The sequence below is a fragment of the Stenotrophomonas maltophilia genome (assembly GCF_002799245.1).
Classification (GTDB): domain Bacteria; phylum Pseudomonadota; class Gammaproteobacteria; order Xanthomonadales; family Xanthomonadaceae; genus Stenotrophomonas; species Stenotrophomonas maltophilia_S.
The window spans coordinates 335,049-521,473 of sequence record NZ_NEQV01000005.1 but is presented as its reverse complement, the minus strand read 5'-3'; the positions used below and the strand labels follow the sequence as shown (position 1 = coordinate 521,473).

Annotated in this window: 148 protein-coding genes, 1 tRNA gene and 1 pseudogene (1 of these 150 only partly in view); 73 read left to right on the top strand and 77 right to left on the bottom strand. The window is 67.1% G+C overall.

What is annotated here, in order from left to right; genetic code table 11:
* From B9Y64_RS22585 to B9Y64_RS22305, 29 genes and pseudogenes are all read left to right on the top strand, one after another.
* Positions 1-105: pseudogene (locus tag B9Y64_RS22585) on the top strand (IS110 family transposase); the annotation flags it as partial.
* Between the two features lie 201 nt (positions 106-306).
* Positions 307-2,442, top strand: coding sequence for a putative bifunctional diguanylate cyclase/phosphodiesterase (locus tag B9Y64_RS17205; protein WP_100441748.1), 2,136 nt, complete (start codon positions 307-309; stop codon positions 2,440-2,442).
* Positions 2,443-3,072: 630 nt separating this feature from the next.
* The gene (gene flhB, locus B9Y64_RS17200) at positions 3,073-4,203 is read left to right on the top strand and encodes a flagellar biosynthesis protein FlhB (protein WP_100441747.1); all 1,131 of its coding nucleotides are present in this window, start codon (positions 3,073-3,075) and stop codon (positions 4,201-4,203) included.
* 44 nt (positions 4,204-4,247) lie between these two features.
* Positions 4,248-6,308, top strand: a complete 2,061-nt coding sequence (gene flhA / locus B9Y64_RS17195; RefSeq protein WP_202909077.1) for a flagellar biosynthesis protein FlhA — start codon at positions 4,248-4,250, stop codon at positions 6,306-6,308.
* Positions 6,309-6,453: 145 nt separating this feature from the next.
* A complete protein-coding gene (gene flhF, locus B9Y64_RS17190; RefSeq protein ID WP_100441745.1) occupies positions 6,454-8,070 on the top strand; it encodes a flagellar biosynthesis protein FlhF in 1,617 nt (538 codons plus the stop codon).
* Complete coding sequence (locus tag B9Y64_RS17185; RefSeq protein ID WP_005409532.1) at positions 8,057-8,944, top strand: MinD/ParA family ATP-binding protein; 888 nt, start codon at positions 8,057-8,059, stop codon at positions 8,942-8,944. The genes flhF and B9Y64_RS17185 overlap by 14 nt, the downstream gene beginning before the upstream one ends.
* Entirely contained in the window at positions 8,941-9,684 is a 744-nt protein-coding gene (locus B9Y64_RS17180; protein WP_100441744.1) for an RNA polymerase sigma factor FliA, read from the top strand. The genes B9Y64_RS17185 and B9Y64_RS17180 overlap by 4 nt, the downstream gene beginning before the upstream one ends.
* A 57-nt stretch (positions 9,685-9,741) precedes the next feature.
* Entirely contained in the window at positions 9,742-10,134 is a 393-nt protein-coding gene (cheY, locus tag B9Y64_RS17175; protein ID WP_006365466.1) for a chemotaxis response regulator CheY, read from the top strand.
* On the top strand, positions 10,134-10,739 hold the full coding sequence (locus B9Y64_RS17170) for a protein phosphatase CheZ (RefSeq protein ID WP_049465790.1): 606 nt from the start codon (positions 10,134-10,136) through the stop codon (positions 10,737-10,739). Before cheY ends, B9Y64_RS17170 begins: the two co-directional genes overlap by 1 nt.
* A gap of 2 nt (positions 10,740-10,741) precedes the next feature.
* A complete protein-coding gene (locus tag B9Y64_RS17165; RefSeq protein WP_100441743.1) occupies positions 10,742-12,592 on the top strand; it encodes a chemotaxis protein CheA in 1,851 nt (616 codons plus the stop codon).
* A gap of 90 nt (positions 12,593-12,682) precedes the next feature.
* Positions 12,683-13,423: a flagellar motor protein gene (locus tag B9Y64_RS17160; protein ID WP_100441742.1), complete on the top strand. Its 741-nt coding sequence runs from the start codon at positions 12,683-12,685 to the stop codon at positions 13,421-13,423.
* 1 nt (position 13,424) lies between these two features.
* Entirely contained in the window at positions 13,425-14,441 is a 1,017-nt protein-coding gene (motD, locus tag B9Y64_RS17155; RefSeq protein WP_100441741.1) for a flagellar motor protein MotD, read from the top strand.
* 4 nt (positions 14,442-14,445) lie between these two features.
* Positions 14,446-15,228, top strand: a complete 783-nt coding sequence (locus tag B9Y64_RS17150) for a ParA family protein (RefSeq protein WP_100441740.1) — start codon at positions 14,446-14,448, stop codon at positions 15,226-15,228.
* The gene (locus B9Y64_RS17145) at positions 15,225-16,526 is read left to right on the top strand and encodes a chemotaxis protein CheW (protein WP_100441739.1); all 1,302 of its coding nucleotides are present in this window, start codon (positions 15,225-15,227) and stop codon (positions 16,524-16,526) included. Before B9Y64_RS17150 ends, B9Y64_RS17145 begins: the two co-directional genes overlap by 4 nt.
* 315 nt (positions 16,527-16,841) lie before the next feature.
* A complete protein-coding gene (locus B9Y64_RS17140) occupies positions 16,842-17,150 on the top strand; it encodes an STAS domain-containing protein (RefSeq protein WP_061478730.1) in 309 nt (102 codons plus the stop codon).
* Positions 17,147-17,512, top strand: coding sequence for a response regulator (locus B9Y64_RS17135; protein WP_005409521.1), 366 nt, complete (start codon positions 17,147-17,149; stop codon positions 17,510-17,512). Before B9Y64_RS17140 ends, B9Y64_RS17135 begins: the two co-directional genes overlap by 4 nt.
* A 45-nt stretch (positions 17,513-17,557) precedes the next feature.
* On the top strand, positions 17,558-19,555 hold the full coding sequence (locus tag B9Y64_RS17130) for a chemotaxis protein CheA (RefSeq protein ID WP_100441738.1): 1,998 nt from the start codon (positions 17,558-17,560) through the stop codon (positions 19,553-19,555).
* A gap of 396 nt (positions 19,556-19,951) precedes the next feature.
* On the top strand, positions 19,952-22,201 hold the full coding sequence (locus B9Y64_RS17125) for a methyl-accepting chemotaxis protein (protein ID WP_100441737.1): 2,250 nt from the start codon (positions 19,952-19,954) through the stop codon (positions 22,199-22,201).
* A 248-nt stretch (positions 22,202-22,449) separates the two neighbouring features.
* A complete protein-coding gene (locus B9Y64_RS17120; protein WP_100441736.1) occupies positions 22,450-23,223 on the top strand; it encodes a flagellar brake protein in 774 nt (257 codons plus the stop codon).
* Positions 23,224-23,414: 191 nt separating this feature from the next.
* Positions 23,415-23,906, top strand: a complete 492-nt coding sequence (locus B9Y64_RS17115; protein WP_100441735.1) for a chemotaxis protein CheW — start codon at positions 23,415-23,417, stop codon at positions 23,904-23,906.
* A 136-nt stretch (positions 23,907-24,042) separates the two neighbouring features.
* Positions 24,043-24,426 (top strand): hypothetical protein, encoded by a 384-nt coding sequence (locus B9Y64_RS17110; RefSeq protein WP_075674549.1) that lies wholly within the window; start codon positions 24,043-24,045, stop codon positions 24,424-24,426.
* A 101-nt stretch (positions 24,427-24,527) separates the two neighbouring features.
* The gene (locus B9Y64_RS17105; RefSeq protein WP_100441734.1) at positions 24,528-26,906 is read left to right on the top strand and encodes a methyl-accepting chemotaxis protein; all 2,379 of its coding nucleotides are present in this window, start codon (positions 24,528-24,530) and stop codon (positions 26,904-26,906) included.
* A 603-nt stretch (positions 26,907-27,509) separates the two neighbouring features.
* Complete coding sequence (locus B9Y64_RS17100; RefSeq protein WP_100441733.1) at positions 27,510-29,792, top strand: methyl-accepting chemotaxis protein; 2,283 nt, start codon at positions 27,510-27,512, stop codon at positions 29,790-29,792.
* A 37-nt stretch (positions 29,793-29,829) separates the two neighbouring features.
* On the top strand, positions 29,830-30,699 hold the full coding sequence (locus tag B9Y64_RS17095) for a CheR family methyltransferase (protein ID WP_014037084.1): 870 nt from the start codon (positions 29,830-29,832) through the stop codon (positions 30,697-30,699).
* Positions 30,696-31,292 carry a chemoreceptor glutamine deamidase CheD gene (gene cheD / locus B9Y64_RS17090; protein WP_014037083.1) on the top strand — a complete coding sequence of 199 codons (597 nt, stop codon included), beginning with the start codon at positions 30,696-30,698 and terminating at the stop codon, positions 31,290-31,292. Before B9Y64_RS17095 ends, cheD begins: the two co-directional genes overlap by 4 nt.
* Positions 31,289-32,362, top strand: coding sequence for a protein-glutamate methylesterase/protein-glutamine glutaminase (locus B9Y64_RS17085; RefSeq protein WP_100441732.1), 1,074 nt, complete (start codon positions 31,289-31,291; stop codon positions 32,360-32,362). Before cheD ends, B9Y64_RS17085 begins: the two co-directional genes overlap by 4 nt.
* A gap of 249 nt (positions 32,363-32,611) precedes the next feature.
* Entirely contained in the window at positions 32,612-33,415 is an 804-nt protein-coding gene (locus B9Y64_RS17080; protein ID WP_100441731.1) for an alpha/beta fold hydrolase, read from the top strand.
* Between the two features lie 160 nt (positions 33,416-33,575).
* A complete protein-coding gene (locus B9Y64_RS17075) occupies positions 33,576-34,214 on the top strand; it encodes a hypothetical protein (protein WP_100441730.1) in 639 nt (212 codons plus the stop codon).
* Between the two features lie 107 nt (positions 34,215-34,321).
* Positions 34,322-34,945: a hypothetical protein gene (locus B9Y64_RS22305; protein WP_238379928.1), complete on the top strand. Its 624-nt coding sequence runs from the start codon at positions 34,322-34,324 to the stop codon at positions 34,943-34,945.
* 82 nt (positions 34,946-35,027) lie between these two features.
* On the opposite strand, the gene B9Y64_RS22015 is transcribed toward B9Y64_RS22305, so the two are convergent.
* Positions 35,028-35,192 carry a hypothetical protein gene (locus B9Y64_RS22015; RefSeq protein ID WP_157804535.1) on the bottom strand — a complete coding sequence of 55 codons (165 nt, stop codon included), beginning with the start codon at positions 35,190-35,192 and terminating at the stop codon, positions 35,028-35,030.
* Between the two features lie 340 nt (positions 35,193-35,532).
* On the opposite strand from B9Y64_RS22015, the gene B9Y64_RS17065 reads away from it, so the two are divergent.
* Positions 35,533-36,156, top strand: coding sequence for a hypothetical protein (locus B9Y64_RS17065; protein WP_100441729.1), 624 nt, complete (start codon positions 35,533-35,535; stop codon positions 36,154-36,156).
* Between the two features lie 111 nt (positions 36,157-36,267).
* Positions 36,268-37,641, top strand: coding sequence for an XVIPCD domain-containing protein (locus B9Y64_RS17060; protein ID WP_238379927.1), 1,374 nt, complete (start codon positions 36,268-36,270; stop codon positions 37,639-37,641).
* A gap of 242 nt (positions 37,642-37,883) precedes the next feature.
* Here the strand turns inward: B9Y64_RS17060 and acnB are convergent, their stop codons facing one another.
* Genes acnB through B9Y64_RS17045 form a run of 3 tightly spaced genes read right to left on the bottom strand, consistent with a single transcriptional unit; the run spans position 37,884 to position 41,147 of the window.
* The gene (acnB, locus tag B9Y64_RS17055; protein WP_100441727.1) at positions 37,884-40,475 is read right to left on the bottom strand and encodes a bifunctional aconitate hydratase 2/2-methylisocitrate dehydratase; all 2,592 of its coding nucleotides are present in this window, start codon (positions 40,473-40,475) and stop codon (positions 37,884-37,886) included.
* A 42-nt stretch (positions 40,476-40,517) separates the two neighbouring features.
* Positions 40,518-40,916 carry a type II toxin-antitoxin system VapC family toxin gene (locus B9Y64_RS17050; protein ID WP_008267153.1) on the bottom strand — a complete coding sequence of 133 codons (399 nt, stop codon included), beginning with the start codon at positions 40,914-40,916 and terminating at the stop codon, positions 40,518-40,520.
* 6 nt (positions 40,917-40,922) lie between these two features.
* Positions 40,923-41,147 (bottom strand): AbrB/MazE/SpoVT family DNA-binding domain-containing protein, encoded by a 225-nt coding sequence (locus B9Y64_RS17045; protein WP_005409505.1) that lies wholly within the window; start codon positions 41,145-41,147, stop codon positions 40,923-40,925.
* A 301-nt stretch (positions 41,148-41,448) separates the two neighbouring features.
* On the opposite strand from B9Y64_RS17045, the gene acnA reads away from it, so the two are divergent.
* Positions 41,449-44,202 carry an aconitate hydratase AcnA gene (acnA, locus tag B9Y64_RS17040; protein WP_100441726.1) on the top strand — a complete coding sequence of 918 codons (2,754 nt, stop codon included), beginning with the start codon at positions 41,449-41,451 and terminating at the stop codon, positions 44,200-44,202.
* A 506-nt stretch (positions 44,203-44,708) separates the two neighbouring features.
* On the opposite strand, the gene B9Y64_RS17035 is transcribed toward acnA, so the two are convergent.
* A complete protein-coding gene (locus B9Y64_RS17035; RefSeq protein ID WP_097048057.1) occupies positions 44,709-46,259 on the bottom strand; it encodes a BCCT family transporter in 1,551 nt (516 codons plus the stop codon).
* 170 nt (positions 46,260-46,429) lie between these two features.
* Between B9Y64_RS17035 and betI the strand changes: the two genes are divergently transcribed.
* The 5 genes from betI (at position 46,430) to B9Y64_RS17010 (ending at position 53,262) form a co-directional block, all read left to right on the top strand.
* Positions 46,430-47,020 carry a transcriptional regulator BetI gene (gene betI, locus B9Y64_RS17030; protein ID WP_100441725.1) on the top strand — a complete coding sequence of 197 codons (591 nt, stop codon included), beginning with the start codon at positions 46,430-46,432 and terminating at the stop codon, positions 47,018-47,020.
* Between the two features lie 39 nt (positions 47,021-47,059).
* On the top strand, positions 47,060-48,532 hold the full coding sequence (gene betB, locus B9Y64_RS17025; RefSeq protein WP_100441724.1) for a betaine-aldehyde dehydrogenase: 1,473 nt from the start codon (positions 47,060-47,062) through the stop codon (positions 48,530-48,532).
* A 101-nt stretch (positions 48,533-48,633) separates the two neighbouring features.
* The gene (betA, locus tag B9Y64_RS17020) at positions 48,634-50,316 is read left to right on the top strand and encodes a choline dehydrogenase (protein WP_100441723.1); all 1,683 of its coding nucleotides are present in this window, start codon (positions 48,634-48,636) and stop codon (positions 50,314-50,316) included.
* 235 nt (positions 50,317-50,551) lie between these two features.
* On the top strand, positions 50,552-52,228 hold the full coding sequence (locus B9Y64_RS17015) for a long-chain fatty acid--CoA ligase (RefSeq protein ID WP_100441722.1): 1,677 nt from the start codon (positions 50,552-50,554) through the stop codon (positions 52,226-52,228).
* Positions 52,229-52,389: 161 nt separating this feature from the next.
* Positions 52,390-53,262 (top strand): crotonase/enoyl-CoA hydratase family protein, encoded by an 873-nt coding sequence (locus tag B9Y64_RS17010; RefSeq protein ID WP_100441721.1) that lies wholly within the window; start codon positions 52,390-52,392, stop codon positions 53,260-53,262.
* Between the two features lie 91 nt (positions 53,263-53,353).
* Here B9Y64_RS17010 and B9Y64_RS17005 read toward each other — a convergent pair whose 3' ends face one another.
* The 9 genes from B9Y64_RS17005 to B9Y64_RS16965 all read right to left on the bottom strand — a co-directional run bounded on the left by B9Y64_RS17005 (position 53,354) and on the right by B9Y64_RS16965 (position 66,644).
* Positions 53,354-54,454: a hypothetical protein gene (locus tag B9Y64_RS17005; protein ID WP_100441720.1), complete on the bottom strand. Its 1,101-nt coding sequence runs from the start codon at positions 54,452-54,454 to the stop codon at positions 53,354-53,356.
* 89 nt (positions 54,455-54,543) lie between these two features.
* Positions 54,544-56,718, bottom strand: a complete 2,175-nt coding sequence (locus tag B9Y64_RS17000) for a response regulator (protein WP_100441719.1) — start codon at positions 56,716-56,718, stop codon at positions 54,544-54,546.
* Complete coding sequence (locus tag B9Y64_RS16995) at positions 56,715-57,860, bottom strand: response regulator (RefSeq protein ID WP_014037069.1); 1,146 nt, start codon at positions 57,858-57,860, stop codon at positions 56,715-56,717. The genes B9Y64_RS17000 and B9Y64_RS16995 overlap by 4 nt, the downstream gene beginning before the upstream one ends.
* Before the next feature lie 205 nt (positions 57,861-58,065).
* Positions 58,066-59,577, bottom strand: a complete 1,512-nt coding sequence (gene lysS / locus B9Y64_RS16990; RefSeq protein WP_100441718.1) for a lysine--tRNA ligase — start codon at positions 59,575-59,577, stop codon at positions 58,066-58,068.
* Positions 59,578-59,987: 410 nt separating this feature from the next.
* On the bottom strand, positions 59,988-61,631 hold the full coding sequence (locus B9Y64_RS16985; RefSeq protein ID WP_100441717.1) for an acetolactate synthase large subunit: 1,644 nt from the start codon (positions 61,629-61,631) through the stop codon (positions 59,988-59,990).
* Between the two features lie 63 nt (positions 61,632-61,694).
* Positions 61,695-63,080: an NAD-dependent succinate-semialdehyde dehydrogenase gene (locus B9Y64_RS16980; RefSeq protein ID WP_100441716.1), complete on the bottom strand. Its 1,386-nt coding sequence runs from the start codon at positions 63,078-63,080 to the stop codon at positions 61,695-61,697.
* A 518-nt stretch (positions 63,081-63,598) separates the two neighbouring features.
* A complete protein-coding gene (locus B9Y64_RS16975) occupies positions 63,599-64,381 on the bottom strand; it encodes a helix-turn-helix transcriptional regulator (protein WP_019661470.1) in 783 nt (260 codons plus the stop codon).
* 152 nt (positions 64,382-64,533) lie between these two features.
* Positions 64,534-65,659, bottom strand: a protein-coding gene (prfB, locus tag B9Y64_RS16970) for a peptide chain release factor 2 (protein ID WP_100441715.1) whose coding sequence is annotated in 2 segments (ribosomal slippage) — positions 64,534-65,583 and positions 65,585-65,659 — 1,125 coding nt in all. Because the reading frame shifts where the segments join, the coding sequence is not laid out codon by codon here.
* Positions 65,660-65,780: 121 nt separating this feature from the next.
* Positions 65,781-66,644, bottom strand: coding sequence for a LytTR family DNA-binding domain-containing protein (locus tag B9Y64_RS16965; protein ID WP_100441714.1), 864 nt, complete (start codon positions 66,642-66,644; stop codon positions 65,781-65,783).
* Positions 66,645-66,821: 177 nt separating this feature from the next.
* Between B9Y64_RS16965 and B9Y64_RS16960 the strand changes: the two genes are divergently transcribed.
* On the top strand, positions 66,822-68,090 hold the full coding sequence (locus tag B9Y64_RS16960) for an acyltransferase family protein (RefSeq protein WP_238379926.1): 1,269 nt from the start codon (positions 66,822-66,824) through the stop codon (positions 68,088-68,090).
* 108 nt (positions 68,091-68,198) lie between these two features.
* Here the strand turns inward: B9Y64_RS16960 and B9Y64_RS16955 are convergent, their stop codons facing one another.
* Complete coding sequence (locus tag B9Y64_RS16955) at positions 68,199-71,111, bottom strand: VIT domain-containing protein (protein WP_100441713.1); 2,913 nt, start codon at positions 71,109-71,111, stop codon at positions 68,199-68,201.
* A 130-nt stretch (positions 71,112-71,241) separates the two neighbouring features.
* Between B9Y64_RS16955 and B9Y64_RS16950 the strand changes: the two genes are divergently transcribed.
* The gene (locus tag B9Y64_RS16950) at positions 71,242-72,291 is read left to right on the top strand and encodes a DUF1176 domain-containing protein (protein ID WP_100441712.1); all 1,050 of its coding nucleotides are present in this window, start codon (positions 71,242-71,244) and stop codon (positions 72,289-72,291) included.
* 84 nt (positions 72,292-72,375) lie between these two features.
* Here the strand turns inward: B9Y64_RS16950 and recJ are convergent, their stop codons facing one another.
* Entirely contained in the window at positions 72,376-74,133 is a 1,758-nt protein-coding gene (gene recJ, locus B9Y64_RS16945) for a single-stranded-DNA-specific exonuclease RecJ (RefSeq protein WP_100441711.1), read from the bottom strand.
* A 122-nt stretch (positions 74,134-74,255) separates the two neighbouring features.
* Between recJ and B9Y64_RS16940 the strand changes: the two genes are divergently transcribed.
* Both B9Y64_RS16940 and B9Y64_RS16935 read left to right on the top strand, forming a co-directional pair.
* Positions 74,256-75,299 carry a DUF1176 domain-containing protein gene (locus tag B9Y64_RS16940; protein WP_100441710.1) on the top strand — a complete coding sequence of 348 codons (1,044 nt, stop codon included), beginning with the start codon at positions 74,256-74,258 and terminating at the stop codon, positions 75,297-75,299.
* A 30-nt stretch (positions 75,300-75,329) separates the two neighbouring features.
* Positions 75,330-76,358 (top strand): DUF1176 domain-containing protein, encoded by a 1,029-nt coding sequence (locus B9Y64_RS16935; RefSeq protein ID WP_157804534.1) that lies wholly within the window; start codon positions 75,330-75,332, stop codon positions 76,356-76,358.
* A 79-nt stretch (positions 76,359-76,437) separates the two neighbouring features.
* On the opposite strand, the gene B9Y64_RS16930 is transcribed toward B9Y64_RS16935, so the two are convergent.
* The 5 genes from B9Y64_RS16930 to dapB all read right to left on the bottom strand — a co-directional run bounded on the left by B9Y64_RS16930 (position 76,438) and on the right by dapB (position 83,410).
* Positions 76,438-77,355: a phosphoglycerate mutase gene (locus B9Y64_RS16930; protein WP_100441708.1), complete on the bottom strand. Its 918-nt coding sequence runs from the start codon at positions 77,353-77,355 to the stop codon at positions 76,438-76,440.
* Between the two features lie 4 nt (positions 77,356-77,359).
* Positions 77,360-77,824 (bottom strand): transcription elongation factor GreA, encoded by a 465-nt coding sequence (greA, locus tag B9Y64_RS16925; protein ID WP_188489793.1) that lies wholly within the window; start codon positions 77,822-77,824, stop codon positions 77,360-77,362.
* An 8-nt stretch (positions 77,825-77,832) separates the two neighbouring features.
* Entirely contained in the window at positions 77,833-81,075 is a 3,243-nt protein-coding gene (gene carB / locus B9Y64_RS16920; protein WP_100441706.1) for a carbamoyl-phosphate synthase large subunit, read from the bottom strand.
* Between the two features lie 148 nt (positions 81,076-81,223).
* Positions 81,224-82,351 (bottom strand): glutamine-hydrolyzing carbamoyl-phosphate synthase small subunit, encoded by a 1,128-nt coding sequence (gene carA, locus B9Y64_RS16915; RefSeq protein ID WP_032128798.1) that lies wholly within the window; start codon positions 82,349-82,351, stop codon positions 81,224-81,226.
* A 327-nt stretch (positions 82,352-82,678) separates the two neighbouring features.
* Positions 82,679-83,410, bottom strand: coding sequence for a 4-hydroxy-tetrahydrodipicolinate reductase (gene dapB / locus B9Y64_RS16910; protein WP_100441705.1), 732 nt, complete (start codon positions 83,408-83,410; stop codon positions 82,679-82,681).
* Between the two features lie 90 nt (positions 83,411-83,500).
* Between dapB and B9Y64_RS16905 the strand changes: the two genes are divergently transcribed.
* The 3 genes from B9Y64_RS16905 to B9Y64_RS16895 are packed head-to-tail and all read left to right on the top strand — an operon-like array spanning position 83,501 to position 85,299.
* Positions 83,501-84,262, top strand: coding sequence for a 3-oxoacyl-ACP reductase (locus tag B9Y64_RS16905; RefSeq protein ID WP_413482953.1), 762 nt, complete (start codon positions 83,501-83,503; stop codon positions 84,260-84,262).
* 4 nt (positions 84,263-84,266) lie between these two features.
* Complete coding sequence (locus tag B9Y64_RS16900) at positions 84,267-84,662, top strand: MerR family transcriptional regulator (RefSeq protein ID WP_100441703.1); 396 nt, start codon at positions 84,267-84,269, stop codon at positions 84,660-84,662.
* A 55-nt stretch (positions 84,663-84,717) separates the two neighbouring features.
* Entirely contained in the window at positions 84,718-85,299 is a 582-nt protein-coding gene (locus B9Y64_RS16895; protein WP_100441702.1) for an NAD(P)H-dependent oxidoreductase, read from the top strand.
* 85 nt (positions 85,300-85,384) lie between these two features.
* Here the strand turns inward: B9Y64_RS16895 and B9Y64_RS16890 are convergent, their stop codons facing one another.
* The 3 genes from B9Y64_RS16890 to B9Y64_RS16880 are packed head-to-tail and all read right to left on the bottom strand — an operon-like array spanning position 85,385 to position 87,743.
* On the bottom strand, positions 85,385-85,630 hold the full coding sequence (locus B9Y64_RS16890; RefSeq protein WP_100441701.1) for a DUF6587 family protein: 246 nt from the start codon (positions 85,628-85,630) through the stop codon (positions 85,385-85,387).
* Positions 85,630-87,492 carry a ferrous iron transport protein B gene (gene feoB, locus B9Y64_RS16885; protein ID WP_100441700.1) on the bottom strand — a complete coding sequence of 621 codons (1,863 nt, stop codon included), beginning with the start codon at positions 87,490-87,492 and terminating at the stop codon, positions 85,630-85,632. The genes B9Y64_RS16890 and feoB overlap by 1 nt, the downstream gene beginning before the upstream one ends.
* Positions 87,489-87,743, bottom strand: a complete 255-nt coding sequence (locus tag B9Y64_RS16880; protein ID WP_005409473.1) for a FeoA family protein — start codon at positions 87,741-87,743, stop codon at positions 87,489-87,491. The genes feoB and B9Y64_RS16880 overlap by 4 nt, the downstream gene beginning before the upstream one ends.
* A gap of 119 nt (positions 87,744-87,862) precedes the next feature.
* Between B9Y64_RS16880 and B9Y64_RS16875 the strand changes: the two genes are divergently transcribed.
* From B9Y64_RS16875 to B9Y64_RS16850, 6 genes are all read left to right on the top strand, one after another.
* Positions 87,863-88,651, top strand: coding sequence for an enoyl-CoA hydratase/isomerase family protein (locus tag B9Y64_RS16875; RefSeq protein WP_100441699.1), 789 nt, complete (start codon positions 87,863-87,865; stop codon positions 88,649-88,651).
* 2 nt (positions 88,652-88,653) lie between these two features.
* Positions 88,654-89,055 carry a VOC family protein gene (locus B9Y64_RS16870; RefSeq protein ID WP_100441698.1) on the top strand — a complete coding sequence of 134 codons (402 nt, stop codon included), beginning with the start codon at positions 88,654-88,656 and terminating at the stop codon, positions 89,053-89,055.
* Positions 89,052-89,948, top strand: coding sequence for a hydroxymethylglutaryl-CoA lyase (locus B9Y64_RS16865; protein WP_100441697.1), 897 nt, complete (start codon positions 89,052-89,054; stop codon positions 89,946-89,948). Before B9Y64_RS16870 ends, B9Y64_RS16865 begins: the two co-directional genes overlap by 4 nt.
* 100 nt (positions 89,949-90,048) lie before the next feature.
* Positions 90,049-90,819 carry an SDR family oxidoreductase gene (locus B9Y64_RS16860; protein WP_100441696.1) on the top strand — a complete coding sequence of 257 codons (771 nt, stop codon included), beginning with the start codon at positions 90,049-90,051 and terminating at the stop codon, positions 90,817-90,819.
* Positions 90,820-90,868: 49 nt separating this feature from the next.
* The gene (yeiP, locus tag B9Y64_RS16855) at positions 90,869-91,435 is read left to right on the top strand and encodes an elongation factor P-like protein YeiP (RefSeq protein ID WP_005409468.1); all 567 of its coding nucleotides are present in this window, start codon (positions 90,869-90,871) and stop codon (positions 91,433-91,435) included.
* On the top strand, positions 91,425-91,970 hold the full coding sequence (locus B9Y64_RS16850; RefSeq protein ID WP_100441762.1) for a hypothetical protein: 546 nt from the start codon (positions 91,425-91,427) through the stop codon (positions 91,968-91,970). Before yeiP ends, B9Y64_RS16850 begins: the two co-directional genes overlap by 11 nt.
* 95 nt (positions 91,971-92,065) lie before the next feature.
* Here B9Y64_RS16850 and B9Y64_RS16845 read toward each other — a convergent pair whose 3' ends face one another.
* From B9Y64_RS16845 to B9Y64_RS16830, 4 genes are all read right to left on the bottom strand, one after another.
* Positions 92,066-92,758: a COG3650 family protein gene (locus tag B9Y64_RS16845; protein ID WP_100441695.1), complete on the bottom strand. Its 693-nt coding sequence runs from the start codon at positions 92,756-92,758 to the stop codon at positions 92,066-92,068.
* Between the two features lie 83 nt (positions 92,759-92,841).
* A complete protein-coding gene (locus tag B9Y64_RS16840) occupies positions 92,842-93,234 on the bottom strand; it encodes a nuclear transport factor 2 family protein (RefSeq protein WP_100441694.1) in 393 nt (130 codons plus the stop codon).
* Complete coding sequence (locus B9Y64_RS16835) at positions 93,215-96,364, bottom strand: multidrug efflux RND transporter permease subunit (protein WP_100441693.1); 3,150 nt, start codon at positions 96,362-96,364, stop codon at positions 93,215-93,217. The genes B9Y64_RS16840 and B9Y64_RS16835 overlap by 20 nt, the downstream gene beginning before the upstream one ends.
* A gap of 35 nt (positions 96,365-96,399) precedes the next feature.
* Complete coding sequence (locus B9Y64_RS16830) at positions 96,400-97,548, bottom strand: efflux RND transporter periplasmic adaptor subunit (protein WP_100441692.1); 1,149 nt, start codon at positions 97,546-97,548, stop codon at positions 96,400-96,402.
* A gap of 129 nt (positions 97,549-97,677) precedes the next feature.
* On the opposite strand from B9Y64_RS16830, the gene B9Y64_RS16825 reads away from it, so the two are divergent.
* On the top strand, positions 97,678-98,394 hold the full coding sequence (locus B9Y64_RS16825; RefSeq protein ID WP_202909075.1) for a response regulator: 717 nt from the start codon (positions 97,678-97,680) through the stop codon (positions 98,392-98,394).
* Positions 98,394-99,470 (top strand): ATP-binding protein, encoded by a 1,077-nt coding sequence (locus B9Y64_RS16820; RefSeq protein WP_100441690.1) that lies wholly within the window; start codon positions 98,394-98,396, stop codon positions 99,468-99,470. The genes B9Y64_RS16825 and B9Y64_RS16820 overlap by 1 nt, the downstream gene beginning before the upstream one ends.
* Here B9Y64_RS16820 and B9Y64_RS16815 read toward each other — a convergent pair.
* From B9Y64_RS16815 to B9Y64_RS16805, 3 genes are all read right to left on the bottom strand, one after another.
* Positions 99,448-101,208, bottom strand: a complete 1,761-nt coding sequence (locus tag B9Y64_RS16815; protein WP_238379925.1) for a DUF4105 domain-containing protein — start codon at positions 101,206-101,208, stop codon at positions 99,448-99,450. The genes B9Y64_RS16820 and B9Y64_RS16815 overlap by 23 nt on opposite strands.
* 145 nt (positions 101,209-101,353) lie before the next feature.
* Positions 101,354-101,653: a DUF2388 domain-containing protein gene (locus B9Y64_RS16810; protein WP_100441688.1), complete on the bottom strand. Its 300-nt coding sequence runs from the start codon at positions 101,651-101,653 to the stop codon at positions 101,354-101,356.
* Between the two features lie 62 nt (positions 101,654-101,715).
* Positions 101,716-103,104, bottom strand: a complete 1,389-nt coding sequence (locus B9Y64_RS16805) for an FAD-binding oxidoreductase (RefSeq protein ID WP_100441687.1) — start codon at positions 103,102-103,104, stop codon at positions 101,716-101,718.
* A 169-nt stretch (positions 103,105-103,273) separates the two neighbouring features.
* On the opposite strand from B9Y64_RS16805, the gene serA reads away from it, so the two are divergent.
* The gene (serA, locus tag B9Y64_RS16800; RefSeq protein ID WP_100441686.1) at positions 103,274-104,515 is read left to right on the top strand and encodes a phosphoglycerate dehydrogenase; all 1,242 of its coding nucleotides are present in this window, start codon (positions 103,274-103,276) and stop codon (positions 104,513-104,515) included.
* Between the two features lie 530 nt (positions 104,516-105,045).
* On the opposite strand, the gene B9Y64_RS16795 is transcribed toward serA, so the two are convergent.
* A complete protein-coding gene (locus B9Y64_RS16795) occupies positions 105,046-105,660 on the bottom strand; it encodes an NUDIX hydrolase (RefSeq protein WP_100441685.1) in 615 nt (204 codons plus the stop codon).
* A gap of 132 nt (positions 105,661-105,792) precedes the next feature.
* Between B9Y64_RS16795 and B9Y64_RS16790 the strand changes: the two genes are divergently transcribed.
* From B9Y64_RS16790 to mtnC, 5 genes are all read left to right on the top strand, one after another.
* On the top strand, positions 105,793-107,268 hold the full coding sequence (locus B9Y64_RS16790; RefSeq protein ID WP_100441684.1) for an amino acid permease: 1,476 nt from the start codon (positions 105,793-105,795) through the stop codon (positions 107,266-107,268).
* 82 nt (positions 107,269-107,350) lie between these two features.
* Positions 107,351-108,778: an amino acid permease gene (locus B9Y64_RS16785; RefSeq protein ID WP_100441683.1), complete on the top strand. Its 1,428-nt coding sequence runs from the start codon at positions 107,351-107,353 to the stop codon at positions 108,776-108,778.
* A gap of 444 nt (positions 108,779-109,222) precedes the next feature.
* A complete protein-coding gene (locus B9Y64_RS16780) occupies positions 109,223-109,864 on the top strand; it encodes a methylthioribulose 1-phosphate dehydratase (RefSeq protein ID WP_100441682.1) in 642 nt (213 codons plus the stop codon).
* A gap of 91 nt (positions 109,865-109,955) precedes the next feature.
* Positions 109,956-110,513: a 1,2-dihydroxy-3-keto-5-methylthiopentene dioxygenase gene (locus tag B9Y64_RS16775; protein ID WP_100441681.1), complete on the top strand. Its 558-nt coding sequence runs from the start codon at positions 109,956-109,958 to the stop codon at positions 110,511-110,513.
* Between the two features lie 3 nt (positions 110,514-110,516).
* On the top strand, positions 110,517-111,212 hold the full coding sequence (gene mtnC / locus B9Y64_RS16770) for an acireductone synthase (protein WP_100441680.1): 696 nt from the start codon (positions 110,517-110,519) through the stop codon (positions 111,210-111,212).
* A gap of 87 nt (positions 111,213-111,299) precedes the next feature.
* On the opposite strand, the gene B9Y64_RS16765 is transcribed toward mtnC, so the two are convergent.
* The 6 genes from B9Y64_RS16765 to B9Y64_RS16740 form a co-directional block, all read right to left on the bottom strand.
* On the bottom strand, positions 111,300-113,918 hold the full coding sequence (locus B9Y64_RS16765) for a beta-mannosidase (protein ID WP_100441679.1): 2,619 nt from the start codon (positions 113,916-113,918) through the stop codon (positions 111,300-111,302).
* A gap of 90 nt (positions 113,919-114,008) precedes the next feature.
* Complete coding sequence (locus B9Y64_RS16760; RefSeq protein ID WP_100441678.1) at positions 114,009-115,235, bottom strand: AGE family epimerase/isomerase; 1,227 nt, start codon at positions 115,233-115,235, stop codon at positions 114,009-114,011.
* The gene (locus B9Y64_RS16755) at positions 115,232-116,227 is read right to left on the bottom strand and encodes a carbohydrate kinase family protein (protein ID WP_100441677.1); all 996 of its coding nucleotides are present in this window, start codon (positions 116,225-116,227) and stop codon (positions 115,232-115,234) included. The genes B9Y64_RS16760 and B9Y64_RS16755 overlap by 4 nt, the downstream gene beginning before the upstream one ends.
* A 7-nt stretch (positions 116,228-116,234) precedes the next feature.
* Entirely contained in the window at positions 116,235-117,548 is a 1,314-nt protein-coding gene (gene fucP, locus B9Y64_RS16750) for an L-fucose:H+ symporter permease (protein ID WP_100441676.1), read from the bottom strand.
* 60 nt (positions 117,549-117,608) lie between these two features.
* Complete coding sequence (locus B9Y64_RS16745) at positions 117,609-118,661, bottom strand: LacI family DNA-binding transcriptional regulator (protein WP_100441675.1); 1,053 nt, start codon at positions 118,659-118,661, stop codon at positions 117,609-117,611.
* Positions 118,662-118,757: 96 nt separating this feature from the next.
* Entirely contained in the window at positions 118,758-121,223 is a 2,466-nt protein-coding gene (locus B9Y64_RS16740; RefSeq protein ID WP_100441674.1) for a GH92 family glycosyl hydrolase, read from the bottom strand.
* A 1,117-nt stretch (positions 121,224-122,340) separates the two neighbouring features.
* Between B9Y64_RS16740 and B9Y64_RS16735 the strand changes: the two genes are divergently transcribed.
* Positions 122,341-125,418, top strand: coding sequence for a TonB-dependent receptor (locus tag B9Y64_RS16735; protein WP_100441673.1), 3,078 nt, complete (start codon positions 122,341-122,343; stop codon positions 125,416-125,418).
* Positions 125,419-125,618: 200 nt separating this feature from the next.
* The gene (locus B9Y64_RS16730; RefSeq protein ID WP_100441672.1) at positions 125,619-125,813 is read left to right on the top strand and encodes a heavy-metal-associated domain-containing protein; all 195 of its coding nucleotides are present in this window, start codon (positions 125,619-125,621) and stop codon (positions 125,811-125,813) included.
* Between the two features lie 78 nt (positions 125,814-125,891).
* On the opposite strand, the gene cueR is transcribed toward B9Y64_RS16730, so the two are convergent.
* The 19 genes from cueR to hisS all read right to left on the bottom strand — a co-directional run bounded on the left by cueR (position 125,892) and on the right by hisS (position 146,581).
* Positions 125,892-126,347, bottom strand: a complete 456-nt coding sequence (gene cueR, locus B9Y64_RS16725) for a Cu(I)-responsive transcriptional regulator (RefSeq protein WP_100441671.1) — start codon at positions 126,345-126,347, stop codon at positions 125,892-125,894.
* An 11-nt stretch (positions 126,348-126,358) separates the two neighbouring features.
* Positions 126,359-128,860, bottom strand: a complete 2,502-nt coding sequence (locus B9Y64_RS16720; RefSeq protein WP_100441670.1) for a heavy metal translocating P-type ATPase — start codon at positions 128,858-128,860, stop codon at positions 126,359-126,361.
* 150 nt (positions 128,861-129,010) lie between these two features.
* Positions 129,011-131,968: a TonB-dependent receptor plug domain-containing protein gene (locus B9Y64_RS16715; RefSeq protein ID WP_100441669.1), complete on the bottom strand. Its 2,958-nt coding sequence runs from the start codon at positions 131,966-131,968 to the stop codon at positions 129,011-129,013.
* Between the two features lie 406 nt (positions 131,969-132,374).
* Positions 132,375-133,112 carry a copper homeostasis protein CutC gene (locus B9Y64_RS16710; RefSeq protein ID WP_100441668.1) on the bottom strand — a complete coding sequence of 246 codons (738 nt, stop codon included), beginning with the start codon at positions 133,110-133,112 and terminating at the stop codon, positions 132,375-132,377.
* Entirely contained in the window at positions 133,109-134,107 is a 999-nt protein-coding gene (locus B9Y64_RS16705; protein ID WP_100441667.1) for a N(4)-(beta-N-acetylglucosaminyl)-L-asparaginase, read from the bottom strand. Before B9Y64_RS16705 ends, B9Y64_RS16710 begins: the two co-directional genes overlap by 4 nt.
* 51 nt (positions 134,108-134,158) lie before the next feature.
* A complete protein-coding gene (locus B9Y64_RS16700) occupies positions 134,159-135,181 on the bottom strand; it encodes a glucokinase (RefSeq protein ID WP_100441666.1) in 1,023 nt (340 codons plus the stop codon).
* A gap of 84 nt (positions 135,182-135,265) precedes the next feature.
* The gene (locus B9Y64_RS16695) at positions 135,266-135,550 is read right to left on the bottom strand and encodes a hypothetical protein (RefSeq protein WP_100441665.1); all 285 of its coding nucleotides are present in this window, start codon (positions 135,548-135,550) and stop codon (positions 135,266-135,268) included.
* Positions 135,551-135,585: 35 nt separating this feature from the next.
* A complete protein-coding gene (locus B9Y64_RS16690; RefSeq protein ID WP_100441664.1) occupies positions 135,586-137,175 on the bottom strand; it encodes a calcineurin-like phosphoesterase C-terminal domain-containing protein in 1,590 nt (529 codons plus the stop codon).
* Between the two features lie 98 nt (positions 137,176-137,273).
* On the bottom strand, positions 137,274-137,894 hold the full coding sequence (gene hisIE, locus B9Y64_RS16685; protein WP_100441663.1) for a bifunctional phosphoribosyl-AMP cyclohydrolase/phosphoribosyl-ATP diphosphatase HisIE: 621 nt from the start codon (positions 137,892-137,894) through the stop codon (positions 137,274-137,276).
* Entirely contained in the window at positions 137,884-138,660 is a 777-nt protein-coding gene (gene hisF, locus B9Y64_RS16680) for an imidazole glycerol phosphate synthase subunit HisF (RefSeq protein ID WP_100441662.1), read from the bottom strand. Before hisF ends, hisIE begins: the two co-directional genes overlap by 11 nt.
* Positions 138,654-139,388 (bottom strand): 1-(5-phosphoribosyl)-5-[(5-phosphoribosylamino)methylideneamino]imidazole-4-carboxamide isomerase, encoded by a 735-nt coding sequence (gene hisA / locus B9Y64_RS16675; protein WP_100441661.1) that lies wholly within the window; start codon positions 139,386-139,388, stop codon positions 138,654-138,656. Before hisA ends, hisF begins: the two co-directional genes overlap by 7 nt.
* Entirely contained in the window at positions 139,385-139,987 is a 603-nt protein-coding gene (hisH, locus tag B9Y64_RS16670; RefSeq protein ID WP_049471324.1) for an imidazole glycerol phosphate synthase subunit HisH, read from the bottom strand. Before hisH ends, hisA begins: the two co-directional genes overlap by 4 nt.
* Positions 139,984-141,057, bottom strand: coding sequence for a bifunctional histidinol-phosphatase/imidazoleglycerol-phosphate dehydratase HisB (hisB, locus tag B9Y64_RS16665; RefSeq protein ID WP_100441660.1), 1,074 nt, complete (start codon positions 141,055-141,057; stop codon positions 139,984-139,986). Before hisB ends, hisH begins: the two co-directional genes overlap by 4 nt.
* Complete coding sequence (gene hisC, locus B9Y64_RS16660) at positions 141,054-142,148, bottom strand: histidinol-phosphate transaminase (protein ID WP_100441659.1); 1,095 nt, start codon at positions 142,146-142,148, stop codon at positions 141,054-141,056. The genes hisB and hisC overlap by 4 nt, the downstream gene beginning before the upstream one ends.
* Positions 142,145-143,440, bottom strand: coding sequence for a histidinol dehydrogenase (gene hisD / locus B9Y64_RS16655; protein WP_100441658.1), 1,296 nt, complete (start codon positions 143,438-143,440; stop codon positions 142,145-142,147). Before hisD ends, hisC begins: the two co-directional genes overlap by 4 nt.
* Positions 143,437-144,348, bottom strand: a complete 912-nt coding sequence (gene hisG / locus B9Y64_RS16650) for an ATP phosphoribosyltransferase (protein WP_100441657.1) — start codon at positions 144,346-144,348, stop codon at positions 143,437-143,439. Before hisG ends, hisD begins: the two co-directional genes overlap by 4 nt.
* 34 nt (positions 144,349-144,382) lie before the next feature.
* Positions 144,383-144,691, bottom strand: coding sequence for a YerC/YecD family TrpR-related protein (locus B9Y64_RS16645; RefSeq protein WP_005416326.1), 309 nt, complete (start codon positions 144,689-144,691; stop codon positions 144,383-144,385).
* Positions 144,692-144,890: 199 nt separating this feature from the next.
* The gene (locus tag B9Y64_RS16640; protein ID WP_100441656.1) at positions 144,891-145,184 is read right to left on the bottom strand and encodes a hypothetical protein; all 294 of its coding nucleotides are present in this window, start codon (positions 145,182-145,184) and stop codon (positions 144,891-144,893) included.
* On the bottom strand, positions 145,184-146,581 hold the full coding sequence (gene hisS / locus B9Y64_RS16635; protein WP_100441655.1) for a histidine--tRNA ligase: 1,398 nt from the start codon (positions 146,579-146,581) through the stop codon (positions 145,184-145,186). Before hisS ends, B9Y64_RS16640 begins: the two co-directional genes overlap by 1 nt.
* Positions 146,582-146,708: 127 nt before the next feature.
* Between hisS and B9Y64_RS16630 the strand changes: the two genes are divergently transcribed.
* Positions 146,709-147,461 carry a Crp/Fnr family transcriptional regulator gene (locus B9Y64_RS16630; RefSeq protein ID WP_100441654.1) on the top strand — a complete coding sequence of 251 codons (753 nt, stop codon included), beginning with the start codon at positions 146,709-146,711 and terminating at the stop codon, positions 147,459-147,461.
* A gap of 158 nt (positions 147,462-147,619) precedes the next feature.
* Here B9Y64_RS16630 and thrC read toward each other — a convergent pair whose 3' ends face one another.
* The 6 genes from thrC to B9Y64_RS16605 all read right to left on the bottom strand — a co-directional run bounded on the left by thrC (position 147,620) and on the right by B9Y64_RS16605 (position 154,715).
* Positions 147,620-148,906 carry a threonine synthase gene (gene thrC / locus B9Y64_RS16625; RefSeq protein WP_100441653.1) on the bottom strand — a complete coding sequence of 429 codons (1,287 nt, stop codon included), beginning with the start codon at positions 148,904-148,906 and terminating at the stop codon, positions 147,620-147,622.
* Between the two features lie 29 nt (positions 148,907-148,935).
* Entirely contained in the window at positions 148,936-149,850 is a 915-nt protein-coding gene (locus tag B9Y64_RS16620) for a homoserine kinase (protein WP_100441652.1), read from the bottom strand.
* On the bottom strand, positions 149,847-152,351 hold the full coding sequence (thrA, locus tag B9Y64_RS16615; RefSeq protein WP_100441651.1) for a bifunctional aspartate kinase/homoserine dehydrogenase I: 2,505 nt from the start codon (positions 152,349-152,351) through the stop codon (positions 149,847-149,849). The genes B9Y64_RS16620 and thrA overlap by 4 nt, the downstream gene beginning before the upstream one ends.
* 84 nt (positions 152,352-152,435) lie before the next feature.
* Entirely contained in the window at positions 152,436-152,570 is a 135-nt protein-coding gene (locus B9Y64_RS22430) for a hypothetical protein (RefSeq protein ID WP_265350058.1), read from the bottom strand.
* Positions 152,571-152,708: 138 nt separating this feature from the next.
* A complete protein-coding gene (locus B9Y64_RS16610; RefSeq protein ID WP_100441650.1) occupies positions 152,709-153,659 on the bottom strand; it encodes a DMT family transporter in 951 nt (316 codons plus the stop codon).
* A gap of 360 nt (positions 153,660-154,019) precedes the next feature.
* On the bottom strand, positions 154,020-154,715 hold the full coding sequence (locus tag B9Y64_RS16605; protein WP_100441649.1) for a helix-turn-helix transcriptional regulator: 696 nt from the start codon (positions 154,713-154,715) through the stop codon (positions 154,020-154,022).
* Between the two features lie 103 nt (positions 154,716-154,818).
* Between B9Y64_RS16605 and B9Y64_RS16600 the strand changes: the two genes are divergently transcribed.
* Entirely contained in the window at positions 154,819-155,628 is an 810-nt protein-coding gene (locus tag B9Y64_RS16600; protein ID WP_100441648.1) for a DUF6491 family protein, read from the top strand.
* On the opposite strand, the gene B9Y64_RS16595 is transcribed toward B9Y64_RS16600, so the two are convergent.
* The 3 genes from B9Y64_RS16595 to B9Y64_RS16585 form a co-directional block, all read right to left on the bottom strand.
* Positions 155,625-156,677, bottom strand: coding sequence for a linear amide C-N hydrolase (locus B9Y64_RS16595; RefSeq protein ID WP_100441647.1), 1,053 nt, complete (start codon positions 156,675-156,677; stop codon positions 155,625-155,627). The genes B9Y64_RS16600 and B9Y64_RS16595 overlap by 4 nt on opposite strands.
* Before the next feature lie 67 nt (positions 156,678-156,744).
* A complete protein-coding gene (locus B9Y64_RS16590) occupies positions 156,745-157,158 on the bottom strand; it encodes a DUF6691 family protein (protein WP_100441646.1) in 414 nt (137 codons plus the stop codon).
* Positions 157,155-157,592 carry a YeeE/YedE family protein gene (locus tag B9Y64_RS16585; protein ID WP_100441645.1) on the bottom strand — a complete coding sequence of 146 codons (438 nt, stop codon included), beginning with the start codon at positions 157,590-157,592 and terminating at the stop codon, positions 157,155-157,157. Before B9Y64_RS16585 ends, B9Y64_RS16590 begins: the two co-directional genes overlap by 4 nt.
* An 86-nt stretch (positions 157,593-157,678) precedes the next feature.
* On the opposite strand from B9Y64_RS16585, the gene B9Y64_RS16580 reads away from it, so the two are divergent.
* Positions 157,679-158,002 (top strand): ArsR/SmtB family transcription factor, encoded by a 324-nt coding sequence (locus tag B9Y64_RS16580; RefSeq protein ID WP_100441644.1) that lies wholly within the window; start codon positions 157,679-157,681, stop codon positions 158,000-158,002.
* A 3-nt stretch (positions 158,003-158,005) separates the two neighbouring features.
* Here B9Y64_RS16580 and B9Y64_RS16575 read toward each other — a convergent pair whose 3' ends face one another.
* The 5 genes from B9Y64_RS16575 to B9Y64_RS16555 form a co-directional block, all read right to left on the bottom strand.
* The gene (locus B9Y64_RS16575; RefSeq protein WP_100441643.1) at positions 158,006-158,434 is read right to left on the bottom strand and encodes a BLUF domain-containing protein; all 429 of its coding nucleotides are present in this window, start codon (positions 158,432-158,434) and stop codon (positions 158,006-158,008) included.
* Between the two features lie 83 nt (positions 158,435-158,517).
* On the bottom strand, positions 158,518-159,651 hold the full coding sequence (locus B9Y64_RS16570) for a hybrid sensor histidine kinase/response regulator (RefSeq protein WP_100441642.1): 1,134 nt from the start codon (positions 159,649-159,651) through the stop codon (positions 158,518-158,520).
* Positions 159,648-160,223, bottom strand: coding sequence for a chemotaxis protein CheB (locus B9Y64_RS16565; protein ID WP_100441641.1), 576 nt, complete (start codon positions 160,221-160,223; stop codon positions 159,648-159,650). Before B9Y64_RS16565 ends, B9Y64_RS16570 begins: the two co-directional genes overlap by 4 nt.
* On the bottom strand, positions 160,223-161,047 hold the full coding sequence (locus B9Y64_RS16560; protein ID WP_100441640.1) for a CheR family methyltransferase: 825 nt from the start codon (positions 161,045-161,047) through the stop codon (positions 160,223-160,225). The genes B9Y64_RS16565 and B9Y64_RS16560 overlap by 1 nt, the downstream gene beginning before the upstream one ends.
* Positions 161,044-164,148 (bottom strand): response regulator, encoded by a 3,105-nt coding sequence (locus tag B9Y64_RS16555; protein WP_100441639.1) that lies wholly within the window; start codon positions 164,146-164,148, stop codon positions 161,044-161,046. Before B9Y64_RS16555 ends, B9Y64_RS16560 begins: the two co-directional genes overlap by 4 nt.
* Positions 164,149-164,299: 151 nt before the next feature.
* On the opposite strand from B9Y64_RS16555, the gene B9Y64_RS16550 reads away from it, so the two are divergent.
* Positions 164,300-165,460, top strand: coding sequence for a two-component system sensor histidine kinase NtrB (locus B9Y64_RS16550; RefSeq protein ID WP_406752716.1), 1,161 nt, complete (start codon positions 164,300-164,302; stop codon positions 165,458-165,460).
* Positions 165,450-165,809 (top strand): response regulator, encoded by a 360-nt coding sequence (locus B9Y64_RS16545; RefSeq protein WP_100441637.1) that lies wholly within the window; start codon positions 165,450-165,452, stop codon positions 165,807-165,809. Before B9Y64_RS16550 ends, B9Y64_RS16545 begins: the two co-directional genes overlap by 11 nt.
* 65 nt (positions 165,810-165,874) lie before the next feature.
* On the opposite strand, the gene B9Y64_RS16540 is transcribed toward B9Y64_RS16545, so the two are convergent.
* From B9Y64_RS16540 to B9Y64_RS16530, 3 genes are all read right to left on the bottom strand, one after another.
* Positions 165,875-169,564, bottom strand: a complete 3,690-nt coding sequence (locus B9Y64_RS16540) for a TonB-dependent receptor (RefSeq protein WP_100441636.1) — start codon at positions 169,562-169,564, stop codon at positions 165,875-165,877.
* On the bottom strand, positions 169,561-175,626 hold the full coding sequence (locus tag B9Y64_RS16535; RefSeq protein WP_238379924.1) for a CshA/CshB family fibrillar adhesin-related protein: 6,066 nt from the start codon (positions 175,624-175,626) through the stop codon (positions 169,561-169,563). The genes B9Y64_RS16540 and B9Y64_RS16535 overlap by 4 nt, the downstream gene beginning before the upstream one ends.
* A gap of 480 nt (positions 175,627-176,106) precedes the next feature.
* Positions 176,107-176,673: a TetR/AcrR family transcriptional regulator gene (locus B9Y64_RS16530; RefSeq protein ID WP_100441634.1), complete on the bottom strand. Its 567-nt coding sequence runs from the start codon at positions 176,671-176,673 to the stop codon at positions 176,107-176,109.
* Between the two features lie 170 nt (positions 176,674-176,843).
* Between B9Y64_RS16530 and B9Y64_RS16525 the strand changes: the two genes are divergently transcribed.
* The gene (locus tag B9Y64_RS16525) at positions 176,844-177,674 is read left to right on the top strand and encodes a universal stress protein (RefSeq protein ID WP_100441633.1); all 831 of its coding nucleotides are present in this window, start codon (positions 176,844-176,846) and stop codon (positions 177,672-177,674) included.
* Here B9Y64_RS16525 and B9Y64_RS16520 read toward each other — a convergent pair.
* Both B9Y64_RS16520 and B9Y64_RS16510 read right to left on the bottom strand, forming a co-directional pair.
* Entirely contained in the window at positions 177,622-178,515 is an 894-nt protein-coding gene (locus B9Y64_RS16520) for a helix-turn-helix domain-containing protein (protein WP_100441632.1), read from the bottom strand. The genes B9Y64_RS16525 and B9Y64_RS16520 overlap by 53 nt on opposite strands.
* 228 nt (positions 178,516-178,743) lie before the next feature.
* Positions 178,744-179,208, bottom strand: coding sequence for a GNAT family N-acetyltransferase (locus B9Y64_RS16510; protein ID WP_100441631.1), 465 nt, complete (start codon positions 179,206-179,208; stop codon positions 178,744-178,746).
* Between the two features lie 164 nt (positions 179,209-179,372).
* Between B9Y64_RS16510 and B9Y64_RS16505 the strand changes: the two genes are divergently transcribed.
* A complete protein-coding gene (locus tag B9Y64_RS16505) occupies positions 179,373-180,263 on the top strand; it encodes a dihydrodipicolinate synthase family protein (protein ID WP_100441630.1) in 891 nt (296 codons plus the stop codon).
* Between the two features lie 33 nt (positions 180,264-180,296).
* Here B9Y64_RS16505 and B9Y64_RS16500 read toward each other — a convergent pair.
* A tRNA-Arg gene (locus tag B9Y64_RS16500) sits at positions 180,297-180,373 on the bottom strand.
* A gap of 183 nt (positions 180,374-180,556) precedes the next feature.
* On the opposite strand from B9Y64_RS16500, the gene amaB reads away from it, so the two are divergent.
* The 6 genes from amaB to murB form a co-directional block, all read left to right on the top strand.
* Entirely contained in the window at positions 180,557-182,089 is a 1,533-nt protein-coding gene (gene amaB / locus B9Y64_RS16495) for an L-piperidine-6-carboxylate dehydrogenase (protein WP_014036960.1), read from the top strand.
* A gap of 17 nt (positions 182,090-182,106) precedes the next feature.
* Positions 182,107-182,928 (top strand): SDR family NAD(P)-dependent oxidoreductase, encoded by an 822-nt coding sequence (locus tag B9Y64_RS16490; protein WP_202909074.1) that lies wholly within the window; start codon positions 182,107-182,109, stop codon positions 182,926-182,928.
* Positions 182,929-183,329: 401 nt separating this feature from the next.
* Positions 183,330-183,614, top strand: coding sequence for a DUF4190 domain-containing protein (locus B9Y64_RS16485; RefSeq protein WP_100441628.1), 285 nt, complete (start codon positions 183,330-183,332; stop codon positions 183,612-183,614).
* 4 nt (positions 183,615-183,618) lie between these two features.
* Complete coding sequence (locus B9Y64_RS16480; protein ID WP_100441627.1) at positions 183,619-184,389, top strand: class I SAM-dependent methyltransferase; 771 nt, start codon at positions 183,619-183,621, stop codon at positions 184,387-184,389.
* Positions 184,390-184,397: 8 nt separating this feature from the next.
* Positions 184,398-185,453, top strand: a complete 1,056-nt coding sequence (locus B9Y64_RS16475; RefSeq protein WP_100441626.1) for a quinone-dependent dihydroorotate dehydrogenase — start codon at positions 184,398-184,400, stop codon at positions 185,451-185,453.
* An 8-nt stretch (positions 185,454-185,461) separates the two neighbouring features.
* Positions 185,462-186,425 carry the 5' portion of a UDP-N-acetylmuramate dehydrogenase gene (gene murB / locus B9Y64_RS16470; protein ID WP_100441761.1) on the top strand. Its footprint extends 98 nt past the window's final position, so only the first 964 of its 1,062 coding nucleotides appear in the window; its start codon is at positions 185,462-185,464; its stop codon lies off the right edge, out of view.

Genomic DNA, 186,425 nt, shown 5'->3' with positions numbered 1-186,425 from the left:
CTGGCCAGAAAGCTGGCCAGGATTGCCTGGGGCGTCTTCAAGAGCGGCCGGGAGTTCGATCCGACCATGCTGAAAGTGGGTCAAGCCTGCTTCCAGCAGGCTTGATCTCGAACATAGGATCTCGGCTCTACAAAGGGGCACGGGCTTTCACGCTTTGCTGATTGCCGTCCCCCCCGGTCTGCGCGTTAGAGTGAATGCGTGGCGCCCAGGGGGACGCCGCACCTGGCCGGCGCCTTTCCGCGCTGGCCTGCCTCATGCATGCCCCACCGTGGTTTCCGTCGACAGGCAGGTCCGGGAGACTGACGAATGCTGGTAGGCACGTACAACCCGTGGCTGGTGGCGATTTCGCTGCTGGTCGCCGTGATGGCTTCGTACACCGCGCTGGCGATGGCCGGGCGCACGGTTACCGCCCCGGGCCGGGGCGCGGCCTGGTGGTGGCGCCTGGGGGGCGGCTTTGCCATGGGCCTGGGCATCTGGTCGATGCACTTCATCGGCATGCTGGCCTTCGACCTGCCCATCCCGTTGGGCTACGACCTTCCGATCACCCTGCTCTCGCTCGCACTTGCCATCGCCTCGTCGGTGTTCGCGCTGTGGCTGGTCTCGCTGCGTACCCTGCCCCATCCGCGGCTGGCCGGCGGTGCCCTGCTGATGGGCACCGGCATTGCCGGCATGCATTACGTCGGCATGGCAGCAATGCGCATGCAGCCGGGCATCGACTATGACCCGGGTTGGCTGCTGTTCTCGCTGATGGTGGCGGTGGCCGCCTCCTGGACCGCGTTGTACGTGGCGTTCCGCCTGCGCGCACAGCGCACCCGCATCGGTGATCGCCTGGCGGCGGCGGGCCTGCTTGGCCTGGCCATCGTCGGCATGCATTACACCGGCATGGCCGCCGCGCGTTTCCCGGAGGGCAGCATCTGTGGCGCCGCCGTCGGCGATGGCCTGCAGAGCGAATGGCTGGCGATGCTGGTGGTGGTGCTGACCGTGGCGATCCTGGCGGTGGTGCTGGTGGTCTCGTGGCTGGACCAGCGGGTGGAGGCGCAGCTGCTGCGGCTGCGCAACTCGATGCTGAGCACCTCGTTGACCGATGCCCAGCAGGAACTGACCCAGGCCGCGCTGCACGACCCGCTCACCCGCCTGCCCAACCGCCTGCTGCTGCAGCGGCGCATCGTGCAGGCGCTGGCCGAGGCCGAACAAGGGGGCAACCGCTTCGCGGTGATGTTCATGGACCTGGACGGCTTCAAGCAGGTCAATGATGCCTATGGCCATCAGGCCGGCGACGCGCTGCTGGTGGCTGTGGCCGAGCGCACCCGCCAGCTGCTGCGCCCGCACGACCTGCTGGCACGCCTGGGCGGTGACGAGTTCGTGCTGGTGGTGCGCATCGAGCGCGACGAGGACCTGCCGACCCTGGCCCGTCGCATCCTGCAGGCGGTGGGCAGCGGCCCGTTGCTGGCGGACAACGAACTGCAGGTGACGGCCAGCATCGGCGTGGCGATCTGCCCGGACCACGCTGCCAGCGAGCGCCAGCTGATGGCCTTCGCCGATGCGGCGATGTACCAGGCCAAGGAATCCGGACGCAACGCCTTCGTGCTGTTTTCCGACTGGATGAACGACAGTGCCGAGCAGCAGTTCCGGCTGCTGGCCGACCTGCGCCGCGCCATCGGCAGCGAGCAGCTGTTCCTGCACTACCAGCCGAAGATCCGCGTGGCCACGCAGAAGGTGGCCGGTGCCGAGGCACTGATCCGTTGGCGCCATCCGGAACAGGGCCTGATTCCCCCCGACCGCTTCATCCGCCTGGCCGAGCGCAGCGGTGCGATCAACGAAATCGGCCGCTGGGCGCTGGACCAGGCCTGCCAGCAGCTGCGGCGCTGGCACGACGCCGGGCATGACGGCTGGTCGATGTCGGTGAACCTGTCGCCGGTGCAGTTCAGCTCGCCGCACCTGCTGCACGATGTGCGCGAGGTGATCGAGCGCTATGGCATCCCCCCGCGCCACCTGGTGCTGGAAATCACCGAAAGCACCGTCATGCGCGATACCGACACCAGCCTGCGCCTGCTGCAGGCCCTGTCCGCACTGGGCGTGGGCATCTCCATCGATGATTTCGGAACCGGCTATTCCAGCCTGCTGTACCTGAAGCGGCTGCCGGCCACCGAGATCAAGATCGACCATGCCTTCGTGCGCGACCTGGAACACAGTGCCGAGGACGTGGTGATCGTCTCGGCGATCGTGGCGCTGGGCCATGCGCTGGACATGGACATCGTGGCCGAGGGCGTGGAGACCGCTGCGCAGCGCGCCTACCTGGAGCGCCTGGGCTGCGACTTCCTGCAGGGGTACCTGCTCGGCCGCCCGGTCGACGCTGCCCGCTTCATGCAGCTGCATGACCTGCCCCGGCCGCGGATGGAACTGGCGCAGAGCCCGCCACCCAGCGACAGCGCTCCCTTGTAGAGCCGAGCCCACGCTCGGCTGCTCCTCGCACCTGAGCCAAAGGCAGCCGAGCATCGGCTCGGCTCTACAACGCCGTACCCCGGCACATCCACGCCCTGCCCGGCATCAGCGCTCCTGTAGAGCCGAGCCCACGCTCGGCTGCTCCTCGCACCTGAGCCAAAGGCAGCCGAGCATCGGCTCGGCTCTACAACGCCGTCCCCGGCACATCCACGCCCTGCCCGGCATCAGCGCTCCTGTAGAGCCGAGCCCACGCTCGGCTGCTCCTCGCGCCCGAGCCAAAGGCAGCCGAGCATCGGCTCGGCTCTACAACGCCGTACCCCGCTACATCCACGCCCTGCCCGGCATCAGCGCTCCTGTAGAGCCGAGCCCACGCTCGGCTGCTCCTCGCGCCTGAGCCAAAGGCAGCCGAGCATCGGCTCGGCTCTACAACGCCGTACCCCGCTACATCCACGCCCTGCCCGGCATCAGCGCTCCTGTAGAGCCGAGCCCACGCTCGGCTGCGCTTCGCGCCCGAGCCAAAGGCAGCCGAGCATGGGCTCGGCTCTACAAATGCCAGCTCCTCAGTAGGCAACAATCCATCACGGAACGGTTCTTGCACGCACCCCGGCATTCCCTGCCGCAGTGCCCGTGATGTCCGAGAACGAATCCGCCGGCGAAAAGACCGAACAACCTACCGAAAAACGCCTGCGCGACGCCCGTGAACAGGGCAACCTGCCGCGCTCGCGCGAACTCGGCACCGCCGCCGTGTTCGGCGCCAGCGTGCTGGCGGTGATGGCCATGAGCGGTTCGATCGGCCGTGGCGCCAGCGCCTGGATGAAGCACGCGCTCAGCCCCGAACAGAGCCTGCGGCAGAACCCGAAGGAACTGTTCGGCCACTTCGGCGACCTGCTGCTGCAGTTCATGCTGGTGATCGCACCGCTGGTGCTGGTCTGCCTGCTGGCCAGCTTCGTCGCACCGCTGGTGATGGGTGGCCTGCGCTGGTCGCAGAAGGCGTTGCTGCCCGACATCAACCGCATGAACCCGATGAGCGGGCTCAAGCGCCTGTATGGCCCCGAGGCCATCGCCGAGTTCACCAAGTCGCTGCTGCGCGTGGCCTTCGTCGGCGTGGCCGCCGGGCTGGTGGTGTGGACCGGCTTCGACACCCTGCGCGGGCTGATCCACCACCCGCTGGAAACCGCCATCACCGACGGCCTGGGCTTCACCCTGCGCCTGCTGCTGGCCACCGCCGGCGCGATGCTGGTGCTGGCCGCCATCGATGCCCCCTACCAGCGCTGGAACTGGATGCGCAAGCTGAAGATGACCCGTGAAGAGCTGCGCCGGGAAATGAAGGAAAGCGAGGGCAGCCCGGAGGTGAAGGGCCGCATCCGCCAGCTGCAGCAGCAGATGGCCAACCGCCGGATGATGGAAGCGGTGCCCACCGCCGACGTGGTGGTGGTCAACCCCACCCACTACGCAGTGGCCCTGAAGTACGAGGGCGGCGCCATGAATGCCCCCACCGTGGTCGCCCTGGGCGTGGACGAGACCGCCCTGCGCATCCGTGAGGTGGCCGACGGCAACAAGGTGGCGATCGTCTCCGCCCCGCCTTTGGCACGCGCCTTGTATCGGGAAGGCCAACTCGGAAAGGAAATCCCCGTGAGACTGTATTCGGCCGTCGCCCAGGTCCTGTCCTACGTCTACCAGCTGCGCGCCTGGCGCACTGGCCCGATGCCGGACGCCCCGCACATCCAGGTGGATGAATTCGGCAAGGGAGGCCGCCCGTGAGCGCCCAGCCCTCCACCGGGTTCAACACCCGCCGCGCCCTGGAAATGATCCGCCAGGGCCTTGGCGCGCCGCTGATCGTGCTGGCCCTGCTGGCCATGGTGGTGGTGCCGCTGGCCGCGCCGGTGCTGGATGCGCTGTTCACCTTCAACATCGCCATCTCGCTGATGGTGCTGCTGGCGGTGGTCTACGTGAAGCGCCCGCTGGACTTCACCATCTTCCCGATCGTGCTGCTGATCACCACCATGCTGCGGCTGGCACTGAACGTGGCCTCCACCCGCGTCATCCTGCTCAACGGCCAGAACGGCCACGACGCCGCGGGCAAGGTCATCGCCGCCTTCGGCGAATTCGTGATCGGCGGCAACTACGCGGTCGGCATCGTGGTGTTCGCGATCCTGACCATCATCAACTTCGTGGTGATCACCAAGGGCGCCGGCCGCGTCTCGGAAGTGACCGCGCGCTTCATCCTGGACGCGATGCCCGGCAAGCAGATGGCGATCGACGCCGATCTCAACGCCGGTTTGCTGACGCGTGAAGAAGCCAAGCTGCGCCGCGAGGAAGTCCGCGAGGAAGCCGACTTCTACGGTGCGATGGACGGTGCCAGCAAGTTCATCCGCGGCGACGCCATCGCCGGCATCCTGATCCTGTTCATCAACATGCTTGGCGGCCTGGCCGTGGGCGTGCTGCAGCATGGCATGCCGTTCGGCGACGCCGCTGCCACCTACACCCTGCTGTCGATCGGTGACGGCCTGGTGGCGCAGCTGCCGGCCCTGCTGGTCTCCAGCGCGGTGGCGATGCTGGTTACCCGTGCCTCGCGCTCGCAGGACATGGCCCAGGCCATGACCGGCCAGGTGTTCGGCCAGTATCGCGCACTGGCGATCACCGCCGGCATCATCGGCGTGGTCGGCCTGGTGCCGGGCATGCCCAACGTCGCTTTCCTGACGCTGTCCGCCATCCTCGGCTTCATCGCCTGGAAGGTGTACCGCAAGGGCAAGGCACCGGCCGCCGATGCCGCGGGCGGTGGCAATGAGGCCGCCGCGCTCAATGCACTGGGCCGCCCGGCCGCAGCGGCGCCGACCGCCGAACTGAGCTGGGACGAACTGCGCCCGGTCGATCCGCTGGGCCTGGAGGTCGGCTATCGGCTGATTCCGCTGGTGGACAGCAACCAGGGCGGCGAACTGATGGCGCGCATCAAGGGCGTGCGCCGCAAGCTGACCCAGGATGTCGGTTTCCTGATCCCGTCGGTTCACATCCGCGACAACCTGGAACTGCCCGCCAACGGCTACCGCGTGCTGGTGCATGGCGTGCCGGTGGCCACCGCCGAGATCCACCCCGACCGTGAGCTGGCGCTGGACCCCGGCAGCGCCCTTGGCGCGCTGGAAGGCATCGCCGGCAAGGACCCCGCGTTCGGCCTGGATGCCACCTGGATCCAGCCGCACCAGCGTGCCCAGGCCGAAACGCTGGGCTACACGGTGGTCGACCCGGCCACCGTGGTCGCCACCCACCTGTCGCACCTGATCCGCGAGCACGCGCCGGAACTGCTGGGCCACGAAGAAGTGCAGCACCTGCTGGCCAACCTGGCCAAGAGCGCGCCCAAGCTCGTCGAAGATCTGACGCCGAAGGCGCTGCCGCTGTCGGCGGTGGTGCGCGTGCTGCAGAACCTGCTGGTCGAGCGCATTCCGATCCGCCAGCTGCGCAAGATCGCCGAATCGCTGGTCGAGCATGCTCCCAGCAGCCAGGACCCGGCCATGCTGACCGCTGCCGTGCGCACCGCGCTGGGCCGCTTCATCGTGCAGGAGATCGCCGGAATGTCGGCGGAGCTGCCGGTGTTCACCCTCAACCCGCAATTGGAACGTGTCTTGCAGGAGTCCACGCAGGGCAACGGCGCCGCGCTGGAACCCGGACTCGCTGAGCGACTGCACCAGAGCCTGGCCGAATGTGTCAGCAAGCAGGAAGCCCGCAACGAGCCGGCGGTCGTGCTGGTACCGGGCCCGGTGCGCGCCGCGCTGGCCCGCCTGGTCCGCCACAGCGTTCCGTCGCTGTCGGTCCTGGCCTACAGCGAGGTGCCGGAGGACAAGCGCCTGAAGCTGGTCGGAACGATCAGCTGACGGCGCCCACCGATGCGCCAGAAAACAGACACCACCCACGAACCAACGCAACAGACAGATACCAAGGGGAACCCGCACCGTGCAGACCACCGACCACCCGAGTTCTCCGACCGCCACCCCGCCGTCTTCGTCCCGTGACCACAGCATGAAAATCAAACGATTCGTCGCCGCCGACATGCGCTCGGCCATGAACCTGGTGCGCAAGGAACATGGTCCTGACGCCGTGATCCTGTCCAACCGCCGGATCGAGGAAGGCATCGAGATCGTCGCCGCCGCCAACTACGACGAGAGCGCCGTGCAGCGTGCACTGGAAGCCTCGCGCCGTGACGTCGCACCGCCGCCGGCACCCAAGCCGCGCACCGCCGCCGACGCGGTGATCGCCGCGGTCACCCGCCGCCGCAGCACCACCCCGGCGCCGGAACCGGTCGCCGCCACCACCTCGGCGGTGGCCGCCCTCGCCCGCGCTGCGGTCGGTGCCACCGGCCGCACCCTGGACAGCGCCGACGAGATCGTGCCGACCCGTGGCAGCACCGGCTTCGCCGCCACCCTCGCGCGTGCTGCCGTCAACGAACCGGCACTGCCGGAACAGGTCTTCGCCCCGTTCGCCGAAGCCATCGTCGCACCGGCCGCCACCGTGCCGGCCCAGCGCGCCCGCTTCCAGATCGATCCGCCGCACCAGGCGCATCACGAAAGTGCGCCGGCGGCGGTGCAGCCGCCGCCGCTGCCGACCGTAGCCGCAGCCGACGCGCAGCCGGCCAACGCCGCCAGCGAACCGGCGTTGGCCGATGCCATCGTCGATACCGCGCCGGAGCCCACGCTCGCCCCGGCGCCGGTGCTGACCGTGGTTGCCCAGGACGATGCCGAGATCCGCCAGCTGCGCCAGGAAGTGGCCGGCATGCGCCAGGTGATCGAGCGCGAGATGAACCGCTTCACCGACGAGCGCCTGCGTGGCTGCCCGGTGCGCGCCACCGCGCTGGACCTGATGGACGAATACGGCTTCGACGCCGGCCTGGCCCGCGACGTGGCCATGCAGATCCCGCTGGAGACCGAAGCCCACCGCGGTCGCGGCCTGATGCTGGGGCTGATCTCGCGCAAGCTGCCGATCGCCCCGGTCGACCCGCTGGAAGAAGGCGGCGTGATCGCCCTGGTCGGCCCGACCGGCGCCGGCAAGACCACCACCATCGCCAAGCTGGCCTCGCGCTTCGCCGAGAAGCATGCACCGCGTGACGTGGCCCTGGTCACCACCGACACCACCCGCATCGGTGCCCGCGAACAGCTGTACGGCTACGGCCGCCAGCTCGGCATCGCCGTGCACGAGGCCAACAGCGGCACCGATCTGGACCAGCTGCTGGAGCGCCTGAAGGACTACAAGCTGGTGCTGATCGACACCGCCGGGCTGGGCCCGCGCGACCGTGCACTGGCCGCCCAGCTGCAGTGGCTGCGTGCCGCCCGCCAGGTCCGCACCCTGCTGGTGCTGCCGGCCAACACCAGCTTCGGCGACATGGACGAAGTGGTCCGGCGCTTCGGCGCCGCCAACCTGCAGGGCCTGGTGCTGAGCAAGCTGGACGAGACCGGCCGCTTCGGCAACGCCCTGTCGGTGGCCGTGGACCACGCCCTGCCGATCACCTGGGTGACCGATGGCCAGGACGTTCCGGACGACCTGCACCGCGCCAGTGCAGCCAATCTTGTACTTCGCCTTGAAGATTTGCGCCGAGCGGCCGATATGCCCTGCAACCCGGAGTTGAACCATGCCGTCGCGTGAGTACGCCAAGCTGACCAAGACCTTCCCGCTGTCGGCCACCCGCAGCGAGCCGCTCGGCCCTGTGCGCACCATTGCGGTGACCGGCGGCAAGGGCGGCGTGGGCAAGACCAACGTGTCGGCCAACCTGGCCGTGGCGCTGGCCGGCATGGGCAAGCGCACGCTGCTGCTGGACGCCGACCTCGGCCTGGCCAACATCGACGTGATCCTGGGGCTGAACCCCACCTTCACCCTGGCCGACCTGGTCGCCGGGCGCTGCTCGCTGGACGACGTCATCGTCGAGGGCCCGAACGGCGTGCTGGTGGTCCCGGCCGCATCCGGCCGCCGGCACATGGCCGAGCTGGCCCCGGCCGAGCACGTCGGCCTGGTCAACGTGTTCTCCGAGCTGGAGCGCGAACTGGACATCATGGTGGTCGACACCGCCGCCGGCATCACCGATGGCGTGCTGACCTTCTGCCAGGCCGCACAGGACACCGTGGTGGTGGTCTGCGACGAACCGGCCTCGATCACCGACGCCTACGCGCTGATCAAGGTGCTGTCGCGCGAACGCGGCGTGGACCGCATCCAGGTGGTGGCCAACATGGTGCGCGACCCCAACGAAGGCCGCGTGCTGTACGAGAAGCTGACCCGCGTCTGCGAAAAATTCCTCGCCGATGTCTCGCTGAACTACCTGGGCTGCGTGCCGCAGGATGACTGGCTGCGCCTGTCGGTGCAGCGCCAGCAGCCGGTGGTGAAGGCCTATCCGTCCAGCCCGGCGGCACTGGCGATCACCGAGATCGCACGGCGCACCGCACGCTGGCAGGCGCCCACCGAACCGCGTGGTGGCGTCGAGTTCTTCCTTGAACGCATCCTCAAGCAGCGCGGGGTGGCCGCATGAAAGGCGCAGCCCAGTACCGGGAGGTCCAGCGCACGGCGGCCAACGAGGTCATCGCCCAGCATTCGGACCTGGTGCGGCGCATCGCCCACCACCTGGCCGCACGCCTGCCGGCCAGCGTCGAGGTCGATGACCTGATCCAGGCCGGCATGATGGGCCTGATCGAGGCCTCGCGCAGCTACGACGCCGATCAGGGGGCCTCGTTCGAGACCTACGCCTCGATCCGCATCCGCGGCTCGATGATCGACGAAATCCGCCGTGGCGACTGGGTGCCGCGCTCGGTGCACCGCCGTGCCCGCGATGCCGCTGCCACCATCCGCCGCCTGGAACAGAGCAGCGGCCGTGCCGCCAGCGCCACCGAAGTGGCCGCCGCGATGGAGATGCCGCTGCCCGAGTACCTGCGCCTGATGGAAGACGCGGCCCGCGGCCAGGTGCTGAGCCTGGAATCGCGCATCGAAGACCAGGGCGAGCTGGACACGGTCGCCCAGGGTGGCCCGACCCCGCAGCAGGTGCTGGAGCGCGGCGAATTCGGCCGCGAGCTGGGCAAGGCCATCGGCCACCTGCCCGAGCGCGAACAGCTGGTGCTCTCGCTCTACTACGAGCAGGAGCTGAACCTGAAGGAGATCGGCGCAGTGCTCGGCGTGAGCGAGTCGCGGGTCTGCCAGATCCATGGCCAGGCCGTGCTGCGCCTGCGCGGCCGCCTGAAGATATTCGAGGCCGTCGACGCCGGCCTGGAAGAATGAACATCCCCGAGGCGGCTGCCCCCGGCCGCCCGGAATGAACAACAAAGGAACTCTGCTTTGAACAAGAACATGCGCATCCTGATCGTCGACGACTTCTCGACCATGCGTCGAATCGTCAAGAATCTGCTGGGCGATCTGGGCTTCACCAACACCGCCGAAGCCGAGGACGGGCATGCCGCACTGTCGCTGCTGCAGAGCCAGCCGTTCGACTTCGTGGTCACCGACTGGAACATGCCGGTGATGACCGGCATCGAGCTGCTCAAGGCGATCCGCGCCGACGCCAAGCTGAAGACGCTGCCGGTGTTGATGGTCACCGCCGAGGCCAAGCGCGAGCAGATCATCGAAGCCGCCCAGAGCGGCGTCAATGGTTACATCATCAAGCCGTTCACCGCGCAGACCCTGGAAGAGAAGCTGGGCAAGATCTTCGAACGCCTGGCGGCCAGCGCCTGATGGATACCACGGTCGACAGGAACGCCCTCGCCCTGCGCCTGCAGGAAGCCCTGGACGCATTGGAGTCCGGTGACGAAGCCGCGTGGCGGCAACGCATCGACGGACTGGTCGCGCTGCGCACGCAGCCGATGATGAGCGGCCTCTCGCGGCTGGCCCGCGAGTTGGGACAGGCGCTGGGTGAACTGCCGACCGTGCCCAGCGAGGCCGGCGAACTGGACGATGCCTGCGCGCGCCTGGACCACGTGGTGGCGATGACCGAACAGGCCACCCACCGCACCCTGGACCTGGCCGAGGAATGCCGCAGCCTGACCGAACAGCTGCGCGCCGAAGGCCTGCAGCCGGGCCAGGACGCGCAGCTCGAGCGCATCCGCCACAACCTCACCGAGATCGCCCTGACGCAGAGCTACCAGGACCTGACCGGGCAGATCATCCGTCGCGTGGTCGGCATCGTCCGCCGCGTGCACGAAGGCTTCGGCGCGCTCGGCCTGCCGCCGGAACAGCATCGCACCGACCCGGAACTGGCCGGGCCGGCACTGAAGGGACTGGACCGCCACGCGGTCTCGCAGAACGACGCCGACGACCTGTTGTCGGATCTGGGGCTGTAAGCATGAGCGCGGTATCCGACGACATCACTGCCGATTTCATCATCGAGGCACAGGAAATCCTGGATCGCCTCGGCGAACAGCTGGTGTCGCTGGAGCAGGCACCGCAGGACACCGAGCAGCTCAATGCAGTGTTCCGTGGCTATCACACGCTCAAGGGCGGCGCCGGCTTCCTCGGTGTCACCGCCATGGTCGAGCTGTGCCACGCCGCCGAAGAAGCGCTGGGCATCGCGCGTGCCGGCCAGGCCGTGCTGCAGGCCCACCACTTCGACGCGGCCCAGCAATCGCTGGACTACCTGCAGTCGATGCTGGACGCGGTGTCTTCCGGCACCGAGCCGGGCTATGCGCCGCCGGACCTGATCGCGCAGTTCGACATGCACGGGGCGGGCACCGCTGCACCGGTCGCGGCAGCCGCGCCCGCGTCCGCAGGCAGCGACCTGATCACCGATGACGAGTTCGAGGCCCTGCTCGACCAGCTGCATGGCGGCAATGCGCCGACTGCGGTCGCGCCGGCGAAGAAGGCTGACGACGGGCTGATCAGCGAAGACGAATTCGAAGCCCTGCTCGACCAGTTGCACGGTGGTGCTGCGCCGGGTGCCACGCCGGCCGCTGCGGTGGCACCGGCACCGATCGCTGCCCCGCGCCCGGCTGCCCCACCGGCAGCGGCAGCGGCGGCTAAGCCGGCCGCCAAGCCGCTGGCCGAGGCCGAACACACCGTGCGCGTGGACACCAAGCGCCTGGATGCGATCGTCAACCTGATCGGCGAACTGGTGCTGTCGCGCAACCGGCTCAAGACCCTGCGTGCGCGCCTGCGCGACGAAGAACTGGATCGCGCCGTGTCCACCCTGGACATCGCCACCGCACGCCTGCAGTCGGCGGTGATGCGTACCCGCATGCAGCCGGTGGGCAAGGTGTTCTCGCGCTTCCCCAAGGTTGCCCGCGACGTCGCCCGCTCGCTGAAGAAGGAAGTGGACCTGGAGCTGATCGGCGCCGAGACCGAGCTCGACCGCAACCTGGTCGAGGCACTGGCCGACCCGCTGGTGCACCTGGTCCGCAACGCCATCGACCACGGCGTGGAAATGCCCGACCTGCGCGAGGCACAGGGCAAGCCGCGGATGGGCCATGTCCGCCTGTCGGCGCAGCAGGAAGGCGACTACGTCAGCATCGAGGTGCAGGACGATGGCGCCGGCATCGACCCGGAAAAGCTGCGCGCGAAGGCGCGCGAGAAGGGCCTGATCGATCCGGAAGCCGCCGCCCGCCTCAGCAGCGAGGAGTGCCTGCACCTGGTGTTCCTGCCCGGCTTCTCGACCAAGCAGCAGGTCACGGATATTTCCGGCCGCGGCGTTGGCATGGACGTGGTGCAGTCGCGTATCCGCGAACTCAGTGGCCAGATCCAGATCCAGTCGGAGCTGGGCCGCGGCAGCCGCTTCCTGATCCGCGTGCCGCTCACCCTGGCGATCCTGCCGACCCTGCTGGTGCAGGCTGGCGAGGATGTCTACGCGCTGCCGTTGGCGCGCGTGATGGAAGTGCTGCACGCACCGCGCACCTCGCTGGGCTGGTTCGATGGCCGCGCCGTGCTCGACCGCCGTTCGCACACCCTGCCCCTGGTCGATCTGCGCCAGTGGCTGGATGTGACGCCGGCCGCGTCGACCCTGCTGACGATCGTGGTGCTGCAGGCCGGTGAAGCGCGCTTCGGCCTGGTCGTGGACCAGGTGCGCGGGCGCGAGGAAGTGGTCATCAAGCCGCTGCCAAAAGCCCTGCGCGGCCTGCGCGGTTACGCCGGTGCAACCTTGATCGGCGATGGTCGCATGGCCCTGATCCTGGATGTGGACGGCCTGCGCAGCCCGCACGACTGACCCGCTTCCTGAACCCGAAAAACTGTGAAGTCGCACCAGTAGACCGTACCGGTGTCTCAAGTCCCATTCATACAAGCCGATACCGGATCCATGGATAGACTCAGCCTCATTGGACTCTTTCTCGCCCTGGCCTCGCTGGTCGGTGGCAGCATCCTCAAGGGCGCCGGCCTGGCGTCGTTGTGGTCGCCTGCGGCGTTCGTGATCGTCATCGTCGGCACCGTGGCCGCGATCCTGCTGCACACCTCGCCGGCGGTGTTCAAGCATGCCTTCAGGATCGTGCGCTGGGTCGTGCGCCCGCCGCACAGCGATCGCCGCGAGTTGATCCAGCAGATCGTCGAGTGGAGCAACATCGCCCGCCGCCAGGGCCTGCTGGGCCTGGAATCGCAGGTGGAAGCGCAGCAGGACCCGTTCCTGCGCAAGGGCCTGCAGCTGCTGGTGGACGGTGTCGAGCCCGAATCGATGCGGCACATGCTGGAAATCGAACTGGGCAGCCAGGAACACCAGGACCAGGCCGGTGCCAAGGTCTTCGAAGCGATGGGCATCTACGCACCGACGCTCGGCATCATCGGCGCCGTGCTCGGCCTGATCGCGGTGATGAAGAACCTGGCCGACCCGAGCAAGCTCGGCCACGGCATCGCCGCCGCGTTCACCGCCACCATCTACGGCATCGCCTCGGCCAACCTGCTGTTCCTGCCGATCGCCGCCAAGCTCAAGAGCGTGATCTCGCACAACACGCGTGACCGCGAAATGGTCATCGAAGGCCTGATCTCGATCGCACAGGGCGAGAACCCGCGCAACATCGAAACCAACCTCTCCGGCTTCCTGCACTGACATGGCCCGCCGCAAGCACCACGAAGAGCACGCCAACCACGAAGCATGGGCGATCCCCTATGCCGACCTGATGACGCTGCTGCTCGCCTTCTTCGTGGTCATGTACGCGATCTCCTCGGTCAACGAGGGCAAGTACCGGATCATGGCCGACGCGCTCACCGATGCCTTCGGTGGCGCACCGCGCACGATCAATCCGGTGCAGGTCGGCAACAAGCAGGTGCAGGGCGGCGGCTGGGACAGCCCCTCGGTGATCAAGTCCGGGACCAAGGTCGGCCCCTCCGCACCGGCGCCCTCGCACGACCCGACCCTGCTGCCGTCGATGGCCTCGCAGATGCGCATGCCGGTATCGGTGCACAACCAGGAGCAGATCGCGCGCGCCGAGCGCCAGCTCAACAGCATCGCCGACCGCCTCACCGCCGCACTCGCGCCGCTGATCGACCGCGGCATGATCAGCGTGCGCCGCACCGAACTGTGGATCGAGGTCGAGATCAACAGCGACATCCTGTTCCCCACCGGCTCGGCCGCGCTGGACGTGCATGCACGGCAGACCCTGGCCAGCCTGGCCGAGGTGCTGCGCGACGTGCCCAACAGCGTGCGCGTGGAAGGCCACACCGACAACGTGCCGATCGCCACCGCCACCTTCCCGTCGAACTGGGAACTGTCGGCCGGGCGCGCAGCCAGCGTGGTGCATCTGTTCGCCGACCAGGGCGTGCAGCCGTCGCGGCTGGCGATGGTCGGCTATGGCCAGTTCCGCCCACGCGAAGAGAACGACAGCGCGCAGGGCCGCAACCGCAACCGACGGGTGATGGTCATCATCCTGGCCGACACTTCGCACTCGGTGGACCCGCTCGGCCAGCGCCTGAACGCCGCCACTGCCACCCCTGAAAGCACTGCTACCGAACAGGCCGCCGCAACTCCGGCCACCGTCCCCACCTCCCCCATCGCACCGGTGAAGTTGCCGCCGGTGCCGGCTGGCAGCCGCGTCGGCGCCGCCGTTCCCCCGGCAATGAAGGAGTAATCCGATGCGCATCTGGGCAGTCGCCAACCAGAAGGGCGGAGTCGGCAAGACCACCACCACCCTCGCCCTCGGCCGCGGCCTGGCCGCGCTCGGCCATCGCGTGCTGCTGATCGACCTCGATCCGCATGCCTCGCTCAGCCGCGCCTTCGGCGTGCCGGTGGATCCGCCGCCGGCCGGCGTGCTGGAACTGTTCGGCGCACCACCGGCGGACCTGTCCGGCCTGTGCCACGCCAGCAGCATCCATGGCCTGGACTACGTCTGCGCACAGTCGGCACTGGCCACGCTGGAGCGCCGCAGCGCCAACCAGCCCGGCCTCGGCCTGGCCCTGCAGAACGCACTGGCGCGCCATCAGGGCCAGCACGACTACATCCTGCTGGACTGTGCACCGACCCTCGGCCTGCTGATGATCAACGCACTGGCCGCAGCCGATCGCCTGGTCATCCCGACCCAGGCCGAGCCGCTGGCCCTGCACGGCCTGGATGGCATGGTCCGCACCGGCGAGATGGTCGAGCGTTCGCGCCGCCGCCCGCTGCCGATCTCGATCCTGCCGACCCTGTTCGATCGTCGTACCCGTGCAGGCAATGAATCGCTGCGCACCATGCAGGACCGTCATGGCACCCGTGTGTGGGAAGACGCGATTCCGATCGACACCCGCATCAGCAATGCCGCCGGCCTGACCCTGCCGAGCGTCGGTGAGGACTACCCGGGCCGCGGCCTGGCCGCCTACCGCCGCGCATTGAACTGGATCCTCGGCGAGGATGCCCGCGCCCTGGAGCAGGCCGCATGAACAGCACCGGCATCCTCGATGATTACTTGGACGAACTGCTGGGCGAGGCGATCGCCACGGCTCCGCCTGCGGTGCCGCCGCCCGCCAGTGCCGCGCCATGCCCGGCGATCGAAGCGGCCACCGAACGCGAGCCGACCTGGGATGACCTGCCGGCCGAAGTGATCTACGAAACGGAATCCGTTGCCGCCACACCGGGCGAGGACAACGCCGCGCTGGAGGCCGCTTTCGAAACCGCTGCCACAGCCGGTAGTGCCGCGCCAGGCCCGGCCAGCGCAGCGGTCACCGAACGCGAGCCGACCTGGGACGATCTGCCGGCCGAAGTGATCTACGAAACGGAATCGGCCGCCGCCACACCGGGCGAGGACAACGCCGCGCTGGAGGCCGCTTTCGAAACCGCTGCCACAGCCGGTAGTGCCGCGCCAGGCCCGGCCAGCGCAGCGGCCACCGAACGCGAGCCGACCTGGGATGACCTGCCGGATGAGATCCTTCACGAAACCGCGCCGGCACCCGCTGCGGCCGTTGCAAAAACCGGCCCGGAACCCACCTGGGACGATCTTCCGGACGAAGTGATCTACGAGACCGATCCGGCGGACAGCCATCGCCTCGCCCACACCGACAGCCCCGGCCTGCAGGCCGCCTTCGAGGCGGCCGCCGGCGGCGAAGACGTCCCCACGCCGCCGCCCGCCGTGGTTGCGGCACCCGTGGCGCCGCCGGCGGCAAGGGCTGCGCCAGCGCCGGCCGCAGCCGCCGCCACACCGCCGCCGCGCGTCGCCGTCGATGCACCCGCGGGCAACCGCCCCGGCACCTGGCAGGAACTGCAGGCGCAGGCTCACCAACCGGCACGCAGCCCGCACCCGCAGAACCGTCGCGCCGGCGAACGCACCTCGCGCTGGCTGCGCCTGCGCTGCGGCACCCAGGCCTATGCACTGGAACTGCTGAAGGTCCAGGAAGTGGTGCTGCCGGTGCCGCTGCTGCCGCTGCGTGGCACCGCCGCAGCCATGCTCGGCATCATGAACCTGCGTGGCCAGGTGGTCCCGGTGATGGATCTGGGCCTGCACCTGGGCGCGGCCGCCGCCGAGGACGACGCACAGACCCGCATCGTGGTGCTGGAAGAAGACGGCGAGACCATCGGCCTGCGCGTATCTGCGGTGGAAGATGTCGCCAACCTCACCGATTCTCAGATCGAGCCGCCCGACACCGCGCGCATCTGCCAGATCTCCAACGACCTGTTCCGCGGCGTGGCCCGGGTCAGCCAGCGCCCGATGATCCTGCTCGACGCCACCCGGCTGTTGAGCTGACCCGAAAAGAAAAAGGGGACGGAGGGGATTAAGTCGCAAACGTCCCTGTGATCTGCTGCCCGCCAGCCGAGTCGGCGCTTTGCACTGACGCGTTGCCTGTCAGGGGCGCAAGGAATTGATCGGTTGGATCAACACCTGACGTCCCCGCTGCGCGGTCGCCATTGCCAATGGCAGCCAGGGACGGGCGCGGGCGTTTGCGACTTAATCCCCTCCGTCCCCTTTTTTGATGGCGACTGCGCGGCACCGCGTCGATTTCCCTAAAGAACCCCACCGGGGTGCCGTTATGGATCACGGAACCGTTTGTCCGGAGCAACGATGAGCACTGTCGAACTGGGTGGGGATCTCGGCATCGAGAGCACTACCGAGCTCAAGAACCGCCTCGCCCCCCTGGTGGAGCAGGCAGGCGAGCTGACCCTGGATGCCAGCCAGGTCGCCCGCATCCACACGGCCGCCGTGCAGGTGCTGTGTGCCTTCGTGCAGGCTCGCCGCGAGGCAGGCCTGGGCACCGGCTTCCACGGTTGCACCGCAACCTTCAGTGACGCCGCGCGCCTGCTGGGCGTCACCCAGGCCCTGGGCCTGGACGTAACCCATGACAACCTGAAATCTGTGGAGAACGCTGCATGAGCGCACGTATCTTGGTGGTGGACGATTCGGCGTCAATGCGCCAGATGGTGTCCTTCGCCCTCACCTCGGCCGGTTTTGCCGTCGAAGAAGCTGAAGACGGCGCGGTCGCGCTCGGTCGTGCCAAGGGCCAGCGCTTCAATGCGGTGGTCACCGACGTCAACATGCCGAACATGGACGGCATCGCGCTGATCCGCGAACTGCGCCAGCTGCCGGACTACAAGTTCACCCCACTGCTGATGCTGACCACCGAATCAGCCGCCGACAAGAAGTCCGAAGGCAAGGCCGCCGGCGCCACCGGCTGGCTGGTCAAGCCGTTCAATCCCGAACAGCTGGTCGCCACCGTGCAGAAAGTGCTGGGCTGATCGCCCGGCACCGCTCCCCCTCTTCGCTTCCGGACCACCACTGCCATGAGCATGGACCTGCAACGCTTCCACGCCACCTTCTTCGAGGAGAGCCGCGAAGGCCTCGACGCGATGGAGGCTGGCCTGCTGGCCCTGGAATCGGGGCAGCAGGACGCGGAGATCATCAATTCGGTGTTCCGCGCCGCCCATTCGATCAAGGGCGGCGCCGGCACCTTCGGCTTCGATGCCATCGCCGGCCTGACCCATGTGCTGGAGACGCTGCTCGATGAGCTGCGCGCCGGGAAGCGGGCACTGGAAGGGCACGCCGTCGACGCCATGCTGTCCTCGGTGGACGTGCTGCGCGCCCTGCTGCGCGAAGCCGAACACGGCCAGGCCGCCGATCCGGCCGCGGTCGCCGCGGTAAAGGCGCGCCTGGAAGCGGTTCTTTCCGGCCAGGCCGCAGCCAGCGCCCCGGCTGCCACCGCAGCCAAGGTGGACGATACGCCGGAAGCCTGGCAGATCGGTTTCACCCCGGCACCGTCGCTGTTCATGAGCGGCAACGACCCGCTGCGCATCATCCGCGAACTGGAACATCTCGGTTCGCTGCAGGTCGCCGCGCGTATGGAACGCCTGCCCGGCTTCGCCCAGCTCGATCCCCTCGAAGCCCACCTGGCGTGGGATCTGGGCCTGGTCGGCAAGGTACCGCGCAGCAAGATCGAAGACACCTTCGCCTGGGTGCTGGACGACTGCGAGCTGGACATCCGTCCTGCCGCGCCGCCGAGCCTGGCCACCCAGGCCCCGGCCGCTGCTGCTCCCGCTGCGGCGGCAGTGGCCCCATCGGCGCCTGCCGCACCCGCTGCACCTGCCGCCAGCGGTGGTGCCAGCCAGGAGGCGGAAACCTCGATCCGCGTCAGCGTCGACAAGGTCGATGCGCTGATCAACCTGGTCGGCGAGCTGGTCATCACCCAGGCCATGCTCAAGCAGGTCTCGCACGCGCTGGACCCGGTCCATGCCGAGAGCCTGTTCGCCGGCCTGGACCAGCTTGAACGCAACACCCGCGACCTGCAGGAAGCGGTGATCGGCGTGCGCATGCTGCCGGTGGACGCGGTGTTCCGCCGCTTCCCGCGCCTGGTCCGCGACCTGTCCAGCCGCCTCGGCAAGCAGGTGCGCCTGCGTACCGTTGGCGAAGGCACCGAACTGGACAAGGGCCTGATCGAGAAGATCGCCGATCCGCTGGTGCACCTGGTGCGCAATTCGATCGACCACGGCCTGGAAATGCCCGACATCCGTCGCGGTGCAGGCAAGGACGAGACCGGTACGATCACGCTGGCGGCCTCGCATCAGGGCGGCCATATCGTCATCGAAGTCAGCGACGACGGTCGCGGCCTGGACCGCGCCAAGATCCTGGCCAAGGCTCACGAACGCGGCCTGGCCGTGCCGGACAACCCGACCGATTCGCAGGTGTGGGACCTGATCTTCCAGCCGGGCTTCTCCACGGCCGATGCGGTCACCGACCTCTCCGGGCGTGGCGTCGGCATGGACGTGGTCCGCCGCAACATCCAGGCACTGGGGGGCGAGGTGCAGATCGAAAGCAGCCTCGGCGCCGGCACCCGCACGCTGATCCGCCTGCCGCTGACCCTGGCCATCCTCGATGGCATGACCGTGGCGGTGGCCGGTGAAACCCTGATCCTGCCGCTGGCCTATGTGCTTGAGGCGCTGCAGCCGCAAGCCGAAGACATCCGCAGCATGGCCGGCGAAGGCCGCGTACTGCGCGTACGTGGCGAGTACCTGCCAATCCTGTCGCTGAGCGAGTACTACGGCTACGGCAACCGTGCACCGGGCAGCGAATCGCTGGTGGTGGTGGTTGAAGGCGATGGCCAGAAGATCGCGCTGGAAGTGGACGAACTGGTTGGGCAGCAGCAGGTGGTCGTGAAGAACATCGAGAACAACTACCGTCGCATCGGCGGAGTGTCCGGCGCCACCATCCTTGGTGACGGCCGCGTCGCCCTGATCGTCGACATCGGCGGGCTGGTGCGTTCGCTGCGGATGCCGCAGGCCGCCTGATCCACGCTGCAAGCCTGCACTGAACCGCCGCCCCCAGGGGTGGCGGTTTTTGTTTGCGCGCGTTCCGGCGATGGGGCCGCGATGGGGTCAGATCCCTTTCCTGCGGACAGGGATCTGACCCCCGCCTGGCGGCGCCGCCCATTCCGTGAACTTCGTCGCCACCATGGTTTCGCGCGCAACCACCCCACTCAAGCGAAAGCCCTGCCACTGCAGCACTTTCGCGCTTCCACCCCTACGCAACCGAATGTGATCTGCGTCCATAAAGTCCGCGCAGCTTGCGCCGTTATTCCGCAATGACGGCCGTCACCGAACCCCCACCGGGCACCACCGTTCGCGATGCAACCACCCCCAGCCGGCGCACCGCCGCCGGCACTCTGCCCACCTGGAGCACCCCGCATGAAGTGGTTCCAAGATCTGCCCATCGCCCGCAAGCTGGCCGTGGGGTTCACGCTCACCACGCTGATGACCCTGGTCCTCGGCGCCTTCGCCCTGCTACGCCTGAGCGAGGCCAACAAGCAGCTCGGCGAGATGGCCGGCAACGATATTCCCTCGGTCCAGCACCTGGGCGAAGCGCGCTCGCAGCTGGGCGAATTCCGCACCTACGAACTGGCCTTGCTGAGCATGCTCGACCAGCCCGACAAGGTGGCCGACTACAACAAGCGCATGGACGACACCGCCAGGACCGTGCACGAGGAGCTGGCCGCTTACTCGGCGCTGCCGGCACTGGCCAAGGAACGTGAACTGTATCGTGCAGCCAGCGCGCAGCTGGATCGCTACTTCGCTGCCAACAAGGCCATGCGCGAAGCCGTGGCCGCCGGCGATGGCACCCTCGCACAGCAGATTTCCGATGAGCAGTCGCGTCCGGCGCGCCGGGACCTGTTCGCCGCGATGAAGACCCTGGGCACCCACATCGCCGGCCTGATGGACGGCAAGATCGCCGATGCCAATGCCACCCACCGCACCAGCATGATCGCCATCGTCGGCTGCATCGTGTTGCTGTCGCTGGTGGCCGCCGCGCTGGCCACGGTCATCTCGCGCGCCGTTACCGGTCCGCTCGGCAAGGCCGTTCATGCCATCCAGGCCGTCGCCCGGGGCGACCTGAGCGTCAGCACCCAGGCCACCAGCAAGGACGAAGCCGGCAAGATGCTGGCCGCCACCGCCGACATGACCGCGATGCTGCGTCGCTTCTCCGAGCAGACCCAGCTGATGGCAGAAATGCATGCTGGACCTGACATCAGCCACCGTATCCCGGAAGACTTCCCGGGCGTCTATGGCCAGCTGGCCGGCGGCATCAACACGGTGATCTTCGAGCACCTGGATGCCATCCGCGATGCCATCGACGTGCTCAACCAGTACGCCATCGGCAATCTCAGCCCGGATGCACGCCGCCTGCCCGGCAGCCGCGCGATCCTGCACGAATCCATGGATGCGGCCAAGGCCAGCCTGCTGGCGATCAATTCGCAGATCCAGCAACTGGCCGCAGCGGCCGCCGCCGGTGACTTCAGCCAGCGTGGCGACGCACAGCGTTTCCAGCACGACTTCAAGCTGATGATTGAGCATCTCAACACCATGATGCAGGTCGCCGACGGCAACCTCGGCCAGCTCTCGCAGCTGCTGCAGTCGATCGCCGCCGGCGACCTGACCGCGCGCATGGAAGGCCAGTTCAACGGCGTGTTCGCGCGCATGCGCGACGATGCCAACACCACGGTCTCGCAGCTGACCCAGATCGTCGGCCAGATCCAGGCCAGCGCCTCCAGCATCACCCTGGCTGCCGGCGAGATCGCCTCCGGCAACAGCGACCTGTCGCGCCGCACCGAGCAGCAGGCCGCCAACCTGGAGGAAACCGCCGCCTCGATGGAGGAACTGACCTCCACCGTGCGCCAGAACGCCGAGCACGCCCGCCAGGCCAACCAGCTCGCCATCGGCGCCCATGGCGTCGCCTCGCAGGGCGGCGACGTGGTCGGCCAGGTGGTCACCACCATGTCGGCCATCGAAGCCTCCTCGAAGAAGATCGCCGAGATCATCAGCGTCATCGACGGCATCGCATTCCAGACCAACATCCTGGCGCTGAACGCTGCAGTGGAAGCCGCCCGTGCCGGTGAGCAGGGCCGCGGCTTCGCCGTGGTCGCCAGCGAAGTGCGCACCCTCGCCCAGCGCTCGGCCGCTGCCGCCAAGGAGATCAAGGGCCTGATTGACGATTCGGTCGGCAAGGTCGCCGAAGGCTCCAGCCTGGTCCACCAGGCCGGCAGCACCATGGGCGAGATCGTCGCCTCGGTGCAGCGCGTGACCGACATCATGGCCGAGATCTCCGCCGCCTCGCAGGAACAGTCGGCCGGCATCGAGCAGGTCAACCAGACCGTGGTGCAGATGGACGAGACCACCCAGCAGAATGCGGCGCTGGTGGAGGAAGCCACCGCCGCCGCACGTGCGATGGAAGACCAGGCCGTGCAGCTGGGTGAAGCCGTGGCCCGCTTCCGGCTGGCATCGCAGAGCGTCGCCGCTGCACCGGCACGGCTGGCGAATGCGCCGCAGCCACGCCAGGTCGCGGCTGCCCTGCCCGCCACCAAGGCAGCACCGGCACGACCGTTGCGCGCATCGGCCGCCCAGCCGGCGCTGGCTGCCGAGGGTGATTGGCAGGAGTTCTGAGGACACTGGGGTCGGATCCCTCTTCCCTGGGAGAGGGCTCTGACCCCACCCAGAAAGCATCCACGCATGGCGTGGATCTACCGATGCCGAGAGCCACGGAGCCGGATCCCTTTCCCACGGGAAAGGGCCCCGACCCTTCATGCATGGAAAGTGATGCAAATCTCACTTCATAATCCGGTGCAGAGGCCGATATCCCCATCGAGCCTCGCACCAACGCGTGCTGGCGCCCGCCCCTGACCGTAAAATCCATGTCCGACGGCAACGACACTGCAGTGCATGATGTCCACGCGGCCGACGCCGCTGACGAGCGTTTCCTGGTCCGCAACCCGCGTCAGCTGCGCCAGCTGCTGCGCTCGCTGATCGACCAGCGATCACTGATCAACGCGCATATCGACGGCCGCGACCGTTCGTTCCCGACTGCGTTGCTTGATCTCGACGAAGACGAGGACTACCTGCTGCTCGATGGCAGCCCGCAGGAGGCCTCCAACCGCGCCGCCGAGCAGTCCGATCACCTGCTGTGCTTCGCCCAGCTCGAACGGGTGCTGGTGCGCTTCCGCCTGCACGAACTGCAGCGCGTAGACAACGACGGCCACGTAGCCTTCCGCGCCCCGCTGCCGGACGAACTGGTGCACCTGCAGCGCCGCGAGCTGTACCGGCTGGAGACCCCGGTCACCGATTCGCCCCAGCTGCTGCTGCCACCCGGCGAAGCGCGCGCCGAAGCCCTGTCGATGCGGGTGGTGGACATCAGTGGCGGTGGCCTGGCCGTGGTGGTCCCCAATGACTGCGCGGTGTTCGGCCTGCAGAAGCGCTATCCGGCACAGCTGTCGCTGCCGGACGGCCCCGACCTCGACATCGAGCTGGTGGTCTGCAACCTGCTGCCGCAGCGCCAGCCCAATGGCATCGAGGTCAAGCGCGTGGGCATGCGTTTCGAAAGCCTGCCGCGCGGCGCCGACAGCGCCATCCAGCGCTACATCTTCCGCATCGACCGCCAGCGCAAGGCACGCCGCAACGGCGAGCTCTGAGGCCAGGGCAGCAGGTGGTGCCGGCGGCTGGCCGGCAACCCTGGAACGCATGCCGGGGTCAGATCCCTTTTCCCTGAAAAGGGAAAAGGGATCTGACCCCATCCACGGCACTGCCTGGCACCTAAAGTCCCCCCCAGCGGGGCCGATATCGAGCCTGACACCGGGACTTCCGGCAGAACCAGGACCCCTCGATGAACGACAAGACCAGCTCCGCCGCCAGCGCCGGTGGCGAATTCCTCAGCTTCACCCTCGGTGACGAACACTACGGCGTGGACATCCTCAAGGTGCAGGAAATCCGTGGCTACGACGCGGTGACCCGCGTGCCGGATGCCCCCGACTACATCAAGGGCGTGATCAACCTGCGCGGCACCATCGTCCCGGTCATCGACCTGCGCCTCAAGCTGCGCCTGGACAATGCCCGCTACGACGCCTTCACCGTGATGATCGTGCTGAACGTGGAAGACCGCGTGGTCGGCATCGTCGTCGACAGCGTCTCCGACGTGATCCCGCTGTCGGCCGAGCAGATCCGCCCGACCCCGGAATTCGGTGCCGCCGTCGATACCCGCTTCATCTCCGGCATCGGTACCCACGACGATCGCATGCTGATCCTGCTGGACATCGAGACCCTCCTCGACAGCGCCGACATGGGCCAGCCCAGCCTCGCCGAAGACGTCGCTGCCTGAGCAAACGGAACTGCTTCACGTTCCAGTCACAAAACCCTTCAGTTCCCCGCGGCGATGCCGATAGGGGGACAGAAGCCGGCCGCGCAGGAGCGCGCAGGACCGGCCCGACCGTTACCATCCCCGGAGATACCCCTCGATGAAGTCCCTGCTTGCGTTCGTTTCGGCCGCCGTCCTGGCCACCACCGCCGCCTCTGCTTTCGCCCAGTCGGCCGACATGATCCCGCCGGAAATGGCACCGCGTTCGGTCGGCAAGGACGGCATGGTCTGTGGCAAGGTCGAAAAGGCCCGCTACGCAGAAGGTTCCGAAGGCCAGCCGACCTTCCTGTACATGGGCGGTGCCTTCCCGCGCCACACCTTCTCGGCCCGCATCGCCGGTGAGAACCGCGGCAAGTTCTCCTTCCCGCTGGAAACCCTGGAAGGCAAGACCGTCTGCGTGATCGGCAAGATCCAGCGCGACGCGTCGCGTGCGGAAATCGAAGTCAGCTCGCCGTCGGCACTGAAGCTGGCCAACATCAAGTAATCCGCTGTTCGTCGAGCCACGCCGGACCTGGTGCCGGCGTGGTTCCTGCTGCAACCGGGCCCGATGCCCGGGCGCGTCTGCCTTAGGAGCCTGCAACGCCCATGCCGTGGATCAACAACCTGAAACTGATGCCGAAGCTGATGCTGACCTTCGGCGTCATCCTGCTGGTGATGCTGCTGCAGGGCATCGTCGCCTATCGTGGCCTGCATTCGCTGAACAACGTCACCACCGAGCTGGCGGGTTCGCGCATGGAAAGCATCCGCATGGCGGGCGAGATGCGCGGCATGCTGGGCGAATACCGCAATGCCGCCTACCAGCAGCTGATCCGCGCCAGCGACGACGTCAAGTCCGATGCACGCAAGCAGGCCGTGGAGCTGCGCGAGAGCATGGACAAGTCGATCAAGGGCTATCCGGCACTGGTCGACAACCCGCAGCAGAAGAAGCTGTTCGACACCTTCGCCAAGGAATGGAAGGACGCCCTGGCCTCCTATGACAGCGTCACCGAGATGCTGGAACTGGACCTGCCGGACGACGCCATCGATACCTTCGTCGGCGAAACCCGCACCAAGCACCGCAAGGCCGCCTCGGCGCTGGAAGCGCTGATCGCCGAAGACAACCGCCTCGCCCGCGCCTCGCGCGAAGAGGCCGCATCCACCTACTCCGCCTCGGCCGTGCTGACCGTGATCGCCCTGCTGGGCGGCGCCGCGCTCGGCCTGGTGCTGGTGTGGCTGTTTGCCCGCGCCCTGGTCGGCAGCGTGCGTGGCGCCGTCTCGGTTGCCAACGACGTGGCCGGTGGCAAGCTCGATGGCCACATCGACGTCAGCCGCCAGGACGAAGTGGGCGAACTGATGCAGTCCATGCAGCGCATGCAGCGCGACCTGCGCGAGCGCATCGAGACCGACCAGGCCATCGCCCGCGAGAACCTGCGCATCCGCACCGCGCTGGATTACAGCTCGACCGGCGTGTACCTGACCGACACCAGCAACACCATTGTCTACAGCAACCGCGCCCTGCAGCAGACCCTGAGCCAGTACCAGGACGAAGTGCGCCGCGACCTGCCGGACTTCGATGCGCAGGCCTCGCTGATCGGCAAGCCGGTCACCGTGCTTGAACACCGCGGCGAGATGGACCAGACCCTGCTGAACAACCTGAAGGCGCACGGCGTCGCCCGTCGCCCGATGCAGTACGGTGATGCCCAGTTCGCCCAGGTGGTCTCGACCATCCGCAATGAAGGCGGCGACACCGTCGGCTACGTGGTGGAATGGCGCGACCGCACCCAGGAAGCGCAGGTTGAAGCCGAAGTGGCCCGCGTGATCGCCCAGGCTGCCGCTGGCGATCTGTCCGGCCGCATCGATGCCTCCGACAAGGAAGGCTTCTTCCTGCAGCTGGCCCAGCAGATCAACGGCCTGCTGGACGCCAACGCCGGCAGCATCGAACAGATCTCCAGCCTGCTCGCCGCACTGTCGCAGGGCGACCTGACCGTGCGCATGCATGGCGACTACCAGGGTGTGTTCGCCCGCATGCGCGACGATGCCAACGCGACCGCCGCGCAGCTGAGCGAGATCGTCACCCGCATCAAGCAGTCCAGCCGTGCCATCAGCTCGGCTGCCGGCGAGATCGCCTCCGGCAACAGCGACCTGTCGCGCCGTACCGAGCAGCAGGCCGCCAACCTGGAGGAAACCGCCGCCTCGATGGAGGAACTGACCTCCACCGTGCGCCAGAACGCCGAGCACGCCCGCCAGGCCAACCAGCTCGCCATCGGCGCGCATGGCGTCGCCTCGCAGGGCGGCGACGTGGTCGGCCAGGTGGTCACCACCATGTCGGCCATCGAAGCCTCCTCGAAGAAGATCGCCGAGATCATCAGCGTCATCGACGGCATCGCGTTCCAGACCAACATCCTGGCACTGAATGCCGCAGTGGAAGCCGCCCGTGCCGGTGAGCAGGGCCGCGGCTTCGCCGTGGTCGCCAGCGAAGTGCGCACCCTCGCCCAGCGCTCGGCCGCTGCCGCCAAGGAGATCAAGGGCCTGATCGACGACTCGGTCGGCAAGGTCAACGATGGCTCGGCGCTGGTGCACAAGGCTGGCGCGACCATGGGCGAGATCGTCGCCTCGGTGCAGCGCGTGACCGACATCATGGCCGAGATCTCCGCCGCCTCGCAGGAACAGTCGGCCGGCATCGAGCAGGTCAACCAGACCGTGGTGCAGATGGACGAGACCACCCAGCAGAATGCGGCGCTGGTGGAGGAAGCCACCGCCGCCGCGCGTGCAATGGAAGAACAGGCCGGCCACCTCAGCGAAGCGGTGTCGATCTTCGTGGTCGACGAAGCCGATACCGTGGTGGCCCCGCCGCGTGTCACTGCCCCGGCTCCGCGTGCCGCCGCACCGGCAGCACCGGCCCCGGCTGCCCCGCCGGCCCGCCGTATGGCGGGTGGTCGCCCGATGGCGACCGAACTGGCCGATGGAGACTGGCAGGAATTCTGATTCCGGCCTGATCGGACGTACGAGAACGCCCCGGCCCTGCGCCGGGGCGTTTTCGTTTCGGGGTATCCGGATATCCAGCCAACGGCGAAGCCCCTCGGGGTGGCCGTGGAGAGCGCGCGCCCCGGATTGAAGAAGGAAGCGCGAGAAGCAAAAGCCCGGTCGCTTCCGGGGTCAGATCCGTTTTCCGCAGGAAAACGGATCTGACCCCTCTTTCCACCTGGAAACCCAACGCCCTTGCCGTCCGACACCGAAATGCCGGGAGGGCTGGGCCGGGGTGGGCAGGCAGGACCGTTGGCGCCATGGATGGCGCCATCGAGCCCCCATGGACGGGTTTACGGCGTGTCCTGCCTGCCCACCCCGGCCCAGCCACCTACTGACAATCCAGCGCCGACCAACCGCTGTTGCTGTTGCTGTTGCTCTTGCTGTTGCTACAAAACCAGCCTGCCGCAGGCAGCCCCGCAGCCGCCGCTGCAAGGAAACCTGAATACGTTCGGACACCGCGCCTCAATCCCCCGCTCCCGCGGCCGATAACGGGGTTGTCACGGCGTATCCCGCCGCTGGCCGGCTCGGCGCCGCCCGCCCGCTTCGACCTGGTCCTGCTCGATGAATCTCCTGCATCGCTGGCAACACTACTTCAGCAATCTTTCCGTCCGGCGCAAGCTCAACCTGCTGACGCTGCTCATCGCGCTCGGGGTGATCGCGCTCTCGGTGATCGCCGCCCGCATGCAGTACCTGGATCTCACCGAGACCCGCAAGACCGCGCTGAAGACCCAGGTCGAACTGAGCTACGGCATCCTGCAGCACTACCACCGCCTGGCCGGTACCGGCGAGCTCAGCGAAGAGGCGGCCAAGAGCGCCGCGCTGCAGGCCCTGGAAGTGATGCGTGCCGAGAACGATACCTACTACTTCAACGTCTACGACACCGGCTACCGGCTGCTGATGCACCCGTTCCGCAAGGACCTGGTCGGCAAGGACATGAAGGACTTCCGCACCGACGACGGTGTACGCATCTACTACAACCAGGTCGAAGCCGCCCGCGCTGGTGGCGGCTTCGTCAATTACCGCTGGGCCAAGCCGGGCAGCAAGGGCGATGTCGAGAAAGTCGCCTACGCCGGCCTGTTCGCGCCCTGGAACTGGGTGGTCAGCAGCGGCGTCTACATGGACGACGTGCAGAAGCAGGCGCTGGTGTTCACCGCGATCATGGCGGTCTCCGGTGGCGTGCTGGTGCTGATCGTACTGGCCCTGAGCTGGCTCATCGGCAACCGCATCGCAGTGCCGCTGAAGCAGGCCACGGCCGTGGCCGAAGGTATCGCCGCCGGCAAGCTCGACAGCCACATCGGCGCGCAGCCGCACGACGAAACCGGCCGCCTGCTGCACGCCATGGCCGGCATGCAGCAGCAGCTGCATGCGGTCATCACCGGCCAGCGCGAAATGGCCCGCCGCCACGATGGTGGCGAACTCAGCTACCGCATCGACGCCAGCGCCTTCCCCGGCGAGTACGGGCTGATGGTGCAGGAAACCAACACCCTGGTCGGCAGCCACGTACAGACCCTGCACGATGTGCTGGACGTGGTGCAGCAGTACGCGGTCGGTGATCTCAGCCGCGACATCGCGCGCTATCCGGGCGAGAAGGCCGCGATGACCACCACCGTAGACACGGTCAAGGCCAACCTCGGCCGCATCAACGCCGAGATCAAGCAGTTGGCCAGCGCCGCCGCAGCCGGCGACTTCAGCCGCCGTGGCGACGCGCAGCGCTTCGATCACGATTTCCGCCTGATGCTGGAAAACCTCAACGCGATGATGGCGGTCAGCGATGACAACCTCGGCAAGCTTTCGCAGCTGCTGTCGGCCATCGCCGAAGGCGACCTGACCGCGCGCATGCACGGCGACTACCAGGGCGTGTTCGCGCGCATGCGCGACGATGCCAATAGCACGGTCTCGCAGCTGACCCAGATCGTCGGCCAGATCCAGGCCAGTGCTTCCAGCATCACCCTCGCCGCTGGCGAGATCGCCTCCGGCAACAGCGACCTGTCGCGCCGTACCGAGCAGCAGGCCGCCAACCTGGAGGAAACCGCCGCCTCGATGGAGGAACTGACCTCCACCGTGCGCCAGAACGCCGAGCACGCCCGCCAGGCCAACCAGCTCGCCATCGGCGCCCATGGCGTTGCCTCGCAGGGCGGCGACGTGGTCGGCCAGGTGGTCACCACCATGTCGGCCATCGAAGCCTCCTCGAAGAAGATCGCCGAGATCATCAGCGTCATCGACGGCATCGCATTCCAGACCAACATCCTGGCGCTGAACGCTGCAGTGGAAGCCGCCCGTGCCGGTGAGCAGGGCCGCGGCTTCGCCGTGGTCGCCAGCGAAGTGCGCACCCTCGCCCAGCGCTCGGCCGCTGCCGCCAAGGAGATCAAGGGCCTGATTGACGATTCGGTCGGCAAGGTCAACGATGGCTCGGCGCTGGTGCACAAGGCTGGCGCAACCATGGGCGAGATCGTCGCCTCGGTGCAGCGCGTGACCGACATCATGGCCGAGATCTCCGCCGCTTCTCAGGAACAGTCGGCCGGCATCGAGCAGGTCAACCAGACCGTGGTGCAGATGGACGAGACCACCCAGCAGAATGCGGCGCTGGTGGAGGAAGCCACCGCCGCCGCACGTGCGATGGAGGACCAGGCCGGCCAGCTGGCCGACGCCGTGGCGATCTTCCGCCTCGACAATCAGGTCGCGGCCGCGATGCAGGCCGTGGCCGCGCATGTCGAGCCGGCCCGCGTCGCCGCTGTGGCACGTCCGCAACCGGGCCAAACGCAGGTACCGGCACCGGCATCGACGCGCCGTAGCAGCAACACCAGCACGTTCGCCGCCAGCGACAGCGACTGGCAGGAATTCTGAGACCCACCTGCGGCGGCTTCGGCCGCCGCCCCCGCCGATGGACACGTCCCCCGTGCAAAGCCCTACTCCCATCGTTACCGGCCCGCGCGAGTTCGAGTTCGCCGACCGTGATTTCCGCCGCGTCTGCGACCTGATCTACCAGCGCGTGGGCATCGCGCTCGCGCCGGCAAAGCGCGACATGGTCTATGGCCGCCTGTCGCGCCGCCTGCGCACGCTGGGCATGCGCAGCTTCCAGCAGTACCTGGACCACCTGGAGCAGGAAGACGGTGACGAGTGGCAGGCGTTCACCAACGCACTCACTACCAACCTGACCTCGTTCTTCCGCGAGCCGCACCACTTCGACAAGCTGCGCGAGGAGCTGCAGCAGCGCTCCAGCCGCACGCCGTTGCTGCTGTGGTCGTGCGCGGCATCCACTGGCGAAGAGCCCTATTCGATGGCGATCACCGCCTGCGAGGCCTTCGGCACCCTGAAGCCACCGGTGCGCATCATCGCCACCGACGTTGATACCCAGGTGCTGGCCACCGCCGGCCGTGGTGTCTACAACATCGATCGCGTCACCAGCCTCGATCCGGACCTGCGCCGCCGCTACTTCCAGCGTGGCAGCGGTCCCAACGAAGGCCAGTGCCGCGTGCTGCCCGCGCTGCGCGAGCTGATCGAGTTCCGCCCATTGAACCTGCTTGCCCCGCGCTACGACGTCGGCGGCCCGTTCGATGCGCTGTTCTGCCGCAACGTGATGATCTACTTCGACAAGCCGACCCAGCGCGCCATCCTCGGCCGGCTGGTGCAGCACCTGGCCGACGACGGCCTGCTCTACACCGGCCACTCGGAAAACTACCTGCACGCCGCCGACCTGATCCAGCCCTGCGGCCGCACCCTGTACCGCCGCGCGGCAAAGGCCGGCGCATGAACGCCTCGCTGCGTACCGACGATGTGATGCGCTACCAGGATGCGCGCTTCCAGACCATCGCGGCCAAGCTGCTGCCGACCCAGTACCTGGTGGTCGATGACACCACCGCGCTGACCACCACGCTGGGCTCCTGCGTGGCCGCCTGCCTGCGCGACCCGGTGCTGAAGATCGGTGGCATGAACCACTTCCTGCTGCCTGAAGGCAATGCCGGCGACGGTGCGCCCGCACGCTACGGCAGCTATGCGATGGAACTGCTGATCAACGACATGCTCAAGCGTGGTGCCCACCGCAAGCGCATCGAAGCCAAGGTGTTCGGTGGCGCCAACGTGCTCAAGGGCTTCACCAGCAATCCGGTCGGCACCCGCAACGCCGAGTTCGTGCGCCAGTACCTGCAGGCCGAGCACATCCCGATCATCGCCGAGGACCTGTGCGGCATCCATCCGCGCAAGATCTGGTTCTTCGCCGATACCGGCCGCGTGGTCGTGCAGCGCCTGCCACATGCGCATGAAGCCGAAGTAGCCGCGACCGAATCGGCGGTGCGTGCACGCCTGTCCAAGGCCCCGGTCACCGGCGGCGTGGAGCTGTTCGAATGACCCTGACCGGCAACGCCCCCTGCCGGGTCCTGATCGTCGACGACTCCGCCGTCGTGCGCCAGATGCTCACCGAGATCCTGTCCAGCGACCCGGCCATCGACGTGGTCGGCACCGCCGCCGATCCGTTGCTGGCACGCGAGAAGATCAAGCGCCTGGCCCCGGACGTGATCACGCTGGACGTGGAAATGCCGCGCATGGACGGGCTGGCGTTCCTGGAAAACCTGATGCGCCTGCACCCGTTGCCGGTGGTGATGATCTCCTCGCTGACCGAGCGCGGCGCCGACACCACCCTGCAGGCGCTGGCATTGGGCGCAGTGGACTTCGTCTCCAAGCCGAAGCTGGACGTGGCGCGTGGCCTGCAGGGCTACGCCGACGAGATCATCGCCAAGGTCAAGATGGCGGCGCGCTCGCGGGTGCGTCCGCTGGTGCGCGCTGCAATGCCGAAGCTCACACTGGACGCAACCCCCTCGATGCGCCCGGCCGCACCGCAGTTCCGCACCACCGACCGGTTGATCGCAATTGGTTCTTCAGCCGGCGGCACCGAAGCGCTGCGCGTGGTGCTGGAAGGCCTGCCGGCCGACGCTCCCGCCGTGGTGATGACCCAGCACCTGCCGGCCAGCTTCAGCAGCGCCTTCGCCGAGCGCCTGGACCGCCACTCGGCGATGGCCGTACGCGAGGCCAGCGACGGTGAAGCGGTGCTGCCCGGCCATGCCTACCTGCCACCCGGCGGCAAGCATCTGCGGATCATCCGCGACGGTGCGCGCTGGCGTTGCCGTGTCGACGATGGCCCGGCAGTGAACCGGCACAAGCCGGCGGTGGACGTGCTGTTCCGCTCGGTGGCACAGAGCGCCGGCGGCAATGCCATCGGCGCCATCCTCACCGGGATGGGCGATGACGGTGCACGTGGCCTGCTGGAAATGCGCCAGGCCGGCGCACCGACCCTGGTCCAGGACGAGGCGACGAGCGTGGTCTGGGGCATGCCCGGTGCCGCGTTCAAGCTGGGCGCGGCCGAGGAACAGGTGCCGCTGGAACGGATTGCCGAACGGCTGTTGGCGTTGGCACGCGGTTGACCCTCGCAGTGTCCGGGTAGCGGTGACGGGGCTGCGTCGCCGCTACCGGCGCCCTGCCGCACTCACTGTCGCAATCGGCGTGGACCGGGTGGGTAACGGCTTCACTACACACGACACGAGCAAACCATTTACGCGCACATTTGGCGTAACTGCCACTTGACCTAACACATCATCCCCGTTGCGATCCCCAGCCATAGACGCGTCCACCGCGCCATCGCAGCTTGAGGCTCCCTTCCCTGGAGCGCTGCCATGTCCCTGCTTCCCTTCCGTGATATCGGAACCGGCTTTCCCGTTGTCCTCGGTGGCAGCTATCTCTGGGACGCCACGATGTGGGCACCGCAGATCGATGCGCTGGGCAAACGCCACCGGCTGATCATTCCCGAGCTGCCCGGCCACGGCAATGATGCCCTGCTGCCGGAAGGCTGCACCACGCCGGCGGATCTGGCACGCGAAACCGGCGCGCTGCTGGATGCCCTGGGCATCGATCAGTACGCACTTGTCGGGCTTTCCGTCGGCGGCATGTGGGCTGCGGAACTGGCCCTGCAACGCCCCGCACAGGTCCGTTCGCTGGTGCTGATGGACACCTTCCTCGGTGCCGAGCCCGATGACTCGCGCGCGCGCTACTTCGCGATGCTCGACCTGATCGAGCACCTCGGCTGCGTCCCTCCCGCCATGGCCGAGCAGATCGTGCCGCTGTTCTTCCGCCCCTCCATCGCCGCTGATGATCCGCTTCGCCTCCAGTTCCAGCAGCGCCTGCTGTCATGGCCACGCGAACGCCTGCTGGCCTCGGTGGTGCCGCTGGGCCGCCTGATCTTCGGCCGCCCGGATCGGCTGGCTGCATTGAAGGACCTGGATGCGGAAACAACGCTGATCATGAGCGGAGAACACGACCTGCCACGCCCGATGACAGAAGCACGGCAGATGGCCGACCTGATCGGATGCCGTCTGCAGGCGGTACCTGATGCCGGACATATCTCGACACTGGAAAACCCTGCCTTCACCAGTGCGCAACTGGATGCATGGCTGCAGCAGTCACTGCTCACAGCCCGCTAGCAGGCGCCTGAAGCCCGGGGGCATCCTCCCGCCTGCAATTGAGACGCCCGCACGTCTGAGACCTTGGAGCGCGGCGGGAACGGGTCCTATAGTCAGATGCCACAGAGCAATGGAACACCGACGCCCCCCGTGCCACCTCAATCAGCGACATGGACCGCTCATGCTGAAATCCCTCCCGCCCGTTGCTCATGTTGCGTTGATCGCTTTGATCACACTGGCCGTTGCAGGCTGCAACAAGGAACGCTCATACCCGGTCTACCGCGAAAATCCCGCGCCCAGGGATGCGCTTCCAATTGTGATCAGGGTCCACGATGCTCCGATGGAGACTCCTACTCCAAAGGTCTTCGTCACGTACGAGATAAACCCACTCTGCCTCCCCCCGATCAACAATTACGAGGGGGTGCAGTACGAACCCAACCAGCACAAGGTTGAGCTTCAAGCACACCGCCTCAGTGCAACTGAGTTCAGCAGTGTGATGTTCAGAGACGGAATGGAAGTCGCCGACTACTACGGGCGCGGTCAGTGCACATGGACACCGGTTCTCATGGAAGCTTCGTTCGCCTTCGTCATTGATGATCGCCCAATCCGCGCGTCCGTCGCAGCACTGTTCACTGAGATTGAGGGCGGGAGAACCTTCACTGCTTACGTAAAGCGCGCATTGCCCCCCATGACCACAGGACAATCGCCAGAGCGGACACCAACCGAGCCTTCGAGTTGGTACGAGAAGATGCCACAAGAAAAACGCAAGGAATACTTCCCAATCGACATCTCCACACTGGCTGAGGAAGTAGTTCCATGAGATCCAGAGAAAGCGCACCGGCATTCTCACGCACAGAGAACCCTGCGCCGTAGCAGCCCTGTACCGGCGCACCCCCGTGCCACCTCAATCAGCGACATGGCCCGCTCATGCTGAAATCCCTCCCGCCCGTTGCTCACGTTGCGTTGATCGCTTTGATCACACTGGCCGTTGCAGGCTGCAACAAGGAACGCTCATACCCGGTCTACCGCGAAAATCCCGCGCCCAGGGATGCGCTGCCGATTGCGATCAGGGTCCACGATGCTCCGGTGGACACTCCTACTCCAAAGGTCTTCGTCACATACGAGATAAACCCACTCTGCCTCCCCCCGATCAACAATTACGAGGGGGTGCAGTACGCTCCGCAGCAGCAGTCAGTTGAGTTCCCCGTAAAGCGCATCAGCGACAACGAGTTCACCAGCACAGTGTTTAAAGATGGGATGGAAGTTGCTGACTACTATGGCCGCGGACCATGCACTTGGACACCAAGCCTTGTCAAAACGTCTTTAACCTTTGTGCTGGAAGAACGCAGGATCAACGCTGCAGCCTCCGCTCAATTTCAAAAGATCGAAGATGATGGAGGCTCTACTACATACGTAGAGAGGGCATTAAAACCTCTGATCCCCGGACAGACACCTGAACGAGCATGGACGCTGTCCAAGACGATGTTCGATAAGCGCCCACTCGCAGATCACCCAAAGTACTTCCGGATAGAGATCTCTTCAATGGACTGAAGGTCACAGGATATGAATCCTGGAATAAGCGCAACACTCGCAGACGCAGCTTATGCTCAGCCCCCTCCGAAACAGGCATTCGTCACAATTGACGTGACGAGATATAAAGTAATTGGATCTTGATAATTCCGTATCCGGATATCAAGGCATCGTCCACCTCAACACAAAGACCAACGAAGTCATCGTCGCGCATCACGGAACGGAGTTCGAGCGTCAGCCCCTTTTGCATGGCTGCATCAATCCGCATGATGCAGGGAACCAGCCCACCATCGCGGCAGGCGTCGGCATCCTCCCGCCTGCAATTGAGACGCCCGCACGTCTGAGACCTTGGAGCACGACGGGAACGGGTCGTATAGTCAGATGCCACAGAGCAATGGAACGCCGATGAACGTGACCGCGCAAGGCTCCACACCACGGGTACACAAGGATGGAAACCCTGGGAGCGACGAGCATCCAATGCGCAGCCTGTCGCATCTGCCACGGAATGCCCTTCATGGCGCCGTCGTCCGCGCGGGCACCCCCGGTCCCGCTAGCAGCCCCGTACGGGCGCACCCCCGTGCCACCTCAATCAGCGACATGGACCGCTCATGCTGAAATCCCTCCCGCCCGTTGCGCATGTCGCGTTGATCGCTTTGATCACACTGGCCGTTGCAGGCTGCAACAAAGAACGCTCATACCCGGCCTACCGCGAAAATCCCGCACCCAAAGATGCGCTGCCAATTGTGATTCGGGTCCACGATGCACCCGTGGACGTCCCAGTTCCCACGATCACCGTCTTGTACGAGATTGACTCGCTTTGCCTCCCTCCGATCAACAACTACGAGGGCGTGCATTACGAACCTAAATGGCATTCTGTTCAATTGCAGGTAGAGCGCATCAGCCCAACCGAGTTCACCACCACGGCGTTCAAAGATGGGATGGCGGTCGCTGACTATTACGGGCGCGGCCCATGCAATTGGATACCCAACACTCTGGAAGCTTCATTTCCATTGACTATTGATGGCCGTTCAATCCACGCGACAGTCGGTGCTTCTTTCCAAGAAATTAAAGAAGAGGGAGGCTCGACCACTTACATAAAAAAGGCGTTAAAGCCTTTAATTTCCGGACAGATTCCTGAGCAAGCTGGCACCCAGTCCCAGACTATGTTCGATAAACTCCCACCAGCAGATCGCCCAAAGTACTTCCGGATAGAAATCTCTTCAATGGACTGAAGGCCACAGGCTATGAATCCTAGAACCAGCGCAACACTCGCAGACGCAGCTTATGCTGAGCCTCCTCCGAAACAGAAATTGGTCACAATTGACGGGACGAGATATAGAGTATTGGATCTTGAGGATTCCATATCCGGATATCAAGGCATCGTCTACCTCAACACAAAGACCAACGAAGTCATCGTTGCGCATCGCGGAACGGAGTTCGACCGCCAGCCTTTGATTGACGGCGGCATCGACGCTGCAATGGTCACCGCCAGAGTCAATGCACAACTCGGCGATGCCCTTGCCCTGACCAAGCGGGCCGTCAAGCTGGCTGAAGAGAATGGGTACGGCCCAGTACACATCACCGGTCACTCCCTGGGCGGCGCGCTCGCACAGATCACTGCGCATCACTACAACCTCCCCGGTGATGCATTCAATCCCTACGGCGCTGCCGGGCTGGCGTATCGTCTTCCTGAAGGCCAGCCGGCCAATGCGGCACCCTTCACCAACCATGTGATGGCAGGCGACCTGGTCAGTGCGGGCGGCCCTCACTACGGCAGGATCGAGATGTATGCGCTCCCCAGGGAACTGGAGGTCCTGCGCAACGCCGAGCAGGGCCAGCGCATCGCCTCACTCGTAACGCCCGGAATGAAAAGTGGCCACGTCATGTCCGCCGCGGTGGCGGTCCAGCTGGGTGACTCCCATCGAATGGTTCATTTCCTTGATCGCATGACCGACAAGGGTCCGGTGCAGTCTGTACTGGACGACCTCAATGCCCGGGTCACGGATCCTGAAGACCTGCGCCGGATCGCCGACTACCGCGGTGATGTGCATCAGCTGCGCGCAGCGGCGACCGTGCTTGTCGGCGGCGGCCCTGGACTGCTGCGTGACGGGGTCAGTTACCTTCGCGGCACCATGGAAGCGGGTGCATACGCCCGCAACGAGGCTGAAGCGCAGCAGCGGGCCCAGCATGCGCTCAAGCCCGGCGGGCAGCTGGTCCAGGATGCAACCGACAAGGGCTCGCCCTCTCTGCGCAATCCAGGCTTCTCTCCCAGCAGCCCGTTGCGGGAGAGCATCGAATCAACCCTGGACAAGGCAGGCCTGGATCCCAGGAAGGAAGGCCACCCGGACCATGCGCTCTACCGGCAGATTCGCGACGGTGTATCCGCCGTGGATGCCAGGCACGGGCGCAGCTTCGACGAAACCAGTGAACGGATGACGGCCAGCCTGCTTGCAACGGCCAAGGGCAGCGGCCTGGAGCGCGTCGATCATGTTGTCCTGGGCAATCCACCCAGCGATGGCTCGGGGGCCCGCATGTTCCTTGTGCAGGGAGCGCTCGACAATCCGGCACACCTGCGGGCATCGATTGCGGTCAGCGAGGCCGTCAACACACCCGTAGAGCAGTCGCTCGCCAAGGCCGAACAACTGTCGCAGGCACAGCAGGTCGCCCAGCAGGACCACGCCCAGGAGCAGACGCGAACCGCGATGCGCATGGGCTAGGCCACCGCGATCGCCCGGCCCTGCTCGTGGCGCCATGGGCCATCATCACTGCGGCCAGCACCTCCACACTGCCGGTCCGGCACCGCCAGCAGGTGCCACTCCCCGGCCATCGATCCCGCGACATTCGTGGACTGCCCCGGACGAAGTGGCAGGTCCAGCCCGGCACATACAGAAAAACCCCCGGCTTTCACCGGGGGTTTTCTGTTCCAACGGGCTGCCGGCCAGCGGCCGGCACTACCGCATCAGGCAGCGACCGTCTTGGCCACGTCCTGGTATTCCTCGATCTGGTCGAAGTTCATGTAGCGGTAGATCTCCGCGCCATTGGCATTGATCACGCCGATGTCCGCCATGTACTCCTCCTTGGTCGGGATGCGGCCCAGGCGCGAGCAGATCGCCGCCAGTTCCGCCGAACCCAGGTACACGTTGGTGTTGCGGCCCAGGCGGTTCGGGAAGTTGCGGGTCGAGGTCGACATCGCGGTGGAGCCTTCGCGGATCTGCGCCTGGTTGCCCATGCACAGCGAGCAGCCCGGCATTTCCATGCGCGCGCCGGTGGCGCCGAAGGTGCCGTACACGCCTTCCTTGGTCAGCTCGGAGGCATCCATCTTGGTCGGCGGGGCCACCCACAGGCGGGTCGGCAGGTCACGCTTGCCTTCCAGCAGCTTGGCAGCGGCGCGGAAGTGACCGATGTTGGTCATGCACGAACCGATGAACACTTCGTCGATCTTGGCGCCGGCCACTTCGGACAGGGTCTTCACGTCGTCCGGATCGTTCGGGCAGGCCACGATCGGCTCGTGGATGTCGGCCAGGTCGATCTCGATGACGGCGGCGTACTCGGCGTCGGCATCCGGCTCCAGCAGCTCCGGGTTGGCCAGCCACGCTTCCATCTTCTCGATACGGCGCTGCAGCGAACGCGGATCCTGGTAGCCTTCGGCAATCATCCACTTCAGCAGCGTGATGTTGCTGTTGAGGTACTCGATGATCGGCTCCTTGTTCAGGCGCACCGAGCAACCGGCCGCCGAACGCTCGGCCGAGGCGTCGGACAGTTCGAACGCCTGCTCGACCTTCAGCTCCGGCAGGCCTTCGATTTCCAGGATGCGGCCGGAGAAGATGTTCTTCTTGCCAGCCTTGGCCACGGTCAGCAGGCCCGACTTGATCGCGTACAGCGGAATCGCGTTGACCAGGTCACGCAGGGTCACGCCCGGCTGCATCTTGCCCTTGAAGCGCACCAGCACCGACTCCGGCATGTCCAGCGGCATCACGCCGGTGGCAGCAGCGAAGGCGACCAGGCCCGAACCGGCCGGGAACGAAATGCCCACCGGGAAGCGGGTGTGCGAGTCACCACCGGTACCCACGGTGTCCGGCAGCAGCATGCGGTTGAGCCAGCTGTGGATCACGCCGTCGCCCGGGCGCAGCGAAACGCCGCCACGGGTGGAGATGAACTCCGGCAGGGTGTGGTGGGTCTTCACGTCCACCGGCTTCGGGTAAGCGGCGGTGTGGCAGAACGACTGCATCACCAGGTCGGCCGAGAAGCCCAGGCAGGCCAGGTCCTTCAGCTCGTCACGGGTCATCGGGCCGGTGGTGTCCTGCGAGCCGACCGAGGTCATCTTCGGTTCGCAGTAGGTACCCGGGCGCATGCCCTGCCCTTCGGCCAGGCCACAGGCGCGGCCGACCATCTTCTGGGCCAGCGAGAAGCCCTTGCCCGTGTCGACCGGCTGCACCGGCAGGCGGAACAGGTCGGTCGGGGCCAGGCCCAGCGCTTCGCGCGCCTTGCCGGTCAGGCCACGGCCGATGATCAGCGGAATGCGGCCACCGGCACGCACTTCGTCGAACAGCACTTCGGACTTGACCTGGAACTCGGCGATCACTTCACCGTTCTTCAGCGCCTTGCCTTCGTACGGACGCAGCTCGACCACATCGCCGTGCTCCATCTTCGACACGTCCAGCTCGATCGGCAGTGCGCCGGCATCTTCCATGGTGTTGTAGAAGATCGGGGCGATCTTCGAACCCAGGCAGACGCCGCCGGCACGCTTGTTCGGGATGAACGGAATGTCATCGCCGGTCCACCACAGCACGCTGTTGGTAGCCGACTTGCGCGAGGAACCGGTGCCGACCACGTCGCCGACGTAGGCAACCAGGTGACCCTTGTCCTTGAGCGAGAGGATCTGCTGGATCGGGCCGCGCTTGCCGTCTTCTTCCGGGGTGAACGGCGCATCGTCGCGCTTGTTCTTCAGCATCGCCAGGGCGTGCATCGGAATGTCCGGGCGGGTGGTCGCGTCCGGCGCCGGCGACAGGTCGTCGGTGTTGGTCTCGCCCGGCACCTTGAACACGGTGACGGTCAGGCTCTGCGGCACTTCCGGGTTGCTGGTGAACCACTCGGCATCGGCCCAGCTCTGCAGCACAGCCTGGGCGTTGGCATTGCCGGCCTTGGCCTTCTCCTGCACATCATGGAACGCATCGAACACCAGCAGGGTCTTCTTCAGGCCATTGGCGGCGATGGTGCCCACGCTGGCGTCGTCCAGCAGCTGCACCAGCGGAGCGACGTTGTAGCCGCCGAGCATGGTGCCCAGCAGTTCGGTGGCGCGCTCACGGCTGATCAGCGGGTTCTGCTCGCTGCCCAGGGCGATCGCCGCCAGGTACGAGGCCTTGACCTTGGCCGCGTCATCGACGCCGGCCGGCACGCGGTGGGTCAGCAGGTCGAGCAGGAACTCGGCCTCGCCCTGCGGCGGGTTCTTCAGCAGTTCGATGACATCGGCCGTCTGCTGCGCGCTCAGCGGCAGCGGCGGGATGCCAAGCGCAGCGCGCTCGGCGACGTGGTGGCGGTAGGCTTCCAACATGACAACTCCCGGGTAATGCGATTTAAGGGTGTTTGGGTGGGCTCAGGCTTGCGGCACGATCAGCTTCAGGCCCTTGAAGTAGTCGCGGTAAAACGTATCGTTCCAGGTGATCAGGCCATCGCACTGCAGCAGTGCGTGGGCGCCGACCATGAATTCGTCCAGGCTGCGGCGGCTGCCGCTGCGCTGGCGGTGGCGGCGATGCATCTCGCCGGCACGTAGTGCCGACTTGGCTTCCATCGGGTTGAAATGCACGCCCATTTCTTCCAGCGCTTCCAGCACCTCGGCGCCGCCGCGCAGCGATGCGCAGACCTCGGCCAGGGTCGCGCCGCAGACCACCACGCGGCCACCGACCAGGCTCTGGCGGAGGATGGCCTCGACGGCATCGGCCTGCGGACCATTGCTGAGCAGCTCGACCAGCACCGGCGAATCAACGGCGATCATCACGGCTTATTCCTCGTCACGCACCGCGCGTACCGCTGCGTCGGAGGATTCGAAGCCGTCCAGCGCGAACTTGCCGCGCGCCCGTGAAATGGCATCGTCAACACTCTTGCGCAGGATGATGCGGCTGCCGTCCAGCTCGACCTTCAGCAGCGTGCCCTTGGTCAGGCCGAGGGCATCACGCACCGCCTTGGGCAGGGTGATCTGTCCGCGTTCTGCAACAGTGGCTTCCATCGGTAGGCCCTCCAGAGTATGCACAAATTATACATACTTCCCCGGGCATACTTCCACCCTGAACAGGACCGGCGCGCTTCCGGCCCTTGCCCCGCAAAGGATCGGCCACACACGTGACATACGCCATACACCCTCCCCTGTAGTCTGGAACCGATGCCGCAGGCCGGACCCGGCCCGGGTGAATCCATTCAGTTTCGGGTTCATACTGGAGCAACCGGGGCCGCAAGGCCCGCGGCGACCGCAAGCAGGTCCGCCCATGCGCGGGCCACTGCAAGCCATCCGCAAGAAGGAGTTACCCCGCATGAGCGATTCGTTCTCCACCCGCAGCCAGCTGAACGTCGGCGGCAAGACCTACGACTACTTCAGCCTGCCCACGCTGGGCCAGCGCTTCGATATCTCCCACCTGCCCTACTCGATGAAGATCCTGCTGGAGAACCTGCTCCGGCACGAGGACGGCGGCATCACCGTCGGCAAGGACCACATCGAAGCCGTGGCCCGCTGGAACCCGGCCGCCGAGCCGGACACCGAGATCGCCTTCATGCCGGCGCGCGTGGTCCTGCAGGATTTCACCGGCGTGCCCTGCGTGGTCGACCTGGCCGCGATGCGCGATGCGGTGGTCAAGCTCGGCGGTTCGCCTGAGCAGATCAACCCGCAGATCCCCTCCGAACTGGTCATCGACCACTCGGTGCAGGTCGATGTGTTCGGCAAGCCCGACGCGCTGGACCTCAATGGCAAGATCGAGTTCCAGCGCAACCAGGAACGCTACGGCTTCCTGCGCTGGGGCCAGAAGGCCTTCGACAACTTCAAGGTGGTGCCGCCGAACACCGGCATCGTCCACCAGGTGAACCTGGAGAACCTGGCCCGCGTGGTGATGACCACGGACAAGGACGGCAAGGCCATTGCCTACCCCGATACCGTGTTCGGTACCGACAGCCATACCACCATGATCAACGGCATCGGCGTGCTCGGCTGGGGCGTGGGCGGCATCGAAGCCGAGGCCGCCATGCTCGGCCAACCGTCGTCGATGCTGATCCCGCAGGTGGTCGGCTTCAAGCTGACCGGCAAGCTGCCCGAGGGCGCCACCGCCACCGACCTGGTGCTCACCGTCACCCAGATGCTGCGCAAGCTGGGCGTCGTCGGCAAGTTCGTCGAGTTCTACGGTGACGGCCTGCAGCACCTGCCGCTGGCCGACCGCGCCACCATCGGCAACATGGCCCCGGAATACGGCGCCACCTGCGGCATCTTCCCGATCGACGCCGAATCGCTGAACTACCTGCGCCTGTCCGGCCGCAGCGAGGAACAGATCAACCTGGTCGAGGCCTATGCCAAGGCGCAGGGCCTGTGGCACGAACCGGGCAGCCCGCACGCCCAGTACAGCACCACGCTGGAACTGGACATGGGTACGGTGAAGCCGTCGCTGGCCGGCCCGAAGCGCCCGCAGGACCGCGTGCTGCTGGAAGACGTGCAGAAGAACTACCGTGAAGCGCTGGTTGGCATGACCGCCAACCGTGACAAGCGCAGCGACGACGTCTCCTCGTTCGTCAACGAGGGCGGCGGCGCGGCGGTCGGCAACGAGCAGCTGGCCAAGGGCTACGCCGATATCGAGATCGAGAACCGCAAGGTGCGGCTGAAGGACGGCGCCGTGGTCATCGCCGCCATCACCTCGTGCACCAACACCTCCAACCCGGCGGTGATGATCGGCGCCGGCCTGCTGGCCCGCAACGCGGCCGCCAAAGGCCTGAACCGCCAGCCGTGGGTGAAGACCTCGCTCGGGCCGGGTTCGCGCGTGGTCACCGATTACCTGGAAAAGGCAGGCGTGCTGAAGGAGCTGGAGAAGATCGGCTTCTACGTGGTCGGTTACGGCTGCACCACCTGCATCGGCAACTCCGGCCCGCTGCCGACCGAAGTCAGCGCCGGCATCGCCACCGGCGACCTGGTGGTCACCTCGGTGCTGTCGGGCAACCGCAACTTCGAGGGCCGCGTGCACCCCGAAGTGAAGATGAACTACCTGGCCAGCCCACCACTGGTGGTGGCCTACGCCATCGCCGGCACCACCGACATCGACCTGACCACCCAGCCGCTGGGTACCGGCAGCGATGGCCAGCCGGTGTTCCTGCGCGACATCTGGCCGAGCAACAAGGAAATCGGCGACGTCATCGCCGCCACCATCGGCCCGGAGATGTTCAAGCAGAACTACGCCGACGTGTTCAAGGGTGACACCCGCTGGAACACCATCGCCTCGCCGGACGGCAACCTGTACGAGTGGAGCGATGCCTCCACCTACATCAAGAACCCGCCGTATTTCGATGGCATGACCATGCAGACCGGCAGCATCGACGACGTGCACGGCGCGCGCGTGATGGGCCTGTTCGGCGACTCGATCACCACCGACCACATCTCCCCGGCCGGCAACATCAAGAAGGACTCGCCGGCAGGCCGCTTCCTGCAGGAACGCGGCGTGCAGCCGGCCGACTTCAACAGCTACGGCAGCCGCCGCGGCAACGATGACGTGATGGTCCGCGGCACCTTCGCCAACATCCGCATCAAGAACCTGATGTTCGGTGGCGAGGAAGGCGGCAACACCCTGTACTACCCGGCCGGCGGTGGCCAGCCGGAAAAGCTGGCGATCTACGATGCCGCCATGAAGTACAAGGCCGACAAGGTGCCGCTGGTGGTGCTGGCCGGCAAGGAATACGGTACCGGCTCGTCGCGTGACTGGGCCGCCAAGGGCACCCTGCTGCTGGGGGTGAAGGCAGTCATCGCCGAAAGCTTCGAGCGCATCCACCGCTCCAACCTGGTCGGCATGGGCGTGCTGCCGCTGCAGTTCCGCAACGGCGAGAACGCGCAGAGCCTGGGCCTGGACGGCTCGGAAACGATCGACATCACCGGCCTGCAGGACGGTGCCAGCAAGCGCGCCACGGTCACCGCGACCAGGGCCGATGGCACGAAGAAGACCTTTGAGGTCTCGGTGATGCTGCTGACCCCGAAGGAAGTCGAGTACTTCCGCCACGGTGGCCTGCTGCAGTACGTGCTGCGCCAGCTGGCCAGCAAGTAATGCATCACCTGTAGAGCCGAGCCTGCGCTCGGCTCTACGGGCTGCGATGTTTCCTGTAGAGCCGAGCCTGCGCTCGGCTCATGCCGGCCATCCAGCGAACAGCAGCCGAGCATGGGCTCGGCTCTACGGGCTGCGATGTTTCCTGTAGAGCCGAGCCTACGCTCGGCTCATGCCGGCCATCCCGCGAACAGCAGCCGAGCATGGGCTCGGCTCTACAGATTGCATTGTTTCCTGTAGAGCCGAGCCTACGCTCGGCTCATGCCGGCCATCCCGCGAACAGCAGCCGAGCATGGGCTCGGCTCTACGGGCTGCGATGTTTCCTGTAGGGCCGAGCCTACGCTCGGCTCGTGCCGGCCATCCCGCGAACAGCAGCCGAGCATGGGCTCGGCTCTACAAGAAGAAGGGCCGGATCCTCGCGGATCCGGCCCTTTCTGCTTCATCGCAGCCAGGCATGGCCTGGCTCTACTGCATCAACGGCGGCATCGGGATGGCCACCGGATGCCCGCTCACCGCCGCGGCGCGTCCGGGTCGGTGCGCAGCGCTTTCAACAGGCCCCACATGTAGAACGCCAGGGTGAACGAGAACGGCAGGCCACACAGCACCACCGCCGTCTGCATCGCGCTGAAGTTGCCGGCCAGCAGCAGGCCGACGCTGGCCACGGTGATGCCCGCTGCCCAGAACACGCGCAGCCAGATCGGCGCGTCATGGCCATCTTCCACGCCATCGTCCACGCGACGGGTGCACAGGTTGGCGATCATCAGCGTGCCCGAATCGACCGGGGTCAGGAACAGCACGAAGCCGATCACCACGGCGGCACCGGCCACGTACGGCGCGGCGGGCAGGTATTCGAGCAGCTTGAACAGCGTCATCGCCGCATCATGCTGGGCCACGTCACCCAGGATCGCCTGGCCGTGGTTGAGCACCAGGTCGATGGCGGTGTTGCCGAAGATCGACAGCCAGGCCAGGGTGAAGCCGAGCGGGATCAGCAACACGCCCATGATCACTTCGCGGATGGTGCGGCCACGCGAGATGCGCGCCACGAAAAGACCGACGAACGGCGCCCAGGCGATCCACCACGCCCAGTAGAACAGCGTCCACGACCCCATCCACTCACGGCCCTTCGGGTCGTTGAGGTACATGTCGAAGCTCTTGCGCACGAACGCGCCGAGGTAATCGCCGGTGTTCTGGATCAGGCCATCGAACAGGTGCAGGGTCGGGCCGGTGACCAGCACGAACAGCAGCAGGCCGCACAGCAGGCGCACGTTGAGGTTGGACAACCAGGCAATGCCCTTCTCCACACCGGCCACCACACCGATGGTGGCCACCACCATCATCACCAGCACGATCGCCACCAGCACCTGCGGCGTATCCGGGATGTGGAACAGGTAGACCAGGCCGGACTGCACCACCAGCGCGCCGATGCCGAGGTTGGTCACCATCGAGATCAGCGTGGCCAGGATGCCGAAGCCGTCCACCATGTCGCCGATGCGGCCGTGGATGCGCTCACCGAAGATCGGGTACAGCGCCGAGCGCAGCGCCAGCGGCAGGTCGCGGCGGTAGGCGAAGTAGCCCAGCGCCACGCCGACCAGCGCGTACAGCGCCCAGCCGTGCAGGCCCCAGTGCAGGAAGGTCAGCACCATCGCTTCGCGGCCGGCGGCCACGGTGCCGCCGGGCTGCCCGGGCGGATGCAGGAAATGGTCCAGCGGCTCGTAGGCGCCGTAGTACAGCAGCGCGATGCCGATGCCGGCCGAGAACAGCATCGAGACCCAGGCGACGTAGCCGAAGGCCGGTGACTCCTCGTTGTGGCCCAGGCGGATACGGCCGTACGGCGAGAACGCCAGCCACAGCACGAAACCCAGGCACAGCACGATCAGCAGCATGTACCACCAGCCGAACGCGGCCGACACTTCGGCCTGCGCCCATTGCAGCCAGTGCTCGCTGCCTTCGGGATAGAGAACGGTGAGCAGCCCGAGGATGCCGATCGACACCGAGGAGCTGAAGAAGACAAAACGGTTCAAGCGCAGGGGCGAACGCTTGGGATGAGCCAGGGAAGACATGGGGTCGTCTCATCAAGTCCGAGGGAGCACATGGGCGGGGCCGGACCGGTAAACCGGGCCCATGGCGTGGGGCGCGAGCGCATCCTATGGTTTATTGATTGAACGTTCAATCAATAAAAAGCATAATGGCGGGCAGCCCGATCCTTCGGGTCGCAATCCGTGGAGAGACAATGCCGAAGAAAGGCGTGGAACCGGTACGGCGCGAACAGCTGATCCGGGCCACTTTCCAGACCATCGACGAGATCGGCATGGCCGATGCGACCGTCGCCACCATCGCGAAGAAGGCAGGGCTGTCCAGCGGCATCGTCGCCCACTACTTCGGCGACAAGGACGGCCTGCTCAATGCTGCAATGCGGCAGATCCTGCGCGAGCTGAAGGAGGCGGTTGCCCGCTACCGTGCCGAGGTCGGCGACGACCCGCGCGACCAGTTGCGCGCCATCGTCGATGGCAACTTCGACGACAGCCAGATCAACGGCACCGCGATGCGCGTCTGGCTCACCTTCTGGGCGGCGAGCATGCACCAGCCTGAACTGGCCCGCCTGCAGCGCGCCAACGACCAGCGCCTGTTCTCCAACCTGTGCCACCAGTTCAACCGCCTGCTGCCCCACCCGCAGGCCCGCCTGGCCGCGCGCGGCCTGGCCGCGATGATCGACGGCCTGTGGCTGCGCGGCAGCCTGGTCGGCGGCCAGTTCAATGCCGAGAAGTCCCGGCGCATCGCTTACGGCTACATCGACTTCCAGTTGCAGGCTGTCGCGCTATAAGCGCTTCAGCACCCCGCCCCCTTCCAAGGAGTACGCCCCATGACCGCCCTGCCCGTCCAACAGCTCTACATCCACGGCCAGCGGGTCGATGCCACCAGCGGCAAGACCTTCAAGACCGTCAACCCGGCCACCGGTGAAGTCCTCGCCGAAGTCCAGGTCGCCAGCCAGGCCGACGTCGAACGCGCCGTGCAGAGCGCGGCCGAAGGCCAGAAGGTGTGGGCTGCGATGACCGCCATGGAGCGTTCGCGCATCCTGCGCCGTGCCGTCGAGATCCTGCGCGAGCGCAACGACGAACTGGCACACCTGGAAACCCTGGACACCGGCAAGGCGCTGGCCGAGACCACCACCGTGGACATCGTCACCGGTGCCGACGTGGTCGAGTACTACGCCGGCCTGGCCACCGCCATCGAGGGCATCCAGCTGCCGCTGCGCGAGTCGAGCTTCTTCTACACCCGCCGCGAGCCGCTGGGCGTGGTTGCCGGCATCGGCGCCTGGAACTACCCGATCCAGATCGCCATGTGGAAGTCGGCCCCGGCCCTGGCTGCCGGCAACGCGATGGTGTTCAAGCCCTCCGAAGTGACCCCGCTGACCGCGATCAGGCTGGCCGAGATCTACACCGAAGCCGGCGTGCCGGCCGGCGTGTTCAACGTCGTGCAGGGCCCGGGCCGCGAGATCGGCCAGTGGCTGACCGAGCACCCGGTGATCGAGAAGATCTCCTTCACCGGCGGCGTCGCCACCGGCAAGAAGGTGATGGCCAGTGCCGCGTCCTCGTCGCTGAAGGAAGTGACCATGGAGCTGGGCGGGAAGTCGCCGCTGGTGATCTGCGATGACGCCGACCTGGACCGCGCCGCCGACATCGCGGTGATGGCCAACTTCTTCAGTTCCGGCCAGGTCTGCACCAACGGCACCCGCGTGTTCGTGCCGCGCAGCATGCTGGCCGCATTCGAGGCCGCTGTCGTCGAGCGCGTCAAGCGCATCCGCATCGGCGACCCGATGGCCGCCGAGACCAACTTCGGCCCGCTGACCAGCTTCCCGCACATGGAAAACGTGCTGCGCTACATCGAAAGTGGCAAGGCCGAAGGTGCCCGCCTGCTGACCGGCGGTGGCCGTGCCACCGAGGGCGCACTGGCCAATGGCGCCTATGTGCTGCCGACCGTGTTCTCCGACTGCCGCGATGACATGACGATTGTCCGGGAAGAGATCTTCGGGCCGGTGATGAGCATCCTCGCCTACGACGACGAAGAAGAAGTGATCCGCCGCGCCAACGACACCACCTTCGGCCTCGCCGCCGGCGTGGTCAGCAAGGACGTCAGCCGCGCCCACCGCATCATCCACCGCCTGGAAGCCGGCATCTGCTGGATCAACACCTGGGGTGAATCGCCGGCCGAAATGCCGGTGGGTGGCTACAAGGAATCCGGCGTCGGCCGCGAGAACGGCATCTCCACCCTCGGCCACTACACCCGCATCAAGTCGGTGCAGGTCGAGCTGGGCGACTACGCCAGCGTGTTCTGACCGGCGCGCCGCGAGCACGCCCCAACGTCCGGCCACCGCGCCGATCCGACATTCCGCCGGGACGCCTGCATGCAGCGCGCCCCGGCCTGCAGGAGACACCCATGAGCACCCACAACGAGTACGACTACATCATCATCGGCGCCGGTTCGGCCGGCAACGTGCTGGCCACCCGCCTCACCGAAGATGCCGATGTCAGCGTGCTGCTGCTGGAAGCCGGTGGCCCGGACTACCGGCTCGACTTCCGTACCCAGATGCCGGCGGCGCTGGCCTTCCCGCTGCAGGGAAAGCGCTACAACTGGGCTTACAAGACCGATCCCGAGCCCTTCATGAACAACCGCCGCATGGACTGCGGTCGCGGCAAGGGCCTGGGCGGTTCGTCGCTGATCAACGGCATGTGCTACATCCGCGGCAACGCGATGGACTACGACAACTGGGCCAGCATGCCGGGCCTGGAAGACTGGACCTACCTGGACTGCCTGCCGTACTTCCGCAAGGCGGAAACCCGCGATATCGGCGCCAATGACTACCACGGTGGCGAAGGCCCGCTGCGCGTGACCACGCCCAAGGCCGGCAACAACGAGCTGTTCGCGGCGATGGTCGAAGCCGGCGTGCAGGCCGGCTACCCGCGCACCGACGACCTCAACGGCTACCAGCAGGAAGGCTTCGGCCCGATGGACCGCACGGTCACCCCGAAGGGCCGTCGCTCCAGCACCGCGCGCGGCTACCTGGACCTGGCCAAGCCACGCCCGAACCTGACCATCGTCACCCACGCGCTGACCGACCGCATCCTGTTCTCGGGCAAGCGTGCGGTGGGCGTGCAGTGGCTGCACAACGAGCAGCCGCAGCGTGCCACCGCCCGCCGCGAAGTGCTGCTGTGCGGCGGCGCCATCGCCTCGCCGCAGATCCTGCAGCGCTCCGGCGTCGGCCCGGCCGATCTGCTGCGCAGCCTGGACATCGACCTGGTGCACCACCTGCCGGGCGTCGGCGCCAACCTGCAGGACCACCTGGAGATGTACCTGCAGTACGAGTGCAAGAAGCCGGTGTCGCTGGCTCCGGCACTGAAGCTGTACAACCAGCCGGCCATCGGTGCGGAGTGGCTGTTCCTGGGCACCGGCATCGGCGCCAGCAACCAGTTCGAGGCCGGCGGCTTCATCCGCAGCGATGCCGAATTCGACTGGCCGAACCTGCAGTACCACTTCCTGCCGGTGGCGATCAATTACAACGGCTCCAACCCGATCAAGGCGCACAGCTTCCAGATGCACGTCGGTTCGATGCGCTCGCCCAGCCGCGGCCGCATCCATGTGCGCTCGAAGGACCCGCGCGAACATCCCAGCATCCTGTTCAACTACATGTCGCACGACCAGGACTGGCGCGAATTCCGTGCGGCGATCCGCATCACCCGCGAGATCTTCGCGCAGCCGGCATTGGCACCGTACAGCGGTCGCGAGATCTCCCCGGGCAGCGCGCTGCAGACCGATGCGCAGATCGATGCATTCGTGCGCGAGCATGCTGAGACCGCCTACCACCCGTCGTGCTCGAACAAGATGGGCCATGCCGATGACCCGATGGCGGTGGTTGACGGCCAGGGCCGCGTGCACGGCCTGGAAGGCCTGCGCATCGTCGATGCCTCGATCATGCCGCAGGTGGTGACCGGCAACCTCAACGCGCCGACCATCATGATGGCCGAGAAGCTGGCCGACGTGATCCGCGGCCGCACCCCGCTGGCCCGCAGCACCGCGCCGTACTACAAGGCCAACGGCGCTCCGGTACGCAAGCAGGGCTGACGCAGGCAGTCCCTCGGCCGACGCATCGCCCCACACCGGTAGGTGCCCACCTCGGTGGGCACTCCTCCACGGCCAGCCCTCGCAATCCCGTGCCGACCCAGGTCGGCACTTGCCGTTGCAGCCTCCGCGAACCCCTCTTCGCGTTTTCCCTACGGCGGGGTATGCTGCAATGACCGGCCATTGTCGATACGCTCAGGGCCGGAACCTAAAACATCACGATTCCTGGAGGGGGAATATGAGTCTGGATCGTCCCTGGCTGCAGAGCTATCCGAAAGGCGTTCCCGCCGAGATCGACGTCAACGAGTTCCATTCGGTAGCTTCGGTCTTCGACGCTTCCGTCGCGAAATTCCGCGACCGTCCCGCCTACTCCAGCTTCGGCAAGGTCCTCACCTATGGCGAGACCGACGCGCTGGTCGAACAGTTCGCGGCCTACCTGCTGGGTGAGCTCAAGCTCAAGAAGGGTGACCGCGTCGCCCTGATGATGCCCAACTGCCTGCAGTACCCGGTGGCCACCTTCGGCGTGCTGCGCGCCGGCCTGACCGTGGTCAACGTCAACCCGCTGTACACCGCCCGCGAGCTCAAGCACCAGCTGGTCGATGCCGGCGTGACCGCACTGGTGGTGGTCGACAACTTCGGCGACACCGTCGAGCAGGTCATCGCCGATACGCCGGTCAAGCACGTGATCACCACCGGCCTGGGCGACCTCCTCGGCGGCAAGGGCGTGATCGTCAACTTCGTGCTGAAGTACATCAAGAAGATGGTGCCCAACTACCATCTCAAGGGCGCGGTGCGCTTCCGCCAGGCGCTCAAGCTCGGCAGCCGCCACAGCCTGCCCAAGGTCGAGATCGACCACGATGACATTGCGTTCCTGCAGTACACCGGCGGCACCACCGGTGTGGCCAAGGGAGCGATGCTGACCAACCGCAACCTGATCGCCAACATGCAGCAGGCCTCGGCCTGGATCGGTGCGTCGGGCATCGAGATGGGCAAGGAGTGGATCATCACCGCCCTGCCGCTTTACCACATCTTCGCACTGACGGCGAACGGCCTGGTCTTCATGAAGTTCGGTGGCTGCAACCACCTGATCACCAACCCGCGCGACATGAAGGGCTTCGTCAAGGAGCTCAAGTCGGTGCGCTTCACCGCCATCACCGGTGTCAACACGCTGTTCAACGGCCTGCTCAACACCCCCGGCTTCGACACGGTCGACTTCTCCTCGCTGAAGGTCACCCTGGGTGGCGGCATGGCCGTGCAGCGCGCCGTGGCCGAGCGCTGGAAGAAGGTCACCGGCGTGACCCTGGTCGAGGCCTATGGCCTGACCGAGACCTCGCCGGCGGCCTGCATCAACCCGCTCACCCTGACCGAGTACAACGGTTCGATCGGCCTGCCGATTCCGTCCACCGATGCCTGCATCAAGGATGACAACAGCAACATCCTGCCGCTGGGCGAGGTTGGCGAACTCTGCATCAAGGGCCCGCAGGTGATGAAGGGCTACTGGCAGCGCCCGGAGGAAACCGCCAAGGCCATCGACGCCGACGGCTGGCTGCACACCGGCGACATGGCGAAGATGGATGAACAGGGCTTCTTCTACATCGTCGACCGCAAGAAGGACATGATCCTGGTGTCCGGCTTCAACGTGTACCCGAATGAAGTCGAGGACGTGATCGCGATGATGCCGGGCGTGCTGGAAGTGGCCGCGGTCGGCGTGCCGGACGAGAAGTCCGGCGAAGTGGTGAAAGTGGTCATCGTGAAGAAGGACCCGAACCTGACCGCGGAAATGGTCAAGGAGCATGCCCGGGCCAACCTGACCGGCTACAAGCACCCCAAGATCGTTGAATTCCGGAAGGAACTGCCGAAGACCAATGTCGGCAAGATCCTCCGCCGCGAACTCCGCGACACCCCCGCGCAGTAGGGGTTTCCGGCAAATTGAACGACACAGGGCCCGGGGCGGAAACGTCCCGGGCCCTTTCGCATGCGGGGCCCCGGATGCGGTGTAGCATCGCCGCGTGTGTGGACCGTCCGGCCCGCCGGCCACCCACCTGACACTGCGGGCCGCATGCCGAGGACCCTTCCATGAGTACCATCGAAAAGCTGCCCTCAAGCGGCTCGCCTTTTGCCACCATCCGTACCGAAAACAGTGCCGAAGGCGCCGCGCACTGGCTGTTCATGCATGCCGATGCCGCTACCGGCATCCGTCCCTGCTGCCGCAAGGACATGCTCGACGAGATGTGGAGCTACATGGCGGCCATCACCCGCAACCCCGCCGAGCGTCACAGCGGAACCCTGAGGCACTTCGTGCTGGCCTCCGATGCTGTCGCTTATAACCTGGGCGGCGACCTGGACCTGTTCACCCGCCTGATCCGCGAGGGCAACCGCGACCTGCTGCTGAACTACGCCCAGCGCTGCGTGGAGGGGGTGCACCACCTGCATACCGGGTTCGGCGGCGATGTCCGTTCGATCGCCCTGATCCAGGGCGACGCCCTCGGTGGCGGCCTGGAAATGGCGCTGGCCTGCCACACCATCGTCGCCGAAGAAGGCAGCGGCCTGGGCCTGCCGGAGGTGCTGTTCGGGCTGTTCCCGGGCATGGGCGCCTATTCCTTCCTGTGCCGCCGGGTGTCTCCGCATCTGGCCGAGAAGATCATCCTCGACGGCCGGGTCTACAGCGCCGAGGAGATGCATGCGATGGGCGTGGTCGACGTGCTGGTGAAGAAGGGCGAAGGCCGCGCGGCGGTCGAAGAACTGATCCGCCAGCAGCAGCGCACCCCGCAGTCCTACCTGGCGATGAACGCCGCACGCGGCATTGCCCAGCCGGTCAGCTACGACGAACTGCTGGAGATCACCAAGGTATGGGTCGATTCCGCCCTGGCCCTCGGCGACCGCTCGCTGCGCACCATGGATCGCCTGATCAAGGCCCAGACCCGTCGCGCCAGTCTCGACGCGGCCTGATTCACCCCCTCCCCCAGGATGGGTTCAAGCCCGGTTGGCCACCGGGCTTTTTTTGTCCCATTGGCCAGTCGACAGCCTGGCCAAGCGCCATTCACTGAATGGAGGCCAGCAGCTCCTTATCATCAAGCACCGAAATGCTCCGCCCCATGAAGTCGAATATCTCGCGAGCCCTGTGTCGCAGATTCCCATCTCTCGTGACAAAGACCGAGCAACTTGAGGCATAGATGAGGTGCTCAACATCATGAATGCTGCTCCTCAGCTTGCGCTCGCTTTTGTCACATTTGTAACCCATAACGTCCATCGCGTTATGGAGTGAATAAACGATGCTGCGAACTTCCGAATGCATCCACCGTCCCTTGAAATAGTCCTTGGATGTGGACGCTGGAGCGCTCAAAGCCACAAGCTTCGCAAACTCCTGATCTGTCAGCGCATCAAAGATGCCCGTAGATTGATTCAAACGGCTTCGATTGAATCCACTCTCTTCCAGATACTCCGGGAACTCAAATCTCTGCACATCGGGCCCAAGCAGCTTCGTCTGCTCAATGGCTTTGCTTGCATCAATCGTCGCCATGACTCTCTTGAGCGTGATACGCAGAGGCTCATGGAAAAGCACGATCGAATCACTGCCATCATTCGGCTGTAGACTCACCTCATCACTCAGCGCCTCGAGAAACTCGACATGAGTTTCACGATCCTGTTCTGCTTCGATCTTTGCGATCTCTTCCAGATGCGAGGGACTGTGAACAAACCGAACCTCACCGCTCCCTTTCGCATGGAGCAATGCGCGGTGCAGGCTGGCATCCCTCTGCGCCAGCGAAAGGATGTTCTGGTCAAGGTAGTAAAGCCTTCCAGATGGTTCAACTCTCGTCCTTTCAAAACGAGCTGGTTCCGCAATTCTAAGCGCGTACATCGCCTGGTCAGTCGCCGTCGCGCGCTTCCAATCCGTCAGCGCGCTGGCAGCGACCCGCTTGTCCAACCCCCTTTTCAGACCATGAATCTGGCGGAACATGAACTCTGCTTCATAGCATGCGTCGCACGATCCGCAGAACTCGCCATTCAAAGCCACGGCCAGAATCTGGTCATCGCGAATATCTTCTGCCTCGACCTCTCCAAATAGAATCGAGTGCAGCATCTGCTCTGCATCAGCCGCCTTCTTTGCGATCACTTCGTTATGAGCCCTATTGCTTCCCATCTTCTGTTACTCCATTCATGAAAGCTGAATTGCAGAGGATGGCGGGCACGAGGTGCATGCCAATCATGCAAGGGCATGATGGCGCCCCCCTAGCGCGCCTCACCATCATCGGCAGCACCGCGCAGCCGGCGTTCGGCGCGTGCGTCCAGCGCACGCCGGCCTTCCTTGATCGCCTCCTGCAGGATGCCCAGGCGCGGGCGCCACTCGGTCTTGAGCTGCCAGTCGGCCATCCGCATCAGCTCACCGGCGCGGTTGGACGCCCGCATCAGGCCGAGGTTGCTGGCCACGCCCTTGATCGCGTGGGACTGTTCGCGGAATACATTCCACTGCGCGGCCTCGCCGGCCTGCTCGGCCTTGCCCATGCAGCTCGCTACGTCTTCCAGGCACTGGCGGATGAACTCGCGCTCGAAGCCCTCGCCCATGCCCAGCGAGGCCAGCTCGTCCAGCACGCTGCTGTCGAGCACCCCATCCTGCAGCGCCATCGGTCGCACCACCGGCGCAGCCATGGTCTTCAACTGGGCGTTGCTGGCGATCTCGGCCAGGGTATCGAGCAGGCGCACCGCCACCACGGGCTTGGCCAGGAAAGCATGCGCACCGGCCTGGGTGCAGCGCTGGATCGCCTCGGGCGTGACATCGGCGCTGAGCACCAGCACCGGTGTGCGCGGACCGCCGCCGGCCTGCATCACCCGCAGTTCCTTGAGCATGTCCAGCCCGCTCATGCCCGGCATGTGCAGATCGACGATGACCGCGTCGAACTCGCTGTCGGCCAGCGCATCCAGCACCGCCTCACCGCCATCCACGCACAGCACCCGGTGCCCGGCCTTCTGCAGCAGGCGCTGCAGGACCATGCGGTTGGCCTCGTGGTCGTCGGCCACCAGGATCTGCATGCTGCGCACGCGGGCGCGATGGCGCAGGAACGGATCGGCAAAGGCGATCACGTTGCCACCCGGCGCCAGGTCTTCGTCGCCGGTCAGGCTCGGCACCGCGCCCGGCACCAGCGGCTGCGGCGGCGCGAATGGCAGTTCAACCCAGAAGTGGCTGCCGCGCGGCGGGTTTTCCAGATAGCCGATGTCACCGTCCATTGCCTCGACCAGGCCCTTGGCGATGGTCGTGCCCAGCCCGGTGCCTTCGTGGCGCCGCGCCATGCTGACGTCAGCCTGCTCGAAGGCGTCGAACAACCGTGCACGCATGGCCGGTGCCACGCCGATGCCGGTATCGAGGATGTCGAAGCGCAGCCGCACCGCGCCACTGGTGTCCGCCTGCACGACGCTGACACGGATCTCGACCCGGCCGTGGTCGGTGAACTTGACCGCGTTGCCGGCCAGGTTCAGCAGGATCTGCCGCAGGTGCCCGACATCCCCGCGTACGCGTGGCGGCACACCGTCGGCGACCTTCACCCGGTAATCCAGTCGTTTGGCCTTGGCCTGCGGCAGCAGGATCAGCCCGATCGCCTGGATCACATCGGCCACGGCGAAGTCTTCGGCCACCACGCGCAGCTTGCCGGCCTCGATGGCCGAGATGTCCAGCACTTCCTCCACCAGCGCCAACAGGCTGCGTGACGAAGCCTGGATGGTGTTGAGGCACTCGCGCTGCTCGTCGTCCAGGCGCGTGGTCGCCAGCACTTCGGTCATGCCGTTGAGACCGTTCAACGGCGTGCGGAACTCGTGGCTCATGTTGGCCAGGAAACGGCTCTTGGCCTCGCTGGCGCGGCGCGCCTCGGCCATCGCCTCGGTCAGCTGCCGCAGCAGTGTCGAGAAGTACAGCGGCACCGCCGCCAGGCCGAGCCAGAGACCGATGGCCAGGCGGAAATTCTGTTGCCAGTACGGGGTCAGCAGCACGGTGCAACCGAAACTGACCATCGCCATGGCCACCGCCACGTACAGGTAGTGGTTGCCGAAGCGCATGCCGTTCCCGACCGTCACCCACATCACCACGATGTAGACCCAGGACAGCGGCTCGCCCATCTGCACCATGCCCGCAGCGATCAGACCGTAGTCGGCCAGCATGCCCAGCACCCGACGTGGATCGGAACGCGCAGGCCGCCACAACAGCCAGCCGAACAGCAGCAGCGACAGGCTCAGGCCGGTCAATACGATCGCCAGCACGCCCACGTACTGCGTGTGCGGCAGATCGTGGCGCGGCGCTGGCAACAGCACGTAGGCCAGGATCAGGCTGATAAGGACGATGCGGACGATCTGCTGGCCGTGCTCACTGTCCTGGCGCTGGGACAGGCGCAGCCGCAGCTGCGACAACAGCCGTTTCACGCGCCCAGCCCCGGGCGCGCTGACGCCATCGAATGCTCGGCGCAGATCTGGTCCAGCTGTTCACGGCCGCGCAGCAGCGCGTCCACGCATCGGGGATCGAACAGACGGCCACGCTGGGCGTAGAGATAAGCCAGGGTGGCTTCCATGGTCCATGCTTCCTTGTACGGACGGGGTGATATCAGGGCGTCGAAGACATCGGCGACGGCCACGATGCGCGCTTCCAGCGGAATCGCATCGCCGACCAGCCCATCGGGATAGCCGCTGCCGTCGTAGCGCTCATGATGACGCAGCGCGATCAACGCGCCAACCTGGATGAAACGATTCTGGCTGCCACTCAGCAGTTCATGGCCAATCCGCGGGTGCCGGCGCATGATCGCCAGCTCCTCCTCGTTGAGCTTGCCCTGCTTGAGCAGCACCGCATCGGGGATGGCGATCTTGCCCATGTCGTGCAGCGGCGCGGCCATCTCGATCAGGCGCACCTCCTCTTCGGGCAGCCCAAGCTGGTCGGCGATCAGGCCGGCCACGCGCGCCATGCGCTCCAGGTAGGCGCTGGTACCTGCATCGCGGAACTCGATCGCGCGCGCCAGCCGTGACAACGTCTCGCGCTCCCGCTCTTCGACTTCATGCATGCTGGCCAGCAGGCGCTGCTCCAGCGACAACGCCCGCTGCTTCACGTTCTCGGTCTGCTGCCGCAGCTGCAACAGGTTGTAGCAGCGGGCACGCAGTTCGCGCGGGCGGATCGGCTTGACCAGGAAGTCGATGACCCCCGCTTCCAGCGCCGCCTGCCGGATCGGCTCATCGCCGACCACGGTGATCAGGATCACCGGAATGTCGCGGTGCTTGGGCAGGCGACGGAAGCGACGGGCGAATTCCAGCCCGTCCATCTCCGGCATGCGGTAATCGAGCAACAGCAGGTCGACCGGATGCGCTTCGCACCAGGCCAATGCGGTCAGCGGATCACCGAAGTCATACACGCTCAGTTCCGGCGCGATGTCCTCGATGACGTGACGCAGCATCGTCCGGGCGGAAGTCTGGTCGTCAACAATGACGATGTTCAACGCGTACTCTGCCTGGTTTTTCGACCATGCTGGATCATCAGCAGGCGAGGATACTCTGCCGCTGCGAACGCTCGCACCCTGCATCGGCCTGACTCCCGTGTCATGCGTCCCGGTTCATGATCGTCATCACATTGTGAAGCGGGCTCTCCACACTGTGCACTCCCCCTGCCGCCGATCAAGCCACAACAGGCGTCAAGGTAGTGCAATTACGATACGCCGAGTGCGGGAGGCGTCAATCGCGCCGTCTCATTTCGGGACGGCGCGCACAATCGGGAGTCAAAAAGACGACTTACTGCTCCGGACGCATGTATGGGAACAGCAGCACGTCACGGATCGAGCTGCTGCCGGTCAGCAGCATCACCAGGCGATCGACGCCGATGCCGAGGCCGCCGGTCGGGGCCATGCCGTACTCCAGCGCACGGATATAGTCGGCATCGTAGTGCATGGCCTCGTCGTCGCCACCTTCCTTCGCGGCCACCTGGGCCTGGAAGCGCTGGGCCTGGTCTTCCGGGTCGTTCAGCTCGGAGAAGCCATTGGCCAGCTCCTTGCCGTTGACGAACAGCTCGAAGCGGTCGGTGTAGCCCGGGTCATTGTCGTTGGCACGGGCCAGCGGCGAGACCTCCACCGGGTGGTCGGTGATGAAGGTCGGCTGGATCAGGGTGTGCTCGACGGTGGCCTCGAAGATCTCCAGCAACAGCTTGCCCCAGCCGTAGGACGGCTTGACGCGGATCTTCAAGCGCTCGCAATGGCGCAGCAGCGCGTCGCGGTCGGTGCAGTCGGCGGCGGAGATTTCCGGGTTGTGGTGGCGCACCGCCTCGTCCATGCGCCAGCGGCGGAACGCCGGGCCCAGGTCGATCTTCGCGCCGTCCCACTCCACCTCGGTGCCGCCGTTGACCGCCTTGGCCACGTCACGGATCACGCCTTCGGTCAGGTCCATGATCTCGTTGTACGTGGCATAGGCCTCGTACAGCTCCATCATGGTGAATTCCGGGTTGTGGCGGGTGCTGACGCCTTCATTGCGGAAGTTGCGGTTGATTTCGTACACGCGCTCCAGGCCACCCACGGTCAGGCGCTTGAGGTACAGCTCCGGCGCCACGCGCAGGTACAGGTCCAGGTCCAGCGCATTGTGGTGGGTGGTGAACGGCTTGGCCGCCGCGCCGCCGGGGATGTAATGCATCATCGGCGTCTCGACTTCCAGGAAGTCGCGGTTGTCCAGCCACGCGCGCATGGCGCGGATGATCTTCGAGCGCTTGATGAAGACCGCACGCGACTCCGGGGTGACGATCAGGTCGACGTAACGCTGGCGGTAACGCTGCTCGACGTCGGCCAGGCCGTGCCACTTGTCCGGCAGCGGGCGCAGCGACTTGGTCAGCAGGCGGATCGATTCGGCCTTGACCGACAGCTCGCCGGTCTTGGTGCGGGTCAGGCCGCCTTCGACGGCGATGATGTCGCCCACGTCCCAGCCCTTGAAGGCGGTGTAGGCATCACCCAGCACCGCGCCCTGCAGGAACAGCTGGATGCGGCCGGACTCGTCCTGGATCTGCGCGAAACTGGCCTTGCCCATGATGCGCTTGGCCATCAGGCGGCCCGCCATCTTCACCTGGCGGCCGTTACCTTCCAGGGCCTCGGCGGTCCACTGTCCGGCATCGGCGAATTCTTCCTGCAGGCGGCCGGCGAAGTCCTCGCGACGGAAGTCGTTCGGGTACGCGATGCCCTGCCCACGCAGCGCTTTGAGTTTCTCACGGCGCTCGGCGATCAACTTGTTTTCGTCGACGGGGGGGGTATCGGTAGCTTCGCTCATGGATCTGCGGGAATCGTGTAGTGAGGGGGGGTACTGCGCCCGGCACAGCCGGTTGCCCAGCATACCAAAACCGCCCTGCCCCGGCCCCTCGCCCGGGTAGGCGCCAACCTTGGTTGGCGATCCGCCATGTCGACCAAGGTCGACACCTACCGGGTGCTGCGAGCTGCCCCTGCCCTGGCAGGCGCCAACCTTGGTTGGCGATCCACCGCGTCGACCAAGGTCGACACCTACCGGGTGCTGCGAGCTGACCCTGCCCTGGCAGGCGCCAACCTTGGTTGGCGATCCACCAGGTCGACCAAGGTCGACAGCTACCGGGTGCTGCGAGCTGTCGCTGCCCTGGTAGGCGCCAACCTTGGTTGGCGATCCACCGCGTCGACCAGGGTCGACAGCTACCGGGTGAGGGTCGACCGCTACCGGGCGGCGCCCGGGAATGCCTGCCGCAGCTCGTCCACCAGCACCCGCTGGTTCTCCGAGTAATCGATCGGCACCGACACCAGATGCACCCCGCCCTCGTTGAAGGCCGCCTCCAGCGTCGGGATGAACTGCTCGATGGTGGTCACCTCATGCCCCCTGCAGCCGTAGGCCTCGGCATACTTCACGAAATCGGGGTTGCTGAAGGTCATGCCGTAGTCGGTGAAGCCATCCACCGCCTGCTTCCAGCGGATCATCCCGTAGGCACCATCGTTGAGGATCAGCACCACCAGGTTCAGGCCCAGCCGGCGTGCCGTCTCCAGCTCCTGGCTGTTCATCATGAAACCGCCGTCGCCACACACCGCCAGCACCCGCCGCTGCGGATACAGGATCGAGGCCATGATCGCCGACGGCAGGCCTGCACCCATTGTCGCCAGCGCGTTGTCCAGCAGCAGCGTATTGGCCACCTGGGTGCGGTAGTTGCGGGCGAACCAGATCTTGTACATGCCGTTGTCCAGCGCCACGATGCCGTCCGGCGGCATCACCTGGCGCACATCGTGCACCAGCCGCTGCGGAGTGAACCCGGCCTCTTCGGAACGGTCGGCCAGGTGCTCGAGGATGGTCGCGCGCAGCGGCAGCAGTGCAGCGGCATTCGGCACCGCACCCTCGATGCGGTCGGCCAGCTGGGTCAACGAGCGACCGATATCGCCGATCACCTCCACCTGCGGGAAGTAGACCTGCTCCACGGCCGCCTGCGAGTAGCCGATATGGATCACGGTCGGCCCACCCGGGCGCATCACGAACGGCGGCTTCTCGGTGACCTCGTGGCCGATGGTCACGATCACGTCGGCCTGATCGATCGCCATGTGCACGTAGTCGCGCTCGGTCAGCGCCGCGGTGCCCATGTACAGCCCTGAACCACCGGCCACCGCGCCCTTGCCCATCTGCGTGGTGAAGAACGGGATGCCAGCGCGCAGCACGAAAGCCGACAGCGCTTCACTGGACTGCGGCCGCGACGCCGCCGAAGCGATCATCAGCAGCGGCCGCTTGGCATTGCGGATGATCTCTGCCGCCCGATCAAGCGCTTCCGGGCTGGCAATGGGACGGTCCACCGCGTGCGGCGGAATCAGCGCCACGCCCTCGACCTCATCGGCAGCGATGTCTTCGGGCAGTTCCAGCAACACCGGGCCCGGGCGCTCTTCCTGGGCGACACGGAACGCCTCGCGGACGATGGTCGGGATCGTGCGCGCAGAGACGATCTGCCGCGCCTGCTTGGTCAGCGGCTTCATCGTGCCGACGATGTCGACGATCTGGAAGCGCGCCTGCTTGCTGGCGACGATGCCCTTCTGCCCGGTGATCATGATCACCGGCCACGCACCCAGCAGCGCGTACGCGGCACCGGTGGTGAAGTTGAGCGCGCCCGGGCCGAGCGTGGCCAGGCATACGCCGGGCTTGCCGGTCAGACGACCATAGGTGGCCGCCATGAACACCGCCGCCTGCTCATGACGGGTGATGACCAGCTCGATGCTGGAATGGCGCAGCGACTCGACCACGTCGAGATTCTCTTCGCCGGGAATGCCGAAAATGCGCTCGACGCCTTCGTTCTCAAGTGCGGCGACGAGCAGATCTGAACCCTTGGACATTGGAATGCCGTCCTTTTCGCTGGACTGATGGTGGATCGTTGCAGGAAGGATGAGAGCCGCGCGTCAACGCTTGTCGAACCACACCGTCTGCGCGTTGACGAACTCGCGGATGCCGAAGTGCGAGAGCTCACGGCCGAAGCCGCTCTTTTTCACGCCGCCGATCGGTACACGCGGGTCCGAGGCGGAGAAGCCGTTGACGAACACACCGCCGGTCTGCAGCCTGCGTGCCAGCTGCATCGCACGGGCGCGGTCGCCGGTCCAGAGGTTGCCACTGAGGCCGAACTCGCTCTGGTTGGCCAGTTCCACCGCATGGTCGGCATCACGGGCGCGGCTGATCGAGGCCACCGGCCCGAAGGTCTCGGTATCGAAGGCCTGCATGCCCGGCTCCACGTCGGCCAGCACGGTGGGGGCATAGAACGCGCCCGGGCGATCCAGCTGGTGACCGCCGACCAGCAGCTGCGCTCCGGCCTCCACCGAGGCGCGCACCTGCGCATCCAGCTGTTCCAGCAGGTCCTGGCGTGCCATCGGGCCGATCCGGTTGCCCGCTTCGCGGCCATCGCCGATGGTCAGCGCCTGCACCTTCTGGCAGAACTGCGCCACGAAGCGCTCGTATACCGCCTCTTCGACGATGATGCGCTTGCCGGCGATGCACACCTGCCCAGTGTTCTGGAAGCGCGATGCCACGGCCGCATCGACGGCAGCATCGAGGTCGGCATCGGCCAGCACGATGAACGGATCCGAGCCGCCCAGCTCCAGCACCACCTTCTTCAGCGCCTGTCCGGCCTGGGCGGCGATACTGCGGCCGGCGGCCACGCTGCCGGTCAGGGTCACCGCCGCGATGCGGTCATCGGCGATCGCGCGGCTGGTGCCCTCGCGGCTGATGTTGGCGGCGATGAAGGTGCCTTCCGGCAGCCCGGCATCGCGCCAGGCGGCATCAAGCAGCTGCGCGGTACCGACGATGTTCTCGGCCGGCTTCAGCAGGAAGCCGTTGCCACCCATCAGGATCGGCACCGCCGCGCGCATCACCTGCCAGTACGGGAAGTTCCACGGCATGATGCCCAGCACCACGCCCAGCGGCAGGTAGGACACGTAGGCCTTGTCGTCGGGCACCTGGGTCGGTTCGTCGCGCAGGAACTGCGCGCCGTGGTCGGCATACCAGTCGCACAGCACGGCGCACTTCTCGATCTCGGCCAGCGCTTCGGGCTGGACCTTGCCCATTTCAGCGGTGGCCAGCGCGGCCAGCGTGTCGCGGTCGCGGCGCAGTACCGCAGCCATTGCACGCAGCACCTCCGCGCGCTGTTCGAGGCTGCTGGCGCTCCAGGCGGCGAAGCCCGCCTGGCCGCGCTCCAGGATCGCGTCCAGTTCGGTGTCGGTGGCGAAGGGGTGGCTGGCGATCTGCTGGCCGGTGGCCGGATCGCGGGAAATGGCGGTGGTGGGGGCAGCGGACATGCAGGGCTCCTGTTGTCTCGACAACGGGCGGTGGCCCGTCTCCTGTACAGGAATGTGGACCCGATTGGCGGAGGCAACAAGGCGTCTGCTTATCCTGTGACCTGCACTTACCTGTCTGAATGGGGCTGGTCGGCGGGGCTGCGCCCTGCACCCGCAGAGGCCAGGGCAACGCCAAGGTCAAAGGCCTGCATTCCGTGGGATGGCGGGGTGGGTCCGGTTGCGGGGGACGGCGTGAATACGTCCATGTAGCCTCGGTCGCGCCATCCATGGCGCTCACGCCCCCGCAACCGGACCCACCCCGCCTTCGACAGTTTCCTGCGATCTGTCGGAAATGCTCTTGGGGTCAGATCCGTTTTCCGGAGGAAAACGGATCTGACCCCGGAATTTCATTCGGTATCTGACAGAGGTGTCGACCAAGGTCGGCACCGGCCCGCCACACCACGGATAGTCGCTGCTGCTGTTGCTGTTGCCTTGGCTTGAAGCCTCTGCGGGTGCAGGGCGCAGCCCTGCCGACCCACCTACTTCCGCGGCAGGTAGGTCACCAATGACAGGTCGTGCCGGCTCTCCGGCACCAGCGCCACGTACTGCAGGTCCAGCAACCCGCGCGTGGGGTGGTTCAGCTTCTTCGCACCTTCGTCGAATCGACGCACGTCGTGCTCCGGCCACCACTGCCGGAACTCTTCGCTGTGCGCGGCGATGTCCTCGACCAGCGCCAGGAACGGGGCCTTGTCCGGCGCCTGCGCCATCGCTGCACGGAAACCTGCCAGCAGGCCGCGGGTCATTTCTTCCCAGTTGAGGATCAGCGTGCGGTAGGGCGGGTACAGGAACATCAGCCGCAGCGTGTTGCGCTCATGCGGCGCCAGTTGGCTGTAGTCCACGAACAGATCAGCGATGGCCGGGTTCCAGGCCAGGATGTCGAAACGGGTGTTGCGCACGTAGGCCGGGATCGGCTGCATCGCCTCAACCAGCTGGCGCAGGCCGTCGGTCACGCTCTCGTCCGGTGATTCCAGCGGCACGCCGTAGCCGGACAACGCGAACGCATAGGCGCGTTCGTCATCGCTCATGCGCAGCACCTGCGCCAGGCGCTCCAGCACTTCGGGCGAGGCGCGCACTTCACGGCCCTGCTCGATCCAGGTGTACCAACTGACGCTGACCCCGATCGCCAGTGCCACTTCCTCGCGCTTCAGGCCCGGGGTACGCCGACGCCCGGCCGGCAGGCCGAGCGTTGCGGGATCGACACGGGCGCGGCAGGCCTTCAGGAAGCCGCCGAGTTCCTTGCGTTCACTTTCGCTGCGCATCATCGCCCCGCCCTACCCGTTGTAGCGTCGAGCCATGCTCGACGCATCTGCTACCCCGCGAAAAGCAGCTGAGCATGGCTCAGCTCTACAGGAAGCGTGATCAGCCACCCTCGGCATTGCGCACGAGGGCGATGATATCCGCGCAGGCGCGCCGATCAGGCATCGACGCGCTTGGAGCCCACCGCCAGGCCGGCCTTCAGGCTGGCCTCGACGAACTCGTCCAGGTCGCCGTCGAGCACCTTCTGCGTATCCGACCGCTCGATGCCGGTACGCAGGTCCTTGATACGGCTCTGGTCAAGCACGTAGTTGCGGATCTGGCTGCCCCAGCCGATGTCGGACTTGGTGGCTTCCACCGCGTCCTTCTCGGCGTTGCGCTTCTGGATCTCCAGCTCGTACAGCTTGGCGGCCAGCATCTTCATCGCGTTGTCGCGGTTCTGGTGCTGGCTGCGGCCGGTCTGGCAGGCCACAACGATGTTGGTCGGGATGTGGGTGATACGCACCGCCGACTCGGTCTTGTTGACGTGCTGGCCACCGGCACCGGACGAACGGTACACGTCGGTACGCAGGTCGGCCGGATTGATGGTGATGTCGATGTTGTCGTCGATTTCCGGCGACACGAACACCGAGGTGAAGCTGGTGTGGCGGCGGTTGTCCGAGTCGAACGGCGACTTGCGCACCAGGCGGTGCACGCCGGTCTCGGTCTTCAGCCAGCCGTAGGCATAGTCGCCTTCCACGCGCAGCGTGGCCGACTTGATGCCGGCGACGTCGCCGCCGGAGACTTCCATCAGCTCGGTCTTCCAGCCGCGCGATTCACACCAGCGCAGGTACATGCGCAGCAGGATCTCGGCCCAATCCTGGGCTTCGGTGCCACCGGCACCGGCCTGGATGTCGACGAACGCGGCCGCATTGTCCATTTCGCCGGAGAACATGCGCTGGAATTCCAGCTTCTCGACGTGCGCCTGGTGCTTGTCCAGGTCGGCGACCACGGACAGTGCGGTGTCCTCGTCCTGTTCGGACTCGGCCAGTTCCAGCAGTTCGGTGGCGTCGCTCAGGCCGTCCAGCACCGAGGCGATGCCGCCCACGGTCTTTTCCAGGCTGGAACGCTCGCGGCCCAGGTTCTGGGCGTACTCGGCGTTGTTCCAGACGTCGGGGCTTTCCAGCTCCCGCGTTACTTCTTCAAGACGCTCTTTCTTGGCGTCGTAGTCAAAGATACCCCCGGAGCGACAGCACGCGATCGGTCAGATCGGTGATGCGCTGGCGGACAGGATTCAGTTCGATCATGTCGGCGGCTATGCATTCAAAAGATGACTGTCAATGATACCGCAGGCCGGGCCTGCCCGTTGCGCCCGTAGAGTCGACTGTTGGTCGACTGGCAGCAGAAGCAGTCGACCAACAGTCGACTCTACCCCCCCGCCCCCAGCGCCTGCCGCAGCAGCGGCAGCTGGCGCCGGCTGCAGGGCACCTTGGCCCCGTCGGCCATGTGCAGCAGGGCCTCGCCGCCGTCCAGCGGCTCGATCGAGCGCAGCTGGCCGCGGTGGATCAGCCAGCTGCGGTGCGGGCGCAGGAAGATGGCCGGGTCCAGCCGCTGCTCCAGCACCGCCATGGTGATCCGCAGCGGGTAGTCGTGGCCGCGTACCCGCAGGTTCACGTAATTCCCCGCCGCCTGGGCGTACTCCACGTCCGCCGTGGCGACCAGGAACTCCTTGCCCAGCTTGCGCACCAGGAAGTGCTGGGGGCGCTCGACCGGTTCCACCGGCGGGCCTACATCGGGCTCGGCCAACAGGCTCGCCTCGCCCTGCCTGCGCCGCCCGAACCAGCTGGCGAAGTGCTCCAGTGCCACGAACATCGCGAACGTGCGCACATCCTTCAGGTATTCGTAGGCAAAACGCTCCAGCCAGCCGGCATCGTCCTGGTAGCGGTAGCCCAGCGATGCATAGGCCAGATGCCGCAGCAGCATCATTCCCACCACGTGCAGCAACGACCAGCCCACGCTGGCCAGCAGGTACAGCGGCAACCGCCGCTTCCAGGTATCGGCATGCAGCGGCCAGCGCTCGCAGCCCCACCACAGCAGCGGCAGGGTCAACAGGATCAGGGCGAGGCTGCTGAACTCCCAGATCATCGGCTCCCACAGGCCGAGATCGCTGCCCCGCCGCGTGGCGTCCATCACCTCAACCAGCGCGTTGGTCACCGCCGAGGCCGACAGGATCGCTGCCCAGACCAGCAGACGGGTCGACGTGCGCCAGCGTGCTGGTTGGCCCTGGGTCATTGCTGCATCCATTGTCGTTGCGGTGCTCCAGCCTGCCTCAGGGGATCGAGGGTAGCGGCTCCATTGGTCCCACCACCCCCGCCATTGGTCACTGCGTGGGTTCTGACGGCCCCCTGGTGGTCGCCGCGCATGGCTGCCGGCGCCACGGTGGCACAACTTCCCCGGCCCACCGTGACCATGACCCGACGCCACGACATCGACGCCCTGCGCGTGATCGCCTTCGCGCTGTTGATCCTCTATCACACCGGCATGGCCTACGTGGACGACTGGGGTTTCCACCTCAAGAGCGTGCATACCGCCGAATGGCTGCAATGGCCGATGGTGTTCGTCAACCGCTGGCGGATGTCGCTGCTGTTCCTGATCTCGGGTATCGCCATCGCGTTGATGCGGCCGGAAGGCAGGCTGCTGCGCTTTGCCGGCCTGCGCACGTGGCGGCTGCTGCTGCCCCTGCTGTTCGGCATGTTCGTGATCGTACCGATCCAGCCCTACTGTGAAGGCGTGGCCAACGGCCTCGTGGCACCCGGATTCGGCCACTTCCTGCTGCGCTACTGGCAGGTGCGGCCGTGGCCGGAAGGCAGTTTCGCCGGCTGGCAGTACGGCATCACCTGGAACCACCTGTGGTACCTGGCCTATCTCTGGAACTACACCCTGGCGCTGGCCCTGCTGATGCCGTTGCTGGGAACAGCCGTGGTCCGCCGCGTGATGGCACGCGTTGCAGCATCGCCGACGTTGTTGATCGGCCTGCCTTTCGCCTTGTTGCTCACCTGGGTGGTCTGGCTGGAGCCGATCTATCCGTCCACCAATGCCCTGCTCGGCGACTGGTACCAGCATGCGAAGTACGCGACAGTGTTCCTGGCCGGCTACCTGCTCGGTCGCGAGCCGGTGTTCTGGCAACGCGTAGTCGCCCTGCGCCGCACCACGCTGTGGATGGCGTTGGCCGCGGTCGCCTGGTATCTCGGCCTGCGCATCCTCGGCCAGGTCCTGCCGGCTGATTCCTCACTGCGGCAATGGCCCGACCTGTTCTGGGACCTGCAGGTCAGGACCAGCCAGTCACTGTATGCATGGACGGCGCTGCTGACCATCCTCGGCTGGGGAAAGGTCGTCCTCGACCGCCCGTTCCGTTGGCTGCCGTACTGCACCGAGGCGATCTATCCCTGGTACATGCTGCACCAGAGCCTGATCATCGTGCTGCTGTTCTGGCTCAAACCACTGCAACTGGGGCCGTGGGCCGAACCCGCCCTGCTGCTCGGCGGCACCGTTGCTGGCTGCCTGCTGATCCACGAACTGCTGATCCGCCGCGTGCGCTGGCTACGCCCTCTGTTCGGCCTGCGCGCCGATCCGAAACGGCCCAGCGAGCGTCACGCCGATGTAGAGCCGAGCCCATGCTCGGCTGCCCCCGCCATGCGCGGCGCATGGGCTCGGCGCGACCCACCCATGAACCGATGATCCGCTGTTCTCAACGGTTGCGCCCATGCTCGCCCGCTTCCGCAGTGAGCCGAGCATGGGCTCGGCTCTACAGGATCAGGGCTCGGACAGCCGCGCATGGCTGTGGCTCTATTTCACCTCGAATTCGCCCACCAGCACGGTTTCGGCGCGATCCTTCAGCCGCAAGGTCACCCCCTGGTCCTTCTGCTTCGGCGTGCCCCAGTGGGTGGTCAGGCGCAGCATCAGTGTCGTCGCCCCGGTCACCAGCTGCTGGCGGCTGCCGAAGTAGTTCGCCTCCACCTTGTACTTGCCCGGCTTGGCATTGCGCAGCGAGAACTGCTCGGGACCATAGCCGCCGGTGAAGTCCTGCGACATCTGCCCGCCCTGGTAGGTCAGGCGGTTGCCGTAGTACGCGCGCTCACCGTTCGGGTCGGTCACCCACAGGTCCATGTCGCTGTTGTCGGCATCCCAGGACAGCACCACGCGCAGATCCAGCGGCATCGCCTGCAACAGGCGCGGGTCGATGCCGCGGGTATCCAGCCGCGGCGTGCTGCGTGCCACCAGGTTGGTCAGCTCATCCAGTGCGATCAGTGCGATGCCATCGAAGCGGTTGTCCCACGGCCGCACCACGACCTGGTACAGCGGCGCCAGCGCCTGCTGAGGCCTGCCCGCCGCTGCCAGCGCCAGGCCCAGGTCGCGGAAGCTCTGCGGCTCTTCCTGGCCCATCGCCAGCACCTGCTCGAACACCGGCACCGCCAGTGCGGGAGCGTCGGCCTGCATCAGGCGGTAGCCGAGCACGCGCAGCAGGTGGCGGTTGTCCAGATCCATCTCGGCCAGGTTCGACAGCACCCGCAGCGCGAGGTCGCGCTGCCCCTGCTCCAGCAACAGATCGGCCACGTCCAGGAAGAACGCGCTGCTGTCGGCGTGGGCATCGCGCTCGGCCAGGTAGCGATCGTACAGCTGCGACGGCGGGCCCTGGCGCAGGCGCCGGGCGATGGCCGAGTCCGGCTGCCAGGCCGCCAGCTGGATGCCGAGCTGGCCATCGTTGGCGGCAGTGGGTGCGTCGGCCAGGCTGCCGGTGACTGTAATTGCATCCAGCGCCTTGTTCGATGCCGACGCTGAGCGGCGCGCGCGTGCGCTGCTGGCTTCCATGCGCTGCTCCGCCGCCGCTGCCATGGGTGCAGGAGCGGGCGGAGCAGCAGGTGCCGGCGCGGCGAGCATCGCTACAGGCGCCGACTCCATCGCGTAATCCGCGGCTGCCACTTCCAGTGCCCCGCCCTTGGCCTGCGGCGGTGAGCCCTTCGGCCAGCTGCGGCTCCACCATTGCTGGCGCTCCTTCCAGCGTGCGGCCACGTCATCCAGGCGCTGGCGATCAGCAGCGGCGCGATCCGTCACCTGCACTGCAAACCTGGCGTCGTACTCAGCGCGCAGTGTGCCCGACGGACGGATCGCGTAGCGCAGGTAGTCCTCCAATGTTTCAAGCACGATCAGCGAGGTGTCCGGCCCGACCAGGCCAAACTGCTGGGACAGGCGCTGCATGGCCTCGCGGTTGCCACGGCGGTCGACGGCCAGCTGCTGCAGGCGCGCCTGCGCCCACAGCCCCGCCAGCAGCTCACCGTCATCGCTCTTCTGCGTCGCCGGCAGCGCTTCCCACTCACCGCCGCCCAGGCGCACCCGCATCGGCACGCCGTCGGCTGCCAGTCGTGCGTGCAGCCACAGCCAGCCTTGGGCTTCACTGCGACGATCAATGACTACATCCTGCACGCCACGACCCGCATCGATCTGCACGTCCAGCGGCGACGACAGCAATGCGCTGGCAGCCGCCCCCACATCCGTGCCCAGCGCGACGAAGCGCCCGCCATGGGCCTCGCTCCAGCCGCGCAGGCGGCTGATGTCGGTACGGGCACCGGCGCTGCTGATCGCGAACAGGCGCTGATCCGGCGCCAGCGTCGGCAGCTGTTCCGGCCCATAGGTCAGCAGGCCATCGCTGACCAGCAGGTATTCCTTCACGCTCGATTGCGGCTCCCATTGCGCCAGCGCGCTGGCGCCGTCCGGTCGTACTGCCTGCAGCGCTGCGCGCAGCTCGTTCCAGTTGCCGGCACGGATACGGAAGCGGCGTACCGGTTCGGCGCGGTCGCGCAGCACGGTCAATGCCACCGTGCCGTCACCCATCGCGGCGAAGTAGCGATCCAGCAGCGCGAACTCACGCGTGCGATCACGCTGGCCCGCCGATCCGGAGCCGTCCCACAGCAGCCCCACCTCCGAAGGTACGCGGCGCTGCCGTTCACGGGTCGGCACTGGCAGCTGCGCCAGCAGATAGTGGCCATCCTGCCAGGGCGCCACCTGCACCTGCGCCCGGCGTGCTGCGGGCAGGCTCCACTGCAGCTGCGTCGGCAGCTGCGTGCCCTTGCCCTGCCATTGCAGATGGCCCGCGTTGATGCGGAACGGAGCCGCACCTGCGGTGGTCGCGCCCGGCGCCTGCAGCTTCAGTTCAACCGCGGCCGCACCGGAAGCGAACTGCAGCGGCAGCGTCCATTGCCAGGCCTGGCCAGCGAAGGCCAACGGCTCCCGCAGCAGCAGCTGCACGCGGCGGCTGCCACCGGCCGGCAGCGGATAGATGCGCAGCCGGAACTGGTTGCCGGCGGTCTGTTCCAGCAGGCCCGGATCGACGCCACGGCGGGCGATCTCCTCGAACACCTGGCGACCGCGGTCCTTGGGCACCGGTACCGCGTCACGCATTTCGCCGTTGATATCCAGCGCGAAGCCGCTGATCTGCTGGCCGTCACCCAGCGGGAACTGCAGCTCACCCTCCAGCACGCGCCGGTTCGGGTTGTGGAACTCCAGAGTAATCCGGGTCTGGGCGATGCCAGCCTGCACTTCGCCCTCGATACGGGCACGCTGCAGCTGCACCGGTTGTTCGGCAGCCGGGGCGATCAGCAGTGGCGTGGTGGCCTGCGGCCGGGAGATCGGCGGCGACTGTGCGCCAGCGGGCCAGGCCGCAAGGGCCAGCAACAACACAGTGCAGCAACGGGCGAAGACCATGACCGGACTCCAGTGAGATCGTGGACCTTTGAACGCATGAGCTGCCGGAACGGGGTTGGGCAGCGCGCAGCTTTTCATCGCCCCCGCCAGCAGGCACCATGCCCCACTTTCCCCATGTGCATGGATGCCGATGCGATCTCTCCTGGCCGCCGCCCTGCTGGCCCTGGCCTGCCCCGTGGGCGTCATTGCCGCTGCCCCGGCCAAGCGCCTGTACTTCCAGCATCACGACTGGGTCGTGGCCTGCGACAACACGCTTGCCTGCCGCGCTGCTGGTTATGCCCCCGACGATGCCAGCACCCTGAGCGTACTGCTCACCCGCAGGGGTGGCCCGGGCCAGGCCATCCAGGGCCGCCTGTCGCTGCAGCCGGAAGAAGGCCAGACCCAGCCCAAGGGTGCACTGCATCTGCGCATCCAGCAGCAGGATCTGGGCGTTCTGGCCCCCGCAAAGGGCGAAGGCACGCACAGCCTGAATGCCACGCAGACCAGCGCGCTGTTGTCGGCGCTGGTACGCGACGGTGAGGTCAGCGTGACCGACAGCGCCGGCCATCGCTGGCCGCTGTCGGACAAGGGTGCCGCAGCGGTGCTGCTGAAGATCGATGAGTACCAGGGCCGCCTCGGCACGCCTGGCGCCGTGATGCGCAAGGGCAGCACGCCTGAAACCAGCGTTCCCGCGGCACTGCCGGTGCGGGTGCTGCGCAAGGCCGCTACCGTGGACTCGCCCCCGGACGACCCCGCGTTTGCGCGGCTGGCCGCTTCACCTGCACTGCGCGCGGCGTTGCGTGCCACGCTGCAGGACAGCAGCTGCGAAGGCCTGCTGGAAGCCGATGCCGATGTTCCGCTCAGCAACTCCCCGCTGCAGATCCAGCGCCTGGACGCCCAGCATGTACTGGTCACGGTCCCGTGCTGGCGCGCGGCCTACAACACCGGCGACGGCTACTGGGTGGCCCGCCCGCAGGCGCCGTTCCAGGCGCAGTGGGTGACCAGCGATGCGATCGACTACGCCGATGGACAGATCATTGCCGCGCAGAAGGGCCGCGGCCTCGCTGACTGTATCTCGCAGGCCACCTGGACGTGGGACGGCACGCGCTTCGTCGCGACATCGGAAGTGGCAGCCGGCCTGTGCCGGGGCGTACCTGGCGGCACCTGGGAACTGCCGACGCTGGTCAGCGAGATCCGCTGATCCCCCGAAAAAGGGGACGGAGGGGATTAAGTCGCAATCGGCAAACAAGGCAAAAGCGACTTAATCCCCTCCGTCCCCTTTTTTTCATGCGGGGAGGCTGTGTTCGACGATGAGCTGGATGGCGCTGCCGCCGCGATAGTCGTCGCAGGCCAGCCGGTAGGCGAGATGCAGGTGGCGACTGGGCGCGTTGCCGTGCCATCCGCCGAAATGGATCGCGTTGATCGTGCCGGGTACGCCCGGCAGGCGCAGCTCCAGCTTGAGGTGTCGCTCCTTCAGCACGCGCCAGTTGGCCACTTCGAAGTGGCCGTCGAACAAGGGCTCCGGGAAGCCCTGGCCCCACGGCCCGGCCAGCCGCAGCGCATCGGCGTGGCGATGGTCCAGCTCGTCCGCAGCCAGTTCGCCGTCGCTGAGTACCTGCTGCTGCAGGGCCGCCGGGTCGAGCATTTCCAGCACCACGGCGATAAAGGCAGCCTTGAAGTCATCGACGTGATCGAGGCGCAGGCTGAGGCCGGCCGCCATGGCGTGGCCGCCGAAACGTTCGATCAGGCCCGGATGGCGCGCATCGACCAGCGCCAGGGCGTCACGGATGTGCAGGCCGGGAATCGAGCGCGCCGAGCCGCGCAGGGTGTTGGCGCCCGGTTCGGCCGGGGCGAAGGCGATCACCGGACGGTGCAGGCGATCCTTCATCTTCGACGCGACCAGGCCGACAACGCCCGGGTGCCAGTCGGCATCGAACAGGCAGGCCGCCACTGGTCGCTGGCCAGCCATGTCCAGCACCACACGGGTCAACGCCTGCTCGGCGTCGTCGGTCATCGACTGCTGCACTGCGCGGCGTTCCGAATTGATCTGCTCCAGTGTCTGCGCGATCTCGCGCGCCTGGCGCGGGTCTTCGGTCAGCAGCAGGGCAATGCCCAGCGCCATGTCTTCCAGCCGGCCCGCAGCGTTCAGGCGCGGGCCGAGCGCGAACCCGATATCGGTGGCGGTCAGTCGCGCGGCGTCACGGCCGCTGGCTTCGATCAGCGCACGCAGGCCGACACACCCCTGCCCTGCGCGCAGACGGCGCAGGCCTGCGCTGACCAGCGCCCGATTGTTCGGATCCAGCGCCACCAGGTCGGCAACGGTGCCGACTGCCACCAGGTCCAGCAGCGTGGTCAGGTCCGGCCCCTTGCCATCGGCAAAGACACCGGCTTCGCGCATCTGCCGGCGCAGCGCCATCAGCACGTAGAAGATCACGCCGACGCCTGCCAGCGACTTGCTGGGGAAGGCATCGCCGTCGAGATTGGGATCGACGATGACATCGGCCGGTGGCAGCTGCGGACCGGGAAGATGATGGTCGGTGACCAGCACCTGCCAGCCACGCGCCTTGGCCGCGATGACTCCGGCGTGGCAGGCAATGCCGTGGTCGACCGTGACCAGCAGGTCCGGCTGCAGTCCAGCCAGCTCCTCCACCAGCGAAGGTGACAGGCCATAGCCGTGCACCATGCGGTTCGGCACCGCATGGAAGACATGCCGTGCGCCGAGCATGCGCAGGCCACGCACGCCGACCGCACAGGCGGTGGCGCCATCGCAATCGAAATCGCCGACCACCAGGATGCGCTTGTCATGGGCGATGGCCTCGACCAGCAGGCCCACCGCATCGTCGATGCCGGTCAGCAGCTCCGGGGCGTGCAGATTGCCCAGCTTCGGCTGCGCCTGCTCCGGTGTATCCGCGCCACGGCTGGCGTAGAGACGTGCCAGCAGTGGCAGCGTGCCCTCCGGCCAGCTGCCGGGCGCGACCGCATCGCGGCGGCGGATCGTCGGCGTATCAGGGGAGGGCTGCACAGCATCGGCGGCAAGGGACATCGGCATCGCCGGGTGACGGAAGACCCGGGCATGATACCCCGCTCGGCTTGCCGGGCTCTTACCGGGCTTGGCGCAGGCCTGGCGATCGCCCATGCTTGTTCGCTTCTGAAACGGAATTCGCCATGTACCGCCCGCTGTCCGCACTGATTGCCGGCCTGTTGCTGCCGCTTGCTTGCCACGCCGGAAACACGCTGGCCAGACCCGGTATCGAGTTCGTGCACCACGACTGGTTCCTGGCCTGCGACAACACGGGCACCTGCCGCGCCGCCGGCTATGGCCCGGAGAACGCAGACAGCCCGCTGGGCCTGATGCTGGAACGTGCCGGCGGTCCTGGCACGGCGGTGAAGGCGCGGCTGCGGGTGGGCGAGGACGGCGAAGGTGCAATGCCTGAAGGATCGCTGCGCCTGCAGGTGAACGGCCGCGATCTGGGCCCGGTGCAGGACACCGGCGCCGACGATGCCGTGACGCTGCGACCCGCGCAGGTTGAAGCGCTGCTGGCCGCCCTGCCCCGCCAGGCGCGTATCGAGGTGATTGACAGCAAGGGCACGCGTTGGCCGATATCCGATCAGGGTGCCGCCGCCGTGCTGCTGAAAATGGACGAGGTGCAAGGACGTGTGGGCACACCCGGCGCCCTGATGCGGCGCGGCACGCGTGCCGAAACGAGTGTGCCGGCTGCGCGCGCCAAGCCGGTGATCGTCAGCGCGGCGCTGCTGGCCCAACGCTCGACAGACAGCGCACTGGAGAGCAGCGTAGCGCTGCGCGATGCCCTCATCGCCACGCTTGGCGACAGTGACGACTGCCCGCGCCTGATCGAGTACACGGGCACCCCGGAAATGGTGATCGAGCGGCTGGACGAGCGCCATGTCCTGGTGCAGGCGCTGTGCCAGATGGGGGCGTACAACTACAGCAATGGCTTCTGGATCGCGCGTGACCGGCCCCCCTTCACCCCGCAGACGGTCACTCTGGAGGCGGAAGGCTTCTCGCGCGTTGAACGCACGCTCTACGCACGCTACAAGGGCCGTGGCATCGGCGACTGCGTTTCCGGCTCTGACTGGGTATGGGATGGCCACAGCTTCCGGCCCAGCAATGCGTTCAGTACCGGCCTGTGCCGTGGCATGCCGGGCGGGCACTGGATGCTGCCGACCCTTCTCAGCGAGATTCGTTGAATGCATGCACCTTCACTGTTGCGCACGCCGTTGCTGCTGGCATCGCTGACGCTGGCATCGACGGCCACAGCCACGGAACCGGTCGGCATGTCGTTCGTGGAGGGTGACGGCGTGATGGCCTGCGACAATACCCGCACCTGCCGCCTGGCGGCCTACGGTCCACTGGCGCCGCTGATGCTGAGCGCGCTGATCGAACGCACTGGCGGGCCACGCACGGCGGTCACCGCTCGGCTGTCAATGGCCGAAGGCGGCGAGGACGCGCCGCCGACGCCGGCTGCGGTGGCACCCGAAGGGACGCTGCGACTGCGCGTGGACGGAAAGGACCTCGGTGCCATCGGCCATAGCGAAGCGCTCGGCCCTGGCCTGGCGCTGTCCGCACATTACGTGACCACCCTGATCGAGGCATTGCTGGACGGCAAGCGCGTCGAGATGCGCGACGCCTCGGGCCGCGCGTGGCCGCTGTCCGATCGCGGCATCCGCACGCTGTTGCTGAGGATGGACGCAGCACAAGGCCGGCTGGATACACCAGGCGCACTGGTACGCAAGGGCTCGCAGCCGGAATCGAAGGTGCCGGCCGCAGTCGCCGCACCGCCACTCAAGGCACCGTCGTTGCTGGTCGAAGCTCAGGAAGGCGATGCGCAGCTGGCCGAGCGGGCAGATCTGCTGCAGCAGCTGCAACCGGTGGCCGCGACGGGGAACGCGTGTGATCGGATGTCCTCGCGCCAACTGCACATCGAGAGGGTGGATGCCCGCCATGTCCTGGCCCAGTTGAACTGTGCAACCGGCCGCCACATCGTGCCGGCCGGTACCTGGCTGGTCCGCGACCGCCCACCGTTCGCACCCTCACTGGTCTCGCGGAGCGCGCTGTTTCCGCTCTATCCGTACGCGGTGTTCCTTGAAGAGGGCTTCGTGACCGACACCGATACCTGCGGCACGAACCGGCATTGGGCCTGGGATGGCTCCCGTCTGGTCCTGAGCGCGACGTATCCGGGCGACCACTGCTCACCCCGGAGCCGCAGGCACTGGTCGTTGCCGACCTACGTTACGGAAGTCCACTAGTGCTGAAGCCGGGCATGGGCTCGGCTCCACAGCGCAATCAGCAGCACCCGTGCCTGCGCGGCAGCGGGCAGCGTCGGCCTCAATCGTGAAGCTCGCGCGGCTTCTTCCAGAACTGCCAGCGCTGGCTACGATCCAGCTGGAACTGCAGGCCGTCCTCGAAATCCAGCACAAGACGTTGCAGCTCGCCGCGCTTCAGCGCGGCCAGCAGCGGACGGATCGCATCATTTCCGAGCTGCTGCAGGGAACGCAGCTGGCGCAGATCGACCAAGGCATCCACCGCCTGCTCACCGTCCGCGGCGACACCGGCAGCCAGGGCCAGGCCCTGCAGCAGGGCATCGCGGCTGCGTACCTGCACGTGCGGCGTGCTGACCGACACCGGCATCACGCCACCACCCCAGAACCACAGCGAATTGATCGGCTGTTGTCCCTGCGCGGCGCGTTGCTGGTTCCAGGAATGGTTGTGCAACAGTACCTGCGCTTCGGTCATCAGCGCCCGCCAGCGACGGCCGCCCTCGCCTTCCGGCAGATGCGAGAACAGGTCATCACCCAGCACCTCGTCCGGACTGTCGAAGTCCGGCAGCTCGCAGTCGATCGGCAGGCGCAGGTACCAGCGCGAGGGATCGGGCGCGTCGAGCACGAATCCGGCATCGGCGAACAACGGCTGCAGCACCGGCAGCAACGCCAGGCTGTCGGCCAGGGTCGGCCGCAGTGTTTCGCCGTAGGCCATCATCCGTGCACCGTGCATGTCCGGCACCATGCAGGCCGGATCGGCACGCAGCCAGCTGGCGCCGGCGGCATCACCGACGTCACGCTGGCGGGTCAACGCGGCCACCGGCCAGTGCGGCGCGGCAACCGCGAAATGGCGGGTCAGCTGCGCACGCTCGCCCGGCGTGACCTGCACGCTGGTGGCGCGGCCAAGCGCACGCGCCACATCGTCGGGCAGCGCAGCCGCGGCAAAGCGGCTGCGTGCCGGCAACAGCAGGGTCGCCGTTGCCATCGGGTCAGTCCAGGTAGCTGACGCTGACGATCTCGTATTCGCGCTGGCCAGCCGGGGCGTCGATCACGATCGAATCGCCTTCCAGCTTGCCGATCATCGCGCGCGCCACCGGCGAGGAAATGGCGATCAGGCCCAGCTTGATGTCCGCTTCCAGGTCTCCGACGATCTGGTACTTCTTCTCTTCGTCGGTTTCCACGTCGGCCAGCGTCACGCTGGCGCCGAACACCACCTTGGAGCCGGCATTGAGCTTGCTCACGTCGATGATCTCGGCGTGCGACAGCTCACCTTCCAGCTGCTTGATGCGGCCTTCGATGAAGCCCTGTTCCTCGCGCGCGGCGTGGTACTCGGCGTTCTCCTTCAGGTCGCCATGCTCACGCGCTTCGGCGATCGCGGCGATCACCTTCGGGCGCTTGACCGACTTCAGGTGATCCAGTTCGTCGCGCAGCTTCTGCGCGCCCTTCATCGTGATGGGGGCTCTCATGCATTCAACTCCTTGTGCAGCTCCTGCAGCGACCAGACGGGGCCGGTGCCGCGGAATTCCAGTGAATCCACCAGCGCCTTGGCGCCGGCAATGGTGGTCGAGTAGGTGACGCGATGCTGCAGCGCCTCGCGACGGATCGAGAACGAGTCGTTGATCGCCGAACGACCTTCGGTCGTGTTGACGATGTAGACGATCTCGCCGTTCTTGATCGAGTCGACGATGTGCGGACGGCCTTCGACCACCTTGTTGATGATCTCGCAGTCCATGCCGTGCTGCTGCAGCCATGCGGCGGTGCCACGGGTGGCGACCAGGCTGTAGCCACGCGCCAGCAGCGCCTTGGCCACCGGCAGCACGCGCTTCTTGTCCGGATCACGGACCGAGACGAAGGCCTTGCCGACCGGCGGCGCCTTGATGCCACCGGCTTCCTGCGCACGCGCGAAGGCGGCGTTGAAGGTGCGGCCGACACCCATCACCTCACCGGTGGAGCGCATCTCCGGCCCCAGGATCGGGTCGACGCCCTGGAACTTGGCGAACGGGAAGATGGCTTCCTTCACCGAGTAGTAGTGCGGCACGATTTCCTTGGTCGCGCCCTGCTCGGCCAGGCTCTTGCCAGCCATGCAGCGCGCGGCGATCTTGGCCAGCGGCATGCCGGTGGCCTTGGACACGAACGGCACGGTGCGCGAGGCACGCGGGTTCACTTCCAGCAGGAAGATGGTGTCGGCACCTTCGTCGCTGGTCTGGATCGCGAACTGGGTGTTCATCAGGCCGACCACGTTCAGGGCCTTGGCCAGCTCCACCACCTGGCGGCGCAGTTCGGCCTGGGTTTCAGCCGACAGCGAGTACGGCGGCAGCGAGCACGAGGAATCGCCCGAGTGCACGCCGGCTTCTTCGATGTGCTCCATCACGCCACCGATCAGGACGTTGCCATCCTTGTCGGCGATGATGTCGACGTCGCACTCGACGGCGTTGTCGAGGAAGCGGTCCAGCAGCACCGGCGAATCGTTGGACACCTTCACCGCGTCGCGCACGTAGCGGGCCAGGTCGGCTTCGCCGTAGACGATTTCCATCGCACGGCCGCCCAGCACGTAGCTCGGGCGCACCACCAGCGGGTAGCCGATCTCGCGGGCCAGCAGCAGGGCTTCCTGGTCGTTGCGGGCGATGCGGTTCGGCGGCTGCTTCAGGCCCAGCTTGTCGACCAGCTGCTGGAAGCGCTCGCGGTCTTCAGCCAGGTCGATCGAATCGGGGCTGGTGCCGATCACCGGCACGCCATTGGCTTCCAGCGCGCGCGCCAGCTTCAGCGGGGTCTGGCCGCCGTACTGCACGATCACGCCCTTCGGCTGTTCCAGTTCGACGATTTCCAGCACGTCTTCCAGGGTCAGCGGTTCGAAGTACAGGCGGTCGGAGGTGTCGTAGTCGGTCGACACGGTTTCCGGGTTGCAGTTGACCATGATGGTTTCATAACCATCCTCGCGAAGCGCCAGCGCCGCGTGCACGCAGCAGTAGTCGAACTCGATGCCCTGGCCGATGCGGTTCGGGCCACCGCCCAGGATCATGATCTTGTCGCGGTTGCTCGGCGCGGCCTCGCACTCGTCCTCGTAGGTCGAGTACAGGTAGGCGGTGCCGGTGGAGAACTCACCGGCGCAGGAGTCCACGCGCTTGTAGACCGGGCGCACCTTGTGTGCACGACGCAGCGCGCGGATGGCGGCTTCGTTGGTGCCGGTCAGCTGCGCCAGGCGGGCGTCGGAGAAGCCAGCGCGCTTCAGCTTGCGCAGGCGTGCAGCGTCCAGCGCATCGATACCACCGGCGGCAACGCTGGCTTCGGCAGCGATGATTTCCTCGATCTGGTCCAGGAACCAGTGATCGATGAACGACAGTGCGTAGATCTCTTCCACGCTCATGCCGGCGCGGAACGCGTCGGCGACGAAGAACAGGCGCTCCGGGCCCGGCGCCTTCAGCTCGCGGCGCAGGGTCTGCAGGTCTTCTTCGTTGGCCAGGTCCAGGCCGGTGGGGTCGAAGCCGACCTTGCCGGTTTCCAGGCCACGCAGGGCCTTCTGCACCGACTCCTGGAAGGTGCGGCCCATCGCCATCACCTCACCCACCGACTTCATCTGGGTGGTCAGGCGGGCATCGGCAGCCGGGAACTTCTCGAAGGCGAAACGCGGGATCTTGGTGACGACGTAGTCGATCGACGGCTCGAACGAGGCCGGGGTCAGGCCGCCGGTGATCTCGTTCTTCAGTTCGTCCAGGGTGTAGCCCACGGCCAGCTTGGCGGCGACCTTGGCGATCGGGAAGCCGGTGGCCTTGGACGCCAGCGCCGAGGAACGCGACACGCGCGGGTTCATCTCGATGACGACCACGCGGCCAGTCTTCGGGTTGATGCCGAACTGCACGTTCGAGCCACCGGTATCGACGCCGATCTTGCGCAGCACGGCGATGGAGGCATCGCGCAGGCGCTGGTATTCCTTGTCGGTCAGGGTCTGCGCCGGCGCCACGGTGATCGAGTCACCGGTGTGCACGCCCATCGGGTCCAGGTTTTCGATCGAGCAGACGATGATGCAGTTGTCCGCGGTATCGCGGACCACTTCCATCTCGAACTCCTTCCAGCCCAGCACCGACTCTTCCACCAGCACTTCGGTGGTCGGCGACAGTTCCAGGCCGCGGCTGACGATCTCGACCAGCTCTTCGCGGTTGTAGGCGATGCCGCCACCGCTGCCGCCCAGGGTGAAGCTGGGGCGGATGATGGTCGGGTAGCCGACGCGGGTCTGGATTTCCAGTGCTTCGTCCAGGGTGTGGGCGACGGCAGCGGTCGGGCATTCCAGGCCGATCTCACCCATGGCCACGCGGAACAGCTCGCGGTCTTCGGCCATGCGGATCGCTTCGCGCTTGGCGCCGATCAGCTCGACGTTGTACTTCTCCAGCACGCCGTGGTCAGCCAGGTCCAGCGCGCAGTTCAGCGCGGTCTGGCCACCCATGGTCGGCAGCAGCGCATCGGGCTTCTCCTTGGCGATGATCTTCTCGACCGTCTGCCAGTTGATCGGCTCGATGTAGACGGCGTCGGCCATCTCCGGGTCGGTCATGATCGTGGCCGGGTTGCTGTTGACCAGCACCACGCGGTAACCCTCGTCACGCAGGGCCTTGCAGGCCTGGGCGCCGGAGTAGTCGAACTCGCAGGCCTGGCCGATGACGATCGGGCCAGCACCGATGATGAGGATGGTCTTGAGGTCAGTGCGCTTGGGCATTTTCTTCTCTAAGTCAGTACAGCGTGACAAGGGGGGTGATCGCACGCTGTCGATCAGGAATCTTGATCCGCAGCGCCGCGCCAGCGGCAGCAGCGATGCGGGGTTTACGGTCCATCGCGACGCCACCGGCAGGCCGGCGGCGTACTGATCACGCCTTGGCCTGCTCCATCAGCACCACGAAGCGGTCGAACAGCGGGCCGACGTCGGTCGGGCCCGGCGACGCTTCCGGGTGGCCCTGGAACGAGAATGCCGGCACGTCGGTGCGGGCGACGCCCTGGTTGGTACCGTCGAACAGCGAACGGTGGGTCACGCGCAGGGTCGCCGGCAGGGTCGCTTCATCGATCGCGAAGCCATGGTTCTGCGAGGTGATCATCACCCGGCCGCTGTCCAGGTCCTGCACCGGGTGGTTGGCACCGTGGTGGCCGTGGCCCATCTTCATGGTCTGCGCGCCCGAGGCCAGGCCCAGCAGCTGATGGCCCAGGCAGATGCCGAAGGTCGGGATCTTCACATCGATGAAGGTCTTGATCGCTTCGATGGCGTAGTCGCACGGCTCCGGGTCACCCGGGCCGTTGGACAGGAACACGCCGTCGGGCTTCAATGCCAGCACTTCGGCAGCCGGGGTCTGCGCCGGCACCACGGTCACTTCGCAGCCGCGCTCGGCCAGCATGCGCAGGATGTTGGTCTTCACGCCGAAGTCGTAGGCCACGACCTTGTATTTGGCCGGCACGCTGACGAAGGCATTGGCATCCAGGTCCAGCTGGCCCTCGGTCCAGGTGTAGGTCTTCTCGGTAGTGACGACCTTGGCCAGATCCATGCCCTTCAGCCCCGGGAACTTGCGGGCGGCTTCCAGTGCCTTTTCCACGTCGATGTCGCCCGCCATCAGCGCACCGTTCTGCGCGCCCTTCTCGCGCAGGATGCGGGTCAGCTTGCGGGTGTCGATGCCAGCGATGGCGACCACGCCGCGCTGGATCAGCCAGTCCTGCAGCGACACCTGGCTGCGCCAGTTGCTGGGACGGCGGGGAACGTCGCGCACGATCAGGCCGGCCGACCACACCTTGGACGCTTCATTGTCCTGGTCGGTCATGCCGGTGTTACCGATATGCGGATAGGTCAGCGTGACCATCTGCCGGGCGTAGGACGGGTCGGTCAGCACTTCCTGGTAGCCGGTCATGGCGGTGTTGAACACCACCTCACCGACGGACAGGCCGGGCGCGCCTACGGATTCGCCCTCGAATACGGTGCCGTCTTCGAGGACGAGGATTGCGGCTTGGGTCACGGGAATCTCACTTTGGCTACCGAGGGGGCTGCCGAAGTCACGCCTGCGCTTCACGGAAATCCGGTTGCAAAAAAGCGCGGACGTACGGTCTGGGACCGGTCCGGCTTTCGTGATTCGGCGAGTGCGAATTGTAGCGCTGCCGGGGCGCTCGCGCCAGCGGTTATCGCGCTTCATGAACAGGCGATTGCGCATTCATTTCAATACGCCCGCGTGTGCAAAGCGCGGTCGCCGGGGTCGGATCCCTTTTCCTGCGGGAAAAGGGCACTGACCCCAATGGCAGGCGGGGGTCAGAACCCTTTCCGCCGGAAAGGGATCCGACCCCGCGGATCAGCCCGCCGGGTTGTCCAGCAGGTCGCGCACCCGATAGCTGCCAGCCGCCCGGCCGTGCAACTGGCGGGCGGCGAACAGGGCTCCGCGGGCGAAGATGTCGCGGTTGGTGGCCCGATGCACCAGCTCGATGCGCTCGCCCAGCCCGGCGAACTGCACCAGGTGCTCACCCACGATGTCTCCGGCACGCAGGCTGGCGTAATGCGGCTCCGCCCCGCCGCGCTGCGCGGCCGCCCCCAGGGTCAGCGCGGTGCCCGACGGCGCGTCCTTCTTCCGGGTGTGGTGCGATTCGACGATGTCGCAGTCCCAGCCAGCCAGCGCCTGTGCCGCGCGCTCGACCAGCTCGTCCAGTACCGCCACGCCCAGGCTGAAGTTCGAGGCCCAGACCAGCGGGATCTTCGCCGCCGCGGCCTCCAGCGCCTGGCGCTGCGTGCTGGAGATGCCGGTGGTGCCCGACACCAGGCCTGCACCCCGCTCCACGCACAGCGCCAGCAGCGGGTCGAAGCCCTCCGGCAGGCTGAAGTCGATCGCCACATCGAACACCGGCGCGCCGGGCAGCTCGCTGGCGGCGAAGAACGGCACGCCGTCGACCACGCGCTGGGCCGGCGCCCGGCCGGTCACTGCGGCCACGATCTGCAGGGTTTCGGGATGTTCGGCGGCCAACCGCAGCAGGGCCTGGCCCATGCGCCCGGAGGCACCGTGAATGAGCAATCGCAGGGGAGTCTGGTTCATGCCTGCAGGCTAGCGGCAGCACGCCTGCTCCGGCAAGCGCCATCGCTGCTACGCTGCATGCCCTTTCATGCAATGGATGGCAGCTCCCTCATGCAGATCAGCGAACAGCTGGTGCTGGTCACCGGCGCCGGCCGCGGCCTTGGCCAGCACATCGCCCGCGCGTTCGCTGCGCAGGGTGCGCGCGTCATCGTCAACTACCACCGCAGCGAAGGCGCCGCACGTGCGCTGGCTGCCGAACTGGGCGGACAGGCGATCGCGCTGCCGGCCGACGTCACCGACCGCGGCCAGGTCGATGCCATGCTGCAGCACGCGCTGGCCCACTTCGGGCAAGGCGTGACCACGGTGGTCAACAACGCGCTGGCGACGTTCTCGTTCAATGGTGATGCCCGCGACGGTGCCGCCGATATCGGCTGGCCGGCCTTCCAGGCGCAGTTCGAGGGCAGCGTGCGCGGCGCGCTGAACACTGTGCAGGCCGCCCTGCCCGGCATGCAGGCCCGCCGATTCGGCCGAGTGATCAACATCGGCACCAACCTGTTCCAGAACCCGGTAGTGCCGTACCACGATTACACCGCCGCCAAAGCCGCACTGCTGTCACTGACCCGCACCCTGGCCGGCGACCTCGGCCCGCATGGCATCACCGTGAACATGCTGTCCGGCGGCCTGCTGCGCACCACCGATGCCAGCGCCGCCACGCCGGAAGCGGTATTCGACTACATCGCCGCCAACACACCACTGCGCAGCGTCACCACACCGGCCGAATTCGCCGATGCCGCGCTGTTCTTCGCCAGCCCCTGGTCACGCGCGGTGACCGGCCAGAACCTGGTGGTCGACGGCGGCCTGGTACGGGACTGAGCCGATGCGCATCTCCGAGGTCAGCCGCCTCACCGGTGCCAGCGCCAAGGCCATCCGCCTGTACGAGGCACGTGGGCTGCTGCCGCCCGTGCCGCGCCTGAACCGCTATCGCGACTACAGTGACCAGGACGTGGCCTGGGTGCAGCTGATCCGCCAGGCGTTGGCGCTGGGCATCACGCTGGCGGCGATCTCCCGCCTGCAGGGCCGCGATGGACGGCTCGACTGGCCGGCGGTGCTGGCCTTGCTGGAGCAGCAGCGCAGCCACATTGCCAGCGAACGGGCGCGGCTGGCGCAGGTCGAGCATGCCCTGCAACAGGTCGGCGATGAACTGCAGCAGTGGCTGCTCTCCGGCAGCAGTGACTGCGTACTGGAACCGGGCGGCTGCACGACCCGGGCTTGACTCTGCCCCTGGGGCAGACCGCAGCCTCGCGCACTTTCCACTGCCCGAGGTTGCCGTGTCCCGCTCCATCCTGATCCTGCTCGGCCATCCCGACCGCGAGAGCCTGTGCGGCGCGCTCGCCCAGCGCTATGCCACAGCCGCCGAGAATGCCGGCCACCGGGTGCGCCTGATCGCCCTTGGAGAACTCGGATTCGATCCAGTCCTGCGCCACGGCTACCGCCAGATCCAGCCGTTGGAAGCCGATCTGCAGGACGCAGCCAATGCGATCGAAGCCTGCGATCACCTGGTACTGGTCTACCCCACCTGGTGGGGCGCGATGCCGGCCCTGCTGAAGGGCTTCTTCGATCGTGTGCTGCTGCCGGGGTACGCCTTCCGCTACCGCCGCGATTCGGTATGGTGGGACCGGCTGCTGGCCGGGCGCAGCGCACGGGTGATCACCACGCTGGATACACCACCCTGGTACTACCGCTGGATCTATCGCGACCCGGGGATCACTCAGATCCGCGCCACCATCCTGGAGTTCTGCGGCATCCGCCCGGTGCGGGTCAGCCGCCTGGGTGCGGTGCGCAGCAGTTCGTCGGCGCAACGCGACCGATGGCTGGCGCTGGCGGCGGAGCTGGGCCGCCAGGCGCGGTAGATCCACATGGCGCGAGAGAGGGCCCTGGTAGATCCACGCCATGCGTGGATGCGCCCCAGGCAAAGCAGCCGAGCCTGGCCCGGCTCTACTTTTTTGTCGGCCCGCAGCTGTCGCAACCGCCACAGGCACCACCGCCACCGGTGGCCGGCGGCGCGATCCTCCGTCCCAGCGCCTGCAGCCAGGCAGCGCGGCCCGGCTTCAGCAGGGCCAACGCCAATGCGCCGCGCAGCTTGCGCACGGTACCCGGGAACTGCTTCTTCAACACCACCCAGGCACTGACCAGCACGGCCACCGCGATGATCAGGTACTGCAGCAGCAGTCCGCCGTCCATCAGCCGCCCCCCAGCGCCCTGGTCACCTGGTAGGTGATCAGCGCGGCCACGTAAGCCGCCGCGAACAGGTAGAACGCGGCGAAGCCCATCTGCTTCCACGAGTTGGTCTCGCGCTTGATGGTGGCCAGCGTCGAGATGCACATCGGTGCGTAGATGAACCACACCATCAGCGCCAGTCCAGTTGCCAGCGACCAGCCATCGGCCACCACAGGCGACAGCGCCGAGATCGCCGCGTCATCGTCAGCCGCCGACAGCGCGTACACCGTCGCCAGCGAGGACACTGCCACTTCGCGCGCAGCCAGGCCCGGTATCAGCGCGATGCAGATCTGCCAGTTGAAGCCCAGCGGCGCGAAGACGGCCGTCATCGCGTGGCCGATCTGGCCGGCGTAACTGTAATCAATGGCCGGCATCGTGGCGTCGGCCGGTGCCCCCGGGAAGGTCAGCAGCACCCACAGCAGGATGGTCAGCGCCAGGATGATGCCACCCACGCGACGCAGGAAGATCATCGCGCGCTCGTACAGGCCCACGGCCAGGTCACGCACATGCGGCAGGCGGTAGGACGGCAGCTCCAGCATCAGCGGATGCTCGCTCTTGTCGCGCCGCCACTTCTTCATGATCCACGACATCGCCAGCGCGCTGAGGATGCCCGCCACATACAGGCCGAACAGGACCAGGCCCTGCTGGTTGAAGATGCCGACCTTGGCATTGGGAATGAACGCACCGATCAGCAGCGTGTAGACCGGCAGGCGCGCCGAACAGGTCATCAGCGGTGCGACCAGGATGGTGGCCAGGCGGTCACGCGGATCCTGGATGCTGCGGGTCGCCATGATGCCCGGCACCGCACAGGCGAAGCTGGACAGCAGCGGGATGAACGAACGGCCGGACAGGCCGGCTCCGGCCATCATGCGATCAAGCAGGAACGCCGCACGCGGCAGGTAGCCGGATTCCTCCAGCACCAGGATGAAGAAGAACAGGATCAGGATCTGCGGCAGGAACACCACAACGCCGCCGACGCCAGCAATGATGCCGTCGGTCAGCAGGCTGGTAAGTGGCCCCTCCGGCAGGACACCGCCGACAAACTCGCCCAGCCAGCCGAAGCCTGCCTCGATGCCATCCATGACCGGCGTCGCCCAGGCAAACACGGCCTGGAAGATCAGGAACATGACCACCACCAGGGTGACCAGGCCGAACACCGGATGCAGCAGCCAGCGGTCCAGCGCGTCGTCGATTTTCGCGGTGCGCGCCGGCATCCGCACGGCGACCGACAGGATCTCGCGCACCTTGGCGTGGTAGTCGATGCCACCTTCCGGGCCCGGCACCGGCGCGTCCAGGTGCGGCACCATCGCGTCGAGGCGCTCGACCAGGGACTTGGCGCCCTGCTTGCGCACCGCCACGGTCTCCACCACCGGCACGCCCAGCTCGCGCTCCAGCGCGGCCACATCCACCTGGATGCCGCGGCGCTGGGCCGCATCAACCATGTTCAGGGCCACCACCATCGGCTTGCCCAGCTCGCGCAGTTCCAGCGCGAAACGCAGGTGCAGGCGCAGGTTGGTCGCATCGATCACGCACAGCAGCACGTCCGGCGCGGCTTCGCCCGGGTAGAAACCCCGGCACAGGTCACGGGTGATCGCCTCGTCCAGGCTGGCGGGGTGCAGGCTGTAGGCGCCCGGCAGGTCGAGCACGGCGAATTCACGGCCGGACGGCGCACGCAGGCGGCCTTCCTTGCGCTCGACGGTGACGCCGGTGTAGTTCGCGACCTTCTGCCGGCTGCCGGTCAGCTGGTTGAACAGCGCAGTCTTGCCGCTGTTCGGGTTACCGACCAGCGCGATGCGCAGGGGCGTGGTGGAGGCTGCAGCGGTCATGCACGTCGTTCCTGGCTGGCGGCGTCGACCACGACGCGCTTGGCTTCACTGATCCGCAGCGCGAACCGGGTGAACCCGACCTGCACCAGCAGCGGCTCGCCCCCCACCGGGCCCTTGGCCACCAGGCGCACTTCCTCGCCCTTCACGAAACCCAGCTCGCGCAGGCGACGGGCGATGGCATCGTTGGCATGCAGGTCCTGCACGGACTCGACCACGGCCGAGGTGTGCAGCGGCAGTTCGGACAGCGTCATCTAGCGTGTTCTCTGCTGGATGTAAATGGTTCTCGATTCTAACATTCCCGCGCCGCGTCATGGCCCATGACCAATGGCCCGCTATGATCCATACAGGTATGGAGTGACCCTGGAATCCCATGAACGATGCTTTGCAGATCGAGCGCCGTGGCGCTGTCCTCACCCTCTGGCTGAACCGGCCGGAGCTGCACAACGCCTTTGACGCCAGCCTGATCGCGCGGCTGACCGCTGCCCTGGAAGCCGCCGGGCGCGATGATGCGGTGCGCGCGGTGGTGGTGGCCGGCCACGGCGCGTCCTTCTCGGCCGGCGCCGACATGCAGTGGATGCGCGGCATGGCCGCGGCCAGCGAGGCCGACAACCGCGAGGACTCGCTGGCCCTGGCACGGCTGATGCGCACCCTGGACGAACTGCCCAAGCCGACCCTGGCCCGGGTCCACGGCGCGGCCTTCGGTGGCGGCGTCGGCCTGGTGGCCTGCTGCGACATCGCCATCGCCAGCAGCTCGGCCCGCTTCGGCCTGACCGAAAGCCGCCTGGGCCTGCTGCCGGCGGTGATCTCGCCCTACGTGATCGAGGCCATCGGCCCGCGCCAGGCGCGCCGCTGGTTCGCCACCGGCGAGCACTTCGATGCCGACACCGCGCTGCGCATCGGCCTGGTCCACCAGCTGGTCGAGCCCGAGCGCCTGGACGAAGCACTGGAGCGCCAGCTGGCCCTGCTCGACAAGGCCGGCCCGATCGCCTCGGCCACCGCCAAGCAGCTGGTGCGGCAGGTCCGCGACAGTCATGACCGCGACGCCCTGGATCGGGATAATGCCGCCCTGATCGCGCGCCTGCGGGTGTCCGCCGAGGGCCAGGAAGGCCTGGGCGCCTTCCTCGACAAGCGCGCCCCCCATTGGGTCACGGAAGCCTGAACATGCTCGATCATCTTGGTTTGACCAGCGCCGACCTGGCGCGCAGCAAGTCCTTCTTCCTGCAGGCACTGGCGCCGCTGCAGATCGGCGTGGTGATGGAAGTCACCGCCGAACAGACCGGCGCGCACGACCACATCGGCTTCGGCAGCGAGGGCAAGCCCTTCTTCTGGCTCGGCAATGGTGGCAGCGCCAGCCATGGCGTGCATGTGGCCTTCGCCTGCGCCAGCCGCACCCAGGTCGACGCGTTCCATGCCGCAGCCCTTGCCGCCGGCGGCCGCGACAACGGCGCCCCGGGCCTGCGCCCCTGGTACCACCCGGACTACTACGGTGCCTTCGTGCTCGACCCGGACGGCAACAACATCGAGGCGGTCTGCCACCGCCCCGCCGATGGGGCAGCCGCATGAGCGATTACGTCCGCATCGTCGAGGTCGGCCCGCGTGACGGGCTGCAGAACGAAAAGCAGTCGGTGTCCACCGCCGACAAGATCGAACTGATCAACCGCCTGTCGGCCACCGGCCTGCGCAGCATCGAGGCAACCAGCTTCGTCAGCCCGAAGTGGATCCCGCAGCTGGCCGACGCCGCCGAGGTCTACGCCGGCATCCAGCGCCGGCCGGGCATCCATTACCCGGTGCTGGTGCCGAACGAACAGGGCTACGACCGCGCCCGTGCGGTGGGCGTGGAGGAAGTGGCGGTGTTCACCGCCGCGTCCGAAGCATTCAATCGCACCAACACCAATGCCGGCATCGACGAATCGCTGGCCCGCTTCGAGCCGATCCTGCGCCGTGCCGCCGCCGATGGCGTGCGCGTGCGCGGCTATGTCTCCACCGTGCTCGGCTGCCCCTACCAGGGCGAGGTGCCGCTGGCCGACGTGGTGCGGGTGGCGCGCGCCCTGCACCAGATGGGTTGTTACGAAATCTCGCTGGGCGACACCATCGGCGTCGGCACCCCGCGCAAGGCACGGGCGATGCTGCAGGCGGTTGCCGCCGAGATCCCGATGGAAGCACTGGCCGTGCACTTCCACGACACCTATGGGCAGGCCATCGCCAACATCGCCAGCTGCCTGGAGGAAGGGGTGCGCGTGGTCGACAGCGCAGTGTCCGGTGCTGGCGGCTGCCCGTATGCCAAGGGCGCCAGCGGCAATGTGGCCAGCGAAGACGTGGTCTATCTGCTGCAGGGCCTGGGCCTGGACAGCGGCGTGGACCTGCCGGCACTGGCCGAGACCGGGCGCTGGCTGGCCGGCCTGCTCGGCCGTGCCACCGCCAGCCGTACCGGGCAGGCGCTGGCCGCCGCCGGTTGACCACCGCACTGCGCCGCCCCGCAAAGGCGGCGCAGTGCACAACGGCGACAGTCGCAGCTTCCGTTAGAATCGGCGGTTCTCGAACCTGCAGGACCGTGCAATGCAGCTGTCTTCCGTACGTGCCGTGATCACTGGCGGCGTCTCCGGCCTCGGCCTGGCCGTGGCCCAGCACCTCGTCGCCCAAGGCGGCAAGGTCGCCCTGTTCGACCTCAACGACGACAAGGGCGCTGCCGCCGTTGCCGGGCTGGGTGCCGACAAGGCCCGCTATTTCAACGTCAACGTCAGCGACGAGGCAGCCGTGACCGCGGCCATTGACCAGGCCCACGATTTCCTCGGCGGCCTGAACGTTGCGATGAACTGTGCCGGCATCCTCGGCGCCGGCCGCGTGCTGGGCAAGGAGGGCCCGATGCCGCTGGCCGGTTTCCAGGGCACGGTGATGGTCAACCTGGTCGGCAGCTTCAACGTCGCCAAGGCCGCTGCCAATCGCATGCAGCACAACGAAGCCGGCACCGACGGCGAGCGCGGCGTGATCATCAACACCGCCAGCATCGCCGCCTATGAAGGCCAGATCGGCCAGGCCGCCTATGCCGCCAGCAAGGGCGGCGTGGTGTCGATGACGTTGCCGATGGCACGCGAACTCTCGCGCTTTGGCATCCGCGTCAATACCATCGCCCCGGGCGTGTTCTGGACGCCGATGGTCGACGGCATGCCCGAAGCCGTGCAGCAGTCACTGGCCGCGTCGATTCCGTTCCCGTCGCGCCTGGGCAAGCCGGAAGACTTCGCCAGCCTGGTCGGCTACATCCTCGGCAACACCTACCTCAACGGCGAGACCATCCGCCTGGACGGCGCTACCCGCCTCGCTCCGAAGTGATTCCCCCCGGGCGCCGGGACGGCGCCCTCCCCCAACGACCTAGATCACCATGAAAGCCAACGACATCAAGAAGGGCAACGTCGTCGAGTACAACAACGGCGTGTACCAGATCCGCGACATCGAGCGCAGCTCGCCGCAGGGTCGCGGCGGCAACGTCCGCTTCCGCTTCATCATGTACAGCGTGCCGGGCGGCAACAAGCTCGACGCCAGCTTCGATGCCGACGACAACCTGGTCGAGGTCGAGCTGCTGCGCCGCCAGTCCACCTATTCGTACAAGGACGGCGATGCCTTCGTGTTCCTCGACGACGAGGACTACACCCCCTACACCCTGGACGCGGACGTGATCGGCGACGACGCCGGCTACATCACCGACGGCCTGACCGGCATCTACGTGCAGGTCATCGACGAGCAGCCGGTGGCGATCCAGCTGCCGGCCTCGGTGGTGCTGGAAGTGATCGAGACCCCGCCGGAACTGAAGGGCGGCACCGCCACCAAGCGCCCGAAGCCGGCCAAGCTCAACACCGGTATCGAGATCATGGTGCCGGAGTACATCGTCAACGGCGAACGCGTGCTGGTGAACACCGCCACGGGCGAGTTTGCCGGCCGTGCCGACTAAGCGCCTTGCGCTGATCGGCTGCCTGTCCCTGCTTGCGGCGTGTTCGCCGCAGGCAGCGCACAGCACCGCGGATGCCGCCCCGGGCAGCACGCCGGCCGAACCGGCCGTGACGGCCGCGCCGGCGGCGGAAGCACCGGCCGCCGTGGAGGCCACCGCCGAAGCGGAGCCATCGACCGGTCTGCCCTCGGGCGACGAGGCGCTGGACAAGGCACGTGCGGCAGCCGGCTGCCCGGTCCCGGAGGATGTGTATGACGTCGAGGACGTGCGCATCTACTGCACGATGCCGGCCGATGTGCAGGCCTTCCTCGCACGCGAGAACACCTGCCAGCATTTCGCTGGCGAAGAGGCGTACGACGACGAGCGTCGCCGCGAACTGGAAGAAGCCGGCGCCAGGTACTGCGAAGGCCGCGAGAAGATCTTCACCGATCTGGTCGCGCGCCATCGCGACGACTGCGCGATCCGTGCAGCGCTGATCGGGATCAACAGCCGCTACGACCTGGTGTTCGAGCTGGACCTGAAGCCCTGCGGGGGCTGAGCCGGCAATGTTGATGTAGAGCCGAGCCCACGCTCGGCTGCTTCGTGCTCTGCACAGGCACCGCAGCCGAGCGTGGGCTCGGCTCTACAGATGGCTTACGGCTGCTTCGCGCCGAAATTGCCGCAGCCGTGGTACTGGCGCGTGCCGATGGTCAGATTCACCTTGGCGTCGAACGCCTCGCCACTCATGTCATCCTGGCAGGTAGTGCGCTGGAAGCTGAGCTTGACGTCGGTGCCATCGGACGCCTTCCCGCTCCAGCCGTCAGCACCTTCGGTGGGCTTGGCGACGTCGAAGCGACGCTCGCCATAGTCGACTTCCACCTGCAGGCCCGGCGCATCGCCATCGACGACAGCAAGCCAGCCGGGCTCATTGCCGGTGGCACGAAACGCGGCATTGCCTGCACTGCCATCGCCTTCGGTGGCTTCCACCGCATGGCACTCGCGATCGGCCTCGCCCTTCAGGCTCAGCAGGCCGTCGTCGCTGCCCTTGGTCCAGAAGCTGTTGCCCTGGCCATCACCGTACCTGGCGCCGGACGCCGCACGCTCGGAGGTCATGGCGAAGCTACGGTCGCCGATCACCACCGTGGCCGCATCCTCGCCATTGAACGTCGCGCGCACGCTCAGGTCACCACACTGGTAGGCGGTCTCGCTGCCACCGGCGGTGCCGGCGGCCGGCTGCGGCGTGGCAGGCGGGGCGTCATTGCCGCTTGCAGCGGGCGGCTGGGCCGGCTGGCACGCGGCCAGGACCAACCCGAGGGAGGCTGCCAACAGACTGGGAACTACACGCATGGCTCGACTCCTTGTCGACACTACTGGGATGCTCGACCCTACCACCTGGCGGTGAGCAGGGCCTGAAAGCGGCCTGACCGCACTCACGCGGCCAGCACCGCCATCGACAGCAGCTGTGCGCCACTGTCACCGGAACTGCAGGTCCACACCCGCAACAGGCGCAGTGTCACCTCGTGCTCCTGGCCCTGCCGCCACACCGACAACCGCACGTCGCTGGACAGCAATGCCAGGCGGCCACACAGCAGCGTTTCCACCGCGTGCAGCTGCAGGCTCCGCACCTGCAGGCCACCGGCCAACCAATCGCCCAGCCAGGGCAGGTCAAGCATGCGGCCGCCGTGGCCATCCATCATGAACAAGGCCGGCGACACCAGCGCGGTCAGCGCATCGTGATCATTCTCCAGCAGCGCTGCGCACAGGCGCTGCTCCAGTGCTTTCAGCTGGGGCTCGTGCAGATCTTCAACGATGTTCCGTTCCATCCACGGTTCCTTCCGGCATCGGCCGGCGCCTGCGCAGGCGCTGCGCGATCCACTGCCGCGCCCCCTGCACCACTACATAGAAGACCGGCACGAAGAACACGGCCAGCACGGTCGCACTGACCATGCCGCCGAATACGCCGGTTCCGATCGCCTGCTGGGTTTCCTTCGACGCGCCCTGCGCCAGCATCAGTGGCACCACGCCCAGCGCGAATGCCAGCGAGGTCATCACGATCGGCCGCAGGCGCAGCCTGGCCGCCTCCAATGCCGCCTCGGCCAGGCCGCGCCCCTGCTGCTGCAGCTGCCGCGCGAATTCGACGATGAGGATCGCGTTCTTCGCAGACAGCCCGATCACGGTAATCATGCCGACCTTGAAGAACACGTCGTTGGGCATGCCGCGCAACAGCACCGCAGCAACCGCGCCGAGCAGGCCCAACGGCACCACCAGCATCACCGCCAGCGGGATCGACCAGCTCTCGTACAACGCCGCCAGCACCAGGAACACCACCAGCATCGACAACAGCAGCAACCACGGCGCCTGCTGCCCCGATTCGCGCTCCTGCAGCGACTGGCTGGTCCATTGCAGGGCAAAGCCAGAGGGCAGTTTCCCAGCCAGCCGCTCCATCTCCGCCATGGCCTGGCCGGTCGACACGCCGGAGGCCGGTGCGCCGGACAGGTTCAGTGCCGGGAACCCGAGATAACGCTGCAGCTGCAGTGGCGCCTCGGTCCAGTGCGCGGTGACCAGCTCGGACAACGCCACCATGCCACCTTCGCTGTTGCGCACGTACAGCTTCAGCACGTCCTCCAGTTCCATCCGGTGCGGTGCATCGGCCTGCAGGATCACCTGCTGCAAGCGGCCCTTGTTGGGGAAGTCGTTGACGTACTGCGAACCCATCGCCGCCGACAGCGTGCTGCTGATGTGCTCGAAGCCCACGCCCATCGCCTCGGCCTTGGCCCGGTCGATGTCCAGCCGCACGCTGGTGCCGGCCGGCAGGCCATCGGCATGCACTTCGGACAGCAGCGGACTGGCCTCGGCCAGTTTCAGCAGCTGCTGCAGGGCCGCGCGCAGTTCGGCCTGGCTCTGTCCGCTACGCGCCTGCAGGGCCAGCGAGAAGCCGGAGGAACGGCCCAGGCTGTCGATCGCCGGCGGCATCACGCTCATCACCTCGCCCTCGGCGACCGCGGCCATCGCCTTCTGCGCGGCCTCCACTTCACCGGCGGCGGTGGCGCCAGCGCGCTCGCCCCAGTCCTTCAGCATGGTGTAGGTCAGCGCTGCGCTGGGGCCGGAACCGGAGAAGCTGTAACCGAGGATCGCCTGGTTGGAACCGATGCCCGGGCGCGAGGCCACATGCCGTTCGTACGCTTCCACCACCGCCAGCGTGCGTTCGGCGGTGGCTTCGGCCGGCAGCTGGATCGAGGTCATGAAATAGCCCTGGTCCTCTTCCGGCAGGAACGCGCCCGGCAGCCAGTGCAGGCCCAGCAGCAACGCAGCCACCAGCGCGGCGAACACGCCCATCACCCGCCCGCTCCGCTGCAGCACCGACGCCACACCACGCTGGTAACGCCCGGTCATCCGCTCGAAGCCACGGTTGAAGGCGCCGAACAGCCCGCCACGACCATGATGGCCATGGGTGTTCGGGCGCAGCAGGGTCGCGCACAGCGCCGGCGTCAGGCTCAACGCCAGCAGCGCCGAGAACAGGATCGACACTGCCATTGCCACGGTGAACTGGCGATAGATCGCACCCACCGATCCGCTGGCCAGCGCCATGGGAATGAACACCGCGGTCAGCACCAGGGTGATGCCGATCACTGCGCCGGTCAGCTCGCGCATTGCCTTGATGGTGGCCTCGCGCGGCGGCAGCCCCTCCTCAGCCATGATCCGTTCCACGCCTTCGACCACCACGATCGCGTCGTCGACGATGATGCCGATCGCCAGCACCATGCCGAACATGGTCAGCACGTTGATCGAGAAGCCCAGCGCCAGCATCACCGCGAAGGTACCCAGCAGCGCGATCGGTGCGACCAGCGCCGGGATCAGCGTGTAGCGCCAGTTCTGCAGGAACAGGTACATCACCGCGAACACCAGCAGCATCGCCTCCAGCAGCGTCTGCACCACCTTCTGGATCGAGACCTTGACGAACGGCGCGGTGTCGAACGGAATGCTCGCTTCCACGCCGCGCGGCAGCAGGGGCGCCAGCTCGGCCATGCGTTCACGCACCGCCGCAGCGGTGCGCACCGCGTTCGCGCCCGGGCGCAGCTGCACGCCGGCGGCGGTGGCGGGATGGCCGTCCTCGCGGGTGCCCCATGCATAGCTCTGCGCGCCCAGCTCGACGCGGGCGACATCGCCCAGCACCACCCGTGATCCGTCGGCCCCGGCGCGCAGCACGATGGCCGCAAACTGTTCCGGCGTGGACAACTGGCCGTCGGCGCTCAACGGCACGGTGATGCGCTGGCCCGGCACGCTGGGCGAATCGCCGATGCGTCCTGGCGAAATCTCCAGGTTCTGCTGCTCGATGGCGGCTGCCACATCGCCCATGGTCAGGCCGTAGCCGGTCAACCGGGTCGGGTCCAGCCATACCCGCATCGCCTGCTCGGCACCGAACAGCTGCACGCGGCCGACGCCATCGATGCGGCGCAGCTCTTCGATGATGTTGCGCGCCATGAAGTCACCCAGCGCCGCCTCGCTGACGCTGGCATCCGGCGAACGCAGGCCGACCAGCATCAGGAAGCCGGAATCGGCGGCCTCCACGAACAGGCCGTTCTGGCGCACGCTGCGCGGCAGCCGCGGTTCGATCGCCTTGATCCGGTTCTGCACGTCCACCTGCGCCAGCTCCGGGTTGGTGCCCGGCTTGAAGGTCGCGGTGATCGACGCTTCGCCGGAGGTGTCCACCGAAGATTCGAAGTACAGCAGGTGCTTGACGCTGGACAACTCGCGTTCGATCAGGCCGACCACCGCATCGTTCAGCGTCTGCGGGCTGGCACCCGGGTAGCTGGCATAGATGCTGACGCTGGGCGGGGCGACCGCCGGATAGCGCTCCACCGCCAGCCGCGGGATCGCCAGTACGCCGGCCAGGATGATGAAGATCGCCAGCACCCAGGCGAACACCGGGCGATCGATGAAGAAACGTGCCATGTTGGAATTCCCTGGAGGGGCTGGCCGGGAAAGGCTCAGCCCTTGCTGCCGGCCTGCATCGCACCGGTGCTGGCAACCGGCACCTGCCAGTCGCGCGCATCGACCACCACGCCTTCCTGCAGGCGTTCCTGGCCCTCGACCACCACCTTCTCGCCGGCCTTCAGGCCGGTGCGCACCAGCCACTGGCGATCGACACTGCCGTCCACTTCCAGCGTGCGGATCACCGCCTTGCCGTCGGCGCCGATCACCCAGGCGTAGGCCTGGCCACCGGCGCTGCGCAGCACCGCCTGCTGCGGCACGGTCAAAGCACTGGCGGGCGCGCCACGTGGCACCCTCGCGCGCACATACATGCCGGGCAGCAGCTGGCGCTGCGGGTTGTCGACCAGGATGCGGAGGATCACGTCACCGGTGCGCGCATCGACGTTGATGCCGGAGAACAGCAGCTGGCCGCGCTCGGGCATCGGTTTGCCGGCGGCACCGATGATCGTCACCGGCAGCTCGCCACCACCGGCGGCACTGCGCTGCAGTGACTCCAGCTGCGCGGCCGGCTGCCGCACGTCAACGTAGACCTGGTCGATCTGCTGTACCACGGCCATCGGCTCGGCATCGGCCACTCCCACCAGCGCGCCTTCGGTCACCAGTGCCTGGTCGATGCGGCCGGCAATCGGGGCACTGACCGTGGCGTAGCGGAGGTCGAGCTGGCGCCGGGACAGGATCGCGCGCGCTTCGTTCACCGCGGCACGGGCCTGTTCGTACTCGGCACTGGCGTCGTCGCGATGCTGCTGGCTGACCGCCTGCGCGGCAGCCAGCGCATGCAGGCGCTGCGACTGCACGCGGCTGCGGCCCAGCGCGGCCTCACTGCGCTGCAGGGCAGCCAGCGCCGAATCGACGTCGGCCCGGAACGCGGCCGGATCGATCTGGAACAGCGCCTGGCCGGCACTCACTTCCGCGCCCTGGTCGAACAGGCGGCGCTGCACGATGCCGCCCACCTGGGCACGGATCTGCGCGGTACGCACCGCAGCGACGCGCCCAGGCAGTTCGTCATCACGTTGCACCACCTGCGGGCCAACGCTGATCACGCTGACACGCGGCACCGCTTCGGGGGTGGCTTCGGGGGAGGAGCAGGCCGTCATGGCCAAGGCGAGGGCCGCGATCAACGCGACCGGAGTCCTGAAGGTTCTCATTGCTGTGCACAATGCCGCGCAGGCGGCGGATAGGTTCTGAAGCGCGCAGTGTGCGTGGCGATGATGGGGTTTCGATGGAGGAAGTGTGGAGATACGATGGAGGCAAGCACCTTACGGCCCCGCCCCTGCATGCATGCCTCCCCTGCCCTCGCCGCCCTCGTCCTGATCGTCGAGGATGAGGCCGAGATCGCCGACATTCTCAGCGCCTATCTGGAACGCGAAGGACTGCGCACGCTGCGCGCCGGCGACGGCCACAGCGCACTGGACCTGCATCGCAGCGCCCGCCCCGACCTGGTCCTGCTCGATGTGCAGCTACCCCGCCTGGACGGCTGGAGCGTGCTGACCCAGCTGCGCCAACGCGGCGAGACGCCGGTGATCATGCTGACCGCACTGGACCAGGACCTGGACAAACTGACCGCGCTGCGGATGGGCGCCGATGACTACGTGGTCAAGCCGTTCAACCCGGCCGAGGTGGCTGCGCGGGTGCGCGCCGTGCTGCGGCGTACGCTGCGCGCCTCGCGCGTGGACGCACCCACCGCGCTGCGCGTCGGCCCGCTGCTGATCGACTCGGCCACCCATGCCGTGCACGTCGAAGGCGAGGGTTACAGCCACGAAGTACTGCTCACCCTCACCGAGTTCAAGCTGCTGCACTGCATGGCGCTGGCACCGACCCGCATTTTCAGCCGTAGCGAGCTGATGCACGAATGCCTGCCGGAAAGCGAAGCGCTGGAGCGCACCGTTGACAGCCATGTCAGCAAGCTGCGCCGCAAGCTGGACGAAGTGGGCATGATCAACGTGCCGGCCAGTGTGCGCGGCGTCGGCTACCGGTTGATGGCCGATCGCTGATGGGCCGCCTGCGCCGCTCCGGGCTCAGCCGCCACATCATCGTCTCGATGTCGTTGATGGTGATCGGTGTCATCGTGATGATGATCCTGTCCTCGTGGCTGCTGTACGCGGTGCTGGTCGAGTTCTTCCCTGGAAGCACCGAAGAGCCGGAAAGCTGGCTGCCAACCGGGCCGGAACTGGCATGGATGGTGGGCGTGATCCTGACCGGCCTGGCGCTGGCCATCGCCGCCTCGTTCCGTCTTGCCCACCGCATCCTCTCGCCATTGAACTCGCTGGTGGACAGCGTGCGTGCGCTCGCCGGCGGCGACCTTGGCGCCCGCGCCAGCGTCGAGGAGAACTCGCCGGGCGAAGTGGCGACCCTGGTCGAGGACTTCAATGCGATGGCGCGCCGCCTGCAGCACATGGAGAGCGAGCGCGCGATGTGGCACGCAGCCATTGCCCATGAGCTGCGCACTCCGGTGACGATCCTGCGCGGGCGCCTGCAGGGGCTGGCCGAGGGCGTGTTCCAGCCCGACGAGTCGCAGTTCCGCAGCCTGCTTGCCCAGGTCGAAGGGCTGTCGCGCCTGATCGAAGATCTGCGCGTGCTGAGCCTGTCCGACAATGCGCGGCTGGATGTACGCCGCGCGCGCACCGACGTGGTGGCCGAGGTGCATTCGGTGATGACCCTGGTCGATCCGCAGTTCCGCGCCGCAGGCTTCGTGCTGGAGCTGGAAACCAGCCGCGAGGAACACAACGCGCACTGTGATCCCACGCGCCTGCGCCAGGCGTTGCTGGCGCTGCTGGAGAACGCGCGCCGCTATGCCAGCCCGGGCAAGGTGCGGATCGCCGTGCACGACACGCCGGGCCATGTGCAGGTGGCGATCGAGGACGAAGGCCCGGGCATCGATCCGGAACTCCACGCCGACATCTTTACTCCATTCATGCGCGCCGACGGCTCACGGTCGCGCCAGGGCGGCGGCAGCGGGCTCGGCCTGGCGGTGGTCAAGGCCATCGCCGATGCGCACGGCGGCCGTGTCTACTGCACGCCCGGCAGCGCCGGCGGCAGCCGCTTCGTCATCGAACTACCGCGCCAGTAGCCGGACTGGCTGCCTGCGCGCGCAGGTGCGCACCCAGTGCGGCCAGGTTGGCGTCGATCGCATCCATTTCCCCGCGCTGCTTCGCCGGCAACTGCTGGCGAAGCTGTACGCGCAATGCCTGCCACGCCGGGACCGCCTGCGCACTGGCAGTGGCCACGGCCTCGGAAAGCAGCGCCTGTTCCTCACCCAGCGGCAACCCATAGCCGTCGTCCTGCAGCAGCACTCCCGGGCGCAACCACTGCCCGCTCTGCTCCAGCAGGCCGCGCAGGCTGCGGGTTTGTGCACTGTCCGGAGCGGCCAGCAGCTGCCGCTTGAGCACGTCGCGCGCACGCAGCTCGGCACGCCGCTGTGCGGCCTGTTCCAGCAGCAGCAGGCCGGCGCTGGCGCGCAGGTCGCCCTTCAGCAGCCACGGTGCCCGTTGCTGTGCAGGCAGTTTCAACCAGCCGCGCACATCGCGGGCGGGCAAGGACAACTGATCCGCCGCCACTGCGAACAACTGCTGGTAGTGGTCGCGCGCCGACGCAAAGTAATAGCCTTGTGCCTGCGCTGCACTGCGATCGGCCAGTACCCGCTCGTCGAGCGCGCCCAGCCGCAGCAGTCGCCGCTTCAGGCCGCGCGGGCTCAGCTGGGCCAGCCCCGCCTCGCCCAGCCGGGGCACGCCGGCCTGCAGCAGCTTCGCGGTTTCCACCGCGCAGTTGTTGCTGACGAAGTAATAGCGTCCGTCATAGCTCCAGTGCACCTGCGCGCTGCGCTCGAGCAGGCCGGCGATCTCTTCGTGCTGCAGCCGCAACGGCAGCGACTGCAGCCCGCGTAGTTCGACCTTGGTGTATTCGTCCACCACCTGCTGCAGCGGCAGCACGAACAGGCGCGACGGGTAGCCTCCGGTCAGGCCACGCCAGTTGGATATCTGCACGTCGCCAACGAACGCACGGAACGACAGCACGCGGTGGTATTCCAGGTCCAGGCGGCAGTCCGGACCAGGCGTGCGGCCTGGCCTGCAGATCACCAGCCGCAGCATGCTGTGGCCCCAGCGGCTCATCGGTTGCGCACTGCCTTCGGCGAACAGGTAGTCCACCGCGTACACACGCGAGGGATCGAGCTGCAGCAGCGAGGCCGCCCCTTCTTCCGGATCCGCCTGCAGCAACGGCAGCGCCGCCGCGCACTGCGGTTGTGGCAGCGAGGGCGGCGTTCCAAGATGGGCCTGGTACCACTGCGCCAGCGCCGGGCGCCGGCAGGCGAACTCATCATCGAGCACGAAATGCTCGGCGTTCACCGCCAGGTACTCGGCCGGATCCTTCAGTTCATAGGCATCCGGGCTGCGGTCACGGAACGCGTTGTCGCCACGGCCGAGATGCCAGGGCTTGCGCTGCCATCCCGCCAGGTCACGCCAGCGCGCACTGCGCGACCAGTTCGCGCCACTGCGGTCGGCGACGTGGGTGAGTTCGTGCACCAGTGCGCTGCGTCGCGCGCGGCGTGCACCCGGCACCCCGTCGTCCAGCAGGTCGCGGCGCAGCGCAATGCGTCCGCCGAAGGCACGGCCATGCACATCGGGTGGCAGGGCGTCACTCCAGCTCACCTGGACCTGCGCCGGCAATGCGCGCAGCAGGCCCTCCGGCAGCAGTGACTGCACATCGGCCAGGGTCTGCCGTGCAAGCTGCTGCTGTGCCCCGTCCAACCCGGATGGGTCCAGCTGCAGGCGGTCGGCCGCGTAGGCTGTGGGGATGAACAGCCACGCCAATACGGCGACCCACCCTCGCCGCCCGCTACGCCTCTGTAGAGCCGAGCCATGCTCGGCTGCTGTTGCGGCCCGCGGGATCCGGGTGTTCAGCCGAGCATGGCTCGGCTCTACAGACAGCGACATCGCGCGGGTCATGCCGCCCGGATCAACGGGCCAGCAGCGTACGCGCCAGTTCCAGGTCGCTCTGCTGCTGCGCGGCCGCGCTCAGCTCGCGCAGGTGGACCAGCGCGGCCTGCAGGCGGGCGCCACGGATCTGGCCGTCGCTGGCGACGAATGCAGCCGCATCATCGCGTGCGGCCAGCACCACCTTGTCGTCGCCCGAGCTGCTGCCCGAGGACCCGGAGGAGGCACCGGTCGCCGAGCCGGCCGAGGTGCCGGCGAAGCTGGAAGCAAAGCCGGCCAGCGGCAGGGACAGCAGGGCGAGCAGCAGAAGCGGACGGGTCATCGGTTCGAGGCCGGTTGTGAGGATGCGTGGAGCGTAACGGGTGCGTGAAGGATTTGCCCGGGTCATGCGTCGAACAGCTTGCCGGGATTCAGCCGCGCTTGGGGATCGAACGCGCGTTTGACCGCCTTCATCAGGGCGATCTCGGCCGGGCCGCGGGTGCTGTCCAGGTAGCTTTTCTTGACCAGGCCGATTCCGTGCTCGGCCGAGATGCTGCCATCGAAGCGCCCCAGTACCTGGGCCAGCAGCTTGGTCACGTGCTCGCACTGCGCCACGAAATCGGCGTCACGGGTGTCATCGGGCTTGAGCACGTTGATGTGCAGGTTGCCGTCGCCGATATGGCCGAACCAGACCACGTCGAAGTGCGGATAGGCCTGCCCGATCAGTGCCTGGGTTTCAGCCAGGAACGCCGGCATCGCCGAGATCCGCACCGAGACGTCGTTCTTGTAAGGCTTGTAGCGCGCCAGCGATTCGGTGATGCCTTCGCGCAGGCGCCACAGCTGGGCTGCCTGGGCATCACTGGCACTGATCACGCCGTCGCTGACCCATCCGTTGCCCAGGCAGTCCTCGAAGGCGGCCATCGCCGCCGCTTCCTGTGCCTCGTCGTTGGCCGCGAACTCGGTGACCACATAGTACGGGTGCACCTCATTGAAAGGAGCCTGCGCACCATGCGCCAGTACATGCTCCAGCGCCCGGTCCGTAAAGAACTCGAAGGCCTGCAGCTGCAGGCGCGCACGGAACGCGGCGAACACCTGCATCAGCACCTCAAAGCTCGGCACTGCCAGCAGCATCACGTTGCTGGCCGGCGGCGGATCGGTCAGCTTCACCGTCGCCTCGACGATCACGCCCAGCGTACCTTCCGAACCGATCAGCAGCTGCCGGAAGTCATAGCCGCTGGAGTTCTTGATCAGGCCCTTGTTGAGCTCCAGCAGCTCGCCGCTGGCGGTGACCACCTTCAGCCCGGCGATCCACTCGCGGGTGTTGCCGTAGCGGATCACGCGGATGCCGCCGGCATTGGTGGCGATGTTGCCGCCAATCGTGCAGGACCCGCGCGCGGCGAAGTCCACCGGGTAGATCAGGCCGTGGTCCAGCGCGGCGTTGTGCACGGCTTCCAGCGGCATGCCGGCCTGCACCACCAGCGTGCGATCGACCGCATCGTAGGCCAGTGCCTTGTTCATCCGCTCCAGGCTGAGTACCAGTTCGCCGTTGGCCGCCACCGCGCCACCCGAGAGGCCGGTACGCCCACCCGACGGCACCACCGCCACGCCCTCGGCGGCACTCCAGCGCATCACCGTCTGGACTTCCTCCACCGTGGCCGGCAGCGCGATCGCCAGCGGTGCCGGCGTCCAGCGCCGGGTCCAGTCGCGCCCGTAGTGCTCCAGGTCGGCCGGGTCGGTCTTCAGCTTCAGGCCAGGACAGGCCTGCTGCAGCGAGGCAATGCGGGAATCGGTCATGACGGTCCAGCGCGGTGCGTGAAGAACGGGCAAGCGTGCCAGCGGCACGCGCCAGCGTCCAGCCCCGCGGCCGTGCAGATAGCTACGGATGCAACCAATTGCGCACTGCACCATGGGCGCCCCTATCTGGCATAGTGGTCAGCCCCTGTCCCACTGGCCGTGTTGCCCCATGTCGCCGAAGAAGACCTCGTTCCCGAAGCAGGATATCCGTGTGCTGTTGCTGGAGGGGGTCAGCCAGACCGCCGTGGAGGTGTTCAGCGCCGCCGGCTACAGCCAGATCGAAGCGCATACCAAGGCGCTGCCCGAGGACGAACTGAAGGCGCGCATTGCCGAGGCGCACATCGTCGGCATCCGTTCGCGCACCCAGCTCAGCGCCGAGGTGCTGGCCGAGGCCAAGCGCCTGATCGCGGTGGGCTGCTTCTGCATCGGCACCAACCAGGTCGACCTGGACGCGGCCGAACTGGCCGGCATCCCGGTGTTCAACGCGCCCTATTCCAATACCCGCAGCGTAGCCGAGCTGGTGATCGCCGAGGCGATCATGCTGACCCGCGGCATCCCGCAGAAGAACGCCGAATGCCATCGCGGCGGCTGGTCGAAATCGGCCAGCGGCAGCCACGAGGTGCGCGGCAAGACGCTGGGCATCATCGGTTATGGCCACATCGGCACCCAGGTCGGCGTACTGGCCGAATCGCTGGGCATGCAGGTGATCTTCCATGATGTGGAAACCAAGCTGGCGCTGGGCAATGCCCGTGCGGCGGCCAGCCTGGACGATCTGCTGGCGCGCGCCGACATCGTCACCCTGCACGTGCCGGAGACCCCGTCCACGCAATGGATGATCGGCAGCACCGAGCTGGCGAAGATGCGCAAGGGCGTGCACCTGATCAACGCCGCGCGCGGCACCGTGGTCGACATCGATGCGCTGGACGCGGCCCTGGCCAGCGGCCACGTCGGTGGCGCCGCGCTGGACGTGTTCCCGGTCGAGCCGAAGGGCAACGGCGATATCTTCGAATCGCCGCTGACCCGCCACGACAACGTGATCCTGACCCCGCACGTGGGCGGCAGCACGCTGGAAGCGCAGGACAACATCGGCGTGGAAGTCGCCGCCAAGCTGGTGCGCTACAGCGACAACGGCAGCACCCTGTCGGCGGTCAACTTCCCGGAAGTGACCCTGCCCGAGCACGCCGACAGCCTGCGCCTGCTGCACATCCACCAGAACGTGCCGGGCGTGCTGTCCAAGGTCAACGAGATCTTCTCGCGCCACAACGTCAACATCGACGGCCAGTTCCTGCGCACCGACCCGAAGGTGGGCTACGTAGTGATCGACATCACCGCCAGCGAGGAACAGGCCGCCGCGGTGCGCGAAGAACTTGCAGCGATCCCAGGCACCCTGCGCACCCGCATTCTGTACTGATCGGAATGTTCCCGGCATCGCGCCATCCGCGCGTGGCGCGGATCTACCGGGCGATATGCATCGCTGCCTTCCTGTAGAGCCGAGCCCATGCTCGGCTGCTGTTCCGGCCAGCAGTGAGCCGAGCGTCGGCTCGGCTCTGCAGGCATCGCGCCATCCGCGCATGGCGCGGATCTACTGGGCGATATGCATCGCTGTCTTCCTGTAGATCCGAGCCCATGCTCGGCTGCTGTTCCGGCCAACAGTGAGCCGAGCGTCGGCTCGGCTCTGCAGGCATCGCGCCATCCGCGCATGGCGCGGATCTACCGGGCGATATGCATCGCTGTCTTCTTGTAGAGCCGAGCCCATGCTCGGCTGCTGTTCCAGCCAACATCGAGCCGAGCGCCGGCTCGGCTCTACAGGCATCGCGCCATCCGCGCATGGCGCGGATCTACCGGGCGATATGCATCGCTGCCTTCGTGTAGAGCCGAGCCCATGCTCGGCTGCTGTTCCGGCCAGCAGTGAGCCGAGCGTCGGCTCGGCTCTACAGCTTGCTAGCGCGCCAACCAGCGGCGCGCCATGCGCTGCATCGATTCGTCCGATTCCGGATCGGCCGCGACCTCGGCCACCGGCCGCCAGGCCAGGTCAAGCGACTCCTCGCTGAGCACGAAGGCCTCGCCGCCCAGTGCCCGGATCACGAAACGCACGTCGTAGTGCCAGTGCCCGGGCACATCCTTGCGCTCCGGAATCCAGTGCTTGTCCAGATCGAAGATGGCCGGGTCTTCCAGTACCAGGCCGCTCAGGCCCGACTCCTCCTCGGCTTCCTTCAATGCCACCTGGGCCAGGTCGCGGTCGCCGTCGGCGTGACCGCCCAGCTGCAGCCAGCGCTGGAGCTTGCGGTGATGGGTCAGCAGCAGGCGCTGGCCGTCGGCGCTGACCAGCCAGCAACTGGCGGTGAAGTGGCCGGCCAGCCGTTCACGCCGGAACGGATCTTCCGGATCGTCCAGCAATGTGCCGAATTCGGCAGCCAGTGCGTCGTGGGCAGGCTCACGGCAGGCGTAGTCCCGCAGCAGGCCACGCAGGCGATCGTCAAGCACGGCAAGGGTTTCGGCGGTCTGGTGCATGAATGGGGATGGTCTGGAAAAATACTGCTCATTATCGCCGTTCATTGTTGCGATTGTGCTTGTGCGTTGGCTTCAGCTTTTGCTAAGGTACAGCGGGCCGTTCGCACGGCCTTCACCATTCAGGGCTGTTGACGACGTATCGACCGCCCACCCAATCCGATCACTAGGAAGTACTGCATGCTGAAAGCTCTGTTGAGGGTCAAGCCGGTCGAGCCGGCCGGGCACGTCGATGCCGGCGAACCCATCGAAGGCAGCCTGGACGGCGAAGCCACGTTGAAACGGACCCTCACGGCTAAACACCTCATCCTGCTGGGCGTGGGTGCGGTGATCGGCGCAGGTATCTTCGTGCTGACCGGCCAGGCCGCAGCCAACCACGCCGGCCCGGCAGTGATGCTGTCGTTCGTGATCGCCGGTTTCGCCTGCGCCCTGGCGGGCCTGTGCTACGCCGAGTTCGCAGCGATGATGCCGGTCTCCGGCAGTGCCTACTCCTACTCCTACGCCACCCTCGGCGAAGGCATGGCCTGGTTCATCGGCTGGTGCCTGGTGCTGGAGTACCTGTTCGCCTCGGCCTCGGTCGCGGTGGGCTGGTCGGCCTACCTGATCAGCTTCATCACCACCACGCTGCACATGCCCTTCCCGGACCTGCTCAGCGCCGCGCCCATCGCCTGGACCGGCAGCGAGTTCGTCTCCTCCGGCAAGCTGTTCAACCTGCCGGCGGTGCTGATCGTGGCGGCGGTGTCCGGCCTGCTGTACGTGGGCGTGACCCAGTCGGCCTTCGTCAACGCGATCATCGTGGCGATCAAGGTCACCGTCATCTGCCTGTTCATCGGCATCGGCGCGGCCCACATCGACCCGGCCAACTGGCACCCGTTCATCCCGGAAAACACCGGCGTGCCGGGTGAGTTCGGCTGGAGCGGCGTGTTCCGCGCGGCCACCATCGTGTTCTTCGCCTACATCGGCTTCGATGCGGTCTCCACCGCCGCCGGCGAAACCAAGGACCCGCAGCGCAACATGCCGATCGGCCTGCTCGGCTCGCTGGCGGTGTGCACCATCGTCTACATCATCGTCTGTGCGGTGCTGACCGGCATGATGCCGTACCACCTGCTGGGCACCGACAAGCCGGTGGCCACCGCACTGGAACCCTACCCGACCCTTGCCTGGCTGAAGACGTTCGTGGAAATCGGCGCCATTGCCGGCCTGTCCTCGGTGGTGCTGGTGATGATGATGGGCCAGACCCGCATCGCCTACACCATCTCCCGTGACGGCCTGCTGCCGAAGTTCTTCGGCAAGGTCCACGCGCGCTTCCGCACCCCGTACGTCGCCACCATCGTGGTCGGCGTGATCGCCGCTGCGCTGGCCGGCCTGGTGCCGCTGAACGTGCTGGGCGAACTGGTCTCGATGGGCACCCTGCTGGCCTTCGCCACCGTCTGCATCGGCGTGCTGGTGCTGCGCTATTCCAAGCCCGACCTGCACCGCCCGTTCCGCGTGCCGATGGTGTGGATCATCTGCCCGCTGGGCGCGGCCACCTGCCTGTTCCTGTTCTGGCAGGCGTTCGTGGTGCACTGGCACCTGTTCGTCGGCTGGACCCTGCTCGGCCTGCTGATCTACCTGGGCTACGGCATCCGCAACAGCAAGCTCGCCAAGTCGCCCTGATCCGCCTACGGGCCGGCCTCGCGCCGGCCCGTCCGTTTTCCCCGCGCGCCGGTCATGGCGCGCTTCGACAAGACCACCACACATGTTCAAGCAACTGTGGGCCACCAAGCACCCGCATGCCGCCCATGAAGACGCCAACGGCCTGAGCCTGCGCCGCCACCTTGGCCCCTGGGGCCTCACCGCCCTGGGTATTGGCGCAGTGATCGGCGGCGGCATTTTCGTCATCACCGGCCAGGCCGCCGCCAACCACGCCGGCCCGGCGATCATGCTGTCCTTCGTGCTGGCTGCCATCTGCTGCGCCTTCTGCGCGCTGGCCTACGCCGAGTTCGCCTCGATGGTGCCGGTTTCCGGCAGCGCCTACACCTACACCTACGCCACCTTCGGCGAGCTCTCCGCCTGGTTCATCGGCTGGATGCTGGTGCTCGAATACGGCGTCTCCGCTTCGGCGGTCGCGGTCAGCTGGACCGGCTACTTCCTCAGCCTGCTCAGCCAGTTCGACATCCATCTGCCAGCGGCGCTGGTCAGTGCGCCACTGGACGCGCAGCTGCGCCCCACCGGCGCCATCGCCAACCTGCCGGCCGCCGCACTGGTGCTGCTGCTGACCTGGCTGTGCTACGTCGGCATCAGCAAGTCCTCGGCAATGAACATGGCGATGGTGGTACTGAAGACCGGCCTGATCGTGCTGGTCATCGTGGTCGGCTGGAAGTACGTCGACACCAGCAACTGGACCCCGTTCATCCCGGCCAATGAAGGCCCCGGCAAGTACGGCATGGAAGGCGTGCTGCGTGGCGCGGCGATGGTGTTCTTCGCCTACATCGGCTTCGAGGCGGTGTCGGTGGCGGCGCAGGAGTCGAAGAACCCGCAGCGTGACATGCCGATCGGCATGATGCTGTCGCTGGTGGTCTGCACCGTGCTGTACATCGCGATGGCCGCGGTGATGACCGGCCTGGTGCCCTACCAGCTGCTCGGCACCGATGAGCCCGTGGTGACCGCAGTGGCCGCGCATCCGCAGCTGGGCTGGCTGCGCTGGGTGGTCGAGGTCGGCGCACTGGTCGGCCTTTCGTCGGTGGTGCTGGTGATGATCATCGGCCAGCCGCGCATCTTCATGATCATGGGTCGCGACGGCCTGCTGCCGCCGGTGTTCACCAAGATCCACCCGAAGTACCGCACCCCGCACATCAATACCGTGATCACCGGCATCGGCATCGCGCTGCTGGCGGCGCTGTTCCCGCTGGACATCCTCGGCGAGCTGACCTCGATGGGTACGCTGATCGCCTTTGCCGCCGTGTGCGCCGGCGTGCTGATCCTGCGCCGTACCCAGCCGGACCTGCCGCGGCCGTTCCGCATGCCGATGGCATGGCTGATCTGCAGCCTGGGCGTGTTGAGCTGCCTGGCGCTGCTGTCGGCGATGACGATGCACAACTGGATGCTGATGGGTGTGTGGACCTTCGTCGGCTTCGTGATCTATTTCTGCTACGGCTTCAAGCACAGCCGCCTGCGGGGTAAGTGAGGTTTTTTGCATTGCAGGGCCTGCGGCCCTGCACCCGCCTTTGAAGCCGGAGCAACGGCAACAGCGGGGCTGTGGGTTTGGCGGGGAGGCATGGGTTCGCGGGGGACGCCGTGAATCCATCCCTGCAGCCTTGGCCGCGGCATCCATGCCGCGGACACTCCCTCGAACCCATGCCGCCCCACCGCTGACACGGTAGATCCACGCCATGCGTGGATGAATTCGTCCGGGGAATGAATTTTCTCCGGTCGATGAATTCTTTGTAGAGCCGAGCCATGCTCGGCTCCGAGCAAGCGTAGCGCCGCGACCCGCTTCTGCCTTTCCTTCTTCACTCCGTCCGTGGCTGGCGCGCACGGAACCCGCCCGGCCAGATCCCGGAACCCGGTCGTTGCAATCAACCAGCCACGAGGGTCTCAGCCGTTGGCCGAATCCAGTAAAATCGCCTCCATGAACGCCCCCACCTTTCCCTACGACACCGCGCGCCTGAGCGAACTGGCCCAGCTGCTGATCGACAACGTCCGCGAACTGGCCCATGCCGGCTGGACCCCGGCCACCAGCAGCAACTTCTCCCATCGCCTGGATGACCGCCATGCGGCGATCACCGTCTCGGGCAAGGACAAGGGCCGCCTGATCGAGGACGACATCATGGTGGTGGACTTCGACGGCAAGGCCGTTGGCCGCCCGCTGCGCCCGTCCGCCGAAACCCTGCTGCACACCCAGCTGTACCGCCGCTTCCCGGAAGTGGGCTGCGTGCTGCATACCCACTCGCCGGTGCAGACCATCGCCTCGCGCCTGTACGCGCCGCAGGGCCATATCCGCCTGGAAGGCTACGAGCTGCTGAAGGCCTTCGCCGGCAACAGCACCCACGAAATGGCCATCGACGTGCCGGTGTTCGCCAACACCCAGGACATGAACGTGCTCTCGGCGCAGGTCGACGACCTGCTCGACCGCCAGCCGCTCTGGGGCTACCTGATCGACGGCCACGGCCTGTATGCCTGGGGCCGCGACATGGCCGAGGCCCGCCGCCACCTGGAAGCATTCGAATTCCTGTTCCACTGCGAGCTGGAACTGCGCAGGCTGCGCGGCTGAACCCGCCGCAGGTGCAGATGCCGATCCGGAATCTGCACCCCGTCCCCACCCTGATACCCTGTCTTCCCCCCGAGACGTTCAAGCTGCCGCCATGAGCCGACTGCGCATCTACGACGACACCCGCCCCGATTCGCCACTGCTGGACACCCAGGACGGCGCGATCATCGCTGCCGAACTGCAGAACATCGGCGTCACCTTCGAGCGCTGGCAGGCCACCGCACCGGTCGCACCCGGCGCCAGCCAGGACGAGGTGTTCGCCGCCTACCGCGCGGACATCGATCGGCTGGTCGCCGAGCGCGGCTTCAAGAGCGTGGACGTGGCCTCGATCGCCCCGGACAACCCGAACCGCGCCGAGCTGCGGAAGAAGTTCCTCGACGAGCACTTCCACAAGGAAGACGAGGTGCGCTTCTTCGTCGCAGGTTCCGGCCTGTTCACCCTGCACGTGGGTGACAAGGTCTATGAGATCGAATGCGTGAAGGACGATCTCATCGCCGTGCCCGATGGCACTACCCACTGGTTCGACATGGGCGATGAGCCGAGCTTCGTGGCGATCCGCTTCTTCACCGAGCCGGATGGCTGGGTCGGCCACTTCACCGGCACCGACATCGCGCAGAAGTTCCCCCGTTACGTACCTACCCAGGCATCCTGATCCATGCAGCCCCGCGTCATCCTGACCGATATCGAAGGCACCACCAGCAGCATCTCGTTCGTCAAGAACGTGCTGTTCCCCTATGCCCGCAAGGCACTGCCCGCGTTCGTCGCCGAACACGGCCAGCAGCCGGAGGTCCGCCGCTGGCTGGATGCGGTGGCTACCGAGATCGGCGGCGCCTGCCAGGACAGCCTGGTGGCCGAGACGCTGCAGGGCTGGATCGACCAGGACCGCAAGCACACCGCACTGAAGGCGCTGCAGGGCCTGATCTGGGATGAAGGTTACCGTCGCGGCGATTACACCGCGCACTTCTACCCGGAAGTGGCGCCGGTGCTGAACGGCTGGCACGCCTCCGGCCTGCCGCTCTACGTGTACTCTTCCGGCTCGGTGCCGGCACAGAAGCTGTTCTTCGGCTTCAGCGACGCCGGTGACCTCAGCCCGCTGGTGTCCGGCTGGTTCGATACCGAAATCGGTGGCAAGCGCGAGGCCGGCAGCTACCGCCGCATCGTGCAGGCCATCGGCGTGCCGGCGGGCGAGATCCTGTTCCTGTCCGATGTGGTGGAAGAGCTGGATGCCGCGCGCGAAGCCGGCCTGCAGACCCGCCTGATCGACCGCCTGGATGATTACCCGATGCCGCGTACCGGCCAGGCCGCCAACGGCCACGAGCGGGTCGAGAACTTCCAGCAGATCAAGCTGTAAGCAAGAAAAAGGGGACGGAGGGGATTAAGTCGTTTGTGGCGCATGTGTGCCACAAACGACTTAATCCCCTCCGTCCCCTTTTTTGTCTCAACGATCGTTGAGGGTTCTGACCTTCAGCGCTTCGCGCAGCGTCGCCAGGTCCACCGGGCCACGCACCGCGATATCGCGGGTTTCGCCCGGCAGCAGGTCCAGCAGGTTGTCTTCGACCTGCACATCCAGCGCACCGAAATCGATCCACGCCGCGCGCACATACGCCGCGCTCTCCAGGCGCAGACGGTAGTGGTCGCCCTGGATGGACAGCGTGGCCTTCAGCTTCTGCCGTGGCAACACCTGGCCCCTTGCCTCGACGAAACCGACCACCTGGCGCGCACTGACATTGCCATCCTGCAGCAACTCGAACACCGCCACCGTGTGCTTCGGATCGGCACCGGCCAGCAACTCGGCATCGCGGAAATCACCGATCGAGGTGACGCCCTCGGCCGTCAACGTCACCGCTTCCTCGCGCCGGCGCAGCACCTTGCCGTCCATGTCGATCACCCGCAGCCGCCATCGTGCATCCAGCGCGGCGCCGTCATTGATCAGGCGCACCCGCGTGCTGCCCTGGTCGCGCAGCGCCGCCACCGTCACCGGCGCGAAGAAGCGCCGCGCGGCATAGTGCAGCGCTTTCCAGCGGCCGAAGTAGTCCACGCTGGACCACGAGGCGCCCGGCCAGACATCGTTGAGCTGCCAATACAACGAGCCCATCGTGTACGGCCGCGAGGCGCGATGATGCAGCGCCGCCAGCGCGATGCCATCGGCCTGCATCACCTGGCTGAGGTAGACGAAGTCCTCGAAGTCCTTCGGTGCGCCGTAGCCCAGCTCGATGTAGTGCAGCAGGCGGCTGTTGCCCTCGCCGGCCATGAACTTCTGGTGCGCGCGGATCACCGGGCTGTCGATGCGCTGCTCGGCACGGGTTGCGATCTGGTCCACCGTCGCTACCGACGGCCACGCCTGCAACCCATACTCGGACATGAAGCGCGGGGTCTCGCGCAGATAGGCCTGCACCGGCAGCGCAGGATTGCCCCAGACCTGCCAGTAGTGCTTGTCGCCACGGGTGGAATCGTTGGCCTTCTCATCCAGATCATTGCTGGGCGAGCTGGACCAGTACGGTACGCCCAGCCCTTCCTTGGCCACCACCTGGCGCAGGTCGTTGCCGAACAGGTCGACGTAGCCCTGCCAGACCTTCGCTGCAAACGCCGGGTCGGCAGCCTTCAGGTCGCGGCCGTGGCCCCAGTCCTTCCAGGCGGTTTCTTCCTCGTTGTTGCCGCACCACAGCACGATGCTGGGGTGGTGGCGCAACCGACGCACGTTGTCGCGCGCCTCGGCCACCACGCTGGCACGGAAGGCCGGATCGTAGCCCGGCTGCATGCCGCCGCCGAACATGAAGTCCTGCCAGACCAGCAGGCCCAGCTCATCGGCGATGTCGAAGAACGCGTCGTCCTCGTAGTAGCCGCCACCCCAGTTGCGCAGCATGTTCATGTTGGCGTCGCGCGCGGCAGTCAGCACCTGGCGCAGGCGCGCGGCATCAACGCGTGCAGGGAAGGCATCGAAAGGAATCACGTTGGCGCCCTTGGCGAAGATCGGCACGCCGTTGATGACAAAGGCGAAGCCCTGCCCTCCCTTGCCGTCCTCCTCGCGGCGCAGTTCAACCGTGCGCAGGCCGACGCGCTGCTCGCGCGCCAGCGTTGCATCGGCACCATCATCCAGTCGAGCCCGCACGGTATAGCGGTCCTGTGCGCCATGGCCCACCGGCCACCAGCGCTTCGGCTCCACCAGTTCAATCGGCAGTTCCACACTGTTCTGGCCGGGCTTCAGCAGCACCGTGCGCTGCTGCTGGGCCACGCTGCGACCCTGCGGATCGCGCACATCGACATTGACCACCGCAGAACCGGCGGCGCTGCCCTGCTCCACCTGCAGCAGCACCGCCAGTTTTGCCTGGCGGGCGTCCAGTGCATCGGTGCGCACGGCAAGATCGGTCAGGCGGTGCGCGTCCCAGGCCTGCAGGTCGACCCCGCGCCAGACGCCGGCGGTGACATAGCGCGGGCCCCAGTCCCAGCCGAAGTGGTAGGCCGGCTTGCGCGCGAAGTTGCCGACCATCGCGTCTTTGGGCTCATCCCCATAGGGCGAAGGATAGTTGCCGGCGATCTTGTGCGGCATCGCCTGCACGCCCGGCAGCAGGGTACCGATCGGCGAACGGAAGACGATCTGCAGTTCATTGCCCTTGGCCCGCAGGCGCCCGTCCACGCGCGCGTGCCAGGTGCGGTGCGCGTTGTCCGCGCGCAGCAGCGGCTTGCCGTTGAGGCTGACTTCGGCATAGGTGTCCAGCCCGTCGAAGCGCAGCTCGGCATGGGGCTTGCCCAGGGTCGCCGCATCCACGTCGAAGCGGGCACGGTACTCCCAGGCAGCCAGGCCGATCCACTGCAGCTCGGCTTCGGGCGCTCCGACGTACGGGTCGCGGATCAATGCATGCGCCAGCAGGTCGGTGTGCACGTTGCCCGGCACCTTCGCCGCACGCCATTGCTGCAGGCCTGGATGGGCCGCACCCTCGGCGTCGCCGGGCAGCATGCGGAACTCCCACTGTGCCTGCAGCGGCGCTGCAGTTGCCGGGAACGCGGACGCTGCGATCAGCAGCAGGAGCAGGCGGACAACGAAGGAAATGCGATGCACGTGAGACTCCTGTTCGTGCGCCGGGTCTGATCCGGCGCTACCCATGCGTCCAGCGTCCGGCAGCGCCGGGCCATGCCCGGCGCACCTTCCTCAACGCACGACGTTCAACACTTCGTAGCACGCGCCCATGGTGTGGTAATCCACCTTGCCGGCCGGGCTCTTCTCGTCGCTGTACTTGCGGTTGTCGGCATCGAGGATGCGGAACCAGGCGCCGTACTGGTGGTCGACGAAGTGCTCCCACGAGTACGCCCAGATGCGCTCGTACCACTGCCAGTAGCGGTCGTCGCCGGTGCGCTTGGCCATCAGCGCGGCGGTGGCCAGCGTCTCGGCCTGCACCCAGAAGTACTTGTCGTCGTCGCAGACGAAACTGTCGCCGCCGATCGGGGCGCCATCCATGCCCGGCTGCCGGCGCGATTCCGGTGCGAAGCCGTAATAAAGACCGCCACGCGCGTCGTCCCAGCTGCGCGCCACGGCCACATCGAACAGGTGCTGCGCGGTCGGAACCAACCAGTCGGCCTGCACGTGGCGATCGAGGATCAGCAGCAGCTTGGCCCATTCGGTCTGGTGGCCCGGCTGGAAGCCCCACGGGCGGAACAGGTGCTTGGGATCGTCCAGGTTGTAGTCCCAGTCGATCTCCCAGTTGGAATCGTAATGTTCCCAGACCAGGCCACCGGCCTTGGCAGCCTGGCGACGGGTCATGTTGTCGGCCAGCTGCAGCGCGCGCTCGACATAGCGCTGCTCGCCACTGGCCTCGAACGCCGCCAGCATCGCCTCGCACATGTGCATGTTGGCGTTCTGGCCGCGATAGCCGGTGAAGTTCCACTGGCCATCGGCTTCGTCCTTGTACAGGCCGTGCTGCGGCTCCCAGAAGCGCGCCTCCAGCAGCTGCCAGGTCTCGTCCATCCAGGCGCGGGCCTGCTCGACACCGGCCTTCAGTGCGCAGCTGTAGGCCAGCAGCACGAAGGCCACGCCGTAGCAGTGGTTCATGTCGTCCTCGACCTTGCCTTCACGCAGGGTCCAGGCGTAGCCACCAGTCGCCGGGTTGCGGTGCACCTCGCGCAGGTAGCGCACGCCGTGCTCGACCGCGTCGCGGTACTCGGCATTGCCGAACTCGCGATAGGCCATCGCATAGTTGAAGACGAAACGGGTGCTGCTCACCAGGTGGCGATGGTCTGCATCGTAGATGCTGCCGTCGTCACGGAAGTACTGGAAGAAGCCGCCTTCCGGATCAATGCAGCGCGGGTGGTAGAACGCCATGGTGTCGGCGATATGCGCGCGCAGGAACGCGGGCGAACGGAAATCGGGCGAGGGGCTCATGCGGTAATGTCCTGTGCCTGCAGCAGCTGCTGCACTTCATCGAGCGAGGGCATCGCGGCGAACGCGCCCTTGCGGGTAACGGCCAGCGCGCCCACCGCCGCACCGAAGCGCAGCGTGGCGGTGATGGCCTGCGGGTCCTGGCAGAATGCAGCAAAACCTGCACCCGCCCCGCCGCGCTCCAGCAGGCCGACCAGCACGCCGCCCACGAAGGCATCGCCGGCAGCCGTGGTGTCGACCGTGGCCACGCGGAAACTGGTCACCGTGCCGTGGTTGTCGCGGGTGTACCAATGCAGCGTGGCCGCACCGTCGGTGACGATGACCCAGCGCGCCTGCGCGGCCAGCAGGCGCCGCAGCACCGCCGCCTCGCCATCGGCGCCGAGCGGAGCGGCAAGGTAGTCCAGCTCTTCGCGCGACAGCTTCACCAGGTCGGCGCGTTCCAGCGCCTGCCACAGGCGCGGCGTCGGGTCCTCGTTCGCCGGCCACAGGGCAGGACGCAGGTTGAGGTCCAGGCTGACCACCGCACCGGCAGCGCGGGCACGGTCCATGCCGGCAAAGGTCGCCTCGGCAATGGCCGGCTCGGTCAGGCTGTTGGAACAGACGTGGAAGCACTGCGCGCTGTCGAGGCAGGCGGCCTGGAAATCGCTGCCACGGAACAACAGGTCGGCGGCCGGCGGGCGATAGAAACTGAAGCTGCGCTCGCCACTGGCGTCGAGAGCGACGAAGGCCAGTGCGGTCTTCGCCGCATCGGTACGCACGATGTAATCGGTGCCCACGCCGTGCTCGACCAGGCTGTCCGCCAGGAAGTCACCGAACATGTCACGGCCGAGCATGCCGACGAACTGGGTCTTCGCACCCAGCCGTGCGGCTGCCACGGCAACGTTGGCCGGCGCACCGCCGGCGTACTGCAGGAACGCGCGCGGGGTGTCGGCCGAGGCCGGCGGCTGCGCTAGTAGATCGATCAAAATTTCGCCGAAGCAAACGATGGCACCCATTCCGGACTCAGCCTCCCTGCGTTGCGGAAGCCGGCGTACGGGCGCCGACCAGTCCGTAGAAAATGATGTAGCCGTAGCACAGCAGCGGCAGGATGAAGCTGGCCTGCACACCGATGTGGTCGGCCAGCACGCCCTGCAGGTACGGCACCACGGCACCGCCGACGATGGCCATGATCAGCAGGCTGGAGCCCTTGTTGGTCAGCGGGCCCAGGCGTTCGATGCTCAGCGCGAAGATGGTCGGGAACATGATCGAATTGAACAGGCCGATCGCCACCACCGAGTACAGCGCGATGTGCCCGGAGGTCAGCATGGTCGTGACCAGCAGGGCCACGTTGACCAGCGCGAAGATCGCCAGCAGGCGGCTGGGCGAGAAGCGCGCCAACAGCGCAGAGCCCGCGAAGCGGCCGATCATCGCCATCGTCCAGTAGGCCGACACGTAATGCGTGGCTTCCTGCTCGCTGAAACCGCCGATGTTGGGCATCGACAGGTAGTTGACCAGGAAGCTGCCGATCGACACTTCGGCACCGACGTAGAAGAAGATGCCCAGCACGCCCAGCAGCAGGTGGCGCTTGCCCAGCGCGTCCAGGTAGCTGTGGTGGTGGCCCTGGTCGGCCTGCTCGGTGGCGTCGCTCAGCGCCGGCAGGCGGAACAGGAACACGAACAGCGCCAGCAGCACCAGCGCAACCGCCAGGCCCACGTACGGGCCCTGCACGGCCTGCGCCTCGGCGGCGCGATAGGCCAGCTGCTCGGTGGCCGGCAGCGCGTTCAGTTCATCGGCGCTCTTGACCGTGTTGGACAGGATCAGCATGCCGCCGAAGATCGGCGCGATGGCGGTACCCAGCGAGTTCAGTGCCTGCGCCAGCGTCAGCCGGCTGGAGCTGGTCTGCTCCGGTCCCAGCAGCGCGACGTAGGGATTCGCAGCGACCTGCAGCACGGTGATGCCGCTGGCCAGCACGAACAATGCGCCGAGGAAGGCGCCATACACGCGCAGCTCGGCCGCCGGCCAGAAGCCCAGCGCACCGATACCGGCGATCACCAGGCCCGCCACGATGCCCTTCTTGTAGCCCAGCGCCGCCACCAGCCTGCCCGCCGGCAGCGACATCAGGAAATAGGTACCGAAGAAGGTGAACTGCACCAGCATCGCCTTGGCGTAGTTCAGCTCGAACACCGCCTTCAGGTGCGGGATCAGGATGTCATTGAGGCAGGTCAGGAAGCCCCACATGAAGAAGATCGTGGTGACGACAGCCAGCGCCTTGCCGTTGGTGACGGCGGGTGCGTTGCCCGAAGATCCCGTTGGACGGGGCGTTGCGGAGATCGGCATGCGGTACGCGCCTCGATGCGCGGAAGGTCGTTGTTGCGTGGAAGGGGGGTATGAAAGGAATCAGTTCGGGCGTGCGGCACTGCTTTCGCGGATGCGCAGCTGCACCGGCGCGACCGTGCGCCGGGGTGGCGCGTCCGGTTCGTCCAATCGTTGCAGGAGCAGCGCAGCAGCCTGCCGGCCACGCTCGCGTGGGTCGGCCGTCAACGTGGTCAGTGGCGGCACCGCGACCGACGCTTCGGAAATATCATCGAAACCGGTAACGGCGAAGTCGCCGCCGGGCCGGATGCCACGCGAGTTCAGGCCCAGCATCAGGCCCAGCGCGACGGTGTCGTTGTAGCAGACCGCCGCACTGGGGCGATGGCCATCGGCAAACAGCTCGTCGGTGCGCGCAGCGGCTTCCAGGCGGTTCGGCGCCGACTCGATCATCCAGCCCGGCGGCAGCGACAGGCCCGCTTCGGCCAGCGCCTGCTGGAAACCCGCGCGGCGCTGGTGGCACGAGCTCGACGCGGCATGACCGCCGAAGAAGGCGATCTGGCGATGGCCGCGCTCGATCAGGTGGCGCGTGGCCAGATAGGCGCCGTGCTGGTTGTCCAGGGTGAGGAAGTCCCAGTCGGCACCGTCCAGTTCGCGGTTGAACAACAACACGTTGGCATTGGCACCCAGCACCTGCCGCAACAACGCGGTGTCACTGCCCTCGGCCGGCGACAGGATCAGGCCGGCCGGGGTGTGCTCCATCAGCGTGGACAGCACCGCCTGCTGCCGCTCCGGCGATTCGCCGGTGCTGCCCAGCAACGTCACGTAGCCACGGCCACCCAGCGCCTCGTCCACGCCGGAGGCGAATTCGGCGAAGAACGGGTTGGACAGATCGTTGATCACCAGCGCGATGCTGGATGACGTGCGCCGGCGCAGGTTGGCCGCCGCACGGTTGTAGACATAGCGCTGGCGGCGCAGTTCGGCCTCGACCTTGGCGCGGGTATCGACGTTGACCAGCGGGCTGCCGCGCAGCACCAGCGACACGGTTGCCCGGGACACGCCGATGGCACGCGCGATGTCGGTCACCGTCACCGCCTTGCCGGCGCGCTTGCTGGGACTGCTGCTGCCGTTGTCGTTCATCGTCTTCCCGGACTCCGCTGGAGGCTCAAGCCTAATGGATCAGGGCCGTGTCGTGCCGTGCCGTTCGCTGGGTCACCGCGAACGGCACAGTCCGGCTCAGCGCAGCTCGCTGCCCGGTGCCGCACACCAGGACACCGGCAGGTCCTTCACCGCCGTGCCCCAGCCCTGCTCCGGCGCCTTCGCATCGAGCGCAAAGTGCAGGCGCGGGCCCTGCTGCAGGCGGTTCCAGTCCAGCCATACCGGTGCATGCGCCTGGCCGTCGACCTGCACGCCCTGCACGTACTGCAGGCGGCGGCCATCGGCGCCCGGCGCGTCGATGCGCAGGGTCCGGCCATTGCCCAGGTCCACTTCCACCTTGCTGAAGCGCGGCGTGTGCAGCAGGAACTGGCCGCTGCCCGGTACCGCCGGGTACACGCCGATGGCGCTGAACAGGTACCAGGCCGACATCGTGCCGAGGTCGTCGTTGCCGGTCACGCCGTTGGGGGCATTGGTGAACAACTGCTGCGCGGCACGCACCACGGCGGCGGTCTTCCACGGCTGGCCGATCAGCGTGTACAGCCAGGGCGAGTGCAGGTCAGGCTCGTTGTTCGGGTTGTAGCGGAACTGGTTGTAGTAGCTGTACGGCCCGACCACCCACTCCTTGCGGGCGGCATTGAGCGGGTCAGCCTGCAGCGCGTCCATTGCGAAGAAGGCATCGAGGCGGCGCCCGGCCTGCTCGCGGCCGTCCATCGCTTCGACCAGGCCCGGCACGTCCTGCTGCGCCAGCCACTGGTACTGCCACGCCGTGCCTTCATGGAAACCATGGTGCGAACGCGGGCTGTAGTGGCCATCGGCCGGCGTGTACCACTGGCCATCCTCGGTACGCGGGCGCGGGAAACCGGTGAAGCCGGTCTCGGCATCGCGCACCTGCGGGTCCCACACCTTGCGCCAGTTGCGGCCACGCTCACGCAGCGTCGCCGCATCCTGCGCATGGCCCAGGCCGTCGGCCATCTGCGAGAGCGCACAGTCGGCCAGCGCATATTCCAGCGTGGCCGAACCGCCGTGGTGCGGATCGACATCCATGCCCTTCGATGGGAACGCGCGGTCGTAGACCACGTAGCCCTTGTCCAGGTAGGTCGGGTTGCCGGAGCGGCCGGCCATGCGCGAGTTCAGCGGCGGCGTACCGAACGCATTGCGGCGCAGCGCATCCCAGGCCTGCGATTCACGTCCCTTGAGTGCACCGAAGCGCCACAGGTCGACCATGAACGGCGTGACCGGATCGCCGGTCATGATGTTGGTCTCGAAGTTGGCATAGCCCCAGCGCGGCAGCCAACCGCCCTGCTCGTCGATCGCAAGCAGGGTGCGACCGATGTCACGCGCCACGTCCGGGCGGGTCAGTGCCAGCCACTGGTTCTGTGCGCGATAGGTATCCCACAGCGAGAAGTACTCGTAGTACGTCCAGCCGTCGGCGCGATGGATGCCATCGTCATAGCCACGGTAGCGGCCATCGGCGTCGTTGCCGGTCATCGGCTGCAGCAGCGCGTGGTAGACCGCGCTGTAGAACACGGCGCGGTCGTCGGCGTTGCCACCCTGCACGCGCACCCGGCCCAGCTGCTCGCGCCAGGACTGCTGGGACAGCGCGCGCATGCGGTCGAACCCGAGCAACGCCCCACCCTGCATGCCCTCCGCGCGCAGATTGGTGCGCGCGCCTTCGGCATCCACATGCGAGATCGCGCTGACCGCCGTCACCGACTGGCCCTTGGCCAGGTCGAAACTGAGCCAGGCACCGTTCGGCTTCTGTTCGCCTTCCATGCTGTGGCGTGCACCGGGCAGGCCACCGCCCTCGCCCCAGGTGCCGTGCGCCTTGAACGGGCGATCGAATTCGATGCGGAACCAGGTGGTGTACTGATGGCCGCCGCAGAAACTCTTGGTGACCAGCTTGCCTTCGACCACGCGGTCGCCGACCACATCGACCACGCTGCCGATCACCGAGTGGCGCTCGTTGGCCTGGCCGACATTGACCAGCACATGGCCGTCGCCGCTGCGCTGGCTGAAGGTATAGCGCTCGGCCGCGGCACGGGTGCGTGCGGTGGCCTCGGCATCGATGCCGCCGTAGCTGGTCAGGCGCACCTTGTAATAGCCGGCCTGGCCGATCTCGCCGTCATGGGTGTAGGCCGAGGCATAAGCCCTGTGGTCGAACTGCTTGGCGTTGCCGGTATCGAAATCGCCGCCTGGGCCGATCGAACCGGTCACCGGCAGCACCGACACCTGGCCACCCTGCTCCCAGCAACCGGCCCCGGAGATGAACGAATGGCCGAAGCCGCGGATCTTCTCGTCGTCGTAGCGCCAGCCGGAATAGTGACTGCCGATCGGGCTGACCTGGATCAGGCCGAACGGTGCCGATGCACCCGGGAACGTATTGCCGTCGTCCTTGCTGCCGATGAAGGTGTTGACCTCGCGCTCCAGCGCGGCCGGTGCGGCCTGCAGCAGCACCGGCACGGACGACAGTGCAAGCAGGCAGGCCAGGCGCAGCAGTGGGCGCGAGGACAAGGGGACGGCGGGAGCGGACGGCACTGGACGCATGTCGGGTTCCTGTAGTCGATGACGCGGAGGCAGACGGCCGGGGCCGTCCGGCACCGTTCCGCTGAGCCCCACCCTGACCGGCAGAGAGCTCCCCCTGGAATGACACCCGACCCACCGGACCGTGAATTTAGATCGATTCAAGTAGAGCATGCAGGTTCAGCCGAATGCATTCTGCGGCGCAGCATGAGAGAGGGTGTCCGGCAGGGCTGCGCCCTGCACCTGCTTCAAGCCAAGGCAACAGCCGGAGCAATAGCAACAGCTGGCTATCCGTGGGTAGGCGGGGCGGGTCCGGTTGCGGGGGACGCCGTAAATACGTCCATGTAGGCTCGGTCGCCGCATCCATGCGGCTCACGCCCCCGCAACCGGACCCACCCCGCCTTCGACAGATCTCTGCGGTCTGTAGATCCACGCCATGCGTGGATGAATCTCTGACAGATAACGAAATCATTCGGGGTCAGATCCGTTTTCCAAAGGAAAACGGATCTGACCCCATGCCGTTCGACCCCATGCCGTTCCCCCATGCCGTCCCCAGGACCCACCCAACCGTCACCGGGAAACTGCCGAAGGCGGTGCGGTGTCGGCTTGCGGGGTGTCCGCGGGCGGCCAAGCCCCCATGGGTAAGGGCGCTTTGCTTGCGAAGCACTGCTTCGCAAGCGCCCGAACGCACAGCCGCCAGCGGCTGGGCCGGACCGCGGAGCGGGGTTTACGGCGTGTCCTGCCAGCCCACACCGCCCCGCCAAACCACAGACAACCCAGAGCCGCTTTGGCTTTGGCTTCGAGCAGGTGCAGGGCGCCGCCCTGCCGACCCACCCTTCCCTGCGCACGAAAACGATTTCACTGGTTTCAGCAAACCGTCATCCCTTCGACACGCCAGTACCATATTGCGGAGCAGCATGCGCCCACGGGCGACCCATGCTAAAAATCGCCCGCCCATCGCTTAGATCGATCCAAGACGACGCTGCGATGGCCGGGAGTTGGGGGAGCAGCAACAGGACGTACCAGGCCACGCGCGCGGTGCTACTGCCACTGCATGGCGACAGCGACAAAGACGCTACAAATTAGATCGATTCAAGTTGTCCGTGCCACGTCACCGGATCAATCCAGGAGAGAGGGAGAGATGGGAATGAAGCATTCAACACGTACGCACGGCCAGGACGCATTGTCGCTGGCCATTGCGCTGGCCCTGGCCGCCGCCGTCATTCCGGCAGGCGCCGCCGCGCAGCAGGCCGCGTCCACCGGCTCGCAGGACGCCACCACGCTGGACAGCGTCCAGGTCACCGGCTACCGCTATGCCATTGAAAAGAGCCTTGAGCAGAAGCGCGACGCCAACGCCGTGGTCGAAGTGATCACCGCCGAGGACGTCGGCAAGTTCCCCGACAAGAACGTCGCCGACGCGCTGCAGCGCGTGCCCGGCGTGGTCATCACCCGCAGCGGTGGCGAAGGCAAGAGTGTCAGCGTGCGCGGTCTTGCACCGGACCTGACACTGACCCAGTTGAACGGCAACTACGTGGCGACGTCGGAAACCAACGACGAAGCAACCCGTTCGTTCAATTACACCCTGCTGCCGTCGAACATGCTGTCCAGCGCAGAACTGTTCAAGTCGCCGGAAGCACGCATCGACGAAGGCGGCATCGGCGGCACGGTCATCCTGCACACCCGTCGCCCGCTGGACATGGAGGCCAATTCGGGCTTCGTCACGCTCGAGGGCACCTCGTCCGATACCCATCACGATATCGACCCGCAGGCGTCGGCGCTGTACTCGTGGCACAGCAAGGATGAGCGCTTCGGCGTACTGGTCGGCGTGACCCAGCAGAAGCGCACCACCCGTACCATGGAAGCCAGCACCGAGGACTACCAGTGGTATGGCGCCGGCAAGGCTCGCGATGCCTATGGCAACGTGCAGGCGCAGGATGGCATCCACTACTGGTGGGGCAGGTCCGGTTTCAACAACCAGACCGGCGGCAACTACAGCGATTTCTTCATGCCGACCTCGGTCAATTTCGCGGTGAAGGAAGAAAAGCGCGAGCGCAAGGGCGGCCAGCTGACCTTCCAGTTCAAGCCGGTCGACAATGTCACGATGACGGCCAACTACTTCCGCTTCGAGCTGCAGGGTGACTACACCCAGAACATGCTGAAGATTCCGGAATGGAGCATGGCCCGCTTCAACGGAGACGGAAACTGGGCCGGCGGCCGCCTGCTCAATGGCCTGGACTTCGACCCCAGCGGCAACACCGTCACCGGTGCCCAGTTCGAAAAGCTGGCGGGGAAAACCTATTACTGCAGCGAAGACCAGGCCAAGGCGGCCGGCCTCCAGCCCGGCGGCTGGGGCCCGGACGACTGCACGGTTCCGACGCCGCAGCTGACCGGTGGCTACAGCAAGGAAAAGGCGCTGTCGCAGACCGCTGACCTGACCATCGACTGGGACATCAGCCCGCTGTGGAAGGCCTCGTTCACTGGCGGCCGCACCTGGTCCGAAGGTGGCCCGTCGATGAACTTCCGGATGTCGGCCAAGCCGCGCCGCAAGGTCGGCAACGATTACCTGCCGGGCAACCTTTACAGCGCCTGGGATCTGACCGGCACACCCTCGGCGACCTTCTCGCCCGACCTGCAGCAGCAGCTGATGAACGGCATTGCCGAGGTCGACACCGGTTCGACCGATTCCTCGTCGAAGCGCACCGAGGTCAAGCAGAACTACTTCCAGGCCGACGTCACCAAGCTGTTCGAATCGGGCTGGCTGGACTCGATCCAGTTCGGTGCCAAGTACCGCGATGGCAAGGTCCACCGCAACACCGGCAACACCTACTGGGTGTGCCCGGGCCGTGACCCGGCCGACTATGACAACAGCCGTTACCAGAGTGGCTGCGACCCGACGGCCGGCGACGCGCAGCCCGGCTTCTTCCTGTCCAATCCGATCAGCAACATTGCAGGCGGCTTCAACGCCAACGTGTTCCCGGGCATCAACTACCCGGCGTACATCGACTACCTGAACAAGACCTACGGTGGTTCGCACAACCGTACCGAGGAAGACTTCGTCTACAACGTCAACGAGAAGATCTACTCCGGCTACTTCCAGGCCAACTTCCGCACCGAGCGCCTGCGCGGCAATGTCGGCGTGCGCGTGGTGCGCACCAAGCAGTTCGCGCAGTCCTCCGACTCGATCGAGAAGTTCAACGACTACTTCCTGGACAACGCGTCCGGCGCGCCGATGGCGTGCACCGATCCCGCCGCTGCGGCCTACCCGACCTACAGCTGCGAGAGCGGCTTCGTGCGCCTGCCGCACGACCTGGCGCAGAGCAAGACCTACGACCTGATCGGCGTGGACCGCACGTACACCGACGTGCTGCCGAGCTTCAACATCGCCTGGGACATCACCGATACGCTGGTACTGCGTGGTGCCGCATCGAAGGTGATCGCCCGCCCCGGCTACACCGACATCGCGGCGCCGGGCGCACTGAGCTATTACAGCGAAGAGTATGTCAATGATCGCCGCGTTGCCGGCGGCGCCTCGACCGCGGGCTGGGTTGGCCAGGGCAGCAACAAGCAGCTGGAACCGTTCAAGGCCACCCAGTTCGACCTGGGCCTGGAATGGTACTTCCAGCCGGGCGCGGTCGCCGGTGTCAGCCTGTTCCGCAAGAACGTGGACAACTTCACCCTGCCGGTGGTGCGCGACACGCCGATGGTCATCGGTGGTGAAGCCGTGAACGTGCAGCGCTACGAAACCCAGGCCAATGGCCGCGATGGTGTGTCGCAGGGCGTCGAGCTGTACGGCCAGTACACCTTCGATTTCGGCTTCGGCGTGCAGGCCAACTACACCTACAACGACACCAACCTGGCCTCCATTGTTCTGGACGGCCAGGAAATCGGCTCCTCGCCGCTGGTCGGCAGCGCCAAGAACCAGGCCAACGTCACGGTGTTCTACGAGAACGAGAAGTTCCTCGCGCGCGCCTCGTTCAACCGTCGCGGCCAGGTGGTCGGCGGGCTCAACAATGGCCTCACCGTCTACACCGAGCCGTATGACCAGTTGGATCTGAACGTGGCCTACAACCTCACCCCGGAGTGGACCCTGACCGCGTCGGTGATCAATGCCACCAAGTCCGAGCAGCGCGTGCACCTGGGTAGCGACACCAAGGCTCGCCTGATCTCCAATACCTACGCAGGCCGCCAGCTGTACTTCGGCGCCACCTGGAAGTTCTGAGCCCGCACCGGGTTGCCCGGGCCCGCCCCGGCGCAACCCACGCCCCGCTCCGGCGGGGACGTTCCTCCACGGCAGCCGCGCTGGTACAGGTGGCTGCCGTTTTCGTTGGCCGCTTGCCTGCGGTTCAGCCCATGGCTTGACCCTGCCATCGTTGGAAGGCACACACTGGCCCCACCCCAAGAGCATCGAAGGAGCTACAGATGGAATTCCATGTCGACGGCATGACCTGCGGCGGCTGCGCGCGCAGTGTGACCCGCGCAATCCAGCAGATCGATCCGAACGCCAGCGTGGTTGCCGACCCGCCGACCGGCCTGGTCAAGGTGCAGACCACCGCGTCGCAGGAACAGGTGCTCGCCGCGGTGAACGATGCGGGTTTCCCGCCGCGTAGCGCCTGATCCCCTGCCCTGCCTCCACGACCAGACCCGCCCCGTGCAATGGCACCGGGCGGGTTTTTTCATGCTGGCAGTGGGAACTCAGTGCTTGTGGCTGCGCCGCCGCACCGCACCAGACTTCGCGGCATCGACCGGCACCAGGGTCTCATCGTCTTCGCCCAGCCGCTGCAGGATCGGGCATTCCGGGCGCTCGTCTCCCGCGCAGCAGCTGATCAGCGCCTTCAACGTGTCGGCCATCTGCCGCATGTGCTCGATGCGCTGCTCCAGATCGGCGATGTGCTGTTCGGCCAGGTGCTTGACGTCGGCGCTGTGCCGCGAGGTGTCGTTCCAGAGGCCGAGCAGATCGGTGATCTCGGCCACCTGGAAGCCGAGATCGCGCGCGCGGCGGATGAAGCGCAGGCGGTGGACGTCCGCCTGCGAGTATGCCCGGTAGCCTGATTCGGTTCTATCAGCCGCAGGAATCAGACCGATCTGCTCGTAGTAGCGGATCATCTTCGCTGAAACGCTGGAGGCCTTGGCGGCTTCGCCGATGTTCATCCGGATCTCCTTCAATGGGTCGCTGCGGGGGCATCCGCCATCGGTGGCTGGAAGCGGCGCAGGCGCAGCGCGTTGCCCAGCACGAACACACTGGACAGCGCCATTGCACCGGCCGCGAACACCGGCGACAGCAGCACGCCCCAGACCGGGTACAGCACGCCGGCCGCCACCGGGATCAACGCAGTGTTGTAGGCGAACGCCCAGAACAGGTTCTGGCGGATGTTGCCCAGGGTTGCCTTCGATAGTGCAATGGCATTCGGCACGCCCTGCAGATTGCCCGACATCAGCACCACATCGGCCGATTCCACCGCGATATCGGTTCCTGTGCCGATGGCCAGGCCGACATCGGCTTCAGCCAGCGCCGGCGCATCATTGATGCCGTCGCCGACGAAGGCGACGTGGCCATGCGTGGCCTTCAGCCTGCGCACTGCCTCGACCTTGCCTTCCGGCAACACCTCGGCCACGACTTCATCGATGCCCAGCTGGCGCGCGATCGCCTGCGCGGTCCCGGCGTTGTCACCGGTGATCATCGCCACCTTCAGGCCCAATTGATGCAATGCCGCGATCGCGGCCGGCGTGCTCGGCTTGATCGGATCGGACACCGCGATGATCGCTGCCAGGCGGCCATCAATGGCAGCGTACAGCGGCGATTTTCCCTGCGTGCCCAGCGTTGCAGCCAGTGCGGCAAACGCAGCAATGTCCACGCCGAGATCGCGCATGAAACGATCCGCGCCGACCTCCACCCGCGCGCCATCGACGCCGGCGCGCACGCCCATGCCGGTGACCGACTCGAATTCAACCATCTGCGGCACTGCCAGGCCCTGTTCGGTGGCGGCCTCGACGATGGCACGGGCGATCGGATGCTCGGAGCGTGACTCCACTGCGGCAACGGCCGCCAACACCGTGCGGCGATCGAACCCGTCGGCAACGTCCAGATCGGTCAGGCGCGGGCGGCCTTCGGTCAGCGTGCCGGTCTTGTCCACGGCCACCACCTGCGCGTCCTTCAGCAGCTGCAGTGCCTCGCCCTTGCGGAACAGCACGCCCATTTCAGCGCCACGACCGGTACCGACCATGATCGAGGTCGGCGTGGCCAACCCCATCGCGCATGGGCAGGCAATGATCAGCACCGCCACCGCGTTGACCAGCGCGAAGCTCAGTGCCGGCGATGGCCCGAAGATCAGCCAGACCGCGAAGGTCGCCAGTGCGGCCAGCATCACCGCCGGCACGAACCACAGGGTGACCTTGTCGACCACCGCCTGGATCGGCAGCTTCGAGCCCTGCGCCTGTTCGACCATGCGGATGATCTGCGCCAGCATGGTCTGCGCACCCACCGCCGTGGCACGCACGCTCAGTGCGCCCTTCTGGTTGACCGTGCCACCGACCACGCTGCTGCCCGGCTGCTTCTCGACCGGGATCGGTTCGCCACTGATCATGGACTCGTCGATGTAGCTGCGGCCTTCGACCACCTCGCCGTCGACCGGCACGCGCTCGCCCGGCCGCACTTCCACCACGTCGCCGCTCAGCACTTCATTGACCGGGATGTCGGCCGTGCGGCCGTCACGGATCACATGGGCGACCTTGGCCTGCAGGTTGACCAGGCGCTTGATCGCCTCGGAGGTGCGGCCCTTGGCGCGCGCTTCAAGGAAGCGGCCGAGCAGGATCAGCGCGACGATCACCGCCGCTGCTTCGTAGTAGACGTTCACCGTGCCCGCCGGCAACAGCCGCGGCAGGAACGTCGCCACCACCGAGTAGCCGAATGCCGCAGCGGTGCCCACCGCCACCAGCGAATTCATGTCCGGCGCAAGCCGCAGCAGCGCGGGGATGCCCTTCTGGTAGAAACGGCGGCCGGGGATGGCCAGCACCAGCGCGGTCAGCACGAACTGCAGGTACCAGCTGGCCTGCATGCCGATCGTGGACATCACCCATTCGTGCATGCCGGGGATCAGGTGCGAGCCCATTTCCAGCACGAACACCGGCAGTGCCAGCGAGGTGGCCAGGATCAGGTCGCGCTTCAGCTGCGCACGCTCGGCATCCTTCTTTTCCGCGGCTTCGTCATCGGACTGCACCCCCGCCTCGATCACGCGTGCGTCATAACCGGCCTTGTCGATGGCGGCGACCAGCGCTGCAGCATCCGCCACGCCACGCACCGTGGCGCGCTCGGTGGCCAGGTTGACGCTGGCCTGGCTGACGCCGGGCACGGCCAGCAGCGCACGTTCGACACGACCCACGCAGGACGCGCAGGTCATGCCCTCTACCAACAGCTCAGTGGTACCGGCCGGCACGTCATAGCCCACCCGCTCCACCGCCTGGATCAACGCCGCGCGATCCACCGGCCCCGACGGGCGGATGTCCGCCCGCTCGGTGGCCAGGTTCACCGAGACGCTGCCCACGCCTTCGACCCTGGACAGTGCCGCTTCGACCCTGCCCACGCAGCTGGCGCAGGTCATGCCCTCGATGGGAAGGCTGATGGTGGACGGGCTGGCGGGGACGGCAGTGGCGCGCGGCGTGCTCATGATCGGATTCCCGGGATTCCTTCTGGATGCGGACAGGCTAAACCTTGCCATCGTGGGAAGGTCAAATCCAGCCTGTCCGCATTTCCTGAATGGGCACCCGGGCATCCGTATCCACGCATGGTGTGGATCTACCGGCGGAGGTGGGTCTCCTCAGAAGGTGAACACATACTCCAATGCGAATTCGCGGCCGACCGCACCCAGCAACCGGGTCGGGGCGAAGTCGTAATCCAGCTTGTACGGATCTTTGTGGTTCCAGCTGGCCGAGTTGAACACGTTGTTGACGTAGACGTTGACCTTGGCGTGTTCGGTCACCTGGTAGCCCACGTTGAAGTTCCAGGTGATGAACGGCCCGACCCGGCCGAAGTAGCGCGAGGTCTGCTGGCCCGCGTTGGGGTTCGGGTTCACCGAACCATCCGGCAGCCGTGCCGGCTCCAGGCAGTTCAGCGACGGGCTGTCACTGGGCACATAGCCGTCGGCGAACGGCAGGCAGCCACCGGGGTTGTCCAGGCGATCGGTGCCCCAGTGGTAGCGCACGCCCGGCACCGAACCGATACGGTCGGCATAGACGTTGGCGTTCCAGTTGCCGCGCTGCCAGGCCAGGCTCGCGCGCAGCTTGCTGCGCAGGTCGCGATCGCGACGTTCCGGATTCGGGTCGGCGGCGTAGCGCTGTTCCTTGGTCGAGATCTGGTTGGTGTAGTTCACGCCCAGCTGGAAGCTGCCCCACTGCGCGGTGTCCAGGCGATAGCGCGCGGTCAGGTCGATGCCGCGCACCTCGCGGCTGGCCAGGTTGAACGGGCCGCGCTCGATCGACACCAGGCGACCGTTGCTGTCACGGTTCACGCGGGCCAGGATGCCGGCGCAGTACTCGCCACCGGCCGGGTTGGCCCACGGCGTACCGTCCATGTTCTTGCCGGTCAGGCAGCCGGCCTCACTGGCCAGCACCTCGTCGGCGCCGACGTCGACGATCATGTCTTCCAGCTTGATCGCCCAGTAGTCGGCGCTGACCGACAGGTTCGGCAGCACATCCCAGACGAAACCGACGGTCCACGAATCGCCGGTTTCCGAGCGCAGCAGCGGCGTGCCGCGCCGGTTCACGTCGAAGGTGTACCAGACGTCGGTTTTGCCCACGCCGCAGTTGTTGACCAGGTAGGCACCGCTCTGGATGCAGCGCAGCCGGTCATAGGTCTGCACCTCGGAACTGCTCGGCTGGCCCAGCAGGTAGTGCATGTCCGGCGCATGGAAACTGGTGGCGTACGAGCCACGCACCAGCAGCGATTCGACCGGGCGCCATTCCAGGCCGACGTTCCAGGTGGTTTCCTTCTGGCTGCCGATATCCAGCGCTTCGCTGCTGTCGTCGGCCTTGTAGTTGCCATAGCGGTCATAACGCGCGGCCGCGGTGGCGGTCACGCTGTCCAGCAGCGGGATCTTGAACTCGACGCCCGCCGAATAGCGGGTGCGCTCGCCGCCACCGCGATCGACGTTCTGCAGGTCGAAGTCGATGCCAGCGCGCGGGTCCGGACTGAGGTGATAGCCCTGCTGCGCCACTTCAGCCACCGCCGCGAACGAGATCGGCCCGGCCCAGCCCTGGAACAGCTCGCCGGTGATATCCGCCGAGGCCTGGTTGACCCAGGACGTTGCGCGGTTCTTCGCGACGGTGCCCATCTGCCAGTACTGGTCCGGCGTGAGCGGGTTCCACCAGCGCGATTCGTCCAGTGCATAGATCGCCTCGCCATCGGCCGTGGTCCCCAGGCGCGGGCCAAGGAAGTAGTCGTACGACTTCTGCTTGTCGACCACGTTCTGCCGCTCCTCCACGCGGTAGTACGAACGCCCCACCGTGGCGCTCCAATCGAAGCGGTCGGCAAGGCGCCCACGCAGGCCGGCGCTCCAGTCCCAGGACAGTTCGCGGTTGGTGTTGCGCAGCGTGTCCAGGCCGCCGACTTCGTTCGGGGTGAACTGGCGCACGCCGAGGATCGGGCGGTTGCGGTTGGCGTCCCAGTAGTAGCCGTTGTCATCGTCGATCAGCGACACGCCGGGCGGATTGGTGCCCCAGATCGCTTCGGAGCGGTACACCGCAAGATTGGTCCAGGCCTGCAGGTCACTGCTGAAATCGAAGGTGGCATACAGATTGCCGGACACGTTCTCGGCGCCACCGGTGAGCAGCCAGTTGGCGTAGTCGGCGCTCATGCCACACAGGCGTCCGGTGTTGCTGATGGTGTTGGCGGCGTAGTTGTAGACCAGTCGATCAGCGGTGTAGTACTCGCCATTGAACTTCTCGCAGGTGCCGGCCGGCGGCGCCAGGCGCTGGCCGTTGGTCGGATCGATCAGCGCCAGGCCGGCGGCGGGACGGAAGCCGACCTTGCGCTGTTCCATGTTCCAGGACGGGTACGGCGCATCATCGGCATCGTCCATCTGCGGGCGGTCGCGGCCGAACAACGGATCGCGCTTGGTGTATTGCAGCGCGTAGGTCACGCTCCAGTTGTCGCCGGTCTTGCCGCCGGCCCAGGACAGGTCCCAGGTATCGCGCCCGCCCTCGGTGGAAGTACCACCACGCACGCGCACTTCGTCGCCGTCGTAGTTGGTTTTCAGGATGACGTTGACCACGCCGGCAATCGCATCCGAGCCATAGATGGCCGAGGCACCACCGGTCAGCACTTCGATGCGCTCCACTGCCGCAGCCGGAATGTTGCCGTAGTTGGAGAAGTTGGTTTCGCCGCCATACGGCAGTGGGTAGTCGGCCACGCGACGGCCGTTGACCAGCAGCAGCGAGCGGTTCGGGCCCATCCCGCGCAGGTTCAGGCCGCTGGCGTTGGGCGTGTGCGAGCCCCATTGCGAAGCGGCTTCAACGGTGCCGGTGGCCTCGGTGAGCGTCTTCAGCGCGTCGTACACGCTCACGAAGCCTTCCTTCTGGATCTGCGCGGCGGTGATCACGTTGACCGGTGCCGGGCCTTCGACGCCGGCGCGCTTGATGCGCGAGCCGGTGACAGTGACGGCGTCGAGATCCTTGGTGGACGAACTGGCAGCGTCCTGCGCACTGGCAGCGAGGGGCAACAGGGCCAGGAGCAGGGCCTGGGACAGCAGGTGACGACGCTTGCGGATGGACTGAGCCATGGGTGGTTGCTCTTCGAAAGTGTGGACGCACGGACGGGTGGTGGCGCGGCACTACGACGGATCCAGGTGCCTGGATCGGTTCAAGCCCGATGCGGCACCTCCCCTGTGGATCGATCCAAACTAAAGCACAGCTGAATCACGCCCGGCATGCGGCGACGCAGCAACATGCAGCGGCATGCCGTTATTGGCTGCCGGTATCCAGAACAATCAAAGGGTTGCGAAACATCGCTGAGAGAGCGGCGCACACGTCAATGACACGATCGCGACAATTACGCGCGGAACGGTTTTGTCCGCGTCATCGCGTGCGGGCGGCAGCGGGTCGCTGTAGAGCCGAGCCCGCGCTCGGCTGCTGTTGTTCGCCGCGAAGAGCCGCCGAGCGTGGGCTCGGTTCTACAGAAGAAGCGGGTTACCTTGCGCCGTCCAGCGCCTGCCGCAGTGCGGCCACGGTGGCGGTGCTGGTCTGGCTCCAGTCCGGGTCCAGCCCGCGCAAGGTCGGGTTCTGGAACTGCATCGCCGAGCGCCGCAGGCCCTTGGCCGAGGCGTGCAGTTCGGCACAGCCGCTCCGTCGTGCCACGGCAGCGATGTTGGCCGGGCCCAGCCCCGCGCCGGCCATCACACTGATGCGGCCCGCCGCTTGTGTGACCAGACCCGCCAGCACATCGGCACCGGCCTCGGCGCTGACCTGGCCGCCCGAGGTCAGCACGCGCTGGCAGCCCAGTTCGATCACCTGCTCCAGCGCTGCCGGCAGATCGCGGGCGGCGTCGAAGGCGCGATGGAAGGTCACCTGCAACGGCCCGGCGGCCTGCACCAGCTCACGGCACAGCGCCAGGTCGATGTCGCCCCGCACATCCAGCGCACCGATCACCACGCCATCGCAGCCCAGTGCGCTGCACTGCGCGATGTCACGCAGCATCAGTTCGGCTTCCAGCGCGTCGTAGTGGAAGTCGCCCGGGCGTGGCCGCACCAGCACGAACAGCGGAATCGACAGACGTTCGCGGGCAATCGCGATGCTGGCGAACGACGGCGTGGTGCCGCCCTCGGCCAGGTTGTCGAACAACTCGATGCGGTCGGCGCCGCCGGCCTGTGCGGCCAGCGCCGAGGCCAGCGAGTTGCTGGCAATCTCCAGGGTCAGCCGCGAGCTCACGCCTGCGTGCTCGTGTAGATCGACGGCGAGTCGCGCAGGTCGTCCTGGCGCTGCGCATCACACACGGCGTAGACGAAGCCGCGATGCAGCGCGTAGGCGCCCACTTCGCCGTGCTTGTTCATCGCCAGGAAACACACCTGCAGGGTCCTGCTCGCTTCCGGGCGCTTGCGCACCACGCGGTCGATGGCTTCGCGGCAGGCCTGCGCGGGCGAGCGCCCCTGGCGCATCAGCTCGACCACCAGGAACGAAGCGGCGTTGCGGATCATCTCCTCGCCCACGCCCGAGGCAGTGGCCGCACCGACTTCGTTGTCGACGTAGAGGCCGGCACCGATGATCGGGCTGTCGCCGACCCGGCCATGCAGCTTCCAGGCCATGCCGCTGGTGGTGCAGGCGCCGGCCATGTTGCCGCGAGCATCCAGCGCCAGCATGCCGATGGTGTCGTGGTTGTCGCTGTTGCCGGGAATGCCACGCCGCTCGGCATTGATCTGCGGCTGGTACTTCTCGGTCTTCAGCCACTCGCGCCAGGCCGCTTCGGCCTGCGGCGTCAGCAGGTGCTGGCGCTCGAAACCCTGCTGCACCGCGAACTGCTGCGCGCCCTCGCCCACCAGCAGCACGTGCGGGCTGTTCTCCATCACTTTGCGGGCAACCGACACCGGATGCAGAATGTCGACCAGCGCGGCCACGGCACCACAACGGCCATCACCATCCATGATGCTCGCGTCCAGGCTCAGCACGCCGTCGCGATCCGGGTTGCCGCAATGGCCCACGGTAGGGTTGCACAGCTCGCTTTCGGCCCAGCGTGCGCCCGCTTCCACCGCATCGAGCGCGCTGCCACCCTGCGCCAGCACCTTCCATGCGGCCTGGTTGGCCGGCACGCCGAAGTCCCAGGTGGAGACCACCCTGGCCCCACCCTGCGTGCGCGCCTGCACGCCCGGCAATGCCGCCATGCCTGCGGCCAGTGCACCGGCCTGCAGGAACTGCCTGCGATCCACCATCTTCCCCTCCCAGTCTGCAATGCACGGCCGGCCCGATGCCGGCCCTGCCGATCAGTCGTGCGCGGGCTGCCGTGCGGCGTGCCAGACCGCTGCGCCGAGCACGCCCAGCTGGCCATGCTCCACGCGCCATACCGGCACCTGGCGCAGCACCTCGGTCAGCACGCCCTTGTTGAGGAAGCGCCCACGGAAGCGGCCATCGGCCAGGAAATCCTGCACATGCGCGGAAATACCGCCTGCCAGGTACACCGAACGCGCACCCACGGCGATCGCTGCGTCGCCGGCCAGGCTGCCCAGCCAGGCGCAGAACACCTGCAGCGTTTCCACGGCCAGCGCATCCTCACCGCTGCGCGCGGCGCCGATCAGTGCCTCGGTGCTGCTCCACACCGGAGCGACATTGCGCAACTCGCACAGGCATGGATACAGGTTCATCAGGCCACTGCCGGACAGCACGCGCTCGTTGTCCACATGCGGCCAGCGCTGTAGCAGCTTGCCCAGCACCTGCAGTTCCAGCGCGTTGCCGGCGCCGAGCGCGGCATGGCCGATCTCGCTGGCCAGCACCGGGCGCTCGCCATCGGCGAAGCGCAACGCGGCGCCCAGGCCGGTACCGGCGCCCAGCACCAGTGCCGGGAACGCCTGCGCCGGATCAGCATCACCGTTGAGCGGCACCAGCGTGTCCGGCTGCAGGTAAGGGATGGCCAGCGCCACCGCCTCGAAATCGTTGATCAGCTGCAACTCGTGCAGCCCGGACTGCGCGCGGGTTGCCGACAACGACACCGTCCACGGCAGGTTGGAATTGATCAGCACATCGCCATCGAGCAGGCCGGCGATGGCGACCACCGCGGTCTGCACCGGCTGGCCAAGACCTTGGGTGAAATCAGCGAGGATCGCGGCCAGGCTGGGATGCTCGGCGCAGGCATAGGTGCGATGGCTGCCCAGCAGGGGCGCCTGGCCGGATCGGGTTTCAGCCAGCGCAAGGCGGGCGAAGGTGCCGCCGACATCGGCGACAACCAGACGGCGCGGAAGACCGCCGCGGGCGGAGTCGGAGGAAACCGGGGACGCTGCTGCGATGGTCACGCTGGCCTGCTTGGATCGATTGAATCGCCCCGATTCTCAGGCATCGGGGCGGCTTTGCCTAGCGCGCCGGTGGTTCAGGTTGGCCTACATGCCTTCCTGTTCGGCCACCTGCACCCCATCCACCAGCACGCGCAGGCGCTGCGGGCGGAAGCCGGCGAACAACAGCGGGCGGGTACGCTCGACCAGCACCTCATGGCCGGCGATCTGCCGCATCCACGACTGTACCAGCGAGAACGAGAAGTGGGTGCCCGGATGCAGCGGGTGCTGCACCCAGACCTTCTCGGTGGCGCTCTGCAGCAGCATCGCGCCGGTGAACCAGTGGCGGCTGAGGGTCACCGGCGTCGTGCCGGCCATGAAGCGGATATCCATGCGGGTTCCTTTCGCTGGCGCGGTGGTGCGTGGGGTCAGGGCTGCGCGGTCTGCAGGCTGTAGCTGGTGGTGGCAGTGAATACCGCACCGTCGGGCTGGGTGGAGCGCACCTCCACCTTGTGGCTGCCCACCGCCAGATCGGTCGGCAGCGCGCCACGCCACAGGTGCGGCGACGCCGTGGCCTCGGGCGAACGGTCGTAGCCGCGCAGGCTGCCAGCCAGGTCGTCGGCTACGTTTTCCACCATCAGGCGCGGGTCAGGCTGGCTGACCTGCTTCATCGGCTGCCAGGCGCCGCCATCGACGCGGTACTCGACCACGCTGGCATCCTCGCCCATGTAGACGTTGGCATAGACGCCCCATGCCGGGTAGGCCCCCTGGCGCAGCACCTTGGGGGCATGCAGGCCGATCTGCTCGCTGGCCGGCTGGCCCGCCACCCGGTACTGCAGTCGATAGCTGCCGTTGCCGGCCACGTCGAGCAGCGCATAGCCCTTCGGCGTGCCATCGCTCATGGTGCTGTCCGGCACGCCGGCGGCATTCTTCACCCCCGACCAGAACGCGCCGCAGTTGGCACCGACGTTGTACTCGTGCAGCGGCTTGTCGCCGTTCCAGCCATCGGCCTTGCCGTGGTAGACGTGCTGCTGGGTATGGCTATGGCCGCTGAGCACCAGCACATTGCGGAAGTCCTTCAGCAGGTCGAACAGGCGCTGGCGATCGGCGTGGCGGAAGGTCTCGCGCCCCGGTGCCGCATCGAACAGCGGGATGTGCATGCCCAGCACCAGCAGGCGATCCTTGTGCAGGCCCTTCAGGTAGCTGGCAAGGAAGGCGAACTGGTCTTCGCGCAGGCCACCGACATACTTCGGCTTGGCCTTGGGGTCGTACACCACGTCGTCCAGGAACACGAAACTGGCGCCGCCCTCTTCCACCGCGTAGGTGTCCGGGCCGTAGATGTTGCGCCAGCTGTCCAGCGAATGCGCATCGCTGGCGGCATCGAAGTCGAGATCGTGGTTGCCCGGTACATGGAACCACGGCACACCCAGCTCGGTAGTGACCTTGTTGATCGCCGGATACAGGGTCAGGTCATCGTTGACGATGTCACCCAGCGTGGTGCCCATGCGCGCCCTGGTCTGGCCGACCAGCGGCGCCACGATCGATTGCCGGTAGTAGCCGATGTCCTTCAGGCTGGCCGTCTGGGAGTCGGTGAACACCAGCATCTGGAAGCCACGGCGGCTGTCATGGCGATCCGACTGCAGGGCGAAATCCCAGTTGCGGGTGACATCGCTGGTGGCAGCAATGCCGCCGTACTTCAGCGCTGGCGAGCCGTTCGGGCGGTAGTGGCGCCAGAACGAGGGCAGGCCGTCGGCCGCCTTCGGGAACGAATATGCATCGGGCTTGATCACGAACACAGTCTGGCCATCGCGCACCGGCAGGCTGTAGCTGCCATCGGCGGCGGTCTTGACGATGGTCTCGCCGTTGGAGACCTGCACCCCGGCCAGGCCCGGATCGGTCGCGCCACGACCCGGCCTGCCGTCGCGTTCCAGATAGACCTTGCCGGTGACCACCGCATCCGCGGCCCAGGCCGGCGAGGTCAGCAACAGGCAGCACAGCCAGGCGGCAGACAGTTTCATGGAGCGGTCCGGGAAAGAAGAAGACCCCCTATTGTAGAGCCGAGCCATGCCCGCTGCATTTCAACGGTGGCTGCGGACCGTTGGTCCGCACACCTTCATCAACGATGGCGTTTCTCCAGCACCGCCCGCGCATCATCCAGCGACAGCCCGCGCGCACGCAGCAGCACCAGCAGGTGGTACAGCAGGTCCGAGGCCTCGCCCAGCAACGCCTCATCATCCTGCGCCACTGCCGCCAGCGCAGTTTCCACGCCCTCCTCGCCCACCTTCTGTGCGATGCGGCGGATGCCGCCTTCGAACAGGCTCGTCGTGTAGCTGCCCGGCGGACGCTGCGCCTCACGCATCGCCACCAGCTGGCCCAGCCCGCCCAGGAAGTCCTTCGGCGCCTGGTCGAAACAGCTCTCGGCACCGGTGTGGCAGGTCGGCCCGGCCGGGCGCGCCATCACCAGCAGCGTATCGGCATCGCAGTCGACGCTGATCGACTGCACCACCAGGACGTTGCCGGATTGCTCGCCCTTGGTCCACAACCGTTGCTTGCTGCGGCTGAAGAACGTCATGTGGCCGATCGCCAGCGTGGCCGCCAGCGATTCGGCACTGACATAACCCAGCATCAGCACCTGCAGGGTATCGGCATCCTGCACCACCGCCGGCAGCAGGCCTTCGCCCTTGCCCCAGTCCAGCGCCTGCAATGCGTCCAATGACGGCCTGACTTCAATAGACATCCCGCACCTCGATCTGCTGTCCGCGCAGGTAGCGCTTCAATTCCGGAATGGCGATCGCGCCGCTGTGGAACACGCTGGCAGCCAGCGCTCCATCGACGTCGGCCTGGTCGAAGGCTGCGGCGAAGTGCTCCATCGCACCGGCACCGCCGGAGGCGATCAGCGGCACCTGGCACAGTGCCCGCGCCTGCTGCAGCTGCACGATATCGTAGCCACGGCGCACGCCATCACTGTCCATGCAGTTCAACACGATCTCGCCCGCGCTACGCCGTTGCGCTTCGACGATCCAGTCCAGGGTACGCAGCGGCACCGCCTGGGTCTTGTCCGGATCGCCGCTGAAGCGGCGCACCCGCCACTGCCCGTCGGCCTCGCGCACCGAATCGACACCCACCACCACGCACTGCACGCCGAACTCGTCGGCCAGCTCGGTGATCAGCTCCGGGCGCCCCAGCGCCGGCGAGTTGATCGACACCTTGTCGGCCCCGGCAAACAGCACACGGCGCGCGGTTTCCACGCTGTCGATGCCACCGGCAACACAGAACGGGATATCGATCAGGCGCGCGATGCGCTCGATCCAGGCCACGTCCACCGAGCGCGCCTCGGGGCTGGCACCGATGTCGTAGAACACCAGTTCGTCCGCCCCCTGGTCGCGATAGCGCTGTGCCAGCTCGGCGATGTCGCCCATGTCGACGTGGTCGCGGAAGCGCACTCCCTTGACCACACGGCCATCGCGCACATCCAGGCAGGGAATGATGCGGCGGCTCAACATGCCAGCGCCTCCGCCAGATCCATGCGCTGCTCCAGCAGTGCCTTGCCGAGAATCGCACCACCACAGCCGGCGACACGGGCCTCGGCCACATCGGCCACGTCACGGATGCCACCGGAGGCCTGCACCGCCACATCCGGCAACAGGCCCGTCAGGTGCTGGTAGAGCCCGATGTTGGGCCCGGCCAGCATGCCATCGCGGGCGATGTCGGTGCACAGCAGGTGGCGCATGCCGGCGCGCGCGTAGCGCTGGGCCAGGTCATCCAGGGTCACCCCGGCGTTCTCGGTCCAGCCGTGCACCGGCAGTTGCCACTGTCCCTGCGCATCCTGGCGCGCGTCCAGGGCAATCGTGATGCGCTCGGCGCCGAATTCCTCCAGCCAGCCGACCACTTCATCGGGGCGGCGCACCGCCAGCGAACCGACCACTACGCGGCCGGCGCCGGCATCGAGGATGCGTGCCACATCGTCGCGGCCGCGCACGCCACCGCCGGTCTGCACCTGCAGCGGCGTGTGCGCCCGGATCGCCGCCAGCAGCGGCGCCAGTGTGTAGCCACCGGCACGTGCGGCATCCAGGTCGACCAGGTGCATCCACTGCGCGCCCTGCGCGGCGAAGGCCTGCGCGCGTGGCAATGGATCGTCGCCATAGGAGGTTTCCTGCGCGTAGTCGCCCTGGCGCAGCCGCACCACGCGGCCATCACGGATATCCAGTGCGGGATAGACAGTGAAACTCATGCAGCAGTGCCCTCCAGGAAATTGCGCAGCATCAGCGAGCCGGTCTCGCCGGAGCGCTCGGGATGGAACTGCGCGCCGTAGTAGCGCCCCTGCTCCACCACGGCAGTGAACAGGCCGCCGTGGTCGCAGGCGGCGACGGTGTGGGTATTGAGTGGCGCCGCATAGCTGTGCACGAAGTAGGCGCTGGCGCGTTCCGGCACGCCGCGCAGCAGCAGCGATTCGCGCAGCGGCAGCAGACGGTTCCAGCCCATGTGCGGCACCCGGATGCCGCAGGCCGGCACCAGCTTGCGCACCACGCCGGGAATCAGGCCCAGTGTCTCCACACCCGCTTCCTCGGAGCGCTCGAACAGCAGCTGCATGCCGAGGCAGATACCCATCAGCGGCACCTCCAGTCGCTGCAGCGGTTCCACCAGCCCCTGCGCGTGCAGGCGTTGCATGCCGGGACCCGCGGCGCCGACGCCGGGCAGGATCACCCGCTGCGCACCGGCCAGGCCGTCCGCATCGCGCACCAGCCGCACCGTCGCGCCCAGGCGCTCCAATGCGTAGCGCACCGAGCCCAGGTTGGCACCGCCAGCATCGATCAGCGCGACGTCGCTCACAGTGCCCCCTTGGTGCTCGGCAATGCCGTGCCCTGCCGCGCCAGCGCCGGGCGCAAGGCACGCGCCAGCGCCTTGAAGCAGGCCTCCACCTTGTGGTGGTCGTTGTCGCCACGCACCTGCAGGTTGAGGTTCAGGCCGCTGGCATCGCACAGCGAGCGGAAGAAATGCGGCACCAGCTCGGTCGGCATATCGCCCACGCGCTCGCGCTTGAACTCGCCCTCGAACACGAAGTACGGGCGGCCGCTGAAATCCAGTGCGGCACTGGCCAGCGTCTCGTCCATCGGCAGGGTGAAGCCGTAGCGGCCAATGCCGCGCTTGTCGCCCAGCGCCTCGCGCAGCGCCTGGCCCAGGGCCAGCCCGGTGTCCTCGATGGTGTGGTGCTCGTCGATGTGCAGGTCACCTTCGGCGCGGATGTCCAGCGCGAAGCCACCGTGCTTGCCGATCTGTTCCAGCATGTGGTCGAAGAACGGCAGGCCGGTGGAGATGTGCGCATCGCCCGCGCGGTCCAGGTCCAGTTCGACGCGGATCTTCGTTTCTTTCGTGTTGCGCTGGACCACGGCGGTGCGCGGCGCGTCGGCCAGCGCGTGGGCGATGCCCGGCCAGTCCCACTCGCCACCAAACTGTTCGGTACGCAGCTGGAAGCCGCGGATGTTGAGATTGTCGGCGAACTGCAGGTCGGTGATGCGGTCGCCGACCATGCCCGAACGCGCCCAGTCGATGCTGCGGTCCTGCAGGTAGGCGGTCATCAGGCCGATGCCCGGCTTGCGGGTGGGCGCATTGTCCTGCGGCCAGCTGCAGTCGATCAGCACGTCACGGAAGGTGATTCCCTGGCTCTCGAAGATCTGCAGCATCAGCTCGTTGGGGCCATCGAAGCTGGCACGCGGGTAGCTGTCGCTACCCAGCCCATCCTGGTTGGTGACGATCACGAACTGGTAACCGGCATCACGCAGCTTGAGCAGCGCCGGGATCACCTGCGGCACGAAGCGCAGCTTCTCGTAAGCATCAATCTGGAAATCGGACGGCTCCTCGATGAGGGTGCCGTCGCGGTCGATGAACAGGATCGGGGTCATGCTGCGGCCCTCCGCGCCGACAGGGCCGCAAGCACGCGGTCATTCTCTTCGGGGCTACCGACACTGATGCGCAGCGCATCCCCCAGCTGCGGCGCGGCGCGCTGGTCGCGTACCACCACGCCCGCAGCCAGCAGCGTATCGAACGCGGCCTGGGCATCGGCGAAGCGGACCAGCAGGTAGTTGCCGGAAGAACGGTACACGCGGCGAACGCCGGGCAGGCCTGGCAGCGCCGCCAGCAGGCGTTCGCGTTCGGCAATCACCGTGGCCACGCGCTCGGCGGTGCGTGCCAGCGCGGCCGGCTGCAGTGCCTGCACCGCCAGTTCCGCGCATGGCGTCGGCACCGGGTACGGCGCCTGGCAGCGACGCAGCACGGCAACCAGTTCCGGTGCGGCGATCAGTGTGCCGATGCGAGCGGCCGCGAGTGCGTGTGCCTTCGACAGCGTGCGCAGCACCGCCAGGTTGGCGTGCGCGGCCAGCAGCGTGGTCGCCGACGGGCGCTGCGCGTACTCCGCATACGCTTCGTCCACCACCACCAGCGCTTGCCCGCGCAGCGCAACCGCCACGCGCTCGATCTCGTCCAGGGCGATGTCACTGCCGCCCGGGTTCGACGGCGCGCACAGGAACACCAGCTTGGCATTGCGCGCCCTGGCGGTGTCGATCACCGCCTCCAGATCGGCACACAGGCCGTCCTCGCCATCCATCAGCGGCACTTCAATCAGCGCGGCGCCCTGCAGGCGCGCACAGACGGCGTACATGCCGAACACCGGCGGTGTGACCAGCACGCCATCGCGACCCGGCACGCACAGGGCGCGCACCAGCAGATCAATGGCTTCATCACTGCCGCGGCCGATCAGCAGCTGCGGCGGCGTCACGCCGTACAACGCCGCCAGGCCCTCGCGCAATGCCAACGGCTGCGGTTCGGGATAGCGCCGGCTGCTGCCGGCGGCATCGGCGGGGTTGGCCCAGGCCGACTCGTTGGCGTTCAACCAGACTTCGCCCTGCACCGCCGCACTGCGCGCCGAGCTGTAGCCGGCAAACGCCTGCAGATCCGGGCGCACCAGTGCCAGCACATCGTCGATATCCGCGCTCATGCCGCTACCTCCATGCGCACAGCGACCGCGCGCTCATGCGCATCCAGGCCTTCGGCGCTGGCGATGATACGCGCGCAGCCGCCGATCGCTGCCAGGCCCGCGGCGCTGGCGCTCTGCACGCTGATCAGGTTCTGGAAGCTGGCCACGCTGACACCACTGTAGGCACGCGCGGCGCCGGCGGTGGGCAGCACGTGGTTGGTACCGCTGCAGTAGTCACCCAGTGCTTCGGGGGTGTAGTCGCCAAGGAACACCGAGCCAGCCGCCTGCACCTGGTCCAGCCACGCGCGCGGATCACGCAGGGCCAGGATCAGGTGCTCCGGTGCGTAGCGGTTGCTGATCGCGAACGCGTCAGCCAGCGAATCGACCTGGATCAGGCGCGAGGCCGACAGCGCCTGGCGCGCGATCTGCTGGCGTGGCAGCAAGGCCACCTGGCGCTCGACTTCGGCCTCGACCGCGGCCAGCATCGCGGCATCGTCGGTCAGCAGCAGCACCTGCGAATCCGGGCCGTGCTCGGCCTGCGACAGCAGGTCGGCGGCGACGAACGCCGGATTGGCGCCGGCATCGGCAATCACCAGCACTTCGGAGGGCCCGGCCGGCATGTCGATGGCGGCGGCGCCATCCTGCGCGACCTGCTGCTTGGCTTCGGTGACGAAGCTGTTACCTGGACCGAACAGCTTGTCGCAGGCTGGAATGCTGACAGTGCCATAGGCCATCGCGGCGATCGCCTGCGCGCCGCCCAGCTTGAACACGCGCTGCACGCCGGTCAGCCGCGCAGCCACCAGCACCGCCGGATCCGCGCTGCCATCGGCGCGCGGCGGCGTGCACAGCACCACCTGCGGGCAGCCGGCCAGCTGTGCCGGAACCCCCAGCATCAGCGCGGTGGACGGCAGCGGTGCGCTGCCCGCCGGCACATACAGGCCCACCCGGCCGATCGGGCGCAGCATGCGTTCGCAGACCACGCCCGGCGCGGTTTCCACGGCGTACCCGGTACCCATGCCGGCGGCGTGGAAGCGGGCGATGCGTTCGGCGGCTTCCACCATCGCCTGGCGCAGCTCGGCTGGCACCGCCGCTTCGGCGGCAGCGAATTCCGCCCCGGATACTTCAAAGGACGACAGCGTCACCCCATCGAAGCGCGTGGTGATCGCACGCAGCGCATCGTCGCCCTGCGCACGCACCTGTGCAATCAGCGTAGCCACCGCGTCGCGGGTCTGCTGCGCCACGGTCTGCACCGGGCGGGTCAACGCCACGCTGCGCGCGGCCTCATCAAGTCGGGACCAGATCAGACGGTTCATGCCAGCGACCGCTCCACGCTCAGTACCATCAGGCCCTGCGCGCCGGCGCGCTCGAGTTCTTCCATGCGCTGCCAGCTCAGCGGGCCGGGGCACATGGTCTGCAGGCGCAGCGCGCCGCCATCGGCCGGCAGCCGCACCAGCGGCTCGGCATCGGCCAGCAGTTGCGACAGCGCATCGAGGCGATCCTCGCTTGCACGGAACATCAGCAGCTTGCGGTCCTGGCGCTGCACCACGCCGTCGAGGCGGCGCAGCAGCATCGCGCGCAGCGATGCACGCGCATCATCCGGCACGCGCACCGCGCCGGCCAGCACCGCCTCGCTGTCGAGCAGGTTGTGCACCGGGGTCAGCTGATTGGCCCGCAGCGTGGCGCCGCTGGAGACCAGATCGCAGATCAGGTCGGCGGTACCCAGGCGTGGAGCGATCTCCACTGATCCGGACAGCTCGACCACCTGTGCCTCCACGCCCTGTTCGGCCAGCCACTGCTTGAGGATGGCCGGATAGCTGGTGGCGATGCGGGTGCCGGCCAGCTGCGCCGGGCCCTGCCACTGCCATTCCTCGGGCACCGCCAGCATCAGCCGGCACTGGCCGAAGCCCAGCCCGCGCAGTGCCTGGTAGGCGTCGGGCAGGCCGATCTGGCGGCGTGCCGCAGCCTGCTCGTCCAGTTCATTGCGGCCGACGATGCCGAGGTCGCAGACGCCGTCGGCGATCAGGCCGGGGATGTCATCGTCGCGCACCAACAACAGGTCCACCGGCAGCGATTCGCCGTAGCAGAACAACTTGTCGCGGCTTTCGCGCCAGCTCAGGCCACAGGCGCTGAGCAGGTTGCGGGCGGGCTCGGCCAGCCGGCCACTCTTCTGGATGGCGATACGCAGCCGGTCTCGTGCCGGCGCTGCCTGGGTTGCACTCATGGGGAAGGTCTCGAAGTTCGGAACAGGGCGCGGATCAGCGCGAAGCAAGGCGGTCGATGGCGGCGGCATAGCCTCGATGGCCATGCTCGAGCGTGCGTGCCACCCGTCCGGTGGTGGTCACGCTGACCCCGGTGCGCTCGTGGATCTCGCGATACGGCACGCCCTGCTGCAGCAGCGGCACCACCTTCCAGCGGTCGGCCATGGCCTCCAGCTCGGCGGGGGTGCACAGGTCGCGCAGGAAGGCCTCCACCTGCTCCGGCTCGCGCAGGGCGGCAAAGGCCCGGGCAAGGGCTTCCAGGTCGGCCTTTGGGTCTTTGGCGGCAATCTCGGGGCGGGCTTTCACAGGGTCGTTTCCATGCATCAATGTAATAGCGCGTTAATACATTAGCGCATTCTTGCGCAGTGCGTCAAACCCAGGAAGGCATGGGGTCAGATCCGTTTTCCTGCGGAAAACGGATCTGACCCCTGAAGCTGGCAGCTGGAAACGAAAAACGCCCACCAGAGGTGGGCGTTCTGCTTTCAAATCAACAACCTGGCCCGACTCAGGGCAGGCAGCGCACCTCGGCCTGCAGCGCCCCGCGGCGCAGGCATTCACCGAACAGGCTGCCCTGTCGGCTCGGCAGGGGCTGGATATTCTCCAACGCACCTGCGCCCGCCGGGCACTTCCGCGCGGCCAGCGCCTGCAGGTCGCCCTCCAGCTGCGCGCGATCGATCACATGGCAGCGATCGACCTGCAGCCGGTACTGCGCCGGACCCATCCGTGCACTGTGCAGTGCCGGGTCGCTCTGGCAGCCCGCCAGCAGGAGCACGCACAGCGCCCCTGCGGCGGCCCGCATCACGCCATCGCCTTCGACTGCTCCAGCTCCACCTGCAGGGTGCTGGCCAGCTCGTCGCGGGAGACTTCGAACTGCTGCTCGCGCAGCAGGTCCTTCACCGCCACCACGCCGCGCGCCAGCTCGTCCTCACCGGCCAGCACCACGAAGCGGATGCCGGCCTTGGCCGCATACTGGAACTGCTTGCCGATCTTCTTCGGCTCCATCTGCACTTCGGTGTTGATGCCACCGGCGCGCAGGCGGCGCGCGATGTCCAGCGACTGCGGCATGCCCTGCTCGTCCATCAGCGCCACCAGCGCCTGCACGCTGCTGCCCTCGATGCCATCGATCAGGCCAGCTTCGCGCAGCTGCCAGAACAGGCGCGACAGGCCGATGGAAATGCCCACGCCCGGCAGCCTGGACTTGCTGTAGTGGCTGGCCAGGTCTTCGTAGCGGCCGCCCGAGCAGATCGAGCCGATCTGCGGGTGGTCGGTCAGCGTGGTCTCGTAGACGGTGCCGGTGTAGTAGTCCAGGCCGCGCGCAATGGAGAAGTTCAGGCAGTACGCGGTTTCCGGCACGCCCAGCGCCTGCACCAGCTGCAGCACTTCGCGCAGCTCGGCCACGCCGGTCCGCAGGATCTCCGAAGAGCCGGCGTCTGCCTCAAGCGTGGCCAGCTGCGCCAGCGCATCGGCATGGCCCTGCGAACGCACGGCCACGAACGCCAGGATCTTCTCGACCTGTTCGGCCGGGATGCTGAAGCCCTCGCCCACCAGCGTCTCGCGCACGTAATCGGCGCCGCGCTTGTCCAGCTTGTCCACTTCGCGCAGCACCGCCAGCTGGCGCTCGCCTTCGGCCACGCCCAGGCTCTCGAAGAAGCCGCGCATCAGCTTGCGGTTGTTCAGCTGGATGCTGAAATCACCGATCCGCAGTTCCGAGAACACGGCGTGGATGACCGCCAGCACTTCGGCGTCATAACGCACGCTCAGGCTGTCCTTGCCGATCACGTCGATGTCGCACTGGTAGAACTCGCGGAAACGACCGCGCTGGGCACGCTCGCCGCGATAGACACGCTGCATCTGGTAGCGGCGGAACGGGAAGGTCAGCTCGTGTTCGTGCTCGGCCACGTAGCGTGCCAGCGGCACGGTCAGGTCGAAGCGCAGCGCCATTTCGGGCAGCGAACGGTCGCCCGACTCGGCCGCATTGGCCAGCGCACCGGTGGACTGCACGAAGTACACCTGGCGCTCGGTCTCGCCACCGGATTTGGTCAGCAGCACGTCGGACAGCTCGAACACCGGCGTCTCCACCGGCAGGAACCCGAAGCGCTCGTAGTTGCGGCGGATGACGTCCAGCATGCGCTGGAACGCAATCTGCTCGCGCGGCAGCAGCTCAAGGGTGCCGGGCGGGGTACGGGGCTTGATCACGGGCGGAACTCCTGCTGGAACGGGACGTGGGAGGGGGCGACATTCTAGCGCCCCCGCCTCGGGCAGGGTTGAACGGCCGCTTGAAGTATCATAAGGCCCTCCCCCGCCCGCGATACGCCCACGCAACATGTCCCGGCCTTCCGGCGCTCCGCCCGCCACCAACGATCCCGCCTCGCCGTCCTGCGCCACGCTGGACTGCCTGCACTGCTCGGTTCGCCACCTTGCGGTGTGCTCGGCGCTGTCGCCCGATGAAGTGCAGGCGCTGGAGCAGGTCACCGTTTCGCAGCAGGTGACGATGGGCAGTACCCTGGCCCGCACCGGCGAAGAACGCCAGCATGTCTATACATTGACCGGCGGCGCGCTGCGCCTGGTGCGCACCCTGGCCGACGGTCGCCGCCAGATCAATGGCTTCGTGCTGCCCGGCGACTACCTGGGCCTGAGCGGCAGCGACCATCACCGTTACGACATCGAGGCCATCGCTGACAGCCGCGTATGCCGCGTCGCATTGCCACAGATGAAAGCCCTGCGCAGCCGTTTCCCGCACCTGGAGCGCAAGCTGCTGCAGCGTGCCTGCCAGGAACTGGATGCCGCACAGGATGCAGCACTGGCACTGGCACGCCTGCAGCCAGCCGAAAAGCTGGCCGATTTCCTGCTGCGCCTGGCCGCACGCGAGGCCAAGCTGGGCGGCGACGGCCTGCGCGTGTCGCTGCCGATGGGCCGCGGCGATATCGCCGACCATCTGGGCCTGACCATGGAAACGGTCAGCCGTACCTTCACGAAGCTGCGCCAGCAGGGGCTGATCGCCCTGCCCCACCTGAACGTGGTGGAGATCCTCGACGAGGATGGGCTGCGCATGCTGGCCGGTGAAGGGTTGATCTGAGCAACGCCGCCGGGCATAGCCCGGCGTTACTCCACGCCATGCGCAAACGACTTCTGTAGAGTCGAGCCATGCTCGACTCATCGTGCCGATCTCGAACAGCAGCCGAGCATGGCTCGGCTCTACATGAGAACCGCCGGGCATCGCCCGGCAGCTCCGGGTCAGCGCATCAACACCTCACGCAACGCCGCATAGTCGGCGGCCAGTGGTTCGGCGTGCGCCGGCCGCTGCAGCAGCGCATCCAGCGCCGGCGGCACCGCTACCGGGCCGCCGATCAACGGCTCGACCACGGCCTCGAACTTGGCCGGATGCGCAGTGGCCACCACCGCCCAGTCACCCTTGGCACCACGCGCGCGCAGGTCCTGCAGCACCTTCACCGCGGTCGCCGTGTGCGGGCAGAACAGCTCGCCACGGCTGGCATGCGCTGACGCAATCGTCGCGCGGATGGTCACGTCATCCACCGCGAACGCGCGGAATGCAGCGCGCAGCTCGGCATCATCTCCGTGGTAAAGCCAGCGCAGGCGCTCGAAGTTGCTGGGCGCACCCACGTCCATTGCATTGGCCACCGTGGCCACGCTGGCCTGCGGCTGGTAGCCGCCGCCGCTGAAGTACACCGGCAGCACGGCATTGGCATTGGTGGCCAGCACGATCTGCCCGATCGGCACGCCCAGCGCGCGCGCCAGCACCGCGGCCATTGCGTTGCCAAGGTTACCGGTCGGTACCACCAGGTTGAGCCTGCGACGATGTGTTGCATGGTGGGTCAACGCCGCGTGTGCGTAGTAGCTCATCTGCGGCAGCAGGCGGCCAAGGCTGATGCTGTTGGCCGAACTCAACGGCACCTGGGCCTGCAGCTCGCGGTCGGCCAGCGCCTGCTTGACCATGGCCTGGCAATCGTCAAACGCACCAGCGACACGCAGCGCCTGGATGTTGTCGCCGAAGCAACCGAGCTGGTGCGCCTGGCGCGGCGAGACGCGTCCATCCGGGTACAGCACCACCACGCGTACACCCGGCTGGCGGTGGAACGCGGCCGCCACGGCAGCGCCGGTATCGCCGGAGGTGGCGACGACAATGGTCAGGTCGCGGTCCTTGCCGGCCTGCAGGCGCGACAGGGTTCCGGCCAGGAAGCGCGCACCGATATCCTTGAACGCCGCCGTCGGCCCATGGAACAGCTCCAGCACATGGTCGCCGTCGCCGAGTGCACGCAGTGGCACCGGGAAATCGAACGCCTCGTGGCAGATCGCAGGCAGCGCGGCCTCCAGCGCATCACCGGCGAAGAACGGCGCCAGCAGATCCGCGGCGGTGTCGGCCAGTGTTGCGCCAGCCTGCAGCTCACGGGCCGCGGGAAGCACTTCGGGTACATACAGCCCGCCGTCCGGCGCCAATCCTGCAGCGATGGCCGCGCTGAGGCCAACGGCCGGGGACTGGCCGCGGGTCGAAACAAATTGCATGGGTTCGGTATCCAGTAAGGGGGAAGGATTCAGCACAGCCGGGCTCCCGGTGCATCCAGCGGCGACACCCAGGCGTCGCTGTCGAAGCCTGCGTCCGCGAATGCGGCTTGCACCGGTGTGGCAGCGGCACGGGCGAGATCGGCATCCTCGAACCAGGCAAACACGCTGGGGCCGGCACCGGAAATGCCCGCACCCATCGCCTGGGCGGACAGCGCCGCATCGCGGGCTGCCCCGAAGCCCGCAATCAGGCCGGCGCGTCGCGGCTCCACCAGCACATCACGCAGGCCGGCGCGGACCAGCCCGGCGTCGCTGCGATGGCAGCCACTGAGCACCAGCGCGAGATTCGCGCTCTGTGCCACGAACTCGGCCAGCGCATAGCTGCCCTGCAGCGCCTGGCGGGCGCGACGTGTCTCCAGCACCGCGTGCGGATGCACCAGCAGGCTGTGCCAGCTGGCCGGTACCGGAATCGGCAGCAGGCGGTCCGCCGTGCACAGCGCCAACCCGCCCAGTAGCAGCGGCCCCACGTTGTCACCGTGGCGACCACCACTGGCCACCGCCTCGCCATCCAGCGCAAACGGGTACAACGCTTCACGCGGCAGCGGTGCATCCAGCAGCGCGTTGGCGGCAACCAGCGCGGCAACGCATGACGCCGCCGAGCCGCCCATGCCGGAGCCGAACGGAATGCCCTTGTCGATCTCCACCGCGAAACCGAAGTCCAGGCCCAGCCCTGCGCGCAGCGACAGCAGTGCGGCGCCGGCCGTGTTCCCGGCAGCCTCCAGAGGCAGCGGCACCTCACTCCCGCGGATCGCCTCGATGCGCACCAGCGGCTCATCGATGCGGCGCACGCTCACGGTATCGCCGACACCGGCGATGGCATGACCCAGAATGTCGAAGCCCACCGCCACGTTGGCCACCGAGGCGGGCGCGAACGCACGTGCGATCACAGGCGCGCTCCTTCACCGGCGGCCACCCTCAGCAGGTCCGCGAACACGCCCGCCGCCGTGACTTCCGGCCCGGCACCCGGCCCCTGCACCACCAGCGGGTTGTCACAGTAGCGACGGGTGCGGAACTGCACCACGTTGTCGGTCAGCCGCAGGTTGGCGAAGGCGTGGTCGGCCGGCAGCTCCTGCAGGCCCACCGAGGCACCGTCGGCGCCCAGCTGCGCCACGTAGCGCAGCACCGCGCCACGTGCCCGCGCGTCCTGCAGCCGCTGCAGCAGGCTGGCATCGGACTCGCCCAACCGGGCCATGAAGTCATCCACGCTGCCCTCGCGCAGCAGTGCCGGCACCAGGCTTTCCACCTGCACCTGCTCCAGGCTGAGCGCGTGGCCGGCCTCGCGCGCCAGGATCACCAGCTTGCGGGCCACGTCCACGCCGGACAGGTCATCGCGCGGATCCGGCTCGGTGTAGCCCATCGACCGCGCCTGCGCGACCAGCGAAGAGAATGGCTGGCTGCCATCGAAGCGGTTGAACAGCCAGGCCAGCGTGCCGGAAAAGATGCCTTCAATCGCCAGCACTTCGTCACCGGTATCGACCAGATCGCGCAGCGTGGTGATCACCGGCAGGCCCGCACCCACCGTGGCCTCGTAGCGGAAGCGCGCGCCGCTGGCCGCCGCGGCGGCACGGATCCGCTGGTAACGTGGCAGCGACCCGGCACCGGCCTGCTTGTTCGGAGTGACCACGTGGATGCCGGCCGCCAGCCAGCCCTCGTAACGCTCGGCCACGTCGGCGCTGCCACTGCAGTCGATCACCACCGCATGCGGCAGGTGCGCGGCCAGCAGGTGTTCGGTGAACCGGTCCAGATCGCTGGACTCACCCGCTTCCTGCAAGGCCTCTCGCCAATCGGCGTGCAGGCCATCCACTTCCAGCCGCATGCGCGAACGCGATGCCAGCGCACGCAGGCGCAGATCGACATTGGCCTTGGCCAGCAGCTGCGGACGCGCTGCCAGCAGCTGGTCCAACAACGCGGCGCCGACATTGCCCGGCCCGATCACCCCGACGGCGAACGTCTGCGGCGACAGCCAGAACCCGGCATGTGCCGCGCGCAGCGCACGCGTGGCATCGGCGCTGTCGACCGCCACCGAGATGTTGCGTTCAGAGGAACCCTGCGCAATCGCCAGGATGTTCACCTGCGCACGCCCGAGCGCCTCGAACAGGCGCGCCGCAACACCGGGCTGGCCGGCCATGCCATCGCCGACCGCCGCCAGCACGCTGACGCCCTCGCTGACCTGCACGCGCTGCACCTGCCCCACCGACAGTTCATGCGCGAACGCGTGCAGCAGCGCCTCGCGCCCACGTGCGGCTTCGGCAGCCCGCACCACGCAGCAGATCGAGTGCTCCGACGAGCCCTGCGAGATCATCACCACCGACACCTGCGCCTGGCGCAGTGCGGCGAATACGCGCTCGGCGGTACCCGGCACGCCGATCAGGCCGGTGCCTTCCAGGTTCAGCAGGGCCAGCCCGGGGCTCAGGGTCAGCCCCTTCACCGGCCCGCGCGGCGAGCGCTCGGCGCTGATGCGCGTACCCGGATGCGCCGGCTGGAACGTATTGCGGATGAAGATCGGCAGGCCGAGGCGGATCGCCGGCGACATGGTCTGCGGGTGCACCACCTTGGCGCCGAAATACGCCAGTTCGCAGGCCTCGTCATAGCTCAGCGACTCCAGCTGCACGGCCTCGGGCACCAGCCGCGGGTCGGCCGACAGCACGCCATCGACATCGGTCCAGATGTGCAGCTCATCGGCGTTGAACAGGGCTGCGAAGATCGCGCCGGAGTAATCGCTGCCGTTGCGCCCCAGCGTGGTGATGCGGTCATGGCGGTCACGGGCGACGAAACCGGTGGCGACCAGTCGCGACTGCGGATGCTGCAGGCGCCACTTGGCGAGGCGGTCGGCGCTGGCCTCCCAATCGACATCCACACCCAGTTCGCCATGCCCGACCACCAGCACATCGCGGGCATCGAGTACCGCACAGTCTTCCCCGAGTGCACGCAGGTGGGTGCCGAGCAGCTGTGCGGAAAACACTTCGCCCAGGCCCTGCACGCGGTCCAGCACCTCGCGCGGCAGCTCGCCGATCACCGCCAGCGCGGCCAGCACTTCCGCCAGCTGCTCGAAGCGCGCGTCGATCCACTCCACGGTTTCACCCACCTGCTCGCCCAGCAGCGCCACGGCGGCACCACGATGGCGCGCGCGCAGGGCATGCCAGGCCTCGCGCCAGCCCTCGTCGCCCTTCGCTGCCAGCTGCGCCAGTTCGATCAGCGCGTCGGTGACGCCCTTCATCGCCGAGACGACAGTGACCTGCAGCGATTCGGGGCGGGCCAGCAGCAGGCCGGCAACATGGCGATAGCGTTCGGCATCGGCCACCGAGGTGCCACCGAACTTGTGCACGACAGTGGACGGCGCAGCCAGATCGGCCGGGGCAATGGGATGGGCGGGGGCGTGGGAAGACATGCAGACCTCGGTAGGAGGCCCCGTCGCATGCAGGTGTCGAGTTTCCCCGCCACCTGGATGGTGCGGGGCCGTGGTTTTCGGGAGTTACACGAAGACGACGGGCCGCACCAGGGCAGTGGTGGCGGTGGTGGTGGTAATGGTGGTGATGGCGACCGGCGCAGTCGAACGGCCCGCAGTGGCGGGGGCGATCAGGCTGGCGTGGGCGGCATCAAGGACCATGGCGCACAGAAAACACTGTGCGCCGGGCCGCTGTCAAGTGCTGCGATGCAAAAATCTGCTGCCGCGATCATCGGCCAACGTGCGGGCATTTGGTTGCAACTGAGACCAAGCCGGCATCAGCACGCTTGACGGGCGCAATCAGCCGGCATGTTCGGAGATCGCCCGTGGCGTGCGATGGGCATGCGCGCACAGCATCACGCCGGCCACCAGGAACACGATCGCCAGCGCTTCCAGCAGCGAGGGCCAGCGCTGCTGCCAGGCAAAGGCATACAGCAGCGCGAACAGCGTCTCGAACACGATCATCTGGCCGGTCAGGGTCAACGGCAGCAGGCGGCTGGCGCGGTTCCAGAACGCGTTGCCGAGGATCGAGGCGATCACCGCCACGCCGGCGCTGATCGCCCAGAAGCCACCCCACTGTGCCGTCGTATGGCTACCGGTGTGGCCAATGAAGGCCATCGGCACCAGCAGCAGGGCCAGGCCGCCGGTCGTGACGCCGGTCAGCAGCGACCAGTCATGGCTGGACAGATCCGGCCTGCGCGCCAGCCAGCGGCTGTTGCCGATCGAGTACAGCGCCCACGAAAACAGCGCTGCAAACGCGCACAGCAGTCCGATCACCCGCTGGCGCCACGGCGTGGCCAGATGTTCAGACATCAGCGACTCCCAGCCGACCAGGGCGACCCCCAGCACGCAAAGGCCCAGTGCCGGCAGCAGCTGCTTCAGAGGCACTGCGCCCTGCTCGCGCACGCCGACCAGGGTGACCACCACCGGAATCAGGCCCACGATCAGCGATGCCGCAGCGCCACCGGCCCACTGCACGGCGGTGGCCAGCAACAGGAAGTACACCAGGTTGCCGGCCAGGCTCAACCACAGCAGGCCGAACCATTCGGCACGGCCCAGCCGCGGTGCCAGCCGCTTCCAGCGCGGCAGCAGCAGGGCGACGGCAATCAGGCCGTAAACCAGATAACGACCGGCGGACAGTTGCAGGGCGTTGAACGAGTGCAGCACGGCGGGCGCGAGGAAGACCACGCCCCACAGCGCACCGGCGGCAACGCCATTGGCGATGCCAAGGGCCATCGGATTGTTGCGCATTCGGGTTGTTCGGGGGAGAGAACGGGCCGCGCAGTGTAAGCGCTGGCAGCACGGCGCTCTTGACCGAGGCTATTGCCCTGCACGGCCACTGATCCGTGGAGCCGGGCCCATGCTCGGCTGCACGATTGCCTTTGTAGAGCCGAGCCCATGCTCGGCTGCACGATTGCCTTTGTAGAGCCGAGCCCATGCTCGGCTGCATGATTGCCTTTGTAGAGCCGAGCCCATGCTCGGCTGCTCTTTGTTGCGGGAGCAGCCGAGCATGGGCTCGGCTCTACGGCGTGACGCGCAAAGCAGCCGAGCATGGGCTCGGCTCTACAGGGCAACGCACAAAGCAGCCGAGCATGGGCTCGGCTCTACAGATCAGTCGCTGCCCCTGCGCCACGCGGCTGGCGTCTGCCCGCACTCGCGGCGCAGCGCACGGGTCAGCGCGCTCTGCTCGGAATAGCCTGCGGCCAGCGCAATATCGCTGATCGGCGCGGCGCTGGTGCGCAGCTGATGCTTGGCCCAACGCAGACGGCACGCGCTGAGCCAAGCCTGCGGGCTCAGCCCGAACTCGCGCTGGAACAACGCGTGCAACCGGCTCTCGCTGACACCGACAAAGCCAGCCATGCGCGCTACCGGCCAGGCCTGGCCGGGATCGACCTGCACCGCCGCGCACAGGCCCTGCATGCGCGCGCCGCTGCCCGCCGGTGCAAACACCTGCAGCAGCTGTGGCAGGAGGGGTGGCAAAGGCTGGCCCTCACGCACCTGGGCCAGGCGCTGCCGCAGCGCCAGTGGCAGGTGCAGCCAGCGCTGGCGGCACAGGTGTTCCTGGGTGCCGTCATCGAGCACGCCCGGCGCGCAATCCACGATCACGAAACCATTGGGGCCGTCGGCCATCTGGTCATGCGCTTCACCAGCCGCGACGAACGCCCCCTGCAGCAGGTCCAGGCGGCCACCGCGGCCTTCCATCTCGAACTGCAGCTCGCCCTGCAGCGGCAGCACCCACTGCGCATAGTCGTGGCGGTCCAGGCCGGTGGCCTGGCTGTAGTGCCGCAGGTGGAAGATCGCGCCCATATGACGAGTGTGCGCGTGCTGACATTTCCCTGCAACGCGCGCCGCGCGCCAGCCATGCTATGTTCCAGCCAGTTCCAGACGCAGGGATGGCAAGGTGAACAGCATGATCCGAGTGCTTCCGCTGGCACTGGCCAGCGTCTTCCCCCTGGCTGCGCAAGCCCAGGCCCCAACCACGGCGCCGGCCACCGGCCGCATCGCACCTGCGCAGCACTGCCTGGATGCGCGTGACGTGCGCCAGGTCGAGCAGGAGACGCCTGCCGCCATGGCGGTCCGTGATGGCAGGGGCCAGGCCTACCGCATCGATTTCACCGCAGCCTGCCCGGGCATCAACGAAGCCAGCGCCCTGCGCCTGGAGGCACCGTCAGGCTGGGCCTGCGGGCGGCCCAGTGAACAGGTGGTGGTGGATGGCCGCCGCTGCGATGTCGGCAGCGTCACGCCCATCGACAACCGCGAGTTCGCAAGCACCGCACGCCAGAGCGGCCGCCTGTATGCGTCCACCCTGCCGCGCGTGGACGTGACCGCCAAGGGCAAGCCGACCCGCGGCGGCGACAGCCCGCGCCACACCTTCCAGACCTCGCCGGCGTTCTGCTTCGCCACCCGCCATGTGCGCAGCTGGAGCGAAGATTCGCAGGGCGTGGTGGTGGAAACCAACCCACGCCGCAATGGCGGCATCCGCTACTACCGGGTCGAACTGGCCGGCAGCTGCTCGATCCTGGCCGGTGCGCAGGAAGTGAACTTCGAATCCGGCTTTGGCAACGGCCTGATCTGCGGCAACCCCGGTGACCGCATGGTCATGCTGCCCTCTCCATTCGGCGGTGAAGACCTTCGCGCCAGCACGCCGCGCTTCGCCCGCCCAAGCTGTGGCGTGCTGGCCGTCTATCCGAAGGACCTGCCCGACCAGGCGTCGCGCTAACCGTCGACGCCGAGGAATGCGAACGGTGCGCTGGGCACGAAGTGGCCCAGTGCATCGCCAGCGAAGGTATTGCGCTGGTCCGGGCCGAGATCGAGCTTGAGCACCTTGCCGCCGAAATCGACCTTGTTCAGATCGACCCAGAAGGTGTTCGGGGTCAGTGCCGATTCGAAGAAGTACAACCGCCGCTTGTGATCGGCCACCGTGCGCCAGCGCGTGGATGAGATGTTCGGCTCGCCCGGCGTGGTGATGCCATACGGCACCGAGGTGTTGCGGATCACGCTGAACACACTGGCCAGCGCCACCACCGGATCTTCGGCCTTGGGAATGGCGTTGATGTAGAACGAGGCGCGCGCGAAACGGTCGGCGGAGCGGTTGGTACCCGGCAGCATCACCGTGCCGCCGATCTGTTGCCAGTAGCTGTTGAGCGCCAGCTGCTGTTCGAAGATCGGGGAATTGGTCATCACCTGGTAGCGCCGGTCATGGTGGATCACCTGGCGACCGCCGATGTACTCGACGATGGCACTGTCGCCGCTGGCATCGGACAGCGACAGGTGCAGCGTGGCCTGACGGTCTTCGCCCGGCACCTTGTCGGTGACGATCGAGTACGGCTCGCGCTTCAACGCTGCGACCGCCTCGTCTACGGTGGCGAAGTTGTCCAGCACGTACTGCGCCCACAGCGATATGGCCAGGCCCGGCTTGTTGCCGCGCTGCTGCGGATATTCCGATTCGACCAGCCACAGCAGGTTGGCCACCAGGCCTTTCTCGTTCATGCCATCGGTGGTCGACACGTCGTAGCCGGTCGCCACCACCGAACCATAACGTGCGGTCCAGGCCAGCGACTTCGGACCGGCCTGGCCGGTGCGTGCGATGCCGCGCGGCAGCACATAGAGGTTGGTCGCCACATCGACCTTCCAGTCCATCGAGCGCGCGGTGATCACATCACCGTTGTCACCCAGGTACACCGCGCGCGTGCAGGCCAGTACCGGTGCCATCGCCGCCGCCAGCGCAACCAACAGCGTCGCCCTCCCCATCCACTTCATCCGTGCCATGTCATTGCGCTCCTTTCCCCGTGATGCGTGGATAGGACCCCAAGGGGGGTGACACAGGGGTGAAGCCTCAGCGGACGAAGCGGTCGTGCAGCCAGAATCCTGCAAGCATCGCCGGTACGAACCACAGCGCTTCACGCGATGCCACCGCCAACCCGGCGATGGCCGGGCCGGGGCAATAGCCTGCCCAGCCCCAACCGATGCCGAACAACGCCGCGCCCAGCAGCAGGCGTACATCGACACCACGGGCAGCAGGCAACTGGAAGCGGTTCGCGTACAGCGGCTGCCGTCGTCGCAGCACCCAGCGCTGGCCGACCGCGCTGACCAGCAGCGCCGAGCCCAGCACCCACATCAACGTGGGATCGAAGTCACCCGTGATGTCGAGGAAGCCGAGCACCCGCCGCGCGTCGGTCATGCCCGACAGCGCCAGCCCCGCGCCGAACAGTGCCCCGGCCACCGCGGCGGCCGCAACCGGGCGGCTCACGCCAGTCCTCCGCCGTGGCGGATGAGGAACGTGGCCAGCATTGCGCAGGCCATGAACACCAGCACCGCCAGCAGCGACCGTTTCGAGCCCCGCGCCATGCCGCACACGCCATGCCCACTGGTGCAGCCATTACCCAGGCGTGTGCCAAAGCCCACCAGCACGCCGGCGCCCACCAGCTGCCAGGCCGGCAGGGCATCGCGCAGCAACGCACGCGGAGACTGCCCCGACGGCGCCTGCCACCACAACACAGCTGCGGCGGCGGCAAGCAGGCCGAGCAGGAACGCCCAGCGCCAGCCGCGCTCACCCAGCCCTGCACGCAGGCTGCCGGCAGCGATGCCGCTGATACCCGCGACACGCCCGGTGGTAGCCAGCAACAGCACCACGGCGGCGCCGATCAGCGCCCCACCCGCCACAGCAGCCCAGGGCAGGCTCATGGCCGGCCTCCGCTCAATGCGTCCATCGACTTGCCTTTTAATTTAGACTTTTCTAAATTAGCGCCTTCTAAATACAAAGTTCAACCATGCCACGCACCGCACTCGACAGTGCCGCGATGGCCAAGCACGCCGCGCAGGCCGCTGCCCTGCTCAAAAGCCTGGCCCACCCTGCCCGCCTGCGCGTGCTGTGCCGCCTGGTCGAAGGCGAAGCGCCGGTGCCGGAGCTGCAGGCGCTGACCGGATTGAGCGCATCGGCGCTGTCCCAGCACCTGGCCGTGCTGCGCGAACTGGACATCGTGGCGACCCGGCGCGAAGCGCAGGCCATCCACTACCGGGTGCTTGAGGGGCCGGCACTGGGCGTGCTGCAGGCGCTGCATGCCGCCTACTGCGGCGGCGGCACCTCGCGTTGATGCTCAGCCGGCGTGCAGTACTGGCTGCACGACGTTGTCGAGCAGATCCACCGGCGTCGGCGCGGAGCGATCGCCCTCCAGGGCACGGGTGAAACCCGACCAGTCGCTGGATGACAGCTGGCGCAGCAGCGCCCCCTCCACCGGCAACGCGCGCATCGACCAGTACGGAAACTGGCGCTGGCCCAGGCGGCCACGCGCCAGTTCGATGATGTCGATATGGCTGCCGGCCTGCAGGATGCGTTCGTAGACCGAATCGATGCCGTCCGGCGGCCCTTCGATGTACTGCAGGAATCGCCCGCCGTCGTGCAGCAGCACGCCGGTCACGCCGGCCATCTTGTTGAAGCGGGCCGCATCGTCGACCAGCGCCTGCAGCCGTTCGATGGACAGGTCAGGCAGCGCTCTGCTGACATAGGCGATCGCACGCAGTGGCATGGTGCTTCCTTGGCAATATGTGCCGCCACGGTAGCAGTTGCGGACGAGCCCGTCTCAGATCCGCGGCACGTTTGCTGAAGAATTCAGTTTGCTGCGTTCCCCGGGCTTTCACCGCGCCGCGGCAAGGTCGCTTCGAACACCACCTGCCCTTCTTCGTTGCGCGCGCCGATGTGGCCACCGTGGGCGCGGACGAACTGATCGACGATGTACAGGCCCAGCCCCAGGCCATTGCTGGGGTGGAAGCTGGCCTTGAACGGCTCGAACAGGCGCGGCAGCAGCGCGTCATCGATCCGGCCGGCGTTGCTCACCCGCAACAGCACGCTGCGGGGATCACGGCCGTCCACCTCCACCCTCGCCTCGCTGCCATGGGTGAGCGCGTTGCCGACCAGGTTCGCGGCGACCTGGCCCAGCCGATCCAGATCGCCCTGCAGGCGGGTATCGCCCTGCGTGTCCAGATGCACCCGTGCGTGGCCGTGGGCACTGCCCGCCTCGGCCACCACCGCACGGGTGACCTCCGCCAAATCACAGGCACCGGCCTGCAGGCGCAGGCCGCCGCTGCGGATCCGCGAAAAGTCCAGCAGCTGCTCGACCATGCGCGCCATGCGCAGGGTGCTGGCTTCCAGGTACTTCAGGGTCTGCTGCGCACCGGCATTGTCCGCAGGAAGCTCCAGCGCCAGCTTGTCGGCACACAGCAGGATCGCCGACAGCGGCGTGCGCAGATCGTGGGTGAGCACGGCCGCCATCGTTTCGTTGAGCTTGAGCGAACGCTCCAGCGCCTCGTTGCGCGCCTTCAGCAGCTGGCGCTGCTGGTAGAGCTCGATGAAAACGTTGACCTTGCCCAGGATCACCTGCGGTGCCACCGGCTTGTGCAGGAAGTCGACCGCGCCGGTTTCGTAGCCCTTGAACGCGCGCACCGGATCGTCCGGCGAGGCGGTCAGGAAGATGATCGGCACATCCCGGCTGCGATGCGAACCGCGCATCAGCTCGGCCAGGGTGAAGCCATCGATCTCCGGCATGTGCACGTCGAGCAGGGCCAGTGCGACTTCATGCTCCAGCAGCAGCTCCAGCGCCTGTGCGCCCGAGTCCGCCAGCAGCAGATTCACGCCCTCGCGCTGCAGCAGCGCGTTCATGGCCACCAGGTTCTGCGGCACGTCATCGACGATCAGCAGGTTGACCGGGGTCTGCGACTGCGCAGGGTCCGGTGGCAGCAGGTTCATGCAAACAACTCCTTCAGGCGACGGCACATCAATGCGAGGGGCAGCACGGCATCGGCGCCAGCGTGCTGCAGGGCGGAGGCCGGCATCATCGATGCCTCGGCTTCCTCGGGACACTGCAGCCAGGCGCGGCCGCCGGCGGCGCGCACCGCGGCCACGCCTTCACTACCGTCGCTGCTGGCACCGGTCAGCAACAGGGCCAGCACCTGGGCGCCGAAGACGGCCGCAGCCGATTCGAACAGCGGATCGATGGCCGGGCGCGAAAACAGCACCGGTGCGTCCACCGACAGCGCCAGCGAACCGACGTCTTCCACCAGCAGGTGATAGTCCGGTGGCGCGAAGGTCACCGTGCCACGCTGCAGCGGCTGCTTGTCTTCGGCCTCGCGTACCGGCAGCGCGCAGTACGGTGCAAGCACTTCGGCGATGCGGCTGGTACGGTCGCGCGGCAGGTGGAGCACCGCCAGCACAGGCGCCGGCAGCGTCACCGGCAGCGCACCGAGCACTGCCTGCAACGCCGCGACCCCACCTGCGGAGGCGCCGATCACCAGCACGGCCGGGCGCAGGGGCAGGCTCATCAGGCGACTTTCCGGTACAGGCGATGCTCACGCGAGCAGACCTCGAAGGCATCGTGGTGCTGCCCGAACTGCAGCGACTCCTTGCTGCCCAGGCCAAGGAAACCGCGATGCACCAGCGCCTCACGGAACAGGCCCACCGCGCGGTCCTGCAGATCGCGGTTGAAATAGATCAGCACGTTGCGGCACGACACCAGGTGCACTTCGGAGAACACCGTGTCGGTGGCCAGGCTGTGGTCGGCGAACACCACGTTGCGGCGCAGCTGGCGATCGAACACCGCGCCATCGTAGGCCGTGGCGTAATAGTCGGACAGCGATGCGATGCCACCGGCCGCCAGGTAGTTGCGGCTGAACTGGGCCATCCGGTCGATGCCATAGGCGCCGGCTTCGGCGGTGGCCAGCGCTGCCGGATTGATGTCGGTGGCATAGACGATGCTGCGTTCGAGCAGGCCTTCCTCGTGCAGCAGGATCGCCAGCGACCACACCTCTTCGCCGGTACTGCAGCCGGCCACCCACAGCTTCACCGACGGGTACGTGCGCAGCACCGGCACCACCTGCTCGCGCAGCTCGCGGAAGTAGGCCGGGTCACGGAACATCTCCGAAACCTGCACGGTGAAGAACTGCATCGCCTGCGCGAACAGGTCCGGCTCGTGCAGCAGGCGGTGCTGCAGGTCGGCCAGCCGCTCGCACTCATAGCGCTGCATGGCCTGGCGGATGCGCCGCCGCAGCGACGACACCGCGTAGCTGCGGAAATCATAGTGATAGCGCTGGTACAGCGCTTCCAGCAGCACTTTCAGTTCCAGGTCGAACAGCGCCTGCTCGTTCATTGCCGCGAGCACCAGACACGGCACAGCGAGACCAGCTTGTCGACATCGATGGGCTTGGCGATGTAATCGTTGGCACCGGCCTGCAGGCAACGCTCACGGTCGTCCGGCATGGCCTTGGCGGTCAGCGCGATGATCGGCAGGTCCTGCAGGTGGCGCTGCGCGCGGATTTCGCGCATCGCGGCCAGGCCGTCCTTCTCCGGCATCATGATGTCCATCAGCACCAGATCGACCTCGCGCTCGGCCAGGCGATCAACCGCTTCCTGGCCATTGCGCGCGATCTCCAGCGTCACACCGAGGGGTTCCAGCACGCTGGACAGCGCGAAGATGTTGCGCACATCGTCCTCGGCCAGCAGCACGGTACGGCCATCGAGCACGGTGTCACGGCGGCGTGCCTCGCGCAGCAGGCGCTGCTGGTCGGTTGGCAGGCTGGCCTCGACGCTGTGCAGGAACAGGGTCACTTCATCCAGCAGGCGCTCGGGCGAACGCGCGCCCTTGATGATGATGCTCTTGGAATAGCGGCGCAGGCGCTGCTCTTCCTCGCGGCTGAGCGCGCGGCCGGTGTAGACGATCACCGGCGGGAAGCCGACGTCATCGTTGCCGGCCATGTGCTCGAGCAGGTCATAGCCACTGCCATCGGGCAGCGACAGGTCCATCACCATGCAGTCGAAGGTGACCGTACTGAGCTGTTCCAGCGCGCCGGCCAGGGTGCCCACCGCGACGATCTGCAGCTGATCGCGGCCCAGCAGCAGTTCCAGGTTGTGGCGCAGCTCGCTGTCGTCCTCCACGATCAGCAGGCGCCGCATGTCGCGCTGGCTGGTCTGTTCCAGCTGCTCGATGGCCGTCACCAGCCGCTCGCGCGTGGTCGGCTTGATCGCAAAACCGATCGCGCCCAGTTCGCGTGCAACCTGGCCGCGTTCCATCGCCGAAACCACGTGCACCGGAATGTGGCGGGTGTCCGGATTGCGCTTCAGGCGCTCCAGCACGCTCAGGCCGGACACATCGGGCAGGCCGATATCGAGCAGGATACCGTTCGGGCGCAGCTCGCTGGCCAGTGCCAGCGCTTCTTCCGCCGTGCTGGCCACCACGCAGTCGAAGTCCAGCTCGTGGGCCAGCACCACCAGCGCTTCGGCGAAGGTGGCGTCGTCTTCCACGGCCAGGATCAGCCGGCCTGCACGCTGGCGCCGGCCACGATCATCAACCACGCTGGCCGCTGCAGCGACGACGGCGGGGGCGATGGCCGGAGCTGCGGCAGCAGGCGCGGCCACAGGCATGGTCGCCGGCGCTGCGATGGCAGCAGCGGGCGCCTGGTCCGATTGCAGCGCAGGCGCACCCTGCAGCGGCAATTCCAGAATGAAGCAGCTGCCACGGCCCGGCTCACTGTCGACCTGGATGCCACCACCCATGCGCTCGGCCAGGTCACGCGAGATCGACAGGCCCAGGCCGGTGCCACCGTAGCGGCGGCGGGTGCTGCCATCGGCCTGGCGGAACGCCTCGAAGATCACCTGCAGCTGCTCGCGGGCAATCCCGATGCCGGTGTCGCAGACCTCGAAGCGGATGCGACCGTTGCCGCCCGCCCGCACGTGCAGGCTGACCTTGCCGTGCTCGGTGAACTTCAGCGCGTTGGCCAGCAGGTTCTTCAGGATCTGCTGCAGGCGCTGGTTGTCGGCAACCATCTGGCCCGGCGCCAGCGCATCGGCTTCGATCTGCAGGACCAGGCCCTTCTGCCGCGCCATCGGCTCGAAGGTCTCGCGCAGGCGCTGCAGGACGCTGTCCACCACCACCACTTCATCGGCCAGCTCGACATGGCCGGCCTCGATGCGCGACAGGTCCAGGATGTCGTTGATCAACGCCAGCAGGTCGTTGTTGGACGACAGGATCGCGCGCGCGTACTTCACCTGTTCCGCAGTGAGCGTGCCGTCCTTGTTGTCGGCCAGCAGCTTGGCCAGGATCAGCGAGCTGTTCAGCGGGGTGCGCAGCTCGTGTGACATGTTGGCCAGGAACTCGGACTTGTAGCGCGAGGTCGCGGCCAGTTCGTTGCTGTTGCGCACCAGCTGGCTCTGTGCGACCAGCAGCGCCTGCTTCTGCGCCTCAAGCTCGTGCGTCCGCTCTTCCAGCTGCACATTGCTCTGTTCCAGCTCGGCCTGCTGCTGCTCCAGGTGCCCCTGCGACTGCATCAGGCTGCGGCTCTGTTCCTCCAGCTCCTCATTGGCCACGCGCAGCTCTTCCTGCTGGGCCTGCAGCTCCTCGCCCTGCCGCTGTGATTCCTCCAGCAGCACCACCAGCTGAGCACGCAGCAACGAGGCGCGCAGCGCCATGCCGATCGTTTCGGCGCAGCGCTCCAGCAGCTCGTCATCGAGACTGCGCTGCCCGCCGATGCGTGCCCGCCCCAGCTCGATCACACCGACCACGGCGCCGTCGCTGCTGATCGGCGCCAGGATGCGCTCGCGCACCGGCAGCCGGCCCAGGCTGGTCTGCAGGTCCAGGACGGCTGCGTCATCGCCATACAGGTGGCGGATCCGCTCATCACGCGCCACCTGCCCGGCCAGCCCTTCCTGCAGGGCCAGCGACGCCGGAGTGCCAGAGGGCAGCGCCATGCCCCCCGTCAACTGCAACCGCCCACCTTCCAGCCGATAGACCGCCCCCACATCGGCATCCAGCTGGCCGGCCAGGCTCGCAGCCGAGGCTTCGGCGATCTGCTCCGGCCCGAGGTCGCCGCGCAGGCTCATCGCCACCGCGTTCTCGGCCTCCTGCAGCCAGAGTGCGCGCATCGCCTGGCGCCGGGCCTGGATCGCGCGTGAGACGATCAGCGCGATCATCAGGAAGGCGCAGCCACCAATGGTGCGGTTGACGAACGAGAACGACGAATTGTTGCTGGCCGGCGCCACGTTGAAGCCGATCACCAGCAGCACGCAGGCGATCACCGCGACCACGAACGGCGCGCGCGCACTGCGTTGGAACACCGTGACGCCCACGGCCAGGAAATAGGCCAGCCAGACCGCGTATCCCAGCGGCACCACCAGTTCCAGCGCGATGGTAATGGCCAGCAGCACGGCAGAGGTCATCCAGATCCAGCGGTCACGCGCAGTCGCACCAGGACGCATGCAGGTCGGTTCCAGAAGAAAAAGGGTGGGTGATGTTACTCCTAGTCGTATTCAGCCGCACAGGACAAATGGCACGTGCCGCGCCTGCACGCGTCCTTCACACTTGAATGCCTAGCTTCACGTCCCTCACAGGGGCAACACTTATTTCCACGTGGACGCAGCGGCCTCTACGACGTCCGTGCTGACGGATCCTTCCCGACAACTGCGATTGCTGATCGACAGCGTGCGCGACCATGCGCTGTACCTGCTCGATCCGGAAGGCATGGTGTGCAGCTGGAACCCAGGCGCCGAGCGCATCAAGGGCTATTCCGCCGACGAAGTTGTGGGAACGCACTTTGGGCGCTTCTACCTGCCGGCCGACCGTGAGGCAGGTGAGCCGCTGCGCCTGCTCCGCCTTGCGGCGCAGCATGGCCATGTTGCCAGCGAGGGCTGGCGGGTACGCCGGGACGGCTCGTCATTCCGCGCCAGCGTGGTCATCGAGCCCGTCATGGAGGCCGGCGAACTGCTCGGCTTCGTCAAGATCACCCGCGACATCACCGAGCAATGGCAGGCCCAGCGGTTGCTGCGGGATGCCCAGCGCGCCCTGCGCCACACCCAGCAGTTCGAGACCGTCGGCCGCCTCAGCCGCGGCCTGTCGCACGAGTTCAACAACCTGTTGACCACCATCGGCAATGCGCTGGACCTGCTTTCGTTGCGTGTCGCCAGCGACGTACGCGCGTCTGAGCTGCTGGATGCCGCACAGGCCGCCACCGATCGCGGCGCGCTGCTGACCCGGCAGCTGCTGGCATTCAGTACCGGCCAGACCCTGATCCGCGAACCTGTGGACATCAATACGCTGCTGCAGCAATGGTTGCCGGACCTGCAGCGCACCTGCCCGGCACACGTCGTGCTCGAGGCCAGCCTGGCGCCTGGGCTGCCGCAGGTGAGCACCGATGCGATGCAGCTGCAGACCGCGCTGGCCAACCTGGTCGCCAATGCAGCGGAGGCCACGCTTGAGGGAGGTCGCATCCTGATCGGCACGGCCCTGGAACATCGCCTGGATCCGGACGCGGACACCGCATTGCAACGCGGCTATGTCACGCTCAGCGTCTGTGACGAAGGCCATGGCATGGCGGCCGAGATCGCCGAGCGCGCGACCGAGCCCTTCTTCACCACCAAGGACATCGGCAAGGGCAGCGGCCTGGGCCTGAGCCAGGTGTTCGGATTCACTACCCAGAGCGGCGGCTTCGTCGATGTGTCCACCACGCCCGGTGTCGGCACCACGGTCAGCCTGCTGCTACCCGCAATAGAGGACCCAGCCCATGACCGATGAACCGATCCGCGTACTGATGGTGGAAGACCAGAACGATCTGCGCGAGATGATCGGCCTGGCCCTGCGCGATTTCGGCATCGAGGTCGCCACCACCGCAGATGCACATGAAGCCGCTGCGTTGTTGAAGGGCGAGGCGCGCTTCGACGTGGTGTTCAGCGATATCAGCATGCCCAACGGCATGTCCGGGATCGAACTGAGCGAGCACGTCGCCCGCGAACAACCGCAGGCGCGCATGATCCTGTCCTCCGGCTATGCACGCTCGCAGCTGCCGCCGCTGCCGGAGCAGGTGGAGTTCCTGCCCAAGCCCTATCGCCTGCGCCAGCTGGTGGAGTTGTTGAAGCAGGACTGACGGCTCGCCGGGCATCGCCCGGCACGTCCGCACCGCAGCGCCGGGCCCACGCCCGGCTGCCGTCATCAATAGCGCCCCACCAGGTTCAGGTACCAGCCGCGGTGGGTGTAGTCGAACTTCGTCAGGTCATCACTGAAGTCGGTGAAGTTGTAACCGACGCCGACCCGGAAGTTGCGGCCGACATCGCGGTCGACACCCGCCAGCCAGCCCTGCCTGCGACCGCCGTCGCGCACATCCAGCAACCGGTACTCCAGCAGGCCATGCCACTGGTAGTACAGGTCGTAGCGCAGCTGCCCCGCAGCGAAGTTGGTGGCCGAATCAAACCACGGCCCGCTGCCGCGCCCGTAGCGCACCTCGCCTTCGCGGCGTGCCAGCTTGCCGGCCACTTCCCAGCGCGTGTCGATGCGGTAGACGCCTTCCAGCGAAAGCACCTGGGTGCGCTGGTCGTAGTCCACGCCATTGACCTGGCCCATGCTCGACAGGTCATACAGATAGCTGTAGCGGCCGAACAGCGCCCATCGATCGTTGTCCCATGGCCGGTACGCGAAGCCGAGGTTGCCTTCGATGAAGCGTGCACCGGCCACCGGATTGATCGCATCGTCGGTGTCGGCGTAGTTGAAGCGCGCGGCAATCCGCCAGCTGTCGTTGAGCCGATGGCTGAGGCGGTTGGTACTGACCCACTGCGTGCGCCGCTCCGCGCCGGTATCACGCCGCCACTCCAGCTTGCTTTGCCATTCGGTACCCGGTGAGGTGCGGCCACCCGACAGGCTGACGGCCTTGCGGTCGACCTGGCCACTGCTGGCATCGAGCTTGCCGTTGCTCAGCGTGAAGCCCGCGTTCCAGCCCACCGCCGGATAGAAGTCCATGCCGAAGGTATGCGCCAGCCCGGAGTCCTGCCCGGATTTGAGGAACTGGCTTTCATTGAACACGTTGACCTGGTCGGACAAGCGCCAACGCTGGCCCAGGGTCCAGCCATCCTGCGCATTGGGGCTGAACAGCGGGTCGTACTCGCTGCGGTCGGTGGACTGGGTGAACGCACCATAGAAGCTGTGTTGCGGGGTCAGGCGGTACTCGGCATTGACCTGTGCGGCACTGCCGCGATCGCCGTCGCTGACTTCGGCGCCGACCGTGGACAGATTGGCGAAGGTCCAGGTGCCACCCGCCAACACCGCGTCGTTGCCGGCATAGCGGCCGTGGTCGTCATCCACCGTCAGCTGTCCGCCGCCATACACGTCCAGCGCGGTGCCGATGCGGTGGGTGTAGCGTGCGGCGGCCAGCACGCCTGCCACGTTGCCACCGCCGTTGCGGTCTTCCTGCACCCGGCGCAGTTCAGCCGACAGGCGGTCGTTCTCACCGATCCGCCACTCGGCAGTGGCCTGTGCCTGGATCAGTGATTCACTGCCGCGCCGTGCCTCGCTGTAACGCGCATACACGCTGAAATCATCGGTCACATAACCGAGCAGTTCCGCGCCCTGTTCGCGCACGCGCTGCCCGCTATCGAAGCGGCCCACCGAGTAGCCGCCGTCCACCTGCCGCCACCAGGCACCTGCACTCCAGTCGCGCTGGGTCCAGCCCAGCTCGCGCAGGTTGACACGGGCCTCGACCGCCGTCGCCTCGCCCTCGCGCGGCCCTTCCGGATTCAGGCGACTGAAACTGAGCCCGCCGTTGTCGGAGAAGAACACCGGGGCACTGGTCGCCTCGCTGCGGCTGTGCTCGACCTTCAGGTAGGTGCCGCGGCCAGCCTGCAGGGTCAGGTCCGCCCCCTTCAGCGAATAGTCCTGGCCGGCACGCTGCTCGTCCACATAGGTCGCGCCCACCGCCACATGATCGCCGAACCAGTGCTTGCCGCGCAGGCCGGCGGTGATGTCATCGCTGTCGAACCCGGTGGGCACCCATTCGTAGTCCACGATCAGGCGCTGCTCGTAGCCATCCAGTGGCACGTCACGACTGATCCGGCGCAGATTCTCGCGACTGAGCTGGGCCAGCGGCCGGGTCAGCAGGATGCGCCCCTGCAACGCGTCGATCTCGTAGTCGGCGCCACGCACCATCGGCACGCGCTGCTCGACGCGGCCGGTCGTGCGGTCACGGATCTCCAGTACCACCTGCTCCGAGCCACTGAGGATGCTGGCGTGGCGCAGGTAGTACAGGCTGCCGCCGGTACCGATGAACTCACTGTGGCCCGGTGCGGTCTCGGCCTGGGCACCGAACAGGCGCAGTTCGCTGCGTGCATCGCCCCAGGCATTGGCGCCACGCGACCGCCACGACAGTGCTGCGCGGTACAGCGAACGCACGTACTGCGCGTACTCGGTGCCGGTCAGCCCGGTGTTGTAGTTGCCCCACAGCGCCTGGTTCTTGTCCCAGTCCATGCGCAGGTAGAAGCGCCCCATGCTGTCGACATCACGCTGGGTCAGTGAATCATCGCCATAGGTGGGGTAATACAGGTCCGGGTCGAGACTGCGGAACAGATCGCGTGGGTCGGCGGTGGTGAAACCGGTGAACAGCTCGTCCAGCGGGCGGTTCTGGGTGTCGGCCTGCGCGGTCAGCAGGTAGCGGCCGCGGGTCTTGGCCTTCAGGTAGAAGGCCAGGCGGCCGTCACTGAGCACATCGTCGTTGCGCCCGCCGCGGGCCAGATCCTGCCCTGCCCCACTGGCCTTGCTCTGGTACACGGTGATATCGGCCAGGCCGACACCGAACAGGTACTGGCCACTGACATCGACCTCCAGCGTGCGCGCAATGATCGGTGCGTCCGGCCGCTCCACGCGCACGTCGAAGGCGTGGTGGCCGATCGGCATCAGATACTCGGCGGCGAACTTGCGGTCCTGGTCCAATGGATAGCTGTCACCGTTGATCTTCAGCGCTGCGCCCAGCGGCAGGTCGCGGCCGCGCAGGCGCACGCGCGAGCCGTACACCGGGATGTTCTGCTGGCGCAGGCCATTGCTGTCAAATACCTGCTGCAGCAGCGACAACGACGCCGCCTGGCTGGCATCCACCGCAGTGCCACGACGGTCTTCCAGAGCGTCACGCAACTGCTGGTTACCGCGCTCGAACTCCGCTGGGCTCACCAGCTGCATCGACTGCGCGGTGGTTTCATCGACGTTGCCCTCGGCATCGAAGGCGCGCAGCACATACACCAGGCGGTCACCGCGACGCAGCGATGCCGAGGCCGGCAGCGTGCCGTCCCAACGGCCCTGCGCGACAGCAGCGACCGGCAGCTCGAACTGCGCCAGTGGCGCTACCCGGTCGGTATCGCTGCCACGGTAGAGGCTTACCTGCAGCCGCTGGATGAACGCGGTGTAGTTGCCACGCACGTAGAACTCGACCGGTCGCACAATGCGGCCTTCGTCGAAGGCGACCAGGCCCGGCGCCGACACCGACAGTTCGGGTTGGCCCATCGCCGGGTCTTCGGTGGCCCAGATCGCGCCGCCTTCCGGCAGGCGGATCATGAACTCGCCGCGGACCGTGGCTTTGCCCGGATCATCGATCGCCAGGCTGACCCGGCGGTCCGGCTGCAGCATCTGCGACGACGAACGCGTCGAGGTGCCCTCGGTCACCGGCTCGTCGTAGCTGCGCGAGCGCAGGCTGAACAACAGTTCGCCTTCGGCGTTGCACTGGTTGCCGTCACAGCGGATCGGTGCCGGCTCTGCGGCAGGTGGCGCGGCCTGGACGGCACCGGCCAGGCCGAGCAGCAGCGCCTGGTACAGAGCCGCGCGCGGCAGGTGGGGCGCCCGGCGGGCGGCGGTGTGATGCGCGCTCATCGGCGGGCCTCCTGTTGGCGGGCTGCCGCACGGGTGGCGGCGCTCTCCTCATTGCGGACGCGCAGGCGCTGCTGCGCGGCGGGGCTGAGCTGGCTGCGCAATGCCTCGAACACCGCGTTGGCACGGCGCAGGCCCAGCGCCTGGTTGTAGGCATGGCTGCCGCGAACATCGGTGTGCCCGACCAGGCTGACCTGGCCACCGCCCATCGTCTCCAGGCGTGCGGCGATGGCCGCCAGCAGCGGCTTGAACTCGTCGCGCACGGTGGCCTTGTCGGTGTCGAACAGCACGTTGCCCAGCAGCGCGCCGCTGGCATCCACGCCTGCCAGCAGCGAGTGCGGGTCGCGCACATCGGTGCGCAGCTGCACCGTCAGACCAGCGCGTGCACCGTCGGCCACCTCGGCCTGCAGCGCATCGCGTACCACGGCGGCGCGAGCGAAGGCCAGCGCCTGGCTCTCGCCATTGGCAGCGATCACCACGTCACCGCCCTGGTAGCGGTCCACCACCTCGGCCATCTTCGCCAGCACCGGACGGTAGCTGGCACGCAGCTCGCTGCTGCCCGGTGCGAACAGCACCTCACCCAATGCCAGCTCCATGCGTTCGGCCGCAGCCTGCGGCGACGGTGGCAGGCGCACACCAAAGCTGAAGCGGGTCGGCAGGCCCTGGGTCACCCGCCGCAGCAGCGGGTTCTCGGTGGTCAGTTCGGCGCCCGCCGGCAGCGTGGCCGGGTCCAGCTTGATGATGAAGTTGCGGCCCAGCCGCGCATCGCCACCGTGCACATCGGCCAGGTGGTAGCGGCCGAACGGATCGGTCTCCACCAGCAGGCCTTCCACCGTGGCCAGGCGAACGCCGGGAATACCCTGCTCCTGGATGCCGTCGTTGCCGATTACATAGGCCACTTCATACCCCTCGGCCACGCGGGAGATCTCGCGGCGCACGGTCGGCGCGGCCGCGGTCAGGCCCTTGCCGGCATCGCCACTGAGCTGCATGTGCGTGGCGCCCTGCGCGTCCATCCGCAGGCGATGGCCCTGCGCGCTTTCCAGCACGAAGTCGTCACTGAAGGCCAGCTCGCGCAGGCGCTGGCGCAGCACCACCTGGTGCGCCTCAACCGGGTCTGACGTCGACGCCCGGCCCTGCACCACGCCGATCTGCACTCCGTGCAGCAGCGGTGCGCTGGCGTCGGCCAGCGGCTGCGGACCCTCGCCGCGATCCAGCGTGGTCGAACCGGCCACATAGGCCGCGGCGGCAAAGCCACCCTGCACTCGCACGCCGCTCAGTTCGGCGCTGTCCTGCCAGCCGTCGCCGTCGCGATCATCGAACACGGTGCCGAACACCAGGCTGTCTTCCAGCAGCGGGTCGGCATCCATCGCCACTTCGGCGGTGGCAATGTTCGACAGCGGGCTGCCATCGTCGGCCGTGGCCACGGCCTGGTTCACGTGGTTGCCGGCACGCACACCGGCACCGACGCGCAACAGGTAGGTAATGGTGGCGCTGCGGCCTACGGCGATGTCCACCGCACCGATGCGCAGCGGCGACTGGCTGCTGGCCAGCGCGAATGCGCCGTCATCGTCAGCCACGCGCATCGAACCATCGACATAGCTGAAGCCCGGCGGCGGCGTATCGACCACCACGCCATCGCGCCAGTGGCTGCTGCCCACGTTCTCGACCACCAGCTGGTAGCGCACCAGATCACCCACCTTCACCAGGCGCGGGCTGGCAGTCTTGCTGATGCGCAGGGCGAAGTCGGACACCACCTTGTGGCGCGTCTCGCAGGTCGTGCACTCCGGTGGCGGCGAGCCGTCCGGATACTGCCCGCGCAGCCGGTTCAGCACTTCAGTGCGGGCCTCCTGGTTGACCACAGCCTGGTAGACGAACTCGTGGCGACCGATCGAGGTGCCTGCAGGCACCGTGCAGACGATCTCCGGCCCCTGCTGGGCGCACCCGGCCGGCAGGCGCTCGATGCTCAAGCCGGCATCGGGCGTATCGACCAGCTGCAGGGGACGGCGCAGTGCAGAGCGTTCGACCGTAGCCACCAGCGTGTAACGCAGGCGGTCGCCAGGTCGTACCTCGGTACCGCTGGCCGGGCCCGACTGCTTCTCCAGCACCACGCGCGGCTCGGCCAGCGCGTGTTCGGTGCTGCAGTCGCCACTGCAGGTGGGGGTATCACCGCCACTGCCAAGCACGGCATTGCGCACGCTGCCACTGGCCTGTGCATTCACCAGCGCGCGATAGCCCAGCGTATAGGTACCCGGTGCCGTACCGGCCGGCAGCGTGCAGACCAGCGGATTGCCCGCATTGCAGGTGAACGGCCCCGGCTGGGTGACCGACTGCAGGTCCAGGCCCGTGCCCAGGGTGTCGGTGAGGGTCAGCGTATCAAGGGTCTGCGAGTTCGCGACCGTCACTTCCACGCTGTAATCCACCGCATCGCCCACGCCGACCGGGGCGACGGTGGTCGACTGCTTGCGGTAGGTCACCACCGCCGACAGCACCGGCGTGGTGGTGCCACAGTTGCTGGTACAGGCGGTGACGCCGGTGCCACTGCCCAGCACCGCATTGCTGACACTGCCCTTGGCCTGTGCGTTCACCTTCGCGGTGTAGTCCACCGTGTAGGTGCCCGGCACGGTGCCGGCCGGCAGCGTGCACACCAGCGGATTGGCGGCATTGCAGGTGAAGCCCTGGCTGGCGGTGACCGCGCCGAAATCCAGGCCGGGGCCCATGGTATCGGTAAGGCTGAATACCGCCGTGGTGCGCGAGTTGCTGACCACGGCGGTCAGTGTGTAGGCGATGCTGTCACCCACCTTGACCGCACCGGCTGCCGCCGAAGTCTTGCGGTAGTCGACCGCGCTTCCGGCCACCGGCGTGGTGGTACCGCAGTTGGCGGTACACGACGGATTGTCGGTGCCGCTGCCCAGCACCGCATTGGTGACCTGGCCGGTGGCCTGCGCATTCACCACGGCGGTATAGGACAGGCTGTAACTGCCTGGCACGGTGCCGGCAGGCAGGGTGCACACCAGCGGGTTGGCCGCATTGCAGGTGTAGGCGCCAGCACTGGTCACCGCACCGAAGTCCAGGCCGGTGCCCAGGGTGTCGGTCAACGTCACGACAGCGGTGGTGCGCGAGTTGGTCACCACCGTGGTCAAGGTGTAGGTCAAGCGGTCACCGACCGAGACCGGCCCGGTGCTGTTCACCGACTTGGCATAACTCACACCCGGTGTGGCCACCGGCGTGGTGGTATCACAGTTCACGCTGCACGACGGGTTGTCGGTGCCACTGCCAAGCACGGCGTTGCGCACGCTGCTGTTGGCCTGCGCGTTGACGATGGCGCCATAGGTGAGGCTGTAGGTGCCCGGCAGGGTGCCCGCCGGCAGCGTGCACACCAGCGGATTGGCGGCGTTGCAGGTGAAACTGCCTGCGCTGCTCACGCCGGCGAAATCAAGACCGCCGCCCAGGGTGTCGGTCAGGGTGACCACGGCGGTGGTCCGTGCGCGCGCCACGGTCACGTTCAGTGTGTAGTCGATGCGGTCACCGACCCGCACCGGACCACCGGTGGATGCCTGCTTGGCATACACCACCTGTGGCGCGGCCATCGGCGTGGTGGTATCGCAACTGCCCACACAGGAGGGATTGTCGGTGCCGCTGGGTACCACCGCATTGCGCACCTGGCCGCTGGCCTGCGCGTTGACGATGCCGGTGTAGGAAAACGCGTAGGTGCCGGGCACGGTTCCGGCCGGCAGCGTGCACACCAGGGGATTGCCCGGCACGCAGCTGAAACCGCCGGCGTTGGTCAGGCCGCCGAAGTCCAGGCCGGTGCCCAGCGTATCGGTCAGCGTGGTCGCTGCCGTGGTGCGCGCATCCGCCACCACCACGGTCACGGTATAGGCCACGCTGTCACCCACGGCAACCGGACCGGCGGTGCCGCTGGCCTTGGACACCGAGATGCGCGGCGCCGCCACCGGGGTGGTGGTAGTGCAGTTGCTGCTGCAGGTGGGCGTGTCCGTGCCGGTGCCGACCACGGTGTTGACCACCTGGCCGCTGGCCTGCGCATTGACGGTGGCCGTATAGCTCAGGCTGTAGGTGCCCGGCACCGTGCCGGCCGGCAACGTGCATACCAGCGGGTTGGCGGCGTTGCAGGTGAATGCACCGGGGCTGCTGACACTGGCGAAATCCAGGCCAGTGCCCAGGGTATCGGTCAGGGTCAGTACGGCGCGGGTGTTGCCATCGGCCACGGTGACATCCACCGTGTAGCTCACCGTGGTGCCCACCGCGACCGGGCCAGTGGTATTTGAACGCTTGGCGTAGCCGACCCGCGTCACCGGCACGGTCACGTCACTGCGCGTGCAGTGGTCGGCATCGGTGCAGCTGCTGCCCGGTGCCGGCGGCGTGCCATTGTTGAAGGGATCGTGGCCGCCGCCCACGCTGGCGTGGTTGGTCAGCACACCCGAGGCCGTGGCGGTCACGGTAACCGGCAGTGTGAACACCGAGGTCGCCCCGGCGCTGCCCGCCGCCGCCATCACCTGGTTGCTGGTGCAGGTGATGTCCTGGCCGCTGGCCGTGCAGCTCCAGCTGCCACTCACATGCGCGCCCGTCCAGTTCGGCACGATACCGGCCGGCAGCTGGTCGCGCACGATGATCGGGCCGGCCGGCACATTGGGTGGATTGCCCGTCGGCACATCACTGGTATTGCTCACCGTCAGCGTGTACTCGGTACCCGCCTGGCCGTAGTTCCAGATGCCGCCGCTGGCGTTGTTGCTCTTGACCACCTTCAGCGCAGGCGCAGTGATGGTGATGCGATGGTCTTCCACTTCGCCGTCGTCGGCCACGCCGGTCGGCTGCTGGATCTGCGTCGCGTTGGTGGCGTAGCGCAGCCGCACATAGCTGATACCTGCACTGACCGTGGTAGGCACGGTCCAGCTCAGGTTGGCCTGGCCACCACTGCAGGCCGCCGTCGTGCTGCGTTCGCTGGCATCGAACGTGCCATTGCGGTTGAAGTCGATCCAACCGGCCACGCTGCCGCTGCCCACGCAGGCCACCGGCTGGTTGATCTGGGTACCGGCCTGCATCACCGTCAACCGGTAGCTGGTCGGCCAGGCGTCCTCTTCGCGGCTGCCCACCTGCGGGAAGTTGTCGTCGCCCAGCGCATCTGCGCTGTAGCTGCTCTTCTGTTCGGTATCCGGACCCAGGCTACCGAGGAAATCGGTCAGCGGCGGTGCCAGGCCACCCGGCGTATAGGCAGCGGTGTTGATGTTGAAATTGCTGCTGCCCTGCGGAATTCCATCGGAGCGGAACTGCAGGTCGTCCACCACATGCATGGCATCGCCGTAACTCTGCGGCGCGTCACCGAAGTCGGCATACGGCACCAGCAGGCCGATCGCAATGGCGGTGGTGCCGCCGCCGCGCATCGAGAAGCCCATGTTCACTGCCAGGTTGCCCGGCGCGTGCGCGGCGTTGTCGAAGCTGAGGAAGGTGACCGCGGCCGTGTTGTCGTCGTTGCCGGGACCGAAGCGGATCACCTGGTTGCTGCCACTGGTCGACTTGTTCACCAGATAGGGCGTGGCGTTGGCCAGGTTCTTGCGGATCTCCACCACGTTCCAGGTGCCCTGGGCACTGGCTTCGACGAACTCACCGCTGTTGTTGATCGATTCGGCGTCGGCCATCACCACGCCACGCAGGCGGTAGGGCGCGCCGGCCAGGGTCGACGTGCAGCTGATGCTGAAGTTGGAGGTGCCGCCAGCGCGCGCGATGCCGGCAATCAACTGATTGCTGGTACCGGTGCCGCCGATGTTGTACAGATCGTCAAGGCTGTCCCCGACAAAATTGCCGGGCCGATAGCTGCGCAGCACGCCGGTCTCGGCGGTGTTCAACCGGCAGTCGACGCGCAGGTTCACCCCGGCGGCGATCGGCATGTCGATGGACGAGGTGGCACCGTCGTTGAGCACGACGTTGTCGACACCATTCGCCCCCCCGCCCCAGGTCAGCCACAGCACCGTGTTGCGGTACGGGCTGCTGCCGCCGGTCGCATAGGCCGCCGCTGACGCCAGTGTTGGCAGCGCCAACGCCAGCAACATCAGCACCACCATCGCCATCCAGCGACCAGGGTGAAGGTGCCGCAGGTTTTTTTCAGGATGAACGCATCCACCGCCCGCGCGAATGCGCGACGTCGTCGACTGCCACATGGTGATTTCCCCGGTCGGCCCGCACGGGGCCGCAGTTCGGTGGGTAACCTGGGACGAACTCATGTGCCTGGCGACACGCGTCAACACGCGTTCTGCCGGCTCCATGGCTGCTACAACCGTCCCTGGACCCCGTTGGTCAGGTGCAAAGTTCTACGATTACGATACCGCACTGCAACAAAAGTGTGATGAACGTCTCATTTAATTTTGCGAGAAAGAGCACGTTTTCACGATCACAGTTGTAGCAACCGGACGACGAGGCGCAGTGCACCATTCCGGCAGCACGAATGCCCTTTCCGGCAAGACGCCACGCAAATTCGGCGCACGTTGCAGTGCGCATCCGTCGCGGCGCGACACGCGCCGCAAGCAGTGCAGTCAGGCCTTCATCGCACCGTGGCGGAACGACGCCAGCAGTGTTGATGCGGCCATCGCAGGTGCCATGCGGCCACGTGCCAACGACCAGGTGATGCCGTAGAAGCAGGTCCAGTAGAAGTCGGCCAGCCACACCGCACTGAATCCGACGTTGAACACGCCGGCGTTCTGTCCCCGCAGGAAAAACGCCTCGAAACGCTCGCCGATCGGCGCCCAGCGTCCGGGCAGCAGGTGCAGGTCGCCCTGCCGCTGCTGCTCTTCCATCATGCGCGCGAACACCAGCGTCACCAGTTCCCAATCGGCCAGCAGGGTATGGGTCACCTGTTCCAGCACCTGCATCGCATCGGCATCCCCGTCGAACCAGGTAGCTGCCGCTTCCAGGCGCTCGAAGCCGGCCGCAAACAACGCCTCGTCGATCGCTTCGCGTGTGGGGGCGAAGCGGTACAGGGTGGCCCGGCTGATGCCGGCGCCACTGGCCAGCTCGCTGAGCGTGCAACGCGGATGGCTGACCAGGGTGGCAGCCAGGGCATGGTGCAGGTCGCGGCGTGTACGGGCTGCGGCGGGTCGCATGGAGGGACCTGGAGGCGGGTTCCGACCACGCTAGCATGAATCATCAATTAATAAACTGAATCAAAAATGATTCAGTCGAATCAGGGATGCGCTACAACGGGGGCGCGTCCGGTGCACCCGGGTCGGTGCACGGCAGGGAACGCGTCACAGGCATCGAAGGAGACAACGCCATGCTGCATCCGCTACGCGACATCGCTGTGCTGTTCGATGCCAGCGACACCGGGAACCGCGTACTGAACATCGCCGCGCATCTCGCGCAGGCCCAGCAGGCGCACCTGGTTGCAGTATCCACCGCACAGCATCCCACCGACATCGCCAACGGGTTCGCCCGCGGCGCGGGCATCGCCGCCGCACTCGACCATGAAGCGCGTACCGACGCCGCCTGTACCGCGCAGCTCATGCAGAACCTGCGCGCAGCTTCCGAGCCGCTGCAGATCAGCACCGAACTGCGCATCGTCTCGGACTATCTCGGTGGCGCCGATCTGGCCCTGCAATCGCTGTACTGCGACCTGATCATTGCCGGCTATCCGCACACGCCAGGCGCGCCCTCCGGCTGGCATCCGCTGGGCACGCTGCGCCAGACCGGCGTGCCGATGCTGCTGGTGCCGCCGCACTGGCAGGGCGAGCAGGTCGGCCGGCGCATTGTGGTGGCCTGGAATGCCAGCAAACAGGCCCGTCGCGCCGTGGCCGATGCCCTACCGTTGCTGGCGCGGGCGCAGGCGGTGCACCTGCTGATGGTCGACACGCCCAAGGCCGAGGCCACGCCCGGTGCCGAGATGGCCCAGCATCTGGCCCGACACGGTGTCGAGGTTGAGATCCAGGCGATCAGCTCCACGCAGGGCGGTGTTGCCGCAACCATCCGCCAGCACGTCCTCGATGCCGAGGCCGACCTGCTGGTGCTGGGCCCCTACAGCCGCAGCCGGGTGGTCGAGCGCGTGCTCGGCGGAGTCACCGAAGATCTGCTGGCTGAAGTCCCGGCACCACTGTTCGTATCCCACTAGCGCCGCCCTGCCCCGCACGGCGGTAACCGGTCAGCGACTGCCCGGTGTGCCGCCGGAAGTAGCGGCACAGGTACGACGCATCCTCGAAGCACAATCGCTCGGCGATGCGCCCGATCGGCAACTCGCTGTAGCTCAGCAATGCCTTGATCTCCAGCACGACCTGGCGGTCGATCAATGCCTTGGGCGTTTCGTCGAAGCACTCGCGGGTGAGCTGCGAAAGATAGAACGGCGTGATGCACAACGCGTCGGCGTAGGACTGCACGTCGCGCTGGCGGGCACTGCGTTGTCCCACCAGCTCCCAGAAATTCCAGGCCAGCCGCTCGCGCCGGCTGACCGGCGCTGCGGCCAGCTTCTGCGCCGGCAACAGCGTGGCGAACTTCAGGAAGAACGTCTGCAGCAGATTGCGCAGCATCACGTGCCGATAGCGGCCACCATTGTGCTGCGCGTCCATCAGCTGCTGCAACCAGCCCTGCAGCAGTGGCACTTCCAGCGGCGACGGCACACAGTGGGGATGCTCGTGCAGGAACTTGAACAGTGCATTGGGCAGCACATAGGCCACCTCCGACGCCAGCACCTTCGGCACCAGGCAGACCACCGCCAGGAAGCCGCGCGAGCGTTGCCGCAGCAAGGCCAGCGTGTCCTCGGCCAGCACCAGCACATCGTGCCGCTGCACCGCTACCTCACGAAAGTTCAGTGCGAAGCGCGCACGCCCGGACACGCACACCAGCACCGCCAGATACGCGTGCCCGAATGACAGCGGGATGCCCTGCCCCTCGGTCAAGGTACTGACCTCCAGGCGCATGGATTCGTCCTGATCCAGAAGCTGGGGTATGCGGTCCACGGGCTGATCCGGCTGGAGTCCGGGGCACAGCATATCCGGGCCGACGAGGATGTTGTGAAAAGTACCGGAACCATCAAGATCCCGCCCTGAGCCCCGGCGTCGAGGAACGTGCCGACATCATCCACACCGCGTCCAACCGCTTCCGCGCCGACTACCGCACCGGGCACATCAGCCGCATTACGCGCGGGCAATGGCAGCAAGCCGCCCCGCTGCGCACGTGATCAGCACTCAGCCGGCACGGTGCTGCATGAACAGCAGGTCCGGTGTCGAAGCGTCTTCCATCGGCTGGAAGCCCAGGTCGCGGTACAGGGTCACCGCCGCGACGTTGTCACGATAGACGCGCAGGGTCAGCCGTTCCACCGCGGCGGACTGCAACGCCTGCGCCATCAGCGCCTGCATCAATGCACGTCCCAGGCCACGCCCGCGTGCCTGCGGTGAAACGATGATGCGGCCCAGGTGCAGCGTGCCCGGGCTCGTCGGCCAGTATTGGCCGAAACCAATGCAGTGGCCGTGCGCGTCCAGCAGCACCCATCCCGGGCGCTGCGGCAGCTGCAGCGCCTGCGCGAATGCATCAGGCGCGAGCGGATACGGCACGCCGGGACCGGCCCAGCGCTGGGTTGCGCTGGCCGAATCCAGCCACGCGCCGATGACGGCGTAGTGCCGGGGCTGCACGGGGTGAAGGCACTCGGTCATGGCATGCGTGAGAGGAAGGTTGGCCGCCATGGTGCGCGATTCCGCCGAACGGATCACCTTGCAGGGCAGCGCTTGAATTTTGTCCTAGGACAATAAACAATGCCCGCCGTCCAAGGTCGCCACTGCAGACGGCCTCCTTTCGCCTTCTGCCTCCGGGGGTAGCCATGATCCACGGCCTCAGTGCCTTTCCTCTTACGCCGATGACCGAATCGAGCGTCGACCTGCGTGCCTTCGCCGCACTGGTCGAGCGTCTCGCAGCCGCTGGCGTCGACTCGATGGGCGTGCTCGGCTCCACCGGCAGCTACGCCTACCTGGAAAACGCCGAGCGCATGCGCGTGCTGCGCGAAGCGCTGTCTCATTCGGGCGCGGTCCCGGTCATCGTCGGCATCGGTGCGCTGCGCACCCGCGACGTGCTGGCGTTGGCCAGGGACGCCGAGGAGGCGGGCGCCGCCGGCCTGCTGCTGGCACCTGTGTCCTACCAGCCATTGAAGGAGCATGAGGTCTACACGCTCTTTGAATCGGTGTGCACGGCGGTACGCACCCCGATCTGCGTCTATGACAATCCCGGCACCACCCACTTCCGGTTCAGCGATGAACCGCACGGGCGCATCGCCGCCCTGCCGAACATCGCTTCGATCAAGATCCCACGCCTGTCCGACGATCCTGCCGAAGCAGCAGCACGCATCGCCGCGCTGCGTGCTCGTCTTCCGGCGCACGTCACGCTGGGCATCAGCGGCGACGCTGCGGCTGTGAACGGACTGGCCGCCGGCTGCGACGGCTGGTACTCGGTGACCGGCGGGCTGTTCCCCAAGGTGGCCCAGCAGATCACCCGCGCAGCCGGCACCGGCGATATCGCAACGGCGCAGGCAGTGTCGGCGGGACTGGCTCCGCTCTGGGCGCTGCATGACCATTTCGGTGGCATCCGCGTCATGGCATGCGCGGCGGCGCTGATGGGCCTGTGTGACGGAGATTGCCTGCCACGGCCCCTGCTTGGGCTGCACGGTGAAGATCGCGCGCGCGTGGCGCAGGTGCTGCGCAGGCTGGGGCTGCTGTAGCCCGGGCAGAGGGTACTGCGGGCGGCTTGCGGATGGTGACCCCGGCCCGATTCGAACGGGCGACCTTCCCCTTAGGAGGGGGACGCTCTATCCAGCTGAGCTACGGGGCCATGCAGCCGGGAAGTTTACAGGCAACGTGCCCTCCCCTCCAAGCATTCATGTTCCGCCCGGTTCCGCTGGCGCGTTGCACCATGGCCGGACAGGCCGCTCTGCTACCATCGGCGATTCAGTTCATCGCGTCCCCCACCTGCCCGCGATGGCGCCAAACAACGTAACGAAACACAGGAGTCTGCATGTCTTCCGAGCTGCTCAAGTCCCTTGGCCTGGACGCGATCAACGCTGGCACGTACCTGGGCAACGGGGAGTGGTCGAGCGCGACCAGCGGTGAGCTGATCACCCCGGTCAACCCGACCACCGGTGAGCCGATCGCGCAGGTCCGCGCAACCACCGAGGCCGAGTACGAGACCGTCGTCGCCCGCGCCCAGGAAGCCTTCAAGGCCTGGCGTACCACGCCGGCCCCGCGCCGCGGTGAAGCCGTGCGCCTGTGCGGCGAAGCACTGCGCAGGCACAAGGACGCGCTGGGTTCGCTGGTTGCCCTGGAAATGGGCAAGAGCAAGCCGGAAGGCGATGGCGAAGTGCAGGAGATGATCGACATTGCCGATTTCGCCGTGGGCCAGAGCCGCATGCTGTACGGCTACACCATGCATTCCGAGCGCCCCGGCCACCGCATGTACGAGCAGTACCACCCGCTGGGCCTGGTCGGCATCATCTCGGCCTTCAACTTCCCGGTCGCCGTGTGGAGCTGGAACTCGTTCCTGGCTGCCATCTGTGGCGACGTGTGCATCTGGAAGCCGTCCAACAAGACGCCGCTGACCGCCATCGCCTCGCTGAAGATCTGCAACGATGCCCTGCGCGAAGCCGGCTTCCCGGACATCTTCTTCCTGATCAACGATGCCGGCACCGCGCTGTCGGAGAAGATGGTCGATGACCGTCGCGTGCCGCTGATCAGCTTCACCGGCTCGACCCAGGTCGGCCGCACCGTCAACGAGAAGGTCGCGCGCCGCCTCGGCCGCTGCCTGCTGGAACTCGGTGGCAACAACGCCATCATCCTGGACGAAACCGCCGACCTGAAGCTGGCCGTGCCGGGCATCGTGTTCGGCGCCGTCGGCACCGCCGGCCAGCGCTGCACCACCACCCGCCGCCTGATCGTGCACCGCTCGATCTACGCCGACGTGCTGGCCACCCTGGTCAAGGCCTACAAGCAGGTGGAAGGCAAGATCGGCGACCCGACCGATGCCGCCAACCTGATGGGCCCGCTGAACAGCGACGGCGCTGTGCAGCAGTTCCTCGATGCCATCGCCCAGGCCAAGGCCGCCGGCGGCACCATCGAAACCGGTGGCACCCGCATCGATCGCGCCGGCAACTTCGTGCTGCCCGCGATCGTCTCGGGCCTGAAGAACAGCGACGCCGTGGTCCAGCACGAGACCTTCGCACCGATCCTGTACGTGATGCCGTACGACAGCATCGACGAAGCCATCGACATGCAGAACGGCGTGCCGCAGGGCCTGTCGTCCTCGATCTTCACCCAGAACCTGAAGACCGCCGAGAAGTTCCTGTCGGCCGCCGGCAGCGACTGCGGCATCGCCAACATCAACATCGGCACGTCCGGTGCGGAGATCGGCGGCGCTTTCGGTGGCGAGAAGGACACCGGCGGTGGCCGCGAGTCCGGTTCGGATGCGTGGAAGGTCTACATGCGCCGCCAGACCAACACCATCAACTACTCCGATTCGCTGCCGCTGGCCCAGGGCATCAAGTTCGACCTGTGATGGCAACGGGCCCGGCCATGCATGTGGGTCAGAGCCCCTCCGGGGATCTGACCCCTGCCCAGGGTCGGATCCCCAACGGGGCTCCGACCCTCGATTTCAGCGGCCGCCGGGTGCTGATCGCCGGCGGCAGCAAGGGCATTGGTCGTGAAATGGCACTGGCCTTTGCCGGTGCCGGTGCCCAGGTCTCGGCCTGTGCACGCGGCCAGGCCGGCCTGGATGCCCTGCGCGCCGATGCACAGGCACAGGGCACGCCATTGCACGCGTTTTCCGCTGATCTGGCCGACCCCGGCCAGATCCAGGCCTGGCTGCAGGCCGCCGCTGATGGCCTCGGCGGCATCGATGTGCTGGTCAACAATGCCACCGGCTACGGCATGGCCGACGACGAGGACGGCTGGGCCGCCAGCCTGCAGATCGACCTGATGGCGGCCGTGCGTGCCTCGCGCCTGGCGCTGCCCTGGCTGCGCGCCTCCCGCGATGCCTGCATCCTCAACCTGTCGTCGATCGCCGCGCAGCAGCCGCGCCCCGGTGGCGCGCCCTACGCCGCCGCCAAGGCTGCGCTTTCGCACTACACCACCTCGCAGGCGTTGGCGCTGGCCAAGGACCGGATCCGGGTCAATGCCATCGCACCGGGTTCGATCGAGTTCGATGACGGCCTCTGGGACCGCCGCCGCGTCGAGGATCCAGCGCTGTACCACGGTACCCTTGCGAAGATCCCGTTCGGCCGCTTCGGCCACCCGCGCGAGATCGCCGACGCCGCCCTGTTCCTGTGTTCGCCACTGGCGCGCTGGGTCACCGGCCATGTGCTCAATGTGGATGGCGGCCAGGTGTTGATGGGCTGACACCAACACCCCGGTAGCTGCCAACCTTGGTTGGCATGCCTTCGTCGACCAAGGTCGACGCCTACCATGGCTGACACCAACGCCCCGGTAGCTGCCAACCTTGGTTGGCATGCCTTCGTCGACCAAGGTCGACGCCTACCATGGCTGACACCAACACCCCGGTAGCTGCCAACCTTGGTTGGCATGCCTTCGTCGACCAAGGTCGACGCCTACCATGGCTGACACCAACGCCCCGGTAGCTGCCAACCTTGGTTGGCATGCCGTTCGTCGACCAAGGTCGACGCCTACCATGGCTGACACTCCGTTCGTCGACCAGGGTCGACGGCCGCCATCGAATCCGGCAGGCATGGGATTGCCAGGGCGGAGGCACTATCATGTGCACACTGCCAAGGAGGACCCCGATGAGCGTGGCACCCCGACAGACAAGCGCCCTGGCCGTGGTCAGCCTGGTCATGGGCATTGCCAGCTGGACCGTCCTGCCCTTCGTGGCCAGCATCGTCGCCATCATCACCGGCCACATGGCCCGCGCTGAAATCCGCCGCCGCCCGCACGAACTGGAAGGCGATGGCCTGGCCATCACCGGCCTGGTGCTGGGCTGGGTGATGGTCGGCGCCGTGCTTGCCGCCATCGCGGTCTTCATCCTGTTCTTCGGTGGCCTGGCCTGGCTGGCAGCGATGTCGAACTGACGCCATGACCGCCTCCGACAGCACTGAACGCTTCAGCAGCCGCGTCGCCGACTACGTCCGCTACCGGCCCGACTACCCGCCGGCCCTTATGGATTGGCTGCACGGCCCGATGGGTGTCAGCCACCATGCCGGCGTTGCCGACATCGGCGCTGGCACCGGCATTTCCAGCCGCCAGTTTCTCGCCAGCGGTCATCCACTGGTGGCGGTCGAGCCGAATGCCGCCATGCGTGCCGCCGCCGAACACTGCCTGGCACCCCGCTACCCGCGCTTCTCCGCCGTCGATGGCCGCGCCGAAGCCACCGGACTGGACGGCGCCAGCATCGACCTGGTCAGCGTCGCGCAGGCGTTCCACTGGTTCGACACCGTGGCGGTGCGCGCCGAGTGGCAGCGCATCCTGCGTCCCGGCGGCCAGGCATTGATCTACTGGAATTCGCGCCTGCTCGATGCCAGCCCGTTCCTGATCGGCTACGAACAGCTGCTGCTGGATTACGGTACCGACTACACCGCCGTAGCCGAGCGCTACCAGGACGACGCCACCATGCAGGCCTGGTTCGGCCCTGGCCTGCGTGGCATGGTGGAGCTGCCGAACGTGCAGCATCTGGACTTCGACGCCCTGCGCGGGCGCCTGCTGTCCTCCTCCTACGCACCCCAATCCGGTCATCCTCGCCACGCGCCGATGATCGACGCTCTGCAGGACCTGTTCGCCGCCCACGCGGTCGACGGCCAGGTCGCTTTTGAATATCGAACCCGAGCCTTCCTCGGCACGCTGGACTGAACCGACGCATGTATTCGCTTGCCCGCCCCTTCCTGTTCTCGCTCGACGCCGAGCGCGCCCACGGCCTCGGCCTGTCCGCACTGGACCTGGCCTATCGCACCGGCACCACGCCGCTGCTGGCCGCCCGCATCGCGCCGATGCCGAGCACCGTGTTCGGGCTGACGTTCCCCAATCCGGTCGGCCTGGCTGCCGGCCTGGACAAGAACGGCGAGCACATCGATGCGCTGTTCGCGCTGGGTTTCGGCTTCGTCGAGATCGGCACCATCACCCCGCGCCCGCAGGCGGGCAATCCGCAGCCGCGCCTGTTCCGGCTGCCGGCGCACAACGCGATCATCAACCGCATGGGCTTCAACAATGCAGGCGTGGACGCGCTGGTGCGCAACGTGGAGCGCGCGCGCAACCGCCGCGGCCTGCTCGGCATCAACATCGGCAAGAACAAGGACACCCCCAACGAACAGGCCGTGGACGATTACATCGCCTGCCTGGACAAGGTGTACCCGCTGGCCGATTACATCACCGTCAACATCTCCTCGCCCAACACCGCCGGCCTGCGTGAACTGCAGGAGGAAACCGCGCTGCGCCAGCTGGTCAGCCAGCTGCGCGACCGCCAGGAAGACCTTGCTGCCCGGCACGGCCGCCGCGTGCCGATGCTGGTGAAGGTGGCACCAGACCTCAGCGAACGCGACATCGATGCCGCCGCCCGCGTGCTGGGCGAGCTGCAGGTGGACGGCGTGATCGCCACCAACACCACCATCGACCACAGCAAGGTGGCCGGCGATCCGCTGGCCAACGAGGCCGGTGGCCTGTCCGGCGCGCCGGTGCTGGAGCAGTCCACGCTGGTGCTGCGTCGCCTGCGCTCGCGCCTGCCCGAAGCGGTGCCGCTGATCGGCGTCGGCGGCATCCTGTCCGGCGCCGATGCCGTGGCCAAGATGGCGGCCGGTGCCGCACTGGTGCAGTGCTACAGCGGCCTGATCTTCCGTGGCCCGGCGCTGGTTTCCGAATGCGTGGAGGCGATCCGCCGGCGCCGCGAAGCGCCGAGCCGCGGCGCGGTGGCACCGCTGTGAGCGCGCCCATGGATACCCTCGACAACAACGCCCCGCTGCGCTGGACGCTCACCCGCAATGCGCCGCTGCAGGCGCTCAATACCTTCCATGTGCAGGCCAGCGCCGCACAGCTGCTGGAACTGCACGATCCCGCGCTGCTGCCGGAAGTGCTGGCATTGCCCGATGTGGCCAGCGGCCCGCTGCTGGTGCTGGGCAGCGGCAGCAACGTACTGATCGCCGGAGACCTGCCCGGTACCGTGCTGGTGTTCGGCAACCGTGACATCAGTTTCCTTGAACACCGCGCCGACCATGCAGTGATCCGCGCCGGCGCCGGCGTGCCCTGGCACGGCCTGGTGATGTGGTCGCTGCAGGAAGGCCTGTCCGGGCTGGAAAACCTGGCGTTGATTCCCGGCACCGCTGGTGCGGCGCCGATCCAGAACATCGGCGCCTATGGCGCGCAGGTCGGCGAGTTCATCCAGGCCGTCGAGGCCTGGGACTGCCTGGAACAGGCCTGGGTGCGGCTGGACAACGAACAGTGCGGCTTCGCCTACCGCGACAGCGTGTTCAAGCAGCAGCCCGACCGCTACCTGATCACCGCCATCGAACTGAAGCTGCCGCTGCTGCACGACCTGCGCATGGACTACGCCGGTATCCGCGAGGAACTGCAGGCGCAGGGTGTGGAGCTGCCGGGTGCGGTGGACGTGGCCAATGCGGTGATCGCGATCCGCCGCCGCAAGCTGCCCGACCCGGATGTACTCGGCAACGCCGGCAGTTTCTTCAAGAACCCGGTGCTGCCGCTGGAACAGGTCGACGTGCTGCTGCAGCACTTCCCCGAGCTGCCGGTGTTCCCGGCCGAGCAGGACGACAAGCGCAAGGTCTCTGCGGCGTGGATGATCGAGTCCTGCGGCTGGAAGGGCTTCCGCGAAGGCGATGCCGGCGTGGCCCCCAGCCACGCTCTGGTGCTGGTCAACCACGGCAATGCCAGCGGTGCTG

Coding starts and splice junctions, on each gene's coding strand:
- B9Y64_RS17150 (WP_100441740.1), top strand. CDS start 14,446: ATGCGCATCTGGGCAGTCGCCAACCAGAAGGGCGGAGTCGGCAAGACC.
- B9Y64_RS16690 (WP_100441664.1), bottom strand. CDS start 137,175: ATGAAACTGTCTGCCGCCTGGCTGTGCTGCCTGTTGCTGACCTCGCCG.
- hisC (WP_100441659.1), bottom strand. CDS start 142,148: ATGAGCGCGGATATCGACGATGTGCTGGCACTGGTGCGCCCGGATCTG.
- motD (WP_100441741.1), top strand. CDS start 13,425: ATGGCCCGCCGCAAGCACCACGAAGAGCACGCCAACCACGAAGCATGG.
- mtnC (WP_100441680.1), top strand. CDS start 110,517: ATGCAGCCCCGCGTCATCCTGACCGATATCGAAGGCACCACCAGCAGC.
- B9Y64_RS16525 (WP_100441633.1), top strand. CDS start 176,844: ATGCTGCATCCGCTACGCGACATCGCTGTGCTGTTCGATGCCAGCGAC.
- B9Y64_RS17160 (WP_100441742.1), top strand. CDS start 12,683: ATGGATAGACTCAGCCTCATTGGACTCTTTCTCGCCCTGGCCTCGCTG.
- yeiP (WP_005409468.1), top strand. CDS start 90,869: ATGAAAGCCAACGACATCAAGAAGGGCAACGTCGTCGAGTACAACAAC.
- hisIE (WP_100441663.1), bottom strand. CDS start 137,894: ATGTCTATTGAAGTCAGGCCGTCATTGGACGCATTGCAGGCGCTGGAC.
- B9Y64_RS17065 (WP_100441729.1), top strand. CDS start 35,533: ATGCTGAAATCCCTCCCGCCCGTTGCGCATGTCGCGTTGATCGCTTTG.
- B9Y64_RS22305 (WP_238379928.1), top strand. CDS start 34,322: ATGCTGAAATCCCTCCCGCCCGTTGCTCACGTTGCGTTGATCGCTTTG.
- B9Y64_RS16555 (WP_100441639.1), bottom strand. CDS start 164,148: ATGCGTCCTGGTGCGACTGCGCGTGACCGCTGGATCTGGATGACCTCT.
- B9Y64_RS16740 (WP_100441674.1), bottom strand. CDS start 121,223: ATGCGTCCAGTGCCGTCCGCTCCCGCCGTCCCCTTGTCCTCGCGCCCA.
- B9Y64_RS16585 (WP_100441645.1), bottom strand. CDS start 157,592: ATGAGCCTGCCCTGGGCTGCTGTGGCGGGTGGGGCGCTGATCGGCGCC.
- B9Y64_RS17080 (WP_100441731.1), top strand. CDS start 32,612: ATGTCCCTGCTTCCCTTCCGTGATATCGGAACCGGCTTTCCCGTTGTC.
- B9Y64_RS16825 (WP_202909075.1), top strand. CDS start 97,678: ATGCATGCCTCCCCTGCCCTCGCCGCCCTCGTCCTGATCGTCGAGGAT.
- B9Y64_RS17045 (WP_005409505.1), bottom strand. CDS start 41,147: ATGGAAGCCACTGTTGCAGAACGCGGACAGATCACCCTGCCCAAGGCG.
- B9Y64_RS17050 (WP_008267153.1), bottom strand. CDS start 40,916: ATGATCGCCGTTGATTCGCCGGTGCTGGTCGAGCTGCTCAGCAATGGT.
- B9Y64_RS16950 (WP_100441712.1), top strand. CDS start 71,242: ATGCGATCTCTCCTGGCCGCCGCCCTGCTGGCCCTGGCCTGCCCCGTG.
- B9Y64_RS16785 (WP_100441683.1), top strand. CDS start 107,351: ATGTTCAAGCAACTGTGGGCCACCAAGCACCCGCATGCCGCCCATGAA.
- B9Y64_RS17170 (WP_049465790.1), top strand. CDS start 10,134: ATGGATACCACGGTCGACAGGAACGCCCTCGCCCTGCGCCTGCAGGAA.
- B9Y64_RS16485 (WP_100441628.1), top strand. CDS start 183,330: ATGAGCGTGGCACCCCGACAGACAAGCGCCCTGGCCGTGGTCAGCCTG.
- B9Y64_RS16965 (WP_100441714.1), bottom strand. CDS start 66,644: ATGACCCAGGGCCAACCAGCACGCTGGCGCACGTCGACCCGTCTGCTG.
- B9Y64_RS16900 (WP_100441703.1), top strand. CDS start 84,267: ATGCGCATCTCCGAGGTCAGCCGCCTCACCGGTGCCAGCGCCAAGGCC.
- thrA (WP_100441651.1), bottom strand. CDS start 152,351: ATGTCTTCCCACGCCCCCGCCCATCCCATTGCCCCGGCCGATCTGGCT.
- B9Y64_RS17165 (WP_100441743.1), top strand. CDS start 10,742: ATGAGCGCGGTATCCGACGACATCACTGCCGATTTCATCATCGAGGCA.
- B9Y64_RS16705 (WP_100441667.1), bottom strand. CDS start 134,107: ATGGTGGATCGCAGGCAGTTCCTGCAGGCCGGTGCACTGGCCGCAGGC.
- B9Y64_RS17205 (WP_100441748.1), top strand. CDS start 307: ATGCTGGTAGGCACGTACAACCCGTGGCTGGTGGCGATTTCGCTGCTG.
- B9Y64_RS16905 (WP_413482953.1), top strand. CDS start 83,501: ATGCAGATCAGCGAACAGCTGGTGCTGGTCACCGGCGCCGGCCGCGGC.
- B9Y64_RS16790 (WP_100441684.1), top strand. CDS start 105,793: ATGCTGAAAGCTCTGTTGAGGGTCAAGCCGGTCGAGCCGGCCGGGCAC.
- dapB (WP_100441705.1), bottom strand. CDS start 83,410: ATGAACCAGACTCCCCTGCGATTGCTCATTCACGGTGCCTCCGGGCGC.
- B9Y64_RS16580 (WP_100441644.1), top strand. CDS start 157,679: ATGCCACGCACCGCACTCGACAGTGCCGCGATGGCCAAGCACGCCGCG.
- B9Y64_RS16720 (WP_100441670.1), bottom strand. CDS start 128,860: ATGAGCACGCCGCGCGCCACTGCCGTCCCCGCCAGCCCGTCCACCATC.
- hisB (WP_100441660.1), bottom strand. CDS start 141,057: ATGACCCCGATCCTGTTCATCGACCGCGACGGCACCCTCATCGAGGAG.
- B9Y64_RS16930 (WP_100441708.1), bottom strand. CDS start 77,355: ATGGCAACGGCGACCCTGCTGTTGCCGGCACGCAGCCGCTTTGCCGCG.
- B9Y64_RS16995 (WP_014037069.1), bottom strand. CDS start 57,860: ATGCAGGGTGCGAGCGTTCGCAGCGGCAGAGTATCCTCGCCTGCTGAT.
- betA (WP_100441723.1), top strand. CDS start 48,634: ATGAGCACCCACAACGAGTACGACTACATCATCATCGGCGCCGGTTCG.
- B9Y64_RS17115 (WP_100441735.1), top strand. CDS start 23,415: ATGAACGACAAGACCAGCTCCGCCGCCAGCGCCGGTGGCGAATTCCTC.
- B9Y64_RS17105 (WP_100441734.1), top strand. CDS start 24,528: ATGCCGTGGATCAACAACCTGAAACTGATGCCGAAGCTGATGCTGACC.
- cueR (WP_100441671.1), bottom strand. CDS start 126,347: ATGAACATCGGCGAAGCCGCCAAGGCCTCCAGCGTTTCAGCGAAGATG.
- betI (WP_100441725.1), top strand. CDS start 46,430: ATGCCGAAGAAAGGCGTGGAACCGGTACGGCGCGAACAGCTGATCCGG.
- B9Y64_RS16510 (WP_100441631.1), bottom strand. CDS start 179,208: ATGACCGAGTGCCTTCACCCCGTGCAGCCCCGGCACTACGCCGTCATC.
- B9Y64_RS16955 (WP_100441713.1), bottom strand. CDS start 71,111: ATGGTCTTCGCCCGTTGCTGCACTGTGTTGTTGCTGGCCCTTGCGGCC.
- B9Y64_RS17095 (WP_014037084.1), top strand. CDS start 29,830: ATGGACACGTCCCCCGTGCAAAGCCCTACTCCCATCGTTACCGGCCCG.
- B9Y64_RS16560 (WP_100441640.1), bottom strand. CDS start 161,047: ATGAACGAGCAGGCGCTGTTCGACCTGGAACTGAAAGTGCTGCTGGAA.
- B9Y64_RS16940 (WP_100441710.1), top strand. CDS start 74,256: ATGTACCGCCCGCTGTCCGCACTGATTGCCGGCCTGTTGCTGCCGCTT.
- hisD (WP_100441658.1), bottom strand. CDS start 143,440: ATGAACCGTCTGATCTGGTCCCGACTTGATGAGGCCGCGCGCAGCGTG.
- B9Y64_RS16985 (WP_100441717.1), bottom strand. CDS start 61,631: ATGTCCAAGGGTTCAGATCTGCTCGTCGCCGCACTTGAGAACGAAGGC.
- B9Y64_RS16760 (WP_100441678.1), bottom strand. CDS start 115,235: ATGAGCCCCTCGCCCGATTTCCGTTCGCCCGCGTTCCTGCGCGCGCAT.
- B9Y64_RS16730 (WP_100441672.1), top strand. CDS start 125,619: ATGGAATTCCATGTCGACGGCATGACCTGCGGCGGCTGCGCGCGCAGT.
- B9Y64_RS16490 (WP_202909074.1), top strand. CDS start 182,107: ATGCATGTGGGTCAGAGCCCCTCCGGGGATCTGACCCCTGCCCAGGGT.
- acnA (WP_100441726.1), top strand. CDS start 41,449: ATGAGCGATTCGTTCTCCACCCGCAGCCAGCTGAACGTCGGCGGCAAG.
- B9Y64_RS16610 (WP_100441650.1), bottom strand. CDS start 153,659: ATGCGCAACAATCCGATGGCCCTTGGCATCGCCAATGGCGTTGCCGCC.
- B9Y64_RS16890 (WP_100441701.1), bottom strand. CDS start 85,630: ATGGACGGCGGACTGCTGCTGCAGTACCTGATCATCGCGGTGGCCGTG.
- B9Y64_RS16975 (WP_019661470.1), bottom strand. CDS start 64,381: ATGATGCGCAGCGAAAGTGAACGCAAGGAACTCGGCGGCTTCCTGAAG.
- B9Y64_RS16820 (WP_100441690.1), top strand. CDS start 98,394: ATGGGCCGCCTGCGCCGCTCCGGGCTCAGCCGCCACATCATCGTCTCG.
- B9Y64_RS16870 (WP_100441698.1), top strand. CDS start 88,654: ATGCTCGATCATCTTGGTTTGACCAGCGCCGACCTGGCGCGCAGCAAG.
- B9Y64_RS17120 (WP_100441736.1), top strand. CDS start 22,450: ATGTCCGACGGCAACGACACTGCAGTGCATGATGTCCACGCGGCCGAC.
- B9Y64_RS17085 (WP_100441732.1), top strand. CDS start 31,289: ATGACCCTGACCGGCAACGCCCCCTGCCGGGTCCTGATCGTCGACGAC.
- betB (WP_100441724.1), top strand. CDS start 47,060: ATGACCGCCCTGCCCGTCCAACAGCTCTACATCCACGGCCAGCGGGTC.
- B9Y64_RS16745 (WP_100441675.1), bottom strand. CDS start 118,661: ATGAACGACAACGGCAGCAGCAGTCCCAGCAAGCGCGCCGGCAAGGCG.
- B9Y64_RS16980 (WP_100441716.1), bottom strand. CDS start 63,080: ATGTCCGCTGCCCCCACCACCGCCATTTCCCGCGATCCGGCCACCGGC.
- hisA (WP_100441661.1), bottom strand. CDS start 139,388: ATGAGTTTCACTGTCTATCCCGCACTGGATATCCGTGATGGCCGCGTG.
- B9Y64_RS17075 (WP_100441730.1), top strand. CDS start 33,576: ATGCTGAAATCCCTCCCGCCCGTTGCTCATGTTGCGTTGATCGCTTTG.
- B9Y64_RS17185 (WP_005409532.1), top strand. CDS start 8,057: ATGCCGTCGCGTGAGTACGCCAAGCTGACCAAGACCTTCCCGCTGTCG.
- B9Y64_RS16830 (WP_100441692.1), bottom strand. CDS start 97,548: ATGAGAACCTTCAGGACTCCGGTCGCGTTGATCGCGGCCCTCGCCTTG.
- B9Y64_RS16715 (WP_100441669.1), bottom strand. CDS start 131,968: ATGGCTCAGTCCATCCGCAAGCGTCGTCACCTGCTGTCCCAGGCCCTG.
- hisG (WP_100441657.1), bottom strand. CDS start 144,348: ATGAGTGCAACCCAGGCAGCGCCGGCACGAGACCGGCTGCGTATCGCC.
- lysS (WP_100441718.1), bottom strand. CDS start 59,577: ATGAGCGAAGCTACCGATACCCCCCCCGTCGACGAAAACAAGTTGATC.
- fucP (WP_100441676.1), bottom strand. CDS start 117,548: ATGCCGATCTCCGCAACGCCCCGTCCAACGGGATCTTCGGGCAACGCA.
- B9Y64_RS16960 (WP_238379926.1), top strand. CDS start 66,822: ATGACCCGACGCCACGACATCGACGCCCTGCGCGTGATCGCCTTCGCG.
- B9Y64_RS16530 (WP_100441634.1), bottom strand. CDS start 176,673: ATGCGACCCGCCGCAGCCCGTACACGCCGCGACCTGCACCATGCCCTG.
- B9Y64_RS16605 (WP_100441649.1), bottom strand. CDS start 154,715: ATGGGCGCGATCTTCCACCTGCGGCACTACAGCCAGGCCACCGGCCTG.
- B9Y64_RS16575 (WP_100441643.1), bottom strand. CDS start 158,434: ATGCCACTGCGTGCGATCGCCTATGTCAGCAGAGCGCTGCCTGACCTG.
- B9Y64_RS17100 (WP_100441733.1), top strand. CDS start 27,510: ATGAATCTCCTGCATCGCTGGCAACACTACTTCAGCAATCTTTCCGTC.
- cheD (WP_014037083.1), top strand. CDS start 30,696: ATGAACGCCTCGCTGCGTACCGACGATGTGATGCGCTACCAGGATGCG.
- B9Y64_RS17140 (WP_061478730.1), top strand. CDS start 16,842: ATGAGCACTGTCGAACTGGGTGGGGATCTCGGCATCGAGAGCACTACC.
- flhA (WP_202909077.1), top strand. CDS start 4,248: ATGATCCGCCAGGGCCTTGGCGCGCCGCTGATCGTGCTGGCCCTGCTG.
- B9Y64_RS16840 (WP_100441694.1), bottom strand. CDS start 93,234: ATGGAACGGAACATCGTTGAAGATCTGCACGAGCCCCAGCTGAAAGCA.
- B9Y64_RS16545 (WP_100441637.1), top strand. CDS start 165,450: ATGACCGATGAACCGATCCGCGTACTGATGGTGGAAGACCAGAACGAT.
- feoB (WP_100441700.1), bottom strand. CDS start 87,492: ATGACCGCTGCAGCCTCCACCACGCCCCTGCGCATCGCGCTGGTCGGT.
- B9Y64_RS17135 (WP_005409521.1), top strand. CDS start 17,147: ATGAGCGCACGTATCTTGGTGGTGGACGATTCGGCGTCAATGCGCCAG.
- B9Y64_RS17005 (WP_100441720.1), bottom strand. CDS start 54,454: ATGGGAAGCAATAGGGCTCATAACGAAGTGATCGCAAAGAAGGCGGCT.
- B9Y64_RS16780 (WP_100441682.1), top strand. CDS start 109,223: ATGAACGCCCCCACCTTTCCCTACGACACCGCGCGCCTGAGCGAACTG.
- B9Y64_RS17035 (WP_097048057.1), bottom strand. CDS start 46,259: ATGTCTTCCCTGGCTCATCCCAAGCGTTCGCCCCTGCGCTTGAACCGT.
- B9Y64_RS16540 (WP_100441636.1), bottom strand. CDS start 169,564: ATGAGCGCGCATCACACCGCCGCCCGCCGGGCGCCCCACCTGCCGCGC.
- B9Y64_RS16735 (WP_100441673.1), top strand. CDS start 122,341: ATGGGAATGAAGCATTCAACACGTACGCACGGCCAGGACGCATTGTCG.
- carB (WP_100441706.1), bottom strand. CDS start 81,075: ATGCCCAAGCGCACTGACCTCAAGACCATCCTCATCATCGGTGCTGGC.
- B9Y64_RS16805 (WP_100441687.1), bottom strand. CDS start 103,104: ATGACCGATTCCCGCATTGCCTCGCTGCAGCAGGCCTGTCCTGGCCTG.
- B9Y64_RS17010 (WP_100441721.1), top strand. CDS start 52,390: ATGAGTACCATCGAAAAGCTGCCCTCAAGCGGCTCGCCTTTTGCCACC.
- B9Y64_RS16475 (WP_100441626.1), top strand. CDS start 184,398: ATGTATTCGCTTGCCCGCCCCTTCCTGTTCTCGCTCGACGCCGAGCGC.
- hisF (WP_100441662.1), bottom strand. CDS start 138,660: ATGTTGAGCCGCCGCATCATTCCCTGCCTGGATGTGCGCGATGGCCGT.
- B9Y64_RS16875 (WP_100441699.1), top strand. CDS start 87,863: ATGAACGATGCTTTGCAGATCGAGCGCCGTGGCGCTGTCCTCACCCTC.
- B9Y64_RS16565 (WP_100441641.1), bottom strand. CDS start 160,223: ATGAGCCTGCCCCTGCGCCCGGCCGTGCTGGTGATCGGCGCCTCCGCA.
- flhF (WP_100441745.1), top strand. CDS start 6,454: ATGAAAATCAAACGATTCGTCGCCGCCGACATGCGCTCGGCCATGAAC.
- B9Y64_RS22015 (WP_157804535.1), bottom strand. CDS start 35,192: ATGCGGATTGATGCAGCCATGCAAAAGGGGCTGACGCTCGAACTCCGT.
- flhB (WP_100441747.1), top strand. CDS start 3,073: ATGTCCGAGAACGAATCCGCCGGCGAAAAGACCGAACAACCTACCGAA.
- B9Y64_RS16570 (WP_100441642.1), bottom strand. CDS start 159,651: ATGAACCTGCTGCCACCGGACCCTGCGCAGTCGCAGACCCCGGTCAAC.
- B9Y64_RS16835 (WP_100441693.1), bottom strand. CDS start 96,364: ATGGCACGTTTCTTCATCGATCGCCCGGTGTTCGCCTGGGTGCTGGCG.
- B9Y64_RS16480 (WP_100441627.1), top strand. CDS start 183,619: ATGACCGCCTCCGACAGCACTGAACGCTTCAGCAGCCGCGTCGCCGAC.
- recJ (WP_100441711.1), bottom strand. CDS start 74,133: ATGTCCCTTGCCGCCGATGCTGTGCAGCCCTCCCCTGATACGCCGACG.
- B9Y64_RS16845 (WP_100441695.1), bottom strand. CDS start 92,758: ATGCGTGTAGTTCCCAGTCTGTTGGCAGCCTCCCTCGGGTTGGTCCTG.
- B9Y64_RS17110 (WP_075674549.1), top strand. CDS start 24,043: ATGAAGTCCCTGCTTGCGTTCGTTTCGGCCGCCGTCCTGGCCACCACC.
- B9Y64_RS16595 (WP_100441647.1), bottom strand. CDS start 156,677: ATGGCACGGATGAAGTGGATGGGGAGGGCGACGCTGTTGGTTGCGCTG.
- B9Y64_RS16755 (WP_100441677.1), bottom strand. CDS start 116,227: ATGGGTGCCATCGTTTGCTTCGGCGAAATTTTGATCGATCTACTAGCG.
- B9Y64_RS16600 (WP_100441648.1), top strand. CDS start 154,819: ATGATCCGAGTGCTTCCGCTGGCACTGGCCAGCGTCTTCCCCCTGGCT.
- B9Y64_RS16865 (WP_100441697.1), top strand. CDS start 89,052: ATGAGCGATTACGTCCGCATCGTCGAGGTCGGCCCGCGTGACGGGCTG.
- B9Y64_RS16640 (WP_100441656.1), bottom strand. CDS start 145,184: ATGCGGGCCGCCGCAGGGGCGCTGTGCGTGCTCCTGCTGGCGGGCTGC.
- B9Y64_RS16775 (WP_100441681.1), top strand. CDS start 109,956: ATGAGCCGACTGCGCATCTACGACGACACCCGCCCCGATTCGCCACTG.
- B9Y64_RS16535 (WP_238379924.1), bottom strand. CDS start 175,626: ATGTTGCTGGCGTTGGCGCTGCCAACACTGGCGTCAGCGGCGGCCTAT.
- acnB (WP_100441727.1), bottom strand. CDS start 40,475: ATGTTGGAAGCCTACCGCCACCACGTCGCCGAGCGCGCTGCGCTTGGC.
- B9Y64_RS17145 (WP_100441739.1), top strand. CDS start 15,225: ATGAACAGCACCGGCATCCTCGATGATTACTTGGACGAACTGCTGGGC.
- amaB (WP_014036960.1), top strand. CDS start 180,557: ATGTCTTCCGAGCTGCTCAAGTCCCTTGGCCTGGACGCGATCAACGCT.
- B9Y64_RS22430 (WP_265350058.1), bottom strand. CDS start 152,570: ATGGTCCTTGATGCCGCCCACGCCAGCCTGATCGCCCCCGCCACTGCG.
- serA (WP_100441686.1), top strand. CDS start 103,274: ATGTCGCCGAAGAAGACCTCGTTCCCGAAGCAGGATATCCGTGTGCTG.
- thrC (WP_100441653.1), bottom strand. CDS start 148,906: ATGCAATTTGTTTCGACCCGCGGCCAGTCCCCGGCCGTTGGCCTCAGC.
- B9Y64_RS16695 (WP_100441665.1), bottom strand. CDS start 135,550: ATGGATATCCGCTTCATGGCCGGCACGACGCCGGTGACCCTCAGCCGC.
- B9Y64_RS17130 (WP_100441738.1), top strand. CDS start 17,558: ATGAGCATGGACCTGCAACGCTTCCACGCCACCTTCTTCGAGGAGAGC.
- B9Y64_RS16880 (WP_005409473.1), bottom strand. CDS start 87,743: ATGACGCTGTCCGAACTGCCGCTGCACACCTCGGCCGTGGTCGAGTCC.
- B9Y64_RS17015 (WP_100441722.1), top strand. CDS start 50,552: ATGAGTCTGGATCGTCCCTGGCTGCAGAGCTATCCGAAAGGCGTTCCC.
- B9Y64_RS16860 (WP_100441696.1), top strand. CDS start 90,049: ATGCAGCTGTCTTCCGTACGTGCCGTGATCACTGGCGGCGTCTCCGGC.
- B9Y64_RS16795 (WP_100441685.1), bottom strand. CDS start 105,660: ATGAACGGCGATAATGAGCAGTATTTTTCCAGACCATCCCCATTCATG.
- B9Y64_RS16630 (WP_100441654.1), top strand. CDS start 146,709: ATGTCCCGGCCTTCCGGCGCTCCGCCCGCCACCAACGATCCCGCCTCG.
- B9Y64_RS17125 (WP_100441737.1), top strand. CDS start 19,952: ATGAAGTGGTTCCAAGATCTGCCCATCGCCCGCAAGCTGGCCGTGGGG.
- B9Y64_RS16810 (WP_100441688.1), bottom strand. CDS start 101,653: ATGACCCGTCCGCTTCTGCTGCTCGCCCTGCTGTCCCTGCCGCTGGCC.
- B9Y64_RS16505 (WP_100441630.1), top strand. CDS start 179,373: ATGATCCACGGCCTCAGTGCCTTTCCTCTTACGCCGATGACCGAATCG.
- B9Y64_RS17180 (WP_100441744.1), top strand. CDS start 8,941: ATGAAAGGCGCAGCCCAGTACCGGGAGGTCCAGCGCACGGCGGCCAAC.